The sequence below is a fragment of the Streptomyces sp. NPDC091682 genome (assembly GCF_044756625.1).
In the GTDB taxonomy this organism is placed as follows: Bacteria; Actinomycetota; Actinomycetes; order Streptomycetales; family Streptomycetaceae; genus Streptomyces.
In genome coordinates, this window is the sequence record NZ_JBIVTH010000015.1 from 1 (window position 1) to 185,899 (window position 185,899).

General features: G+C 71.2%; 158 protein-coding genes and 3 tRNA genes. 65 read left to right on the top strand and 96 right to left on the bottom strand.

What is annotated here, in order from left to right:
- Window positions 1–302: 302 nt before the first annotated feature.
- Window positions 303–1,577 carry a sensor histidine kinase gene (locus tag ACIQK6_RS29885; protein ID WP_402695792.1) on the bottom strand — a complete coding sequence of 425 codons (1,275 nt, stop codon included), beginning with the start codon at window positions 1,575–1,577 and terminating at the stop codon, window positions 303–305.
- Window positions 1,578–1,708: 131 nt separating this feature from the next.
- Here ACIQK6_RS29885 and ACIQK6_RS29890 point away from each other — a divergent pair, with 131 nt between their 5' ends.
- From ACIQK6_RS29890 to pth, 6 genes are all read left to right on the top strand, one after another.
- Complete coding sequence (locus ACIQK6_RS29890; RefSeq protein ID WP_402695794.1) at window positions 1,709–2,599, top strand: hypothetical protein; 891 nt, start codon at window positions 1,709–1,711, stop codon at window positions 2,597–2,599.
- A gap of 29 nt (window positions 2,600–2,628) precedes the next feature.
- A tRNA-Gln gene (locus ACIQK6_RS29895) sits at window positions 2,629–2,703 on the top strand.
- A gap of 106 nt (window positions 2,704–2,809) precedes the next feature.
- Window positions 2,810–4,255, top strand: a complete 1,446-nt coding sequence (gene glmU, locus ACIQK6_RS29900) for a bifunctional UDP-N-acetylglucosamine diphosphorylase/glucosamine-1-phosphate N-acetyltransferase GlmU (protein WP_329101271.1) — start codon at window positions 2,810–2,812, stop codon at window positions 4,253–4,255.
- A gap of 133 nt (window positions 4,256–4,388) precedes the next feature.
- A complete protein-coding gene (locus ACIQK6_RS29905) occupies window positions 4,389–5,366 on the top strand; it encodes a ribose-phosphate diphosphokinase (protein WP_329101269.1) in 978 nt (325 codons plus the stop codon).
- A gap of 193 nt (window positions 5,367–5,559) precedes the next feature.
- Window positions 5,560–6,135, top strand: coding sequence for a 50S ribosomal protein L25/general stress protein Ctc (locus ACIQK6_RS29910; RefSeq protein WP_329101267.1), 576 nt, complete (start codon window positions 5,560–5,562; stop codon window positions 6,133–6,135).
- Between the two features lie 98 nt (window positions 6,136–6,233).
- Window positions 6,234–6,824, top strand: coding sequence for an aminoacyl-tRNA hydrolase (gene pth, locus ACIQK6_RS29915; RefSeq protein ID WP_327735792.1), 591 nt, complete (start codon window positions 6,234–6,236; stop codon window positions 6,822–6,824).
- Between the two features lie 6 nt (window positions 6,825–6,830).
- On the opposite strand, the gene ACIQK6_RS29920 is transcribed toward pth, so the two are convergent.
- Both ACIQK6_RS29920 and ppc read right to left on the bottom strand, forming a co-directional pair.
- A complete protein-coding gene (locus ACIQK6_RS29920) occupies window positions 6,831–7,430 on the bottom strand; it encodes a Uma2 family endonuclease (RefSeq protein WP_402695798.1) in 600 nt (199 codons plus the stop codon).
- Between the two features lie 93 nt (window positions 7,431–7,523).
- Window positions 7,524–10,286, bottom strand: a complete 2,763-nt coding sequence (gene ppc, locus ACIQK6_RS29925; protein WP_402695799.1) for a phosphoenolpyruvate carboxylase — start codon at window positions 10,284–10,286, stop codon at window positions 7,524–7,526.
- A gap of 354 nt (window positions 10,287–10,640) precedes the next feature.
- On the opposite strand from ppc, the gene ACIQK6_RS29930 reads away from it, so the two are divergent.
- Together ACIQK6_RS29930 and ACIQK6_RS29935 are read left to right on the top strand one after the other, a co-directional pair.
- Complete coding sequence (locus ACIQK6_RS29930; protein WP_329101260.1) at window positions 10,641–11,621, top strand: fatty acid desaturase; 981 nt, start codon at window positions 10,641–10,643, stop codon at window positions 11,619–11,621.
- Entirely contained in the window at window positions 11,618–12,292 is a 675-nt protein-coding gene (locus tag ACIQK6_RS29935) for a TetR family transcriptional regulator (protein ID WP_030008903.1), read from the top strand. The genes ACIQK6_RS29930 and ACIQK6_RS29935 overlap by 4 nt, the downstream gene beginning before the upstream one ends.
- Window positions 12,293–12,372: 80 nt before the next feature.
- Here ACIQK6_RS29935 and ACIQK6_RS29940 read toward each other — a convergent pair whose 3' ends face one another.
- Complete coding sequence (locus tag ACIQK6_RS29940; RefSeq protein WP_329101257.1) at window positions 12,373–12,765, bottom strand: VOC family protein; 393 nt, start codon at window positions 12,763–12,765, stop codon at window positions 12,373–12,375.
- A gap of 2 nt (window positions 12,766–12,767) precedes the next feature.
- Window positions 12,768–13,625 carry a trans-aconitate 2-methyltransferase gene (locus tag ACIQK6_RS29945; protein ID WP_329101255.1) on the bottom strand — a complete coding sequence of 286 codons (858 nt, stop codon included), beginning with the start codon at window positions 13,623–13,625 and terminating at the stop codon, window positions 12,768–12,770.
- A 161-nt stretch (window positions 13,626–13,786) separates the two neighbouring features.
- Here ACIQK6_RS29945 and ACIQK6_RS29950 point away from each other — a divergent pair, with 161 nt between their 5' ends.
- The gene (locus ACIQK6_RS29950) at window positions 13,787–14,284 is read left to right on the top strand and encodes a MarR family winged helix-turn-helix transcriptional regulator (protein ID WP_073919162.1); all 498 of its coding nucleotides are present in this window, start codon (window positions 13,787–13,789) and stop codon (window positions 14,282–14,284) included.
- Here the strand turns inward: ACIQK6_RS29950 and ACIQK6_RS29955 are convergent.
- From ACIQK6_RS29955 to rsmI, 14 genes are all read right to left on the bottom strand, one after another.
- On the bottom strand, window positions 14,243–15,013 hold the full coding sequence (locus tag ACIQK6_RS29955; RefSeq protein WP_329101251.1) for a response regulator transcription factor: 771 nt from the start codon (window positions 15,011–15,013) through the stop codon (window positions 14,243–14,245). The two genes, ACIQK6_RS29950 and ACIQK6_RS29955, sit on opposite strands and share 42 nt — an antisense overlap.
- 507 nt (window positions 15,014–15,520) lie before the next feature.
- Entirely contained in the window at window positions 15,521–16,480 is a 960-nt protein-coding gene (galE, locus tag ACIQK6_RS29960) for a UDP-glucose 4-epimerase GalE (protein WP_329101249.1), read from the bottom strand.
- A gap of 117 nt (window positions 16,481–16,597) precedes the next feature.
- Window positions 16,598–17,290: a LuxR C-terminal-related transcriptional regulator gene (locus ACIQK6_RS29965; protein WP_329101247.1), complete on the bottom strand. Its 693-nt coding sequence runs from the start codon at window positions 17,288–17,290 to the stop codon at window positions 16,598–16,600.
- 142 nt (window positions 17,291–17,432) lie between these two features.
- On the bottom strand, window positions 17,433–19,193 hold the full coding sequence (locus tag ACIQK6_RS29970; RefSeq protein WP_402695804.1) for a PQQ-binding-like beta-propeller repeat protein: 1,761 nt from the start codon (window positions 19,191–19,193) through the stop codon (window positions 17,433–17,435).
- 44 nt (window positions 19,194–19,237) lie between these two features.
- Window positions 19,238–20,866 (bottom strand): PQQ-binding-like beta-propeller repeat protein, encoded by a 1,629-nt coding sequence (locus ACIQK6_RS29975; RefSeq protein WP_402695806.1) that lies wholly within the window; start codon window positions 20,864–20,866, stop codon window positions 19,238–19,240.
- Window positions 20,867–21,115: 249 nt separating this feature from the next.
- Window positions 21,116–22,762: a PQQ-binding-like beta-propeller repeat protein gene (locus ACIQK6_RS29980; RefSeq protein WP_402695808.1), complete on the bottom strand. Its 1,647-nt coding sequence runs from the start codon at window positions 22,760–22,762 to the stop codon at window positions 21,116–21,118.
- A gap of 70 nt (window positions 22,763–22,832) precedes the next feature.
- Window positions 22,833–24,632, bottom strand: coding sequence for an ABC-F family ATP-binding cassette domain-containing protein (locus ACIQK6_RS29985; protein WP_402695810.1), 1,800 nt, complete (start codon window positions 24,630–24,632; stop codon window positions 22,833–22,835).
- A gap of 28 nt (window positions 24,633–24,660) precedes the next feature.
- Window positions 24,661–25,989, bottom strand: a complete 1,329-nt coding sequence (locus ACIQK6_RS29990) for an acyltransferase (protein ID WP_402695812.1) — start codon at window positions 25,987–25,989, stop codon at window positions 24,661–24,663.
- A 214-nt stretch (window positions 25,990–26,203) separates the two neighbouring features.
- Window positions 26,204–27,121: a 4-(cytidine 5'-diphospho)-2-C-methyl-D-erythritol kinase gene (locus ACIQK6_RS29995; RefSeq protein ID WP_402695814.1), complete on the bottom strand. Its 918-nt coding sequence runs from the start codon at window positions 27,119–27,121 to the stop codon at window positions 26,204–26,206.
- Window positions 27,118–28,038: a 16S rRNA (adenine(1518)-N(6)/adenine(1519)-N(6))-dimethyltransferase RsmA gene (gene rsmA, locus ACIQK6_RS30000; protein ID WP_402695815.1), complete on the bottom strand. Its 921-nt coding sequence runs from the start codon at window positions 28,036–28,038 to the stop codon at window positions 27,118–27,120. The genes ACIQK6_RS29995 and rsmA overlap by 4 nt, the downstream gene beginning before the upstream one ends.
- Window positions 28,035–29,300 (bottom strand): ubiquitin-like domain-containing protein, encoded by a 1,266-nt coding sequence (locus tag ACIQK6_RS30005; protein WP_329107870.1) that lies wholly within the window; start codon window positions 29,298–29,300, stop codon window positions 28,035–28,037. The genes rsmA and ACIQK6_RS30005 overlap by 4 nt, the downstream gene beginning before the upstream one ends.
- Before the next feature lie 354 nt (window positions 29,301–29,654).
- Complete coding sequence (locus tag ACIQK6_RS30010) at window positions 29,655–30,545, bottom strand: TatD family hydrolase (protein ID WP_329101229.1); 891 nt, start codon at window positions 30,543–30,545, stop codon at window positions 29,655–29,657.
- A 10-nt stretch (window positions 30,546–30,555) separates the two neighbouring features.
- Window positions 30,556–31,074: a hypothetical protein gene (locus ACIQK6_RS30015; protein WP_402695817.1), complete on the bottom strand. Its 519-nt coding sequence runs from the start codon at window positions 31,072–31,074 to the stop codon at window positions 30,556–30,558.
- A gap of 139 nt (window positions 31,075–31,213) precedes the next feature.
- Window positions 31,214–32,077 carry a 16S rRNA (cytidine(1402)-2'-O)-methyltransferase gene (rsmI, locus tag ACIQK6_RS30020; RefSeq protein ID WP_329107866.1) on the bottom strand — a complete coding sequence of 288 codons (864 nt, stop codon included), beginning with the start codon at window positions 32,075–32,077 and terminating at the stop codon, window positions 31,214–31,216.
- A gap of 154 nt (window positions 32,078–32,231) precedes the next feature.
- On the opposite strand from rsmI, the gene ACIQK6_RS30025 reads away from it, so the two are divergent.
- Window positions 32,232–33,998, top strand: coding sequence for a phospholipid carrier-dependent glycosyltransferase (locus ACIQK6_RS30025; protein WP_329101227.1), 1,767 nt, complete (start codon window positions 32,232–32,234; stop codon window positions 33,996–33,998).
- Between the two features lie 164 nt (window positions 33,999–34,162).
- Window positions 34,163–34,747, top strand: coding sequence for a hypothetical protein (locus tag ACIQK6_RS30030; protein ID WP_329101226.1), 585 nt, complete (start codon window positions 34,163–34,165; stop codon window positions 34,745–34,747).
- 27 nt (window positions 34,748–34,774) lie between these two features.
- On the opposite strand, the gene ACIQK6_RS30035 is transcribed toward ACIQK6_RS30030, so the two are convergent.
- The 3 genes from ACIQK6_RS30035 to ACIQK6_RS30045 all read right to left on the bottom strand — a co-directional run bounded on the left by ACIQK6_RS30035 (window position 34,775) and on the right by ACIQK6_RS30045 (window position 35,764).
- A complete protein-coding gene (locus tag ACIQK6_RS30035) occupies window positions 34,775–35,038 on the bottom strand; it encodes a hypothetical protein (RefSeq protein ID WP_329101224.1) in 264 nt (87 codons plus the stop codon).
- 177 nt (window positions 35,039–35,215) lie between these two features.
- A complete protein-coding gene (locus ACIQK6_RS30040) occupies window positions 35,216–35,596 on the bottom strand; it encodes a GNAT family protein (RefSeq protein ID WP_329107864.1) in 381 nt (126 codons plus the stop codon).
- A complete protein-coding gene (locus ACIQK6_RS30045; protein ID WP_402695820.1) occupies window positions 35,597–35,764 on the bottom strand; it encodes a hypothetical protein in 168 nt (55 codons plus the stop codon).
- 160 nt (window positions 35,765–35,924) lie between these two features.
- On the opposite strand from ACIQK6_RS30045, the gene ACIQK6_RS30050 reads away from it, so the two are divergent.
- Complete coding sequence (locus tag ACIQK6_RS30050; protein ID WP_329101220.1) at window positions 35,925–37,562, top strand: penicillin-binding transpeptidase domain-containing protein; 1,638 nt, start codon at window positions 35,925–35,927, stop codon at window positions 37,560–37,562.
- 74 nt (window positions 37,563–37,636) lie between these two features.
- A complete protein-coding gene (locus ACIQK6_RS30055; protein ID WP_329101218.1) occupies window positions 37,637–38,122 on the top strand; it encodes a YbaK/EbsC family protein in 486 nt (161 codons plus the stop codon).
- Here the strand turns inward: ACIQK6_RS30055 and ACIQK6_RS30060 are convergent.
- From ACIQK6_RS30060 to ACIQK6_RS30075, 4 genes are all read right to left on the bottom strand, one after another.
- Entirely contained in the window at window positions 38,111–39,277 is a 1,167-nt protein-coding gene (locus ACIQK6_RS30060) for a serine hydrolase domain-containing protein (RefSeq protein ID WP_329101216.1), read from the bottom strand. The two genes, ACIQK6_RS30055 and ACIQK6_RS30060, sit on opposite strands and share 12 nt — an antisense overlap.
- 132 nt (window positions 39,278–39,409) lie before the next feature.
- Window positions 39,410–40,183: an energy-coupling factor ABC transporter ATP-binding protein gene (locus ACIQK6_RS30065; RefSeq protein WP_402695822.1), complete on the bottom strand. Its 774-nt coding sequence runs from the start codon at window positions 40,181–40,183 to the stop codon at window positions 39,410–39,412.
- A complete protein-coding gene (gene cbiQ, locus ACIQK6_RS30070; RefSeq protein ID WP_329101212.1) occupies window positions 40,171–40,932 on the bottom strand; it encodes a cobalt ECF transporter T component CbiQ in 762 nt (253 codons plus the stop codon). The genes ACIQK6_RS30065 and cbiQ overlap by 13 nt, the downstream gene beginning before the upstream one ends.
- Window position 40,933: 1 nt before the next feature.
- Window positions 40,934–41,998, bottom strand: a complete 1,065-nt coding sequence (locus tag ACIQK6_RS30075) for an energy-coupling factor ABC transporter permease (RefSeq protein ID WP_329101210.1) — start codon at window positions 41,996–41,998, stop codon at window positions 40,934–40,936.
- Window positions 41,999–42,174: 176 nt separating this feature from the next.
- On the opposite strand from ACIQK6_RS30075, the gene ACIQK6_RS30080 reads away from it, so the two are divergent.
- Window positions 42,175–42,597 carry an SsgA family sporulation/cell division regulator gene (locus ACIQK6_RS30080; RefSeq protein WP_329101208.1) on the top strand — a complete coding sequence of 141 codons (423 nt, stop codon included), beginning with the start codon at window positions 42,175–42,177 and terminating at the stop codon, window positions 42,595–42,597.
- 95 nt (window positions 42,598–42,692) lie between these two features.
- Here the strand turns inward: ACIQK6_RS30080 and ACIQK6_RS30085 are convergent, their stop codons facing one another.
- Window positions 42,693–44,900, bottom strand: a complete 2,208-nt coding sequence (locus ACIQK6_RS30085) for an MMPL family transporter (protein ID WP_329101206.1) — start codon at window positions 44,898–44,900, stop codon at window positions 42,693–42,695.
- Window positions 44,901–45,030: 130 nt separating this feature from the next.
- Window positions 45,031–45,621, bottom strand: coding sequence for a TetR/AcrR family transcriptional regulator (locus ACIQK6_RS30090; RefSeq protein ID WP_030009853.1), 591 nt, complete (start codon window positions 45,619–45,621; stop codon window positions 45,031–45,033).
- 152 nt (window positions 45,622–45,773) lie between these two features.
- Between ACIQK6_RS30090 and ACIQK6_RS30095 the strand changes: the two genes are divergently transcribed.
- Window positions 45,774–49,043 (top strand): S41 family peptidase, encoded by a 3,270-nt coding sequence (locus tag ACIQK6_RS30095; protein ID WP_329101201.1) that lies wholly within the window; start codon window positions 45,774–45,776, stop codon window positions 49,041–49,043.
- Window positions 49,044–49,152: 109 nt separating this feature from the next.
- Here the strand turns inward: ACIQK6_RS30095 and ACIQK6_RS30100 are convergent, their stop codons facing one another.
- From ACIQK6_RS30100 to ACIQK6_RS30115, 4 genes are all read right to left on the bottom strand, one after another.
- Window positions 49,153–49,332 (bottom strand): hypothetical protein, encoded by a 180-nt coding sequence (locus tag ACIQK6_RS30100; RefSeq protein WP_329101199.1) that lies wholly within the window; start codon window positions 49,330–49,332, stop codon window positions 49,153–49,155.
- Between the two features lie 76 nt (window positions 49,333–49,408).
- Window positions 49,409–50,293, bottom strand: coding sequence for an SDR family oxidoreductase (locus tag ACIQK6_RS30105; protein ID WP_402695826.1), 885 nt, complete (start codon window positions 50,291–50,293; stop codon window positions 49,409–49,411).
- Complete coding sequence (locus tag ACIQK6_RS30110) at window positions 50,290–51,222, bottom strand: alpha/beta hydrolase (RefSeq protein ID WP_329101195.1); 933 nt, start codon at window positions 51,220–51,222, stop codon at window positions 50,290–50,292. The genes ACIQK6_RS30105 and ACIQK6_RS30110 overlap by 4 nt, the downstream gene beginning before the upstream one ends.
- On the bottom strand, window positions 51,219–52,880 hold the full coding sequence (locus tag ACIQK6_RS30115) for a flavin-containing monooxygenase (RefSeq protein ID WP_402695828.1): 1,662 nt from the start codon (window positions 52,878–52,880) through the stop codon (window positions 51,219–51,221). The genes ACIQK6_RS30110 and ACIQK6_RS30115 overlap by 4 nt, the downstream gene beginning before the upstream one ends.
- Before the next feature lie 172 nt (window positions 52,881–53,052).
- On the opposite strand from ACIQK6_RS30115, the gene ACIQK6_RS30120 reads away from it, so the two are divergent.
- Window positions 53,053–53,781, top strand: coding sequence for a MerR family transcriptional regulator (locus ACIQK6_RS30120; protein ID WP_402695830.1), 729 nt, complete (start codon window positions 53,053–53,055; stop codon window positions 53,779–53,781).
- On the opposite strand, the gene ACIQK6_RS30125 is transcribed toward ACIQK6_RS30120, so the two are convergent.
- Window positions 53,763–54,566 (bottom strand): exodeoxyribonuclease III, encoded by an 804-nt coding sequence (locus ACIQK6_RS30125; protein ID WP_329101188.1) that lies wholly within the window; start codon window positions 54,564–54,566, stop codon window positions 53,763–53,765. The two genes, ACIQK6_RS30120 and ACIQK6_RS30125, sit on opposite strands and share 19 nt — an antisense overlap.
- Window positions 54,567–54,604: 38 nt before the next feature.
- On the opposite strand from ACIQK6_RS30125, the gene ACIQK6_RS30130 reads away from it, so the two are divergent.
- On the top strand, window positions 54,605–55,102 hold the full coding sequence (locus tag ACIQK6_RS30130; RefSeq protein WP_329101185.1) for a GNAT family N-acetyltransferase: 498 nt from the start codon (window positions 54,605–54,607) through the stop codon (window positions 55,100–55,102).
- 110 nt (window positions 55,103–55,212) lie between these two features.
- Here the strand turns inward: ACIQK6_RS30130 and ACIQK6_RS30135 are convergent, their stop codons facing one another.
- Entirely contained in the window at window positions 55,213–55,806 is a 594-nt protein-coding gene (locus tag ACIQK6_RS30135; protein ID WP_402695832.1) for a CoA transferase, read from the bottom strand.
- Between the two features lie 155 nt (window positions 55,807–55,961).
- Here ACIQK6_RS30135 and ACIQK6_RS30140 point away from each other — a divergent pair, with 155 nt between their 5' ends.
- Window positions 55,962–56,492 carry a hypothetical protein gene (locus ACIQK6_RS30140; protein ID WP_329101183.1) on the top strand — a complete coding sequence of 177 codons (531 nt, stop codon included), beginning with the start codon at window positions 55,962–55,964 and terminating at the stop codon, window positions 56,490–56,492.
- Between the two features lie 33 nt (window positions 56,493–56,525).
- Here the strand turns inward: ACIQK6_RS30140 and ACIQK6_RS30145 are convergent, their stop codons facing one another.
- The 8 genes from ACIQK6_RS30145 to galU form a co-directional block, all read right to left on the bottom strand.
- On the bottom strand, window positions 56,526–57,647 hold the full coding sequence (locus ACIQK6_RS30145) for a hypothetical protein (RefSeq protein ID WP_329101181.1): 1,122 nt from the start codon (window positions 57,645–57,647) through the stop codon (window positions 56,526–56,528).
- A gap of 134 nt (window positions 57,648–57,781) precedes the next feature.
- Window positions 57,782–57,855 (bottom strand) — tRNA-Ala (locus ACIQK6_RS30150).
- A gap of 78 nt (window positions 57,856–57,933) precedes the next feature.
- On the bottom strand, window positions 57,934–58,962 hold the full coding sequence (gene glpR / locus ACIQK6_RS30155) for a gephyrin-like molybdotransferase receptor GlpR (RefSeq protein ID WP_329101179.1): 1,029 nt from the start codon (window positions 58,960–58,962) through the stop codon (window positions 57,934–57,936).
- A gap of 182 nt (window positions 58,963–59,144) precedes the next feature.
- Entirely contained in the window at window positions 59,145–59,753 is a 609-nt protein-coding gene (locus ACIQK6_RS30160) for a GNAT family protein (RefSeq protein WP_329101177.1), read from the bottom strand.
- Between the two features lie 17 nt (window positions 59,754–59,770).
- On the bottom strand, window positions 59,771–60,346 hold the full coding sequence (locus ACIQK6_RS30165) for a molybdenum cofactor biosynthesis protein B (protein WP_402695835.1): 576 nt from the start codon (window positions 60,344–60,346) through the stop codon (window positions 59,771–59,773).
- Window positions 60,343–60,822 (bottom strand): cyclic pyranopterin monophosphate synthase MoaC, encoded by a 480-nt coding sequence (moaC, locus tag ACIQK6_RS30170; protein ID WP_030012065.1) that lies wholly within the window; start codon window positions 60,820–60,822, stop codon window positions 60,343–60,345. The genes ACIQK6_RS30165 and moaC overlap by 4 nt, the downstream gene beginning before the upstream one ends.
- A gap of 73 nt (window positions 60,823–60,895) precedes the next feature.
- A complete protein-coding gene (gene glp, locus ACIQK6_RS30175) occupies window positions 60,896–62,269 on the bottom strand; it encodes a gephyrin-like molybdotransferase Glp (protein ID WP_402695837.1) in 1,374 nt (457 codons plus the stop codon).
- Window positions 62,270–62,273: 4 nt separating this feature from the next.
- Window positions 62,274–63,176: a UTP--glucose-1-phosphate uridylyltransferase GalU gene (gene galU / locus ACIQK6_RS30180; RefSeq protein ID WP_301370378.1), complete on the bottom strand. Its 903-nt coding sequence runs from the start codon at window positions 63,174–63,176 to the stop codon at window positions 62,274–62,276.
- 95 nt (window positions 63,177–63,271) lie between these two features.
- Here galU and ACIQK6_RS30185 point away from each other — a divergent pair, with 95 nt between their 5' ends.
- A complete protein-coding gene (locus ACIQK6_RS30185; RefSeq protein ID WP_329101170.1) occupies window positions 63,272–63,886 on the top strand; it encodes a 5-formyltetrahydrofolate cyclo-ligase in 615 nt (204 codons plus the stop codon).
- A gap of 23 nt (window positions 63,887–63,909) precedes the next feature.
- Here ACIQK6_RS30185 and ACIQK6_RS30190 read toward each other — a convergent pair whose 3' ends face one another.
- Window positions 63,910–66,771 carry a penicillin acylase family protein gene (locus ACIQK6_RS30190; protein WP_402695840.1) on the bottom strand — a complete coding sequence of 954 codons (2,862 nt, stop codon included), beginning with the start codon at window positions 66,769–66,771 and terminating at the stop codon, window positions 63,910–63,912.
- Window positions 66,772–66,986: 215 nt separating this feature from the next.
- Here ACIQK6_RS30190 and ACIQK6_RS30195 point away from each other — a divergent pair, with 215 nt between their 5' ends.
- The 9 genes from ACIQK6_RS30195 (at window position 66,987) to mscL (ending at window position 74,190) form a co-directional block, all read left to right on the top strand.
- The gene (locus tag ACIQK6_RS30195) at window positions 66,987–68,510 is read left to right on the top strand and encodes a potassium/proton antiporter (RefSeq protein ID WP_329107860.1); all 1,524 of its coding nucleotides are present in this window, start codon (window positions 66,987–66,989) and stop codon (window positions 68,508–68,510) included.
- A gap of 399 nt (window positions 68,511–68,909) precedes the next feature.
- Window positions 68,910–70,292 (top strand): MFS transporter, encoded by a 1,383-nt coding sequence (locus ACIQK6_RS30200; RefSeq protein WP_402695842.1) that lies wholly within the window; start codon window positions 68,910–68,912, stop codon window positions 70,290–70,292.
- 67 nt (window positions 70,293–70,359) lie between these two features.
- Entirely contained in the window at window positions 70,360–70,680 is a 321-nt protein-coding gene (locus ACIQK6_RS30205) for an FmdB family zinc ribbon protein (protein ID WP_329101164.1), read from the top strand.
- Between the two features lie 81 nt (window positions 70,681–70,761).
- Window positions 70,762–71,595 carry an S-methyl-5'-thioadenosine phosphorylase gene (locus tag ACIQK6_RS30210; RefSeq protein ID WP_030009687.1) on the top strand — a complete coding sequence of 278 codons (834 nt, stop codon included), beginning with the start codon at window positions 70,762–70,764 and terminating at the stop codon, window positions 71,593–71,595.
- Window positions 71,596–71,627: 32 nt separating this feature from the next.
- Window positions 71,628–71,879, top strand: coding sequence for a hypothetical protein (locus tag ACIQK6_RS30215; protein ID WP_329101162.1), 252 nt, complete (start codon window positions 71,628–71,630; stop codon window positions 71,877–71,879).
- 95 nt (window positions 71,880–71,974) lie between these two features.
- Window positions 71,975–72,532: a carboxymuconolactone decarboxylase family protein gene (locus ACIQK6_RS30220; RefSeq protein ID WP_329101160.1), complete on the top strand. Its 558-nt coding sequence runs from the start codon at window positions 71,975–71,977 to the stop codon at window positions 72,530–72,532.
- Between the two features lie 40 nt (window positions 72,533–72,572).
- On the top strand, window positions 72,573–72,782 hold the full coding sequence (locus ACIQK6_RS30225) for an orotidine 5'-phosphate decarboxylase / HUMPS family protein (RefSeq protein ID WP_402695844.1): 210 nt from the start codon (window positions 72,573–72,575) through the stop codon (window positions 72,780–72,782).
- 382 nt (window positions 72,783–73,164) lie between these two features.
- Window positions 73,165–73,575, top strand: a complete 411-nt coding sequence (locus ACIQK6_RS30230; protein ID WP_402695846.1) for a hypothetical protein — start codon at window positions 73,165–73,167, stop codon at window positions 73,573–73,575.
- A gap of 123 nt (window positions 73,576–73,698) precedes the next feature.
- The gene (gene mscL / locus ACIQK6_RS30235; RefSeq protein ID WP_329101154.1) at window positions 73,699–74,190 is read left to right on the top strand and encodes a large conductance mechanosensitive channel protein MscL; all 492 of its coding nucleotides are present in this window, start codon (window positions 73,699–73,701) and stop codon (window positions 74,188–74,190) included.
- Between the two features lie 22 nt (window positions 74,191–74,212).
- Here the strand turns inward: mscL and ACIQK6_RS30240 are convergent, their stop codons facing one another.
- Complete coding sequence (locus ACIQK6_RS30240; RefSeq protein ID WP_329101153.1) at window positions 74,213–74,425, bottom strand: hypothetical protein; 213 nt, start codon at window positions 74,423–74,425, stop codon at window positions 74,213–74,215.
- 314 nt (window positions 74,426–74,739) lie between these two features.
- Here ACIQK6_RS30240 and ACIQK6_RS30245 point away from each other — a divergent pair, with 314 nt between their 5' ends.
- Both ACIQK6_RS30245 and ACIQK6_RS30250 read left to right on the top strand, forming a co-directional pair.
- Window positions 74,740–75,891: a low temperature requirement protein A gene (locus ACIQK6_RS30245; RefSeq protein ID WP_402695848.1), complete on the top strand. Its 1,152-nt coding sequence runs from the start codon at window positions 74,740–74,742 to the stop codon at window positions 75,889–75,891.
- A gap of 135 nt (window positions 75,892–76,026) precedes the next feature.
- Window positions 76,027–77,280 carry a cytochrome P450 gene (locus ACIQK6_RS30250; RefSeq protein WP_329101132.1) on the top strand — a complete coding sequence of 418 codons (1,254 nt, stop codon included), beginning with the start codon at window positions 76,027–76,029 and terminating at the stop codon, window positions 77,278–77,280.
- 87 nt (window positions 77,281–77,367) lie between these two features.
- Here the strand turns inward: ACIQK6_RS30250 and ACIQK6_RS30255 are convergent, their stop codons facing one another.
- Window positions 77,368–77,862, bottom strand: a complete 495-nt coding sequence (locus ACIQK6_RS30255; RefSeq protein ID WP_030009737.1) for a DUF5949 family protein — start codon at window positions 77,860–77,862, stop codon at window positions 77,368–77,370.
- 56 nt (window positions 77,863–77,918) lie between these two features.
- A complete protein-coding gene (locus ACIQK6_RS30260; protein WP_329101130.1) occupies window positions 77,919–78,506 on the bottom strand; it encodes a hypothetical protein in 588 nt (195 codons plus the stop codon).
- 156 nt (window positions 78,507–78,662) lie between these two features.
- Here ACIQK6_RS30260 and ACIQK6_RS30265 point away from each other — a divergent pair, with 156 nt between their 5' ends.
- Window positions 78,663–79,100 carry a DUF6299 family protein gene (locus tag ACIQK6_RS30265; protein ID WP_402695850.1) on the top strand — a complete coding sequence of 146 codons (438 nt, stop codon included), beginning with the start codon at window positions 78,663–78,665 and terminating at the stop codon, window positions 79,098–79,100.
- A gap of 39 nt (window positions 79,101–79,139) precedes the next feature.
- On the opposite strand, the gene ACIQK6_RS30270 is transcribed toward ACIQK6_RS30265, so the two are convergent.
- The 5 genes from ACIQK6_RS30270 to ACIQK6_RS30290 all read right to left on the bottom strand — a co-directional run bounded on the left by ACIQK6_RS30270 (window position 79,140) and on the right by ACIQK6_RS30290 (window position 84,617).
- Window positions 79,140–79,313 carry a hypothetical protein gene (locus tag ACIQK6_RS30270; RefSeq protein WP_329101126.1) on the bottom strand — a complete coding sequence of 58 codons (174 nt, stop codon included), beginning with the start codon at window positions 79,311–79,313 and terminating at the stop codon, window positions 79,140–79,142.
- A gap of 71 nt (window positions 79,314–79,384) precedes the next feature.
- Window positions 79,385–81,472 (bottom strand): SpoIIE family protein phosphatase, encoded by a 2,088-nt coding sequence (locus ACIQK6_RS30275; protein WP_402695852.1) that lies wholly within the window; start codon window positions 81,470–81,472, stop codon window positions 79,385–79,387.
- A 12-nt stretch (window positions 81,473–81,484) separates the two neighbouring features.
- Entirely contained in the window at window positions 81,485–81,859 is a 375-nt protein-coding gene (locus ACIQK6_RS30280) for a hypothetical protein (RefSeq protein ID WP_329101124.1), read from the bottom strand.
- A gap of 24 nt (window positions 81,860–81,883) precedes the next feature.
- On the bottom strand, window positions 81,884–83,185 hold the full coding sequence (locus tag ACIQK6_RS30285; RefSeq protein ID WP_329107856.1) for an NAD(P)-binding domain-containing protein: 1,302 nt from the start codon (window positions 83,183–83,185) through the stop codon (window positions 81,884–81,886).
- A gap of 67 nt (window positions 83,186–83,252) precedes the next feature.
- Window positions 83,253–84,617, bottom strand: a complete 1,365-nt coding sequence (locus tag ACIQK6_RS30290) for an ATP-grasp domain-containing protein (protein ID WP_402695854.1) — start codon at window positions 84,615–84,617, stop codon at window positions 83,253–83,255.
- Between the two features lie 294 nt (window positions 84,618–84,911).
- Between ACIQK6_RS30290 and ACIQK6_RS30295 the strand changes: the two genes are divergently transcribed.
- Window positions 84,912–86,513, top strand: coding sequence for a glycosyl hydrolase (locus ACIQK6_RS30295; protein ID WP_402695856.1), 1,602 nt, complete (start codon window positions 84,912–84,914; stop codon window positions 86,511–86,513).
- A gap of 5 nt (window positions 86,514–86,518) precedes the next feature.
- On the opposite strand, the gene ACIQK6_RS30300 is transcribed toward ACIQK6_RS30295, so the two are convergent.
- The 9 genes from ACIQK6_RS30300 to ACIQK6_RS30340 all read right to left on the bottom strand — a co-directional run bounded on the left by ACIQK6_RS30300 (window position 86,519) and on the right by ACIQK6_RS30340 (window position 98,422).
- Window positions 86,519–87,661 (bottom strand): GNAT family N-acetyltransferase, encoded by a 1,143-nt coding sequence (locus tag ACIQK6_RS30300; protein WP_329101119.1) that lies wholly within the window; start codon window positions 87,659–87,661, stop codon window positions 86,519–86,521.
- The gene (locus ACIQK6_RS30305; RefSeq protein ID WP_402695858.1) at window positions 87,658–88,464 is read right to left on the bottom strand and encodes a lipopolysaccharide biosynthesis protein; all 807 of its coding nucleotides are present in this window, start codon (window positions 88,462–88,464) and stop codon (window positions 87,658–87,660) included. Before ACIQK6_RS30305 ends, ACIQK6_RS30300 begins: the two co-directional genes overlap by 4 nt.
- A gap of 69 nt (window positions 88,465–88,533) precedes the next feature.
- Window positions 88,534–89,805 (bottom strand): glycosyltransferase, encoded by a 1,272-nt coding sequence (locus ACIQK6_RS30310; protein WP_402695860.1) that lies wholly within the window; start codon window positions 89,803–89,805, stop codon window positions 88,534–88,536.
- Window positions 89,802–90,578, bottom strand: coding sequence for a polysaccharide deacetylase family protein (locus ACIQK6_RS30315; RefSeq protein WP_329101113.1), 777 nt, complete (start codon window positions 90,576–90,578; stop codon window positions 89,802–89,804). Before ACIQK6_RS30315 ends, ACIQK6_RS30310 begins: the two co-directional genes overlap by 4 nt.
- The gene (gene murJ / locus ACIQK6_RS30320) at window positions 90,568–92,907 is read right to left on the bottom strand and encodes a murein biosynthesis integral membrane protein MurJ (protein ID WP_402695862.1); all 2,340 of its coding nucleotides are present in this window, start codon (window positions 92,905–92,907) and stop codon (window positions 90,568–90,570) included. Before murJ ends, ACIQK6_RS30315 begins: the two co-directional genes overlap by 11 nt.
- Window positions 92,908–93,191: 284 nt before the next feature.
- A complete protein-coding gene (locus ACIQK6_RS30325) occupies window positions 93,192–94,598 on the bottom strand; it encodes an O-antigen ligase family protein (RefSeq protein WP_329101109.1) in 1,407 nt (468 codons plus the stop codon).
- Complete coding sequence (locus tag ACIQK6_RS30330) at window positions 94,598–96,118, bottom strand: exopolysaccharide biosynthesis polyprenyl glycosylphosphotransferase (protein WP_402695864.1); 1,521 nt, start codon at window positions 96,116–96,118, stop codon at window positions 94,598–94,600. The genes ACIQK6_RS30325 and ACIQK6_RS30330 overlap by 1 nt, the downstream gene beginning before the upstream one ends.
- Entirely contained in the window at window positions 96,115–97,311 is a 1,197-nt protein-coding gene (locus ACIQK6_RS30335; RefSeq protein WP_329101107.1) for a glycosyltransferase, read from the bottom strand. Before ACIQK6_RS30335 ends, ACIQK6_RS30330 begins: the two co-directional genes overlap by 4 nt.
- A 19-nt stretch (window positions 97,312–97,330) precedes the next feature.
- Window positions 97,331–98,422 (bottom strand): DUF3344 domain-containing protein, encoded by a 1,092-nt coding sequence (locus ACIQK6_RS30340; RefSeq protein WP_402695866.1) that lies wholly within the window; start codon window positions 98,420–98,422, stop codon window positions 97,331–97,333.
- A 174-nt stretch (window positions 98,423–98,596) separates the two neighbouring features.
- Here ACIQK6_RS30340 and ACIQK6_RS30345 point away from each other — a divergent pair, with 174 nt between their 5' ends.
- The 5 genes from ACIQK6_RS30345 to ACIQK6_RS30365 all read left to right on the top strand — a co-directional run bounded on the left by ACIQK6_RS30345 (window position 98,597) and on the right by ACIQK6_RS30365 (window position 101,553).
- Window positions 98,597–98,812, top strand: coding sequence for a chaplin family protein (locus tag ACIQK6_RS30345; protein ID WP_402695868.1), 216 nt, complete (start codon window positions 98,597–98,599; stop codon window positions 98,810–98,812).
- Between the two features lie 45 nt (window positions 98,813–98,857).
- Complete coding sequence (locus tag ACIQK6_RS30350) at window positions 98,858–99,268, top strand: rodlin (protein WP_030386268.1); 411 nt, start codon at window positions 98,858–98,860, stop codon at window positions 99,266–99,268.
- A gap of 252 nt (window positions 99,269–99,520) precedes the next feature.
- A complete protein-coding gene (locus ACIQK6_RS30355) occupies window positions 99,521–99,754 on the top strand; it encodes a chaplin (RefSeq protein WP_329101100.1) in 234 nt (77 codons plus the stop codon).
- Between the two features lie 121 nt (window positions 99,755–99,875).
- Window positions 99,876–101,006 (top strand): chaplin, encoded by a 1,131-nt coding sequence (locus tag ACIQK6_RS30360; protein WP_329101098.1) that lies wholly within the window; start codon window positions 99,876–99,878, stop codon window positions 101,004–101,006.
- Window positions 101,007–101,208: 202 nt separating this feature from the next.
- A complete protein-coding gene (locus tag ACIQK6_RS30365; RefSeq protein ID WP_329101096.1) occupies window positions 101,209–101,553 on the top strand; it encodes a hypothetical protein in 345 nt (114 codons plus the stop codon).
- An 84-nt stretch (window positions 101,554–101,637) separates the two neighbouring features.
- Here the strand turns inward: ACIQK6_RS30365 and ACIQK6_RS30370 are convergent, their stop codons facing one another.
- Entirely contained in the window at window positions 101,638–101,877 is a 240-nt protein-coding gene (locus ACIQK6_RS30370) for a chaplin (RefSeq protein ID WP_266595530.1), read from the bottom strand.
- Window positions 101,878–102,030: 153 nt separating this feature from the next.
- Window positions 102,031–102,516 (bottom strand): hypothetical protein, encoded by a 486-nt coding sequence (locus ACIQK6_RS30375; RefSeq protein ID WP_329101093.1) that lies wholly within the window; start codon window positions 102,514–102,516, stop codon window positions 102,031–102,033.
- A 288-nt stretch (window positions 102,517–102,804) separates the two neighbouring features.
- Here ACIQK6_RS30375 and ACIQK6_RS30380 point away from each other — a divergent pair, with 288 nt between their 5' ends.
- A complete protein-coding gene (locus ACIQK6_RS30380) occupies window positions 102,805–103,215 on the top strand; it encodes a rodlin (protein ID WP_202201177.1) in 411 nt (136 codons plus the stop codon).
- Between the two features lie 115 nt (window positions 103,216–103,330).
- On the opposite strand, the gene ACIQK6_RS30385 is transcribed toward ACIQK6_RS30380, so the two are convergent.
- Entirely contained in the window at window positions 103,331–103,972 is a 642-nt protein-coding gene (locus ACIQK6_RS30385) for a vitamin K epoxide reductase family protein (protein ID WP_329101091.1), read from the bottom strand.
- Between the two features lie 192 nt (window positions 103,973–104,164).
- Between ACIQK6_RS30385 and ACIQK6_RS30390 the strand changes: the two genes are divergently transcribed.
- Window positions 104,165–104,935 carry a DUF6227 family protein gene (locus tag ACIQK6_RS30390; protein WP_329101089.1) on the top strand — a complete coding sequence of 257 codons (771 nt, stop codon included), beginning with the start codon at window positions 104,165–104,167 and terminating at the stop codon, window positions 104,933–104,935.
- 87 nt (window positions 104,936–105,022) lie between these two features.
- Here the strand turns inward: ACIQK6_RS30390 and ACIQK6_RS30395 are convergent, their stop codons facing one another.
- Together ACIQK6_RS30395 and ACIQK6_RS30400 are read right to left on the bottom strand one after the other, a co-directional pair.
- Window positions 105,023–105,223, bottom strand: a complete 201-nt coding sequence (locus ACIQK6_RS30395; protein WP_329101087.1) for a hypothetical protein — start codon at window positions 105,221–105,223, stop codon at window positions 105,023–105,025.
- Window positions 105,224–105,236: 13 nt separating this feature from the next.
- Window positions 105,237–106,472 carry a glycosyltransferase family 2 protein gene (locus ACIQK6_RS30400; RefSeq protein ID WP_402695872.1) on the bottom strand — a complete coding sequence of 412 codons (1,236 nt, stop codon included), beginning with the start codon at window positions 106,470–106,472 and terminating at the stop codon, window positions 105,237–105,239.
- Between the two features lie 372 nt (window positions 106,473–106,844).
- Here ACIQK6_RS30400 and ACIQK6_RS30405 point away from each other — a divergent pair, with 372 nt between their 5' ends.
- Window positions 106,845–108,320, top strand: a complete 1,476-nt coding sequence (locus tag ACIQK6_RS30405; protein WP_402695943.1) for a cellulose binding domain-containing protein — start codon at window positions 106,845–106,847, stop codon at window positions 108,318–108,320.
- A 106-nt stretch (window positions 108,321–108,426) separates the two neighbouring features.
- On the opposite strand, the gene ACIQK6_RS30410 is transcribed toward ACIQK6_RS30405, so the two are convergent.
- The gene (locus ACIQK6_RS30410) at window positions 108,427–109,989 is read right to left on the bottom strand and encodes an MFS transporter (protein ID WP_329101081.1); all 1,563 of its coding nucleotides are present in this window, start codon (window positions 109,987–109,989) and stop codon (window positions 108,427–108,429) included.
- 62 nt (window positions 109,990–110,051) lie between these two features.
- Between ACIQK6_RS30410 and ACIQK6_RS30415 the strand changes: the two genes are divergently transcribed.
- Complete coding sequence (locus ACIQK6_RS30415; RefSeq protein WP_329101079.1) at window positions 110,052–111,008, top strand: YafY family protein; 957 nt, start codon at window positions 110,052–110,054, stop codon at window positions 111,006–111,008.
- 112 nt (window positions 111,009–111,120) lie between these two features.
- On the opposite strand, the gene ACIQK6_RS30420 is transcribed toward ACIQK6_RS30415, so the two are convergent.
- Window positions 111,121–112,098: a sigma-70 family RNA polymerase sigma factor gene (locus tag ACIQK6_RS30420; protein WP_329101077.1), complete on the bottom strand. Its 978-nt coding sequence runs from the start codon at window positions 112,096–112,098 to the stop codon at window positions 111,121–111,123.
- 204 nt (window positions 112,099–112,302) lie between these two features.
- On the opposite strand from ACIQK6_RS30420, the gene ACIQK6_RS30425 reads away from it, so the two are divergent.
- Window positions 112,303–112,833 carry an N-acetyltransferase family protein gene (locus ACIQK6_RS30425; RefSeq protein ID WP_329101075.1) on the top strand — a complete coding sequence of 177 codons (531 nt, stop codon included), beginning with the start codon at window positions 112,303–112,305 and terminating at the stop codon, window positions 112,831–112,833.
- Between the two features lie 102 nt (window positions 112,834–112,935).
- Here the strand turns inward: ACIQK6_RS30425 and ACIQK6_RS30430 are convergent, their stop codons facing one another.
- The 3 genes from ACIQK6_RS30430 to ACIQK6_RS30440 form a co-directional block, all read right to left on the bottom strand.
- Window positions 112,936–113,697, bottom strand: coding sequence for a dioxygenase (locus tag ACIQK6_RS30430; protein WP_402695944.1), 762 nt, complete (start codon window positions 113,695–113,697; stop codon window positions 112,936–112,938).
- Window positions 113,698–113,815: 118 nt separating this feature from the next.
- Window positions 113,816–115,348: an MFS transporter gene (locus ACIQK6_RS30435; RefSeq protein ID WP_402695875.1), complete on the bottom strand. Its 1,533-nt coding sequence runs from the start codon at window positions 115,346–115,348 to the stop codon at window positions 113,816–113,818.
- A gap of 62 nt (window positions 115,349–115,410) precedes the next feature.
- A complete protein-coding gene (locus ACIQK6_RS30440; RefSeq protein WP_402695877.1) occupies window positions 115,411–116,109 on the bottom strand; it encodes a TetR/AcrR family transcriptional regulator in 699 nt (232 codons plus the stop codon).
- A gap of 269 nt (window positions 116,110–116,378) precedes the next feature.
- Here ACIQK6_RS30440 and ACIQK6_RS30445 point away from each other — a divergent pair, with 269 nt between their 5' ends.
- Window positions 116,379–117,656 (top strand): M6 family metalloprotease domain-containing protein, encoded by a 1,278-nt coding sequence (locus ACIQK6_RS30445; protein ID WP_329101069.1) that lies wholly within the window; start codon window positions 116,379–116,381, stop codon window positions 117,654–117,656.
- Between the two features lie 99 nt (window positions 117,657–117,755).
- Here ACIQK6_RS30445 and ACIQK6_RS30450 read toward each other — a convergent pair whose 3' ends face one another.
- A complete protein-coding gene (locus ACIQK6_RS30450) occupies window positions 117,756–118,505 on the bottom strand; it encodes an alpha/beta fold hydrolase (protein ID WP_329101067.1) in 750 nt (249 codons plus the stop codon).
- Window positions 118,506–118,528: 23 nt separating this feature from the next.
- The gene (locus ACIQK6_RS30455) at window positions 118,529–119,467 is read right to left on the bottom strand and encodes a beta-ketoacyl-ACP synthase III (protein ID WP_402695879.1); all 939 of its coding nucleotides are present in this window, start codon (window positions 119,465–119,467) and stop codon (window positions 118,529–118,531) included.
- A gap of 315 nt (window positions 119,468–119,782) precedes the next feature.
- Between ACIQK6_RS30455 and cseB the strand changes: the two genes are divergently transcribed.
- From cseB to ACIQK6_RS30475, 4 genes are all read left to right on the top strand, one after another.
- The gene (cseB, locus tag ACIQK6_RS30460; protein WP_329101063.1) at window positions 119,783–120,508 is read left to right on the top strand and encodes a two-component system response regulator CseB; all 726 of its coding nucleotides are present in this window, start codon (window positions 119,783–119,785) and stop codon (window positions 120,506–120,508) included.
- Complete coding sequence (locus tag ACIQK6_RS30465) at window positions 120,505–121,827, top strand: sensor histidine kinase (RefSeq protein WP_402695881.1); 1,323 nt, start codon at window positions 120,505–120,507, stop codon at window positions 121,825–121,827. Before cseB ends, ACIQK6_RS30465 begins: the two co-directional genes overlap by 4 nt.
- 176 nt (window positions 121,828–122,003) lie before the next feature.
- Complete coding sequence (locus ACIQK6_RS30470) at window positions 122,004–122,777, top strand: ABC transporter ATP-binding protein (RefSeq protein ID WP_402695882.1); 774 nt, start codon at window positions 122,004–122,006, stop codon at window positions 122,775–122,777.
- A gap of 68 nt (window positions 122,778–122,845) precedes the next feature.
- Window positions 122,846–125,467: an ABC transporter permease gene (locus ACIQK6_RS30475; protein WP_402695883.1), complete on the top strand. Its 2,622-nt coding sequence runs from the start codon at window positions 122,846–122,848 to the stop codon at window positions 125,465–125,467.
- A 3-nt stretch (window positions 125,468–125,470) separates the two neighbouring features.
- On the opposite strand, the gene ACIQK6_RS30480 is transcribed toward ACIQK6_RS30475, so the two are convergent.
- From ACIQK6_RS30480 to ACIQK6_RS30525, 10 genes are all read right to left on the bottom strand, one after another.
- Window positions 125,471–126,349: a hypothetical protein gene (locus ACIQK6_RS30480; protein ID WP_329101056.1), complete on the bottom strand. Its 879-nt coding sequence runs from the start codon at window positions 126,347–126,349 to the stop codon at window positions 125,471–125,473.
- 18 nt (window positions 126,350–126,367) lie between these two features.
- Window positions 126,368–129,886, bottom strand: coding sequence for a HelD family protein (locus tag ACIQK6_RS30485; protein ID WP_402695885.1), 3,519 nt, complete (start codon window positions 129,884–129,886; stop codon window positions 126,368–126,370).
- Between the two features lie 121 nt (window positions 129,887–130,007).
- Complete coding sequence (locus tag ACIQK6_RS30490; protein ID WP_329101052.1) at window positions 130,008–130,736, bottom strand: 4'-phosphopantetheinyl transferase superfamily protein; 729 nt, start codon at window positions 130,734–130,736, stop codon at window positions 130,008–130,010.
- A gap of 70 nt (window positions 130,737–130,806) precedes the next feature.
- On the bottom strand, window positions 130,807–131,703 hold the full coding sequence (locus tag ACIQK6_RS30495; RefSeq protein ID WP_402695887.1) for a hypothetical protein: 897 nt from the start codon (window positions 131,701–131,703) through the stop codon (window positions 130,807–130,809).
- A gap of 22 nt (window positions 131,704–131,725) precedes the next feature.
- On the bottom strand, window positions 131,726–131,962 hold the full coding sequence (locus tag ACIQK6_RS30500) for a hypothetical protein (RefSeq protein ID WP_329101048.1): 237 nt from the start codon (window positions 131,960–131,962) through the stop codon (window positions 131,726–131,728).
- 210 nt (window positions 131,963–132,172) lie between these two features.
- On the bottom strand, window positions 132,173–132,667 hold the full coding sequence (locus tag ACIQK6_RS30505) for a hypothetical protein (protein WP_402695889.1): 495 nt from the start codon (window positions 132,665–132,667) through the stop codon (window positions 132,173–132,175).
- A 300-nt stretch (window positions 132,668–132,967) separates the two neighbouring features.
- Window positions 132,968–133,354 carry a hypothetical protein gene (locus tag ACIQK6_RS30510; RefSeq protein WP_329101043.1) on the bottom strand — a complete coding sequence of 129 codons (387 nt, stop codon included), beginning with the start codon at window positions 133,352–133,354 and terminating at the stop codon, window positions 132,968–132,970.
- Window positions 133,355–133,785: 431 nt separating this feature from the next.
- Window positions 133,786–134,331: a DUF3291 domain-containing protein gene (locus ACIQK6_RS30515; RefSeq protein ID WP_329101041.1), complete on the bottom strand. Its 546-nt coding sequence runs from the start codon at window positions 134,329–134,331 to the stop codon at window positions 133,786–133,788.
- Window positions 134,332–135,960: 1,629 nt separating this feature from the next.
- On the bottom strand, window positions 135,961–137,448 hold the full coding sequence (locus ACIQK6_RS30520; RefSeq protein WP_402695891.1) for a vanadium-dependent haloperoxidase: 1,488 nt from the start codon (window positions 137,446–137,448) through the stop codon (window positions 135,961–135,963).
- Between the two features lie 410 nt (window positions 137,449–137,858).
- Complete coding sequence (locus tag ACIQK6_RS30525) at window positions 137,859–139,352, bottom strand: FAD-binding oxidoreductase (RefSeq protein WP_329101037.1); 1,494 nt, start codon at window positions 139,350–139,352, stop codon at window positions 137,859–137,861.
- Window positions 139,353–140,102: 750 nt separating this feature from the next.
- Between ACIQK6_RS30525 and ACIQK6_RS30530 the strand changes: the two genes are divergently transcribed.
- The 4 genes from ACIQK6_RS30530 to ACIQK6_RS30545 all read left to right on the top strand — a co-directional run bounded on the left by ACIQK6_RS30530 (window position 140,103) and on the right by ACIQK6_RS30545 (window position 143,774).
- The gene (locus ACIQK6_RS30530) at window positions 140,103–140,279 is read left to right on the top strand and encodes a hypothetical protein (RefSeq protein WP_329101035.1); all 177 of its coding nucleotides are present in this window, start codon (window positions 140,103–140,105) and stop codon (window positions 140,277–140,279) included.
- A 1,044-nt stretch (window positions 140,280–141,323) separates the two neighbouring features.
- Window positions 141,324–141,794, top strand: a complete 471-nt coding sequence (locus ACIQK6_RS30535; protein ID WP_400928555.1) for a hypothetical protein — start codon at window positions 141,324–141,326, stop codon at window positions 141,792–141,794.
- A 10-nt stretch (window positions 141,795–141,804) separates the two neighbouring features.
- Window positions 141,805–143,244, top strand: coding sequence for a hypothetical protein (locus tag ACIQK6_RS30540; protein ID WP_402695893.1), 1,440 nt, complete (start codon window positions 141,805–141,807; stop codon window positions 143,242–143,244).
- A complete protein-coding gene (locus ACIQK6_RS30545; protein ID WP_402695894.1) occupies window positions 143,241–143,774 on the top strand; it encodes a hypothetical protein in 534 nt (177 codons plus the stop codon). The genes ACIQK6_RS30540 and ACIQK6_RS30545 overlap by 4 nt, the downstream gene beginning before the upstream one ends.
- 594 nt (window positions 143,775–144,368) lie before the next feature.
- On the opposite strand, the gene haaN is transcribed toward ACIQK6_RS30545, so the two are convergent.
- From haaN to haaT, 4 genes are all read right to left on the bottom strand, one after another.
- Entirely contained in the window at window positions 144,369–144,842 is a 474-nt protein-coding gene (gene haaN / locus ACIQK6_RS30550; protein ID WP_326748278.1) for a cyclophane-containing RiPP N-acetyltransferase HaaN, read from the bottom strand.
- Window positions 144,843–144,920: 78 nt separating this feature from the next.
- Window positions 144,921–146,075 carry an FxsB family cyclophane-forming radical SAM/SPASM peptide maturase gene (locus ACIQK6_RS30555; protein WP_402695895.1) on the bottom strand — a complete coding sequence of 385 codons (1,155 nt, stop codon included), beginning with the start codon at window positions 146,073–146,075 and terminating at the stop codon, window positions 144,921–144,923.
- Between the two features lie 13 nt (window positions 146,076–146,088).
- Entirely contained in the window at window positions 146,089–146,280 is a 192-nt protein-coding gene (haaA, locus tag ACIQK6_RS30560) for a HaaA family cyclophane-containing RiPP peptide (protein ID WP_402695897.1), read from the bottom strand.
- A 106-nt stretch (window positions 146,281–146,386) separates the two neighbouring features.
- Window positions 146,387–149,164 (bottom strand): cyclophane-containing RiPP biosynthesis TPR protein HaaT, encoded by a 2,778-nt coding sequence (gene haaT / locus ACIQK6_RS30565; protein ID WP_402695898.1) that lies wholly within the window; start codon window positions 149,162–149,164, stop codon window positions 146,387–146,389.
- A gap of 388 nt (window positions 149,165–149,552) precedes the next feature.
- Between haaT and ACIQK6_RS30570 the strand changes: the two genes are divergently transcribed.
- Window positions 149,553–150,977 (top strand): hypothetical protein, encoded by a 1,425-nt coding sequence (locus ACIQK6_RS30570; protein ID WP_402695899.1) that lies wholly within the window; start codon window positions 149,553–149,555, stop codon window positions 150,975–150,977.
- A gap of 248 nt (window positions 150,978–151,225) precedes the next feature.
- On the opposite strand, the gene ACIQK6_RS30575 is transcribed toward ACIQK6_RS30570, so the two are convergent.
- The 3 genes from ACIQK6_RS30575 to ACIQK6_RS30585 all read right to left on the bottom strand — a co-directional run bounded on the left by ACIQK6_RS30575 (window position 151,226) and on the right by ACIQK6_RS30585 (window position 157,571).
- A complete protein-coding gene (locus ACIQK6_RS30575) occupies window positions 151,226–154,648 on the bottom strand; it encodes an ATP-binding domain-containing protein (protein WP_402695900.1) in 3,423 nt (1,140 codons plus the stop codon).
- A gap of 92 nt (window positions 154,649–154,740) precedes the next feature.
- Window positions 154,741–155,115: a hypothetical protein gene (locus ACIQK6_RS30580; RefSeq protein WP_402695901.1), complete on the bottom strand. Its 375-nt coding sequence runs from the start codon at window positions 155,113–155,115 to the stop codon at window positions 154,741–154,743.
- The gene (locus tag ACIQK6_RS30585; protein ID WP_402695902.1) at window positions 155,112–157,571 is read right to left on the bottom strand and encodes an AAA family ATPase; all 2,460 of its coding nucleotides are present in this window, start codon (window positions 157,569–157,571) and stop codon (window positions 155,112–155,114) included. Before ACIQK6_RS30585 ends, ACIQK6_RS30580 begins: the two co-directional genes overlap by 4 nt.
- A 298-nt stretch (window positions 157,572–157,869) precedes the next feature.
- Here ACIQK6_RS30585 and ACIQK6_RS30590 point away from each other — a divergent pair, with 298 nt between their 5' ends.
- From ACIQK6_RS30590 to ACIQK6_RS30615, 6 genes are all read left to right on the top strand, one after another.
- Entirely contained in the window at window positions 157,870–160,083 is a 2,214-nt protein-coding gene (locus ACIQK6_RS30590) for an N-6 DNA methylase (protein ID WP_402695903.1), read from the top strand.
- Window positions 160,084–160,174: 91 nt separating this feature from the next.
- A complete protein-coding gene (locus ACIQK6_RS30595; protein ID WP_402695905.1) occupies window positions 160,175–162,184 on the top strand; it encodes an N-6 DNA methylase in 2,010 nt (669 codons plus the stop codon).
- Window positions 162,181–163,485: a restriction endonuclease subunit S gene (locus tag ACIQK6_RS30600; protein WP_402695906.1), complete on the top strand. Its 1,305-nt coding sequence runs from the start codon at window positions 162,181–162,183 to the stop codon at window positions 163,483–163,485. Before ACIQK6_RS30595 ends, ACIQK6_RS30600 begins: the two co-directional genes overlap by 4 nt.
- 2 nt (window positions 163,486–163,487) lie before the next feature.
- Window positions 163,488–166,688 (top strand): type I restriction endonuclease subunit R, encoded by a 3,201-nt coding sequence (locus ACIQK6_RS30605; RefSeq protein ID WP_402695907.1) that lies wholly within the window; start codon window positions 163,488–163,490, stop codon window positions 166,686–166,688.
- A 126-nt stretch (window positions 166,689–166,814) separates the two neighbouring features.
- Window positions 166,815–168,071: a hypothetical protein gene (locus ACIQK6_RS30610; protein ID WP_402695908.1), complete on the top strand. Its 1,257-nt coding sequence runs from the start codon at window positions 166,815–166,817 to the stop codon at window positions 168,069–168,071.
- Between the two features lie 190 nt (window positions 168,072–168,261).
- Window positions 168,262–169,851 carry a protein kinase gene (locus tag ACIQK6_RS30615; protein WP_402695910.1) on the top strand — a complete coding sequence of 530 codons (1,590 nt, stop codon included), beginning with the start codon at window positions 168,262–168,264 and terminating at the stop codon, window positions 169,849–169,851.
- Window positions 169,852–170,243: 392 nt separating this feature from the next.
- Here the strand turns inward: ACIQK6_RS30615 and ACIQK6_RS30620 are convergent, their stop codons facing one another.
- From ACIQK6_RS30620 to ACIQK6_RS30630, 3 genes are all read right to left on the bottom strand, one after another.
- Window positions 170,244–171,209 carry an ImmA/IrrE family metallo-endopeptidase gene (locus ACIQK6_RS30620; RefSeq protein WP_402695911.1) on the bottom strand — a complete coding sequence of 322 codons (966 nt, stop codon included), beginning with the start codon at window positions 171,207–171,209 and terminating at the stop codon, window positions 170,244–170,246.
- A 144-nt stretch (window positions 171,210–171,353) separates the two neighbouring features.
- Window positions 171,354–171,776, bottom strand: a complete 423-nt coding sequence (locus ACIQK6_RS30625; RefSeq protein WP_402695913.1) for an NUDIX hydrolase — start codon at window positions 171,774–171,776, stop codon at window positions 171,354–171,356.
- A 76-nt stretch (window positions 171,777–171,852) separates the two neighbouring features.
- Window positions 171,853–172,176 carry a helix-turn-helix transcriptional regulator gene (locus tag ACIQK6_RS30630; RefSeq protein ID WP_063890625.1) on the bottom strand — a complete coding sequence of 108 codons (324 nt, stop codon included), beginning with the start codon at window positions 172,174–172,176 and terminating at the stop codon, window positions 171,853–171,855.
- Window positions 172,177–172,709: 533 nt separating this feature from the next.
- Between ACIQK6_RS30630 and ACIQK6_RS30635 the strand changes: the two genes are divergently transcribed.
- From ACIQK6_RS30635 to ACIQK6_RS30660, 6 genes are all read left to right on the top strand, one after another.
- Entirely contained in the window at window positions 172,710–173,171 is a 462-nt protein-coding gene (locus tag ACIQK6_RS30635; protein WP_402695915.1) for a hypothetical protein, read from the top strand.
- Window positions 173,172–173,433: 262 nt separating this feature from the next.
- Complete coding sequence (locus ACIQK6_RS30640; protein WP_402695917.1) at window positions 173,434–174,093, top strand: hypothetical protein; 660 nt, start codon at window positions 173,434–173,436, stop codon at window positions 174,091–174,093.
- A gap of 225 nt (window positions 174,094–174,318) precedes the next feature.
- Window positions 174,319–175,257: a hypothetical protein gene (locus tag ACIQK6_RS30645; RefSeq protein WP_052031094.1), complete on the top strand. Its 939-nt coding sequence runs from the start codon at window positions 174,319–174,321 to the stop codon at window positions 175,255–175,257.
- A complete protein-coding gene (locus tag ACIQK6_RS30650; protein ID WP_402695919.1) occupies window positions 175,250–176,725 on the top strand; it encodes a hypothetical protein in 1,476 nt (491 codons plus the stop codon). The genes ACIQK6_RS30645 and ACIQK6_RS30650 overlap by 8 nt, the downstream gene beginning before the upstream one ends.
- Before the next feature lie 399 nt (window positions 176,726–177,124).
- A tRNA-Arg gene (locus ACIQK6_RS30655) sits at window positions 177,125–177,197 on the top strand.
- A 231-nt stretch (window positions 177,198–177,428) separates the two neighbouring features.
- Window positions 177,429–178,271 carry a nitroreductase/quinone reductase family protein gene (locus tag ACIQK6_RS30660; RefSeq protein WP_402695921.1) on the top strand — a complete coding sequence of 281 codons (843 nt, stop codon included), beginning with the start codon at window positions 177,429–177,431 and terminating at the stop codon, window positions 178,269–178,271.
- Here ACIQK6_RS30660 and ACIQK6_RS30665 read toward each other — a convergent pair.
- The 4 genes from ACIQK6_RS30665 to ACIQK6_RS30680 all read right to left on the bottom strand — a co-directional run bounded on the left by ACIQK6_RS30665 (window position 178,174) and on the right by ACIQK6_RS30680 (window position 184,490).
- Window positions 178,174–179,520, bottom strand: coding sequence for an ATP-binding protein (locus tag ACIQK6_RS30665; protein WP_329101030.1), 1,347 nt, complete (start codon window positions 179,518–179,520; stop codon window positions 178,174–178,176). The genes ACIQK6_RS30660 and ACIQK6_RS30665 overlap by 98 nt on opposite strands.
- 248 nt (window positions 179,521–179,768) lie before the next feature.
- Complete coding sequence (locus tag ACIQK6_RS30670) at window positions 179,769–179,972, bottom strand: hypothetical protein (protein WP_402695922.1); 204 nt, start codon at window positions 179,970–179,972, stop codon at window positions 179,769–179,771.
- Window positions 179,973–180,084: 112 nt separating this feature from the next.
- The gene (locus ACIQK6_RS30675; RefSeq protein WP_402695924.1) at window positions 180,085–182,040 is read right to left on the bottom strand and encodes an MFS transporter; all 1,956 of its coding nucleotides are present in this window, start codon (window positions 182,038–182,040) and stop codon (window positions 180,085–180,087) included.
- Window positions 182,041–182,144: 104 nt separating this feature from the next.
- Entirely contained in the window at window positions 182,145–184,490 is a 2,346-nt protein-coding gene (locus tag ACIQK6_RS30680; RefSeq protein ID WP_402695925.1) for a hypothetical protein, read from the bottom strand.
- A 423-nt stretch (window positions 184,491–184,913) separates the two neighbouring features.
- Here ACIQK6_RS30680 and ACIQK6_RS30685 point away from each other — a divergent pair, with 423 nt between their 5' ends.
- Window positions 184,914–185,648 (top strand): GPP34 family phosphoprotein, encoded by a 735-nt coding sequence (locus ACIQK6_RS30685; protein WP_329101026.1) that lies wholly within the window; start codon window positions 184,914–184,916, stop codon window positions 185,646–185,648.
- Window positions 185,649–185,899: the final 251 nt, after the last annotated feature.

A 185,899-nucleotide genomic window follows, 5' to 3' on the forward strand; every position in this document is an offset into this window, starting at 1 on the left:
GGGGAGCGGGGACGGGGAGGGGTGTCCCCGCAGGACGAGCGCGCAACCACCGTACGCAGCCGAGACCTGCCCGCCTGGCGCGAGCCGAGGAGACACCCCTCCCCGGCCCCGCGCACCAGCCCACACCGGACCCGGATCCCGGCCCGCAGGCCGACCCGCACCAGCCCACACCGGACCCGGATCCCGGCCCGCAGGCCGACCCGCACCAGCCCACACCGGACCCGGATCCCGGCCCGCAGGCCGACCCCCACCGGCCCCGCGGGAGCGAACCGCACCGGCCCCCGCGGGAGCGACCCGCCCGGCTAGGCCGTCGGCAGCACCGCCGAGACCTTGAAGCCGCCCGCCTCGGTCGGCCCGGACACGAACACCCCGCCCAGCGCGAGAACGCGCTCCCGCATCCCGACGAGCCCGTTCCCCCCACTGGGCAGCCCCGGCTCCGGAGCCTGCCCGTCGCAGGGGCCGTTCTCCACCTGCATGGCCACCTCCCCGGCCCGGTGCGCGAGCCGCACCACGACCCGCGCGCCCGGGGCGTGCTTGTGGCAATTGGTGAGCGCCTCCTGCACCACCCGGAACGCCGTCTGCTCCACCTCCGCCGCGTACGCCGCCCACTCGCCGTGCACCAGCATCTCCACGGTCATCCCCGCCGTCCGCGACTGGCCGACCAGCACCTCCAGCTCGCCGAGCGAGGGCCCGTCCTCCGCACCTCCACCCCCCGCGAACGCCACCGCCGCGACGGCCACGGCGGGCACCGCGGGCACGGGAGCCGGGGCCGGCTTGGGCGGCGCCCGGAGCACGCCGAGCATCTCGCGCAGCTCCGTCAGCGCCTGCCGCCCCATGTCCCCCACCAGGGCCGCGTTCTTCGCCGCCCGCGCCGGATCCTTGACCGCCACCGCCTCCAGCGCGGCCGCGTGCACCACCATCAGCGACACCCGGTGCGCGACCACGTCGTGCATCTCCCGCGCGATCCGGGTGCGCTCCTCCGTACGGGCCCACTCGGCCCGCTCCTCCGCCCGGTCCGCCAGCAGCGACAGCTCCCGCTCCAGCGAGTCCGCCCGTTCCTGCAGGCTCTCCATCAGCCGCCGGCGGGCGCCGATGTAGAGCCCGAGCAGCACCGGGGGCACGGTCAGCGCCACCGCGACGAACCCGGACAGCGCGACCACGAGCGCCGGATCGGCCTCCACGTCCCCGCGCGTCTTCAGGTACATCACGACGAAGGTCGCGACCAGCGACATCGAGGCCAGCGCGGCGATGATCCGCCGGGGCACCTCGGACGAGGAGAGCGAGTACATGCCCGCCACCGACAGCAGGAACCCCATCTCGGCCGGCGCCACGGCGATCCCCACCAGCACCACGGCGATCGGCCAGCGCCGCCGCAGCACCAGCACGGCCCCCACCACGGCACCGAACAGCACCCCGGCGGCCACGGGGATCCCGGCCTCGTGCGCGAAGCGGATCCCCTCCCACGCGCACTCCGCCGCGGACACCGCGGCCAGCGCCACGTCCACCACGACGTCCCGCCGCCGCGCCCACCACCAAGGTGGCCCTGCACGGCCTTCCACTTCCCCCGCTTTCGTCATGCCGTCCAGCGTACGCAGCGCCCACAGCACACGGTCGAACAAAAATCCCGAGAACCGCAAGTAATCGCACGTACGACGGAAACGCCTACCAAATGAGATCTGAATATCGCATTCCGGACGACATTGGGACCATGAACGAGATCCGACGTCGCCCCGGCGACGGCACCGGTGGCCTTCGCACGGGGTCCACGACGTTCGAATCCCTGCGCGAGCAGGCGATGGCCCTGCGCCGGGAGGGCCTCAGCCGGCGCCAGATCCGCGACCGCCTACAGGTCCACAACAACGACATCCTCAACCGCCTCCTGGAGGGCGAGCCGCCGCCCGAATGGACGAAACGCCCGAACGCCAAGGACGACCTCCGCGCCAAGGCCCGCGAACTCCGCCTCCAGGGCCTCACCTACGACCAGATCCAGTTGGAGCTCGGCTGCTCGAAGAGCTCGATCTCCCTCTGGGTCCGCGACCTCCCAAAAGTCGATCAGCGATCCCCCGCAGAACAAGGGCGGGATGCCGCGCTCAAGCGATGGGCCCACGAAGGCCCCCGCCGCGAGGAAGCGCGGGACGCGGTCATCGAGGCGGCACGCGAGGACGTCGGCGCACTCAGCGACCGCGAACTGTTCATCGCGGGCGTCGCCCTCTACTGGGCAGAGGGCTCCAAGAGCAAGCCGTACCGACGCAGCGAGACGGTCACCTTCATCAACAGCGACCCGGGCGTCATCCACGTGTACATGGCGTGGCTGCGACTCATCGGCATTCCACGCGACCGACTGAAGTTCCGCGTGATGATCCACGAATCCGCAGATGTGGACGGCGCCGAGCAGTACTGGGCCGACGCCGTTGGGGCGGAGCGCGCCCAGTTGCAGAGAACCACGCTCAAGAAGCACAATCCGAAGACCGTGCGACAGAACACCGGGTCGGAGTACCGGGGATGCCTGATCGTCCGAGTGGCGGCCAGTTGCGAGTTGTACCGTCGCATAGAAGGGGCTTGGTGCGGCATAGTGGGGTCCGCGGGTTCGACCAAGTGACTAAATGTCCGGTTCACCCGGGTTTACTATCCCCTGTGGTGTAATCGGCAACACGGGTCACTTTGGATGATTTGTTCCAGGTTCGAGTCCTGGCAGGGGAGCCAATCGAGTTCGGGTCCTGACCTTCACGGTCGGGACCCGCGTTCGTTCGGGGCCACCGGCACCCCGGTATCCTTCACGGGTCCACCCCCGAAGCCGAAGGGCATCCCCGTGAGCGCCAACCGCCCGGCAGCCGTCGTCGTACTCGCAGCGGGTGAAGGCACCCGCATGAAGTCGACGACTCCCAAGGTTCTCCACGAGATCTGCGGGCGCTCGCTCGTCGGTCACGTCGTCGCCGCCTCCCGCGAGCTGGACCCCGAGCACCTCGTCGTGGTCGTCGGGCACGCCCGCGAGCAGGTCACCGCGCACCTGGCCGGCATCGACGCCGACGTCCGCACCGCCGTCCAGTACGAGCAGAACGGCACCGGGCACGCCGTCCGCATGGCCCTCGAAGAGCTCGGCGGCGGCATCACCGGCACCGTGATCGTCGTCTGCGGCGACACCCCGCTGCTGACCGGGGAGACCCTGGCCGCGCTCGCGCGGACCCACGAGAGCGACGGCAACGCCGTCACCGTGCTGACCGCCGAGGTCCCCGACTCCACCGGCTACGGACGCATCGTCCGCGACGCCGGCGGCGCCGTGACGGCCATCGTCGAGCACAAGGACGCCTCCGACGCCCAGCGCGCGATCCGCGAGATCAACTCGGGCGTCTTCGCCTTCGACGGCGCCCTGCTCGCCGACGCCCTCGGCAAGGTCCGTACCGACAACAGCCAGGGCGAGGAGTACCTCACCGACGTCCTCGGCATCCTGCGCGAGGCCGGGCACCGCGTCGGCGCCGCCGTCGGCAGCGACCACCGGCAGATCCTCGGGATCAACAACCGCGTGCAGCTCGCCGAGGCCCGCGCGCTGCTGAACGCGCGCCTGCTGGAGCGGGCCATGCTCGCGGGCGTCACGGTCGTCGACCCGGCCGGCACCTTCATCGACGTGACCGTCACCTTCGGGCAGGACGCGATCGTGCACCCCGGCACCCAGCTGCTGGGCGCCACGCACATCGCCGAGGGCGCCGAGGTCGGCCCCAACACCCGACTGAAGGACACGCACGTCGGCGCGGGCGCCCGGGTGGACAACACGGTCGCCGAGAGCGCGGTCGTGGGCCCGCAGGCGAGCGTGGGTCCCTTCGCGTACCTGCGCCCCGGCACGAACCTCGGCGCCAAGGCCAAGGCCGGTACGTACGTCGAGATGAAGAACGCGACGATCGGCGAGGGCACCAAGGTCCCCCATCTGTCCTACGTGGGCGACGCGACGATCGGCGAGTACACCAACATCGGCGCCGCGAGCGTCTTCGTGAACTACGACGGCGAACACAAGCACCACACGACCGTCGGCTCGCACTGCAAGACGGGCTCGGACAACATGTTTGTGGCTCCCGTCACCATCGGGGACGGCGCCTACACGGCCGCCGGGTCCGTGATCACCAAGGACGTGCCGCCCGGCGCCCTGGCCGTGGCCCGTGGCCAGCAGCGGAATATCGAGGGCTGGGTGGCCCGCAAGCGTCCGGGCAGTGCGGCTGCCACGGCGGCGCAGTCGGCGGCCCCGGAGGACGCCGAGCGCCCCTGAGGTGAACTGACCGGAAACAGGTACGCCCGGGACGGCGTACCGTGATAGGTGCACGCAATTCGGCTGGCTCACCGTGTGCGGGACGGACGCACATGGGGGCGAGCAGCTTCAACACGTCTGAGGAGACTGTGCTGTGACCGGGATCAAGACGACCGGCGAGAAGAAGCTGATGCTCTTCTCCGGCCGCGCCCACCCCGAGCTGGCCGAGGAGGTTGCGCACCAGCTGGGCGTCGCCCTCGTGCCGACCAAGGCTTTCGACTTCGCGAACGGCGAGATCTACGTCCGCTTCCAGGAGTCGGCGCGCGGCGCGGACTGCTTCCTGATCCAGAGCCACACGGCTCCGATCAACAAGTGGATCATGGAGCAGCTGATCATGATCGACGCGCTGAAGCGCGCGTCGGCGCGCTCCATCACCGTGATCGTCCCGTCCTACGGGTACGCGCGCCAGGACAAGAAGCACAAGGGTCGCGAGCCGATCTCGGCCCGTCTGGTCGCCGATCTGCTGAAGACCGCGGGTGCGGACCGCATCCTCACGGTCGACCTGCACACGGACCAGATCCAGGGCTTCTTCGACGGCCCGGTGGACCACCTTTCGGCCCTGAACGTCCTCGCGGACTACGTCGGCGCCAAGGTGGACCGTACGAAGCTCACGATCGTGTCCCCGGACGCCGGCCGTGTGCGCGTGGCCGACCGCTGGTGCGACCGGCTGGACGCGCCGCTGGCGATCGTGCACAAGCGCCGTGACAAGGACGTCGCCAACCAGGTGACCGTCCACGAGGTCGTCGGCGAGGTCAAGGGCCGCGTCTGCGTCCTGGTCGACGACATGATCGACACCGGTGGCACCATCTGCGCCGCGGCCGAGGCGCTGTTCGCGCACGGCGCCGAGGACGTCATCGTGACGGCCACGCACGGCATCCTGTCGGGCCCGGCGGCCGACCGCCTGAAGAACTCCAAGGTCAGCGAGTTCGTCTTCACGAACACCCTGCCGGACCCCTCCGACCTGGAGCTCGACAAGATCACGGTGCTGTCGATCGCCCCGATGATCGCGCGTGCCGTGCGCGAGGTCTTCGAGGACGGCTCGGTCACCAGCCTCTTCGAGGAGCAGCAGTAGGGCCTGAGGTGACCGCTGTGCGGTAGATCCTTTTGGTGCGGCCTTCCCCGCCGGGTACACTCCATGAGTTGCTCGGCGAGGGAGGCCGTACCTGTTTTCCGGTACGGATGCTCCGTTATCGACGCGCTCTTCGTAGCAGGCCGTTCCGGCCGGGTGACGTCCGTCCATTTCCGTCACCCCACGAGGAGTGAGCATGTCCGAGGTCAAGCTTTCCGCCCAGCTCCGTGACACCTTCGGCAAGGGCTCTGCCCGCCAGGCCCGTCGCGACGCCCTGGTTCCCGCCGTCATCTACGGTCACGGCAACGACCCGAAGCACGTCAACGTCGAGGGCCACGGCCTGCTGCTGGCGCTGCGCACCCCGAACGTCCTGATCTCCCTGGACATCGCGGGCGACGGCACCGAGCTGGTCATCCCGAAGGCCGTGCAGAAGCACCCGCTGAAGCGCTCCATCTCCCACGTCGACTTCCTGATCGTCAAGAAGGGCGAGAAGGTCACCGTCGACGTCGCGATCGTGACCGAGGGCGACCTGGCCGCCGGTGGCAACCTGCTGGAGACCCTGCAGAACACCATCTCCGTCGAGGCCGAGGCCACCCACATCCCGACCGAGGTCACCGTCTCGATCGAGGGCCTCGAGGCCGGCGCCACCATCCACGCCTCCGACCTGGTCCTGCCGGCCGGCACCACCCTGGCCGTCGACGGCGACATCGCCGTCCTGCAGGTCGTCGCCCCGCAGGCCGAGGAGCCGGCCGCCGAGGGCACCGAGGCCTGAGCCTCGCCCCACCCCCTCAGCAGTTGCTGATCGACCGCCGTCCGGCTCCACTGGAGCGGGACGGCGGTCGTCTTCGTAGAGGAACCGAGGAGCTTTTGATGTCGGACGACGCGGCGCCCTGGCTGATCGTGGGCCTGGGGAACCCGGGACCGGAGTACGCGGGCAACCGCCACAACATCGGTTTCATGGTGGCCGATCTGCTGGCGGAGCGGATCGGCGGGAAGTTCAAGGCGCACAAGGCCCGGGCCCAGGTGGTCGAGGGCCGCATGGGTCCGCCGGGACCGGCCAACCGCCGGGTGGTGCTGGCCAAACCGATGACGTACATGAACCTGTCCGGCGGCCCGGTGACGGCGCTGCGCGACTTCTACAAGGTGCCGCTGGAGCGGATCGTGGCGGTCCACGACGAGCTGGACATCGACTACCCGACGCTGCGGCTGAAGCTGGGCGGCGGGGACAACGGGCACAACGGCCTGAAGTCGATGACCAAGTCGATGGGCCCCGACTACCACCGGGTGCGGTGCGGGATCGGGCGGCCGCCGGGCCGGATGCAGGTCGCGGACTTCGTGCTGAAGGACTTCTCCTCCACGGAGCGCAAGGAGCTGGACTGGTTCGTGGACCGGGCGGCGGACTCGGTGGAGTGCCTGGTCCAGGAGGGCCTGGAGCGGGCCCAGTCGGCGTACAACTCCTGACCACCGCTACATCTCGTCGAGCCCGTCGAAGTCGATTTCGGCGGCGAAGGGCCGGTCGACGCTGAACGGCTTGGTGTGGATCCCCTGGCAGACGTAGGCACGTGTGTGGGGGTCCAGCTCGTAGAGGTACACGACCGGTTCGATGACTTCGTCGCCCTCGATCTTGACGATCCAGTAGTTCGGGATACCTGCAGCGGCGTACTTGTGCAGCTTCGCTTTGGTGTCCCGGGCCTCGGACTCGGGCGAGACCACCTCCACTGCGAGCAGGACATCGGCGGCATAGAAGTGGGTCTGCATGGGGCTCGTGCAGGCTTCTCGCCGCACGACTGAGATGTCTGGTTCGGGCCCGTTGCGCTTGTCGATCACCACAGTCATCTCGCGCGCGACCCTCGTGTGCCGGGGGGCGGTCAGTCGCAGCCTGGTGACGAGGAAGTCGATCAGATCTGAGTGGATGAAGCGTTGCGGACTCACGAAGACCAGGCTCCCGTCGATCAGCTCGGTGTGTCGCGGGAGGTCCGGCAGCGTCAGCAGGTCGTCCACCGTGTACCCGTCCAACGGCGGCCTCGACCAGTCGTGTACGGGCTCGGCAGTCATGGTTGCTCCCATGGACGGGATTGTGGTCCTGGACGTCCACGGTAGCGCCCGGTATCCGTGTCCGTCATCACAAAGGGTGACGGACACGGATACCGGCGCGCGACGTCAGCCGGTGTTGCGCAGGCCCGCGGCGACGCCGTTGACCGTGAGCAGCAGGGCGCGGGCGAGCAGCGGGTCGGGCTCCTCGCCGCGGGCGGCGGCCGCGCGCTGGCGGGCCAGCAGGGAGACCTGGAGGTAGGAGATGGGGTCCAGGTAGGCGTCGCGTACGGCGAAGGTCTGCTGGAGCACCGGGTTCGAGCCGAGGAGTTCTTCGGCGCCGGTGATGCGCAGGACCTCGCGGACGGTGAGTTCGTGCTCGGCCTCGATGCGGGCGAAGACGTGCTTGAGGTGGTCGGGCACGAGGGTGTCGACGTAGTGGCGGGCGATCCGCAGGTCGGTCTTGGCCAGTGTCATCTCGACGTTGGACAGGAAGTTGCGGAAGAAGTGCCAGCGTCCGCCCATCTCGGCGAGGACGTCGTCCTGGCCGGCCTCGCGCAGGGCCTTGAGGCCGGAGCCGACCCCGTACCAGCCGGGGACGATCTGGCGGGACTGGGTCCAGCCGAAGACCCACGGGATGGCGCGCAGGCCGTCGAGGCCGGCGCCGGAGTCGGGGCGGCGGGAGGGTCGGGAGCCCAGGTGGAGGTCGGCGAGCTGGTCGACGGGGGTCGCGGCGAAGAAGTACGCGGGCAGATCGGGGTCCTCGACGAGCTCGCGGTACGCGGCGTGTGCGGCGTCGGAGACGACGTCCATGGCCGCGTCCCAGCGGGTGAGGGCCTCGTCGGACTGGCGGGGCGCGGTGTGCAGGGCGGAGGCCTGCAGGGTGGCGGCGACGGTCAGTTCGAGGTTCTCCCGGGCCAGTGAGGGGACCAGGTACTTGTCGGAGATGACTTCGCCCTGCTCGGTGACCTTGATCTCGCCTTCGAGGGTGCCCCAGGGCTGGGCGAGGATCGCGTCGTGGGAGGGGCCGCCGCCGCGGCCGACGGTGCCGCCGCGGCCGTGGAAGAGGCGCAGGCGCACGCCGTAGCGGTGGGCGACGTCGCGCAGCCTGCGCTGGGCGCGGTGGATCTCCCACTGGGAGGTGGTGATGCCGCCGAACTTGGAGGAGTCGGAGTAGCCGAGCATGACCTCCTGGACGTCGCCGCGCAGGGAGACGAGGCGCCGGTAGGAGGGGTCGGCGAGCATCTCGTCGAGGATGACGTCGGCGGCGCGCAGCTCGTCGGTGGTCTCCAGGAGCGGGACGATGCCGATCTTGGCCCAGCCGGTGTGGAGGTCGATGAGGCCGGCCTCGCGGGCGAGGACGGCGGCGGCGAAGACGTCGTCGGCGCCCTGGCACATCGAGATGATGTAGGACTCGATGACTTCGGGGCCGAACTTCTCGAAGGCGTCCTTGATGGCGCCGAAGACGCCGAGGGTCTTGGCTCCGGCGGCGTCGAGCGGGGCCGGGGTGGGGGCGAGCGGGCGGCGGGAGCGCAGTTCCTTGGCGAGGAGCTTCTGCCGGTACTCGCGCGGCATGTCGGCGTAGCGCCAGGATTCCTCGCCGAGGCGGTCGAAGAGCTGGCCGAGGGCGTGGTGGTGGGCGTCGGCGTGCTCGCGGACGTCCATGGTGGCGAGCTGGAGACCGAAGGCGGCCAGGGTGCGGATGGTGCGGTCCATGCGGCCGTCGGCGAAGAGCGCGCCGCGGTGTTCGCGCAGGGAGGTCTGGATGAGGGTGAGGTCAGTGAGGAGCTCGGCGGTGCCGAGGTAGTCGCGGCCCTCCTCATGGGGGATGCCCTTGGCGAGGCGCTCGCGGGTGTTGAGGAGCTTCTGCCGGATGCAGGTGGCCTTGAGGCGGTACGGCTCTTCGGCGTTCAGCCGCTTGTAGCGGGGGCTGATCTCGGGGAGGCGTTCCAGGTCGGCCTGGAGGGAGGCGAGGAGTTCCTCGGTGGCTCCGGTGTAGCGGATGGAGTTGGAGAGGAGTCCGCGCAGGAAGTCGATGAGTTCCAGGGCGTCGGTGATGCCGTGCTCGTGCTGGAGGATCAGCACGTCGCGGGTGACGTCGGGGGTGACGTTGGGGTTGCCGTCGCGGTCGCCGCCGATCCAGGTGCCGAAGGTCAGCGGGCGGGTGCCGGCGGGGATCTCCACGCCGACGCGCTGGAGCTCGGCGGCGAGGTCTTCCAGGACGTCGCCGACGGCGCCGGCGTGGAGCTCGTCGAGGTAGTAGATGGCGTTGCGGGCCTCGTCGGCGGGCTCGGGGCGCACGACGCGCAGTTCGTCGGTCTGCCAGACGAGGTCGATGTTCTCGGCGAGGCGCAGGTCGTGGCGGCGGCGGTCGCCGGCGCCGGTGACGGGCTCCTCCAGCAGGGTGGCGATGCGGCGCAGCTTGTTGAGGACGCTGCGGCGGGCCGCCTCGGTGGGGTGTGCGGTGAAGACGGGGCGGACGTTGAGGTTCTTGACCGTCTCGCGCAGGTGTTCGGGGTCGGCGTCCTTCAGCATGTCGGCGGTGCGGGCGAGGAGCCCGCCCTCGGCGGCACGGTGGGCGCGCAGTTCCTTGCCGCGGTGCACCTGTTCGGTGACGTTGGCGAGGTGGAAGTAGGTGGAGAAGGCGCGCACGAGCTTGGCGGCGGTCTCCAGGTCGGTGTCGCCGAGCAGGGCGGCGGCGGCCTCGCCGTCGGTGCGGGTGAGGGCGCGGACGCGCTCGACGAGGTCGAGGAGGTCCTGGCCCTCCTGGCGTACGAGGGTTTCCCCGAGGAGGTCGCCGAGGCGGCGGATGTCCGCGCGCAGTTCCGCGTTGGCGGTGGCGGCCGGGGTGACGGGGGCCTGGCCCTGGGGGGCCTGGTCAGCACTGCTCACAGGTGCGGCTCCTTGCAGTGTTCGAGCGCTACTGGGCGGTGGGCTCCCGGCGGCGTGCGGTGATGCCGTCCCGGACTCGGTCCGGGGGGCGGGATCTCCGCTCCTGATGTGCAGCTCGGGCTGCCCGTGCGGACCGCGCTGTCCGACGGGACCCAGGATAGGTGGCCGAGGCGTGTGCCTGGGCAAACGTCTCATCAGGCGGCGCGTGAACACCTCGCGCGCGCTCCTCCTCCCGGCGCTGCCCCTCTTGCCTGCGTACCCGGTTTTGCCATACTTACGATGCCGTAGGTTACGGGTCCGTAGGGTTCGTAGCCGGGGAGCCCGCCGACTTCTCTCACCCCCCAGGGGACACCCATGACCACCAGTCCCGATCTGATCGAGGGCGGCTCCGCGCCCTCCGACACGTCCGAGCCGTCCGCGACGCTGGGCGGCGAGAACAAGCGGTCCATCGAGCAGATCGCCCTGCTGCTGTTCATCGCCGTGCCCTTCGTGGCCCTGCTGGCGGCGGTGCCGCTGGCCTGGGGCTGGGGGGTGAGCTGGCTGGACCTCGGTCTGATGGTCTTCATGTACTTCCTGGCCTGCCACGGGATCACCATCGGTTTCCACCGCTACTTCACGCACGGTTCCTTCAAGGCGAAGCGGCCGCTGCGGATCGCGCTCGCCGTGATGGGGTCGATGGCGGTGGAGGGGCCGCTGGTGCGTTGGGTGGCGGACCACCGCAAGCACCACAAGTTCTCGGACCACGAGGGTGACCCGCATTCGCCCTGGCGGTTCGGGGAGACGCTGCCGGCGCTGATGAAGGGGCTGTGGTGGGCGCACATCGGCTGGCTGTTCGACGAGGAGCAGACCGATCAGCAGAAGTACGCCCCGGACCTGATCAAGGACCCGGCGATCCGCCGGATCTCGCGGGACTTCATCTTCTGGACGATGTTCTCGCTGGCGATCCCGCCGCTGGTGGGCGGTCTGGTGACGATGTCCTGGTGGGGTGCGTTCACGGCGTTCTTCTGGGGCTCCCTGGTGCGGGTCGCGCTGCTGCACCACGTGACGTGGTCGATCAACTCGATCTGCCACGCGGTGGGCAAGCGGCCGTTCAAGTCCCGTGACCGCAGTGGCAACGTCTGGTGGCTGGCGGTGCTGTCCTGCGGGGAGTCCTGGCACAACCTGCACCACGCGGACCCGACGTCGGCGCGGCACGGCGTGCTGCGCGGTCAGGTCGACTCCAGCGCGCGGCTGATCCGCTGGTTCGAGCAGTTGGGCTGGGCGACGGACGTCCGCTGGCCGTCGGCGACCCGCATCGACGCCCGGCGCAGGGAAAACGAGTCGAACGCGGCATGATGGGGGGCGTGGCGATCGACGGCAGCAACTCCAGCAGTGACAAGCCCAGGCGCGGCCGCCGGGTCCGGATGACGGGCGCGGAGCGGCGTCAACAGCTGCTGGACATCGGCCGGACGCTGTTCGCGGAGAAGGGCTTCGAGGGCACCTCGGTGGAGGAGATCGCGGCGAAGGCCGGGGTGTCCAAGCCGGTGGTGTACGAGCACTTCGGCGGCAAGGAGGGCCTGTACGCGGTCGTCGTGGACCGGGAGATGCGCCAGCTGCTGGACGGGGTGACGGGCGCGCTGACGGCCGGGCACCCGCGGGAGCTGCTGGAGCAGGCGGCGTTCGCGCTGCTGGACTACATCGAGTCGTACACGGACGGTTTCCGGATCCTCGTGCGGGATTCCCCGGTCGCCCAGTCGACCGGCACCTTCGCCTCGCTGATCAGTGACATCGCCACGCAGGTCGAGGACATCCTGGGGCTGGAGTTCAAGGCGCGGGGCTTTGACCCCAAGCTGGCCCCGCTGTACGCGCAGGCGCTGGTCGGGATGGTGGCGTTGACCGGGCAGTGGTGGTTGGACGTGCGCAAGCCCAAGAAGGCGGAGGTGGCGGCGCACCTGGTGAACCTGGCCTGGCACGGGTTGGACGGGCTGGAGTCGAAGCCGCAGCTGGTGGGCCGGCGCAAGAACTGAGCCCGTCACGTACGACACGACGACTCGACGGCGCCCCGTCACCGGAGATCCGGTGGCGGGGCGCCGTCGTGCGGTGCGTCTTATGCGCAGGGCTCCGGCGCTGCCGGTTCCGGGTGGTGCCGTTCCAGGAATTCGAGCCGGTTGCCGACGGGGTCCTCGGAATAGAAGCGGCGGTGGCCCGGTAGGTCGTCGTCCCAGACCACCTCGGCCCCCCGCTCCTGCAGTCTGATCGCGTACGCCTCGATGTCGGTCACCCGTAGCCCCGGGTGGGCCTTGCGGGCGGGTCGGAAGTCTTCCTCCACGCCGAGGTGCAGCTGGACGGGCCCGGCGGCGAACCAGCACCCCCCACGGGCGGCGAGGACCGGCGGCTTGGGGATCTCGGTCATGCCGAGGACGTCCGTGTAGTACGCGCGGAGCCGGTCCTCCGAGTCCGGCGGCGCGGCGAGTTGCACGTGGTCGACTGCGGTCAACATGGTCATGCCTCCTTGCGGGCCACGGCGAAGATGCGGCGGAAGGGGAAGACGGTGCCGCGCGGGCCCGTCGGATAGGCCGCGCGCAGCCGGTCACGGTATTCGGTGAGGAAGGCGTCCACGGCGTCGCGGTCGTCGCCGAGGGCGGTGAGGACGGGCCGCAGGGCGGTGCCCTTGACCCAGTCGAGCACGGGGTCGGGGCCCTGGAGCAGTTGGTAGTAGGTGGTCTCCCAGATGTCGGCGGCGCAGCCGAGCTCGGTGAACCGAGCGAGGTATTCGGCGGGTTCGAGGAGATGGATGTAGCGGGCGCCGTGACCGGCGAGCCGGGCCCGCCAGCGCGGGGTGTCGCACTGCTGCGCGAGCAGGGCGTGGCTGGGGGCCGTGAAGTTGCCGGGGATCTGGAAGGCAAAGGTGCCGCCGGGGCGCAGGCCGTTGATCCAGGCGCCGAAGGAGCCGGGGTGGCCCGGGACCCACTGCAGGGCGGCGTTGGAGACGATCAGGTCGTAAGGCTCCTCGGGGAGCCAGCTGGCGAGGTCCCCGTGGCGGAAGTCGAGGTCGCCGCCGCCGGGGGTGGGCCCGGCGTGCTCCGCGGTGGCCAGGTGGAGCATCTCCGGGGAGAGGTCGAAGCCGGTGATGCGGGCCTCGGGCCAGCGCTCGGCGAGGAGGGTGGTGACGTTGCCGGGGCCGCAGCCGAGGTCGGCGATGCGGGCGGGGCGCTGGGGGAGCTCGGGTATGCGGGTGAGCAGGTCGAGGAAGGGCCGTGTGCGGTGGCCCGAGTGCCGGAGGTACTGCTGGGGGTCCCAGGTGGGGGCGGAGGGCGCGGTGGACGTGGGGGTCCCGGCGCGCGCGGTATCGGAATACATGTTCGAGCCTCCCTGCTGGCGGGGCGATCGGAAGCGGAATCCGTTCCGGCCCCCTCCATGCCCCATGCTCGCTCCATTTATATCTCGATGTCAAGATACTCGTGATCGAGATGCTCGACATGAAGAGACTTCACATCGACAGACCCCTTACACTGATCGGCATGGAGGACGAGGTCGACCGACTGGTGGCGGCATGGCGGCGGGAGCGCCCTGACCTCGACGTGGAACCGCTCGAGGTGCTGAGCCGCGTCAGCAGGCTCGCGCGCCATCTCGACCGGGCCCGCAGGCTGGCCTTCTCCGAGCACGGCCTGGAGCCCTGGGAGTTCGACGTCCTGACGTCGCTGCGCCGCGCCGGCGCGCCCTACCAGCTCTCCCCCGGCCAGCTGTTGACCCAGACCCTGGTCACTTCCGGCACCATGACCAACCGCATCGACCGGCTGGCCAAGAAGGGCCTCGTCGAACGCCTCCCGGACCCCAGCGACCGCCGGGGGGTCCTGGTGCGGCTCACCCCCGAGGGCCGGGACCGCGCCGACCAGGCCCTCGCCGGGCTGCTGGCCCAGGAACGGGCGATCCTGGCCCAGCTCTCGCAGGGTCAGCGCGGCGACCTCGCCGGGCTGCTACGCCAGTTGACCGCTCCGTTCGACAACATCCCCGGCTAGGTCGGCCGGCCGGACGCCGGCCCGTCGGGCCAGTGCCACGGCGGCCAGCGTGGAGTGCACCCCGAGCTTGCCCAGCACGTTCTGCATGTGGGTGCGGACCGTGTGCGGGGACAGGAACAACCGCGCCGCCACGTCCTTGCGGCCCAGCCCCGCCACCATGCAGCGCAGCACCTCGTGTTCCCGCGGGGTCAGCGATTCCACCAGCCGCTCGCTGTCCGTACGGTGCTTGCGCGCCGCGGTCAGTTCCCGGAGCACCCCGGTGAGCAGTGCGGGGGGCAGATGGGTCTCCTCGCGAAGGACCCCGCGGATCACGGCCAGCAGCCGGGAGAGCGAACAGTCCTTCGCCACCCAGCCGGAGGCTCCCGCCTGGAGCGCGAGGGCGGCCCGGCGGGGGTCGTCGCGCTCGGCGAGCACGACGGTGCGGACCCCGGGGTGGGACACCCGCACCCCTGCGACCAGCGCGATCCCGTCCGAGGCGGGCGGCATCGGTGGCCCGGAGCCGGACTCCCGCTGGGCGGGCACGGCCCCCGGGACCGCGCCGAGATCGGCGTCGACCAGCAGGACGTCGAAGCGGCGGCCCTCGGCCGCCGCCCGTTCGAGGCAGCGCAGCGCGGCGGGGCCGCTGCCGGCCGCGGACACGTCCACGTCCGGCTCGGCCGCGAGCGCGGCTGCGAGCGATTCGGCGAAGATGCGGTGATCGTCGACGACGAGAACCCGGATACGAACCACAAAACCCCCAAGGGTAGGGGAACGGACGACGGCGGGTACGGCGCCCGGACCGGGTGATCCGCAGCTGCCCCGGCCGCCGCCGTGACACATCTGCACTACCCCGGACCGGACGACGTACCCGACTTGTCTCGACCCCTGAATCAACACCGGCCCCCACCGGTGTCACGCATCAGCGTAGGGCCGGGGGCGTCCGACGGTTGGCCGAATAGCAGAAGTTTTCCCGGGGATTTTCCGGCGCGGGCGTTCCGAACCACCTCCATGGTGGCTGGAAATCAACCGTGCCGAAGGTCTTGATGACGGCCTCGGTACGGGCGTGTGCCGCGGGCAGTTGCACGGGGGGTATTTCACCCGGCGTGTGCACGCCGGGCGCCCGCGCACAGCGCTCGTCCGCAGCGCGCACCCGACACGCACACGCCCCCCGCACCGATCGGGGTGCGGGGGGCGCGCAGGACCAGGGGAGGTCCGGACGGATACCGGAGCTCCGGGAGGTCAGGGGGTTGAGGAGGTTCAGGAGGTGTGCGTACGCGCGAAGTTCCACGCGTCCGTGATGATCCCCGTGAGGTCCGAGCGGCTCGGGGTCCAGCCGAGGCGCTCGTGGGCCGTGCGCGCGGAGGCGACGAGCATCGCCGGGTCGCCGGCCCGGCGCGGGGCGACCACCTCGGGGATCTCCCGGCCGGTGACCTTGCGGACGGTCTCGACGACCTCGCGGACCGAGAACCCGTTGCCGTTGCCCAGGTTGCAGATCAGGTGCTCCCCGCCGGTGGCGGCCCGCAGGGCGGCCAGGTGGGCCTCCGCGAGGTCGGCGACGTGGATGTAGTCGCGCACGCAGGTGCCGTCCGGGGTCGGGTAGTCCTCGCCGAACACCGAGATCGACTCCCGCTCGCCCAGGGCGACCTGGAGGACCAGCGGGATCAGGTGCGTCTCGGGGGTGTGGCGCTCACCGAACTGCCCGTAGGCGCCGGCCACGTTGAAGTAGCGCAGCGACACCGCGGCCAGGCCGTGCGCCACGCACTCCCCCGCGATCATGTGGTCGACGGCCAGCTTCGAGGCACCGTACGGATTGGTCGGTGCGGTCACCGAGGCCTCCGTCAGCAGGCCCTCCGTCGGCTCCCCGTAGGTGGCGGCGGTGGAGGAGAACACCAGCTTGCGCACGCCCGCCCCGCGCATCGCGGCCAGCAGGGCCAGCGTCCCGCCGACGTTGTTCTCCCAGTACTTGCCCGGGTTCACCACGGACTCGCCGACCTGCGAGGAGGCCGCGAAGTGCAGCACCGCCTCGAAGGAGCCGTCCACGTACCGGGCCGCGTCCTGGATGCGGCCCTCGATGAAGGTGGCGCCCTCCGGGACCCCCGCGCGGAAGCCCGTGCTCAGGTCGTCGAGGACGGTGACCTCGTGGCCGGCCTCCAGAAGGTGGGCCGCGACCACGCTGCCGACGTATCCGGCGCCACCGGTTACCAGGTACTTGCTCACTCGCCTACTGCCTCTCGCGCGGGAGCACGCGCGGGTACGTGCGCGTGCTTGGACACTGGCTTACCCGATTCCGCGCCCACGGGGAAATCGGGGGCCGGCCCCGCCCCGGCCCGTGCGTCAGCCGCGCGCGGCGGCGGACGGCGGCGTGGGCAGCGCCCGGTCCAGCAGACCGGTGCGGGCGGCCAGCGCGGCCGCCTCCAGCCTGGATCCCACACCCAGCTTCATCAGCACCCGCTGCACGTGCGTACGGGCGGTGCTCGGGGCGATCTCCATGCCCGCGGCGATCAGCCGGGTGTCCTCGCCCTCGGCGACCCGGACGAGCACCTCCACCTCGCGCGGGGTGAGCAGCCGCAGCAGCCGGCTCCCCTCGTCGTCGGGCTGGGCGGCGGGGTTCAGGAGCTCGGCGAAGGCCCCCTGCAGCAGTTGCGGGGCGATCGCCACCTCCCCCGCCCTGGCCTTGGCCAGCGCCCGCTCCACGCCCTCGATGCGCTCGTCCTGCCGTACGTACCCCGAGGCGCCGGCGGCGAAGGCGGCCGCGATCCCGCGCGGGCTGGGCACCGGGCCGAGCACGACCACGGCGATCTGCGGGCGCTCCCGCTTGATGCGGACGACGGGCTCGAAGACCCCGGGCTCGGCGGGGGTGGCGGTGCCGAGCAGGCAGACCTCCGGAGCGCGGCTGATGACCAGCTCGGCGGCGCCCGCCGTCGGCGCCGCGGCTGCCAGTACCCGGTGCCCGCGCAGCTTCAGGGCAGAGGCGAGCGCCTCGGCCAGCAGCCGGTGCTCGTCGACCACGACGACCCGTACGCCCATTGAGGAAGCACCCCCCACCCTTCTGACCCGGCAAGCTACACGCTTGTTCGACGGTGCGAGGGGGATACCGCGCAGAAGCCCCCGATCGGTGCGGACCGTTCGGGGGCTTCCGGCGCTGTCGTGCGGGATCGGCGCGGCCCGGTCAGCTCGCGCTGTAGGAGGCGAAGAGGTAGTCCTGGTCGGCGCTCTCCCCCCACGGCTTGGAGGCGATCGTGCGCGAGATGAAGAACTTGCCGTTGCGGAAGCGGTACTCGGAGTGGTCGAACGAGAAGCTGGTCTCGATTCGGTGGTTCGCCTTGTCCTCCGGGTTCACCATGAGGACGGTCTCCTTCATCGTCCTGCCGTCGATGCTGACGATCTGACCGCCCTTGTCGTACGGGGGGAACTTGTAGGCGATGATGTTCGACCCGTCCATGCGCAGCGGGGACATCGTGAACCGCTCGCCCGCGTCGGCACGGTCGGTGGTCTGCTTGCCGGTCTCCAGGTCGAAGGAGAGCAGTTCGTTGGTACGGCCGCCGGAGACCTGGCCCTGGTGCTCGTACGACGGCAGGTAGAGCTTGCCGTTGCCGACCACCATGTTCGAGCACTCCTCGACCTCGGATCCGCACTTGGCGCCGAAGTCTCCGGAGGCGAGCGGGATGCGGGCCTTCAGCTCGCCCTTGGGGTCGAGGACGAAGAGGTCGCTGACGCCCGCGCCGTTCTTCGCGGTCTTGCCGACGTTGGCGGCCACGATCAGGGGCTTGGTGGCGACGATGTTCGCGTCCTCGATGCCCTGGGAGAGCTTGTACGAGGCCGTGGGCGCGCCGGTGGTCGGGTCGAGGAGCTGCCCGTACAGCGTGTAGTTGGGGCTCTGGCCGCACTTGCGGATGGCGGCGAGGGCCTCGCCGCCGCCGTAGCCGACGTCGCGGCAGCCTTCTGCGTCGACCTTGGGCAGCCACAGGGACTTGCCGTCGGTGAGGCTCCAGGCGGCGCCGCCCCCGGAGACGCCGGCCGCGGCGACCGTCTTGCCGCTGAGGGTGACGGCGGAGAACGCGACGGGCCTGTCGCCGCCGGTGGCGCTCTTGGCGTTGCCGGACCAGACGAGCTTGCCGCTCTCCAGGTCGATGACACCGACCTCGGAACACGGGACGGCCCTGTTCTCGGGCGTCGGCTGGGTGGGCTTGAAGATGACGGCGGTCTTGTTCTCGCTGACGTGCTTGGTCGCGCCGCAGACTTCGCCGGGGAAGGGCAGCTCCCACTTCTTGCCGCCGTCGACGAGGTTGTAGCCGACGACCTTCGCCAGATCGGTCTTGACGTAGGTGGAGTCGGTCAGCCAGGAGCCGGCGACGGAGGCGACGTCGGTCGGGACCGGGCTCGGCAGGTTGAGCAGCGGCTTCGACTTCGGGTTGCCGGGCACCTTCTCGGTGCCGGGCACGTAGTCCTGGGGCTTGTCGTTGCCCGGGGAGGCGCTCGGGTTGCCGTCGGCCTCGTTGCCGCCGCCGTCGCCGGAGGTGTACCAGAGGCCGCCGCCGACGATGAGGGCGATGGCCAGGACGGCCGCGCCGACGATCGTCAGCTGGGTGCGCTTGGCGTTGCCGGCGGCCGGGGCCGGGGGGTGCGGGGCGGGCACGGGGGCGCCGGGGGCCCCGTAGGGCGACGGGGTGCCGGGCTGCTGCGGGTAGCCGTAGCCGGGCCCGGTCTCCGGGTAGCCGTAGCCGGGTCCGGTCTGCGGGTACCCGTACGCGGCCGGCGGTTGCTGCTGCGGGGGCCCGGCCTGCGGCGCGGCCGGGCCGGACGGCGGCACGGGCGCGCCGAACCCGCCCGGCGGCGGGTCCTGCGGCGCGCCGAAGCCGCCCGGCGGCGGGTCCTGCGGCGCGCCGAAGCCGCCGGACGGCGGCTGGCTGGGGGGCGGCGGGATGCTCATCGGTTGCTGTTTGCCTTTCGGTGGGCGGCTGCTCGGACGCGTTCTCACTTACCGAAGGCCATCAGGAGCTTCTCCTCCGTGTCCTGGGCCAACAGTCGGTACGTGGAGATGAAGAAACGCCCGTCCACGTAGTCGACCTTCGGGGAAAAGAAAGTGCTCTCGACCGGGGCGGAGGGGCCCGACGGGTGGCGCAGGAGCGTGGTCGGGGTGCCACCGGCGGCCGGGATCGAGAGGACCTCACCGCCCTGGTCCATCTCGGCCTTCCGGTAGGCGATCAGCTGCCCGTTCGCAGCTTTGAGCGGGACGATGGTGCGTGCTTTGCCCGCCGGGACGCGCCACTTGGCCTTGCCGGTGGTCAGGTCGAAGGCGACGATCTCGTTGGCCTCGCCGAGGTCGACCGTGGTGGGCAGGTAAAGGGTGCCCGCGTCGGCGACGGCGGTGGCGCAGCCCTGCAGGGTGTCGTCGTGGGCCGAGCTGCAATGGATCGAGAACTTGCCCTCGGCGGAGAGCGTGGCGCGCTTCTGGCCGTCGGGGCCGAGGACGACGATGGGCCGCTCGTTCGTGGACTCGTCCTCGATGTGGAGGACGATCGGGTCGAGGGAGTAGACCCGGTTGACCCTCCAGCCCTTGGGCAGGCGGTGGGTCCAGTTCTTCTTGCCGGTGACCGGGTCGGCGTCCTGGATCTCGACGGTCGCGTCGGCGTCGAAGCAGGTGGCGATGCCGAGCAGCTTGCCGCTGCCGGCGGCGTAGCGGCCGGGTATGCAACCCTCGGCCGGGCTGGCGAAGAGCTGGTCGCCGGTGCTGACCCGGAAGGCGGTGGCGCGGGTGAGCCGGTTGACCGTGACGGTGTCCCCGGTCAGGGCCAGTTCGGCGTCGAGGAACACGTCGAAGGTGCTCTCCTTGGACACTTGCTTCGACCAGCCCGCCTTGCCCGCCTTGAGGTCGATCATTTGGATCTGGTTGCAGTCGGCGTCGTCCGAGTCGCCGTTGCGGTACATGAAGACGGCCTTGCCGTCGTCGGTGGTCTTGCCGTTCGTCGTACCGCAGATCTGGCCAGGGAAGTTGATCGTCCACTTCTCCTTGCCGTCGGCGACCGCGTAGCCGGTGATCGTCTTGCCGACGGGCTTGGCGATGGTGTCGCCGAAGATCCAGTGGCCCTTGCTGAACACCCCGGCGCCGGGGCCGTTGACCTTGATGGTCTTGAGCCAGAGGACCTTGTCCTCGCCCTGCTTGCGGCCGGCGTTGAAGTCCGCCTTCAGGTCTTCGTGGTCGCCCTTGCCGTCGCCCTTGCCGTCGCCCTTGTCCACCGAAGGAGAACCGGAGGGCTCGGCGTCGGCGGGCTGCTGTGCGACCGGCTCCGGGTCCCCGTCGTCGCCGGAGAAGGCCGCGTAGCCGACGCCCCCGAGGACCAGCGCGGCGGCCACCGCAGCGGCGACCAGCACGATCGGCTTGTTCTTCTTCGACGACGCCGGGCCCGAACCGGAACCGGGGCCGCCCGGGCCCGCCGGCCGCTGCTGCGCCACGGTCGGCGGCTGCGGCGGGTACCCGGGCTGCTGCGCGTACGGGTTCTCACCCTGCGGCGGGAACCCGTACCCCTGCTGCGGCGGACCGGGCAGGTGCCCGTAACCGGAAGGCGCCGGCGGCTGGTTCGGCGGCTGGGGCAGCTCGGTCATCAGCGCACGCTTTCGGCATCGGGAAGGTCGGGGAGAATGACCTTTCTATCACTGACAGCGCCCATACATCGGGCCGGTCCACCCCCTGTTCCCAAGGGAGGACCGGCCCGTGACGCCGCCGTTATCCGGCCAGTTGCCCCCGAAGTCCGTCGAAATCCAAGCCTCCTCGGCCGTCTCGCCCCGGCGCGTCGCCAAATCCTCGCGGTCCGGACGGAGTTCGCGGAGCCCTGCGCGGGCCCGGGCTCGTGCTCACTTGCCGAAGACCATCAGGAGCTTCTCGTCCTGGCCCTGGGCCCGCAGGTGGGTGGAGGAGATGAAGAACCGTCCGTCCACGTAGTCCAGCTCCGGGAGGGTGAAGGTCCTCTCGATCGGGGCCGCGGCGCCCGAGGGGTGGCGCAGGAGGGCGGTCGGGGTGCCGCCGGCGGCCGGGATGGACAGGACCTCGCCGCCCTGCTCCTCCTCGGCCTTCCGGTAGGCGATCAGCCGCCCGTTCACGGCCTTGAGCGGAGTGAGCGTGCGCTTGTCCCCGGCCGGGACCCGCCACTTGTCCTTGCCGGTGGCCAGGTCGAAGGCGACGATCTCGTTGGCCTTGCCGGTCCCCGCCGCGGTGGGCAGGTAGAGGGTGTTCGCGTCGACGACGGCCGAGGGGCAGGTCGCCAGCGACCGGAAGAGGCCGGTGTCGCCGCAGCCGACGGCGAAGCTGCCCTCGCCGGCGAGGGTGGCGGTCTGCTTCCCGTCGGGCCCCAGGACCACGATGGAGCGCTGCTTCGTCTGCTCGTTGCCGATGTCGATGACGGTCGGGTTCACCGAGTAGATGCTGGTGACCTTGAACTTCGCGGGGAGCCGGTAGGCCCAGCCCTTCGCGCCGGTGACGGGGTCGATGCCGTGGACCTCTGCGGTGGAGTCCTCGTCCGAGCAGGTGGCGAGGGCGATCATCTTTCCGTTGCCGGCCTCGTAGGAGTCCGGGTTGCAGCCGTCGCCCAGGGGGTTCGCGAAGAGCTTGTCACCGTTGCTGATCTTGAAGGCGCTGGCGGTGCCTCCGCGGCTGACGGTGACGGTGTCCCCGGTCATGGACAGGGTGGGGCTGGTGAAGATGTCGAAGACCCCCTCGCTGGGCACCTGCTTCGACCAGACCTCCTTGCCCGTCTTGAGGTCGACCACGCGCAGCTGGTTGCAGGAGGTGTTCTCCCCCTCGCCGTCGCGGTACATGACGAGGGTCCTGCCCTCGGCCGTGGTCTGCGGGGCGACGGAGCAGATCTGTGCGGGGAAGGGGAGTGTCCACTTCTCCTTGCCGTCGGTGACCGAGTAGCCGGTGAGGTTCCTCCAGAGGCTCTTGACCACGGTGTCGCCGATGACCCACTGGCCGGCGGCGTCGACGCCCATGCCGGGGCCGTCGATCTTGGTGGTCTTGAGCCAGAGGGCCTTGTCCTCGCCCTGCTTGCGGCCGGCGTTGAGGTCCGTCTGCGGACCGGCGCCGCCGTCCCCGTTGCCGTCGCCCTTGTCCACCGGAGGGGTGCTGGAGGGCTTGGCGTCGGCGGGCTGCTGTGCGACCGGCTCCGGATCCCCGTCGCCGCCGGAGAAGGCCACGTAACCGACGCCCCCGAGGGCCAGGACGGTCGCCGCGGCGGCGGCGACCAGCACGATCAGCTTGTTCTTCTTCGCCGATGCAGCACCCGGACCGGGGCCGCCCTGGCCGGCCGAACCGCCCGGACCGGCCGGCCACTGCTGCGGCACGGTCGGCGGCTGCGGCGGGTACCCGGGCTGCTGCGCGTACGGGTTCTCACCCTGCGGCGGGAACCCGTACCCCTGCTGCGGCGGACCGGGCAGGTGCCCGTAACCGGAAGGCGTCGACGGCTGGTTCGGCAGCTGGTTCGGCGGCTGGGGCAGCTCGGTCATCAGCGCACGCTTTCGGCATCAGGAGGGCGGGGAGGATGACCTTTCTATCACCGACCCGCCCCGGCTCCGCTCAGGCCTCCTCGGCCAGTTCCAACCAGCGCATCTCCAAATCGTCGCGGTCCGAGAGGAGTTCGCGCAGCTCCGCGTCGAGCTTGGCCACCTTGTCGTAGTCGGTGGAGTTCTCGGCGATCTGGGCGTGCAGGTTGCCCTCGCGGTCGGACAGCTTGTTCAGCTGCCGCTCGATCTTCTGGAGCTCCTTCTTCGCGGCGCGCGAATCGCCCGACGCGGTGGACTTCGCCGCGGCGGCCGGTGCGGGCGCCGGTGCGCCCGCCTCGATCATCCGCTGCCGGCGCTCCAGGTACTCGTCCAGACCGCGCGGCAGCATCCGCAGGCTCGCGTCGCCGAGCAGCGCCATCACCGTGTCGGTGGTCCGCTCGATGAAGAAGCGGTCGTGGGAGATCACGATCATCGAGCCGGGCCAGCCGTCGAGGAGGTCCTCCAGCTGGGTCAGGGTCTCGATGTCGAGGTCGTTGGTGGGCTCGTCGAGGAAGAGGACGTTGGGCTCGTCCATCAGCAGGCGCAGGATCTGCAGGCGGCGGCGCTCACCGCCGGAGAGGTCGCCGACCGGCGTCCACTGCTTCTCCTTGGTGAAGCCGAACTGTTCGCACAGCTGGCCCGCCGTCATCTCGCGGCCCTTGCCGAGGTCGACGCGGTCGCGCACGCGCTGGACGGCTTCCAGGACGCGCAGGGACGGGTCGAGTTCGCCGACCTCCTGGGAGAGGTAGGCCAGCTTGACGGTCTTGCCGACGATGATCTTTCCGGCGGCGGGCTGGACCTCGCCCTGGGTGCGGGCGGCCTCGGCGAGGGCGCGCAGCAGGGAGGTCTTGCCGGCACCGTTGACGCCGACGAGGCCGACGCGGTCGCCGGGGCCCAGGTGCCAGGTGAGGTGCTTGAGGAGTTCCTTCGGGCCGGCGTGGACGCTGACGCCTTCCAGGTCGAAGACCGTCTTGCCGAGCCGGGCGTTGGCGAAGCGCATCAGTTCAGACTTGTCGCGCGGCGGCGGCACGTCTGCGATGAGCTCGTTGGCGGCCTCGATGCGGTAGCGCGGCTTGGAGGTGCGGGCGGGAGCGCCGCGGCGCAGCCAGGCCAGCTCCTTGCGCATCAGGTTCTGGCGCTTGGCCTCTTCGGTGGCGGAGATGCGATCGCGCTCGGCCCGGGCGAAGACGTAGTCGCTGTAGCCGCCCTCGTACTCGAAGACCTCGCCGCGCTGGACGTCCCACATGCGCGTGCAGACCTGGTCGAGGAACCAGCGGTCGTGGGTGACGCAGACGAGCGCGGAGCGGCGCTCCTGGAGGTGCTTGGCCAGCCAGGAAATGCCTTCGACGTCGAGGTGGTTGGTGGGCTCGTCGAGGACCAGGAGGTCCTGGTCGGCGATGAGCAGCTGGGCGAGGGCGATCCGGCGGCGCTCGCCACCGGAGAGCGGGCCGATGACGGTGTCGAGGCCCTGGCCGAAGCCGGGCAGGTCGAGGCCGCCGAAGAGCCCGGTGAGGACGTCGCGGATCTTGGCGTTGCCGGCCCACTCGTGGTCGGCCATGTCGCCGATGATCTCGTGACGGATGGTCGCCGCGGGGTCGAGGGAGTCGTGCTGGGTGAGGATGCCCATCCGCAGGCCGCCGGACTGGGTGACCCGACCGGTGTCGGGCTCCTCCAGCTTGGCGAGCATGCGGATGAGGGTGGTCTTGCCGTCGCCGTTGCGGCCGACCACGCCGATCCGATCCCCCTCGGACACGCCGAGGGAGATGCCGTCCAGCAGGGTACGTGTGCCGTACACCTTGCTGACTGCCTCGACATTGACCAGATTGACGGCCATCAGACGCGCTCCAGGGAAAGGGTGTGGATCAGCCCCTCAGCCTAACCCTCCGGGCCGGGGCAGACCGTTCCACGAGGTACCAGCCGCCCAGCGCCATCGCGATCGCGGCGGGCGCGGTGACGGGCAGGGCGATCAGCGTGGCGCTGTGTCCGTCGAGCAGGCCGCCGAGGCCGGTCATGGACAGGCCCAGGATGCCGAGCAGGCACAGGGTGATCCCGAGGGCGGCGACGGGGCCGCCCGTGCGCCGGGCGGGCGCCGGGGCGCTGGGCCGGGGCGACTCGAAGCGGCGGAACAGCGCGACGAGTGCGCCCGTGACCACGGCCGCGGCCAGGATCCGTACCGGCGCCTGTGCCCACCAGGCGGCCGTCGCGGGGGTCGGCAGGTCGAGGCCGAGGGCGAGCTGGGCCGCGTACACGCCGAGCATGGCGGTCAGGTGCCACAGGAAGGCGGTCATGGCGAGGCCGTTGGCCGCGACCACCCCGCGCCAGACGCGCGGGCGGCGCAGCCACGCGGCGGCGGGCCCGGCCGCCAGCTGGACGGCGCCGACGAGCCACAGGCCGTGGCAGAGCAGGGCGAGGGTGGGCGGGGCCATGTTGGAGACCTTCTCGCCGGGCATCCCGACCATGGACAGCGGGTACGGGCCGTACGCCACCAGCAGGGCGGCCGAGGCCAGTCCCGCGACGGCGAGGACGGCGGGCCTGCGGATGCGGCCGTCGGCGCGCAGGAAGCCGAGCTGGTGGACGGCGAGCCAGACGAGGGCGAAGTTCAGGAACTCCACGTAGGGGACGCCGAGCGCGAAGCGCAGTACGTCGACCAGTGCGGCCGCCCCGGCCAGCGCGGCGAAGGCGGCCCAGCCGTGGCGCTCGTGCAGCTTCAGCAGCGGCGGGGTGAAGGCGACCATGGCGAGGTAGATCCCGATGAACCACAGCGGCTGGGTGACGATCCGCAGCGCGGCCCCGGTCAGCGTTCCGCCGCCGTGGCCGGCGAGCTGTACGGCGAGCGCGGCCGCGGCCCACACCATGACGAAGACGAGGGTGGGGCGCAGCAGCCGCTGGAGCCGGGTCCGCAGGAAGGCGGCGTAGACGGGCCCGTCGGTGCGGCGGGCCAGGGAACGGTAGGACAGGGCGTGCGAGAACCCGCCGACGAAGAAGAAGACGGGCATGATCTGCAGCCCCCAGGTGAGCACCTGGAGGGCGGGTACGAGGGCGAGCAGGTTCCCTATGCCGTCGACGCTGACGGCGGCCATCAGCCAGTGCCCGGCGATGACGGTGCCGAGCGAGGCGACGCGCAGCAGGTCGACGTACCGGTCGCGGTCGGCGGGGGTGGCCTCGGCCATGGCGCGTGTGCTGGCTGTCATGGGGCCACGGTGTCCCCCGCCGGGTGTCTCCCGACAGGGTGCGGATACTCAACTCCGGCCTAGGTACTGCTACCGGGGCTCCGCCCGCGTACCCCGCGCCTCAATCGCCGGCGGGGCTGGGATTTCAGCCTCGCCAGGGGGCACCTCCCAGCGGTAGCTGGGGGAGTTTGAGGCGCGGGGTCTGGGGCGGAGCCCCAGCAGCCGGCCCGCAGGGTCAGGACGGCAGGACCGTGGCACCCGGGGCGGGGCTGGACGCCACGCGAGTGGCCCGGCAGGTGCCGGAGGCTTCGAGCGCGGCAGCGACCTTGGCGGCGGCTTCCTCGTCCGCGACGAGGAACGCCGTCGTCGGACCCGAGCCGGAGACCAGCGCGGCGAGCGCGCCACCGTCCGTGCCCGCGGCCAGCGTCCGCGCGAGCTGGGGGCGCAGGGAGAGCGCGGCCGGCTGGAGGTCATTGGCGAGCGCCGCGCCCAGCGCGTCCGGATCGCCCGAAGCCAGGGCCGCCAGCAGCGCCGGGGAAGCTTCCGGTTCGGGAATCCGCGTGCCCGCGGCCTCGGCGAGGCGGTCGAACTCGCGGAAGACCGCCGGGGTGGACAGCCCGCCGTCGGCCACCGCGAAGACCCAGTGGAACGTCCCCGCCCCGACCGGCGTGAGCAGCTCACCGCGGCCGGTGCCGAGCGCGGCCCCGCCGACGAGGCTGAAGGGGACGTCGCTGCCGAGCTCCGCGCAGATGTCGAGGAGTTCGGCGCGCGGGGTGTTCAGGCCCCACAGGGCGTCGCAGGCCAGCAGGGCCGCCGCGCCGTCCGCGCTGCCGCCCGCCATGCCGCCCGCGACCGGGATGTTCTTCGCGATGTGCAGGTGGACGGCGGGTTCGATGCCGGCCCGGGTGGCGAGGACCTCGGCGGCGCGCGCCGCGAGGTTGGTGCGGTCCAGGGGCACCTGGTCGGCGTCGGGGCCGGTGCAGGTGATGGTCAGGGCGTCGGCCGGGGTGGCGGTGACCTCGTCGTACAGGGACACGGCGAGGAAGACGTTGGCCAGGTCGTGGAAGCCGTCGGGGCGGGCCGCGCCCACCGCCAGCTGGACGTTGACCTTCGCGGGGACCCGTACGGTCACGGGCGTCCGGTGCGCGCTCACAGGGCCGGCCTCTCCGCCGCGGGCTTGTGCTCGGCGATCGCCGCGAACTCCTCGACCGTCAGGGACTCCCCGCGGGCCTGCGGCGAGATGCCGGCGGCGACCAGCGCGGCCTCCGCGCCCGCCGCCGAGCCGGCCCAGCCGGCCAGCGCGGCGCGCAGCGTCTTGCGGCGCTGGGCGAAGGCGGCGTCGACGACCGCGAAGACCTCGGCCTTGGTGGCGGTGGTCTTGATCGGCTCGGTGCGGCGCACCAGCGAGACGAGACCGGAGTCGACGTTCGGGGCGGGCCAGAAGACCTTGCGGCCGATGGCGCCGGCCCGCTTGACGTGTGCGTACCAGTTGGCCTTGACGGAGGGCACCCCGTAGACCTTGTTGCCCGGTTCCGCGGCCAGCCGGTCGGCGACCTCGGACTGCACCATCACCAGCGTGCGCTCGATGGTCGGGAAGCGGTCGAGCATGGTGAGCAGGACGGGCACGGCCACGTTGTACGGCAGGTTCGCGACGAGCGCGGTCGGCGCCGGGCCGGGCAGTTCGGTCACCAGCATCGCGTCGGAGTGGACCAGTGCGAAGCGGTCCTTCTTCGCGGGCATCCGGGCCTCGATGGTGGCGGACAGCGCCGCGGCCAGGATGTCGTCGATCTCGACGGCGACGACCCGGTCCGCGGCCTCCAGCAGCGCGAGCGTCAGCGAGCCGAGCCCCGGGCCGACCTCGACGACCACGTCGTCGGGGCGGACCTCGGCGGTGCGCACGATCCGGCGGACCGTGTTGGCGTCGATGACGAAGTTCTGCCCCTTCTGCTTCGTCGGGCGTACGCCGAGGGCGGCGGCCAGCTCCCTGATGTCGGCCGGGCCGAGGAGGGCGTCGGGCGCGGCGGGGGAGGTGTTCTCGGTGTTCTCGGGCTGCTGCTCTGCGGTGCTCACCGGTAAAGCGTACGGCCGCAGTGCGGCCACGGACTCGCCCCCCGCTGCACGTAGAGCTTCTTCGCCCGGTACGTCTGTTCCGCGCCCGGGGCGTCCTGCGGGCGTCCGCTGCCGCCGAGGGCCTGCCAGGTGCGGACGTCGAACTGGTACAGCCCGCCGTAGGTCCCGGAGGCATCGGTGGCGGAGGGGCGGCCGCCGGACTCGCACTGGGCGAGGGCCGCCCAGTTGAGGCCGTCGGCGCCGGCGACGGAGCCCGGCAGCGCCTTGGTGCCGATCTTGACGAGCTGGGTGACGGGTTCGCGGACGACCTCGTCGGCGATGGGCCGCGGCGTCTGCCGGACCCCGTTGACGGTGCGCAGGCTGTACGTGACCCGGCGCGCCCCGGGGCGGCCGACGCGCTCGACGACCTCGGTGCCGGCGAACAGCTCGGGGTCCTTGACCTTCTCGGTCTCGTACGGGATCCGCTCCTCGCGGACCTCGCGGGTGCCGGTGACGCGCAGCACGGTGACGATCTGGCCGTCGCGCGGGAAGTCGGTGGGCGGTACGGAGGTGGTGTCCTGGTCCTGGAGGGTGATGCCCGCCTGGTCGAGGGCCTCCCGGACGGTGGCGGCGTTGGTGCGGATGGTGCGTTCGCGGCCGTCGGCCATGAAGGTGACGCTGCGTTCGGTGCGGACGCTGAGGGCCAGCCCGGCGCGCGGGACGGGGGCGGTGCGGGGGGCGGAGAGGTGGGCGCCCTCCGCACGGATGCCGAACTGGTGCAGGGCGCCCTCGACGGTGCGGGCGGTGGTCCACACCTGGCGCTGCTGTCCGTCGAGGGTCAGGTGCAGGGGGCGGCCGTAGCGGACGACGACCTCCTCGCCGTCGTCGAGGGGTTCGCCGGGGGCGGGGGCGACGAGGTCGTGGGGGCCGACGCCGAGGCCTTCGGCGGCGAGCAGTTCGCCGATGTCGTCGGCGAAGGTGTGGCGGGTGCGCAGGACGCCGTCCACGGTGAGCCGTACGGACTTGTCGGCGGCGACGAACGCCGTGGTGCCGCCCGCGAGGAAGGCGACGACGAGGGCCTGCGGCACGATCCGCCGCCAGTTCCCGCCGAGGGTCTCGACGGGTGTGCTGCGGCCCCGGGCCCGGCGGCGGCCCGGCGCCCCGGAGGCGGGGGCGGGGGCGGGGGCCGCGGTCACGGGGGCAGCGGCCCGGCGGCGGCCCGGGCCGGGCAGGGCGGGCGCCGCGGCCAGGGTGTCGGCCTCCGCCAGCTCGGCCGGTGACATGGCGGGCCGGCGACGGTGCCCGCCGCGCGGGGTCGGGACCGGGGTGACCGGGGCCTGGGTCGAGGTCCAGGCCTGGGTCGAGGTCCAGGCCGGGGGCTCCGGGTCCCACGCGGCGGGCCCGGGACCTCCCGCACCGGCCGGCCAGGCCGGGGGCTGGGTCAAGGGCTGGGCCTCGTACGCCTCGGGGACGGGACCGCCATGGCGGTGACTGCCCTGCGTATCGCTCACGACGCTCGCTCCACTGGTGATCCGGCACCCTCCGGTGCGGGGCACGGCACCCTAGCGGAGGAGTCGTCACGCTCCAAAGCGAAACGATTACTCAGTGTGTCGGAGCAGGTGGGTCGTCCGTGGCGGTCAGTAGTCGAAGGCGCGCGCCGTGTTGACCGCCAGCGCCGTGGCCATCGCGTCTTCGTCGATGCCGCGGACCGCGGCCATCGCCCGGACCGTCAGCGGAATGAGGTACGGCGCGTTGGGCCGTCCGCGGTACGGCGCAGGGGTGAGGTAGGGCGCGTCCGTCTCGACGAGCACCAGCTCCAGCGGGGCCACGGCCAGGGCCTCGCGCAGCGGCGCGGCGTTCTTGAAGGTGACGGTCCCGGCGAAGGACATGTAGTACCCCGCGGCAGCGCACTCGCGGGCCATATCGGCGTCCCCGGAGTAGCAGTGGAAGACGGTGCGCTCGGGGGCGCCCTCCTCGCGCAGGATGCGCAGCACGTCCGCGTGGGCGTCCCGGTCGTGGATGACGAGCGCCTTGCCCTGCCGCTTGGCGATCTCGATGTGTGCGCGGAAGGAGCGCTCCTGCGCGGCCATGCCCTCGGGTCCGGTGCGGAAGTGGTCGAGGCCGGTCTCGCCGACCGCCTTGACGTGGTCGAGGGCCGCCAGTGCCTCGATCTCGGCGAGCGCCCCGTCCAGGGCGGCTTCGCCGCCGCCGGCCCGGGCCCCCTGGCGCGACCAACCGTCGGGATCCCCCAGCACGATCCGCGGCGCTTCGTTCGGGTGGAGGGCGACGGCCGCGTGCACGTTCTCGTACGCGGCCGCGGTCTCGGCGGCCCACCGGGAGCCCTTCACGTCGCAGCCCACCTGCACGACCGTGGTCACGCCCACCGAAGCGGCCTTCGCGAGGCCCTCCTCGACGGTCCCCGACTGCATGTCGAGGTGGGTGTGCGAGTCCGCCACCGCCACCCGGAGGGGTTCGGGCAGCGGCGGCGGTGCGTCCTTGGGCTGCGTCTTCTCCACGCGTGTGCTCATACGGCCGATCTTATGACCGGCGGAAGAACCCCTTCAGTCGGGAGAGCAGGCCCCGGCGCTCCCCGGCCGGGCCGGCGACCACCGGCCCCGGGGAGGCGTGCGACCGGGCGGACCTGCGCGGCTTCGGCGTCCGGGGGACGTTCGCACCGGCCGGCACCGGTCCGGCGATCCCGGGGGCGATCTGGTGGTGGTAGATGTGGTCGATCATGCCGAGCACCGAGGAGACCTGCCCGGCCCGCATGATCCGTACGACGTGTCCGCCGCAGTTGAGGCAGGTCGGGTTGGACAGGGGGGAGGGCACCCGCTCGTCGTTGACCTTGTACATGATGAACGGCTCGCCCTTGCCGTCGACGTGGTGCTCGATCGCGTACGCCTGCTCCCAGCCGTACCCGCACCTCATGCACGCGAAGGAGTAGGCCTCGTGCACGGTGTGCACGTCGGAGCCGGTCACGGCGACGGGGACTGCGGCGGGGACGGGTACCGGGACGGGTACCGGGACGGGTACCGGGGTGTCTGCGATCTCACTCATGCCAGCTCCTCTTGTTCCACTGGTGCCATTGCCAGTGGACGCCTCTGGAGGCGGGAGCGCATCAGGCCCTGTCTACTGTTGGACCGTCTTTGGGCGACTCATGTCAAAAACGCCCGGTGCACGGTCTGAGCTTTGCTTTTCAGGCCAGCTCTTTACCGACCGGCGGTACCTTTTGTGCCGCGTTCTTTGCCGCGACCACCGCGTCGAACACCTCGCGCTTGGGTACGCCGGCCTCGGCCGCGACCGCCGCGATGGCCTCCTTGCGCCGCTCACCGGCCTCCTCGCGCACCCGCACCCGGCGCACCAGCTCCTCGTCGTCCAGGTCTGCGGGTGCGGCGGCCGGGGCGCCCTCGACCACGACAGTGATCTCCCCGCGCACCCCCTCGGCGGCCCAGGCCGCGAGCTCGCCGAGCCCGCCGCGCTTGACCTCCTCGTAGGTCTTCGTCAGCTCGCGGCAGACGGCGGCCCGCCGGTCGGCCCCGAAGACCTCGGCCATCGCGGCCAGGGTGTCGTCGAGCCGGTGCGGCGCCTCGAAGTAGACGAGCGTGCGCCGCTCGCCCTCGACCTCGCGCAGCCGGCCCAGGCGCTCCCCCGCCTTGCGCGGCAGGAACCCCTCGAAGCAGAACCGGTCCACCGGCAGCCCGGACATGGCGAGCGCGGTGAGCACCGCGGACGGCCCGGGGACGGCGGTGACCTTGATGTCCTTCTCGACGGCGGCTGCCACCAGCCGGTAGCCGGGGTCGGAGACCGACGGCATGCCCGCGTCCGTGACCAGCAGCACGCGCGCGCCACCGGCCAGGGCCTCGACCAGCTCCGGGGTGCGCGCCGACTCGTTGCCCTCGAAGTACGACAGGACGCGCCCGGTGGTGTGCACGCCGAGCCCCTGGGTCAGCCGGCGCAGCCGCCGGGTGTCCTCGGCGGCGATCACGTCGGCCCGCTCCAACTCGGCCGCCAGACGCGGCGGGGCGTCCGAGAGATCGCCGATGGGGGTGCCGGCGAGCACGAGCGTGCCCGTCGGGCCTTCGGCCGGGGCGGCGGTCGAGGTGGGCTGGGTACCGCGGGGCTGGTCAGTCGTCACCCGCACATCCTCTCAGTCCCGTGCCCCGACGCCCCCCGCCACTGGTGGCGCACACAGATCTCTTCCCTACGATGTGCCGGTGACCAGTACCGCGACGCCACCGCCCAGCCCCGCGGGGGCCCCGCCCACCTCACCGGTGGGACGCGAGGACGAGCCACCCACCTGGCTGCGCCGGTTGGGCGGCTTCGGCTACGTGCCGCCCGCCGCTTCCGCGCGCTCGGACGTCCGCACCCGTCTGGTGCCCCCGTACGCCAGGCCGTCCAAGCAGCTGTGGATGACCTTCGGGCTGCCGCCCCAGGTGTGGGGAACCTGGCAGCTGATCGTCTCGTGGGTGGGGCCGCTGCTGGTGGCGCTGGTCGCGGGGGTGCTGCGGTTCGTGCACCTGGGCAGCCCGAAGGCGGTGATATTCGACGAGACGTACTACGCCAAGGACGCCTGGGCCACGATCCGGCAGGGCTACGAGGCGAGCTGGCCCAAGGACATCGACGCGTCGATCCTCGCCAACCCGAACGGGGTCGCGCTGCCGACCGACCCGGGCTACGTCGTGCACCCGCCCGTCGGCAAATGGGTGATCGGGGCCGGCGAGTGGATGTTCGGCTTCACTCCCTTCGGCTGGCGGTTCATGACCGCCGTGCTCGGCACCCTGTCGGTGCTGATGCTGTGCCGGATCGGGCGCCGCCTCTTCCGCTCGACCTTCCTGGGCTGCCTGGCGGGCGCGCTGCTCGCGGTGGACGGCCTGCACCTGGTGATGAGCCGCACCGCGCTGCTGGACCTGGTGCTGATGTTCTTCGTGCTCGCCGCTTTCGGGGCCCTGCTCATCGACCGCGACCGGGCCAGAGCCCGGCTCGCCGACGCGCTGCCGGTGGACGAGGAGGGCCGGACCCGGCCGGACACGAAGATCGCCGAGACGCTGCGGCTGGGCTGGCGGCCGTACCGGATCCTGGCCGGCGTCTGCCTGGGTCTGGCCGCGGGGACGAAGTGGAACGGCTTCGTCATCCTCGCTTTCTTCGGCGTCCTCACCGTGCTGTGGGACGCCGCCGCGCGCCGCACCGCGGGCGCGGGCGCCCCGTACGCCTCGATGCTGCGCCGGGACGCGCTGCCCGCCTTCGTCTCCACCGTCCCGGTCGCGGTCGTCACGTACCTGGCCTCCTGGTCGGGTTGGATCCTCAGCCCGGACAACGGCAAGGGCGGCTATCTGCGCGACTGGGCGGCCAAGTACGACCAGGGCAGTGCGCTGGGGTTCCTGCCGGAGTGGCTGCGCAGCCTGTGGCACTACGAGACCGAGGTCTACAAGTTTCACGTCGGCCTGACTTCGGGGCACACCTACGAGTCCAACCCGTGGAGCTGGCTGGTCCTGGGCCGGCCCGTCTCCTACTTCTACGAGTCGCCCGAACCGGGCACCGACGGCTGCCCGGCGACCGCGGCGGGCAAGTGCGCCCGCGAGGTCCTGGCCCTGGGCACCCCGCTGCTGTGGTGGGCGGGCTGCTTCGCCCTGCTGTACGTGCTGTGGCGGTGGTTCTTCCGCCGTGACTGGCGGGCGGGCGCGATCGCGTGCGCGCTGGGCGCGGGGCTGCTGCCCTGGTTCAACTACCAGGAGCGGACGATCTTCTACTTCTACGCGGTGGTCTTCGTCCCGTACCTGTGTCTGGCGGTGGCGATGATGATCGGCGCCCTACTGGGCCCGGCCGGATCGAGCGAACGCCGGCGGGCACTGGGCGCGATCGGCGCGGGCGTACTGGTCCTGCTGATCGCGTGGAACTTCATCTACTTCTGGCCCATCTACACGGGCCAGACCCTGCCGATGGACTCCTGGCGCGGCCGCATGTGGCTGGACACCTGGGTCTAGCAGGCCCAAGCGACGGGCCCGGCACCTTCTGGTGCCGGGCCCGTCGTGGTCGTCGCCGGTGGTCGCCGGGTCGTCGTGGGCCGCCCCCGAACAGCCGGCACCCGTCCACTCCGGCGGCTCAATCACGCTGCGCTTTCACGTCGAAGGCGGTAGTGAGTAGAACCGTGAAAGACAGTTCCGAGGACGAGAGCAGTGCTCGCGGGGCAGGGTCCAGCCCGCGCTGGGTGGCCCTGGCCGGAATCGCCGGAACCCTCATCGGCGCACTGGGTGGAGTCGCCGGAAGCATCCTCGTCTACCAGCAGAACGAAGACACCCAGAAGCACGCCCGCGAGGAGAGGCGATCCGACATCCGCCGCAAGAGTTATGTCGATCTGGTAGCCGAGTTCCAAACCTGGGAGATCAAGGCGAACGGCGTTTCCAACATCATCGACGCGGCGATCGTGGAGAAGGACGACAAGATCAAGCTGGCGCACACCCAGGAGGCCCTCGACGAGTACAACAAAGGCTTCATCAGCGCTCACAGCAGGTCCCGGCAGACCGAAGTCGCGGTGATCCTCGTGGGCACCAAGGGCGCGGGGGACATCGCCCGGAAGCTGAGCACCGCCCGCGAGAAGGTTGCACTGCAGCTCTTCAACGCGTTCCAAGGGGACGAGCCGTACATCGGAGACAAGTACGTCGAGGCCATTCAGGAATGCGAGGATCTGATCGAAAAATTCCTTTCCAAGGTCAAACGGGAAGTAGTCGTCTGACCTGCCGCAGGATGCGCGGCGGCGGCGTTACCGGGACGCCTCGCAGGCGGCGGAGGCGTCGTCCTTGCTCGCGCCGACCGCGACGAGGCTGGCGTCGCAGCTGGTCTGGTTGCCGATCGACCCCTGGTAGCAGGCCTCCGCGGCGCCGTCCGTGGCCTTCGGGGCGTGCTGGGCGACGTACTGCTCGCAGGCCTTGACGTCCGCGTGGGCGGACGGGGCGGCGATGACGGTGCCGCCGAGGGCGAGGGCCAGGCCTGCCAGGATGCTGGGGATACGAGCCGACGGACGCATGCGGATGCACCTGCTCTCTCGGTGGGTCGCGCGGTCCGCCGGCGCGCCGGACCGCGGGCGGGGGCGGCGGCGCGGAGCGGGCGCTCCGGGGGGCGACCGGCTCGGCGCATCGATCACCCCCGCCCTTCCGACGCTAGAACACCGCACCGGTGCACGCACGTTCGGGTCGGGCCGGGGTCAGCCCTCCGTCGTGCGCTCCTCGTCCCACGCGGGGGCCGTGGTCGTCCCGGCGGCCCAGTCCCGGCGCAGGATCGCGTACCCGACCGCGTCGTGGACCGTGCCGTCGGCCGAGGGCCAGCCCTCCCGGTAGTGCGCCTCCTGGACGTACCCGCACCGCCGGAAGGTGCGGCGCATCGCCGCGTTGTCCCGGCGCGTGGTGCCCTCGATCCGCCGGATCCGCGGGAGCGCGGTGAACAGGTGTTGCGTCAGCCAGGTCAGCGCGTGGCCGCCGATCCCCCGCCCCCGGTACCGGGTGCGGATCCGCAGGTCGAAGACGGGCGTGCTGTCGCCCAGGTCCATCAGGCGGACCAGGCCGAGGGGCTCGCCGCCGCCGTCGATCTAGAACGACCCGGTCTCCGCGTTGTCGAAGCGGCCCTGCGCGGCCCATTGCCGGGCCTGCTCCGCGTCGACCACCGGCGAGCCGTGGAAGGGCCACGTGTCCCCGGTGAGGAAGGCGACCAGGGCATCGGCGTCTGCATCGGCGTAACGCCGGTAGGTGAGGTCCACGGCGGCACTCTAGGGACGGCGACCGCCTGCGACCAGCGGATTACGTTCCGATGTTCCGGTCCGGTAACAACGGCATACTGAGTCGCTGCACAGAGTAAAGTCCGCACCAAGGGTTCTTTGAACATGTTCAGGAACCGTCGTCATGGGGGAAGGACTTCAAGTGAACGGGGCAGCGAAGGGTGCCGTCATCGGCGGGGTGTTCCTCGCCATGCTCGGCGGCGCCGGGTACGGGGTGTACACGTTGGTCGGGGACACCGGCGCGGACACGAAGGAAGGCAAGGACGGCGAGACCTCCGTCCAGGCCGAGAAGGGCAGCGGGCCGGTCAGCGAGAAGGACGCGGAGAAGACCGCCAAGGCCTTCCTGGCCGCGTGGGCCTCCGGGGACGAGCGGGTGGCCGCCGACCTGACGAACAACGCCGCGGCCGCGCAAGCCGCGGTCGGGGATTTCAAGACCAAGGCGTACGTGTCCAAGACCGTGATCACCCCCGGCACGCCGAACGGCACCACCGTGCCGTACAAGGTCGAGGCGGAGATCACGTACGAGGGCACGACCAAGCCGCTGGCCTACGACTCCCAGCTGACCGTGGTGCGCGGGCTGACCAGCGGAAAGCCTCTGGTCGACTGGCAGCCTTCGGTGATCCACCCACAGCTCCAGAAGGACGAGAAGCTGCGTGCGGGCACCCCGGCGAACCCGCCGGTCAAGGCGGTCGACCGCAACGGCAAGGAGCTGACGGTCGAGCAGTACCCCTCGCTGCGGCCCGTCCTGGACGCGCTGCGCAAGACGTACGGGGAGAAGACGGGCGGCACCCCCGGCGCCGAGGTGTGGATCGAGCCGGCCGCCCAGGACGCGCCGAAGCGGAGCCTGCTGACCCTCGTGGAGGGCAAGCCGGGGCAGATCCAGACCGTGCTCGACGCCGACGTGCAGGCCGCGGCGGAGAAGGCCGTGCAGAAGTTCCCCGAGGCCTCCGTGGTCGCCCTCAAGCCGAGCACGGGCGAGGTCCTGGCCGTGGCCGACCACCGCAAGGACGCCTACGACGCCTCCCTGCTCGGCATGCGGGCGCCCGGCTCCACGATGAAGATCGTCACCGGTGCGATGCTGATCGACCGGGGCCTGGTCGCGGCCGACAAGGTCGCCGAGTGTCCGCCGACCGTGCAGTGGGGTGGGCGCACCTTCCACAACCTGGGCGACTTCAAGCTGGACAACGCCACCTTCGCGACCAGCTTCGCGCAGTCCTGCAACACCGCCTTCATCAAGCAGATCAAGCCGGTGAACGACGACTCCGCCCTGTCCGACGAGGCCCGCGAGGTCTTCGGGATCGGTGAGGAGTGGAAGGCCGGCGTCCCCGTCTTCGACGGCAAGGTGCCGCAGGCCACGGGCGCCGCCGCGGCGGCCGCGTACATCGGTCAGGGCCAGATCCAGATGAGCCCGCTGAACGTCGCCTCGATCACGGCGACCGCCCGCACCGGGGTGTTCCGCCAGCCGGTGCTCGTCAAGGCCTCGGTGGACGGGCGCAAGCTGGCCACGGCCTCGCGGACGATGAAGCCGGGGGTGTCGGCCCAGCTGGTCAAGATGATGCGGCTGACGGCGACCAGCGGCACGGGCGCGAAGGCGATGGCCTCGGTCGGCGGCGACAAGGGCGCGAAGACCGGATCCGCGGAGGTCGACGGGGCGAGCAGCCCGGACAGCTGGTTCGCCGGCTTCAGCGACGACGTGGCCGCGGCGGCCATGGTCCAGGGCGGTGGCCACGGCAACGAGGCGGCGGGCCCGATCGTCGCCGAGGTGCTGAAGGCGGGCTGACCGGCCGGCGGCGACGCGACCGGCCGGGGCCGCAACGGTCGCGTCGCCGCACCGGACGGCGCTAACGTCGCGCCATGACGACGTCCGCGCACCCCCTGTTCGCCGAGGCCCTCGCCGAGCTGGGCCTCGACCTCACCGTCCGGAGCTTTCCCGAAGGGACCCGTACGGCCGCCGACGCGGCGGCCGCGATCGGCTGCGAGCTGAGCCAGATCGTCAAGTCGCTGGTCTTCGCGGCGGACGGGGTCCCGGTGCTGGTCCTCATGGACGGGGCCTCCCGGGTGGACGTGGAGGCCGTGCGCCACGAGCTCGGCGCCGGGAAGGTGACGCGGGCCGATGCCGCACTGGTCCGGGAGACCACGGGCTACGCGATCGGCGGGGTCCCGCCCTTCGGGCACCGTACGCGCACCCGGGTGCTGGCCGACCGGTCGCTGTTGGCCCACGAGGAGATCTGGGCGGCGGCCGGTACCCCGACCACGGTGTTCCCGATGGCCCCGGACGAGCTCATCGCCCACGCGGGGGCCGCACTGGCGGACGTGCGCGAGCGGCCCTCAGAAAGCTGACAGGGCCGACTTCAGGGCCCGGACCAGGGCCTGCGCCCGGGAGTCCGCGGTGACCGACTTGGCCAGGGCGTTGGTGACGTAGCCGAAGCCGATGCCCGCCTCCGGGTCCGCGAAGGCCAGGGAGCCGCCGCGACCGGGGTGCCCGAATGAGGCCGGCGAGAGCAGCGGGGAGGCCGGGCCGTGCAGCATGTAGCCGGGGCCGAAGCGGGTGTTCACGACCAGCACCCGGTCCGGTCCGGCGGAGTGCTCCCGGGCGGCCAACGCGGTGGTGGCCGGAGTGAAGATCCGCGCACCGTCCTCGACCACGCCGATGGAGGCCCCGTAGAACCGGGCCAGGGCGCGGGCCGTCCCGATGCCGTTCGAGGCGGGGAGCTCTGCGGCCCGGTAGGCGGGGTCGTTCTCGTCGGGCAGCGGTGCGATGGCGGCGAAGGCCCGGCGGGTGAGGGAGTCCGGGTCGGCGTAGGCCTCGGAGACGTTGCGCCGCGGCCGGGTCCGCAGCGTGCCCGCGCCCTCCGGCGGCTCGACCGGCGCCACCCGGCCCACCCGGTGCGCCTCGGTCTCCGGCAGGCCGATCCAGAACTCCAGCCCCAGCGGTTCGGCGATCTCCTCCGCGAGGATGCCGCCCACCGTGCGGCCGGTCGCCCGCAGCACCAGCTCGGACAGCAGCCAGCTGTAGGTCTGCGCGTGGTAGCCGTGCTCGCTGCCCGGCTCCCAGAACGGCTGCTGGGCGGCGACCGCGTGCGCCCCGGACACCCCGTCGGCGGCCTCGGCGGCGCTCAGCCCCCGGTCCAGCGCCGGTATGCCGGCGCGGTGCGCGAGCACGTCGCGGACCAGGATCCGCTCCTTGCCGCCCGTCTTGAACTCGGGCCAGTACGAGCCCACCGGCGCGTCCAGGTCCAGTAGTCCGCGCTGGTGCAGCAGCAGCGGCACGGCGGCCGCCACGCCCTTGGTGGCGGAGCGGACGATCTGCGCGGTGCCCTCGGTCCAGGGCTCGGTGCCCTCCGCGTCGCGGGTGCCGCCCCACAGGTCGACGACCTTGCGGCCGTCGCGGTACACGGCCACGGCCGCGCCCCGGTCCCCGAGCAACTCGAAGTTGCGTACGAACGCGTCCCTGACGGGCTCGAAGCCCTCCGTCACCGTCCCGTGGACATCCACGTCTACTCCCCGCACCTGCCGCGGCGCCCCGACGGCGCCCGCGTCACAGTGCAACACCCGCCGGACGACCCTGCTTCCCCGGGTCCCCCCGGCCTCCCCCGGGGCCGTGTCCGGGCAGCGTCCGGTCGCCGATCAGTGCGGGGGGCGCGTCAGGAGGGGCGTGCGCGGGTCGAAGCCGAACGGGAGCTCCAGCCGGTGGGCCCGCATCAGCTCGTCGTCGCACAGGAGGTCCTGCGTACGGCCGTCCGCCGCGATGACGCCCTCGCTGAGGACCACCGAGCGCGGGCACAGTTCCAGCGCGTACGGCAGGTCGTGCGTCACCATCAGCACGGTCACGTCCAGCGAGCGCAGGATGTCCGCGAGCTCGCGGCGCGAGGCGGGGTCCAGATTGGACGAGGGCTCGTCCAGGACCAGGATCTCGGGCCGCATGGCCAGTACGGTCGCCACCGCGACGCGGCGGCGCTGGCCGAAGGACAGGTGGTGCGGCGGCCGGTCGGCGAAGTCCGCCATCCCGACCTGGTCCAGGGCCGCCCTGACCCGCTCCTCCAGCTCGGCGCCGCGCATTCCGGCCGCCGCCGGGCCGAAGGCCACGTCCTCGCGGACGGTCGGCATGAACAGCTGGTCGTCGGGGTCCTGGAAGACGATCCCTACCCGGCGGCGGATCTCGGCGAGGTTCCGCTTCTCCACGGGCAGTCCGGCGACGGCCACGGTGCCGACCCCGCCGGAGAGGATTCCGTTGAGGTGCAGGACCAGGGTGGTCTTGCCCGCGCCGTTGGGTCCGAGCAGGGCGACCCGCTCCCCCTGCCCGACGGTGAGGTCCACCCCGAAGAGGGCCTGGTGGCCGTCCGGGTAGGCGTAGGCGAGGCCGGCGACTGCGAGGGAGGGAGTACGGGTCACAGGGTCCATCCCATCAGACAGACGGCGAGGGCCGTCACCGGGAGCACGGCCGCGCGGGCCCACTGGGCGCGCGTGGCCACGACCTCGTCGATCACCGGCATGGAGCCGGCGTAGCCGCGGCTGACCATCGCGAGGTAGACGCGCTCGCCGCGTTCGTAGGAGCGGATGAAGAGCGCGCCGGCGGTCTTGGCCAGCACTCCCCAGTGTTTGATCCCGCTGGCCTCGAAGCCGCGGGAGCGGCGGGCGATGGACATCCGGCGCAGCTCGTCGCTGATCACGTCGCCGTAGCGGATCATGAAGGAGGCGATCTGGACGAGCAGGGGCGGCAGCTTCAGTCGTTGGAGGCCCAGCAGCAGGGCCCGCAGTTCGGTGGTCGAGGCGAGCAGGACGGACGCGGCCACGCCGAGGGTTCCCTTGGCGAGGACGTTCCAGGCGCCCCAGAGGCCCGAGACGCTGAGCGACATGCCGAGCACCTGCACCCGCTCGCCTTCGGCCACGAAGGGCATGAGCACGGCGAAGGCGACGAAGGGCACCTCGATCAGCAGCCGCCGGAGCAGGAAGCCGGCCGGGATCCGGGCGACGGCGGCCACTCCGGCGAGGAGGGCGGCGTACAGGCCGAAGGCCCACACCGCCTCGCGCGGGGTGGACACGACGACCACGACGAAGGCCAGGGTCGCGGCGAGCTTGCAGTGCGCGGGCAGGTCGTGGACCGGCGAGTGGCCGTGGCGGTAGAGCTTGTGGGCGTGGCCGGCCCCCATGTCAGCCCGCCGATGCGGAGGTGGCGGTGGAGGTGGCGGTGAGGTCTTCCGTCCGGCGGCGGCGCACGGCCCAGAAGACTCCGGTGCCGGCGACGACGGTCACGCCGACGCCGATGACCCCGGCGAGTCCGCCGGACAGGCGGGCGTCGTCGACGTCCTTGACGCTGTAGTCGGCGAGCGGGGAGTTCGCGGCGGCGTGCTCCTCCACCTTCTCGTCGATGCCCTTGTCCGCGGCGACCTTCTCCAGGCCGTCGGGGTTGGCGGAGGCGTAGAAGGAGACGAAACCGGCGAGCACGAGGGCGGTGACCAGGCCGGTCACCCACACCTTCTTCGTCGAGCCGGCGCCGGCGCCGGCGGGCACGGCGGCCGCGGCCGGTGCGTCGACGAGCTCGCCGCCGACGCGCAGCTTCAGGCGCGAGGTCAGCCCGCGGGCCCCGTGCACCAGGTCGGGACGTACGGCGATCACGGCGCCGACGGTCGCGGCGGTGATGGCGGCCTCGCCGATGCCGATGAGGACGTGCACGCCGACCATGGCGGTGAACACCTTGGCGATGGGCACGTCGGTGGTACCGCCGACGGCGTAGACGAGGGTGAAGACGGCGGCCGCGGCCGGCACCGAGAGTAGGGCTCCGGTGAAGGCGGCCGCGGTGACGGAGCGGCGGGTGGGCGGCAGGATCCCGAGCAGCCCGCGGAAGATCGCGTAGGCGACGACGACGGTGACGACGCCCATGACGGTGATGTTCACGCCGAGGGCGGTCAGGCCGCCGTCGGCGAAGAGGATGCCCTGCATGAGCAGGACGACGGACACGCACAGCACGCCGGTGTAGGGGCCGACGAGTATCGCGGCGAGCGCCCCGCCCAGGAGATGGCCGCTGGTGCCGGCCGCGACCGGGAAGTTCAGCATCTGGACGGCGAAGATGAAGGCGGCGACGAGGCCGGCGAGCGGCGCGGTGCGCTCGTCGAGCTCACGGCGGGCGCCCCGGAGGCTGACCGCCACGGCGGCGGCGGCCACCACTCCGGCGGCCACCGAGACGGGTGCGTTGATGAATCCGTCGGGCACATGCATGGAGGGGCTCCGCTTCCGCGTCTTATGCAGTCTTTAGCTGTTCAACCATAGTGCCCAGTTGCAAACCATTGGCAAGAGCGGTCGCATCACAAATGGATCCGTGCGGTTTCGTGGGAATGTGCGAGGCTGGACGGGACAAAGGGACGCAAATGTTCTGATTTCGAGGAGTCTTGTCGATGTCAGCCACCGCCGAGAATCCCCCAGCGACCGTCACCGCGACCACCACCGCCACGGTCACCACCGTCGAGGAACGGGTCCGTGCCCGCGTCATCACGGACGATCCCCTCTACCGGGCCATCCCGGTCGCCCTGCGCTTCGCCGCCGCCGAGCCGCTGGCCGTACGGATCGTCTTCCCGGCGGGCCTGTCCCCTGAGGGCACCGACAACGAGTGGGTCTTCCCCCGCGCCCTCCTGGAGGCGGGCCTCCAGGCACCGACCGGGACCGGAGACGTACGCGTCTGGCCCTGCGGCCGCGTCCAGGCAGTCGTCGAGTTCCACTCCCCCGACGGGGTCGCCGTCGTCCAGTTCGACATCGCCGCGCTGCGCCGGTTCCTGCGGCGCACCTACGCCCCCGCGGCCGCCGCCACCCGTCGGGCCTAACGGGGTCCGGCCGGAAAGGGCCCGGCCCCGTACCGCCCGGTCATCGGGCGGTACGGGGCCGGGCCGTCCTGTCGGCCGGTGCGGAGCCGGCAGGGTCAGGCCCCGACGAGTTCGCGGTCCTTGTCCGGACCCTTCGGGCCCTCGGGGGACTGCGCGGACTCCAGGTGCTTGCGCAGGCTCTCGCCCTCCACGTCCACGTTCGGCAGCAGCCGGTCCAGCCACTTCGGCAGCCACCAGGCCTTGTGCCCGAGCAGGGCGAGCACCGCCGGGACGATGGCCATGCGGACCACGAAGGCGTCGAAGAAGACGGCGACGGCCAGACCGAAGCCGATCATCTTGACCATCTGGTCGCTGGCTCCCAAGAAGCCGGCGAAGACGGCGATCATGATGACGGCGGCGGCCACGACGACCCGCGCGCTGTACTGGAAGCCGGTGACCACGGCCTGGCCCGGGCGCTCGCCGTGGACGTACGCCTCGCGCATCCGGGTGACGAGGAAGACCTCGTAGTCCATGGCCAGGCCGAAGACGACGCCCACCATGAAGATCGGCATCAGCGACATGATCGGGCCGGTCTGCTCCACCCCGAAGACCGAGCTGAGCCATCCCCACTGGAAGACCGCGACGACGGCGCCGAGGGCGGCGACGACCGAGAGCAGGAAGCCGAGGGCCGCCTTGAGCGGGACCAGGACCGAGCGGAAGACGAGCATCAGCAGCAGGAAGGCGAGGCCGACGACGAGTGCCAGGTAGGGCAGCAGCGCGTCGTTCATCTTCTGCGAGAAGTCGATGTTCACCGCGGCGGCGCCGGTGACGAGGACGTCGTCCCCGCTGCCGTCGCGGATCTCGTGGACGAGTTCCTCGGTGTGCGTGGAGGAGGGGCGGTCCTTCGGGATCACGGTGATCACCGCGGCGTCGCCGGCCTCGTTGAGGGTCGGCGGGGTGACCGCGACGACCCCGTCCAGGCCCTTGATCCGGTCGACGGTGGAGTCGGCGAGGGCCTTGTCGCCGTCGACGACCACAATCAGCGGGCCGTTGAAGCCCGGGCCGAAGCCGTCGGACAGCAGTTCGTACGCCTGGCGCTGGGTGGTGGAGACCGGCTGGGCGCCGTCGTCGGGCAGGCCCATCTCCAGCTTGCTCGCCGGGAAGGCGATGACGCCGAGGCCGATCACACCGGCCAGCAGCACCATGACGGGGCGGCGCATGACGAAGCGGGCCCAGCGGGTGCCGCCGTTGGCCTTCTGCTCGGCGCCCGCCGGCTTGCCCTTGCCGAACAGCCGGCTCTTCTCGCCCGCGGGCAGCACCTTCTTGCCCGCGAAGGCGAGGACGGCCGGGACCAGGGTCAGTGCGACGAGCACGGCGATGACCACGGTGCCCGCGGCCGCGAAGCCCATCTTGGTCAGCATGGGGAGGTTGACGACGGCCAGGCCCACCAGGGCGATGACCACGGTCAGACCGGCGAAGACGACGGCGGAACCAGCAGTTCCGACGGCGCGGCCGGCGGCCTCGTCCCGCTCACGGCCCTCGGCGAGCTCCACGCGGTAGCGGGAGACGATGAAGAGGGCGTAGTCGATGCCGACCGCGAGGCCGATCATCGTCGCGAGCGTGGCGGTGGTGTTGCCGAGGTCCAGCACGTTGGCCAACGCGGTGATGGAGGAGACGCCGATGCCCACGCCGATGATCGCGGTCAGCAGCGGCAGACCGGCGGCGACGAGGGAGCCGAAGGTGATGACGAGGACGATCGCGGCGACCGCGATGCCGATGATCTCGCCGGAGCCCGTCTCGGGGACCGGCGTCAGCGCGTCGCCACCGATCTGGACGTTCAGCCCGGCGGCCTTGGCGGCCTCGCCCGAACTCTTGAGCGCCTCGCGGGTGTCCTTCTGCAGCCCCATGCCGCTGACGGTGTACTTGGCGCTGATGTAGGCGGTGGAGCCGTCCTGGCTGACGGCCTGGACCTCGTACGGGTCGGCGACGGAGGCGATCTCGGCCGCGCCGGGTCCGGTCTTCAGACCCGAGACGATCTTCTGGACCTCGGCCTTGGGGCCGGGGTCGGTGACCTTGGCGCCTTCGGGGGCCTTGATGACGATGCGGGCGGTGGCGCCGTCGGCGGACATGCCCGGGAAGCGCTCGTCCAGCAGGTCGAAGGCCTTCTGGGCCTCCGAACCGGGTATCGAGAACGAGCCGGAGGTGGGCGCGGCCGCCGAGGCGGCGCCGAGGCCGGCGGCGAGCAGCAGTGCCACCCAGAGGAGGGCGACGAGACCGCGGCGCCGGAAGGCGCCTCTGCCGAGTCGGTAGAGGAAGGTAGCCACGTCGGTGGTTCTCCCGTTCAGGTCGTGGGATGGATCCGGATCGGATCAGGGCGTGAAGAGCCGGCCCGACGACGAGAGCGGCGTGTCAGGAGCAGCAGAGGGCGGTGCCGGGGACGGGGAGGAGTGAGGATCAGACGCCGAGGGCGGGGAAGACGACGGCGTCGATGAAGTCACCGAGGAAGGCCCGGTCCACCGAGCGGTCCTCGATCAGCGGGAGCGCGATGAACGCCCCGATGAGCATGTGCGGTACGAAGTCGAGCGCGGGACAGTCCGGGCGGATCTCGCCCCGGTCCACCGCGCGCCGCAGCATCGTCTGGAGACCGTTGATCTCCGGGTCGACGAGCAGGTCGCGCAGGGCCTTGTGCAGCTCCGGGCTCTCGTGGACGGCATGGGCCAGACCCCGCATCAGCGCGGTGTCCTTGGCCATCTGCGCGTCGTCGGAGTGCTCGACCATGCGCGCGAAGTCCCCGCGCAGGCTGCCCGTGTCGATCTCGCGGAGCGAGACCGGCTGCGTGCAGCGCAGGGCCTTGGCGACCAGCTCCGGCTTGCTCCCCCACTGGCGGTAGAGGGTGGCCTTGCTGGACTTCGTACGGGCGGCGACCGCGTCCATGGTCAGCGCCTCGTAGCCGACGTCACGCAGGAGGTCGAGGACCGCCTCGTGCAGTTCGGCCTGTCGCTCGGGGGTGATCCGGCTACGCCGAGCCGCCATCGCCTCGGTCATGTCCGTGCCTCCCATCGAAGCGAAACTGTTCCGTACGCTTAAGACGATACCCCCCTGTCAAGCGAAACGAAACCGTTCCGTTTCGCTTGGGTAAGTGGCATGGATCACCTGTACGAGTTGCCAGGGCCCCCCTCCGCGGAAAGCATTGGGGGGTGAGTCACGACGTCGCGTACCTCCGTTTCCCGCACCTGCACGACGACCTCCTCTGCTTCGCCACCGAGGACGACCTCTGGGTCGCCCCGCTGGTCCCGGACGGCCAGACACCCGGACGGGCCTGGCGCATCACCGTCGACCGGACCCGCGTCGGCCACCCCCGCTTCTCCCCCGACGGCAGGCACATCGCCTTCACCACCTGGCGCAGCCTCGACCCCGAGATCCACCTCGCCCCCGTAGACGGCGGCCCCGCCCGCCAGCTGAGCCATTGGGGCGCCACCGACACCCGCGTCTGCGGCTGGGACCCCGACGGCAACGTCCTCGCCGTCTCCTCGCACGAACAGCCGTTCTCCTACTTCTCCTGGGCCTACAAACTGCCCGTCGACGGCAGTCCCGGCGGGCGTCTGCCCTGGGGTCCCGTCTCCGACATCCAGGTCGCCGACGTCGACGGCGAGCACCGCAGCCTGCTGCTCACCGGCAAGCCGCCGCACGAACCCGCAGCCTGGAAGCGCTACCGCGGCGGCGCCATGGGCCGGCTCTGGCTGCACGGGCGCCAGCTCCTGGAGGGCCTCGAAGGACACCTGGACGCCGCGATGTTCGTGGCCGGCCGGATCGCCTTCCTCTCCGACCACGAGGGCATCGGCAACCTGTACTCCTGCCTGCCCGACGGCACCGATCTGCGCCGCCACACCGATCACGAGGAGTTCTACGCCCGGCACGCCTCCAGCGACGGCTCGCGGGTCGTCTACCAGTGCGCCGGTGACCTCTGGCTCGTCGACTCCCTGGACCGGGGCGCCGCCCCGCGCAAGCTCCAGGTCCGCCTCGGCGGCCCGCGCGCCGGCCGGCGCACCTACCAGGTGCCGGCCGCCAGCCACGTCGACTCCCTCTCCGTCGACGCCACCGGGCGGGCCAGCGCCGTCGTGGTGCGCGGCAGCCTGTACTGGCTGACCCACCGCGACGGCCCGGCCCGGACCATCGCCGACACCCCCGGCGTACGGGTGCGGCTGCCGGAGATGCTCGGCAGCGGCGGACAGGTCGCCTACGTCACCGACGCCGAGGGCGAGGACGCGATCGAGATCGCCTACCTGCCCCGGGCCTCCGGGGACAGGCAGCCGCGCCGGCTGGCCTCGGGCGAGCTGGGCCGCGTGACCGAACTGCTCGCGGACCCCGACGGCGAGCGCCTCGCCATCGCGTCGAACGACGGGCGGCTGCTGCTCGTCGACGCGTCGGAGGAATCGAACGGCGAGGTCACCGAGCTGATCCGGTCCATCAACGGCCCCGTCACCGACCTGGCCTTCTCCCCCGACGGGACCTGGCTGACCTGGTCGCACCCCGGCATCGGGCGCTCGCTGCGACAGATCAAGATGGCCCGCATCTCCGGGCCCGGCGCGCGCACCGTCGTCGACGTCACCAACGGCCGCTTCGCCGACGAGAACCCCGTCTTCACCCGGGACGGGCGCTACCTCGCCTTCCTGTCCTGGCGCGGCTTCGACCCGGTCTACGACGTGCACACCGGCGACCTGTCCTTCCCGCTGGGCTGCCGCCCGTACCTGGTGCCGCTGTCGTCGGCGACCCCCTCGCCCTTCGCGCTCTCGGCCGAGGGGCGGCCCGCGGCGGGCGGCCTGGACCCCGTCGAAGGCGAATCGGACAACTCCGGCGACGGCGGCGCCGTGACCGTGGAGGTGGAGGGGCTGGAGAGCCGCGTCACCCCCTTCCCGGTGAGCGCGTCCAAGTACTCGGCCCTGTACCCGGTGAACGGCGGCGGACTGGTCTGGCTGCGCTGGCCGATCTCGGGCGCACTCGGCGAGACCTTCGCCAACCCCAACGACATCAGCGGCAAGCCCACCCTGGAGCACTTCGACCTGACCAAGGCCCGCAAGAGCGAACTGGCCTCGGGACTGGACTGGTTCGCGGTCAGCGGCGACGGCACCCGGCTCGTGATCAACGACGACGGCGACCTGCGCGCCGTCCCGGCCACCGAGTCGGGCGACAGCGACTCGACGGTCTACCTGGACCTGCGCCGCATCCTGCACGAGGTGGACCCGGCGGCCGAGTGGCGCCAGGCCTTCGAGGAGGCCGGGCGGATCATCCGCGCCTACTTCTGGGAACCGAACATGTGCGGCATCGACTGGGACGGCGTACTGCGCCAGTACCGCCCCTTGGTCGAACGGGTCGCCTCCCCGGACGAGTTCGCCGACCTGCTGCGCGAGGTCCTCGGCGAACTGGGCACCTCGCACGCCTACGTCTCCCCCGCCCGCCGCAACGAGGGCCCCCCGCACTACCAGCGGGCCATCGGCCTGCTCGGCGCCAACCTGGTGGCCCGGGACGGGACATGGGTGGTCGGCAAGATCCTGCCCGGCGAGTCCTCCGACTCCAAGGCCCGATCCCCGCTCGCCGGCACCGGCATCCGGGAGGGCGCGGTGCTCACCCACGTCGACGGCCGGCCGGTGGACCCGGTCGCCGGCCCCTACCCGCTGCTCGCGGGCGCGGGCGGCACCACGGTCGAGCTGACCTTCCAACCCGCGGAGGGATCGGGCCGCTCCCGCCGGGTCGCCGTCGTCCCGCTGATCGACGAGCGGCCGCTGCGCTACCAGGACTGGGTGTCCAAGCGGAGGCAGGTGGTCCGGGAGCTCAGCGGCGGCCGGTGCGGCTACCTCCACATCCCCGACATGGGCGGCTCGGGCTGGGCGCAGTTCAACCGCGACCTGCGCATGGAGATGTCCCGGCCCGCGCTGATCGTGGACGTACGCGGCAACGCGGGCGGCCACATCAGCGAGCTGGTGGTGGAGAAGCTCACCCGCTCCATCCTCGGCTGGGACCTGACGCGCGACGCCCAGCCGGTCAGCTACGCCTCCAACGCGCCCCGCGGCCCGATCGTGGCGCTGGCCGACGAGGCGACCTCCTCGGACGGGGACATGATCACGGCGGCCTTCAAACTGCTGGGCCTGGGGCCGGTGGTGGGCCAACGCACCTGGGGCGGGGTGGTCGGCATGACCGGCCGGCACACCCTCGGCGACGGCACGGTGATCACCGTGCCGATGAACGCCGCCTGGTTCCCGGAGTACGGGTGGTCGGTCGAGAACCACGGCGTGGAGCCGGACTTCGAGATCCTGCGCACCCCGCTCGACTGGGCCGAGGGGCGGCACGCCCAGATGGACGATGCCGTGCACCTGGCGCTGGAGTTGCTCGAACAGGACCCGGCCGCGATGCCGCCCGGCTACACGGACGTACCGGACCGGCGCCGTCCGAAGCTGCCGCCGAGGGAGTGAGCGGGCGCCGAGCGAGCAGGCGCCATGCGGGAGGGGCGCGATCCCCGGAACAGCGGGGATCGCGCCCCTCGGCGCTGTGTGCGGGCCCGGTCGTGGTCGGGCCAGAAGCCTAGGTCCGGTCGTCGAGCTCGTCCCGGATGTCGTCGAAGGACCGCTGCGGCGAGTCCTTCGGCTGCGGGCTCCGCTGGGACTTCTGGTCCTGCGGTCCCTTGCCGGGCTGCTTCTGCCCCTTCTGGGCCTTCTCCTTGAGCTCCTGCGCCTTGTCCTGGAACTGGTCCTTGATACCCATGCTGTTCACTCCATGAGGGGTGTTGGTGGTAGGGCCTCGACCAGACTTGCATGAGCGGACAAAGGTCGCATTTCGATCAGTGACTCTGTGTGCGCTCCCTCTCGTCCGCCGCCCCGCCGGCCCCGACGAGCCCCTTGGACACCCCGCTCAGGCGCGGCCCGAAGCGCTTCATGTCACGTTGCCCGACCGTCGCGATCATCCCCGGCAGGTAGCCGCGCACCCCCTGCATGCCGCGCAGCCACCACTGGGCGTACACGTGCGGCGAGCGCCGCTCGATGCCCGCGACGATCCGGTCCACGGCCGGCCCGAGCGGGTACGTGCGGTTCGCCGGCCACGGCAGCCGCTGGCGCAACTCCCGCATGACCTCGTCCTGATCGGCGCCGCGCACCATGTCGGTGTCGGTCCAGGAGAGGTAACCGACGCCGACCTTGACCCCCTTGTAGCCGACTTCCGCGCGCAGGCAGTGCGCGAAGGCCTCGACCCCGGACTTGGAGGCGCAGTAGGCGGTCATCATCGGCGCCGGGGTGATCGCGGCGAGCGAGGCGATCTGGAGGAAGTAGCCGCGGCTCTCCGTCAGTACGGGCAGGAAGGCGCGGGCGGTGACGGCCCCGCCGATCAGGTTCACCTCGATCACCCGGCGCCAGGCGTCCGGATCCGAGTCGGCGAACGGCCCGCCGGCGGCCACGCCCGCGTTGGCGACGACGACGTCCACCTTGCCGAAGCGCTGCTTGACCTCCTCGGCCACCCGGGACATGGCCTCGTGGTCGGTGACGTCGGCGTACCAGTGGTCGCTGTCGGTGTGCAGTCGCTCGGACACCTCTTTGAGGGCCTCCGGCTCCAGGCCGACGAGGGCGACCTTCGCACCGCGGGCCGACAACTTGCGCGCCAGCAGCTCGCCCACCCCCCGGGCGGCGCCGGTGACGACGGCGACCTGGCCTTCCAGACTCCTGCGAGCGCTCACGGCGTCTTCTCCTTCGCGGTGGTGTCGAGATACAGATCGGCGAGCTCGCGCAGGGCGGCGGTGACGGCCTCGGGGGCCTCGACCGGGGTCATGTGCCCCATCCCGGTGAGCTCGGTCAGGCCCACGCAGTTCGGCAGCGCGGCGACGAGCCCGCGGGCGTGCACGATCGGGGTGAGCCGGTCGGCGGTGCCGCCGATGACGGCGGTGGGCACCGTGAGGCGGGCCACGTCGGCGTCGAGGTCCAGGCCGGCCAGCACCCGGGACCACGCGTGCCGCACCCCGGTGGGACAGGCGTGGACGATACGGGCGCACGCCTCGACCTTGTCCGGCGCGGATCCGGGGCCCATGGTGGCGTACTTGAGGACCTTCCGGGCGACCGGCGTGACCGGCCCGAGGGGAGCGCGGGAGCCGAGGACCGCACCGGTGACACGGGTGCGGACGCGCCCGGCGCGCACCGGCAGGACCAGCGCCTCGGCGACCAGCCGCGAGCTGCCGGTGCTGCACAGCAGCACGGCGGCGGCCCGCTCGGCGAACTCCGGCCGACCCGCGGCCGCCATGACCGTCATGCCGCCCATCGAATGCCCGGCGACGACCGCCCGCTCGCCGGGGGCGAGGGCGGCCTCCAGGACGGCCACCAGGTCGTCGGCGAGGGCGGTGGTGCTGTGGCCCGCCGCTCGGACGGCGGGGCTGCGCCCGTGCCCGCGCTGATCGTAGGCGATGACCCGGTGGGTGGCGGCCAGGGCCCTGGTCTGAGCGGCCCAGAAGGCGGTGGAACAGGTCCAACCGTGGGCCAGCACCACGGCCGGTGCGTCCTCGTCCCCGTGGACCTCGACGTGCAGGCGGGCCCCGTCCGCGGAGACGGCGACGAGCTCGCGCCGAGCGGCGGGCGGGGCGTAGACCCCGGAGACGACGTGCCTCGGCCGACTCACGCGACGCCCTCCGCCGCGTCAACTCCAGCCCCGCCGGCGTTTGAGGCGCGGGGGTCCGGGGGCAGCGCCCCCGGCAACGGCGCCGCACCGGACCCCGCGGAGCCCCCGCGGGAGCGACCCGGCTTCGGCCCAACGGCAGCCGAGACGGCCACTGGGACCCGCTCGCGCTCCGCAACCCGCAGGACCTCGTACTCCGCCAGATCGACGTTCCGCGTCTCCCTGCGGAACTCGCCGGTCGTACCGGGCCAGACCGTCGTGTTGCGGCCCTGCGCGTCCAGGTACCAGCTGGTGCAGCCGCCGGTGTTCCACACCGTCCGCTCCATCCGGGCCTGCACCTGCCGGTTCCAGCGGTTCACTGCGGAGGGTCGGGCGCCGAGTGCCACCTTCCCGCCCAACATGCCGAGCTGCCGCAGGTAGTCGGTCATGTAGTTGAGCTGCGACTCGATCATCAGGATCATCGAGCTGTTCCCGAGCCCGGTGTTCGGCCCGATGATCGTCATCCAGTTGGGGAAGCCCGCGGCGGTGGCCCCGCGCAGCGCCTGCATCCCGTCCTTCCAGGCGTCCGCGAGGGTCTGGCCCTCCGCGCCCACCACCCGGTCCGCGATCGGCATGTCCGTGACGTGGAAGCCGGTGCCGAAAATAATCGCGTCGACCTCGGTCTCGGTCCCGTCGACGGCGACCAGCACCGAGCCGCGGATCTCCTTGAGCCCGGAGGCCACCACGTCCACATCGGGCCGGGCCAGGGCCGGGTAGTACTCGCTGGAAAGCAGGATCCGCTTGCAGCCGATCCGGTAGGAGGGCGTCAGCTTCGCGCGCAGGGCCGGGTCCTTGATCGAGCGCGCCATGTTGGCCTTGGCCAGGGACTCGATGAGGCCGAGCTGGTTCGGGCGCTTGGTGAAGGCGCTGACCTGGAGTTCCCGGATCCCCCACAGCAGTCCGCGGCGCGCCGCCCGGGTGAAGGGCAGCTGGCGGTGGAGCCAGCGCTCCACGGCGGTGATGGACCGGTCGGTACGGGGCATGACCCACGGCGGGGTCCGCTGGAAGAGGGTGAGGCGCTCCACCTCGGGGGCGATGGCCGGCACGATCTGGATGGCGGAGGCGCCGGTACCGATCATGGCGACGCGCTTGCCGCGCAGGTCGTAGTCATGGTCCCAGCGGGCGGAGTGGAAGACCTTGCCGGGGAACTCGGCGAGCCCGGGAACCTCCGGCACCTTCGGGTCGGACAGCGGCCCGGTCGCGGAGACGACGACGTCGGCGGTCAGCTCCCCGGCCGAGGTCTCGATCTCCCAACGCAACTCCTCGGCGTCCCAGCGCATCATCCGCACCTCGGAGTCGAGCCGGATGTGCGGGCGCAGTCCGAAGGTGTCGGCGACGTGCTCCAGGTAGGCGCGGATGGCCGGCTGCCCGGAGAAGGTCCGCGGCCAGTCGGGGTTGGGGGCGAAGGAGAACGAATAGAGGTGGGAGGGCACGTCGCACGCACACCCGGGGTAACTGTTGTCGCGCCAGGTGCCGCCGACCGAGTCGGCCCGTTCCAGTACGACGAAGTCCGTGATCCCTTCGCGCCGCAGCCGTACGGCCGCGCCGAGCCCGCCGAATCCGGACCCGATCACCGCCACCCGTACGTGCTCGCGCCCGCCCGTGCCGCTCGTGCCACCCATGCCCGCCGCCTTCCGCTCATCCGCAGTCCCAGCCACGCAACGCCCGCAACGCACCACACCATCGAAACACTGCCAGCAATTACTGGCACAATCGGGAGGGTAGAGCAGCCCCGTACTCATGGGTAGGGGGCGGACCCGGAAAGTTACTGCCGGTACGCCATAAGGTGCGTCTGTGGCGAAGGAAGAGACGCGAGCGAAGACGGTGCGCGAGTACCGCACGGAGGAACTGGCCGAAGCGGCCGGCATCCCGGTCCGCACCCTGCGCTTCTACCGCGAGCGCAAACTGCTCCCACCGCCCCGCCGCGAGGGGCGGATCGCCTGGTACGACGACCACCACCTGGCCCGGCTGCGCACCATCGTCGCCCTCCTGGAACGCGGCCACACCCTCGGCGGCATCGCCGAGCTGACCGCCGCCTTCGAGAGCGGCCGCGACGTCGGCCAGCTCGGGGAGCTGCTCGGCATCGGCTGGTCCGAGGAGACTCCGGTCCGGCTCACCCCGGAGGCGCTGGCCGACTACTTCGAGGGCGAGGTCACCCCGGAGAACCTGGCGACCTCCCTGGACCTCGGCTACGTCGCCGTCGACGGCGACGCGATCGTGCACGTCAGCCGCCGCCTCCTGGACGTCTCCTCGGCCCTCGTCCGCGAGGGCGTCCCGCTGGCCGCCGTCCTGGAGACCGGCCGCCGCGTCCGCGAGCACGCGGACGCGATGGCCCTGCTCTTCACCGAGCTGATATCGGCCCACATGTCACCGGACGCGCTCACCCGGCTGCGCCCGCTGGCGAAGAGCGTGGTCGAGGCCGAGCTGACGATGGCGATGGACCGCCTGCTGGCCTCGGGCGGCGCCGTTGCCGACACCGCCGCCGATACCGACTCCGACTCAGGTCAGACGCCCAGCTCGTAGACCACGGTCACGGGCGCGTGGTCGGACCAGCGCTCGGGGTGCGTCTCGGCCCGCTCCACGAAGGCCTTCACGGCCTTCGCCGCCAGCCCCGGGGTGGCCACCTGGAGGTCGATCCGCCAGCCGGCGTCGTTGTCGAAGGCCCGCCCGCGGTAGGACCACCAGGAATACGGCCCCTCGGTGTCCGGGTGCAGTTCCCGCACCACGTCGACGTAGCCCGCGTCCGAGTACACCTTGCCGAGCCACTCCCGCTCCTCGGGGAGGAAGCCGGCGTTCTTGCGGTTCGTCTTCCAGTTCTTGAGGTCGGCCTCCTGGTGGCAGATGTTCCAGTCACCGCACACCACGACCTCGCGGCCGTCGGCGGCGGCCCGCACCTTCAGCGCCGCCAGGTACGTCAGGAACTCGTCCATGAACCGGTACTTCTCGTCCTGCTTCTCCGTCCCGGCTTCGCCCGAGGGCAGGTAGAGGCTGGCCACGGTCACCCCCGGGAGGTCGATCTCCAGGTACCGTCCGGCGGTGTCGAATTCCTCACTGCCGAACCCGACCTGCACGCGCTCGGGCGCCCGCCGCGTGTAGAGCGCGACCCCGGCCCGTCCCTTGGCGGCGGCCGGCGCGAACACGGTGTGCCAGCCCGCGGGGGTCCGGACGTCCGCCGGGATCTGCCCCTCCTCGGCCCGTACCTCCTGCAGGCAGACCACATCGGCGTCGGATCCCTCGAGCCACGCCCCGAAGCCCTTCTTGGCGGCGGCGCGGATCCCATTCACATTCACGGAGGTCACTGTGAGCATCCCAGCACCATAGCGGGAGGGTTCCGTACGATATTCGAATGTCTCACCGGATAGACCTCCGCACCGTGCCGTACGACCACCCGGACGCGGTCAAACTCAATGACCAGGTCCAGCTGGAGTACCAGGAGCGGTACGACGGTGAGGGCGACGCCACCTTCCTCGACCCGGCGATGTTCGTCCCGCCGCGCGGCCTGTACCTGCTGGCGTACGACGCCACGGGCACCGCGGTGGCGAGCGGCGGCTGGCGCTCCCAGGACGAGAACGACGAGGGCTACGCGGACGGCGACGCGGAGCTCAAGCGCATGTACGTCGTCCCGGAGGCCCGGGGGCTCGGCCTCGCGCGCCGCATCCTGGCGGTCCTGGAGGCGGACGCCCGCGCGGCGGGCCGCCACCGCATGGTCCTCGAAACGGGCGACCAGCAGCCGGAGGCGATAGCCCTGTACCTCTCCTCGGGCTACGCCCTGTCCGCGAAGTTCGGCCACTACCGCTTCTACGACTCCAGCCGCTGCATGACGAAGCCCCTGACCGACGCCTGAGCCACTCTCCCACCCCCTCCGGCCACTCCAGCCCCGCCGGCGCTTGAGGCGCGGGGGTCCGGGGGCGGCGCCCCCGGCAACGGCGCCGCACCCGCCCCGCCCCGCCGCCCCTACCGCGGGAGCCAGACGGCCCGGTCCGTCCCCCACCGGGACGGCCCCGCCCCCCACTCCCCGAAGGGACTGGCGGCGTGCCGCAGCACCCCGTACCCCGACCCGGTCTCCCGCAGCCACGGCTCCGCCGCATACCCCGAGGCCCCCGCACCCGCACCCCCACCCGCCCCCGCTCGGGAGAGCCCCCGCACCAGCCACGACCCCGTCCCGGCAAGGGAGAACCGCAGCCCCCGCCCACCCCCCTCCGCCAGGGCCCGCAGCACGCCGGCCGCCACCAGGTACCCCGTCCCGTGGTCCAGCGCCTGCGCCGGCAGCGCACCGGGGGCCCCGTCCGGCCCGGCACACACCGCGGCGATCCCGTACCCCGCCTGCACCAGCGAGTCGAACCCCCGCCGCCCCGCCCCCGGCCCGCACCGCGGCCAGCTCGGCCGCGGCGAGCCCGCACGCCCCGACGGTCGCGCGCGCGAGTTCGGCCACCGGGAGCGGCCCTTCCGCCAGGTCGCCGGCGCCGCGGTAGCGCACCCGCCCGACGAGCTCGGGCGCCCCGCCGAGCGCCTCCCAGGCCTGGGCCGTTCCGCCGTCGTGTTCCTCACCGATCGTCATGGACCCATGATTGCCGGCCCGGATCGTTTGTCCCGTTGCGCGCAGCGGGTTCCTCGACGATCATCCGCCGACAGATCGGAGCTCCTGCTCCCCGCCGATCACGACCAACTGACCTCTTGTCAGTGGGCGCCCCTACGGTGCTGTCGTGCCGAACTCCTATACGACCTTGTGGACCAACGACCTGTGCCGGGAACTCGAACGCACGGGTCGTGCCGGCCAGCGCCTCACGATGCTGTTCGGCGGCCCGCACCAGTCGCTGCCGAGCTTCGTACGGGCGGGCGTCCGGCCCGGCGACACCGTCTTCCCCGTCCGGGCCTTCCGAAAGCGGCTCCACGTGCTGGGAGCCATGGAGGTGTCGCGGATCATTCCCTACAAGGACGCCGGGTCCGAGCTCCACGACGACGACTACGCGAAGCTGTTGGACTGGCGGACGCTGAAGGCGGGCTGCGTCTCCGAGGTACTGCTCGGACCGCCCGGTTCCGCGCTCGGGTTCGACGCGGCCGTCCCGGCCGATCTGCTGGGACGGCTCACGTACGCCTCCCGCCGCGGCGAACGCACCCTCAAGCACGTCGTGGACGGCGAACTGGTCCGCTCCATCAGCGTCCAGGGCGTCTACCGGCTCGCCACCGACTCGGCCGCCGAGCTCCGCCGGCTCGTCCTGGAACACAGCCGGTGACCGGCGGGCGGCGCGCTGGTGCGCTGGATGCGCTCACTCGATCCCGGCGGCGGCCCTCAGGCGGTCCAGCACGTCCTGGGGGGTGACCAGGTACGACTTGCCGGTGACGGACCGCTCGTACGAGGAGCGGACCGGCTTCCACAGCGCGCAGGCCTCCCGTCCGGTGACGGCCAGCGCGTTCTGCATCCGCGGGTCGAACAGGTCGTAGTAGTGGAGGGTGAGACCGGGTTCCACGGTCTCCGGGATGCGGGCCGAGCCCTCCTTCTCGTGGTTCGCGAGGACGCTGATCACGTGCGCCATGTGGATCGCGGGCAGGCGGCCCTGCGGGGCTCCGGGGTGCTGGAAGGTGTGCTGCCAGAGGTAGGAGTCGGGCTCCGGGCCGGCCTCGACCGGGGTCGTGGCCAGCTGGCCGAGGTAGTCGTGGAGGGATCCGCCGATACTGAGCGCGCCGCCCATCACGTGCCGGATCCTTTCGAGCAGGCGGTCGTCGTCGTCCGGCGCCTCGTGTTCGCGCCGCGCCTGTTCGACGGCGTGCTCCTGGTACCAGTCCGGGATCCACTCCGGCAGGTCGCTCACCTCGGGCAGCTCCCGCGGCGTGACGCCGACCATGTCCGCAGGGACGTGCGCGTCGAGGCGGACCAGCACCCGGCCGGGGACCTTGGTGAACAGCGGGCCGTCCGGGTCCAGTCCGTACGAGGCGTTCATCCAGAGGCGCAGGTTGGGCCCTTCCTCACCCCCGGGACGCCAGACCGCTTCCGGGACCTCGGCGTCGTCCGGTGTGACGCGCAAGGGAGCGCCGATGCGTCGGGCGATGCCGTCCACGTACTCCTGCCAGACGGTCCGCGCCCGGGCGAGGATCTCCGGGTTCTCCGGGGCGCTCTCCGCCTCGATCGCGTACGGCGCATAGCGCGCCAGCGTCACCGGGTTGAGGAAGTTCCGCCCCTTTCCGTACAGCTCGAAGGCGTTGCCGGAACGGCTGTGCACGGTGAGGACGGAATCGATCTCGATCGTGGTGAAGAACTTGACCTCCTGCGTCCACGCGGCGATCTCGCTCTCCCGGACCGGCGGCCCGGACCACAGCACGGGGTTCGACAGCCCGATGAAAATGGCCGCGTCCCGGAGTTGGGCCGCTTCGTGCTTCCACGCAACTCGCACAGTTCTTCTCCCCGTTGAATGATCAATCTCCGATCATCCTAGGGTTGCTCCACAAACGCCGAGATCCCGCCCGATCTTGCGATCGGACGGGATCTCGTCACCGTTCCTGAGAGCTACTCAAGAACTGTCGTTTGTGGACCTGTGGGGATTTGAACCCCAGACCCCCTCGATGCGAACGAGGTGCGCTACCAGACTGCGCCACAGGCCCTTGCGACGTGTGAAACATTAGCATCCCCGCGCGGGTGCTCCAAAACCGATATCCCGGAGCCTCCGCGCAGGTCACCGATCACTCGTTCGCGGCGCGCGGGCGGTCTTCGCCCTCGTACTGGTCGAACAGCGGGGTGCGGCCCTTTCCCTGGCCGCGCGGGCGCGGGGCGGTCTGGGGCGTCGGGTCCGGCTTGGGGGCCGCGGGCTGGGCCCGCAGGCGGGGTTCCGTCGGCTCGGCCGTGCTGGAGCGGGTCGCGCTCCAGGCGTCCGGTGCCGCCGGGCCCGTGGCGCGGGGGGCCACCGGGGCGGTCACGTACGTCGGCAGCGGGACCGGGACCGGCTCCCAGCTGTCACCTCGGGCGGGGCCGCGTTCGCGCTCGCGCTGCTGGTCCACCCACTCGGCGTGGTCGGTCTGCTCGACCAGTGCGCGCCGTCCGGCCTCCTGCGGGGAAACCGGTGGCGCAGGGTCCGGTTCGGTGCCCGCCGCGGCCTCGGGCTCGCGGCGACTCGGGCGGTTCTCCCGCAGCTGCCGCGCGGCCGCCTCGGCGCGCCGCCGGTCCATGGTGAACTCGTAGCGCCGGCGCTCCTGGACCCGCAGGTGCACGATGTACGCGCTCAGCAGCAGGGCGGGAACGGCGGGGGCCCACAGGTAGTGCAGCCCGCCCACGGCGGCGACGACGGCACCGAGGGTGAAGATCAGGAAGAGGAGTGCGGTGGTGCGCCGGCGGCGCGCGAGGACCTGGAGGCGCTGTTCGCGCCGGGCCCGCTCCGCGCGCTGCTCCCGTTCGGCAATGGCCGGCCTCGACTCCGCCCTGGTCGGGGACACGCCGAAGGCCCGGGCGTCGGCGTCGACGGAATCGACTGTTTCCGTCGCGGCGTCCGGGTCCGCGTGGGGCTGGGGCTCCGCCTGCTCGTCACCGCGCTCACGCAGCCCCTTGGCGTAACGGCGCTCCATTCCCGCCCGGCCGGAAAGCAGCCGAATGGCAGTGGAGAAGCGTTCCGTCGGACGGGCTTCGTTCAGCTCGTCCTGCCTCCGGAGCCACATGGGCACCAAGTAGGCGGCCCAGGCCCCGACAATGACTGCGTAGATGAGGCCGCTGCTGCTCACACCTCACACCGTAGAGGGACGCGGCCGACGGGATCGGCCAATTGGGCCGGTGTGTCGCGCGATCTCGCTGATATCACGGACTTTTTTGTGATTCTTCGGATCAGGTTATGGGCGAATCGGTGACCCGAGGCCATTAACTCGAACAGACATTCGCTTATCGAAGCTCCGCTCCGGGTGGCCCGCTATTTCGGTGGGGACTGGGAGTGGCGCGCACGGTTCCAGCGGCGCAGCAGCCCCTCCGGAACCTCCTCCGCCGTCACCGCGTAGACGAGGTGGTCGCGCCAGGCCCCGTCGATGTGCAGATAGCGCGGCCGCAGCCCCTCCTCGCGCAGGCCCAGCTTCTCCACGACCCGCCGGCTCGGAACGTTCTCGGGGCGGATGCACACCTCGATCCGGTGCAGGCCGACCTTCCTGAAGCAGTGGTCCACCGCCAGTGCGACCGCCGTCGGCATCACGCCGCGGCCCGCCACCTCGCGGTCCACCCAATAACCGATGTGGCCCGCGCACATCGAGCCCCAGGTGATCCCGGCGACCGTCAGCTGGCCCACCAGCCGACCCTGGTACTCGATGACGAAGGGCAGCATCCGGCCCGCGTTCGCCTCCGCCCGCAGATGGCGGACCATCTGGCGGTACGTGGGCCGCTGGACCACCGGCCCCCACGGTGCGGGCGGCGGGATCGTGGCCTCCCACGGCCGGAGCCAGTCGCGGTTGCGCCGGTTGACCTCGCGCCAGGCCTTCTGGTCCCGCAGCTTTATCGGCCGGAGGGTGACGTCGCCGTCCGACAGGACCACCGGCCAGGTCGGGCCGTTCAGCTCGGGCTCCCGGAGGGTGGTGCCGGTCTGGGGTGGTCGCCGCCCCGCATCTGGTCCACCGCGTGCGGCAGGACGCGGGACAGGACGGCGAGGCCGTCGCGCACCCCGCCCGTCGAGCCGGGGAGGTTGACGATGAGGGTGCGCCCGGCCACGCCCGCCAGGCCCCGGGACAGGGCCGCGGTCGGCACCTTCGCCAGCCCTTCGGCGCGGATGGCCTGCGGGATGCCGGGGATCTCGTAGTCCAGCACCCGCGCGGTGGCATCCGGGGTGCGGTCGGTCGGCGAGATCCCGGTTCCGCCGGTGGTCAGGATGACGTCGTACCCGGCGGCCACGCCCTCGCGCAGCGCCTGCTCCACGGGATCGCCGTCCGGGACGACCCGCGGACCGTCCACCGCGAAGCCGAGCTCCTCCAGCGCCTCGGCCAGCAACGGCCCGCCCTTGTCCGCGTACACGCCCTGCGAGGCGCGGTTCGACGCCGTGACGACCAGGGCCCGGCCCAGTGGCTGCGCGGCGCCCGTCGCCCCGGCGGTGGCGCCGTGGCCGTGGACCTCGGCGCCGCGCGGGGCGTTCACGAGCGCGCCCAGTCGCCGGACTTGCCGCCGGTCTTCTCCTCCACCCGGACGTCCGTGATGACCGCGCCCTTGTCGACCGCCTTCACCATGTCGATCACGGTGAGGCCGGCGACCGCGACCGCGGTCAGCGCCTCCATCTCGACGCCGGTGCGGTCGGTCGTCTTCACGGTGGCGAGGATCTCGACCGCGTCGTCGGCGACCCGCAGGTCCACCTTCACGCCCGAGACGGCCAGCGGGTGGCACAGCGGGATCAGGTCGGGGGTCTTCTTCGCCCCCATGATCCCGGCGATGCGCGCGGTGGCGAGGGCATCGCCCTTGGGGACGCCCTCGCCGCGCAGCAGCTCGATCACCCGCGGGGCGACGAGTACGCGTCCGCTGGCCCGTGCCGTCCGGGTGGTGACGTCCTTCCCGGACACGTCGACCATCCGGGCCGCGCCGGCCTCGTCGATGTGGGTGAGCCTGCTTTCGGTACTCATTGCTGCGCCGCTCCGCTCTGGGCTCCCGGGGAGCCTGTGTGGTGCGACACACGCTACCCGCACCGGCCCGACTTCAGCCGAGCAGGATCACTTCCAGCTCGGTCCCCGGCTCCACCGAGGTGACCTCCTCCGGTACGACCATCAGGGAGTCGGCGTGCGCCAGCGCGGCGATCAGGTGGGAGCCCGATCCGCCGACCGGGCTGACCGTGCCGCTCTCGGCGTCGTACGTGCCGCGCAGGAACTGGCGGCGGCCGGCCGGGGAGCCGAGCGCCTTGTCGGCGCTCAGCACCGCGCGCACGCTGGGCCGCCGGACCTCGGACTCCGGCAGCCCCATGAGGGTGCGGATCACGGGGCACACGAACAGCTCGAAGGAGACGTAGGAGGACACCGGGTTGCCGGGGAGCGCCAGCAGCGGGGTGTGGTCCGGGCCGATCGTGCCGAAGCCCTGCGGCTTGCCGGGCTGCATGGCGAGCTTGCGGAAGTCCATCCGGCCGCCGTCAGCCCCGCGGGCGGCCCCGCCGTCCGCGCCCTCGGCGAAGTCCCCGACCGAGGACAGCGCCTCCTTGACGACGTCGTACGCCCCGACGCTGACCCCGCCCGTGGTGACCAGCAGGTCGGCCCGGATCAGCTGGTCCTCGATGGTGGCGCGCAGGGTGTCGGCGTCGTCCGCGACGGCGCCGACCCGGTAGGCGATGGCGCCGGCGTCCCGCGCGGCCGCGGCCAGCGCGAAGCTGTTGGAGTCGTAGATGGTGCCCGACGTGAGCGCCTCGCCGGGCTGGACCAACTCGCTGCCGGTGGACAGGACCACCACGCGGGGGCGCGGCCGCACCCGCACGGTGCCGCGCCCGATGGCGGCCAGCAGGGCGATCTGCGGCGGCCCGAGGACGGTGCCGGCCGCGAGGGCCAGGTCACCGGCCTGAACGTCGCTGCCTCGCGCGCGGACGTGCGCCCGCGCCTCGGCGGCACGGTGCACCCGCACCTCGCCGCCCGCGTGCTCCGGGGCGGCGCTGGCGGGGGTCATCCCGGCGGCCGCGCCGCCGCCCGTACCGCCGTCGGTCCACTCGACCGGTACGACGGCTTCCGCGCCGGGCGGCAGCGGGGCACCGGTCATGATCCGAGCAGCCTCGCCGGGGCCGACGGTGGGCAGCTCACCGCTGCCCGCCGCGACGTCCCCGACGACGGTGAGCACCGCGGGAAACTCCTCGCTCGCACCCTGGACGTCGGCCGTTCGGACGGCGTAGCCGTCCATGGAGCTGTTGTCGAAGGGCGGGAGGGCGACGGGCACGGTCACGTCCTCGACCAGGACACAGCCCTGGGCGTCCAGCAGTTGGAGCTCGATGGGCTCCAACGGCCGGACGGCCGAGAGGACGTCCGCGAGGTGCTCGTCCACGGACCACAAACGGTGGCCGCCCGCCAGGCGTGGATGCTGCGGTGCGGAACTGCTCAAGGTGCTACATCTCCTCCGTGACGTAACGGTGAAGCCAGGTGCGGAACTCGGGGCCCAGGTCCTCGCGCTCGCACGCGAGGCGGACGATGGCCCGCAGGTAGTCGCCGCGGTCCCCGGTGTCGTAGCGACGGCCCCGGAAGATCACGCCGTGCACCGGACCGCCGACGGTCTCGTCGGCGGCCAGCTTCTGCAGGGCGTCGGTGAGCTGGATCTCCCCACCCCGGCCCGGCTCGGTCTCCCGCAGTATGTCGAAGATCGCGGGGTTGAGGACGTAGCGGCCGATGACCGCGTAATTACTGGGGGCGTCCTGGGGGTCCGGCTTCTCGACGAGGCCGGTGATGCGGACCACGTCCTCCTCGTCCGTGGCCTCGACGGCGGCGCAGCCGTAGAGGTGGACGTTGGCCGGGTCGACCTCCATGAGCGCGATGACGGTGCCGCCGGTGCGGGCGTAGATGTCGGCCATCTGGCGCAGCAGCGGGTCGCGCGGGTCGATGAGGTCGTCGCCGAGCAGGACGGCGAAGGGCTCGCGGCCGACGTGCGGCTCGGCGCACAGGACCGCGTGGCCGAGGCCCCGCGGGTCGCCCTGGCGGACGTAGTGCATGGTGGCCAGGTCGCTGGACTCCTGGACCTTCTTCAGGCGGTCGTCGTCGCCCTTGGCGATGAGGGCCGACTCCAGCTCGTAGTTCCGGTCGAAGTGGTCTTCCAGGGCACGCTTGTTACGCCCAGTGATCATGAGCACGTCGTCGAGTCCGGCGCCGACGGCCTCCTCGACCACGTACTGGATGGCCGGCTTGTCCACAACCGGGAGCATTTCCTTCGGGGTCGCCTTGGTCGCCGGAAGGAAGCGGGTGCCGAGGCCAGCGGCCGGAATCACGGCCTTCTTGATCACGGGGTGCAACATAGTCATGCCCCGAACGATAGTGGCCTTCCGTCGAACATCGGACGGGATCGCAGCACGTAGATACAGGTATGCCCCAATTCGGAAGGATATTTGATTTCCTCGTGGCAGAGAACCCGCCCACCGCCTCCGCCAAGGCCGCACTGCGCCGAGAACTGCTCGCCGCGCGCCGCGCCTTGTCCCCCGAGAACCGCCGTGCGGCGGCCGCCGCACTCGCCGTCAGCTCCTTCGAACTGCCCGAACTGGCCGGTGCCCGCACGGTGGCGGCGTACGTCTCGATCGGCACCGAACCCGGCACCCGGGAGCTCCTCGACGCCCTGCGCGCGGCCGGCAAGCGGGTGCTGCTCCCCCTGCTGCTGCCCGACAACGACCTCGACTGGGCGGCGTACGAAGGCCCGGCCGCGCTCGCCGGGGCCGCCCACCCGGGCAAGATGCGACTGCTGGAGCCGACCGGCCCCGCGCTCGGACCGGACGCGGTCACCGGGGCCGACGCCGTGCTGCTGCCCGGGCTCGCGGTGGACGGCCGCGGCATGCGCCTCGGCCGCGGCGGGGGCTCCTACGACCGGGTGCTGGAACGGCTGGAGCGCGCCGGGGCGCATCCCGCGCTGGTCGTGCTCCTCTACGACGACGAGGTGGTCGCGCGGGTCCCGGAGGAACCGCACGACCACCCCGTGCAGGCGGTGGCGACCCCGTCAGGGGTGCACCGCTTCAGTCCATGACGACCTGATCCGCGCCCCGGCCCTTACGAGCCCTCGGGCTTGAGGGTCAGGGTGTCGACCGTGGCCTTCTCGACGGCGTCCTTGCCGAAGGGCCACTCCAGCAGCTCGCCCTTGGCCCACATCGTCGTCTGGTCCGTGTAGTGCGCGTTGTACGCGTGCCCCGAGGCACCCGTCAGGTTGATCCAGCGCGACTTGTCGAGGTCGTTGAGGTTCACGACCATCCGCATCGAGGGCACCCAGGTGACCCCGTACCCGCTGGAGGCGTTCCAGCCGGTCGCGTTGACCGTGGCCTCGCCGCCGCCCACGTCCCACGGGCCGCGGTTGAGGAGCCACTGCATGAAGCCGGGGCCCTCGGTGCCGATCGTCTGGTTCTTCAGCGTCAGCTGGTGCAGCCGGCCCCAGCTCCAGGTGGACTGGTCCTTGCCGAGCTTGGCGGTCAGCTCCCAGCGGGCGTCGCGCATGGCCCGGGCGAAGAGCTCGTCACGGTTGGTGGCCGCCGGCAGGGTGACGGTCTTCGGCGTGGTCCACCAGGGCGACTTCTCGTCCTTGACGAGGCGGCGGACCACCTCGAACCAGCGGTCGCCGCCGTCGGGCTGCGCCGAGTCGGGGCCGCGGGTGCCGCATTCGCGGACCGTCTTGGCGAGGTCGTCGGCCGGGCCGGTGCCGTTGCCGACGACGCTCATGCAGCTGCCCTCGATCCGCAGCTCCTTGGGCATCTTGTCGCCGAAGGACAGCTTGAGGATGTGGCGCCAGACCGCGTTGAAGTAGGCCGCGGCCGCCGAGTCGGGCTCCTGCGTGTAGTTCCAGCCGTCCAGCAGCTTCTGCGCGGCGCGCACGCCCGGGTCCGAGACCTCTATCTTCGCCAGCATCGGGGTCAGCAGCGCGGCAATCTCACTGCTGTTGTCCATCTGCATGGTGCGCATGTCGTCGGTCGAGATCCGGCCGCCGTCCTTGATCTTCGCCTCGATGAGGTCGTTGATCCGCTGGCTGCGGGCGCCGTAGCCCCAGTCGGTGGTCAGCAGGTACGGGTACTTGCCCGCGCCGGTCCCGCTCTCCACGACGGCCTGGTTGGCGGTGACGATGTAGCCGCGGGACGGGTTGTAGTCCCAGGGCATCTCGCTCTGCGGGACGTAGCCGGCGTTGCCGTCCCTGTTGCCCTTCCAGGCGTACTTGGAGTCCCAGCCCGGGGCGGGCATCCGGCCGTCGTGCTGGCCGCGCACCGGGATGCGGCCCGGGGCCTGGTAGCCGATGTTGCCGTTGGTGCCCTTGTTGTCGGCGTAGATCAGGTTCTGGGACGGGACCTCGAAGTCGGCGGCCGCCTTGCGGAAGTCGTCGAAGGTCTTGGCCTTGTCGAGCTTGAAGACCGCGTCCATCGACTTGCCCGGGTCCAGCGCCGTCCAGCGCAGGGCGACGGCGTACCCGTCGCCGCGGTCGGGGGCGGAGCTGGCGACGGGGGCGCGGGTGCCGACCGTACCGAGCTGCTCGCTGCGGTCGGAGACGAGCGGACCGTTGTTGGTGGTGCGGACGGTGATCTTCTTGCTGTCGCCGCCCGCGACCTTGATGACCTCTTCGCGGGTGACGAAGGGGACCACCTTGCCGTCGTAGACGTAGCCCTCCGGCTTGACCTGCTCCAGGTAGAGGTCGGTGACGTCGGCACCGAGGTTGGTCATGCCCCAGGCGATGTCGGTGTTGTGGCCGATGACCACGCCCGGCATGCCGGAGAAGGTGTAGCCGGCCACGTCGTACTGGCACTGGGCCGAGACCGTGCGGCAGTGCAGGCCCATCTGGTACCAGACCGAGGGCAGCTGCGGGGACAGGTGCGGGTCGTTCGCGAGCAGCGGCTTGCCGGTGGTCGTGTACTGGCCGGAGACGACCCAGGAGTTCGAGCCGATGCCGCTGCCGTTGGGGCCGAGGATCGCGGGGACCTTGTCCAGGGTGTCGGCGAGCGAGGCCAGCTGGGTGCGCAGGCCCACGGTCGCGCCCTGGGCGGCGGCGTTGTCGGCCAGGCCGTTGGCCGGGCCCGTGACGGTTTGGGTCCCGACGGTGTTGGCGCCGCCGGAGCCGTTGCCGGTGCGCGAACCGTTTCCGGAGCCGGTGCCCGAGCCGTTGCCCGAGCCGGTGCCCTGCGGGGCGTACTTCCCGCCGTCGACCTTCCCGCCCTCGACGATCGGCTTGTTCCGGTCGAACGGGTACGGCGGGTAGAGCTCGTCGATCTGCGCCTGCGAGAGCTTGGTCGCCATCAGCGCGCGGTCGATCTCGTCCTGCATGTTGCCGCGCAGGTCCCACGCCATCGCCTTGAGCCAGGCCACCGAGTCCACCGGCGTCCACTGCTCGGGCTTGTAGTCGTCGCTGAGCCCCAGCGCGGCGTGCTCGACGGAGAGGTCCTTGCTGGACTTCCCCTTCAGGTACGCGTTGACCCCGTCGGCGTAGGCCTGGAGATACTTCTTGGTCTCCGGCGAGAGCTTCTTGTCGAACTCCTCCTGCGCGACCTGGCGCCAGCCCAGCGTGCGCAGGAAGGCGTCGGTCTCGACCTGGCCGGAGCCGAACATCTCGGAGAGCCGGCCGGAGGTCATGTGACGTCGTACGTCCATCTCCCAGAACCGGTCCTGCGCGTGCACGAAGCCCTGCGCCCGGAAGAGGTCGTCGTCGTTGTCCGCGTAGAGCTGGGGAATGCCGTGGGCGTCGCGCTTGACCTCGACGGTCCCGGTCAGGCCCGGCACCTTGAGGGAGCCGGTCGTCTGGGGGAAGGAGGCGCGCACGCTGTCCACGCTCCAGTACGCCCCGTAGCCGAGGCCCGCGAAGAGCGCCAGGACCAGGACGAGCACGATCAGACGGGCGCGTCGTCCCTTCTTCTTGACGGGAGGAGCGGTTTCGTTGGCGGGCATCGCTGTCCTTAGAGGGGCAGGGTGGTCCTGGGAGTACTGGGAGCAACCATAGGCGTACGACCGCCTTCGTTGATCCGCCAGGGGTCGAGGTGCTGAGGACAGGGGGGAACAGGCGTTTCACAATGTGGTTATCGCGTAAAGGGCGCGTCAAATATTAGGTAAGGTAACGAACTACTTGCCGAACTTGTCGCCGGGAGGATCGATCCACCGGGCGCATTGAGGAGGGCCGCCCGCTGACTGTCCACACGCTCAATGAGCTCCTGCTGGTCTGCTCGCTCGTGCTGCTCGTCGCCGTGGCGGCGGTACGCATCTCCTCACGCAGCGGCCTCCCCAGCCTGCTCATCTACCTCGGCATAGGCATCGCCATAGGCCAGGACGGCATCGGTGACGTCGCATTCGACAATGCCGAGCTGACCCAGGTCATCGGTTATGCCGCACTCGTCGTGATCCTCGCCGAGGGTGGTCTGGGCACCAAGTGGAAAGAGATCAAGCCGGCCCTGCCGGCGGCGGTCATGCTGTCACTGGTGGGCGTAGCGGTCAGCGTGGGCGTGACGGCGGCGGGAGCGCACTACCTGGTCGGACTGGAATGGCGCCAGGCCCTGCTGATCGGCGCGGTCGTCTCCTCGACCGACGCGGCGGCCGTCTTCTCGGTGCTGCGCAAGGTGCCGCTGCCCGCCCGGATCACCGGCGTCCTGGAGGCCGAGTCCGGATTCAACGACGCACCCGTCGTCATCTTGGTGGTGGCCTTCTCGACCGTCGGCCCGGTGGACGAGTGGTACGTCCTGATCGGCAAGATCGCCCTGGAGCTGGCGATCGGCGCCGCGATCGGCCTGACCGTGGGCTTCCTGGGCGCGTACGGGCTGCGGCACGTGGCGCTGCCCGCCTCCGGCCTCTACCCGATCGCCGTGATGGCCATCGCCATCGTGGCGTACGCGGCCGGTGCCATCGCGCACGGCTCCGGCTTCCTCGCCGTCTACCTGGCGGCGATGGTGCTCGGGAACGCGAAGCTTCCGCACTGGCCGGCCACCCGGGGCTTCGCGGACGGGCTCGGCTGGATCGCCCAGATCGGCATGTTCGTGCTGCTGGGCCTGCTGGTCACCCCGCACGAGCTGGTCCGCGACTTCTGGCCCGCCGTGGTCATCGGGCTGGTGCTGACGATGGTGGCGCGCCCCCTGGAGGTCTTCGTCAGCCTGCTGCCCTTCCGGATCTCCTGGCAGGAGCAGGTGCTGATGTCGTGGGCAGGCCTGCGCGGGGCCGTACCCATCATCCTGGCGACCATCCCGATGGTGTCCGGGATCGAGGGCAGCGACCGCGTCTTCAACATCGTCTTCGTGCTGGTCGTCGTCTACACCCTGGTGCAGGGGCCGACCCTGCCCTGGCTCGCGCGGAAGCTGAACCTCGGGAACGGGGACGAGGGCGCCCTCGACCTCGGGATCGAGTCGGCGCCGCTGGAGAAGCTGCGCGGGCACCTGCTGTCCTTCTCCATCCCGCCGGCCTCGCGGATGCACGGCGTGGAGGTGAGCGAGCTGCGGCTGCCGCCGGGGGCGTCGGTCACGCTGGTGGTCCGGGACGCGAAGAGCTTCGTACCTGCGCCGTCGACCGTGCTGCGGCGCGGGGACGACCTGCTGGTGGTGGCCACGGATCCGGTGCGGGACGCGGCGGAGGCACGGCTGCGGGCGGTGGCCCGGGGCGGCAAGCTCGCGGGGTGGCTGGGCACGGGCGGACCCGGTTCGCGCTAGCGCGCCGCCGGAGTACTGGCAAAACGTGTTAGAGCGCCGTTCTAATTCAGCCGAGTTCGCTGAGATATGCCCGCCTTTGCCTGCTTTTCCGGGCTCTTTACCTGCGAAGCGGCCGTTAATCCCAGGCGAAGACACCCCCTGTCACCGAATTCACAGGGCGTGGTAGTGGCTTTCCCTGTACGATGAAGGCACACCAGATCGAACCAACTCTGCCTGACGCAGAGCTGGCGCGACCGCAAAGCGGCCGTGGCACCACCCCGACGTGGGCGCCCAGGTATCACTCGGTTCTGCGCAAGAGGACAGCTCTCGGGGCTCCCACATGTACGGGTGCGGCCGCTCACAAGGCGAAGCACCGTCCGCAGACGGGGACGCTCTACCAGGCAGCGGAAAGGCAAGGCCGTGACATCCGCGGTCACGTCCGACTCGTCCGCCCGCCCCGGTTACGGACAGCTCCTGCGCACTCCCGGCGCCCTCGGCTTCGTACTCCCCGGCTTCGCAGCACGGCTCCCCTTCGGGATGCTGACGATCAGCATCCTGCTGCTGGTCCAGCACACCACCGGTTCCTACGGCAGCGCCGGCATCGTCGCCGCCGTCACCGGTATCTCCATGGCGCTGTCCGCCCCGCTGATGGGCATCTTCACCGACCGCTTCGGCCAGACCGCCGTCCTGCTGCCCGTGGTCCTCGCGCACTCCGCCGCCGTCACCGGCCTGGCCGCGCTCGCGCTGCTGGACGCGCCGGTCTGGGCGCTGGCACTGGCCGCCGTACCCACCGGTGCCTCGGTGCCGCAGGTCGGACCGATGGTCCGGGCGCGCTGGGCCGCCACGCTGGAGGGCTCGCCGCTGCTGCCGACGGCCGCCGCCTTCGAGTCCGTCACTGACGAGTTCACCTTCGTCGTCGGCCCGGTCCTGGCGACCGCGCTGTGCACCGGCGTCCACCCGGCGGCCGGTCTGGTCACCGAGGCCGCCCTGACCCTGCTCGGCGGCCTGCTCTTCGCGGCCCAGCGGGCCAGCCAGCCCAAGACGCACGCCCCGTCGGCCACCGGCGAGAAGCGCGCCTTCGCGCTGTCCTTCCCCGGCCTGCGCGTCCTGATCTTCGCCTTCCTCGGGATCGGCGCCGTCTTCGGCGGCATGCAGGTCTCGCTCGCCGCCTTCTCCAACGAGATGGGCAACCCCGGCGCCAACGGCCTGCTCTACGGGGTCTTCGCCGCGGGCAATATGATCGCCGGCATCGCCATGGGCGCCGTCGCCTGGAAGATCGGCCCGCGTCGCCGACTGATCCTGGGCTACGTCGGCCTCACCGCCGCCGCCTCCGTCCTGTGGGCGGCGAACTCGATGATCGTGCTGGGCGCACTCGGCCTGGTCGTCGGCCTGTGCATCGCCCCGGCACTGATCACCGGCTACACGATGGTCGAGCAGCTGGTCCCCGCCAATGCGCGGACCGAGGCCTTCACCTGGCTGACCGGCTCGATCGCCTTCGGTCAGGCCGTCGCCGTCATCCTGGCCGGCCGCCTGACGGACGCGCACGGATCCTCGTTCGGCTTCCTGGTGCCCATGGGCGCCACGGCCCTCGCGCTGACCGCCCTGCTGGCGCTGCGCGCGCGGCTCGCTCCGAAGACCCCGGGCCGGATCGTGAACGCCTCCGCGCAGGAGGACGCGCCCGCGGCCCCCGTGAAGACGGAGCCGAAGGCCCCGGCTACCACCCGCGCCACCCCCTCGACGACCTCCCGTAACCGGGTGAACGAGCGTGGGATGGGTCACCGCGTGCCGGTGACGGTGGACTGATCCGCCGGAATACGTCACCATGGAGCGTCGTTAGCACTCATTGAGTCAGAGTGCCAGGAGGAAATTCGTGCCGACCTACCAGTACCAGTGCACCGAGTGCGGTGAGGGCCTTGAGGCCGTGCAGAAGTTCACCGATGACGCACTGACCGTGTGCCCGAGCTGCGACGGACGCCTGAAGAAGGTGTTCTCCGCGGTCGGCATCGTCTTCAAGGGCTCCGGTTTCTACCGGAACGACAGCCGTGGCGCGTCGTCGAGCAGCACCCCTGCCTCGAAGCCGTCGTCCAGCTCCTCGTCGTCCTCGACGTCGACCGCTGCCGCCGCTCCTGCCGCCTCGTCCTCCTCGACGTCGTCGAGCTCGACGAGCAGCAGCTCCACGTCGGCCGCCTGATCGCTTCCCCCGAAGGCCCCGCCGCCCCAGCCGGCAGCGGGGCCTTCGGCATGCCCACGGCAGGGCCTTAGGGTGGACCGCATGGTGAACGCAGAGATCGGTGTCATCGGCGGCTCGGGCTTCTACTCCTTCCTGGAGGACGTCTCCGAGATCCAGGTGGAGACCCCGTACGGACCCCCGAGCGACTCCCTTTACGTCGGTGAGCTGGCCGGGCGCCAGGTGGCCTTCCTGCCCCGGCACGGACGCAGCCACACCGTCCCGCCGCACAAGATCAACTACCGGGCGAACCTGTGGGCCCTGCGCTCGGTCGGCGTCCGCCAGGTGCTGGGCCCGTGCGCGGTCGGCGGTCTGCGGGCCGAGTACGGGCCCGGCACGCTGCTCGTTCCCGACCAGCTGGTCGACCGTACGAAGGCCCGCGCCCAGACCTTCTTCGACGGCGAGCCGCTGCCCGACGGTTCCGTGCCGAACGTCGTGCACACCACCTTCGCCGACCCGTACTGCCCGGTGGGCCGGTCCGTGGCGCTGGCGGCGGCCCGCGGGCGGGACTGGGAGCCGGTGGACGGCGGCACCATGGTCGTCATCGAGGGGCCGCGCTTCTCGACGCGCGCCGAGTCGCGGTGGCACGCGGCGGCGGGCTGGTCGGTGGTCGGCATGACCGGGCACCCGGAGGCGGTCCTCGCCCGTGAGCTGGGGCTCTGCTACACCTCGATGGCCCTGGTCACGGATCTGGACGCGGGCGCGGAGACCGGCGAGGGCGTCTCCCACACCGAGGTCCTGAAGGTGTTCGGCGAGAACGTCGGGCGGCTGCGCGAGGTCCTCTTCGACGCGGTGGCGGCCCTGCCGGCCACCGAGACCCGGGCCTGCCTGTGCACGCACGCGCACGACGGGTGGGACCTGGGCATCGAGCTGCCCTAGCCCCTGCTGGCGGCAACCCGGCCTCGTTGTCAGTGGCGTTCCCCACGGCCGAGGACTACGAGATACCCGTGGACCGGTTCCCCGTCGATGCGGCCCTCGCGGGCGCGCTCGACTGGGCGGCCGCCGGCGGACTGACGGCCGACCCGGAGGGTGTGCGGGCCGTCCTCACCGGCTCCGAGGCCTTCGCGGAGGACCTCGCGGAACGGCTCCTCGGCGCGCTCGGAATCGCGCCCGGAATTGCGCCCGGAATCGCGCCCGCGGCGCCCGGCGGAGGAGGCGCCTAGAAAAGGGCCCGGCGGCTGTCACATCCGGCGCGGCTGTCCGGTCCTCCCTGGTGACGGCGGAAACGAAGACCGCCCCGGCCAGGGAGATGACTGTCATGCCGCGTATCTCGCTCACCCCGCCCCGCACCCTGCTCATGCGGATCGGGGCCTGGTACTCGCGCCGCACCTACGGCAAGGTGCTCGACCCCGGGCAGGCCTACGGTCACCACGCGCGCGTGCTCCTCTCGTACGTCCGGCTGGAGCGGAGCGCGGCCAAGTGGAACGCGCTCGACGGCGGGCTGAAGCACCTCGCCGTGATGGCGGCGGCGGCCCGCATCAACTGCTCGTGGTGCATGGACTTCGGCTACTGGGAGGGCCACGAGCTGGGCGTGCCGACGGAGAAGATCGAGCGGGTGCCGCAGTGGCGGGAGGCCCGTGAGGTGTTCACCGAGCTGGAACTGCTGGTCATGGAGTACGCCGAGGCCATGACGGAGACCGAGCCGGCGGTCACGGACGAGCTCGCGCGGGAGCTGATCGCGCGGCTCGGCGAGGAGGCGTTCGTCGAACTCACCGCGATGGTCGCGCTGGAGAACTGGCGCTCGCGCGTCAACAGCGCCTTCGGCCTGACCAGTCAGGGCTTCGCGGAGTCCTGCCAGGTTCCCGCCGGACGGTGACCTCGATGACCCCGATGAACTCGATGACGCGGGAGGTCGGGTGTTGCGCGGACTCCTGGGGCCGGACCGGCTGATCGTCACGCCAGGGGTGGTCCTGGCGCCGGAGGGCACGGCGGGCGGGCACGCCCGGCCAGGGGCGCGGCGGGCCGCCTTCGCGGCCGGGGCCTCGCACGTCGTGGTGGGCCGGTCGGTCACCCGGGCCGCGGACCCGGTGGCCGCGCTGCGGCGGGTGCGGGCCACCGCCGGCTGACTCGTGCGGGTGACGGGGTTGTCCACAAGCTGGGGATCGTCCACAGGCTCCGACGGGATTCCCCGGGAGGCCGGATCGTGAGACGTGTCCGGGCGCCGGGTCCGGGCACAGCAACTCACTCGGTCTGGTGGTGTTCGTCATGTCCCGTACTCCCGCGGCCCCTTCGGTCTGCTCCGCCTCCTCCACTCCCGCACCTCCCTCCCCTTCCTCCCCTTCCTCGGCTCTCTCCCTCCCTCCTTCCCTCCCCTGCGCCTCCTCCGCTTCCCGCGCCGCTCCCGCTCCCGCCGCGTGCGCGACGTCCTCCGCGTGTCCCCCCGCGCGCCCGGTCCCTCCGTTCCCGCCGCTCCGCGTGGGGCGGGGCGGGCACCGGCTGCGCCGGGCCGTGCGACGACGGAGGCGGGCCGCCTCGGCCGCGCTGGCCGTCGTGGCGGCGGCCGTGGCGGTGGGCGGGACGGAGGCACAGGCCTCGCGGGGCGCCCCGCGGCCCGAGGTGCGGGCCGCGGGGCGTGCGGCGCCGCCCGCCGCGGTGCGGACGGTGTCGGCGCCCGTGCGCATCGCTGACGCGGCGACGGTGCGGCTGCTGCGGCCGGGGGACCGGGTGGACGTGGTCGCGGCGGAGCGCACCGGGCCGCCGCGGGTGGTGGCCGCGGGGGCGCTGGTCGCCGAAGTCCCCGGTCCCGAGAAGGGTGTTGGGGACGGTGGGGCGCTGGTGGTGCTGTCCGTTCCGCGGGACACGGCGCGGGATCTCGTGGGCGCGGGAGCCACGACGCGACTGGCGGTGACGTTGTGCTGATTCGCACACGCGGTCAGTCAATTCACCTCGAGGTGGGGGCCCATTGGACACGCCGCGCCCGGACTGCCGTAGCTTTCGGAACCGTTGGCTCCGTGTTCGGCAGATGCGAAGAGAGGCTCAGTCGTGAGCGAGAAGAAGAAGGAGAGCGTGCTGGCAGGCTTCAAGGCCTTCCTGATGCGCGGCAATGTGGTCGACCTGGCGGTGGCCGTGGTCATCGGCGCCGCGTTCACGAACATCGTGAACTCGGTGGTCAAGGGGATCATCAGCCCGGTGGTGGGTGCGGTCGGCACCAAGAGCCTGGAAGGCTACAAGTCCTGCCTCAAGGCTCCTTGCGCCATCGGCCCGGACGGCCAGCCGACGGGTGTGGAGATCCTCTGGGGCACGGTGCTGAACGCGACGCTGACCTTCGTCATCACCGCCGCGGTCGTGTACTTCCTGATGGTGCTGCCGATGTCGAAGTACCTCGCCAAGCAGGAGGCCCGGCGCAAGGCGAAGGAAGGCGCCCACGAGGTCGTCGAGATCACCGAGCTGGAGCTCCTGAAGGAGATCCGCGACGCTCTGGTCGCGCAGCGCGGTGGTGGCACGGCCCCCACCGGTCCGCGCAACGGTTTCTGACCCCTCCGGCCGCCTCGGCCGGTCAGACGTGGTGCGGGGGCTTCTCGTCGAGGAAGCGGGCCAGGTCGGCCGCGCTTCCGCCGGCGGGCGGCCGCTCGCCCCAGCCCCGGTCGGTGTCGTCCGAGGACTGCTGGTCCAGCGGGTCGTCGAAGACCAGCCTGGGCTTCGGCCGCGGCGCGTCGGCCGCGGGGGCGGTACGCGGGGCCTGCGGGTCGGGGGCGGGGGCGCTGCTCATGCCTCCAGGGTACGGCCGCCCGCTGCCCCGGCCCGTCCCCCGCCCCGGCCCCGGCCCGTCCCCCGGCCCGGTCCGGCCGGGTCCGGCCTGGTGCCCCGGCTGCGAGGCGGGCGCGGGACCACCGGCACACCGCCGGGCACGTGGCACGGAAGTCGATGAGGGTCCGGTGACGGCGCCCGCCGCCGTCCGCGACCGTTCCGGGGCCGCGGACCGCACCTGGCATCCGCCCGGGGCACACGGGCCGCGCGGGCCGCGCGTCCGCCCTCCCGGAAGTGCCCGACTCTGGTCTCCTGGCCGGTATGGCCTACTCCCCCATGACTGCTCGCAGCCCCGACGAGCTCCACCGTGCGGCCACCCCGCTGGAGCTGTTCTTCGACCTCTGCTTCGTCGTCGCCATCGCCCAGGCCGGCGCCCGGCTGGTGCACTCGCTCGCGGAGGGCCACCCCGGTGCCGGGGTGGTCGGCTACTTCTTCGTCTTCTTCGGCGTGTGGTGGGCCTGGATGAACTTCACCTGGTTCGCCTCGGCGTACGACGTGGACGACGCCCCCTACCGGATCGCGACGCTCGTGCAGATCGCCGGTGTGCTCGTGTACGCGGCCGGGGTGAGCCGGGCCTTCGACGACAACGACTGGGCGGTCGCGGTCACCGGCTACATCATCATGCGCGTCGCCCTGACGGCGCAGTGGCTGCGGGCCGCCTCCGGGGGGCAGGGCGAGGCCCGGGCCTCCGCGCTGAAGTACGCGGCCGGACTGGTGATCTGCCAGCTGGGCTGGATCGGGCTGCTGTTCGTCCCGGACGACCTGAAGCGCTGGCTGTTCGTCGTCCTGCTCGTCGCCGAGCTGGCGGTTCCGGTGATCGCCGAACGCGGGCACCAGACGCCCTGGCAAGCCCACCACATCGTGGAACGGTACGGCCTGTTCACCATCATCGTGCTCGGCGAGACGATCGCCGCGGCCACGGTGGCGGTCAAGTCCGCGATCGACGAGCACGAGGCGCTGGACCAGCTGCTGCCCATCGCGGCGGGCGGGTTGCTGATCGTCTTCGCCGCGTGGTGGATCTACTTCGCCGTACCGATGCACCAGCACCTGAACTCCAACCGCGAGGCCATCCCCTGGGGTTACGGGCACCTGCTGATCTTCCTTTCGGGTGCGGCGATCGGCGCCGGCATCGAGGTCGCGGTCGAGCACGCGGTGGGCAAGGCGCACATCTCCCAGGTCGCCGCGAACGCCTCCGTCACCGTCCCGACCGCGCTGTTCCTGCTGATGGTGTGGCTGCTGCACTCCCGCCACTTCAAGCGCGGCCCCGCCCAACAGCTGGTCCTGCCCGTGGCCGCGCTCGTGACGCTCGCCTGCACCTGGTCGGGGACGTACGCCGTCCTGTGGGCGGGCCTCGTCGGGGTGCTGACGGTGGCGGTCGGCCTCACCCTGTCCACACGGGCCGGTGCGGCCACCGGTGCCGCCGTCTGACTCCCCGGGCCGCCCGCACCCGCACGTTCCTGCCGCACTCCCGCACCCGCACGCGCTCCCCACCGAACCGTCACTCCCGCGCCCCCGCCGCCGTTCTCCAGCGCAGAACGACGCGCACCGACTGGAGGCCCTGCCATGACACTCCCGGCACAACGCCACGGCACCGACCCCGGCAGGGAGCTGGCCGAGCCAGGCTTCTGGCAGCAGCCCCCCGCCCACCGACTCGCAGCCTTCGCCCGGCTGCGTGCGGTCGGGGGCCCGGTGTTCGTCCCCGAAGGATCCGGGCGCGGCCACTGGGCCCTCGTCCGCCACGCCCAGGTGCAGGAGGCCAGCCGCCTCCCCAAGGTCTTCGCCAGTGCCCCGGGCGTGACCACCCCCGAACCGGCCCGCTGGGTGCGTGCCCTGTTCGGGGACTCGATGGTCAATCTGGACGGCCCCGACCACGCCCAGCTGCGCAAGATCGTGCAGCGGGCCTTCACGCCCCGCCTGCTGGCGGCCGCCGAGGCGGACGTCCACGCCGTGGCCGCCCGCATCGTGGACGACGTACTGGCCGATCAGCCCGACGAGTTCGTCTCGGCCGTGGCCTCGCGGCTGCCCCTGGAGGTCATCTGCAACATGATGGGCATCCCCGAGCGCTACCGAGCCGAGATCGCCGACCGCGTCAACCACGCCTCCGAGAACATCGGTGTGGAGCGGGGCCTGGGCTCACGGCTGCGGATGCCCGGGCGCGGACTGCGCGCGCTCGCCCGGATGCAGCGGATGGTGGCGGGCATCGGGCGGGAGCGGCGCAAGCACCCCACCGACGACCTGATCTCGGCGCTGGTGTGCGCGAACGTCGACGGCCAGGCCCTCGGGGCCCGCCAGCTCGGCGCCTTCTTCTCCCTGTTGATGGTCGCCGGGGTGGAGACCACCCGGAACGCGATCACCCACGGGCTGTCCCTGCTGACCGACCATCCGGACCAGCGGGACCTGTTGCTCTCGGACTTCGAGAAGTACGCGGACGGTGCGGTGGACGAGATGATCCGGCACTCGACGCCCATCATCCAGTTCCGCCGGACCGTGGCGGCCGAGCACACCATGGACGGGCACGTGTTCCGGCCGGGCGACAAGGTGGTCCTCTACTACGCCTCCGCCAACCGCGACGAGGCGGTCTTCCCCGACCCGGACGCCTTCGTCATCACCCGCTCACCCAATCCGCACCTGGGGTTCGGCGGCGGCGGCCCGCACTTCTGCCTGGGCGCGCACCTGGCCCGGGTGGAGATGAGGGCCCTCTTCCACGAGCTGCTGACCCGGCCGATCGGGTTGCGGGCGGTGGGTCTGCCGGACCTGGCGGGGTCGAACTTCGACAACCGGGTCCGCTCGCTGCGGTTCGCCTTCGAACGGCCCTGACCACGGCCCCGGGTGAAGCGGAACCGGCCACCGGGCAGGCTGGGGGCCCGGCGGCCGGAGCGGGTGGTGGCGGCACCCGGTCTGTGGCTACCGCTGCACGCGCCGCACGGCGAGGACGCAGTGGGCGCTGCTGGTGAGCACGGACTCGTCGCCCGCGAAGGCCTGCAGGGTCTCCGGCGCGACCGGCTGGCCCGGAACCGCCTCGGGCCAGGCGCGGGTGGCGAAGAGGAAGTACGCCTGCCCGCTCTCGTCCGCCGCGGCGACCCACTCGTCGGGGGCGGTGCAGCGTGCGTTCATCCCGGGCAGGGTGAGGGCGATCTGGTTGCCCTCCAGCAGGATCTGCACCGGGAAGGTGGCCGCCTTGAGGGTGCCGTCCATGACCACGTCGCCGATGGGCAGGCCGATCTCCTCCAGCAGCCCGCGGGCGGCCGCCTCGCCGGCCTCCCGGCCCTGCGGTCCATCGCCGAGGGTGTAGGCGAGGAGGTACGGGATGTCGTGCGCCTCTTCGGGGTCTCCGATCCAGGCGAGCACCGAAAGGGTGCCGAGCTGGGACCGGTCGATTTCGGCTTGAGTAGAAGTCATGCGCGCACCCTAGTGGTCTCTTCGGCGAGCCTTTCACGGCCCGTCACCCGGGCGGGCTAGACGGCCCAGAAACCCTCTCCGGAATTCGCCCGCGTGTTCGCATCCTGGTATTGGATCCGCACAATGCGCGTGCTTTCCGGAATTTCGAACACCACCCATCCCTCGGCCCGCTCACCGACCTCCAGGGAATCGAAGACGATCGGTTTGCCGGTCGTCAGCTCGCCGCTCTTCACCACCGGATGACGCCGCCCCGCGCCGTCGTGCGCCCACATGCGTCCGAGCGCCCCGTACGAGGCACCCCCCACGTTGACGAAGGACATCGAGGCGGCCACCCAGCGCTTCCCGGCGGGCGGGGCGAAGTTCTTGTCCACGCTGATCGCCGGGTCCACGAAGGCCCCGAGCGCGACCTGAAGGTGCCGGCCGAACTGGCTGCCGTGCAACCGTGCGGTGCCACCCACACGGGCGTCCTTCGCGCCGGGCCGTCCGGGCGCCTTCCCACCCGGTGCCCCGTCGTCCACCAGGACCGCCGGCCCGGCGGCGGGCGCGAGCGCACCCCGCTCCGCGGCGCTCTGGCAGGCGGTGACACCGAACAGCAGGACCGGGAGGAGGGCGAGGACGGGCAGGGGGCGGGCGGGCTGGCGCATGCAAGATCCCTTCGGGGGCGTGATTCCGGCCAGTTTCACGCGCCCGAGCAGGTAATTGCACACAACGACACGAGCGCGCGGATCACGTGCGCACGTCCACCTGCCAGCACAATGCGTTCCGGCGGAATACCGCCGTCCACACCCCTTGGAGGAAGAATGCGCATCTCCCCCCGCCGAATGTCCCTGGTGGCCTTCTCCGCGCTGGCCGCCACCACGCTGTTCTGTGCTCCGGCCGGCGCCACGGTTTTCAATCAAGGCATTTCCGTACATCACGACGCGTACGTCGCGGGCGACGGGACCCTCACCCTTTCCGGGTCGTACCACTGTGAGCAGGCTTCACCCACGGGGGCGATGCAGATCAAGGCGACCGTCGAGCACGAGGGCGGCCGGCTGAGCATCGGCGCGGAGCAGGCCGTCTGTGACGGCACGGAGCGCCGGTGGGTGGCCACGGCCCCGGGCCGCTGGGTGAACGTGCGCCCGGGCCGCGCCGTGGTCACCGCCGAGCTCCAGGAGGTCCAACTGTCGGGCCTGATGCCGAGGTCGGTCACCACGGTCGCCCAGGACAGGCAGGGCGTCAAGGTCCGCAAGCACTGAAGCCCGTGCGCGGCCGTGACGCCTTCCCGGTAGCCGCCGCTACCGGGACCGGCACTCGGGCGCGACGCCCGTCATCGACATGAAGGCCACCCCCCGGCACCCGGAGTCCGCGTGCGGCCGTCCCGTCGTCCGGTCCACGACCGTCGGCACTCCGGCGGCCAGCAGGAGCGCGGCGAGGATGCCGGTCACGGCGCCCCTGCTCAGCCTGCGCACAGCGCGTTCCGTTCCATGGTCGGCATCATCGCCCCGGCTCCCGCCGCCCACAACTCGACGTGTCCGGGCCGTCACCTCGTGTTCCGCGGGCTGCCCCCGGCGTCGAACTCGCACCACACCGCCTTGCCGTCGCCCCGGGACTCCACGCCCCAGTGCGTGGACAGCGCGTCCACCAGCAGCAGCCCGCGCCCCGTGGTGGCCGCCTCGCCCGGGGTGCGCCGGCGCGGCCACACGCTGGAGCGGTCCTTGACCCACAGCCGGATGCGCCGGACCGGCTCCGGCAGCACCTCCATCGTCAGCACCGCCCCGCCGTCGGTGTGCAGCAGCGCGTTGACCAGCAGCTCCCCGGCCGCCAGCTCCACGTCGTCGGCGAGCTCCGGCATGCCCCAGTCGCGCAGGGCCTGGCGCAGGGCGTAGCGGGCCTCCGAGAGGCCCTCCGGATCGGCCTGGTGGACGTACTGGTGGATGCGCGGCGCCCGGTGGGTTCCCGGGTCGGGGGCCCGGCGCAGCACCAGCAGGGCCACGTCGTCCCCGGAACCCCAGCGCTCCCAGAGCCGGTCGGAGAGGTGGTCGGCGAGTGCCGCGGCCCCCTGGGGGCCGCTGCGCACGGCCTGGGCAAGGGCGTCCATCCCGGCGGTGATGGTGGTGCCCGGCTCCTCCACCAGGCCGTCCGTGCACAGCACCAGGGTCTCCCCGGGTACCAGGTCGAGCCGGGTCTCGGGAAACTCCTCGTACTCGAAGAGCGAGGCCAGCCCGAGCGGCAGGCCGCCGCGCACCTTGGGCCAGCCCGTACGCCCGTCCGTGTGCCGGATCAGCGGTCCGAGGTGACCCGCACGAACCGCCCGTACGCCGCCCGTCTCCAGGTCCACCTGCGCGTACATGCAGGTGGCGAAGCGCTCGGTGTCCAGTTCGGCGAGGAAGCGCGAGGCCCGCGCCAGGACGGTGGACGGCGGATGGCCCTCCCCCGCGTACGCCCGCAGCGCGATCCGCAGCTGGCCCATGATCGCCGCCGCGTGCGTGTCGTGGCCCTGGACGTCGCCCACCACGACGCCCACGCGGTCGCGGGGCAGCGCGATCACGTCGTACCAGTCCCCGCCGACCTCCCGCCCGCTCCAGGCGGCGTGGTAGCGGACCGCGATCTCCCCGCCGCTGATCTCCGGGATCCGGCGCGGCAGCATGGCGGCCTGCAGGCCGGTCGCGAACTCCCGCTCCTGGTCGAAGAGGAGCGCCCGCTGGAGGGACTGGGCCACGATGCCCGCCAGGCCCAGGCAGAGGTTGCGCTCCTCCGGGCTGAACTCGGTGCGCCGCCGGTAGAAGAGGACCAGCCCGCCGATGGCCTTGGCCTGCGCGATCAGCGGCAGGTAGGCGGCGGCGTCGTACCGGATCCGGTTCAGGTAGTCCGCGAGGAGCGGGAACTCGCCGCCGAGGTCGGCGAGCGAGTTGACGAAACGTGCCTGCCGGGTGAGCACCACGTGCGACAGCGGCAGCGAACCGTCCAGTCGGGTGAACCGGCGCTCGCTGAGGATCTCCAGGGACTCCCCGCTCAGTGCGATGATCTTGATGGTGCCGCCCTCGACCAGCCCCAGGGCCAGCCCGTCCGCACCGAGTCGTTCCAGCGCGCCCGCCCCGGTCAGCGCGGCCGTGACGTCGTCGACCGTCACCGCCCGCGACAGGGCCTCCGTGGTCCGCTGCACGATCGTCGTCTGCTGGGCGCGCGCCGCCTCCAGCTTGCGCAGCAGCGTGGCGTGGGCCAGCTCGGCGGTCGCGTCCCGGACGATGCCCACGATCCGCTCGGGCTGCCCGGCGCCGTCCCGGAGCACCCGGCCCGAGGTGTGCGTCCACTGGTCGCGCCCGTCGCGCCGCTTCACCGTGAAGTACGCGCCGTACGTGTCCCCGCCGTCCGCCAGGACGCCCTCGACGATCCGGGTCAGCCGGAGCCCGTCCGCGGACGGGATGCGCCGACCGACCCCGGGAACGGTGCCGTCGAACTCCTCCGGCCCCAGGTCGAAGACCTTCATCGCGGCCTCGTCCAGCACCACCGTCCCGGCACCCAGGTCCCATTCGAGACTGCCCATGCCGTTGAGCGCGAACCGCTCCCCGGGCACGGTCACGGGGGACCGCCGGACCGGCTCGGGTCCGTCCCGTTCCGCCGCTGCCACGTTCCCCACCACCTAACGGCCGGGCCAGTACGGCTGGGAGATCAGCCGCTCCCACTCCTCGTCGGGATGGCCCGGCAGGGTGCGTCCGGCCTCCCTCCAGCGCTTGACCACGGAGAGGTAGATCGTGGGCTGGTCGGCGTGGGAGGCCGTCGCGTACGGGCCGGCGTAGGGCGCCGCGTACGGACCCTCGTACGCGGCGTGGTCGTACCCGGCTCGGTCGTACCCGCCCCGGTCGTACCCCGCGTGGTCGTACCCGACGTGGTCGTACCCGACGTGGTCGTACCCGACGTGGTCGTACCCGGTGGCCCTGGACCGACCGGCGGGCTGTTCCCCGCGGCTGGCGGGAATGCGCACCCAGCCGCGGCCCTGCGCTCGCTCCGAGCTCATCACGGACCCCTCTCTCCGCGGATCTCACCGCAGATGTGTCTTCGGATGCCCTGGGGGTACCCCCGGAAGCGGCCCGGGGGAAACGACCCGGCCCGACCGGGCGACACCAGAGGAACCCGACCGCGGACCCCGGGCGCCGAGGCGCTTGCGGACTCCTCTCACCAGTCTCCCCGCCGTGAAGCCCGCGCCGTGTACGAATCGCATGGAAGGGCCGAATGAGGGAGCCGTCAGCAGCCCCGCGAAGAACAGTCCGGGCCACGAGGACTCGAACCCGGAACTCAGCTCCGGCGCCCCGCTCTCCCCCACGGTCTCCAGCGCCGCCCGCAACCCCGCGTCGAGCAGCTCGAGGCGGTCCAGCTCCGGGACGAAGCCGGTGGCCGCGATGACGTGCGCGGTGTCCAGCACCACGGTTTCCCCCGCCCGGGTGGTCAGCCCGAGCCGGGTCCGCTCGCCCACCGCCACCGCCCGGTGCAGCTGGTGCCCGAGCAGGACGGGAACGCGCGGCTCGAAGCGGTCCCGCAGCCACCAGGCACCGGCCGGCCCCAGCGCCGTCGCCGCGATCCGCTCCCGGGTGGGCGCGGGCAGCCGGCGCACCGCCCAGGGCAGCTCCGACCACACCCAACTGCGCCAGCCGGTGCCCAGGCCGCTGTGGGGATCGCGCAGGGCCCGCAACGGGGGCCGATCCAGGGGCTGCGGGACGGTGTTCCAGTTCAGCCGGGAGCGCCGGGCGACCAAGCAGGGCAGGGCACCCTGCTCGGCCAGCAGCGCCGCCGTCTCCAGGGCCGCCTGCCCGGCCCCGAGCACGGCGACCTCACGGCCCGCGAACCGGCTCAGGTCCCGGTGGCCGCTGCTGTGCGAGTAGTGCGCGGGCGGGAGGTCCGCCAGCGCCTCGGGGTGGCGGACGAAGGGCATCACCCCGACCGCGAGGGCCACCGCACGGGCGAGCAGGGGCGGTCCCTCGGCGGTGCGCACGCGAAAGCCGTCGCCCTGCGGGGTCACCTCCAGCACGGTCACCTCCTCCACCTCGGGAGCGGCCTGCCGGGCGAACCACATCCCGTACGCGCTGAACGTGCCGATCGGCAGCGGAGTGCCGTGTTCCGCACTGGTGCCGAGGGTGGCGCAGTAGTCGGCCAGGGTGTGCCTCCCGTCCGGCGCGGACAGGTTGGACGACCAGGGCTCCGACTTCAGGTACATGCCGTCGGGCATGTGATCGCGCCACGAGGCCATGGGCCGCCCCAACAGCCGCACGTCGAGCCCCGCGGCCGCCGCGTGGGCGGCGATCGACAGCCCGTACGGGCCCGCACCGATCACCACGAGATCGTCGATCCGCGTCAACGCCGCTCCTCCAACTCGATGGTCACCGGCCCGGCCCGGTCCGCCGTGACGGTCCTGGTCATCGGGACACCAGCTCGTCCGGCTCGGCCGGGGCCTCCGGCGGAACGGGTTGGGAGGCCGGCACGGCGGATCCGGTGGAGCCGCCTGCACCGCCGGCGGCTCCGGCACTACCGGATCCGATGGGCTCCTCGTTCCGGCCGCGCTGCCGGGGCGCGCGGACGACCGCGAGCGCCGTCCGGCGACCCTGCTCCGGGACCCCGCGCAGCGCCCGTGCCCCCTTGCCCGCGCCCCGCCCCAGCAGGGCGCCGAGCATCGCCAGGAACGGCAGCGGATCGTCTGCTGCGAACCAGGCCGTCTCGACGCTCCGCCGCTCGGCGGACGGCTGTGGGGCCCGCTGCGGGGCCGACTTCTGGTCCGCGCCCGGGCCCGAGGACGCGGACGCCCCCACCGGCCCGGCCGGATCCGCGGCGGGCACCGCCGCCGGGCGGCGCGGCATCGAACCGCCCCGGGCCCTCGCCAGCAGCGCGTAGTTCTCCGCGACGAACACCCGGCCCGGCCCCCCGGAAGGCTGGGGGACCTGCTGACCCGTCAGGTCCAGGTACATCGCCTGTACGACGTCCAGTCCGGCCGAATCCACGAAGAGCCGGAACTGCGCGCCCGGCCGGGGGTTGAAGTCCACGAGGCGGAAGCAGCCCAGCTCGTCGCGGCGGAAGTCGAGGTCCAAGATCCCCTGGTAGCCCAGCCGTTCGGCGAGCCGCAGCCCCGCCTCCTCCACCGCCGGATCCGGCAGCCAGCGCCCCACGGCCGTCAGCCCCGTCCGCACCGGCCAGGACAACTCCTTGCGGCCCGAGCCCGCGAGCAGCGGCCGCCCGCCCCGTGCGAAGGCGCCGTGGAAGAACCAGTCCGTGTCCGGACCGGCCGGCAGGAACCGTTGGAGCAGCAGCCTGCTCCCGGCCTCGGCGGACCGCTCGTAGAGCCGGCGCGCCTCGGCGGTGGTGTGCAAGAGCGTGGTGCTGCGCAGCCCGTCGACCCCCGTGGGCAGCAGCCAGGGCCGGCTCCACTTGGCGATCGCCGGCAGGCCGAGCCGCCAGGCCGCCTCGGCCGCCTCGGCCCCGCTCGCCGGGATCACGGTCTCCGGGTGCGGGACGTCCCACCGTGCGCAGAGCCGCGACAGCTCGGCCTTGTCGGCCACCCGGGCGGGCAGGTTGTCGGGCTGATGGGGAATCCGGTAACGCTCGCGGAGCACCGGTGCGACCCGCGACACGGCGATCGCGCTCAGGTCGTCCATGGCGATGAGCACGGCCGGGCGACCGATCCGCTCCGACACCCCGGTCAGGCACTCCAGCAGCGCCTCGGGCGCCTCGGGGTCCAGCCCGCCCGCCGGCCCGGAATGCACGGCGTGCAGATAGCGCGAACGCCCCATGGGACCTCCCCCGGCCTCGACGACGGCATGGACCTCCACGCCCTTGCGGCCAAGGGATCTGACGGCGCCGAGGGTTCCGTGGTGGAACGGATTCCGATCGAGTCTGAGCACTACTGCGGGCACATGGCTGAGATACGCGGGCATGGAACGGCGTCTTTCACCTAGTCGGACCAAGCGGGGGTGGTGCGCACCTGCGAATGGCCTACGCGGCCAGTCACCGAACAGGCCATTCGTCAGATCTGATGCCTAACGTCTTCGGACAGCACACCGATTCGGGAAAGCTCGGGAGACGCCATGCCCAGACCACGCCGCCGACTGGCGAGCACCTGCATCGGTACGGTCACGGCCGGACTGCTGGCCACCGGCGCCGCGCTCGCAACACCGGAGAAGGACCGGCCCGAGGGCTCGGACATCGCCATGGGCGCCTATCTCGACTACGGGCCGCCCGGGGTGGCCCGGATCCCGTACCTGTCGAGCTGGTTGGGCGGCAAGAACATCCGGGTCGGGCACACCTACCTCCCCGGCGACAAGTGGGCCGGCATCGAGGGCAGGGTCTCGTTCCTGGAGCACTGGGCCGAGTGGCGCCGGGCCGAGGACGACCGGATGTTCGTCCTCAACGTGCCCATGCAGGAACGGAACGAGGACCGGGTGCCCGACCACCAGGTGGCCCAGCTGATCAGGGCGGGCGCGGAGGGCCAGTACGACCGGCACTTCCAGCGGCTCGCCGAGCGGCTGGTGGAGCTCGGCGTCCCGGACACGGTGATCGTGCTCGGCTGGGAGATGAACGGCGTCACGTACACCCACCGGTGCGCACCGGACCCGGAGAACTGGAAGGTGTACTGGAAGCGCATCGTCACCGCGATGCGTGCCGTACCCGGGCAGGAGTTCACGTTCGACTTCGCCCCGAACAGGGGGGTGGACGCGATCGGCTGGACCAAGTGCTACCCGGGCGACGACGTGGTGGACGTCGTCGGTATGGATTCGTACGACCAAGGTCCCGGCCAGACCTTCGACGACCAGATCACCCAGCCGTACGGACTCCAACACCAGGTCGAATTCGCGAAAGCACACGGCAAGTCGATCTCCTACCCGGAGTGGGGGCTGTTCCGGCGCGGGGACAATCCGGAGTACGTGCGTCGCATGTTGAAGTGGATCGCGGAGCACAAGCCGCTCTACCACACCATCACCGACTACTGTCCGCACGGCGTGTGGCAGTGCAAGCAGAACCCGGAGTCCTCCAAGGCCTTCCGCGACGCGCTGACGCCCGAGCGGCCCGGTCCGGTGGTCCCGACCCCGGTGGTGCCCACGCCCGTGGTGCCGACCCCGGTGGTGCCGACCCCCGTGGTGCCCACGCCGGTCGTGCCGACCCCGCAGGTGCCGACCCCCCAGGTGCCCACACCTCAGGTGCCCACACCTCAGGCCCCGACGCCGGAGATCCCCACCCCCACGCCGGTGGTACCGACGCCGGTGGTCCCCACACCCCAGGTCCCGAAGCCCGAGGTCCCCACACCCCAGGTCCCGACGCCCACGCCGGTCGCCCCGAGCCCGCTCGTCCCGGCGCCGGTCACTCCGAGCCCGGCGGTCCCGCTGCCGGTCACTCCCAGCCCGCTCGTCCCGACACCCGAGGTCCCCGAACCCGACCCCGAGCCCACCCCCCGGCCCTCGCCCGCGGTCCCGACGCCCCAGGTCCCGGCGCCCTCGCCGGTCACCCCGAGCCCCGTCGTCCCGAGCCCGCTCACGCCGAAGCCCCTGCCGCAGCCCACACCGCCGCCGGTCAACAGCAAGCACTGGTGCGTGCCGCTCAACTTCGGCGAGTGGCTCTCCAAGCTGGTCGGCAAGCAGTCGGTCTGCATCAAGCTGGACTTCGGCGGGGAATCCGGCCTCTGGCCCTTCTAGACGGGTCATCGCACCCGCAGTTCGCCCAGCCGCGACCGCCAGTCCCTGGCGGCCGGCAGTGCCTCCCGCAGTACGTCCACCGCCCGTTCGCGCCCCGTGATCTGCGACTCGTGTACGCGCAGCAGGGGCGCGAGCGCCGCCGTGGACAGCAGGAAGCGCCGGTTGACGACCGTTTCGGGCCGCCAGTGGTTCTTGTACGGCTCGTTGCCGCGCAGGAAGCTCACCACCGGCCGGCCCTCGGCGAGCGCCCGCCCGGCCTCGTAGCGCAGCAGCAGCGTCGCGACGTCCACCTTCCGCGTCCGCAGGTCGGGGTCGGCCCCGTACAGGTAGCCGCCGCTGAGCCCGGACGACAACAGCGTGACGTTGGCCGCCACCACCTTGCCGTCCAGCCGGAACTCCGTCAGCCGGCTCTCGCCGGCCCGCACCATCCGCCGGGTGGCCCGGGTCAGGTGTTCGGCGAAGCGGGGCCGCAGGTGCTCGGGCGTCACCCCGCGGCCGCGCCACTGCTTCTCGTGCAGCCGCAGCAGGGTCCGTACGGCGCGCGGCACTTCCTGCTCGGTGACCTCGTGCTCCTCGATCCCGGCCGCGTCGGTCTTGCGCAGCTTGGCCCGCACCCGTTGGGCGCCGGAGGCCGGCATCCGCTTGACCAGTTCGTCGAACGGCAGCGTCGGCAGCTCCATGCACGTGGAGTCGACGAGCACGCTGGAGACCCCGGGCCACTGCCGGTACAACTCCTCGGCGGCGGCCCCGGGACGTACCTCCCGCAGGTCCACGACCGCGCCGCGGGCGGCCCGGTGCAGCCCGCGGGCCAGCGCCGGGACGACCTGGTCGGCGTACTCCGCGGCCACGAGCACGTCGAAGTAGTCGGTGATGGGTCCGCCGATCGGAACCAGCAGGGGCATCGGCCGGTGCACGAGCATCAACGCGGCCGCGCCGACCAGCTCCTCGCCGCGCCGGACGAGGACGATCCGGAGCCGGCCGTCCTTGCCGTACGACAGCCACCAGGAGTGGAGCCAGGCGTGGCTCTGGAAGGGGGTGGCGGTGGGGCAGCCGCGGAAGAGCCTGTTCCAGGGCTCCTCCAGCGCGGCGAACTGCCGGGGGTCGCGGCACAGCGTCACCGACAGGGTCCCGGCGGAGCCCGAACTCATCGAACGGACTCCTTCTCCTTGGTCGAGGCCGGCTCACCCTGGGCGGGCAGCGACGCGTACTCCTCGACCGGGGACCCGCCGGCCGTCTCCACCGGGGACTCGACCGCGGACCCGGCCGCGCCGTCCTCGGAACGCCGTGCGCGGCCCGGCCGGGCGAGCAGCCACAGTCCGCCCAGCAGTCCGCCGGCGCACGTCCCGACGGCACCGCTGATGGCAGCGGACGGGGAGGAGGGCTCGGACGGGGCGACCGCCTGGTTGAAGAGGAGCAGCTGGACACCGGTGTTCTTGGCGGCCTGATTGCTGTTCAGGGACAGTGCGTCGGCGACCGCGTTCGCGATGTCGGCGGCCTCGGCGGGGCTCTTGGAGGTACCCGTGACGGCGATCATCGGGGACTCGGGGGAGGTCTCGGCCCTTACGTGGGTACGCAGCTTCGCCGCGGTGACGCCGGCCCGCGGCTGGGCGTAGGCGAGGGTGGAACTGCTGGTCGCAATGCGGGCGTAGGCCTGCGCGAAGCCGAGGGCGGTGGCCGGCTCGGTGGTGTCGTCGGGTACGGCGACGACATAGCTGGTGGCGGCGTACTCGGGGGCCTTGAACACCCCGTACGCCCCGCCCGCGGCCAGCCCCAGCAGGGCGCAGGCGGGCAGCGGCCACCACAGCGGCGGCGACGCCTTCCGGCGGCGCGGCCTGCGCTCGGATCGGTGGTCCGCCTTCCGCTCGGACCTGCTCTCGGACCTCTTCTCGGTCTTCTTCTCGGTCTTCTTCTCGGTCTTCTTCTCGGGGTTCTGCTCGGCCGTGTCGGCCATGGACGTGCTCGCTTCCTGAGTGGAGGGGGGTTCCTTCGGGGCCTTCGGGACCCCTTCGGGCAGGGGGGATCAGCCGGTGCCGGTCGACTCCGCAGGTCCGGGCCCGACCGGCTCGCGCCGGGCGCCGACGACGGCTGCGCCGCCGGTGGCGCCGGGCGCCGGGTCGGCGGCGGCACGGCCCCGGGCCGTCCCGGCGGCGCCCGGCGCGGCCGAGAGGGCGAGGTCGTACACGTCCAGCAGCTGCCGCGCGCTGCGGGCGATGTCGTAGCGGCGGACCACCGCCGGCGGGGGCAGCCGGCGGGCACCCGCCTCCATGTGGCCCCGCAGCGCCGCGACGAGCTCCTCCGTGCCGGTGCCGATGCGCCGGGCCCCGGGGGCCTGCGCGGCGGGCAGGTCGTCGATGGCCGGACAGGTCACGTGTAGGACGGGGAGTCCGGCGGCCAGGGCTTCCACGACGGCGAGTCCGAAGGCCTCTTCCCGCGACGGGGAGACGAAGACGTCCATCGCGGCCAGCAGGGCCGGAATGCCCGGGGTGCGGCCGTCCGCGCTGTCGCCCAGCGGGTCCCGCTCCCCCAGCAGGTGGATCCGGCTCTGCGCGCCGAGCTCGGCGGCGAGCCGACGCAGCCCCGCACGCTCCGGCCCGTCCCCGGCCAGCAGCAGGTGCGCCCCCGGCAGCGCGGCCACGGCCCGCACCAGGGCGTCGAACCGCTTGCCGGGGACCAGCCGGCCGACCCCGCCGACCACGAAGGCCCGCTCGGGCAGCCCGGTGCGGGCCCGGGTGGCCTGCCGGACGCCCTCGTCGAAGCGGAAGCGGACGGCCTCGATCCCGTTCGGTACGACGTGCACCCGCGCGGCCGGCACCCCCCACCCCTCCAGCCGGGCGGCCACGGTGTCAGAGACGGCCACGGTGGCCGCACCCAGGCGTTCACTGGCCAGGTACAGCGTGCGCACCCCGCCGGAGAGCGGCCTGCCCTCGATCTCGCCCTCGCCGAGGGAGTGTTCGGTGGCCACGGTCGCTCCGGTGCCCGCGAGCCGGGCCGCGAGGCGCCCGTAGACGCAGGCCCGGTACAGGTGCGTGTGCACGAGGTCGTACCGGCCGCGCCGGATGAACCGCACCAGCCGGGGCAGCGCCCCCAGGTCCCGGTTGCCCCGCATGCCCAGGTGGACGACCCGGACCCCGTCGGCGCGCAGCCCCTCGGCCACCGGCCCGGGGTTGGTCAGCGTCAGCACGTCGCACTGCATCGGCATGTGGCGCAGCAGCAGTCGCAGTTGCTGTTCGGCGCCGCCGACGCCGAGCCCGGTGATGATGTGCAGTGCCTTGACCGACTGCATCGCCTTCATCGCTGCACCCCGCGCCGCAGCTCGCGCACCTGGTGGCGGAACTGCTTGATCCGCAGCCGGGCACCGCCGTCGGCCTGGCTGACGTGCGTGCGCGGCAGTGCGTGCGGGCCGGCGAGCCGGCCGGGGTCGATGGCGCAGGCGTAGCCGTAACCGGCGGCCCGGGTGGCGTCGACGACCCGGGCGTCGAGGTGCCCGTACGGGTAGCAGAACCCCTCGGGCAGGGTGCCGGTCAGCTCGCGCAACAGGTCGCGGCTGCCCCGCAGTTCCTGCTGGAGCACGTCGTCCGCGGTCGCGGGGAGGTCCTGGTGGAGCAGCCCGTGCGAGCCGATTTCCTGTCCGGCGTCGGCAACTTCGCGGATGCCCTCGGCGGTGAGCAGGGACTTGCGCGGGCCCAGCGGGTCCCACACGTTGTCCACGCCGAGCCGCCCCGGCAGCACGAAGAGGGTGGCGGTGCAGTCGTAGCGGCTCAGCAGGGGGAGCGCGTGCGTCAGGAAGTCGGTGTACCCGTCGTCGAAGGTCAGCCCGACCAGCCCGGCTCCGCGGCCGGCCGCGCGGGCCCGCAGCAGTTCGCCGACGGACACCCCGCGCAGGCCGCGGGAGCGCAGCCACAGCAGTTGGGCCTCCAGGGCGAGCGGGGTGACGGTGATTCCGTACGGGTCCTCCGAGGGGTCGGTGAATTCGGCGACCGAGTGGTACATCAGGACCCACGGCGAAGCGGTCCGGCGGGTGGGGACCAGCACGGCGGCGGAGGCCGTGTCGGTGTCAGCGGACATTGCGGAACCTCTGGGTGAGCTGGGAGATCTGACCGGGCAGGGCGGTGACTTCGAGGGCGCGCATGGCCATGCCGGTGGCTCCGAACATGGCCGGGACCAGCAGGCAGCCGAGGGCGGCGCTGAGCATCGGGTCGGGGATCTTCGGGCCGGCGATCCAGCCGAGGGCGGCCGCGGCGACGGCGGCGACGCCGAGCTTGCCGATGCTGGCGGCGACCCGGCGGACCTGGATGGCGATGATCCGGGAGCCGAGGCCGGTGAGCAGCATGACGGCGGTGGTGGTGATGCCGGCGGCGTTGGCGGCGGCGATGCCGTAGGTGCCCCACCAGCCGACGGCGAAGGCTCCGGCCACGATGTTGACGAGCAGTCCGGCACCCATCGCGAACGCCGGGAACCAGGTGGGCCGGGCGGTCGAGAAGAAGGGCCGGGACAGTGCGCCGACGAGGCAGTGGCCGAGGAGTCCGAGTCCGTAGACCCGCATGACGGAGGCGGTGGCGAGGGTGTCCTCGTGGGTGAAGGCGCCGCGTTCGAAGAGGACCTGGATGATCTGGGGCGCGTAGCCGATGACGAGTGCGGTGCCCATCAGGACGGCCAGCGAGGCCAGCGCGAGGTCCTGCTCCACCCGCCGCCGGGCCTTCTCCCGCTCGCCCCCGGCCATGGCCTGGGCGACGACGGGGAAGGTGACGGTGCAGATCATCAGCGAGAGCACCATCGGCATCTGCGCGACCTTCTGCGCGTAGTTGAGGTGGGAGATCGCCCCGGGCGGGAGCGAGGCGGCCAGGAACCTCTCGACGAGCACCTGCGACTGCCGGAAGACCGCGAAGAAGATCACGGGGGCGATGACCCCGAAGGCGATGAGGGTGGGGCGGTCCCGGTCCCGGTCGCGCTGGTCGCGCGGAGCGGCCCGCTTCGCGCGGGGCGGGCCGAAGCCCACGTTCCGTACGAAGGCGGGCAGTTGCACGAGCACCATCAGGAACCCGCCGACCGCGACGCCCGCAGCGGCGGCCCGGACGCCCCACAGGGTGTGCAGGGCCACCATCGTGCCGATGATGCCGACGTTGTACGAGACGTAGATCGCGGCGGGCGGAAGGAAGGACCTGTGGGCCCGCAGCGCGGCACTGAAGTATCCGGCGATGCCGAAGGAGAGCACGGTGAGCGCGGTGAGCCGGGTGCACTCGACGGCCAGTGCGGGGTCGGGCAGTCCGGGGGCGAGTACGGCGACGACGGCGGGCGCGGCCACGATGAGCAGGGCGGCGACGGCGGCCAGCAGCACGACGAGCCGCGGCAGGGTCGCCCCCACCAGGAGCCGTACGGGGTCCTGCGCGCGGGCCTCCCTACGGGTGAGCCTGGCCCGGCCGGCGGCCCGGTGGGCCAGGGCGTGACTGAAGGCGGGCACCATCAGCAGCGCCATGGCGTCCTCGATCAGCAGCGTCGAGGCCATCTCGGGCACGGTCCAGGCGATCAGGAAGGCGTCGCTGTCGTGCCCGGCCCCGAAGAGGTGCGCGATGCTCTGGTCGCGCACCAGCCCGAACACCGCCCCGGCTGCGGTCAGTCCGGCGGTGACCGCGGCGGCCTTGGCCAGGAACCGCCCGAGCGGCTGCCCCCCGCCGGGGCCGCTCCCGCTCGGGATGACCGACTCTGACGCCCGGCCCCCGCCGGGGTCGCTCCCGCTGGGGGTGACCGACTCTGATCCTTGGCCCCGGCCAGAGGTGGTGGCCTCGGCAGCCCGGCTCGCGCCCGGGGTGCCAGAGCGCCCGCCCCCGCGACGGGCCCGGCGCGGCCGAACCCTCCCGGCGGGGACGCTGGCGCCGGGCTCGCCCGTGGCTTGGCTCCCGCCCGGGGCGGCGGACTCGGGCGCCAGGATCCCGCTGGGGGTGGCGGAGAGCCCACCCGCACGGCGGGCCCGGCGCAGCCGGCCCCTCCCGGCGGGGACGGCCGGGACGAAGGACTCGCCCACGGCTTGGCTCCCGCCGGGGGCGGCAGCGAGCCCGCCCGCGGGGCGGGACTGGCGCAGCCGACTCCCGGCAGGCGCCGTCTGGCTGCCGCCGGGGGTGGGGGAAAGCACGGCCGCGCGGCCGGCCTGGCCCGCCCTGGCCTCGGGGAGTTCGCCGAAGCCGCTCGCGGCCACCCGCACGCTGTGTCGGCCCGAGGCCCCGCCCGGGTATCCGGCGGAGCCGAACGCGGCGGCCCTGCGCGTACTCGGACTGCCGCCCGGGAGCCCTCCGGCAACGAACCCCGGGGCGGCCGACGCGGCGACGGATCCCGGGTCCCCGGCGGCAGCTGTGCCCCGGGACCCGGCCGGGTCCTCCGCTCCGGCGGGCCGTACGGCCACGGGCCTGCTCCTCGGGTACCCGGGGTCCGCCGGGCCCGACCCGCCGGCGACCTTGACGGGCCCCACGGTCACGGCCGCACTGCGTGAGTACCCAGCCGCGCCGGGAGGGCCGACCGGATCGGTCCCTCCGGCGGACCGCACGGGCAGGGGCGCGTTGCGGGCGCGGCCGGCGAAGCCGGGGTCCGCGGGGACGCGCGACGGGCCGGAGGCGGGAACGTTCGGGACACGGGCGTGGCCCGCCCCGGCCGGGGAGCCGGAGGCGGGCCGCCAAGGCGTGGTGTCCGTCACGGGCGAGCCGCAACCCCGGGGGCCCTACCCCGTGAAACCGCACCGCCGGACGCCTCGGGATCCGCCGCCCCCCGGGAGGGCAGCGCCCACCAGGCGGCCAGGCCGATGACGACTCCGGTCAGCACCGTGGACGGCCCACCGATGTCCGCGTAGAGGAAGTCGGTCAACTGCCACACGAACAGCCCGATCGCGATCAGCCCGCAGTCCCGCGCCTTCGCGCCCGCGCCGCCTCCGGCGCCGGAGGCGGAGGCGAGCCGGCGCAGCCCCGCGACCAGCAGGGCCGCCCAGCCGCCGACGAGTGCGATCAGCCCGATCAGGCCCTGCTCGCTCAGGATCAGCAGGTACATGTTGTGCGGGGAGAGCAGCGGCTGGCGCAGGTACGCCTGACCGGCGCCCGCGGTGTCGCTGCCGGAGGACAGGCCCAGCGAGGCGTGCCCGTCCCGGTGGGCCGGGAAGCCCTTGAGCCCCACCCCCACCGCCGGCCGGTCGCGCCACATCGATTCGGCGGCGGCCCACATCGTGTAGCGGTCGGTCACCGACTGGTCGGGGGCGCTGGACACCTGGGTGATGGAGGTCAACCGTTCGGCGACCATCTCCGAGCCGACCCCGAACCCGCCGACCAGGACCACCCCGGCGGCGGCGAGCGCGGCGACCACCTTCAGGGCCCGCCGGATCCCGGCCAGCGCCATCACCAGCACCGCCGCGCCGACGGTGGCGATCCACGCGCCCCGGCTGAAGGACAGCACCAGCGGGAGCACCAGCGCCAGCGCGCAGCCGCCCGCGATCCGCCGCAGGCGCCGCGGCAGCCCCGGGGCGAGCCCTGCGGCGGTCGCCACGATCAGCCCGTACGCCACGACGGTGGCCATGCCCATGACGTCACCGGGGCCGAAGGTGCCGACGGCCCGGACGTCCTCGCCCTGGTACGAGGCCCCGGTGTGGGTGGCGTACTGCACGACCCCCACCGCGCCCTGCACCAGCGCCAGGACCACGAAGCACCCGGCGGCCAGCCGGAACTCCGCGGCGCCCTGCACCAGGAGCACCACGGCCGCCGGGACCAGGACGAAGACCTGCAGGTAGCGCACGAAGCCCGGCAGGGCGGCGTACGGGTCGCCCGCGGTCATCGTCGCGACCGCCAGGCCCACGGCGGGCGCCCCGAGCACGAGCACGCCCAGCGGGGGCAGCGTCCGCACCCGGCCGCGCAGCGCCTGCACCGCACAGACGAGGACCAGCAGCAGTGAGGCGGCGTCGGCCGGGCCGACCTTCCCGGAGGCGGTGGCGTCCCCCGCCGGGAGCGGGGCGAGCAGGAACAGCACGGTCGCGGCGAGCGGCAGCAGCGGCCAGTGCCGGCGCACCGGACCCGGCACGTCCGGCCGGACCAGCCGGCCCGGTACGGCGAGGCTCATCAGCTGCCCCCCAGCCGGAAGCGGAAGAAGGAGGCCGCGGTGCGGGCGAGGATCCACAGGTCCTGCCACAGCGACCAGGTGTCGATGTAGTGGTTGTCGAAGCGGGCCCGGTCCTCGATGGAGGTGTCCCCGCGCAAGCCGTTGATCTGGGCGAGGCCGGTGATGCCGACGGGCATCCGGTGCCGGGCCTCGTAGCCCGGGTGGACGGTGGAGAACTTGGCCACGAAGAAGGGCCGTTCGGGTCGGGGACCGACCAGGGCCATGTCACCGCGTACGACGTTCCACAGCTGCGGCAGCTCGTCCAGCGAGGACTTGCGCAGGAAGGACCCGACAGGACTCATCCCGCGGTCGCCCGCCACCGTCCAGCGGGTGGCGGCCTCGTGCGCGTCGGCGCGCAGGGTGCGGAACTTCAGCAGGGTGAAGGGGCGCCCGTAGAGGCCGACCCGTTCCTGCCGGAAGATCACCCCCGGCCCGTCCCAGACCCGTACGGCCAGCGCGCACGCCCCCATCACGGGCGCGGCGGCGACCAGCGCGATCAGGGCGAGCACGGTGTCGATGCCCCGCTTGGCCCAGCGTTCCAGCGGCCGGGTCGGGCGCGGCAGCAGCGGCTGCACGGAGTACCCCCAGAGCTGGTCGGCGGGGTGCGGCAGCCGCATGCCGGTGACCTTGGCGGTGCCGGCCGGGTCGGCGAGCCACAGCCGGCAACCGTGGTCGTGGAAGAGCCGGACCAGGGAGGCGGTGCGCTCGTCGGCCTCCGGCGGTCTGGTGAACACCGCGTGCCCGACGGAGTTCTGGATGACCGCGCGCCGGATGTCCTCGTGGGTGGCGAGCAGCGGCAGGGCGCCGCCGGCGCCCTCGGCGGGCGCCGCCGTGTCTGCGAGCCCGACCGGGCGCAGCCCGAATTCGGGGCGGCCGTGCAGGGCGGCGGCCACCGCGCTCGCCCCGGCGCCGGGTCCGACGACGAGGGCGGAGGCGGGGCGGCGTACGGCCGCGCGGCGCTGGAGCTCGTTGACGAGGCCGCGGCCCGCGCACGCCAGTACGACCTGCAGGCAGACGGCGGTGAGCAGCGCGCTCCAGCCCATGGCCCGGGCCGGGTCGGCGGCGGCGGTGACGGCGGCGACCGAGCACCACAGGACGGCGGAGCGTCCGGCCAGCACGGGCAGTTCGAGGAGGGCGGAGGGGGCGAGCCGCGGCCGGTAGAGCCCGGCCTGCGCGTGCAGCGCGGCGAGCAGGACGGGGGCCACGGACAGGACGGGCGGCGCCACCGCGGGCAGGGTCGTCGCGGTGACCACGGCGGCCAGTGCGTCGGCGGTGAACAGCGGGAGCGCCCGGCCGCGCCGGTGGACGCGCCGGGGGCGCAGGGCGAAGCGGGCCTGGTCGGCCCTGGGCCCGCGCGGGGGGTGGATGGCGGTCGCCGAACGGCGGGCCGCCGCGGGGTGCACGGGCGCGAGTGCGCCTCCGCCGGCGGGCCCCGTGCCGTTCTGCCCGGTGTGCCGGGCGGGTGCGCTGTCCATCGTCATCGGCTGATGCGCTCCTGGTTCAAGGGCCGGGGCCTGCCCAGCAGTTCGTGGTACAGGCCGGTGACCGCGTCCGTGGTCCGCCGCACGTCGAAGTCGGTCCGGGCGTGCTGCCGGGCCTGCTCCCCGAGTTCGGCTAGCAGCCGCGGCTGGGCGAGCAGCCGGCCCAGGGCCTCGGCCAGGGCCGTCGGGTCCTCCGGCGGCACCAGACACAGGCGTCCCTGGCCCGGCGGCAGGCTCTCCCTGGCACCGCTGACGTCGGAGACCAGGACCGGGCGGCCACAGGCCATCGCTTCGAGCGGGGCGAGCGCCATGCCTTCCCACCGCGACGGCAGTACAACGAGATCGGCGGCCCGAAGCCACGGTCGGATGTCGGCGGCGGCGCCCGCGAAGTGCACGCTGGTACCGGACGGCGCGGCGATGCGGCGCAGCCGTTCCGTGTCGGGGCCGTCCCCGACGAGGGCGAGGCGGGCTCCGGGGACGGTGGCGAGCAGTTGCGGCCAGGCCCGCAGCAGGATGTCCTGCCCCTTCTGGGGGCAGATGCGGCCCACGCACACGGCGAGCGGCCCGTCGGCCGGGAAGTCGGCGGGCAGCGGTAGTTCGGCGCGGGCCAGGGCCCTGTCGCGGTCGGGGTCCGGTCCGCCGGGACGGAAGTGGTCCAGGTCCACGCCGTTGCGGATCACCGACCAGCGGGCGGTGATCCCCTCGGTCTCGCCCGCGCGCCGTTCGGCGTCGCTGACGCAGAGCACCCGGTCGGCCCAGCGGGCCCCGTACCGCTCCCAGCGCAGCGCGAGCGCGCCGGTGGCCCCGCCGACCGCGTCGAAGGACCATGCGTGGGGCTGGAAGACGGTGGGCAGGCTCCCGCGTGCGGCGAGCCGGCCGGCCAGGCCGGCCTTGGCGCTGTGGGCGTGCAGGAGGTCGGGCCGTACCCGGTGGAGGACCTGCCGGGCGCCGATGATCTCGGCGGGCAGTCCGGGTCCGGGGGCCCGCCCGGCGCGCCAGGTGAGCACCTCGGCTCCGGCGGCCCGGGCGGCGTCGCCGAGCGTGCCGCTGGGCGGACACCCGACGACGGTGCGCAGCCCTTCGGCGGTCTGCGCGCGGACCAGGTCGGTGACGACCCTGGCCACACCGCCGTCGACGGGTTGTACGAGGTGGAGGACGGTCGTGGGCTGTGCCGCCCGAGGTTGACTGGGCACGTGGAGCGGTCTCCTACGTTCAGCGGCGCGCGTCTGTCTGAACGAAGAGCACACCGAGGAAATGACCCTGACTTTCGCCCGTGAACCTGAAGCTCAGATTGCGGGCACCACCGGACAGGGCGGGACTCAGGTCGAACACGTCCGCGTCATATCCGAGATTATTCATATGTTCGGGCTGTCGCACGAACGATTGAGCGCCGAATTCCGTGATCGTGGAATTCATAACATCATTAAAAGGATTTTTTCCATCGCTGAGGTTCACCCCGCGGCCGCCGTCAGCCGTCACGTTGAGTGAATCCCCGAGGGCGCCCCGGTCCCCGTCGTACCCGACCACCCCGACCCGGCCCGCCGAGCCGGTCGGCGCGTCCAGCCCCTCGATCTCGACGACCGCGCCACCGGCGCGCGCGGCGATCGACTCGAAGCCGTCCCACAGCGAGATCCGGCGCACGGGCTCCTGCGGGTGCTCGTAGGCGACGACCAGCGTCCAGCCGCCCCAGGCCCCCACCTTGGAATGGCCCATCGCGATGTTGAGCTGGGCCACCGTCCACAGGCCGGCACCGCCCTTGCGGACGAGCGGGGTCACATCGGCGGAGGCCTGGTAGGCATCGCTGCCCGCGTCCGTGCGGTGGCCCATCACCGTGTCGGCGAGCACCTCCTTGTACGCGCCGCCGGGCTCGGCGACCAGCACCCGACCGTTGTCCTGCGGCGGCTTCTGCTCGCCCACCCGCAGGTTCCCGCCCCAGTAGAGGCGCGCGTACGAGACCTTCGCGCCGTGCGGGACCTTGAGCTCGGCCCGGGTGGAGTTGTAGGTGTCCGGGTCCTTGTCGACCTCGCTGTAGAACATCTCGAAGTCGCTGTTGACCCCCGCCGCACCCTTCTTGACCTCAGCGCACGGCTCGACCTGCGGGGACCGCTCCGCGCGACAGCTGATGCCGGAGTTGGAGGCGCGCACCAGCCCGCCGTGCTGCACGGCCTGGTAACGCTGGGTGAAGGGAACCCGGGGCAGCTCCTTGGGAGCAGGAGCCGCCGCCCCCGCCATCTGGGCGTTCACGGAAAGGGTCAGGCAGGACAGCAGACCGAGCGCGCCGAGGATTCTGCGGGAGGAACCCATGACCCTGTCTCCATTTTCGATCAGGGGGACAAAACAGGAGTGAACTTTGGCAGAAATCGGGCTGGAAATCACGCCGGACTCGCTCGTACGGCCTTTTGGGCGATAGCACGCACCCTCGCAACGGGCGGGTCGTTATGGGGTGCACCATTGTTCGAACCGAAAGGAAATGCAGAGATGGAGACCGGCGGGTCCCCCGGCGCCTCGAGCGACGCCCCGCTCCGGGCGCCCGCCGACGTCCCGGTGAGCTCCTGCGGCCCCGCGGTGAGCGCGGTCACCCTGCCGAACCCCCGCTCGACACCGGCCGCGTCAGCGCCGAGCCGTCAACCGCGCTGCCCGAAACGCCTGCATCCGGGTGAAGCCACGCAACCCGAACCGGGGCCGCGGCGTTGATCCGGGTGCTCCACTACCGGGCAATCCTGCAAAAAAGGGACGACAATGATCAAGAAGATGATGGCCTCGGCCGCGGTTGCCGCCTCGGTCGTGGGCATCGGCGCCGCCATGGCGCCGCAGGCGATGGCGATCGGGAACGACAACGGCGTCAACACGGTCCAGGGCAACGGCGCCGCGCAGATCTACGGCAACCAGGCCACCTACGGCAACATGAGCCCGCAGATGGCTCTGATCCAGGGATCCTTCAACAAGCCCTGCATCGCCCTCCCCGCGAAGGCCAACGTGCAGTCCGTGCTGGCCCTGGTCAACGTCGGCGTCCAGGACATCCCCGTCCTGTCCAGCCCGCAGAACCAGCAGTGCACCGAGAACTCCACCCAGGCCAAGGGCGACGAGGCCCTCTCGCACATCCTGGACAACATCCCGATCCTCTCCGGCAACGTCTCGAACGGCAGCTGACCGAGGCCCATGCCAGCGAGGCCGTCGCACCCACCGGGTCGCGGCGGCCTCGCCGCATATGGGGCCGGGGACGCCCCGGGCCACGGAATTGTCGATACGAATCGACCGGCGCCGATAATTCGACCCGCACATGGGGTCGAGCATCGGAGTGAATTACCGACCGACCGCCGAAAATGTGCGGTTTCTTTTTCTCGAACCGCTCGTTGTTAATTCTGCAGTGGACACGCCCCTGCGGGAAGGAAAGAAATCAAAATGACGTACAAGAAGGCAGTGGTGCTGGCCGCCGGCGCTCTCATGCTCGCCGGTGCCGCCTCCCCCGCCATGGCCGACGCGGCCGCCGAGGGTGCGGCCGTGGGTTCCCCCGGCGTCCTGTCCGGCAACCTGCTCCAGGTCCCGGTGCACGTCCCGGTCAACGTCTGCGGCAACACCGTGAACGTCATCGCGCTGCTGAACCCGGCGTTCGGCAACACCTGCGTCAACGCCTGACGAAGCGCTCGTGCCCGCGAGGGCAAGCCTCCTCGGTGCGGCCCCGGAGTGCACGGCGGTGCACTCCGGGGCCGCCTCCGATTCCACACCGGCCGTGGCGCCGGTAGACAGGGAAGGACCCATGCGACAGGTACTGAGCCGACAGGTACTGGGCAAGGGGATGCTCACGGCGGCAGCCGCGTCGAGCCTGTTGTCGATCGCGACTGGCGCGGCCTACGCGCACCACGGAGCGAGCGCCGAGGCCTCGCATTCGCCGGGCGTGCTGGCCGGCAACAGCGTCTCGGTACCGATCACCTTCGCACCGAACGTGTGCGGCAACAGCGTGGACGGCGGTGCTGCGCTCAACCCTGCGATGGGAAACACGTGCGTCACCGACACCGGTGCGCACACCGGTGACGGCCACGACTACGGGCGCTACCTCAGCCCCGAGCACGCCCGGGCCTTCGAGCGCTACCTCGACGAGCGCGAGGGCCGGCACGCGGTGCCGGAGCAGCGCCACGGGTCGCCGCGCCACGCGGGCGGTCCCGAGCAGCCCCGACAGGAGCGAACCCGGCCCGAGCAGCCCCGGCCGGACGGGCCGCGGCACGCGAAGCCGCGCCAGGAGGAGCCGCGCCACGACGGCGGCCACGGCCCCGGTGAGCAGCGCGGCGAGAAGGAGTGCGACGACCACCCCGAGTCGTCGCCGCCCCCACCGGCGCACCACGCTCCGCCCGCGCCCGAGCGGCCGCACCCCAAGCCGGAACCGGTGGAGGAACACCCGGTCCCGCTGCCCACCCCGGAGCCGGTCCAGGAGGCGCCCGCGCCGCTGCCCGAGGCTCCGCCGGCACCCCCCGCGCCGCAGCCCCCGGCCGAGGAGGCCCCGCACACGCTTCCCGCCCCGGCGCCCGCCCCCGCACCGGTCGGGGAGGCTCCGCACACGCTGCCGGCCCCCGTGTCCGGGCCGCCGCACGGCAGGCTGCCCGTGGAGTACCCGGCTCCGGCGCCCGCGCCCGAGGTCGTACCGCCCGCGGACCAGCCGCCGGCCGCTCCCGGCGGTGACGTCCCCGTCGTCCTCCCTCCGGTGACGGCCCCGCCGGCCCCGACCCCCGCCCCGGGGCCTGCACCCGTCGAGCCGCCGGCCCCCGCTCCGGCGCACGTGACCGGGCCGGTGCTCGCCGATACGGGCGCGGGCCAGCCCGCGGCCGCTGCGGCTCTCGCCAGCGCCCTGATCCTGGGCGGCGCCATTCTGTACCGGCGGTCGCGCGTCTCCTGACCGGCCGTACCGGTAATACCGGGTAATCAGAATAAGTAGCGGCCGGAGAATCCCTCGTCGGATTCCCCGGTCGCTGTCATGCCCCGCCCCTATCCGCGCGGGCGTTCGCGTTTCCGCAGCGGCGGGTAATCGTTACCCAATGCGAAAGTGGCGCGACGGTCGCCGCTGAAGCGTCTGTCCACGAAAGAAGAGGATTTCGATAATGAAGTTCACGAAGGTCGCCGCTGTCGTCGCCGGCTCCGTCGCCGCGCTCGGTGCCTCCACCACCGCCTTCGCCGCCGAGACCACGGCCGCGATGCCCCCCATGAGCCTGACCGGCGGGGTGACCGAGACGCTGAACTCCATCGGGCCCGTCTCCGAGTCGCTGCCGCAGACCGTGGGCAACGGGCTGGCCGAGCAAGGGGACACCCTCAACAAGGTCGTGGGTACCGCACAGAAGGTGAACAAGGTCCGCAACGACGTGCCCGGCACCGTGCTCGGCCTCGCGAACAACGCCACCCAGGCGTCCCCCATGCTCGGCGGCGTGAAGCTCAACGGCGGCCAGTGAACCGACCCGGCTGAACACCCGCCGACACGACTGTGGGCGCCACCGGCGAGGCCGGGGCGCCCACAGTCGGTCGTTCGGCCGACGTCAGTTGTTGACGCAGACGTTGCCGAACGCCGGGTTCAGCAGGCCGACGATGTTCACGCTGTTGCCGCAGACGTTGACCGGAACGTGCACCGGCACCTGGGCCAGGTTGCCGGAGAGAACGCCGGGGGAACCCACGGCCGCACCCTCGGCCGACGAGTCGGCGGCGGCGGAGCCGGCGGCACCGGCCGCAGCGAGACCAGCGGTGGCCAGGACCAGGGCGGCCTTCTTGGCAGAGTTCATGGGAAGTGCACCTTCTGTTCGATGTTCTGCCCCGAACCGGGGCTCACACCGAGCGAAACGGTCCAGCTTCCCAGACGACACGGCCACGCGCACGATGAGACCTATTCGGCTCAACCGTCGTAACCATCCGACGGGGTCGGTCCGCAACCGCTCCTACGGGACGGCAGGAAGGGCCGGGACCTCGGGGACCGTCGGGGTCACGGGAAGCTCGGGGAGCGGCGGGGCCTCGGGGACCGCGGGCAGCTCCGGCACCAGCCCGTCGACCGGCGGCACTTCCACCGGCGGCAGCTTGGGGATGAGGCCGGACACGTCGGGAAGCTCGGGAAGCTTGATCTCCGGCAGCTTCGGCAACTCGATCGGCGGCAGCGTCACCCCGTCGGGCAGCAGACCCCCGACCGTCGCGAGAAGGCCTTCGAGGGTCTTGGTGAGGCCCGCCAGGAGGTCGTCGATGGGACCGGCGGCCGCCGCGCGCCGCTCGATCTTCTTGACCTGCTGCTGGACGGAGGCCACGCGTTCGGTGAGGGCCGCGGAGCCGTCGCCCTCCGCGGCACCCGCAGGGGCGGCCGCGCCGGACAGTATGACGACGGCGAGGGCCGACGGAACGAGGAGGCGGGCGCGGGACGGCTTCGTGCGGTGCATGGATGTTCCTTACGCGGTGGGGACACGAGCGATGGGGACACGAGAAGTGGACCCGAACGGTCCGCTTCCTCACCCACCGTGCGAACGCGCCGCACGGAGCGCAACCGGAGCCCCGGACGTTGCTGGCTGCGTACGGACTTCGCGCAGGCGTCCGGAGCCCACTCACCCGGGCCGGGGAAATCCTCGACACGCACGGGCCGTTTGAGTGAAGCAGCGGAACCAACCCCCTGGTCGGGCAGTTGACCAGGGCGCTCCATCAGCGGGCACTCGTGCGACAGAAGGAACAAGATGTTCAAGAAGTTCATGACCGCCGCCGCGGTCTCCGCCGTTGCGATCGGCGCGGGCGCTGCCGCCGCGGCCCCGGCCATGGCCATCGGCAACGACAACGGGGTCAACACCGTCAACGGCAACGGTGCCCAGCAGATCTACGGCAACCAGAAGACCCACGGCGACATGAGCCCGCAGCTCAGCCTGGTCCAGGGCACCCTCAACAAGCCCTGCATCGGCCTGCCGGCGAAGGTCAACGCCCAGTCGCTGATCGCCGCGCTCAACATCGGTGTCCAGGACATCAACGTCCTGTCCAACCCGCAGAACCAGCAGTGCACCGAGAACTCCACCCAGGCCAAGGGCGACGAGCCGCTCTCGCACATCCTCGACAACATCCCGGTCCTCTCGGGCAACCTCTCGAGCGGCAGCTGATCTCCGGATCCTCCGCCCTTCGGGTGATCGCGGGCCGCTGAGCCTGTGGAGTGAACGAAGAGGGCCCCGGCGGCGTCCAGCCGCCGGGGCCCTCTTCGCGTTCCGCCCCAGGCGGTCAGCCGGTCCAGAAGTCCCACCAGCGGGTGAGGACCAACATGCCGATCACTCCGATGTGCAGGGCCGGCGGGGCCCAGCCGAATTCGGTGAAGAAGACCCGCAGCGGGCCGGGGGCGAGCAGGGTGCGCGTACGGACGTTGTGCGCGGTGACCGCCCAGAACATCAGCAGGGTCGCGACCCAGGCCAGACAGCACCACAGGCAGAGCGCGTTGATCTCGTAGAGCGACTGGACCATCAGCCAGCTGCAGAAGCCGACGCCGAACAACGTGCCGGCGTTCAGTCCGAGCCAGAACCAGCCGTGGTAGCGGGCGCCGGCCAACAAACCCGCGCCGACGCAGACGACGACGGCGTACGCGACGAGCCCCAACATCGGATTGGGAAAGCCGAAGGCCGCCGCCTGCTCGCTCGCCATCACGCTGCCGCAGGAGACGACCGGGTTGAGACTGCACGCGGGCTTGAAGTCTGGGTCCTCCAGCAGGAGGAACTTGTCGAGGGTGATCACCCACGAGGCCAGCAGCCCGGCCGCCCCGGTGACGGCCAGCAGCCAGGCCAACCCCCTCGGCGCGGCGTTCCGTTCGCCCTCGTGTCCACTGCGGGGCCGCACCTGCTGACGCGGAAGGCCCACTGTATTCGTTGCCATGTGGCCCATAGTCCCGCGCTTCACCTCAGACCGGGCCCAACCATGCCCATCCATACGCAAGTTGACCTGAAGGTGTGGCGGGAACCTCCGATGCTTCCCGGACGTTTTACCGAACCCCGGACGTGATGTCAGAACCAGGGGTTACGTTGAGCTTCCGCAAAGTGACAAGCTGCGACGGCCTGGAGACCCACCTTGAGCGATCCGTACGAGACAACCGAGGCGCACCTCGAACGACTCCTCGGCCGCGCCCTCAACTCCTTCGACCTGCCGGACCGGCTGGTCGAGCGCCTCGGCACGGCGCTCGCCCACAGCTCTTCGCTCTACACCACCCACCACAGCCCGGAGGCGGGCATCTGGCGGGAGACCCACCGGCACACTTATCTGCTGACCGACGGCGGTTCGGTCTCGCTGTGGGAGCTGACCTACCGTCTGGAGGGCGACCGGACCGTCCGGCACGAGGTCTTCGCGAGCAAGGCTGAGATCTGCCTGGCCGTGACCCGGCTGTTCGGTGAGGCGCCGGCCGGGGCATCCCCGGATCCGGTGCTGGTGCCGGGCGAGGACGAGCCGGAGGGCGGCATGGCCCTGCTGAGCGCGCTGTACGCGACCCCGGCCCCGGTGCGGCGACACCGGGAGTACGCGGTGGAGGAATCCGCCGACCACGCCCGACGGGTGCTGCGCCGTGCGGAGAACGCCGACCGGCCGGGCGAGCAGGTGGCGACGCTGCTGCGGGCGGCGTACGCGCACCAGATCACGCAGGTGTTCGGCACGCGGCAGTGCCTCGCGGACGGGCGGGGGGCGGGCTTCAGCCTGTACGAACACGCCTTCGTCCTGCTGGACGGGACAGAGGTCAGCCTGTGGGAGGTCGAGCACACGGCAACGCCCGACGGGCAGCACATGTGCGAGGTGTACGAGAGCGAGGCGGCCGCGCGCGGAGCGATGGAACTGCGTGCCCGGGTGCGGTGAGGCGGGCCGGACGGAGCGAGGGTCCGGATGCGCAGAACGGCCCGCCAGGGAATTCGACGGACCGTTCCGAAAACCGGAGGGAATGATTCAACTCCGCGCGGACGACCCATTGGCAACGCGGCGGTCCCTGCGACTGCGCCGAACGGATGCCATGTAGCCGATCAGCGTCAGGGTGACGATCCCGATGCTGGCGCCGAGAATAAGTTGATCCATGTCCTCCACTTTGGTCAGCGCGAAGGCGATGGCCCCAAGCACCGCGCAGACCCCCAAGCCCTTGAGGGAATTCATTGCTCTCCTTGAATCATTTCCACGCGGACACGCGGGTCACGTACGACTTGATGATGGAGGACACGAGCCAATAGGTCCGTACCAATGTGAACACCAGCTCGGGGATCAGCAGCGCCTCGACGAGCATTGCCTTCCAGCCCATGTTCCGTACGCGGAGTGCGGGATAGACGATCCAGAAAGCGAAGAGCAGCAGGAGGATCGGCTGCGTCGAGAAGCCGTGCTTCGCCGCCGCCACCAGCTGCGTCGTCCCCCAACCGAGAATGTAAGCAGCGCCGAGCAGCCCCAGGATCAGGGTGCTGATGGAATGCCAGGTGAACTTCGTCCAACCACGGGCGCGCAACGCGTCGACCGTGCCTCGGCTCCACCTTTCGCGTTGCTGGATCAGCTCGCGCAGCGTGGGCATCAGGTCGGTGTACGCGATGCAGAGCTGGTTGGCCGTGACCTTCCAGCCCGATTCCTTGAGGGCCAGGGTGGTCTCGTAGTCCTCGACCAGATTGGAGTGGTCCTCCCAGAAGACCTCGCCCCGCCAGTCGAGGAGCCCCTGTAGGGCCTCCGCCCGGTAGAAGGAGCCGGCGCCCGACATGGTGTGGACGTCCCTGCGGAACCGGGTGTTGGCGGCGCGGCCGTACTCGATGATCTGCATGCCGAGGAGGTACCGCTGCCACGGGTTGCGCCACAGGTCGGTGCGGCCGAGGCAGGCGGCGCTGACGCCGCCGAGCTCCGGGTCGGACGCGATGACGTTGCGGGCCCGTTCGATGAACTTCGGGTGCAGCTCGGTGTCGGCATCCATGACCAGGACGTGTTTCACCTGGTTGGTGAGCCGGCCGCCGACGGCCTCCCTGAGCCAGCGGAGACCGTGGTTGAGGGCGCCCGCCTTCTTGTGGGGGTTGTTGTCCAGGTTCAGCACCACCGTCGGCGGCGTGTCCTCGTCGTCCGCGAACTGCTGGGCGAAGTCCAGGGTCCGGTCGGTCGAGTTGTTGACCACCACGATGATCAGGTCGGGGGTTCGGCTCTGGCCGGCCAGGGACCGCAGGGACGTGAACACCCCGACCTCCTCGTTCCGGGCCGGAACGAGGACGACGGTCTCGTAGAGAGCGGCGCTGTCGACCCCCTCGGGGGAGACGCGGCCCCGCCGGTGCCGACTGCGCGACGCACGCGCCGCATCACCGCGCCCACGACGTATCGCGGCGCCGCGCCCCCCACGGCGCGACGCATCGGCACGCTCACCGCGCGCAACAGTGCCCGACAAGATTTATCTCCCCCACCCAAGTCAACATCACTCGGCCTCCACACTGTGGAGACCGAGTGAAAGCACACGCAGAAAGTACTGCACATCTATGCGACCGCTCAGCGTCAGTCGGCCCGGTCGCAACGTGCGGCGGGCGTCGGCGGCGCACCACGGGGTCTTTACTCTCTGGCAAAACCCGACAACGTGGGCACCAAGAGTGCGGAATCCCCGCCGCGCAGTGATGAAGAACACTTCCAGATCGGCCCCATTGCCGATCCCCCCGAACAATTGACGGTTGAATCACGGCCCCGACGCCGAAGGAAATCGGGCCCCATTCCTGCCCTATCCGCGGCTTCCAAGCCATGACACACCGTGGTTACGATGGCGCTCAATATGCCACCCCGTCAAGGAGCTTCCGTGAGCCGTTCCAGCCGAAATCCTCGCCGTCGAGGCTGGAACGCACTGAAAGTGCTCCTCTTGGTGGGCGCACTGGCCGTCGGCGGTGGCGCCTTCGTGCTCTATCCCAAATGGCGTTCCGGTACTGACTCTCACGGGTCCGCCGACCTCACGGTCCGGTACCGGACCGACGCCCCGGCCACGGGCGCTGCGGCCAAGCCATGGTTGGAAGTCATCAACAATTCGAAGAGAACCGTGGCCTTGAGCGACGTGGCCCTTAGGTACTACTTCTCTGCGGATGATGCTTCCGCTTACGGTTCCAATTGCGTCCAGACGGCTCTCGGCTGCTCGAACGTCACCGCCAAGATAGGCATGCTGACCGGTTCCGGTCCGACGTCCAGCCACTACCTCCAGATCGGCTTCACGGCGGCGGCCGGCAGCCTGGAGCCGGGCAAGACCAGTCAGGGGATCGGGCTCCAGCTCTTCCGCCTCGACCACAAGGAGCTGAACCAGGCGAACGACCTCTCGTTCGACGCCGAGTCCACCCACTACGCCCCGTCCCAGCGGGTGGCGGCGTACCTCGGCGGCAAGCACGTCTGGGGTGACGAGCCGAAGGGCAGCGACGCGGCGGCGGGGCAGGGCCCGCTCTCCGTGAGGGCACCGGCCGCGGCCGCGCCGCCGGCGGGGGTCATGTTCGACGACTTCTCCTACACCGGCCCCGACGACCCCGCGCTCGCCTCCAACGGCTGGCAGGTCCGCACCGGCCAGGGCGGTCCGGGGATCAAGGACACCTGGTCCACCGCGGGCATCAGCTTCCCGGCCGAGGGGACCGCCAAGGCGGGCCAGTCACTGCAGCTGCAGGTCACCAGCGACGGGACCGCGAAGGGCACCCAGCAGTCCGAACTGCAGACCAGCAAGCCGTACTTCTTCACGGGCACCCTCGCCGCCCGGGTGTACTTCAGCGACAAGCCCACGAGCGGACGCAACGGCGATCACATCAACGAGTCCTTCTTCGCGATCTCGCCCGACCACAAGTCGGATCAGTACAGCGAGCTCGACTACGAGTACATGCCGAACGGCGGATGGGGTGCGCCGGGTCCCAGGCTCGACACCACGAGCTGGCGCAACAGCACGAAGAACGACCGGGTCACCAAGGCCCAGAAGGACAAGCTCGAAGGCTGGCACGTCCTGCTGATCACGGCCGTGAACGGATCGGTCACCTACTCCGTGGACGGCCGGGAGCTGTTCACCAGCGACAGCAAGTACTTCCCTCGCGAGCGCATGAACATCCACTTCAGCGCCTGGCTGGTCGACCTCCCCTTCCTGGGGGCGCGCACCTGGGACATGCGGGTCGACTGGCTCTACTACCAGGCCGACAAGGCCGTGCCGACCGCGGAGGTCGAGAAGGCCGTGAAGGGCTTCTCGGCCAACGGCACCGCCTACGTCAACACCGTGGCCCTGCCCAAGTCCTGACCCCGTCACCCGCTGCGGGACCGCGGGCGGGGCGGAGGGAAAAGGAGAACGGACATGCCCGCCCGGGAGGGCGGACATGTCCGTTCGGCGGTACGTGCGGCCCGGCTCAGCCGGCCGGGACCTTCTCCGGAGTGCGACCGGCGTGCTCGGCGGCGCCCTCGCGCTCCTCCATCGGGAGCGCCCTGCGCGGCAGGACGAACATCACCGCGAAGATCACGAAGAGTACGGCCACGACCCACCAGAGCGCGCCGCGGAAGGCCTCCACGTACGGCGGACCGAAGACCATGTCGTCGTCGATCAGCCCGAAGAAGACGACGGAGGTCAGGGCGAGACCCAGCGCGTTGCCCATCTGGCCGGTGGTGTTGATCAGACCCGAGGCGGATCCGGCGTGCTCGCGCGGCACTTCGGAGAGCACCGTGTCGTTCAGCGGGGCCACGATCAGGCCCATGCCGACGCCCATGACGATCAGCGGGGCGGCCATCTGCCAGGGGGCGATCTCCATGCCGTAGTGCTGCGACTCCCAGATGTAGAGGAGCAGACCGGCGGCCATGACCAGCGCGCCGGCCTGGAGCACCTTGCGGCCGAAGCGGGGGACGAGCTTCTCGACCGAGAGGCCGGCGGCGACCGAGACCGCGATGGAGAACGGGATGCCGGTGAGACCCGCGCGCAGCACGCTCCAGCCGAGGCCCATCTGCATGTACATCGTCCAGACCAGGAAGAAGATGCCGGTGGCGATGCCGAAGGTCAGCTGGACGGCGATGCCGCCGGCGAAGCTCTTGACCTTGAAGAGGGAGAGCTCGACGAGCGGGGAGCCATCCTTCTTGATCTTGTACTTCTCGTACGTGATGAAGGCGGCGAAGACGAAGGGCGCCGCGCCCATGCAGACGAAGCCCCACAGCGGCCAGTCGTTCTCGTGGCCGTGGGTCAGCGGGAAGATCAGCAGGACCATGGCGAGGGTGGCGAGGACGACGCCGACCAGGTCCAGGCGCAGCGCCTTGGGTGCCTTGGACTCGGCGATGAACTTGCGTCCCAGGATCACGCCCATGATGCCGACGGGCAGGTTGATCAGGAAGATCGGGCGCCATCCGAGACCGAAGAGGTCCCATTCGATGAGCAGTGCGCCGAGCAGCGGACCCGAGACGGCCGCCAGGCCCACGATCGCGCCGAACATGCCGAAGACCTTGCCGCGCTCCTGCGGCGGGAAGGTGACGTGGATGATCGCCAGGACCTGCGGCACCATCAGGGCGGCCATACCGCCCTGCAGCAGTCGGGCCATGACGAGCACGTCCGGGTTGGCGGCGATGCCGCAGAGCAGCGAGGCCGCCGTGAACCCGGCGATGCCGATGAGGAAGACGCGCTTGCGGCCGTAGATGTCACCGAGGCGGCCACCGGTGATCAGGCCCGCCGCGAAGGCGAGGGCGTAGCCCGCGGTGATCCACTGGATCGCGCTGGTGGAGGCGCCGAAGTCCTCGCGCATGGTGCGGATGGCTATGTTGACGATCGTGACGTCGACCAGGTCCATGAAGGCCGCGGTCATCACGATGGCGAGCGCCAGCCAGCGGCGGCGGTCGGCGGGCGAGCTGGGTGCGTCGTGGGCTACGTCGTTCCGCTCTTCTGGTACGGGCCCGTTCTCTCTATCGGGCGCTGTCTTGGACGTCTCGGTGCTCATGAGGAGAAACTTAGACGGCGTCTAGGTCAGCTTGTGTCCTATTTCGCTGGCAGCCTGGATTCATGACCGACACACCCGCACGGCTGCTCTCCTTGCTGTCCCTCCTCCAGACCCCGCGGGAATGGCCCGGGAGCGAGCTGGCCCAGCGGCTGCGGGTGAGCGCGCGGACCATCCGGCGGGACATCGAAAGGCTGCGGGACCTCGGCTACCCGGTGGAGGCCACCCTGGGCGCCGAGGGCGGATACCGGCTGGTGGCGGGGGCTGCGATGCCCCCGCTGCTGCTTGACGACGAGGAGGCCGTGGCGATCGCGGTGGGGCTGCGGGCCGGGGCCGGGCATGCGATCGAGGGGGTCGAGGAGGCCTCCGTACGGGCCCTCGCGAAGCTGGAGCAGGTCCTGCCCTCACGGCTGCGGCACCGGGTGAGCGCGCTCCAGTCGGCCACGATCGCACTGTCCCGGGGCGACGGGGCCAGCGTGGACCCGCGGACGCTGACCACGATGGCGTCGGCGGTGGCGGGCCCCGAGCGGCTGCGGTTCGCCTACCGGGCGGGGAACGGGGCCGAGACGCGGCGGCTGGTGGAGCCGTACCGGCTGGTCAGCACCGGGAGCCGGTGGTACCTGGTCGCCTACGACCTGGAGCGGGAGGACTGGCGGACCTTCCGGGTGGACCGGGTCGACGAGGCCTTCGCGACGGGGGCCCGGTTCGCGCGGCGGGACCTGCCGATGGAGGCCGAGGAGTTCGTCCGGCGGGGCCTGCGAGGCGGTGAGAAGCAGCCGTACCGGGTGGAGGTCGACTTCGCGGCCGGCCCGGCCGAACTGCCGGCCTGGCTCCGGGCAGCGGCCCTGCCGGGTGGGGGGACGCAGACCTCGGTGAGCTTCGAGAGCGCGGACGCACTGGAGTGGACGGTGGCGCGGCTCGCCCTGACGGGGCTGCCGTTCACCGTGCGGGGGCCTGCGGCGCTTCGGGATGCGGCCGGTGCGCTGGCCGCGCGGCTCACGTCGGCGGCGGGCGCGCCGTAACCGGGGGGTGCGAAACGCCGGCGGGGCCGGGTCGTGCGGGGCCGGAGAGAGCCCCGGCGCCTGGGGGGGATAGGCACCGGGGCTCGTCTGGGGGGCTTGGCGGCGGGCCGCTCTAGGCCACGGCGTCGAAGCCGGTGTCGCGCGCCATCCGCTTCAGCTCCAGCAGCGCGTGCTTCTCGATCTGGCGGATCCGCTCACGGGTCAGGCCGTGCTGCTTGCCGACCTCCGTCAGCGTCCGCTCGCGGCCGTCGTCGATGCCGTACCGCATCTTGATGATCGACGCCGTGCGCTGGTCGAGCTTGCCCAGCAGGTCCTCCAGCTCCTCGCTGCGCAGCAGGGAGAGCACGGACTGCTCGGGCGAGATCGCCGAGGTGTCCTCCAGGAGGTCACCGAACTGGGTGTCGCCGTCGTCGTCGACCGCCATGTTGAGGCTGACCGGGTCGCGCGCCCAGTCCAGTACGTCACCCACGCGCTTCTCCGTGGAGTCCAGCTCGGCGGCGATCTCGGCGTGCTCCGGGTCGCGGCCGTTCTCGCGGTTGAATTCCCGCTGGATGCGGCGGATCCGGCCGAGCTCCTCGACGAGGTGGACGGGGAGGCGGATGGTGCGGGACTGGTCCGCGATGGACCGGGTGATCGCCTGCCGGATCCACCACGTGGCGTACGTGGAGAACTTGAAGCCCTTGGCGTAGTCGAACTTCTCGACGGCACGGACCAGGCCCGCGTTGCCCTCCTGGATCAGGTCGAGGAGGGGCAGGCCGCTGCGCGGATAGCGGCGGGCCACGGCCACGACGAGGCGCAGGTTCGAGCGGATGAAGACTTCCTTGGCCCGCTCGCCCTCGGCGGCGAGCGCCTCCAGCTCCTCGCGCGCCGGGGCGTCCCCGTCACGTTCTATCGTGCTGTCGAGGATCTGCTGGGCGTAGACGCCCGCCTCGATGATCTGGGAGAGCTCCACTTCCTTGGCGGCGTCGAGCAGCGGGGTGCGCGCGATCTCGTCCAGATACATGCCGACCAGGTCACGGTCTGCGATCTCCCCGCCCACAGCGCGGGCGCTGCTCGTGGACTGACGACGGGCGACGGCGCGGGTTGCCATGCGTGCTCCCTTGCGAAGTGTTCGGTCGCGGTGCGGCTGGAGGACGCCGCCGGGACGGCTGCCAACCGGTCCGGTGCGTCACGGACACTCTTCCGAGTGCCCGCTTCCGAAGGAAACAACGACTGGAATCGGGACAGAATTCCCACGCTGCTCCCTATTTTTCGAGATCTTGCAGTATCCTGCCCCGCTACGGGAGGGGGACGGGTGTCGCAAGATCTCGAAGAGGTGCAGGTCAGGCCCGGAACGGAGGCCGATCTGGCGCCCCTCACGGACCTCTACAACCACTACGTCCGTGAGACCGCCGTCACGTTCGACACGGCCGTTTTCACTCCGGAACAGCGCCGCCCTTGGCTGCACTCCTACTCTGAAGACGGCCCCCACCGGCTTCTGGTTGCCTGGACAGGTGATCGAATGGCCGGATACGCCACGAGCAGCGCGTTCCGCCCCAAACCGGCCTACGCCACCTCGGTGGAGGCGAGCGTCTACCTCGCCCCGCACGCGGTCGGCCGGGGCGTCGGCACCCTCCTCTACGAGGCGCTCTTCGCCGCCCTGGCCAAGGAACCCGTGCACCGCGTGTTCGCCGGGATCTCCCTGCCGAACGAGGCCTCGGTGCGCCTGCACGAGCGCTTCGGCTTCCGCCGGATCGGCGAGTTCACGGAGGCGGGCTGGAAGTTCGACCGGTACTGGGACGTCCGCTGGTACGAGAAGCGGCTGGGCCAGCACCCGTCCGAGTGAGCGGCCGGCACGTCCCTACGGCACGCGCGCACGCGCCCCCAGCGTCGGGGAGTCGCTGGGGTTCACCATCGGGGTGGACATCACCGGGCTCGGGCGGCAGAACTAGCCGAACTGGAGGGAGCGCTTCGAGAGGCCCATCCAGAAGCCGTCCACCGGGGTGCGGGCGGAGGCGAGGTCGGATTCGGCCGCGCCGAGGGTGACGAACAGCGGGGCGAAGTGTTCCGTACGGGGGTGGGCCAGGCGGCCCGCCGGGGACTTGTGCTCGAAGTCCAGCAGGGCGTCCACGTCGGACGCGGCCAGGGCTTCGCGGCCCCAGGCGTCGAACTCCGCCGACCAGGCCGGGACGCCCGGGCCCGTATGGCGCAGCGCCGCCAGGTTGTGCGTGAAGAAGCCGCTGCCCACGATGAGTACGCCCTCGTCGCGCAGCGGGGCCAGCTTGCGGCCGATGTCCATCAGCCGTGCCGGGTCCAGCGTGGGCAGGGAGATCTGCAGGACCGGTACGTCGGCCTCCGGGTACATCTCCACCAGGGGGACGTACGCCCCGTGGTCCAGTCCGCGGTCGGGGATGTCCTGGACCGGAGTGCCGGGGGCCCTCAGCAGTTTGCGGACCGAGGCGGCCAGCTCCGGGGCGCCGGGCGCGTCGTAGCGGACCCGGTAGTAGTGCTCGGGGAAGCCCCAGAAGTCGTACACGAGCGGGACGCGCTCGGTGGCGCCGAGGGCGAGCGGGGCCTCCTCCCAGTGCGCGGAGACCATCAGGATCGCCCGGGGGCGCGGCAGCCCGGCGGACCAGGCGGCGAGCTCGGCCGGCCAGAGCGGGTCGTCGGCCAGCGGGGGTGCGCCGTGGCTCAGGTACAGGGCCGGTATGCGGGTCACGGGGGCGCTCCTCAGTGGTTGAAACGCGTACGGAAACAGACTAACCCCATCTCGTTCAAATTTGAACGAGATGGGGTCGTCAGTCATTCCGGGAAGCCCTCGGCCCCGATCAGTGGGCGATCACCGGCACCTTGAGCTCGGCGTCCTCGCCAGAGCCGGAGGCCACCGGGCCGCCGACGCCCGGACGGCCGGTGTTGATCAGCGTCAGCGCGATGACCGAGCTGGCGACCAGGATGCCGACCGCCCACCAGATGGCCGAGGAGTAGCCCTCGACCATGGCCTGCGCCTGGATCAGCTGCCCGGCCGGGCCGCCCGCGGCGGCCTCGGCCGCGTGGTCGGTCAGGTAGGCGGTGGTCGCCGAGGCGGCGATGGTGTTCAGCAGGGCGGTGCCGATGGCGCCGCCGACCTGCTGCGAGGTGTTGACCATGGCGGAGGCGACACCGGCGTCGGCCGGGTTCACCCCGTGCGTGGCGAGGGACATCGCCGGCATGAATGCCGTGCCCATGCCGAGGCCGAGCAGCAACTGCGCCGGCAGGATGAGCGCCGGGTACGAGGACCCGACCTCCAGCTGGGTCAGCAGCAGCATGCCGAGGCCGGCGACCAGGAAGCCGGGGCCCATCAGCAGGCGCGGCGGGACGCGGGTCATCAGGCGGGCGCCGATCTGGGTGGAGCCCGTGATCATGCCCGCGATCATCGGCAGGAAGGCGAAGCCGGTCTTGACGGGCGAGAAGCCCTTCACGACCTGCAGGTAGTAGGTGAGGAAGAGGAACAGGCCGAACATCGAGATGACGGCGAGGCCGAGCGAGAGGTAGACACCGCCGCGGTTGCGCTCCAGGAGGACGCGCAGCGGCAGCAGCGGGGACTTCACCTTGGCCTCGACGAGGACGAAGGCGAACAGCAGCAGCGCCGAGGCGACGAACATGACGACCGTCAGGGCGTCCGACCAGCCGGCGGACTCGGCGCGGGTGAAGCCGTACACGAGGGCGACGAGACCGGTGGTGGACAGGACCACGCCCGGGATGTCGAGCGGTGCGCGGTTGCGGGAGTCGGCGGGCTCACGGATGACCATCCAGGCACCCGCGGCCGCGACGATCGCGAAGGGGATGTTGACGAAGAAGGTCCAGCGCCAGTTGAGGTACTCGGTCAGGAAGCCGCCGAGGATCAGGCCGACGGCACCGCCGCCGCCCGCAATGGCTCCGTAGATGCCGAAGGCCTTGGCGCGCTCCTTGGCGTCGGTGAACATGACGGCGAGCAGCGACAGGGCCGCCGGTGCGAGCAGCGCGCCGAAGGCGCCCTGGAGGGCGCGGGCGCCGAGCATCATGGCCTCGCCGTTGGCGGCGCCGCCCAGCGCGGAGGCCAGGGCGAAGCCGATGAGGCCGACGACGAAGGCGTTCTTGCGGCCCCACTTGTCGGCGATGCGGCCGCCGAAGAGGAGCAGTCCGCCAAAGGCCAGGGCGTACGCGGTGATGACCCACTGGCGGTTGCCGTCCGAGATGCCGAGGTCGGTCTGGGCGGAGGGGAGGGCGATGTTCACGATGGTCGCGTCGAGGACGACCATCAGCTGGGCCAGGGCTATGAAGACGAGTGCCTTCCAGCGGCTGGGATCGGCAGCCGGCGCGAGGCTCGCGGCTGTTTTTGACATGGAGGTACCCACTTCACTGTGCGGAATGACTGAAAAATGCTAGTTCTTTAACTTTGTGCGTGTCACATGGTTTTCTGCCGCAGGTCGTCCAAAGTCGTTGCCGAACCCGGGAGTTCGGAGCGGGCCGGAGCCCGCAGCCCGTCGAGGAAGAGCTGGAGGTGACGGTGGGCGAAGCGGTCTGTGTCGAGGCACGCGACACCCGGGAGGGGGCGGCTGAGCTGGGACAGGGCGACCATCAGGTCACCGACGCCGATGTCCGTGCGGACCAGCCCCGCGTCCTGGCCCGCGGCCAGCAACGTGACCACGGCATCGGCCAGCGCGGTCTGCGCCGCCAGGAGCTCGGGGTGTTCGCCGTCGAAGCCGTCGCCGAGCATCGGGCACAGGGCGCCGATCCGCTCGTCCGCGGCCGCATGCGTGAACCGACACAGGGCGGCGAAGGCGTCGGGCTCCTCGGCGAGGGAGGCCTCGGCCGAGGCCGTCACCCGGCCCATCGTGAAGAGGACGACGTGATGGACGAGGGCGGGGCGGTCGGGGAAGTGCCGGTAGAGCGTGGCATTGCCGACGCCGGCCCGGCGGGCGACCTCGTCGAAGGGGGCCGTGGAGCCGGATTCGACGAAGAGCTCGCGGGCCGCCGTCAGGATCCGCTCGCGGTTGCGGACGGCGTCGGCGCGCGGACGCGCGACGCCGGCCGCGGACACCTGCGGCTGCGGCTGCACCGGGATCGGCCGGGCCGCCGCGACGGTACGGGTGGAGCTCTTCATTCCGGGGCCTCCTCGGCGCGGGCTCGTGGACTCGCGGTGCGGACTGCGCGACTCCCCCGCCCAAACGGGGAGCCGCTCCCCGCTTAGCGGGACTCCCGTACAAACGGGGATCGGGTCCCCGGTTATTTCACTCCCCCGTGTGACCTGAGTCACGGGCGTGTCCACGTTCGGCCTCTCCCGACGCGCGGGCGCGCCGCGCCCGGCGGAGGGTGATCGAACAGGGCGCAGACCGGGCAGGGCCGGCTGCCGCGGACCCGAAGGCGATCTCCATGCCGCAGACCCGCCACCGGATACGCAGACCACGCCGCACCAGCGCGTACATCGGCCTGACCGCGCTGGCCTTCGGCGTCACGGCGACGGCCAGCACGGGCATATCCAGCCGCGGCAACTCGGCGGCCGGAGCGGTGGCCACGACCGTCGAATCGGCTCTCGCGCCCTGCCGGATCGCGGGCACCATGGGTGTGCAGATGTCCGAGGGCATGCCGACTCCGCCCGGGTACTCGCGCTCGACCGGCGAGATCCGGGCCCTGAACCTGATGATCGACTTCCCTGATGCCAAGGGCGAGGGCACGGCGGCGGACCGGATGGCGGAGTTCTTCCCCCAAACGGCCGAATGGTTCCGCACCAGCTCCTACGGCCGGCTGGTCTACCGGGCCGAGGCGCCGATAAAGGGCTGGCTACGGATGCCGATGCCCTTCGCGGCGTACGGGATCGAACGCGGGTCCGCGTACGAGCCGGGCTACCGGCAGCTCGTCGAGCACATAGCGAAGGCCGCCGATCCCGAGGTGGACTTCGCCCGGTACGACCTGATCAACGTCCTGGTCACGCCGAACGCCGGGCCGTCCGCCCTGGACACCGTCCTGTCGGTGACCTTCTCGGGCAACGGCGAGGCTCCGGTCGCCGACGGGGTGCCGCTGGCCAACACGTCCTTCGTCTACAGCCGGCAGGACGACGGCTCCGGCACCTACCAGGAGACCGGCTACCGGGTGCTCCCCCACGAGAACGGGCACGTCTTCGGGCTGCCCGACCTCTACACCTCGGACGGCGGGAACACGGTCGGGCACTGGGACATCATGAGCGAGGACTGGGGTGCCAACAACGACCTGATGGGCTGGCACAAGTGGAAGCTGGGCTGGCTGGACAGCAAGCAGATCAGCTGCGCGGCCAAGTCGGGCACCAGCGACCACACCCTGTCCCCGCTGGGCATACGGGGCGGCACCAAGCTGGCCTTCGTCCCGCTGTCGGAGACCGCCGGGTACGCGGTGGAGGTGCGGACCCTGGCCGGGAACGACGAGGCCGTCTGCAAACCGGGCGTCCTCATCTACAAGGTGGACTCCGACGTGGACACCGGGCACGGCCCGATCACTGTGTCGGACAGTGCCAGCACGAGCGGCGGCTGCACCCGGCGGCCCAACGTGCACGCGGAGCTCTCGGACGCGCCGTTCCGGCCCGGCGAGACCTTCACCGACGAGAAGGCGGGCATCAGCGTGTCCGTGGTGGGTGAACTCCGCAACGGCAGCTACCAGGTCCGCATCATCCGGCCGTGACCTGCCACGGGCCGGGGACGGACCGACCCCGGGCCGGAACGACGCGCCACGTGACTCCGGCCCTTCGGCCCCGGCCCTCCGACCCTTCGGCGCGCCGCGTCAGCCTTCCGCGAGTGCCCGGCGCAGCACGTCCACCACCGTGGGGCGGTGCTCGTCGGTCAGCAGGAAGAAGTGGTCGCCGTCGAACCGGAGCACCTGGCACGCTCCGGTTGTGTGGGCGGCCCAGCCGTCCAGCGGCTCGTGCGGGACCAGCGGGTCCGCCGTGCCGCCCAACACGTGCAGGGGCACGGCGAGCCGTACGTCCTCGAACCCCGCCGCAGCCTCCCGGCCGAGTGCGATGTCCGCCCGCAGCACGCGCGTCACGTGCGCCAGCATGTCCGGATCGTGCAGCACCCACTCCGGGGTGCCGCCGCCGTCCCGCAGGAGCCGGACGGCGTCCTCATCGGTGGCGGTGGCGTGGGCCCGGCGCGGGGTCCGGCCGGGGGCCTGCCCGCTGACCACGGCGGCCCGGCAGTGCGGGCCGAGCAGGCGCGCGGCACGGGCGGCCAGGAGCGCGCCGAGGCTGTGCCCGAAGACCACCGTGGGCAGCGGGTCACGGCCGAGCACCTCGTCGGAGACGGAGTCCAGGACCTGGTCGAGCCGGCAGCCGGGCGGCTCGCCGAACCGGCGCTCCCGCCCGGGCAGCGAGAGCCCGAGCACTTCCACGTGGTCCGGCAGCGACTTGACCAGGGGGAACAGGGTGTTGGGGCCGGCCCCGGAATGCGGGAACACCAGCAGCCGCGCCCGGGGCGCGGTCACCTCCTCCCGCAACCGCAGCAGCGGCCACCACGGCACGTGCGAGGACGTCATCGTCGTCGATCCCTCGGCGCCCGTCACGGGCAGTTGATGATCTGGCCGGCGTAGGACAGGCCCCCGCCGAACGCGAAGAGCAGCACGGGCGATCCCTTCTCGATCTCACCCCGCTCGATGAGCTTGGACAGCGCCAGCGGGATGCTCGCGGCCGAGGTGTTGCCCGACTCGACGACGTCCTTGGCGATGACGGCGTTGACCGCACCGATCTTGCGCGCCAGGGGCTCGATGATCCGCAGGTTGGCCTGGTGCAGGACGACACCGCCGAGTTCCTCGGGCTTCACGCCCGCCCGCTCGCAGACCTGGAGGGCGACCTCCGGGAGCGTCGTGGTGGCCCATCGGTAGACCGACTGCCCCTCCTGGGCGAAGGTGTGGGACGGCGCCTCGATGCGCACGGCCCGGCCCATCTCGGGTACGGACCCCCACACGACCGGGCTGATCTCCGGCTCTTCGGAGGCCACGACGACGGCCGCACCCGCACCGTCGGCGACGAGCACGCAGGTGGTGCGGTCGGTCCAGTCGACGAAGTCGGTGAGCTTCTCCACGCCTATGACCAGGGCCTTCGTGGCGGAACCCGTCCGTATGCTCTGGTCGGCCAGCGCCAGGGCGTGCGGGAATCCGGAGCAGGCCGTGTTCACGTCGATGGCGGCGGGAGCCTGCGCCCCGACCGCGGCGGCCACCCGGGCGGCCGTGTTGGGCGAGCGGTCGAGCGCCGTGCAGGTGGCCACGATGACGAAGTCGATGTCGCCGCCGGTGAGTCCGGCGTTGGCCAAAGCGTGCTCGGCGGCCTTCGTGGCCATGTCCGAAACCGACTCGTCCTCGGCCGCCACGCGACGCGTTTTGATCCCGACCCGGCTCTGGATCCACGCGTCGTTGGTGTCGACCATTTGCTCGAGATCGGCATTGGTCAAGACCCTTGACGGCTGATAGTGCCCGAAGGACAGGACACGCGACCCGACCATCAGTGTTCTCCTCGCTCCGTGGACCCCGCTGCGGATCCTGATTGACCGATGGTCAGACTATGCAGCGGCCCGGCCGGGGCACCCTCTCGTACAGGCCGTTTTCCGCCAGCACCCCACTTGGTTCAAGCCGATTCCGGCCTTTTGTATCCGCCGTGTATCGGTGAGCGCTCGACCATCGATCGGACCGCGCACCCGGCCGCGACGGCGGTCGCCGCGTCCGGCGCCTCCCGTATCGTTCCTTCCGGGTCGTCGGCGGCGTGTGGGTGCACGCCGGAGCGGCGCTTCGCCCGGCCCGTACGAACAGGAGTCCCGCCCGTGCCCTCACCCGCCCCGGCGCCGGAATCTCTGCCTCCGGTCCGCGTGCTGCTGGTCGAGGACGACGAGCTGATGCGCCGGTCCTTCACCGTCGCCCTCGAACGCTACGGCTACCGGGTGACGGCCGCCGCCGACGGACTGACCGGGCTGGAGTCCTTCCGCGACGGCGACGGCTTCGACCTGCTGATCCTGGACGTGATGCTGCCCGGCCTGGACGGGATCGGGCTGTGCCGCCGGGTCCGCGAGACCAGCCTGGTACCGGTGCTGATGATGTCCGCCCGGGGCGACGGCCTCGATGTCGTCGCCGGTCTGGAAGCCGGGGCCGACGACTACGTGGTCAAGCCCGTGGACACCTACGTCCTCGTGGCACGCATCCGCTCGCTGCTCCGGAGGGCGGCCTACGCGCCCGCCCCCGACGGCGGGCCGGCCGCCGGCCAGGAGGACGTCCTGACCTTCGGGGACCTGACCGTCGACACCGGCGGGCTGGAGGTGTTCCGCTCCGGACGCCCCGTGGCGCTCACCCCCACCGAACTGAAGCTGCTTCTGGAGTTCGCCGCCCACCCGGGCATCGTGCTGGAACGGCACACCCTGCTGCGCAACGTCTGGGAGTACGGCTGGGACGGCGACAGCCGTGTCGTGGACCTGGCCGTGCAGCGGCTGCGCAAGAAACTGGGCCGGGAGCGGATCGAGACAGTCCGCGGCTTCGGCTACAAGCTCAGGCGTTGAGGCCGGTGCACCACCTGCGCCGGCCGTGGTGGCCGGCCCGCGTGCCCCTGCGCTGGAAGATCGCCGCACTGGCGGCGGCCACGGCGGGCCTGGTCGCCCTGGCGGTGGGCGCCCTCGTCCACGTGTGGACCGCCATCGACGTCCGCGACCGGGCCGAGATGGAAGCCACCAACACCGTGTACTCCTCCATGGACGTCTACCGGCGCACCGGAACGCTGGCGGGTGGCGCGGAGCTCGATCCCGCCGAACTGCCCACCGCCCTGCGCCACCCGACCGACGACGAACGGCGGGTGGCCCACGACGGGCGCGTGGAGGGGAACCTCGGACCGAGCGTCTGGGGCGCCCAGCGGGTCGGCGGCCCGGGCAGCCCGGTGCTCGCCGTACGGATCAACATGAGCCCGCAACTCCACGACCTGCGGCGCCTCGACGCGAGCATGGCGGTGGCCTCCCTCCTCTCGCTCGCCGCGGCACTGCCCCTGGCGGTCTACGGGGCCGGGCTGGTCGCCCGCCGACTGCGCCGGGTCGCCGAGACCGCGGCCCGGATCTCCGCCGGGGACCTCGACGCCCGCACCGGCCCCGCCCTGGGTCGGGCCCGGGGCCGCGACGAGGTGACCGACATCGCCGCCACCGTCGACCTCATGGCCGACAGCCTCGGCCGACGGCTGCGCACCGAGCGGCAGTTCACGGCGGACGTGGCCCACGAGCTGCGCACCCCGGTCGGCGGCCTGCTGGCCGCCACCGACCTGCTGCCGGCCGGCGAGACGGAGGACCTGCTCCGGGCCCGCGTACGGGACCTGCGCGGCCTGGTCGAGGACCTGCTGGAGATCTCCCGGCTCGACGCGGGGGCGGAGGCGCCGGTCCGCGCCCGGGTGCCGCTCGCCGCGGTGGTCGCCGAGGCGGTGGCCCGTACCGGTCTCGACACGGACGTCAGCGTCACCGAGGCGCCGCAGGCACCGCAGGCACCGCAGGCACCGCAGGCACCGGTCGTGGATTCCGTGGGCGTGGTGGAGACCGACCCGCGGCGCCTGGAGCGGATCGTCGGCAACCTCGTCATCAACGCGCACCGGCACGGACGGACCCCGGTGCGGGTCACCGTCGAGGGCCGGACCGTCGTCGTCCGCGACCACGGCCCCGGCTTCCCAGCCGACCTGCTGCTCGACGGCCCGCGCCGGTTCCGTACGGGCGCCACGGAGCGGGGCGCGGGGCACGGCCTCGGCCTGACCATCGCCCTGGGCCAGGCCCGGGTGCTCGGCGCCGAACTGCGTCTGGACAACGCCCCGGACGGCGGCGCGGTAGCCACCCTGCGGCTCCCGCGCTGACCGACCGGCGGCCCGGACCGCCCGGACCGCCCGGACCGCCCGGACCGCCCGGACCGCCCTGCACGATTGCTGCACAACGGCGCGGAAGCCGATACACGGCGGCCCCGGCCCTGATACGTCCCCCCGACACCCTTCGGCGTGCACCCCTTTCCCACCGCACCCCAAGTGGAGTCCCCGTGACCGCCGACCCCTTCTCCTCCCGCCCGACGCCCGGCATCGCGGCCTCCACCACCGACCTGTCGAAGGTCTACGGCAACGGTGACACCCGCGTGGTGGCCCTGGACCGGGTCAGCGTCTCCTTCCGGGAGGCCGAGTTCACCGCGATCATGGGCCCCTCCGGCTGCGGCAAATCCACCCTCATGCACTGTGCCGCGGGACTCGACTCCGTCAGCTCGGGCTCGGTCCGCATCGGCACCACCGAGTTGGGCACCCTGGGCGACCGGCACCTCACCGAGCTGCGACGGGACCGGATCGGCTTCATCTTCCAGGCGTTCAACCTGCTGCCCACCCTGACCGCTCGGGAGAACATCACCCTGCCGCTGTCCATCGCCGGACGCCGCCCCGACCGGCAGTGGCTGGACCGCGTGGTGTCCATGGTCGGCCTCGCCCAGCGACTGGACCACCGGCCCGGGCAGCTCTCCGGTGGGCAGCAGCAGCGCGTCGCGGTGGCCCGGGCCCTGGCCACCCGGCCCGCGATCGTCTTCGGCGACGAGCCCACCGGAAACCTCGACTCCCGCGCCGGGTCCGAGGTCCTCGGCTTCCTGCGCGACTCCGTGCGCGAACTGGGCCAGACCGTGGTCATGGTGACCCACGACCCGGTCGCCGCCTCCTACGCGGACCGCGTCGTCTTCCTCGCCGACGGCCGGCTGGTCGACGAGATGGTGCGCCCCACCCCGGACCGGGTGCTGGACCGGATGAAGCAGTTCGACACCCGCGCACGCACGAACTGACTCGCCCCCACCCCCGTTCGCTCCCCAACCCACCCCCACCCCTGCACCCGCCCGGAAGCCAATCACCCATGCTGAAAACAGCCCTGCGCAACGTTCTGGCGCACAAGGCCCGACTGTTGATGACGGTGCTCGCCGTCACCCTCGGCGTCGCCTTCGTCTCCGGCTCCCTCGTCTTCGCGGACTCCTCCACCGCGGCCCACCGGGCCGCGGTGTCGAAGGACTACGCCGACATCGCGGTCACGGTGACCCCGAAGGACCCCCCGCCCGGCACACCCGGCACACCCGGATCCGCCGGCTCGGCCGGGTCCGCCGGGTCCGCCGGGTCCGCCGGGGACGAGCACGCCACCGTGCTCGATGACGTGCTCGCCCGCGATCTGGCCGCCCTGCCCGGCGTCGCCGCCGTACGGCCGTCCGCGGACGGCCTGGCCGTCCTGAACGCCTCGGACGGCGATCCCCTGCGCACCGGCAGGGTCTGGGCGCACCGGGCGGCCGCCTACGTCCCCGGCGCCGACGGCAAGGACGGCCGGCACGCGCTGACCGAGGGCCGCGCCCCGCGCGACGGCGGAGAGATCGCCGTGGACAGCGGAACCGCCGCCGCCGGCCGGTTCCGCATCGGCGACGGGATCACCCTGGCCACGGACGGCCCGGCCATGACGAAGCGGCTCGTCGGCATCGTCACCACCCGTGACACCCGGGTGACGGCCGGCGGCACCCTCGTGCTGTTCGACAAGGCCACCGCACAACAGCTGTTCGCCTCCCCCGGCCGCTACACCTCGATCGACCTGTCCGCCGTACCGGGCACCGACCCCGCCGAACTCGCCCGCCTGGTCGCCGCCCGGCTCCCCGCCGGCCGGGCCGAAGCCACCACCGGCACCGCGCAGGCCGCCCAGCAGGCCGTCCTCGTCGACACGCTCACCCGCGGCAACGAGAAGCTGTCGCTGGTCTTCGCCGGAGTCGCCCTGTTCATCGGGTCGTTCCTGATCGTCAACACCTTCACCATGCTCGTCGCCCGGCGCACCCGTGAGATCGCCCTGCTGCGCGCGATCGGCGCCACGCGCCGCCAGGTCGTGCGCTCCCTCCTGTGGGAGGCAGTACTCCTCGGCCTCGCCGCCTCGGCCCTCGGCTTCTTGCTGGGTCTCGCCATCGCCTCCGTACTGCCGGAGGTCCTGAGCACCACCGGGGAGCCACTGCCCCGCGGCCCCCTGGTGATCGGCCCGCTGCCCGTGGCGGCCGCGCTCGCCGTCGGGGTGGGCGTCACCGTGCTCGCCGCATGGCTGCCGTCCCGCAAGGCGGCCCGGATCGCACCGGTCGAGGCCCTGCGCGCGGCCGAACAGCCGCCCACCGCCACCGCGTCCCGGGTCCGCGGCGCGGCCGGCACCCTCCTGCTCGCCCTCGGCGCCGGCCTGCTGTTGTCGCTCACCGGGGCGAAGGACGCCTCCGAGGAGAACCTGCGGAGCGCGATGTCCGGCTGCGCCCTCCTCGTCATCGCCGTGATCGTGCTGGCGCCGCTGCTCGCCGTACCCGTGATCCGGCTGAGCGGTCGGCTGACCGGGCGCCTCGGGATCGCCGGCCACCTCGCCCACCGCAACGCGCTGCGCGACCCGCGGCGCACCGCCGCCACCGCCTCCGCCCTGATGGTCAGTACGGCCCTGGTCGCCGGGCTCGCCGTCATCGGCCACTCCACCGGGCGGGCCCTCGACCGTCAGGCCGCGGCAGGCCTCAGCGCCGACTACGTGATCAGCACCCACACCTCGTCGGCCGGCATCGACCCGGCCGCCGTCCAGCGGGTGACCGCCACCCCCGGCGTACGGACGGCGACCGCCGTCACCGACTCCACCCTCTTCCTCGGCGGTGGCGTCCGCGAGATCTCCGGGGTCGACCCGGCCGCCGCACCGTCCGTCATGGAGCTGGACTTCGTCAGCGGCTCCCTGAAGGACCTCGGGCCGGGCCGCATCGCCCTCTCCAGCACCCTCGCCCGTGCGAACGGGGTGCGCGCCGGCGACCGGATCGACGCCCGGATCGGCGGCCCCGGCCAGCACCTCACCCCGTACACGGTCGTCGGCGTCTACGAGGACAACCCCACCGCCCGGGACGCATTGGGCTCCCGCATCGAGGTCAAGGAGAAGAGCCTCGACCCCAGCTCCGTCCAGCGCGTCCTCGTCCGCACGGACGGCGTCGCTGACGACGCCGCCGTGAAGGACCGCCTGCGCACCGCCACGGGCAACAACCCGCTGCTGCGCGTCCAGGACCGGCAGGAACTGGTCCAGGAGGCCGCCGGTTCCCTCAGCACCCTGCTGACCCTGACGTACGGCCTGCTCGCCATCGGCGGCGTGATCGCCACCCTCGGCATCATGAACACCCTGGCCATGTCGGTGTCGGACCGCACCCGCGAGATCGGCGTCCTGCGCGCCATCGGCATGGACCGCGCCGGCATCCGCCGGACGATCCGCGTCGAATCGCTGGCCGTGGCCGCCTTCGGGACCCTGCTGGGCCTGGCGACCGGCCTGTTCGGAGCCTGGACGGTCGGCGCCCTGGCCAACGGCGCACTCAAGGACTACTCCCTGGCCCTCCCCTGGGGCACGCTGCTCCTCGTCTGCCTGACCTCCCTCGCCACGGGCGCGGTGGCGGCCGCCCTCCCGGCCCGCCGCGCGTCGGCCCTGAGCCCCCTGGAGGCCGTCGCCGAACCGTAGGGGTCAGGCCCGTTCCCAGGGCACGGGGGTCGGGCGGCGGTACCACCACCGGCCGAACGGGTCCCGGCCCGGGGGCCGGCCCGTCAGCTCCTCGATGAGGCTCCCCGACGGGTCCTCCTCCGTAGCCCGGACGAACCGCAGGTCCAGCCCCTCCACCGCGTCGTCGAGCAGCCGGCGCACCTCGGGCGGCAGTCGGGCCCCGATGCGGGCGAGGTCGTCGCGGGCTTCGAGGCGTTCGCGGTAGAGGTCGGCCGGATACCACCCCGTGGGCGCCCAGCCGGATTCCAGCTGCACGACGACCCGTTCCCACACGGTCAGGGCGCCCGCCAGGGACGGGTGGGGCCCGTCGTCGGGCCACAGCCGGGCCGCCGACGCCATGAGGGCCTCGGCCACCGGGGCCGGCGGCCGCTGCTCCCGGACGATCTCGGCGAACCGCTCCACGACCGCCCGGGGCAGCTGCGGGACGGGCGCCTCCGCGCTGTCGACCGTGTACAGCGGGGGCTCGTCGTCGGACAGTTCGAGCCTGACCCGGGTGACGAGGCCCTCCGGCGTCGCCGCCCAGTAGGCGCTCGGGCACGCCTCCTCGGCGGGGAACAGGACGGTCGTCCCGGCGGCCCCCGCGAACCTCGCGGCGAGCTCCGGCTCCGGCGGCTGATCGGCGACCTGGTCCTGGGCGTAGAGGTCCAGCGACCGGGCCAGGTCGCCGGAGACCGCTTCGTACGTGCACAGGACGGGGGCGGCCCAGTTCCGCAGTTCGGCGTCGGCGGCGGCCTCGGCGACGTCGACGTCGCCGACCGCCACGCCGAAGCACCGGGCCAGTGCGGCGGCCGTCGTCTCGGTGGCGAGGGCGTCGACGGTGATCAGGTTGTAGCTCGTGGGCACGGCCCGGTCGGCTCCTCGTCAGCTCTGCGGGCGCTGCCCGAGCGCGATGTCCGTGTCCGTGCCGCCCCATCCCTCGGGGCTCCGCCAGATGACGTGGACGCCGAAGACGTCGCGGACGGTGTCCGCCGACCAGTCCTCGGCCGGGGGTTCGGAGAGGACCAGGTAGAGGCCGTCGGCACGCGGGGTCAGGGTGTGGTTGATCTCCAGCAGGCGGGTGGCGCCCGAGCGGAGGTCCGCGTACGCCGAGCGGCCGGCGCCCAACGCCTCGTAGAGGAAGAGTCCTCGGCCGGTGACGCAGCTGACGTCGACGAGGGGCGAGTCGGTCGGCTGGAGGTCGGCCCAGAGGAGGTCCGACTTCAGGGCGTGGCGGACCGCCTCGTGCTTCTTGCACGTCCGGTCGGCTCCGGCCGATGCTTCCAGCGCGCGCAGGAAGCCGTCCTTCGTGGTCGAGGCCGGCGCGGTCGTGTCTTCCGCGAGGGTCATCTGCTCTACGTCCTTCTGCTCGAGCTGCGGTGGGGCGGGGGCGGCGGCTTCGGTGGTCGTGGTGTCGTCGAGGTCCGGGGCCGGTACCGGAGCCGGTTCCGTGTCGGCGGCGAGGCGGTCCTGGAGCGCCCGGCGCGCCCGGGCCAGGGTGTCCGTCCAGCCCGAGGCCGTCAGGTGTTCCCGGAGCCGGCCGGGGTCCAAAGTGCGCTCCTTGAGCGCACGGTTGGTGCTCGCGGTGAGGTCGCGCAGAACGCTCAGCCGGTCCCGGTCCGGGGAGCCGAACAGGTGGAGCACGTCGACCCAGTCGGCCTGGTCCCTGCGCAGGACCCGGTTGGCCATCCCCTGCAGCTCGGAGAGCCTGCCGCGGGCGTCGGGAACCTCCCCGTCGTTCTCGGTCAGCTCGCGGAGCACGTCCAGCGCCGCGATGTAACGGCCCGCCATCCTCGGCGAGACGGGCGACCGGCCCCGCTGGTCGGAGGTGAGGACCGTCTGGTTGGTCTCGTTGGCGAACACCCAGCAGTCCAGCTTCTCGCCCCGCTTCGGGGGGACCGATCCGTGGCGGACGGTGAGGACCAGGGGCCGGTCGAAGCCGGGGGTGAGGGCCTTGACCTTGTAGCGGCCGCCCGGGGCCCGGTCCACGACCTCGACCCGCACGTCGGCCCCGATCCGGGGAAGTCGGGTCACGGCTACCTCCTCCGCGTCCACATACGCCTCCGCCTGCGCCTGCGCCTGCGCCCCCGCCTCTGCCTCCGCCTCTGCCTCTGCCTCTGCCTCTGCCTCTGCCTCTGCCTGCACCGTGACCGTGGCCTCGGGGGCCGGCGCCGCGGAACCGCCCCCGGGGCGCGTCAGTACGTCCGGCAGCGGGCTGGTGTGCAGGACGGTCAGGCTCTGGGTGCTGCGGGTCAGGGCCACGTACAGCTGTCGCAGGCCCGCGGGACCGCGGTCGGCGATGGTGGCGGGCTCGACGACCAGGACGTGGTCGTACTCCATGCCCTTGGCCTGGGTGGCGGCCAGGACGGACACCGCGGCACGGTGTTGGGCGCCGATGTCCCCGCCGCCGTCGACCCTGCGACTGATCGCGTCGAGCCAGTCCGAGTCGTCGGGGACGATGACGGCCACCGAGCGGAGGGTGTTCCCGTCGCTGGTGCCGACGAGGCGCGCCACGTGGGCGACGGTGTCGTCGAGGAGCTTCCACGGCTCGGTCTCCACCGTCCGTACGGCGTCCTCGCCCGCCTCGCGCACGGCCTGCGGGTAGGGCAGGGTCGGTGCGATCTCCTGGGCCAGGGGGGCGACGAACTCCATGATCTCGGCGGGCACGCGATAGCTGGTGTGGAGCTCGGCCACCCGCCAGTCACCGTGGTCGGAGAGGACCGCGCCGAGGCGGTCCCAGCTCGCCGGGACGTGGGGGCCCGTCGCCTGCGCGAGGTCACCCAGGACGGTCATGGAACCGCCCACGGCGCAGCGCCGCCGCAGGGCACGGGCCTGCATGGGCGTGAGGTCCTGTGCCTCGTCGGCGACGATGTGCCCGTAGCGGCCCGGGGTCTCCCCGGTGATGAGGACCCGGAGCTCTTCGAGGCAGACGTGGTCGTCGAGCGTCCAGGGATCGGCGTCGGCACTGGCGGCACGGGGCCGCAGCAGGGCCGCCTGCTCGCCCTCGTCGAGGATCCCGTCGGCGCAGGCGTGCAGGAGGTCGGGCGAGTCGTAGAGGGTGCGCAGGGCCTCCCTCGCGCCCGGGGACGGCCAGACCCGTTCGATGAGGCGCTCGACCCGGCGGTTGCGCTCCAGGTCGCGGCGGATCGTACCGCCCTGCCCGCGCCGCGGTGCGATGTCGGAGAGTTCCTGGAGGAGGCGGTCGACGAGCAGGCCGCGGAAGCGGTCGCGGCGCTCCCGGTGGGGGCTGTCGCCCTCGTGTGCCTGGTCGAGGAGGGCGAGGACCTCGGACCGCGGTACGCGCAGGGTCGTACTGCCGGCGGGGACGACGATCGCGGGCTCGTCGCCTTCGAAGGAGGGCGCGACGACGAGGTCGTCGAGTGCTTCGGGGTGGTAGTCGCTCTCCACGCGGCGGCGCAGGACGGCCGCCATGCGCTCGTCGGACTTCACGAGCCGCGCCCGCGCGGAGTCCGCGCCGAGCGTCTCGCCGTCCCAGAGGCGGTTGAGTTGGACGGCGTTGACGTCGCGGGTGCCGAGGGTGGGCAGGACCTGGCCGACGTAGTCGAGGAACCGCTGGTGGGGGCCGATCACCAGGATGTCCTGGGCCTTGAAGTGGTCGTTGTTGACGAGCCAGGTCACGCGGTGCAGACCGACCGCGGACTTGCCGGTGCCCGGGCCGCCCTGCACGACGAGTATGTCGGAGGGAGAACCGGTGACCAGCTCCATCTGGTCGCGCCGGATCGTCTCGACGATGTCGCGCATGCGGCCGCTGCGCGACCGCTGGAGCTCGCGCAGCAGGAAGTCGTCCGGCTGGAGGGTCTTTCGGCGCTGCCGACGGACGATGTCGCCGGGGGTCGGGGACGGCCGCACCTGCGGATCGGTCGCGGGATCGACGGCGGGTACGGGGTCGGTCGCGGGTACGGGGTCGGTCGCGGGAGCCGGTACCGGTGCCTGAGCGGCGGCCGGCGCGCCGATGTCGTCGAAATAGCCCTCCACGATCCGCTGGACGCAGCGCAGTTGGCGCCGCAGCGTCACCTCACCGGGACTTTCGGGCCTGGCGTCCAACCACTTCCTCGCCAGGGGGCTGGTCCACTGCAGGACCACCGGCTGCTTCGAGGCGTCCCACACGACCCGCCGTCCGACGTACCAGGGGCGGGGTTCCGTACCGGGCTCCTCCGGCACGTCGCCCCGGGCGAACACCAGGGCCTCGTCGCCGAGTCCTCCGTACGAGGCGGCGCGCGCCTCCGCCTCGATCCGGTTGGCGATCGCGTCCTTGCCGCTCGCCGAGGCCGTGGCAGCCGACGTTCCGCTCATCTCGGCGAGTCGCGCGGTGTAGCAGTCGTACGCGCGGTCGACGGCGCGCTGCTCGACGGCGAGGTTCTCGCCCCGAGTGGTGGTGCTCATGTGCGTCCTCCCTGCGGCGTCGAAGGGACGCCGCTACGGGCCTGCGCCCGTACCCCGCTGAAACAACTACCAGAGACGGAGTGGTGACGAACACTCAGTACATGAGTTCTAGATCCGAGCCTCAGCGCCAATGCACCGAGGGAGCGCGCAGCGCGAGCGCGGCGGCGTAGCCCGCGGGGGCCGGCAGGTCGGTGAGGGACCAGTGCGGGCGGACGGAACCGGCGTCCGGGCCCGTCCCCAGGTAGTTCAGGTGGCCCTCGTGCCCCAGTCCTGCTCCGGTGCCCTTGAGGTGGGCCTCCTTGCGCGCCCACAGGCGGGCGAACGCCGCAGGGCGACCGGCCTCGGGGAGCGCGGCGAGTTCGGCGCTCTCGTCGGGGTGGAAGAACTCCTCGCCCTGCGCGACCACCCGCGCCGCCGGCAGGGCCTCGACGTCCACCCCGACCGGTGTGGCCGCGCAGGCCACGTAGACCGCATCGCGGCTGTGCGACAGGGAGAAATGGGCGCGGCCGCCCACGAGGACCGGCCGCCCGTCCGGGCCGCCGCACTCGGGGCAGGCGTCGCGGGTCATCACCAGATCGCGCGGCGCGGTGTCGAGGAGGGCGCCGAGCAGCAGTCTCAGCGTCACGTGCGCGACCAGGTAGGAGCCTCGGTCCTGGGGGCGCGCGAACCGGTCGGCGCGCTCGCGCTCGGCCGCGTCGAGCACATCGGGGGCGAGGCGCTCCGCGAACGGGGCCTGCGTCGCGGCGTCCACGAACCGCACCAGCGCCTCGCCGCGAGCGGGCAGCCGCTGCGCCCCGACCGGCCGGTCGAGCCGCAGCACGATGGAGCCGAGGCCAGCAGGTGTGATCATCCGGAAATCCTATCCAATGGCTTCTTTGGTTCCCTGTGGTTCGGGGCGCGGACGCCGAGGTGCCTCGGACTCAGTCCTGTGACGACCCGCTGTCAGTGGGCCGGACCGGGCGGCGCCGGCGCCGGCGCCGGGCCAGCACGTAGGCCCCCGCTGCGGCCAGTACGGGAGCCGCGCCGCCGACCAGCCAGGGAGTCCGCCCCTCGGCCAGGTGCAACCGGCCGTCCCGACAGGAGGCGCGGGTCGCGTCATCGATCGGGGCCACCCGGTAGCGGGCCCAGACCTTGTCCTTGCCCACCCAGCGGACCTCGTACAGACCCGGCTCGGCATCGCAGCGGATCGTCGCGGTCCCCGTCACGGTCGCCTTGGCCCCGCGCATGACGGGCCGGTCGGTGAAGCCCCGCGAGGTCAGGCGCTCGCCGTTGCCCATCAGCGTTTCCGTCGGCGTCACCTTTTCACCGGGCTGGAACGTCCTCACGTCCCAGGGCGAATGCGGCCAGTCGGAATCAGCGGGATACTGCTCCTCGACCTGCTCCGGGGGAAGGGCAGCGACCTTCCCGGGGCAGGCCGCACGTTCGGCCTCGTCGATGTCCACTACCTTGACGGTCACCCAGAAAGCGGGATCTACGGGCTCGCCTTCGGGCCTGGGCATCGCCCTCTCGACCGGGTAGACGCCCGGCGGGGTGTCACACGCCACGGTGGCCTCGGCGGTGATGACCGGATGGTGCATCTTCAGCGTCGCTTGCCGGATGAAGATCTTGGAGGTCACCGAGTCCCCGATCCACCCCAGCAGGTGCGGGGGTGACCTGAACGTGAGGCGTTCACCGGGACGCGCGGTCAGTTCATCCCCGTCGGACAGCGGGGCGGGCGGATCCGCGGCCTGCGTCGCGAAGGCACTCGCCGCGGGCGTCATCATCAGCATCAGCGCCAACACGGTGGCCCCGCCGACCCTCATTCCCGCAGCACGCATGCGTCCCCCTCTTTCGTATCGTTCAGATCCAGTCGGCCCGGCCGCCGCCAAGGCGAATCACTGCCAGCGCAAGAACGAACCAGGCCGTAGAGGAAGCAGCAACGATCAAGGCGACGACCGTCACCCCCAGGCCCGCATGAGCGGCGGGAAGGTCTGTACGCAGCGCCTCGCGCAGGGAACGGCTCGCTTCTTTGATGTCCCGGCGGTACGAAGAAGGAGCCGAACCTCCGCCGTCCTCCGGCTCGGCATTGCGCTCCACGGGTAGCCCCCCTGCATCCCGTCGCAGCACGAGCAGCCTATACCGCACCATGATCACGCCCAGCGTCGACTTTCCGCCAAATCCCCCCGGCGGGTAGGGCGCCGACCACCGCCGATTTAGGGGACGGGCAGCCCGGACCGAATAGGGGCATGCGCCGGGCAGCCGATCACGCGCACCTAAGGCGAGCGGGACAATCACTCGCCGGCACGGTCAGCCACCCATCGTTACGGCAAGAAAGATGCATACGAGCATGGCCACGCTGCAGATGTCAGCCACCCATGCTCGCGTGTAGCGCCGGACAACAGGAGACTTTCCCCTCAGATCTCGCCGCTCCGAGCGTCTGGCGTTGATCTGAGCCACAGCCCGGTCCGTGGAGCCGACGAAGTGGTCGATGAGAGAGCCTGCAAATCCGAAGGCTCCGATTTCGACGGCCTGCGTCGTGGTGACGGTCAAGGTTCCACCGTCGTCGGATTCGACCTTGACCACATATCGGTAGGGAACGTCATGGGTGAACACCGGATTCACCACGGACACCCCCTTCTCGTCGAGCACGATGCACGATCCGGCGATCCTCCGGATGAACGCTATCCCGCCCAGCATTGCGGCCATGACACTGAGCGCGTCCTCGTCGGGCCCGCTCTCCGCCATGCTCACCCAAGCCACCAGGGCAAACGCCCCGAGCAACGTGGTGAAGAACAGCGACATGACGACAAAGGACTTCCGCCGCAGGACGGTCCGACGCTCAGGCACGACTACGCCCCTCCTGGGCTCATCCTTCCCGCCAGGTTTCCCCTGGCGGGGCATTGCCGTCCTACCGTCACAGCCGTTCCACCCAGAGGCCGCATCAGAATGCGGCGAGAACCGGGTTGCGGAGCATGGCACCAAGCCCCGCCATCTCCACGAAAGCAATTGCACCAAACACCCTCATGCCAACCCTGCCCATATTCCAGGTTGAAGTCTCCTTCTGCGCAAGCACTTCGATGCTTCCGCATCCCGCAGCCTCCGCTATGACATTTCCTTACGCCTGGCGGTGCCGCCCGTCTTCATGAGAATTCCGGCCACGGAGAAAGCTGTCCCCCACCCGATCATTGCAAGGGTGAGATCCTCCGCGAATTCAGAGTCAGCGACACCGAGCCCCACCCATGCCCACGCCAACAACAGGGCTATCAGTCCGGTGGCGAGCGGCGCGATGAACGCACGGCCGTCGTTCGCCGACGTGCGCGGTCGGCGTGTCCTGTTGATGGCCAGCGCAAAAAACGGAGCACCCACGACGGCAACGGCAGCGCTCAGCCAAGGCTGCCCAACCCACATGGCGGCGGCCGTAGTGAAGCACGCCCACACAAGCAGCCCGATGGTGATGAAGTGCTGCCGAACTAACCGATCAACCGACATGCGATTTACCGCCTTTCGACCGAATTCTCCACCGTTTCAGAAACGGCTGCCGTTGCGAATGGCAGGGGAAGCCATCGTCGAGACCCTCCGGTAAGGAGCCGTGGCCGACGCGCCCCCCATAAGCATTCCTGCCTTGCCAACGGCAAGATCCGTTGGTGCATTTGTACATGGCGCTCCGGCACTCCGGGAGGGCTTTACCAGTCGGATCCCCGCTCCGTGACGTCAACGACCATCAGCGGGGCGCATTCGCGGGCTCCGAGGTGGATGAGGCCGGTGCTCTTGTCCTGCGGGCCTCCGACGAAGCCGCGTTCGGCGGGCCGCGCGGCCGGCCCGGCGCCGCGGTCCTCGCCGGACGGCTTGGCCGCGAGGCGCTGGACCTGGAGGGTCGTGGCGTGTCGGTCGGCGCGGCCGGTACCACGTCGCCCTGCCCGCTACTCGCTGCTCGCGATGTCTTTGATCCTGGTCGGAGTTCCCTCCGGGGCGAACGAGTGGTGGAAGGTGAAGGCGTGCGGCGCGGGGCGGTGGTCGTGGAGGTGTTCCAGCTTGGAAACCCCGTCCTGCCAGGTGGGTATCACGCCGTCGGGGACCCACCAGCACACGTAGTTCGGGTGTCCCGCCCTCTCGAACCAGTCGTAACGCCTGTTCAGCGCCTCGCGGTGCAGACCGGTGTAGATGGCGTCGAAGGCGGAGCGCAGGTCGGTCCAGAGCGAGAGGGTCGCGGCCAGGGCGGTGGTTTCCACCGTACGGCCCTTGCCGTACCAGGTCGGTACGGCGAACTCTCCCCATGCACCCCAGTCCGCCTCGAAGAGCAGGCCCCGGTCACCTTCTGCCGCTTCCGCACGGGCGAGGTACCCGGGGTGCTGACTGATCTTCCGGTAGACGGCCTCACCCATGTCGTAGAACTCGTGCGTGAGCGGTGTGGGATCGACGAGGGGTGACTTCAGGACGCCGAATGTGTACAGAGCAAGATGGGGCATGGTCTCTCCTGGTTGGGGGTGTCCAGTGCGGACCCGGTGGGCGGCTCACGCATGGGGCGAGCGTTCGTGGGCGTGACCGATTCATCCCGTCGCGGGTGGCTCTCGGCCTGGAGGAAGCCCTGCGCGACCGTGTGCGATCACCGAAGACCAGGTGAAGGTAGCTGCCTCTGCGACCCCTGTCGAAGTTGCGTTTTTCCTGTCCAAGTGGCCTTGTGCGCAGAGTCCTTGCGGGAGCCGGGGCAGTGGCGGCGTTCTCCATCGGAGTCACTCACCGATCAAGGCTGTCGGTATGCCTGACGGGCAGGAGAGAAGGCCAAGCTGCCGGGCGGCAGCGCCTACGAGCCGATCCGGCCCCTCCCTCCAGCCGGAGGGTGGTCAGATGAGGCCGGTACCTGATCCGCATCTCCACGGTCAAAAACAGGCTCGGTACGCGGTACTTGGGATTGGCGGGCTCTTGCGCTTGTTGCGAGGCCCGGTGATCCGCGCACGGCGCGCGGGCCGCGCCCCGGCGCTCACCGTGGCGGCGGTGCTGCTCGGCGCGCTCGCCGCCGGGTGCTCCGGGGCGTCCGGCGGTAGCGGCAGGGACGGCGGACGCTCGGCGGCCGGCGAGGCGACACCGGCCACGCCGCTCGCGCGCCCGGGGCTGCCGGAACCGGATTCGCTTCCCAAGGTCCGGGAGGGGCAGGTGTGCGCTCCCCTGCGGGGGCGACCTGAACTGGCTCGAGGTCGCGGTGGCGCAGATCGACGAGCGGAGCAGCCGCGTCTACCTGAGAGGGGTCGACCGACGCCCGTACGAAGCCACGGTGCGGTCTGACGGCCGGCCGTCCGAGGAGACAGCGGCGTTGCAGGCGCGCGCCAACCCGATCGAGCGGCAACGATCAAGGTGGAACTCCCAGGTCACGACCGTGCCCTCGCCCCAGAGCCGCGCCTGCGGCAATCCGTGCGACCACTCCCAGCACGATCCGCTAGGCTGTCAGCGGTCAGTCGGCTACCAGGCGTGTGCCAGGGAAAGTGTCCGCGAGGGGCAGCTCCACCCGGGCGGGCGCACGTCATCTGACCTGCACGCTTGTCGAAGCGGCTCGGGTGATCCCTCTGGGGTTTCCGGCAACGTTTCCGACAAGCCCCCGCCTTCGTGGGGCTTGACGGAAACCCTAAAAGCCCAGGTCAGAGGCTTACCGCGGAAGCTGCCGAAAACGCTCCGCTCCCCTTCTCGGAACGCTCGGCCCATCGCTGCAGCTCAGAGGCCTATCGACGACATCGTCGACACCCAGCTCACCGGATGGCCGAGACGGCCCTGTCAGCCCGTCTCGGTCATCCGCCATTCAGGGCACCAGGGGCAGGGCGCGCCGAGGCTCCGCGGCGGCCCGCCGGCCGCCGCCGTCGACCTGGTCGGGGCCATCGGCCGCAGCATGCTGGCCCAGCTCCTGCCGGAAGGCGGGTCCGCACCAAAGACCGCATCGTCAAACGAGCGATCTCCAAGTACAACGCACCTGGACCCGCCATCGACCGGACCACCTACAAGGCCACCATCAACATGTTCACAACCGACCCTTGACTCACCCAGCCCCGCCTCGACTGAACGGCGTTGGTACTAGCAGCCTCTCCGTCGGCGCGGGCCAGGGCGTCGGTTCACTGCTGATGCGGACGGCCCGATCGCGTCGGCTGGAGCGCGTTGGCGAACACGTAGTCGCCAACGTTGGTGCCGATCTCCCTCCCGTCCTCGGCGTCCCAGCGGAAGTGCACGCCCAGCCACATTCGACTGAACTCGCCCTCCTCGGCAACCTGGCTGAAGCTGTTCATCCGGCGGAACCGCTCGAGGGTGTGCGGGTCCTCGGACTGCGCGGTGAACGAGGCTTCGTCACGGCCGAAGAAGTTCTGCATCGCGACTGCCCACGCACCGGTGAAGTTGGCGTGCCCGGAGGTCCAGGCGATGAAGCACGGGGTCCACGGCGTTCCCGCCCGGTCCGCGCTGAGGGGCTGCCAGTTCGCGTTCTCTCCGCCCAGCGCCTGGATCGCGGACACCGGACGCCATTCGTTGATTGGGCCGTCGAACTTGCTGTCCCAGGCCGCGATCCCGGCGTCCGCCAGGGTCAGCGCCGACAGTGCGAACAAGCGGGTCGTCTCGTACGTGTCGAGCTCGAACTTCTTGGCGACCGTCCCGGTCAGCTGGAGCAGCTGCCCCGGGGGGTGGTAGGTGCCGTTCAGGTCGTGGTCCCAGAACCAGCCGATGACGGTCTGTTCGCGGGTGCGCTCGGTGGAGTCGACGGCACCCACGCGTCGCACCTCGTCGACCTGGCGCGCGTACTCCGGGCTGTTCACCAGCTCGTCGTAGGAAGTGAAGCCGCGCAGGCTGGGAGGCCGGAACTGCGAACCGGAGCGGAGCACGAACGGCTTCACCTTGCCCCAGTTCGGGGTCACCGCGTCGCCAGGTTCCTGGCAGGCCCCTTCGTCAGCCGTCGCCTCTTCGCCCGTCGGCCGCCAGGCTCCGGGTGTGGTGGTGTCGCCGTCGTAGAGCTCCGGGTTGTGCGAACCGTCGTCCGCCCGGGCCTTGTTGATCTGCCTCACCACGCGGTCGACCACGAGGCGGTCGAGGGGGTCGGGGGCGCGGGGGGAGCGGCCGGTCCGGGCCTCGTACCGGGCGTCGATGAAGGCCCGGTCGCCCGGGTACAGCTCGGAGAGCATCCGGTACGCCGTGCGGTCGATCAGCCGCTCCTCTTCGTCCGCGCGCGGCTCCGACGAGTCGGTGGCGTACTTGAGCGGCCGGTTGAGGTACGGCTCGTACTTCATCGTTCCGTACGTGTTCTGGTAGGCGCTCTCGGCGTTGTAGATGGCCGCGAAGACCATGGCTCCGGATCGGGAGAGTTTGCCGGGCGAGGCGTCCCAACCCCGCGCATTGCGGAACGTCTGAAGCAGGACCTTGTTCCAGTACTGCGTCGGATCGCCCTTGCTCTCCGGCCCGGCGGCGGCCTGCGGCGCAGCGGCCGCCACCGGACTCAGCCCGGCAAGCAGGGCACCGGCCACGACGACGGCCCGGAGCCGTCCCAGGCGCCTGCCGGCGCGGGACTTCGAGCGCGGGAGCGCGGACTTCGCGGCCGACTGACGGCCATGTTCGGGCATGGAGGGCACGGCGTTCCTTTCGACGTCGCTGATCAACGGTGAAAGAGTAATGTCGGAAATACAGAGATTTAGGTGAACCGCGCCGATATGGCGATGCTCTTGCATTCATTGGCATGTACACGGAAATGCTCATCCGATCGCGGTTGCGACTGGTGGGCAGTGCACCAACTGGCAACGAACTGGCGCAACTTCCCAAGCGCATGCCGCTGCCGCCGTTGGAAGACTGTGCCGCTCGCTCAGGCCCTCGGCCCCTCCCCGCTGCGGACCAGCCGCACGCCTTGGCCAACAAATCAGGCAACGGGGCCCGCCCGTCCAAGCCGTGCGGGACCCGTTCACCACCCGGCGGAGGCCGTCGACGCGGCTGCGCCCCCTCACCGGTCGGGGGAGGGGGCGCAGGCCCTGCTCGTTCATCAGGACGCGGGCGGAATGCTCTGCTCGTACTTGAAGACGTTGTGCGGGTCGTACTCCGCCTTGATCGTGCGCAGTCGGTCGAAGTTGGATCCCCAGTAGGCGGTCTCCCAGTCCTGCATGCCCACGTTCGGCACGTTGACGTAGGCGCCGTCCACGTAGGGACGCAGGGCCAGGCTGAATTCGGCGATCCAGGCCTGGGCCTGCGGGGTGAGCGGGTCGCAGACACCCGGCTCTTCGGAGCGGGTGCCCCAGCCGGCACCGGGCTCGGAGTAGAAGAGCGCGTCGCGGTGCGGGAACGCAGTGCCGCCACGGGGGCTCTTCCTGACCGCCCCGCCGAACGCCTGCGTGAAGAAGTTGCTGTCGTCCGTGGGTGCGTCCTGCATGAACGAGACGATCACATCGATCGCCTTGCTCGGGAAGGGCTTTCTGGTGAACTGGGAGTAGAACTTCCAGTTCGCGGGTTCGTCCGCGGTCGGGATCTGGAAGCCGGCGTACACGTCGCCCCAGTTCCCCACCTGCACCGCCACTTGCGGGCTGTCGATCGACAGGAGCGGCTCCAGCAGCTTCTTCGCCTCCGCGGGTGTTCCTTCCGCGAGGACCCCAAACAGGAGAATCTGGTTCCGATGGATTTCGAGTTGGGTGCCGAGGCGGTCGTCGATGTACGGCGCAGTGCGCTGATAGGTGTCGAAGATCCTGCGCAGGTCGCCGATTCCGTTCCAAGTGGCCTGTACGTACGTGACGCTCTTCAGCGGGGCCACTTTGTAGGTGAGTGAGGTGACGATCCCGAAGTTGCCGTTGCCGGCTCCGCGCAGCGCCCAGAGCAGGTCCTGGTTGTGGTGCAGGTCGACCTTGACCACCTTGGCGCACTCGTCGCCGTCCGCAACCACGATCTCAGCACCGATCAGGCTGTCGCAGGCCATGCCGAGCCAGCGGGTGAGGAAGCCGAAACCGCCGCCGAGTGTCGCCCCGGACAGGCCCACGGTGCCTTCGGTCCCCGTCGTCACCGCGAAATTCTGCTCCGCGAGCGTGGTCACCGCTTCCAGCTGGCTGAGTCCGGCGCCGACCGTCGCGATACGGGCGGAGCTGTCGATGTGGACCGACTTCAGCTCGCTGATGTCGATCACGAGACCGTTGTCGACGTTCGACCAGCCCTCAAGGCTGTGGCGGCCGCTCCGGACCCGTACCGCGACGTCGTTCTGCCGGGACCACGTCAGGGCGTTGACCACGTCCTGGGCGTTCTGGGCGAAGACGATGACCAGCGGGTAGTGGGAGAAGAGCTGGTCCCATCCGAGGCGGGCTTCCGTGTACCCGGCGTTGTCGGGGCGGACGATGCGGCCGGTCAGCTTCGCCGGCGGGCACTTCGTGTGCTTGGGGGGCTCGCTCACGGCGCTCGCACCGTGGGCCTCCGCCGTCGTGACGCCTTGCGCGACGACCGCGCCGGCACCGGCGACCGCGGTCGCCTTGAGTAGTTTGCGACGGGAAAAGTCATTCATAATCCGTCTTTTTCCTCTCGGCCGCCGGTAGGCGCGAATAATTCCCTTACGGGCGATTTCGGTGATGTGGACAGTAGCAAGGACGTCTGCTGTGGGCTGCGTCGACACACTCGCGATATCGGCTGTAGGGGCTGACGCCGTAGCTCCGCAGCGCGAACCCGATGTGCTTGGCTGGTGATACGGCAGCAATACCGGGCCGTGGATGGGCTGCAGTTCCTCCGGAACCCCCGGGGGTGGGCCCACGCGTAGGTGATTTGAGTATCAGCTACTCATTCTTAATATTCCGTGAAGGGCATAGCGTTTCGGCCGAATGCAGGATGAACTGCCCTCGACCGCGCGGCGGCCGTCGTCGGTTACAACTGGCAGGGCGATCCCCGTTACACGGACGGAGGCCCCGCCGATGCCTGAGGACATTTTCGGCGCACGCTGCCCGAGCGATCGCGCCCGAAGCGCAAGCATCAGCTCGCGGACCGTGACCAGCGCACCCCCGTCGCGGGGTCCCCGGTGACATCGCCAAGTCCGGAGCCGCCCCGAACGCCGACAGCTGATCGCCGGTGATGCCACCGCCCCCAAGGCCTCCTCCAAAGCTCGCAGGGAGATGCCCGCTGATCCGGTCACCGGAGAGATCCGCAACCACCGTGTAGACCCCGCAGCCCGCACGTACAACGAGAACGGCGAGAAGGCGAAGAAGAAGGTCGCGGTACGAAGTGGTTCTTCGCCTCAGGCCGTGACGACGGATTCTGGACTCGCGTGATCCTCTCCTTCTCGCACGTCGCCAGTGGTGAGTACGAGGACGAAGCGGCGTTCGCGGTACAGGAGTTCACCGCCCTCAAGAGCGCCCTTCCGCACTTTATGGGCATCGTCTACGTCGGGGCCTTCCGGGCGTCCACCGGGATGCCCTCGCGCGCCTCGGCCTCCTCGCCGTAAACAAGCAGCACGGGGCGCTCACCCCGGCCTTCTACGAGGAGATCAAGACCTGCCGGAGCGGCCACGAGCTGTGGTGCAACGACGGCCGCATCGCCGAAAGCATCCGCCTCGACGACGCTCCGAGTCGGTCCACAGCCAGTTCGACCTCAGCCTCTGGAACCGCCGCATGATCGCCTACGGCGTCGAACGCCAGAAGCTGTTCGTCCTCGGCTTCGCCCTCTCCCAGAACGTCACCAGCCACCGGCTCCACCTCAGCAAGGCCGCATAGACCGAGATCCACAGACCCCCGCAGACACCGCGACGGCCGTGCCCACAGAGGGCACGGCCGTCCTTCGCGGCCCGGACTCACGGACGACCAGAGCCACTCCGGACGCGAAACGGACATCCAGAAGCACCTCGACACCAACGCCCCCACCTCCCCGACAGGGGCGCCCTGCACCCGACGGCACCGAAACGCGCAGGTCACAGGCCCCGAGATGGACGTGGCCGAGGCGCACAGCAATCGAGGCGACCTCGGCCAGCCTGATCCGCTAGGCTGTCAGCGGTCAGTCGGCTACCAGGCGTGTGCCCGGGAAAGTGTCCGCGAGGATGCTGCCCGATCCGCGTACGCACGCAAGCTGACCAGGACGTTTGTCCGTCCGAGTCGGGCGGCCCCAGCGGGGTTTCCGACAAGGTTCGCGACAAGCCCCCGCCTTCGTGGGGCTTGACGGAAACCCGAGAAGCCCAGGTCAGAGGCCTACTGCGGAAGCTGTCGAAAACGCTCCGCTCCCCTTCTCGGAACGCTCTGCCCATCACTGCAGCTCAGAGCCCTATCGCCAACACGGTCGACACACAGCTCACCGGATGGCCGAGACGGCCCTGTCAGCCCGTCTCGGTCATCCGCCATTCAGGGCACCAGGAACAGGGCGCGTCGAGGTTCCGATGCGGGCCGCCGGCCGCCGTCGCCGTCGCCGTCGACCATCCACCGAAGAGCATCGTGTTCATGTGTGAAAGCTGGCTCGCATTGCTCCTACCTCGCCTGTCCAAACATGATCAAATAGCGCCATGGTGTGGGACGAATGGGAAAAGGCCAAGGTAGATGTCGCCGGCGAGCGCCAGGTGTCGATGCGCCTCAACCAGGTGACCAGCGGACCTGGTGGCGGTCAGGCCGACCTGGTCGTACACCAGGATGACCTGGGCGAAGTGGGCCATGAGGCCTTCCTGCTGCATGGGCAGCTGCAGAAGCAGGCCGACATCGCCGGCGCCGGTGCCGACAACTCAGGAAACGGCTCCACGATGCAGGCCGCAGCGTCCTTGAAGACGGCCGGCTTCTCACTCGGCGGCGAGCTGGAGACCACGGTGTCCGTGTGGACCTCTCAGGTCAAGACAGTCCTGCAGGCGTGCGCCCACATCTCGAACCACCTGGACTACTCCAAGAAGGCGCACGCCGCGGACGACGAGGCCATCGCAGCCTCGCTCCGCAACCGCGACGGCTCGGCCGTGTCCGTCTCCCGCATCGACGAGTACCTCAAGTAGGGAGCACGGCATGGACTACTCGGACCTCATGGAACTGGACCTCACGAAGCTGGGATCCGCCGTTCAGGACTGGAAGCGGACGGCCGACGCTCTGCAGAGCCTGGGGGGACAGGCGCGCGACGGGGCAAAGGCCAAAGCCGAGAAGGCCCGCTGGGAAGGTGTGAACGCCGGTGTGACCCGCGCCTTCGTCGGCAAGACGGTCAAGGAGATAGAGGACCTCCACGCGGAGGCCAAGAGCATCTTCAGCGTCCTCCAGGACGCCCACTCCGAACTGGTGGCCATCCAGCAGCAGGCGAAGAACGTGACCGCCGACGCCAAGGAGGCAGGCTTCAACGTCCGTGTGGGGCACGGCGGAGCGGTGACGATCGAGGATGCCCTGGTCTGCGAGGTGGACGGTCCCGGCCAGCGCAAGCAGGACCTCATGCGCTGGTACGCCGACACCCTGAGCGGAGTGGTGAGCCATGCGGCCGAGGTCGATGCCGCTGCCGTACGCGCTTTGCGCGGCAGCCACGGCGCGGATCCGCACAACGCCGGCCATGCAACGTACACCTCCCTCGACCAGGAGATGCTCCCCCGAGCACTGAAACTGGCCGGGCTCGGCGAAGAGGCCAACACCAAGCAGCGGAAGGAGCTGCAACGGCTCTGGCAGTCACTCGGGCCCGAGACCCGGGCCCAGTTGTGGACCCGGCACCGAGACGACCTCCTTGCCGCCGGCCTGCTCCGGCCTCAGGTCAAGCAGGTCTCCGCGGACGACGGCGCCGGACCGTACGACGTCGAATCCCCGGGGCTGTCGGACTACTGGAAAGAGATCCAGGCCAACGGCATCTCGAACTCGGGCGACGCCATGGGCAAGACCGACGCCGCCCGGCACATGGACCACTATCTCAACGGCAGCGGCAGGACGCTCGATCTGGACGTCGACCGCATGCTCGCCGACGACCCGGCGATCCGGGACGCGGTGGCGCAGATCCGGGCCGCGGATCAGGACGAGTGGCGGCAACAGGCGCTGGAAGCCTTCGAGAAATCGGGCGGCAAGCCCGTCGCCATCCCCGTGGAATCCAGCAGTACGGGATACGAGCACGAAAAGGGGCCGGACGGCACGAACAACTGGTACCTGGCCGTAGGCAGCGGCATGACCAATACGACCGGGGTGGTCACCGCCGTCCCCGGACCCGACGGGAAACCTCAGGTCAGCATCGACTATCAGGTCAATGTGTGGGACCGCTACAACTGGGACGAAACGAAGGCCACGCCGATCGGGCCGACCACCGTCACCGACGCCGACATGGCCCGCATGCACACAACGGGACTGGCCAGGGAGTTCGACATGCGAGGAAGCAGCTCGGTACAACGGCACGACCTTTCGCCAGGAGGTTCCTGGCCCGCACCCGAGGACACCGGGCGGACCGGCACCCGCACGGACATCGGCCGTAATTCGGCCGCCCGGTGATCCGCGCACGACGCCCGGGCCGCTCGCCGGCGCTCGCAGTGGCAACGGTGCTGCTCGGCGCGCTGGCCGCCGGATGCTCCGGGGCTTCCGGCGGTAGCGGTAGGGAAGGCGGCCGTTCCGCAGACCAGGGGACGTCCGACTGGGTCGAGGGAGCCACCGCCGAGTCCATCGCCCGGACCCTGCACGTGGAGGTCCCCTCGACAGCGACCCAAACCGCGGCAGCGCACCGGAAGGGGTTCCAGGACGACGGATTGATCCTGTCTTTCGTCCTGCCTGCGGAAGCTGTGGAGCCCTTCCTCACCCAGCTGAAGCCGGAGCAGCCCCTCAGACTGCGCGAGCAGCCCTTCGCCGCGGAGGCAACACCGGCCACCCCGTTCGCGCGCCTGGGACTCCCGGAACCGGACGCGCTCCCCAAGGTCAGGGAAGGGCAGGTGTGCGCTCCCTGCAAGGGCGACCTCAACTGGCTCAAGGTCGCGGTGGCGCAGATCGACGAACGGAGCAGCCGCGTCTACCTGAGAGGGGTCGACTGACGCCCGCAAGAGCCGCGGTGCGGTCTGACGCCCAGCCGTCCGCGGAGACAGCGGTGTTGCAAGCACACGTCAACCCGGTCGCGCCCCGGCAGGGGGAGCCCGGTCCAGTCGGCCTTCGTCGCCAGGAGGCCGGCCCCCAGCCCATCAGAACCCCCCAGGCCTCGCGCCTGCGGCAATCCATGCGACCACTCCCAGCACAATCCAAGACAGCTCACATCACGCAAGCGATGTCTGGCACTCCTCGCACCGCCTGATCACCTGCCGTGTGATGTTTCCCTCGGTCGCGGTCGCCGGATAGCTACTGCTCAACCGGTGCCACAGCCCGGCCGGAGGTGTGGGGATCCATCCCCAGCGTGGGGCGGTCACCAGTTCCTCGGTCAGATGGGTGCAGGCCCCGGGAATGTGCGCGTACTGCGTCGGTGAGATCAGAATCGTGTCCGCAGGGAAACGTCGCCACTCCTGCCGGGGCGAGGTGATTGGGCGGGCTTTTGGCATGGATCCGTCGGGCGGGCACGCACAGCCCAGCCCAGCCCAGCTCAGCCCGATGATGAAGTCGCAGCGCTCGCAACGCCATTACTTCACGGCCCCCCACCCTCACGTCGTACCGGTGTCCACACGGTAGACGATCTTCCCGTCGAACTCCGCGAACCCCAACGACTTGTAGAAGGCACGCGCGCCGGGGTTGTTGCGGTCCGTCATCCACTCGACCCGGCTGCATCCGGGACGTGCTGAGGCCAGGGCGCGGAGCTCGTCCATGAGGCGGGCGCCGACGCCCTGGCGGCGAAGGGTGCCGCGGACATAGAGCTCTTTCAGAAACAGAGAGTGGGATGAGCCAGCCGCCGGCCAGAGGAACGAGTAGGCGGCCAGCCCGACGAGATCGCCAGCCTCGTCCTCGACCAAGAGAGCGGACGCCAATGGCGGGGAGCCGAAGAGCGCCTCCTCCACCTGGGAGCGGCGCTCCTCGAGCGGCTGGATCTCGGTCGATCCGTAGAACCGTTCGATCTCCTCGATCAGATCGGCCACTGCCACAGTGTCGCGCCTTTCGGCGGGGCGGATCGTCACGGTCATCCACATCTCCTGTCGCTCTTTCATCGCTTCACTCGTTCGTTTCAATACGTGATCCTGGCGTGGCGGCACGGCTCGTGGCTACGGGGGCGTCAGTGCCTGAGGAGCCCAGCCGTGCTGGCGCAGGGAGCCCTGAACATGCCGGATGAGGTACTCCAGATCCGCGCAGTAGACCGAGGGGTTTCGGTAGCCGCGGTCGGTGCTGAAGCGGTGCGGCAGATAGCCCCCACCGCACACCTCCACCAGAGGACAGCTCTGGCACTGATCGGCGAGCGCGGCCTTCCCGTTCTGCCGGTGCAGGAGCTTCGGATGGTGAAGGACCTCATTGAAGGACTGGCTGAAGACGTCGCGTCCCAGCCAGGAGGCGCCTTCCTCGACGGACCGCAGGGTGTCCACGCCCTCGATCGTGCCGTCCGACTCGATCACGATGCTCGTCGGCGGGGCCAGGCCGAGGGACTCCACCGAGCTGTGCACTCCGGAGCTCAGCGCCACGATGTCCTCCAGCATCCGCACACTGTGCCGCTGCTCCGGCCGGGCGAGCCAGGCGTCGTAGACGCGGCTCATCCACATCCCGTACTCGGGCACACTCGGGTCGTCGCGATGCGGCGGCTCGTCGTGCGTCCCGTGCGGCAGGCCGAAGTCGATCACAGGCGGCTCGAACGACGCCAGGTAGTCGTGGACCTCGACCGGGTCGTTGGCCAGGTCGACGACGGCGAGCAGCCCTGCGAACAGGTGCGGCCGGGACCGCAGGAGTTCGATGCCTCGTACGGCCGAGGCGGCACTCGATCGCGAGGTGTGCGTCAGCCGGTGCCGGTCATTCGCGGTCGGCGGTCCGTCGAGGCTGACGCCCACGACGACCGCGTACCGCTCGAAGAGGTCCAGCCACGGCTCTGTGAGGAGCGTCCCGTTGGTCTGAAGCTCGAAACGGACCGCCACACCGGCCGGAACACCCTCCCGTACGGCGCCGAGCAGGTCTGCCATGTGCCGGGGGCCGGTGAGCAACGGCTCACCGCCGTGCAGCACGACGTGCACGCTCCGCAGGCCGTGCACCGCTGCGTGCTCACCGATTCGCAGCCCAGCCGCCCGGGCCACGTCCGCACTCATCCGAGCAGGTAGGTGCCGCCACGCCTGGTCAGCGGAGTTGAAGACGTAGCAGTAGTCGCAGTCGATGTTGCAGCGATTGGCAACCTTGAGGATGAACGACCGAAAGGGGGCAACGTCCGCGCGCGGTGTCATCGAGCGGAACGGCTCAGAGAGGCCAGGTCCAGATCAGCGAAGCGTGGTGACCACCCTCGCCGGCGTGGTTTGACGCCGTCTGCTCGGCCGCCAGCCGCTGCCGTACGCGGACGGCGACACGATCCAGGACGGCCGAACCGTTGATGGACTCCGCGACACCGGGCGCCGGAGCATGCGGCACGGGAACGGGCGTACGTGACGGCATTCGACGCTCCTCGGGGCAGTGCAACGGCGATTGAGGCGGCAGACCAGCCCGCAAGGTAGCAGTGCCGCTACCCTCGGCGACATATCGAATCCGGCCACGTGCCCCGCTACTCGGCCTGCGACGCAATGATCCGCTCGACGACATCTGCCGCCCCGCCGATGCCCAACCGTCGGTACACATCGCGCGCTTCACGCAGCGCCCCTTCGCCCCGCGCCCGTTCGCCGGCCGTCCAGTCGCAACGGCCGATCCCCTCCAAAGCCCGTGCCTCTTCAAGCGGGCAGCGGATGTCGCGGGCCAGCCCCAGCGCCTGCTCGAAGAGTCCGCGGGCGGCAGCCCAGTCACCGGAGGAGTGCAGCAGCGTCCCCCAGTGGTTCAGGACCTCCGCCTCACCGCACCGGTCGCCGAGCTCTCGGAGGATGTCCAGACTCCGCCGGAACAACTCGACGGCACCGTCCCGCTCACCGGCGACCCCGCGCGCCGCACCCAGCTCGCCCAGCGAAGCGGCCTCGCCGCCACGGCTGCCGAGATCGCGGTACGAGTCCAGGGCGTCATCCAATGACCGGATCGCCTCGACGATGTTCCCATCCAGGCGGTCCAGTACCCCGAGGTAGCGAACGCTGTTCGTGCGGCCGAACCGTTCGCCGAGCTCGGTGAAGTACTCCAGCGCCTGGGTGTGAGCCTCCCGCGCTCCGGTGGGATCGCCGGTCAGGCGCCGTACGACTCCGAGCTCGTTGAGGGCGTATGCCTGGTGGACCCGGTCGTCGAGTTCCTGGTAGATGTCGAATGCCTCACGGTGGCGCTGCCCAGCCATCTGATACTCGCCCAGGAGACAGTGCACGATGCCAAGGTCCCGCAGTGAGTTGGCCTCCCCGTATTGGTCGCCCAGCTCCCGGTAGATCGCCAGCGCTTCGGTCTGTGCCGCCACCGCTGTGTCGAAGCGGCTGGTCTGGCGGCGCACCATGCCGAGGTCCGCGAGCGCGTTCGCCTGGCCGAGACGGTCGCCGACTTCCCGATAGAGCGCGAGGGCCTCGGTCTGCGCCTGGGCAGAGGCGTCGTTGTCCGCGGTCATGTACCAGACGATGCCCACCTGGTTCAGAGCGTCAGCCTTGCCTCGCGTCTCGCCGACCGCCTCGTACTCCGTCACCGCTTCGTTCAGCGCCTCGATGGCCTCGGGGTAGGCCGCCATGAAGCGCCGGACGACTCCGAGCTCGGCCAGCGCGTTGGCCAGCGCCCGCCGGTCGCCGGTGTGCCGGGCGGCCTCGGCGGCGGTCCGGTGGAGGCCAACGGCTTGGTCCCAGGGCCCGGCCTGCCGCAGGAAGGGCGCCATCGCCGCAGCCATGTGGATCACCAACTCGTGCAGCGCGAGGTCGTTTGCCCTTCGGATGCAGGCCAGGACGTTGGCCCGCTCGTCCTCCAGCCAGCCGAGAGCCGCCGTACGTGAATCGATGGGAGGGGTCTCGACCTGGGCGGCGCCATCCGGAGAATTCGGTGTAGAGGCGCCGTTGCGGGCAATGTGTCTGTTCGCGACAGCGAGGACGGCCAGGTAGTAGGAGCACACGCGCTGAACGGCATGAACAGGGGTCATGCTGCCTCCCTCGTCGGCGAGACCGCGGGCATAGTCGCGTAGGAGGTCGTGAAGCCGGAACCGGCTTCCCGGGTGTTCCTCGATCAGATGGGCGTCGTAGAGCGTGTCGAGTCCCTCGCGTGCCGCCGCCACCGAGACCGAGCCGAGCGCGGCCCCGGAGAAGGCATCGAGCTCGGTTCCAGGGTAGAGGCCGAGACACCGGAAGAAGTGCTGCCGCTCAGGTGTGAGGTCCTGGTAGGACAGGCTGAACGTCGCCGCGACCGCGCGCTCCCCAGCTCGGAGCTCTCCCAGCCGGTCCCCGGCGGTGACCAGACGCGCACGGAGATCCTCGGCGCTCCACGACGGGCGATGGCGCAGCCGCGCGGCGAGCAATGACACCCCCAGTGGCAGGTACCCGCACAGCTCCACCAACTGCTCGAGGACGGACCGATCGAGCGACTCCGCCGATCGCCCGCTGAGGCGTACGAACAGGTCGACCGCATGCTCCGCCGGCAACGCCTCCACTGGCAGGACCACCTCCTCGTACGCAGCCAACCGCTTCCGGCTCGTCACCAGCACGAGACAGTCGCTCCCGCCGGGGAGCAGGGGCTCCAGCTGGCGATAGCTGGACGCGTTGTCGAGGATGAGCAGTGCCTTCTTGTTCGCGAGCTGGCTCCGCCACATGGCCGCCCTCGCCTCGGTGACCGCACCCAGGTCGTCGCCGACAGGAATCCGCTGCGCTGGAACTCCGGTCGCTGCCAGCAACGATGCGAGCGCTTCCGTGGCCTGTACGGGGGGCCTTCCTGTTGTGTGCCCGTTGAGATTCACGAAGAGCTGGCCGTCCGGGAACTGCTCCGACAGCACATGTCCTGCGTGTACGGCGAACGTTGTCTTTCCGACTCCTGGCATTCCGTCGATCACATGCACAGGCAGCGCCTCGCCGCTCTCCTGCGAGTTCCGTACGGACCGCACCAGCGCCTCGAGCTCGGCGGTCCGGTCGGTGAACGCGGTGGTGTCGCGTGGCAGGGACCGCAGCACGAGGGCAGCACCCGGAGGCACCGCCCCTTCCTCTGGCTGGGGCGTCGGCGCAGCGCGGCGTTCCGGCGCCCCCGACTCCGACAGCGCGGCAAGCAGCACCGCCAGCCCGACCATGGCCCCGCCTAGCAAAGCAAACGAGAACCAGCCATGCCGCTGCAACCACCCCAGCCACCCGGGCCACTGCGACTCGGACACGGCGTTGGTGACGAGCCCCACGAGCATGGTCGTAACGGCTCCGCCGGCGGCCACGACGGCGACGGAAATCCCCCGCCGGAGCCTCATACGTGGGTCGTCTTGACGGAGCAGGGATTGGTCCGTTCGGGCTGGCCGCCTGTGGCGCGGCACAGCTTTCCAGCTGTAGCTCCGGTCACGAACGCAACCCCCGAATCCGACGCCCTATCGCGCATAAGCGGACCAGCTCTCACGGACCCTGGTCAAGGTCAGCTCCCCGCCACACACCGGCTCGTATCAGCCAACCTGTGCATGGCTTCTACGCCGGGCGCACCGACGCCCCTTTCACGGAGCTGGCCAGATGACCAGGTGAACGTGCTGCTGATCGCCAGCGGAGAGTGATCCTCGGCAATGGGTGTGTAGTCAGCCCTGGTAGCGTCGCCAAACGCTTGATCACGGGAGCCCCTGAGGGGCCACGGGGGCGAAGAGGGAGAGCGACATGCGTGTGGCCAGGTCGGTAGGCGGGGTCGTGTTGGCGGCAGTCCTGGTGGCGGGCTGTAGCGGCGGCAGCGGTGACAGCCGAGCCCAAGACAAGAACGGGATCCCTCAGCCGGGCCATAAGGCGAAGCCGCTTGCGGAGCTGAAGGTGCCGTCGGCCTACGACCCGGCCAAGGGCTGGGATGCAACCTTGAACTGGGTTCCAGGCGTGGTGCGGACGATTCCCGTGACTGCCGCACCGCGCTCGGGTGTGATTGCCATGATGCACGCCGCCTCCAACGGGTACACCGTCGAGGCGCGCGCCGCCGACACCGGTGAGGTCCGCTGGATCTCCGGGCCCTGGAACCCTCCCACGCCGATCAAGGGTGCGGAGGGCAACGCGGAATCCGGTCAGGCGGGGGAGATCCCGGACGTGATGGCGGTCGAGCAGGACGGGCACGAGTACGTGCTCGCCTACGCGCACGGAATGCGGGGCAAGGACTCTCTCCACGAGGGGGCTGAGGTGGTGCGGCTCGCCGTGTATGCCGCCGATGCCTCGGGCACCTCGGTCAAGCCGCTACGGGAGATCGACGTCCCCGTTTCGGCTGACCCCGGTGAAGTACGTGTGGGATTGACGGGTGGGCGGATCCTCGTCGCCTGGGGTGACGATGACGCCTTTCCCGGTTCGGCTGCAGCGGTGGACGTGGCGACCGGAAAGGTCGACGCGTACGAGAAGCCGAACGGCATGCTTTCTCAGTGCGCGACGACGGTGGCCTGCGCCAGCAGCCGCGTGATGGCGGCCACAGCAGACGGCCCGCTGGTAGGCATGGGTACCGGAGGCTTCGGCATTCCGGACCGCTGGTTCAGTGACGCCGTACGCCCGAGTGGCATCGAAGCGAAGACGGGCATTGTCGGCTCGTGGAATGGAGATGTGTACGGCGTCGCCGGTGGCCACATCCTCGCGGGCTGGTCGACAGGCGGCACGTTCGGCGCTCCGAACGCCCCGCTGTGGTCGGTGCACGATGTGCGAACGGGCCAGCTCCAGGCCAGCATGACCTGTGCGCACGAAGTCCCGGGATCCAATAAGGCTCGCGACTACCCCGTGATTACTTCACCAGACGGCCGCTACCTGGCCGCCGGGCCTGTTGTCTTCGACCTGAAGCGCGGCAAGGGTATCTGTCTGGAGGGCGACGGCGACCGCAAGACGATCGCGCTCGCCTCGATCCGCGACGACGGCACGGCCTACGGGGCGGTCCAGGACAAGTCGGCGGCCGATGGCGCGGAAACGGTCGTCGCGGAGCTGAACCTGACGACCAGCACGGGTGAGCCGAAAGTTCTCGGTGTAGGTGTGGACGTTCCGTATCTCACCAGCGTGAACGGGTCAGGCCTGTTCCTTGATCGTGATGACGACAAGAATGTGCGGGTTTCGCTGCGGCGTGAACGCTGATCTCACCCCTCGGCTGAGGCAAATGGCTGGCAGGGGCAGGCGCGGCGCTTCGGTCGGCGAACGCTGCGGTGTCACCCGGCGGCAGGGCCCGGACGACCAAGGCGGCCCTGAAGGTCAGCCCCACCCTCCTGGCTGGGGGCGTCGGCTCAGCGGGGTGCTGGCGCCCGAGGTTCCATCTCCCAACCCCGCGGTGTCACCTGCTTCTGCTTCGCCTGCTCCAGCAGACGCAGGCGAGAACTGAACGACGGCTACTGGTGATTGCTCACCCCGGAGGAGCCGAAGGCGGTGTGCGCGTTCTCGCCGCCCCAGCCGGCCGGGCTGCGCCAGATGACATTGACACGGAAGACATCGCGAATCGTGTCCACGGACCAGTCTTCGGCCGGCGGTTCGGAGAGGACAAGGTAGAGACCGTCGGCCGGCGCGGGCAGCGTGTGGTTGATCTCGAGCAGGCGGGTCGCGCCCGATCGCAGGTCCGCATAGGTGGAGCAGCCTGCGCCCAGGGCCTCGTAGAGGAAGAGACCGTGCTGGGTGACGCAGCTGACGTCGACGACCGAGGAGTCGGCCGGCTGGAGGTCCGCCCAGAGAAGTGATGCTTTCAGCGCATGACGGACCGCCTCGTGCTTTCTGCACGTACGGTCGGCCCCGGCAGCCGCTTCCAACGCGCGGAGGAAACCGTCCTTCGTGGTCGCAGTCGGTGTTGCGGCGGCGGTGTCCGCGGTGGTCATCTGCACCTCTTCCTTCTGATCTGGTTGCGTCGGGGCGGCGGGGATCGCGCCGTCAGAGTTCGGCTTCGTCACCACGCTGAAGCGCTCCTGGAGCTCTTGTCGTGCTTCAGCGAGGAGCCCTGCCCAGCCGGAGGCATCCAGCCCCTCCGCCAGCCGACCTGCGTCGAAGGTGCCCTCCTTGAGCGCACGGTTGGTCGTCGCGGCAAGGTCTCGAAGAGCTCCGAGGCGCTCTCTGTCCGGATCACCGAACAGATGAAGCACATCGACCCAGTCGGCTTGGTCCCTGCGAAGGATGCGGTTGGCCATGCCCTGGAGTTCGGAGAGGCGGCTGCGGGCGTCGGGTACGTCGCCGTCGCTGCCGGTCAGCTCTCCCAGCACGTCCAGCGCCGCGAGATAGCGCCCCGCCATCCGTTCCGAGACGGGCGACCGGCCGCGCTGATCGGCGGTGAGCACCGTCTGACTCGTGTCGTTCGCGAACACCCAGCAGTCCAGCTTGTCACCCCGGCGCGGGGGAACCGAGCCCTGGCGGACGGTGAGCACGAGCGGCCGGCCGATCACCGGAGACAGCGGCCTGACCTTGTACCGGCCGCCGGAGACGTGGCCCACGACCTCGACCCGGACATCACTGCCGATCCGGGGAAGGCCTTCCGCCGCGCCCGCCGACCGGACGTCCGGCGCCGCGGACTCGGAGTCGTCCGCGGAGGAGGTGAGCGCCTCCGGCAACGCAGCGGTGTGCAGGACGGTCAGGCTCTGGGTGCTGCGGGTGAGGGCCACGTACAGCTGGCGCAGCCCGGCCGGACCACGGTCGGCGATCGTCGCGGGCTCGACGACCAGGACGTGGTCGTACTCCATTCCCTTGGCCTGCGCGGCGGCCAGTACGGACACGGCATCGCGATCGCGCTCGGCGATGTCGCCACCCTCGTGGATCCGGTGGCTGATGGCGTCGAGCCAGTCGGAGTCGTCGGGGACGATGACGGCAACGGAGCGGGGGCTATTGCCGTCGCTGGTGCGCACCAGTCGTGCCACGTGGGCGACGGTGTCGTCGAGCAGCTTCCACGGTTCGGTCGCCACGGTCCGCACGGCGTCCACGCCCGCCTCACGGACAGCCTGTGGATAAGGCAGGGACGGCGCGACCACGCGGGCGAGAGGGGCGACGAACTCCATGATCTCGGCGGGGACGCGGTAGCTGGTGGTGAGCTGAGCCACACTCCAGTCGCCGTGGTCGGAGAGGAGTGCGCCGAGCAGGTCCCAGCTCGTCGGGACGTGGGCGCCCGTCGCCTGCGCGAGGTCGCCCAGAACGGTCATGGAGCCGCCCACGGCACACCGCCGCCGCAGGGAGCGGGCCTGCATGGGTGTGAGGTCCTGGGCCTCGTCGACGACGATGTGGCCGTATCGCGGTGGGGTGTCGCCGCTGATCAGCACGCGAAGCTCTTCGAGGCAGACGTGGTCGTCGAGGGTCCACGGGTCGGCGTCGGCGCTGGCGGCGCGGGCCCGCAACAGGGCTGCCTGCTCGTCCTCGTCGAGGATGCCGTCGGCGCAGCCCCGCAGGAGGTCGGCCGAATCGTAGAGGCTACGCAGAGCCTCCCGGGGTCCGGGGGACGGCCAGACGCGTTCGAGGAGGCGCTCGACCCGGCGGTTGCGTTCCAGGTCGCGGCGGATCGTGCCGGCCTGTCCGCGGCGCGGTGCGACATCGGCGAGCTCTTTGAGAAGCCGGTCGACGAACAGGCCGCGGAACCGGTCCCGCCGCTCCCGGAAGGGCCCGTCGCCGGCGTGAGCCTGGTTGAGGAGGGCGAGGACCTCGGACTTCGGCACGCGGAGGGTCGTACTGCCCGCGGTGACGACGATCCCAGGCTCGTCGCCCTCGTAGGAGGGGGGCACGGTGAGGGCGTCGAGGGCCTCGGGACGGTAGTCGCTCTCGACCCGGCGCCGCAGTACGGCCGCCATGCCTTCCCCCGACTTCGCCAGACGCGCCTTCGGGGAGTCCACACCGAGGGTCTCGCCCTCCCACAGGCGGTCCAGCTGGACGGCGTTGACGTCCCGGGTGCCGAGGGTGGGGAGGACCTGGCCGACGTAGTCGAGGAACCGTTGGTGGGGGCCGATGACGAGGATGTCCTGGGCCTTGAAGTGCTCGTTGTTGACGAGCCAGGTCACCCGGTGGAGACCGACCGCCGACTTGCCGGTACCGGGGCCGCCCTGCACGACGAGGATGTCCGAGGGCGAGCCGGTGACCAGCGCCATCTGGTCACGGCGGATGGTCTCGACGATGTCCCTCATCCGACCGCCGCGCGACCGCTGGAGCTCGCGCAGCAGGAAGTCTTCCGGCTGGGGTGCCTTACGCCGCTGCCGTCGTACGACATCGCCGGGCGTGGGGGCCGTCGTACGTTCCGGGGCGGGGGTCGCGTCCGCCTCCTCCGCCGTGCTGTCGTCGGCGGCCTGACGGGGCACCGGCACGCTGGCATGCTCGGGTACGCCGACCGGCTCGGGTACGGGTACGGGAGCGGGTGCCGGCGGGGAGATCTCGTCGAAGTAGCCCTCGACGATCCGCTGTACGCAGCGGAGCTGCCGGCGCAGGACCACCTCGCCCGGCTGCTCGGGCGGGGTCTCGATCCAGGCCTTCGCCAGGGGGCTGGTCCACGGCAGCACCACCAGCTCGTGCGAGGCGTCGTGCACGGGGCGGCGCCCGATGTACCACGGCCGGGGCTCTCCGCCCGGGTCCTCCGGGGCGTCGACGCGGGCGAAGACCAGGGCCTCGTCGCCCAGCCCTCCGTAGGCCTCGGCTCGCGTCTCCGCCTCGGCCCGGTTGGCGATGCCGTCCTTGCCGCTCGCCGAGGCGGTGGCCGCCGATGTGCCGCTCAGTTCGGCCAGCCTCGTGGTGTAGCAGTCGTACGCGTGGTCCACCGCCCGCTGCTCGCCGGCGAGGGTCTCGTCCCGAGTGGTGGTGCTCATGTGCGTCCTCCCTGCGGTGCCGGGGGACACCGCCACGGGCATGTGCCCGTACCCCGTGAAACAACTATCAGAAAACGGACGGTGACAAACGGTCAGTTGCCGAGTTCCCGGACGAGACCGCCGGCCTCGGCCCGCCAGACCCGCACCTGGTCGTACGTGGGTCCGAGCTCGTACAGGTGGTAGTGGCATCCCAGACTCAGCTGGGACCAGAGGGCCTTCGCCCGCCGGGCCGTCTCGGCCGGCGCGACGAAGTGCAGCAGGAGCAGCTTGGCGCGCCCGGTGGTGCGGGACAGACCGGGCGTCGCGGCGTCCAGCACCTGGTCGACGGAGAGCTCCAGTGCGGTCCGCAGCGCGAGGCAGGCGCCGCGGTGTCGGCCCAGGGTGGTGGCGTTGGCGAGTTCGCCGTCGAGGAGGCGGTCGGCCGTCAGCAGCAAACCTTCGACGGACGTGGGGACGGGGGTAATCATGCAGTCGCCTCCGGCTTGCGGATCTTCTGCGCCAGGTCCTCCACGTCCGAGACGAAGCGCTTCGGGTCGGGGATCGAGGCGCCGCTGGGGTGGGCTCCCTTCTGGCACTGCTGGATCAGCGACCATGCCGAGCTTCCGTAGCGGCGGAGCACCTCCCCCGTGACGTCGTCACCGCGCTTCACGTCGCCGAAGAGGGCGAAGGCCGCGACCTCCCGGAACCTCTCCGCGCTGTCGATCGCGGTCTGGAGGTCGTGCTCCGAGCCGCCGGTGCGGTGGTGGCGGATCCACGCGGCTTCGAGGAACGCGTTCTCCAGGGCGATCCGGCACAGGCCGGGCAGCACGTGGCGGTACGTCTCGGGGGGAAGCCCCGGAGTGGCGGCGATGGCCCGGGCGTCGCCGATGGCCTGCTTGACCGGGTCGTCGACGCAGTCGACCTTCACCCGGGACCCCTCGCCCCGCGTCACCTGGAAGACCGTGACCGGCAGCTCCTGGTCGGTGAACGCCTTCTGCAGACGGGGATCGTGGGTGAAGACGACGACCTGCCGGTGCTTGCCCAACTCGTGCAGCACCTGGGCGAGTCCGTGCACCTTGGTCGGGTCCATGGACTGCACGGGGTCATCGATGACGAGGAAGCCGAACGGGCTGTCCGCGGTCGTGGCCCTCGGCAGGAAGAGGGAGAGCGCGAGGGAGTGCAGCTCGCCCTGGCTCATGACGTCGAGCGCCGGAGCGTCCTGGCCGTCGACGGAGGCCGCCATGACGAGCTTGCGGACGTTCGCCTTCTCACTACCCATCAGGCTGACGGCCGCGAGGTCGACGTTGCTTTCCTGCCGCAGGCACTGCCAGATGTCCTGCGTGGCGTCGGTGAAGCGTTCCATGCGCTGCTGCCGCAGCTCGGTGGAGAGGTCCTTGAGCCACTTCAGCGCCTTCCGGAGGTCGCTCAGCAGAGGCTTGTCCCGCTCGGTCTCGCGCGCCTTGTCCGCCCAGGCGGCGAGCCGGGTGACGAGCGCGCACCACCGTTCGTCGCGCTCCTCCAGCTCGCGGGCCGCGTGCCTCCTGACGGTGTCGCAGGCATCGACGAGGACCGTGGCGGCTTCTTCGGCGCTCCTGGCGAGCTCGGCGGGGTCGGTGATCTGTCGGCAGTCGGTCCACACCTTCCACGGGTCGGCCAGTGCAACGGGGATCCGCTGGGGGTTCTCGACGAGGTTGTGGAGGTTCCGCTTGCCGGTCCGGACGGCGGCGTGCGCGTCCTCGGCGGTCTTCGCCTCGTGGCGCAGCTCCGTCATCTGTCGGGCGGCGCGGTCGTACCACTCCCGTCCGAGGACCCGTTCCGTTCCGCACGTCGGGCAGACGTCGTCGTCGGGGTGCCGGTCGGCGTGGGCAAGGGCCTTCTCCAGCAGGTCGGCGCGCAGTCGGGCGTTCTCGGCGTCGGTGCCGTGCAGGTCCTCCACGTCGGCGAGGGCGTTCCGCAGCCGCCGGACGGCCTCCTCGACTTCCGCCAGGTCGGGCCCCTGCACCCCGGCCTCGCTCCGGAGCTCTGCGAGCCGGCTGTCGTCGGCCGGGGGGAGACCGGCGACGAGCGCGTCAATCATGTCGAGGTCCAGGGCACCCGGGGTGTCCACCGCGAACAGGGCCTGTACGGCACGGTCGTCGTCCTCCAGCGCGTAGAGGGCGTCCTTCAGACCGGGCAGGGTCTCCCTCGTCTCCTTCGCGACGGCGGCGAGGGCCTTCTCCCGCGCGCTCAGCCGGTTGGTCGCGGTGGAGAGCAGCTCCATGCCGAGGATGGTGGCGATCGCGTCGTACCGCTCGGACGGCTTGCCGGTGAGCATGAGGTCGAGATCGGTGTACGAGAGGAACGGCCGGTGGTCGGCGAGGGCCGTGTCCCAGCCGGCCTCGGCCACGGGGACGGTCCCGTGACCCGGGCGCTTGAAGGTCGCTTCGGAGCTGCCGAACTCCTCGCTCGTCCAGGTGCGGGTGAGGGTGCTGTTGCCGGTGTCGCCCTCGATCGCGAGCTTGAGCTCGATCTTGGGGCTGTCGGCGTTGTGGAGGTTGTACCAGTGGCCGCCGCGCGTGGCGTCCTGGCCCGGCCGGTGGGCCCGGGTGCCGGTGAAGCCGACCTCGATGGCGTCGGCGAGGCTGGACTTGCCGGAGCCGTTGCGCCCCACGACGAGGTTGACGCCCGGGCGGGGGCTGAGGCTCAGCCGGGCACGGGGGCCGACGCCGCGGAAGCCGTTGACGGCGAGGGAACCGAGGTAGATCCGGCCGGCCGGGGAGGTTCCACGGGTCTCGTTCTCGCTCAGCGCCTCCTTCAGCAGCGCCTTCACGGACTCGGGGAGTGCCGCCTCGCCCAGACGGGTCCGCACCAGATCAGCCAGGGGCGGGGGCTGGTCGGCGGGCTTCGGCCGAGCGGGGTCGGAGGGTTCGTCCGCGTTGCGCTGGAACTGTTCCGTCACGGTCATGTGCGTCTCCCGGGGGCCGGATGCTCGTTCGGAGGGTGGGGCGGACACCGGCACGCGATGGGTGCGGATGGCGCCCCGGCGTTCGCGTCGGGGGTCCACAGTGCAGTTGCGCAGTTAGCTCACGCTTCCACTCGGAACCATGACTAGATAAGCATGACACTGAAAGCACTGTCAAACAGCTTGACGAATTTGACGACTGTTGTAATCTGTTAACCGTCCCTGTCCGACTGGCCCGAGAGGTGCGGAGCCCCACGCCATGCCCCAGCAGCCACCAGCCCGACCGGCGCCCTCAGCACATGTGACAGCCGCCGAGATCTCCCGCATCGCAGGGGTCACGCGCGCCACCGTCAGCAACTGGCGCCGCCGCCACGACGACTTCCCGGCTCCCAGCGCAGGCACGGAATCCAGCCCGCTCTACGACCTGCCGGCCGTCCAGGCATGGCTGCGGGGCCGCGGGCACACCTCCACCGCCTCACCGACCGAGGAACTGCGTACGGCGCTCCGGCTGCTGGGTCCCGGATCGGGGGTGGCCGCGCGACTGTTCCCGCTGGCGGCGGGCGCGTCCCGCCGCACCCCGGAGGAGCTGGCCGAACTCGCCGCCCTGCCCGACGACCGGTTGATCGCCCTAGCGGAGAAGACCGCGGGCGAGCTTCCGGCCGCCGTGCCCGAGGCCGAGCCGGTCCGCTACGGTCCGGACGACGCGGACGCGGTCCGCGCGCTGCTGGGTTGCGTCCGTGAGGCGGGGCCACAGGCCGCCGTCGACGTCCTCGCCGAACGCGAACTGGACGAGGGCGCCGCCAGCGGCGTCTACCAGACCCCGGAGGGCCTGGCTGTGCTCATGGCACGGCTCCTGCCCGCCGACACGTCCCGCGTCCTCGATCCCGCTTGCGGCAGCGGCACGCTCCTGGTTGCCGCCGCCCGGCAGGGCGCGCGGGAGCTGTTCGGGCAGGACTCGCTCCCCGTCCAGGGCCGGCGCACCGCGGTCCGGCTGCTGCTCACCGCACCCGAGGCCGAGACGGCGATCCGCGTCGGCGACAGCCTGCGCGACGACGCCTTCCCCGACGTCACCGTGGACGCCGTCCTGTGCAACCCGCCGTTCGGCGACCGGGACTGGGGTCACGACGAGCTGGCCTACGACCCGAGGTGGGCGTACGGGCTTCCGCCGCGCTTCGAGTCCGAACTGGCCTGGGTGCAGCACGCCCTCGCGCACCTGAAGCCCGGGGGCCACGCGGTCATGCTGCTGCCGCCCGCGCTCGCCTTCCGCTCCTCCGGCCGCCGCGTCCGCGCGGAACTCATCCGCGCCGGGGCCCTGCGCGCCGTCGTCTCCCTTCCGGCGCGTGCCGCGTATCCGCTCCACATCGGCCTGCAGATCTGGGTGTTCCAACGCCCCGAACCGGGCGGCACGGACCGCACGACGGTGCTCTTCGTCGACGGCGAGGGCGAGCAGCGGGACGGCGCCCCGGGCACGGCGCCCGCCACCGACACGGCCACGGCCGACGTCGGCACCCGTGGCGGCTCACGCACCCGCCGTTCCGGCTCGCCCTCTTCCACCGTTTCCTCCTCCGCCACCTCCTTCGACTGGCCGGGGCTGACGGAGCGGGTCCTCAGCCAGTGGGCCGCGTTCACCACCGCACCCGACACCTACGCCGACGAGCCCGGCGTCGCCCGCGCGGTGCCGCTCGTCGACCTCCTGGACGACGTCGTCGACGTCACGCCGGCCCGCCATGTCCGGGCGACCGCGGCCGACATCGACCCCTCCGCCCTGGCCCGCCGCGTTGACGACCTGCGCAAGCAGCTGGCCGAGCAGGTCACCGCGCTGGCGGCCTCCTCCGCCTCCGGCGGGTGGCAGCCGTCCGGGGCCTCGGGCCGCGAGTGGCGTACGGCGACCGTCTCCGACCTGGCACGCGGCGGAGCCCTGACCGTGCTGCGGGCGGCGACGCCCGGCACACGAGGTTCCAAGGGCTCCGGCGCCCCCGCCGTGGAGCGGCCGGTCCTCGCCGCCCGCGACATCGCGGCCGGAAACCCGCCGTCCGGCACGGCTGTCGACATCCACGCGGACGCCGCGCAACCCGTAGCCGCCGGGGACGTCCTCGTACGCGCCGTCGCGGGCGGCGGCGACGCGACCACGATGACCCGGGTGGCGGACGACCGGGACGCCGGAGCCCTGCTGGGTCAGCACATCCACCTCCTGCGCCCCGACCCCGCCCGCCTCGACCCGTGGTTCCTGGCCGGATTCCTCGGCGCCGAGGACAACATCGCCTCCGCGTCGACCGGCAGCACCCTCGTGCACGTCACACCGGGCCGCCTGCGCGTACCGCTGCTGCCCCTGGAGGAACAGCGGCGCTACGGCGAGGCCTTCAGCCGCGTACACGAGCTGCGCGCGGCCGCCCGCCGAACCGCCGCCCTCGCCGCCGAAACCGCGGCCACCCTGACCACCGGCCTGACCGCCGGCGTACTCCTGCCACCGGCCGGCCCGGCCAGCCCAGGCACCCCGGGCAGCCGTTCTGTCTGAAACGCCCCACGAGTCCCACCGCACACGACCACACTGAATCCCTTGCCGTCCCACTCCCGGACGGTGCTCTTCGGAAGGAAGCCGGGACCTCTTGAACAGCAGTAAGCACACGGAGCTGGCGAACCACGCCTGGTCCGTCGCCGATCTCCTGCGCGGCGACTACAAGCAGTCCGACTACGGCAAGGTCATCCTGCCGTTCACCGTACTGCGCCGCCTGGAGTGCGTCCTGGAGCCGACGCGCGAGAAGGTCGTCGAGACCGTAGACAGGTTCGCGGGCCAGGACATCGACACCGGCCACTTCCTGCGCAGGGCCGCGGGTCACTCCTTCTACAACCGGAGTGACCTCACGCTCAAGAAGATCGCGGCCGACCCGCAGAACGCGGCGAAGAACCTGCAGATCTACGTCGGCGCCTTCTCCGACAACGCCCGCGAGGTCCTCGACAAGTACGAGTTCAACCAGCAGGTCAGGAAGCTCGACGGCGCGAACCTGCTGTACCAGGTCATCGGCAAATTCACCGACCTCGACCTGCACCCCGACGTCGTGCCCAACCACAACATGGGCTACATCTTCGAGGAGCTGATCCGCCGCTTCGCCGAGCAGTCGAACGAGACCGCGGGTGAGCACTTCACCCCGCGCGAGGTCATCAAGCTGATGGTCAACCTGCTGGTGGCGCCCGACGCGGACACCCTCAGCCTGCCCGGTGTCGTCCGCACCGTCATGGACCCGGCCTGCGGCACGGGCGGCATGCTCAGTGCCGCCGACGACCGTATCCTCGCCCTCAACCCGGACGCGACGGTCGAGGTGTACGGGCAGGAGCTCAACCCCGAGTCCTGGGCGATCTGCCGCTCCGACCTCATGATCAAGGGCCAGGACCCGGACAACATCGCCTTCGGCAATTCCTTCTCCGACGACGGCCACGCCCGCCGCAAGTTCGACTACATCCTCGCCAACCCGCCGTTCGGCGTGGAGTGGAAGAAGGTCAAGGAGGAGGTCGAGTACGAGCACAAGTCGCTCGGCGACGCGGGCCGCTTCGGCGCGGGCCTGCCGCGCATCAACGACGGCTCGCTGCTCTTCCTCCAGCACATGATCTCGAAGATGAAGCCGGTGGACGTGAACGGCGGGGGTGGTTCCCGCCTCGCCATCGTCTTCAACGGCTCCCCGCTGTTCACGGGCGCGGCCGAGTCCGGCGAGTCCAACATCCGCCGCTGGATCCTGGAGAACGACTGGTTGGAGGCCATCGTCGCCCTCCCCGACCAGCTCTTCTACAACACCGGCATCTCCACGTACTTCTGGATCCTTACCAACCGCAAGAACGCCGACCACAAGGGCAAGGTAGTCCTGCTCGACGCGCGCGACCAGTGGGTGAAAATGCGCAAGTCGCTCGGCGACAAGCGCAAGGAGCTCGGCGACGGGACGAACGGTCGCCCCGACCACATCGGCGACATCACCCGGTTGTACGCGGAGGCTCTGCAGGTCGCCAAGGACCCCGAGCACCCGCTGCACGGCAAGGTCAAGATCTTCTCGAACGAGGACTTCGGCTACCAGCGCATCACCGTAGAGCGGCCGCTGAAGCTCCGCTTCGAGGTCACGGAGGAGACGTTGGCGGCGCTGGCGGAGACCAAGCCGGTCGCGAAACTGGAGCGGAGCGAGGAGTTCGTCGCGGCGGTGCGTACGTTGCTCGGCTCGTCCTGGACGACGAAGTCCGAGGCGTTCATCGCGCTCAAGGACTCGGTGGTCGCGGCCGGCCTGACCTGGCCGTCGGGAGCGCCGTTCGCGAAGGCGGTACGGGAGGCGGTCGGCGTCCGCGACCCCGAGGGCGAGGTCCAGAAGTTCAAGGGCGCGGCGGAGCCGGATGCCGATCTGCGCGACTACGAGAACGTCCCGCTCGGCGAGGGCGTCGAGGACTACCTCAAGCGCGAGGTGCTCCCGCACGTCCCGGACGCGTGGATCGACCACACGAAGACGAAGATCGGCTACGAGATCCCGTTGACGCGGCACTTCTACGTGTACAAGCCGCCGAGGCCGTTGGCGCAGATCGACGCGGAGTTGAAGTCGCTGGAGGCAGGCATTCAGGCGCTTCTCAGCGAGGTGACCGAATGAGCCTGGAAGGCGCAATTGCAGCGAACGGGAACACCCGCGGATGGAGCATCATTGCGCTCCGTTCACTGATTTCGCAGTCGAAGGCCGATAACCGTCCCAACCTCCCTCTACTCGGGGTCAATCTGCACTCCGGTGTTACCCAGCGCAGCACAAATGACGGACGCCCCGCCGCAAGTGAAGATCTCACAGCGTACAAGGTCGTAGCGCCTGGGAACATCATCATGAATCGGTTGGGTAAGCCGCATGGCTCCGTAGGCATGTCCCCCTGGGACGGGATCACCAGCCCCGCCTATTGGGTCATGGAGATTAATCCGCAACTCGGAGAACCTCGATTCTTTCATCATCTGTTGCGGTCACGCCACTTGGTTGCCGAGTACGAACGCCTTGGCAAGAATCAACCACCTAACCAGTTCGACATCTCTTGGGACGCTTTCCGTGCAATCGAGATTCCGTTGCCGCCGCTGGAGGAGCAGCGCCGCATCGCCCACTTCCTCGACGCCGAGACCGCCCGCATCGACCGCCTCCGTGAACTACGCAAGCAGCAGTCGGAGTTGCTCGACGAGGCATCCTTCAGGCAGATCTACGATGCAGTTCGCGGAGCTCATGTTGAGGGAAATCGGAAGGACAGCGGCCTTAAGTGGCTGGGCGCCATTCCTGCTGATTGGCGAGTTGGCGGCGTCTCTCACTATTTCGAAGTCGAGCTCGGCAAGATGCTCAACCAGGAACGTACTCAAGGGGAACACATGCGCCCCTACCTCCGCGTTGCGAACGTCCAGTGGGACCGGATCGATGTCAGCGACCTCGCCATGATGGACTTTCCGCCGGAGGAGCAGGCGCGGTACCGTCTAAAGCCGGGTGACCTGCTAGTCAACGAGGGTGGAAGCTGGCCAGGAAGAGCGGCGATCTGGGACGGGGTAGTCCCCGAGATCTACTACCAGAAGGCACTGCACCGCATTCGTGCTCGTGGTGCAGAACTGCCGCGGTGGCTCTATTACTGTCTCGTTGTGGCTGAGCGGCTCAGAGTATTTCAGATTCAGGGAAATACCAGCACGATAACGCACCTCACGCGTGAGCAGTTGCGGCCTCAGAGGTTTCCGTTTCCAGAACCAGATGTACAGGGTGACCTGGTGGCGCAGCTTGACCGTGCGGCGAGCCGAGATTTGGAGATCCGTCAGCTGCTGGACGGGCAGCTTGCACTCCTGACCGAACGCCGCCAAGCCCTCATCACCGCCGCCGTAACCGGCCAGTTCGACGTATCCACCGCCAGCGGGCGCAACGTAACGGACGGAGTCACCGCCTAGCCATGAGCCCCATCCACACGGAGTCCGTCTTCGGTGATGCCATCGTCGCCGCCATGGTCGAGCGCGGCTGGCGCGAAGCCCGGCCGCAGGACTACCAGGCCGATCTCGGCCTGGACACCAACGAACTCTTCACCTTCATCGGGGCGACCCAGCCCGACGAGTGGAGCGAGCTGCTCACCGTCTACGGTGGCGACCCGAACGAGGCGCAGCGCGGGTTCGCCGGTCGCCTCGACCAGGCCATCGCCACCAACGGCCTCCTCGACGTCCTCCGCAACGGCGTCAAGGACCGCGGCGTTCTCCTCCGCGTCGCGTACTTCAAGCCGAACCTCGTCGCCCATGACTCCGTGCTCGACGGCTACCGGGCCAACCGCCTCACCGTCGTCCGCGAGCTGGAGTACGCGACGAAGCAGGCCGACTGGGGCAACCGGCTGGACCTCGCCCTGTTCCTCAACGGAATCCCGGTTGCAACGGCCGAGCTGAAGAACCCGCTGACCAAGCAAGGGGTGGAGCAGGCCAAGGAGCAGTACCGCACCGACCGGGACCCCACCGAGCTGATCTTCACGCGTCGCGTCGTCGCGAACTTCGCCGTCGACCCGGACCTGGTCTTCGTCGCCACCCAGCTCAAGGGCAAGAACACCCGCTTCCTGCCGTTCAACACCGGATCCAACGGCCCCGGCCAGCCCGGCGGCGCCGGCAACCCGGCCCCGACCGCCTACGGCACGTACGCGACCTCCTACCTCTGGGAGCAGGTCTGGCGGCCGGACAACTGGCTGGACCTGCTCCAGCGGTTCGTGCACCTGCACAAGAGCAAGACGCCCGGCGGCGGCACGACGAAGACGATGGTCTTCCCCCGGTTCCAGCAGTGGGACGCGGTCAAGAAGCTCACCGCGCACGCCGCCACCCACGGCGCCGGCCACGACTACCTGGTCATGGCTTCCGCCGGCTCGGGGAAGTCGAACACCATCGGCTGGCTCGCGCACCGCCTCAGCGACCTGCACACCCCGACCGACCCGCGCGAACTCGACCCCGAGGCCCTCGCCAAGGGCCTCAAGCCGGGCGTGCCGGTCTTCGACAAGGTCATCGTCATCACCGACCGCCGCAACCTGGACGCGCAGCTGCGTGAAACGGTGGGCAACTTCGAGCAGACCGCAGGCCTCGTCGTGAAGATCGACGAGAAGTACGGGGCGAAGGGCGAGCAGCTCGCCAAGGCGCTCTCCCGCGACACAGGGAAGATCGTCACCGTCACGCTGCACTCCTTCCCGGCGCTGCTCGACTACCTCCAGCGCAACCCCACGGAGATCCAGGGCAGCAGCTTCGCGATCATCGTGGACGAGGCCCACTCCTCACAGTCCGGCGACGCCGCCACCGCCGTACGGTCCGCCCTGCGCGACCTCGGCCTGGACTCCGACTCGGACGACGCGGGCGCGACCACGGTCAAGGCCCCGGCCGCCGCGTCCCTCGACCAGCAGCTCAAGAAGCGGGCCGAGCAGCGTGCCCGCGCCGCGAACCTCTCCTACTTCGCGTTCACCGCCACGCCGAAGGCCAAGACCCTCGAACTCTTCGGCACGCTCCAGGACATCGACGGCAAGGCCGCCTACCGGCCCTTCCACACGTACTCCATGCGGCAGGCGATCGAGGAGGGCTTCATCCTCGACCCGCTGCGCAACTACGTCACGTACAACACGTACTGGAAGCTGGTGAACCAGAACCCCGACGAGCGGGAGGTCGACCCGTCGAAGGCGAACGGCCTGCTCGCCCGGTACGCGCTCACCCATGACTCGACGGTCGCCCAGCACGCCCAGGTGATCGTGGAGCACTTCGTGGCGCACAGCCGGGGCCGTCTCGGCGGGCGGGCCAAGTCCATGGTGGTGACCGCCTCCCGGCAGTCCGCCGTGGAGATGGCGCGCGCGATCAAGAGCTATCTCAAGGACCGGGACTACGACACCAGGTATCCCGACCTCGGCGTCCTCGTCGCGTTCTCCGGCTCGCTCACCCTCGACGGCGAGGAGACCACCGAACCGAAGGAGAACGGCGGGCTGTCGGAGAGCGCACTGCCGAAGGCGTTCGCGTACACACGTGTCGACGACAAGGCGGCCCGGGCCGGCGGTGCGGGCCAGCGCGAGTACCGGATCCTGGTCGTGGCGGAGAAGTACCAGACCGGCTTCGATCAGCCGCTGCTGACGACGATGTACGTCAACAAGTCACTGACCGGTATCTCCGCCGTCCAGACCCTGTCTCGGCTGAACCGGACCGCCGAGCGCAAGAGCCAGGCGGACCTGGCCGTCCTGGACTTCGTCAACGACGCCAACGACATACAGGACTCCTTCCGCCCGTACTTCGAGGAGGCGAACACCCTCCCCTCCGACCCCAACCTGCTCTACACCGCGCAGAGCCGGGTCATGCAGGCGGCGATCCTGTCCGGGCAGGAGATGGACGAGTTCGCCGCCGCGTACTTCGCCGCCAAGGAGAAGGCTGCGGGCTCGCAGTCCAAGTGGGAGAAGCTGCACGCCGAGCTGTACCGGCGGCTCTCCCCCGCCGTCGCCCGCTTCACGCCCCTGCTCGAAAGCGAGGACACGGACGACCAGGAGGCCGCGGAGGACTTCCGCGCCGCCCTCAACGACTACGTCAGGAAGTACGGCTTCCTCGCGCAGATCGTCCCCTACCAGGACGCCGAGTTGGAGCGGCTGCACCTCTACGGCCGCTACCTCCTCAACCGGCTGCCACGCCGGGCGGACGGCGGCGTGGACATAGGCGAGATCGACCTCAGCCACATGCGGGTGGAGAGGACCGGTGAGTACGACGTCTCCCTCACTTCCGAGGGGCCGACGACGATGCAGGGCTTCGGCGACGGCTCGGGCGGTGCCAAGGAAGCGGAGAAGTCGCTGCTCTCGCAGTTGATCGACGACTTCAACAAACGCTTCGGCACCGAGTTCACCGAGCAGGACGTCATCCGCCCGTTCGAGGAGGCCAAGGCCGACCCGAAGGTGCGGGCGGCGGCCGTCGTCAACGACGAGGAGAACTTCGGCCTCGTCTTCGACAACGTCTTCGCGGACAAGATGGCCGACCACATCGACACCATCGCGGGCATGGGCCGCCAGTACTTCGGCCCCGACAAGGGCTTCAAGTCCAGTCTGGACCGCAGTGCCCGCAAGGCCGCCTGGCGGATGATCCGCCGCGAAGAGGGCCTGGACGACGACTTCTGATGTGTCCGCCCCGGCCGGAAGCGCCGGCCGGGGCGTCCTTTGGAGGAAGACCTCGGCTCCTGCACGGCGATCGCCGTGCTCACCGCACTACCCCTCAACTGCGAAAAGCCACTTCAGGAGCGGGCAATGGACAACGCGATTCAGCTGATCAGCGACGGTGATGGACTGGCGGTCATCGGGAATCCGACCGATGTCGAACGCTTCCTCGCCTCGGAGGGACTGCCGTCGAAGGACCTCGGAGCAGGACGGCTCAAGTCCGTCTTCGACGCCGGGGCTGCCGTCGCGCAGGCAGGTTCCGAGATAGCCGCCAACTCCGGTCGCTGGGTGAAGCTGACCACGGACTCCGCGCAGCGTCTCAAGAAGTTCGGGCTGATGGAAACCAAGACGCCAGGCGTCAGCCATGCAATGTTGGGCAAACCCGGCTCGATCAAGTCATGGCTCCAGATCGAGAAGGGGGCCGGCTCGTTTCTGACCAACCCGGCGCGTCTGGCTGGTGCGGCGGGGATCATGGCGCAGCTCGCGATGCAGCAGACCATGGACGAGATCACCGACTACCTCGCCGCGATCGACGAGAAAGTCGATGACGTGCTCCGCGCCCAGAAGGACGCTGCGTTGGCCCGCATGATCGGCGTGGACCTCGTGATCGAGGAGACCATGACCATCCGAGAGCAGGTGGGCCGGGTCTCCGACGTAACGTGGTCAAAGGTGCAGGCCGCGCCGGCGACGATCGCAGACACCCAGGCGTACGCTTTGGGTCAACTCGATGCACTCGCGGAGAAGGTGGAGCGCAAGAGCCAGTCCAAAATTGCCGATCTCGCCACGGCGGCCGCCGAAGCAGAGTCCAAGGCTCAGGAGTGGCTCGCCGTTCTGGCTCGTTGTTTCCAGCTTCAGGACGCGATCGCCGTGCTCGAACTCGACCGAGTGCTGGACACGGCTCCGGAGGAGCTGGACCGGCATCGCCTCGGGCTTCGGGTTGCCCGACAGAACCGGCTGGATCTCATCTCGCGGAGCACCGAGCGTCTGGTGGCCCGGATGAATGCGGCTGCCGCCACCGCCAACGCGAAGGTGCTGCTGCACCCGACCAAGTCCCCGGCCATAGTCCAGTCGAGCAACCATGTCGCGACCGGCGTCCATGACTTTCACGGGCGGCTCGGAATTGAGTCCGGCCGCCGGTCATCGGATGCGAGACGATGGGTGCACGCGGCCGCGGAGGCGAGGGACAAGGCGCTCGAGACAGGGGCAAAGGGCGTCGGTGCCGCCAGAAGCCTCGGCAACGAAACCCTCGACCGGGCCGGCTCGATGAAGGGGAAGGTCTCCAGCGGGATCGCCGAGCTGGCGCGCCGTCGGCGCGGGAACGAGGAGGATCTCGACCAGGAAAGCTGAGCTGATCCGTCGGTCGGCCCCCGATTCTCCGGAGTGGTGGCTTTCTTCGTCTCAGCCAACCCTGCAGGACGCGTCCCAGCGGTCTCGGCCCCGTGGCCCCTTGCGCACCGTGATCGCTGGACGGCAGATCGACGCAGCGGCCACACTTGACCCCTGACCGTGACCGTTCATCACGCACACCGGGGGCAAGGTGCCGCAGGAGGCGATCTCCGACCGTTACGAACTCCTGGAGGAGCTCAGCCACGGCGGCATGGGCGACGTGTGGCGCGGCTACGACGCCGTGCTCGACCGGCCCGTCGCCGTGAAACTCATCCGGCAGGCATCGGTCACCTCCCCGCAACTGGCCGAGGAGTTCGCCAAGCGCTTTCGCCGCGAGGCCCGCATCACCGCGCGCATCCAGCACCCCGGCGTGCCGCAGGTGTACGACGCGGTGCTCGACGCGTCGTACGAGCGGCTGTTCCTGGTGATGGAGCTCGTCGACGGCGTACCGCTGTCCGCCTACCTCGATCCCGGCCGACCGCTGCCGGTCAGCTGGGCAGCCGCCGTCGCCGCGCAGGTCGCGACCGTGCTGTCGTACGCGCACGACGTCCCGGTGATCCACCGCGACCTCAAGCCGGGCAACATCCTCGTCGCACGCGACGGCACCGTAAAGGTCCTCGACTTCGGCATCGCCGCGATCCTGCGCACCGACGTCACCAAACTGACCGCCACCGGTAGCCCCATCGGCACCCACCAGTACATGTCGCCCGAGCAGGTGCGTGGCGGACGCATCACCCCGCAGACCGACCTGTACGCGCTGGGCTGTGTGCTGCACGAACTCCTCAGCGGACGACTCGCGTTCGAGGCGGAGAGCGAGTACCTGCTGATGTACCAGCACGTCAACGCCTCCCCCACTCCGCTGCGACAGCTGCGACCCGACGTCCCCGAGGCGCTGGAGGAGCTGGTCCTGCACCTGCTGCGCAAGGCTCCCGAGGCACGGCCCGCCGACACGCAGGAGGTGTACGCGCGGCTGCTGCCGTTCCTCCCGCCTCCGGGCCAGGAGCCCGGCACGGGCGATGCTGGACCGGCCGGCGCGCCCGACCCGACGGGCGTGTTCCGTCGCCCTTTCGCGCCCCGCGCCCGCGCCCAGTCGCCCGCACCTGATGATGTGCCGCCCACGGCCGTCCTCCCGGGGGCCCGGCCGGTGCCCGTTCCCGCCCAACTGCGTGAGGACATCAAGGCGGCGTACGCCCATTCCGAAGCCCTGCTGGAAGAAGAGCGGTTCACTCAGGCCGCCGAGGTACTCGGCGAGATCATCGAACCCGCGGCGCTCGCCCTCGGCTCCGAGAGCAAGGCCGTTCTGGCGCTGCGCCGCCAGCGAGCGGCCATCCGCCTCCTCGGCGGCGACTACCGGGCCGCCCTGCCCGAGTTCGAGGCCCTCGCCGACGCCTACGCCCGCATCGCCGGACCCACCGGCGAGCAGTCCCGCGCCTGCCGCGCCCAGGCGGCCCGGTGCCGCGCCGAACTGGGCCAGGTCACCGACGCGCTCGCCGCGCTCCAGGGCGTGCTGAACGTGGTGCGGGCCGTCGACAGCGATGTGAGCGAGGAAGCGGTGGAGCTGCGGCACAACATCGGGATGCTGCTGCTCGCCCAGGGCCGAGCCGCCGAAGCCCGGCAGGTCCTCGAACCGCTCCATCAGGACATGTGCATGGTGTTCGGCCCCGACGACGAGATGACCGTCGAGATTGCCGCAGCGCTGGCCCTCATCCGCCTGGACCTCGACGGCGACGCTGCCAGGTAACCCGCTCGTACACCTTGCAGGCTCGGCTGGAGTGGCGACATCATCGGACGAGCCATCGCCTGGGTGATCAAACAGGGCGCCAGCCTCGCTGCACCGGTTGTGAGGCAGGAACACGCACACCCTGCATCGAGGCCCTTCTGCCCCCTGTGCCGGTCGCCGGGTCCAGCTCCTCGACGACCGCCTTCGAGCCGCGGGCCGCCGGCTTCCCCATTCCTCGGGCGTTCGTGCGGCGTCCGGTCGTCGCCCCGAGGCCCGGCGACCTCGCTCATCCCGCGCCGTCCGGTGCGCTCGAACCTTCGGCGGTCATCCCTTCCACCTCATCGTTGCGGTCCTCAGGAGCCCCTGCAGGAACGGAGCGCCAAAGGGCGAAAGCGAGGATGAGCATCGGCCGTTCAGGGCACCAGGGACAAGGCGCGCCGAGGCTCCGATGCGGCTCGCTGGCCTCCGCCGCCGACCATCGTCATCGTCAGGCCGAAGAGCATCTTGTTCATCTCGTCAGACGTGAGGCCCAGCTCGGCTGCCACCGCCGCCGGCTTCATTCCCGTGGACCGCAGGCCCTGGAAAACCTTGGTGAGCACCTGAGAGGTCTCCCGCTTCTTCATGCCTTCGGGCTCCGCCTTGCGGTAGCCCCGCTGGCTCAGCTCGATGCAGGCGGAACGGTACTGCCAGTCGGTGAGTAGTCCGAGGTCGTGCATGCGGTAGGTCAGGGCCATCGCGGACACGTTCCAGATGGCCTTGCCCTTGAGGATCTGATCGACGTGTGCCCCGGTCGGCATGTGGCCCAGCACGCTCGAAGCGGGCATGAGGAAGGCGCTGGCGAAGTCGTTCGCCTGCCTCTCGGCCTCGGGGCCGGCGCACTCGCGGTCGGTGCCGTGCATGACGAGGTGTCCGAGTTCGTGGGCGGCGTCGAAGCGGCTGCGCTCGGCGGACTTCATCGTGTTCAGCAAGACGAACGGGGTTCTCCCGCGCCAGACGGCGAAGGCGTCGACCTCCGCGTAGTCGGGCGCGAGCGAGAAGACTCGGACGCCGTGCGCCTCCAGTAGGTGCACCATGTTCGGTGCCTGGGCGTTCCCCAGCCCCCACGTCGTGCGGACCATCTCGGCCGCGGTCTCAGGGTCGGGCTTGCCGAGAGAGGGGAGGTCGGCGACCGGCAGACGGAAGCGTTCCTCGATCCAGTCGTAGAGGAGCGCGGCCAGCGTGCCGGCGGCGCGCGCGGCGTCGAGAGTGCGGGCCGGGGTCTTGATTCGAGCACGCCACCAGATGCCCTCGGCGGGCAGCTCGTCGATCTCCGGACCTGTGAAGACTGCCTCGGGATCCGGATGGTGCGGGTGGGGCGGCCAGTATCGCGGCCACCCCACATGATGGGCCTCAGCGAAACTGGGCCGGAGTCGCCTTCGCCACGCAGTTCGGCGGGTACTCCCCGCTCTTCGCAGCCCTCGCCGCCACTTCGTTGCTCGCGACGGTGCTCGCCGTGGCATCAGCGGCGAGGAAGCCCCACCCGGTCAGTTCCGCCGATCCGAGGTGAGCGTGATCCAGCCGTCCGGGATCCAGCCTTCGAGGTAGCCCTCCAGGAACGGCTCGAACTCCGGGATTCCGAGGTGCGCCACTTCCCCGAGCGCCTGGCGCCACGGAAGCCACAACTGTGATGGCCAGGGGCCGCCTTCGACGTGCATCGTGAACAGACGTGCCTTCCGATGTGCGCCGTCACCGGGCGACACGCCATCCAGCCGGGCCACCGTGCCGCCGAACCGGAAAGCCAAGCCGGCAGCGAGTCGGCATGCAGCCGCTCTGTACGACTCACCCGGGGCACACGCGCCCATGGGGAGGCTCATGAGCCCCGGCGAGTACTGGACAAGGCCCATCCGGTGAAGGTCGTCGAAGCACACGAGATACACCACACGCCGCCGCGCCTCTGGTGCATACATACCCACAAGAAAAAGAATGGCCCGTCGGGAGCGCGACGCACTCCGGGCGGACCGAACGGGTGGGTAGTCGGCGATCTCAGGACTCGGGCGGCGCGGGCGGCAGCGCCGCCGGCCCGGGCCAGATCTGGAAACCGAAGGACGCTTCCAAGCGGGCGAGCGTGCCCGAGTCCGGCATGACCCTGCCGTTGAGTACCCTGCTGATCGTCGAATGGGTCAGACCGGTCGCTGCCGCGAGGCTGCGCAGCGTATGTCCGGTGGAGGACATGGCCCGCGCGAGGTTCCGGGAGAGGGACTGGCCGTAGTAGGCACTGACCGGAGCATCAGGAGCGAGAGCCGCATTGGGCCAAGCGCCGTCCACGACGTAGTCGCGCGGCTGCTTGTCGTTGCTGCTCCGGGGCATGCCGAGATCATCCCACGTACCCATGGGGCCGACCCTTCCCTTGTCTCGGATCCGGCAACGGAGTCCTCTTGCGTGTTGCAAGTACGGAACAGCGTAAGGGTCCACGAGCCGTCCGTGCGGCACATTCCAGGGTTTCGGCAGCGCTCCGTGGTGGCGGGCGACGACACCACCCGGTCCCTCACGCGCCACTCGGCTACTACGCGCGCCCGATGCGCCACTCCGGCAAGCGTTCTCAGATGCACCGAGACCGGAGACATCATGCAAGCCATAAGAGACATGGCCTCCAACACGACTCACTTACAGCGGAGTTGCACCCAACCCCAGAGAATCTGCACGCTCGCATCTATGCATTTGCCTGCGGAGCGAGCGAAGGCTCGCTAGCTTGTGGGTGGATCATCCGAGGGGAGCGGAGCATGACCACAACAGGAGCGGGGTCCGCGCACCCTCTCGTTGAACACCTTCGCGAAATCCAGGCCGGGGAACACGCCAAATGGGTCATCGCGACTGGCGTGTTGGCCGAGGTGCGACAAGAGATGGCCGACCTCCAACGTCGCTTCGAAGAAGCGGAGCGATCCCTCCTGGCGGCCGACGTACGACTGTCGGCCGTGAGCGACACGGTTCGCCAGGCCGAGGAGTTCTTGGGGGCGAAGCAGCCCTCACATCCACCGACGGATCCAGGTGAACGCCCGAATCCCGCGGACCCGCAGAGCTCCGGCTCCGACGCCCGCGACTCCGGTGTGCCACATCAGGCGGCGGGTCGGCCGGCCTCCGGCGTCGACACGGAGCAGAAGTCCCTCACAGAGCTGGTCCTCGAAGCGCTCGCGGACGGCCTGGATACACCGACCTCCAAGATCGTCGCCCATGCCCAGCTGTCGCGTCCGGACGCGACACCTCGGCAGATCACCAACTGCGCCAGCCACATGCGGGCCAAGGGGAAGGTCCTCATTGTCGGCCGCGGACTCTACCGACTGGTCAGCAAGGAGCCGCGCACGTAGAGATCGCCATCTTCCAAACAGAAAAAGGCGCCGCCTGGGTGGTCAAGACCCTGGCGACGCCGTGACACGTCAGCTGAGGGCCCACGCGCCGCCTCCAGGCTAGGCCATGGAGTAGCGACCCACCCGGCCCTCGGGAATTTTGTGCATTCAGCACTTGATCATAAATGAGGGCCCACACCATGCCATCTGACGCATTCATGCACCACTGGCCCCTACATGCCAGCAGCAGTCAGACGCCCCAGTACCCCCACGGGGGTGTTCGATGAGTGCCGCAGACAAGGTCCGCAACATCATGCCCACCGGCGGAATGGCCACCCTGCGACAGCTGAAGGTGGTCGACGCCGTCGCCGAACTGGGCGGCGACGACCGCCTAGCCATCCCGGTCTCAGAGATCGCCACCAAGGTGGGGCTCAGCGCCTCCAACATCTCCTCCTCGCAGGGCTTTCTTCGTCAAGCCGGCCTGCTGGAGACGCACCACGGAGCCCTTTCGGTCACCGATGCCGGCTTTCAGTTGACGCGGCTCCGGGTGGAGGACTCCGCCCGCGCTCGCCTCTTCCTGCATGACCACTGGCAGTCCGCCTGGTTCACCAAGGCCGCCAAGCGCCTCCTGCGACAAGGGCCGCGGCAGAGGACCACGCTCGCCGAAGAGCTCGGCCAAGGGCTGCCCGCAGCGGCGCCCGAACGCGGGCTCTATCTGGTGGACTGGCTCGACTACGCCCTGATCGTCCACGTCGCCAAGGACGGACTGGTCCGCCTCCCGGGCTCCATCCCCACACCCCCGCCCCCCGCCGCTCCGGCATCAGGCCTGTTCCTCAGCTCCGTCGAAGAGACCATGGCGCTACCCGACGACACCTTCGTAGCGGCCATGCGGGCTTACGGGACCCTAGTGAGCTCGCTCCGGGGGCCGGCGGCCCGCGCCTAGCCAGGCCGGCTCGCCCCGCCGCACCGAGTGACGCCCCGGGCCGTCCTGCCCGGGGTCTCTTCGGCGCGTCCTCATCCATTCGCCCACGCCGGGTTGCAGCGGAGATCACACATGCCCATCGTAATGGTGCAAGTACGGAACACAATGAATCATTCGAATCTTCCCGGTCAGAGGGTCGAGGGAGGGGTCGAACTGCTCTCCCCGACCCTCCGGAGGACCGTCATCATGGGAAGCGACCTGTCTCTCATCCATGCCATCGACCTCGTCATCGACGCATGGCGGGAGATGACCGCCCTCGACGAGATGTCCGAGCAGACCTTCGACAAGTTCGGTCTCCTCATCAAGAGGTTCGGACGGAACGCCACTGCGCGAGGCGTACTGCTCATCTCGGACGTCACCGATGGCATCGCCGAGGACTTCGTGAACGCCAAGGGCCGGAGCCGCCACGGCCACGTCTCGGACTCGGCGGTGGCTACCCGCCGAGTCCGCCGAAGCGTCTTGCGGACCGCCTTCCGCACCCTGCACGAGCTCGGCCTGAGCGACCAGGATCCGACACGCAACATCGTCCTGCCCGCCCGCACCTACGAAGGTTCCCGCCCTCTCACCGAAGACGAGGCCGTACTGCTGCGCCACCACGCCGCATACGCGGCCCGGCCGACCCGGCACGCAGCCGCGGCCGCCCTCGCCCTGGCCGGCGGGCACAGCGGCGAGATCGGGCACAGCGTCGTGGCCGACCTCGACCTGCCGCACAGCCGCGTCTGGATGCACGGAGCGCGCAAATACGACCCCCGCTGGTGCCGGCTGGACGCCTGGAGCCGCCACGTACTGGCCGATCGAGCCCGCCACGTCCTCGCTCAGCACCCGGACAAGACCACCGCGCGCCTCGCGGTGTCCTGTACCCCGGCACCCGATCCGGCCCTGCAATCGCGCACGTGTGTCGCGCTCCGCGATCTGCTGCGCAGGATCGGCCTTGACGGGGAACCCGACGTCACCCCGGCTTCCGTCACCACCCGTGCCGCCGTCGAGACCTTCGAAGTGACCGGCCGCATCGAGGAATCCGCCCGAAGGCTCGGGCTCCGATCCCTGGACAGGGCCGCCTCCATCGTCGGCTACGACTGGCAGACCGACCCCGCCTACACCGACGGGGGCCCGGCCCGTGCCTGACGACGTCTTCGGAACCCCCAAGCCCCACCCCGAACGCCCGAACCGCAAACGCCAGCTCACCGACCAGGACCAGCGCAGCATCGCGGAGCGCGTCCGCGACTGCCTCGACTACCCGCTCCTCTACGAGATGGCGGAACTCCTACCCCCGCCGAACGTCGTCGGCTGCCCCCGCGAGTACCCGGGCATCGTCTACCTGATCATGGCCGCCCTCACCCCGGTGACGAAGTCCAAGCGTTCCACCACAGGACTCCTCGCCTCTCCCCAGGACTGGCGCAGCGTACGGGCGAGCATCCGCCGCCACCTGGGCCGCAGGGCAGCGGCAGCCCTGCCCCTCACCGCACCTTCCCGCGGGCAGTACCAGGACGCCCTGAACAACCTCCTCGTACCGGCCGCTGACGCACTCGAGGAAGCGTTCCGCAGGTATGCCGCCCAGCAAGCCCTGAGCCAAGGGCTGTTCCCCTCGGACACGCCCAAGGTATGGAGCCGCCCCGAACGCCGACAGCTCCTCGTCGGCGACGCCACCGTCCCCAAGGCACCCTCCAAAGCGCGCGCCGTGGAGATCACGGACGAGGACACCGGCCTGATCCGAAACCACCGCGTCGACCCGGCCGCCCGCATCTACTACGAGAACGGAGAGAAGGAGAAGCGGCGGGTACGCGGCACCAAGTGGTTCTTCGCCTCCGGCCGCGACACCGGCTACTGGACCCGCGTCATCCTCAGCTTCGCCCACGTCGCCGGCGGCGAGTACGAAGACGAAGCAGCCATCGCCGTACGCCAGTTCCGCATGCTGAAGGACGCACTGCCCCACTGCATGGGCGTCGTCTACGACGGAGCCTTCCGCGGTGTCCACCGCGACGCCCTCGCCCGGGCCGGCCTATTGGCCATCAACAAGCAGCACGGATCCGTCGCCCCCGTCTTCTACGAACGCATCAGCCCCTGCCGAAGCGGCCACGAGCTCTGGTGCGACCAAGGCCGCATCGCCGAGAGCATCCGCATCGACGACGGCACCCGCATCCTCGAACCCCTCCCCATCACCAAGCTCGAGCACCGTGCCGGAGCCGCCAAGAGCCGCTGGTACCACGTCCTCAAGATCCCCTGCCGCCACGGCGACCACGACTACCGCGTCCCCGTCGGCATCACCACCACCCCTGCCGACCGGACCCTGCGCTGCGTCGACACCGGCAAGCGCATCAAGAGCGACAGCGAACGCGGCTTCCACCGAGCCGAATACCTTCAGCAGATCCCCGAGGCCAGCCTCACCCACCAGCTCCTCTACCCCTACCGCGCCGACTCCGAGTCCGTACACAGCCAATTCGACCAGAGCCTCTGGAATCGCCGCATGATTGCCTACGGCGTGGATCGCCAGAAGATCTTCGTCCTCGGCTTCGCCCTCTCCCAGAACGCCACCAGCCACCAGATCCACCTCCAGGCCCGCAGCAACGCCCAACAGGTCCTCCGCATCGCCTGACACCCCTCGACCCCACGACGGCCGCGCCCACCCCAGGGCGCGGCCGTCGCTCCGTTAAAAAGGCCCCATCCGTGGCAAGCGGAACAGAACGGACGCTCCAGCAGCCTGCCCACACCCGTGCAGCACCCCCGGCCTCCCCACCCACCACCCCAGAGGCTCAGAAACCCCAGGTCACGACGATGCCTTCACCTCAGGCCCACTCCCACGGCAATCCATGCGACCACTCCCAGCACGATCCGCTAGGCTGTCAGCGGTCAGTCGGCTACCAGGCGCGTGCCGGGGACAGTGTCCGCGAGGGCATCTCGACCCGGATGTGTGCACGTCATCTGACCAGCATGTTTGTCGAAACAGTCCGCGCGATCCCTCTGGGGTTTCCGGCAAGGTTTCCGACAAGCCCCCGCCTTCGTAGCTCAGGGGATAGAGCACGGCTCTCCTAAAGCCGGTGTCGCAGGTTCGAATCCTGCCGAGGGCACGGACGAGGCCCCGCGGTCGATATCGATCGCGGGGCCTCTTCGCGTTGTGGTTACATGGCGCACGTGTCGCGTGACGCCGCCTACTGAGATGTGGGCCGGGCGGTGGTTGGGCAGGCACCTGTTCTTGAAGGACCGGGCCCATGGGCATGTACGCCACCGGCTACGGGTGATCTCCCTCGGTTGTTTCGCTGCCGTCGCACGCACGCACACCGTGAGGAAGTCAACACTCCGTGTCATCGTTCAATCACGCCGTCATCGAAGAGTTCAGGGCGAACGCCGGCCAGGTCGGCGGGCCCTTCGAAGGTTCCGAGCTGATCCTGCTCACCACCACCGGCGCCAGGTCCGGCAAGCCGCACACCGTTCCGCTCGGGTTCACCCGCGAGGACGGCGGCGGGGAGCTGTTCGTCGTCGCGTCCGCCGCCGGGGCCGACCGGCATCCCGCCTGGTACCACAATCTGCTCGCGCGGCCCCTCGTGGAGGTCGAGACCGGGACGCAGACGTACGAGGCCGTCGCCGTTCCCGCCCAAGGAGCTCGGCGGGACGAGCTGTTCGCGCGGATCGTCCGCGCGGAGCCCGGGTACGGGGAGTACCAGGCGCGCACCCGGCGGGTGATCCCCGTCGTCGTGCTCCAGCGCACCCACGAGGTCCCGGCCCGGGAGGGCGGTATCGCCGGGAAGCTGCTCGAGGTGCACGGCTGGCTGCGGGCGCAGCTGGCCCTCGTACGGGACCTCGCGCGCGAGGAGCCGCAGGGCGCCGGGGCGGCCTCGCTCGGGCTGCAACTGCGCCAGCGCTGCCTCGCGTTCTGCCATTCGCTGGAGTTCCACCACCGGAGCGAGGACGCCGGGCTCTTCCCGTACCTGGAGCAACAGCATCCGCACATGCGGGAGTTCTTCCTCCGGGTGGGCTCCGAACACCGCGCCATCGCAGGGCTCCAGGAGGAGTTGGTACGCGCCCTGGACGCGCCCAGCGTCGGATTCAGCGAGCGGGTGGAACGGATGAGCCGGGAGTTGGAAGCCCATCTCGACGGCGAGGAAGCGCAGTTGCTCCCGGTCCTGCGGGCCCTGGAAGCGTGACGCGGGCCTCGGCTCCGCCCGCCTCCCGGTTGCGGAAGGTGAGGGTGGCGCCGAGGACCCGGGCCTGACCGTCCGCAATGGTCAGGCCCAGCCCGTGGCCCTTGTTCGTGCCCTCCGTACGGAACCGCTGCGGGCCGGTGGTCAGCACGTACTCCGGATAGCCGGGGCCTGAGTCCGTGACGGTCAGGGTCCGGCCGTCGACCGTGAGCGTGACCGGGGCCGCGCCGTGGCGGTGCGCGTTGGCCACGAGGTTGCCCAGGATCCGCTCCAGGCGCCGCCGGTCCGTGTCCACCCGCAGCGAGCCGCGCGAGCCGCGCACCTCCAGAGCCGTCTCGGTGCCCGAGGCGCGGATGGCGCGCGCCGCCAGATCGGCCAGGTCGTGCGAATCCAGCTCCAGGCGTTCGCTGCGCGTCTCCAGCCGGGAGATCTCCAGGAGATCCTCGGTCAGCGAGCGCATCGCCCGCACCCGGTCCCGTACGAGCTCGGCCGGACGGCCCGGCGGCAGGAGCTCGGCGGCTGCGTTCAGGCCGGTCAGCGGGGTGCGGAGCTCATGGGCGACGTCCGCCGTGAACCGCTGTTCCGCTTCGAGCTTGCCCTGGAGCGAGGAGGCCATGGTGTCCAGGGCCCGGGAGACCGCCGCCACCTCGTCCTTGCTGCGCGTGCTGTCGTCGACGCGCGCGTCGAGGTCACCGGCGCTGATTCGGCGGGCCACCTGCGCGGTCAGGTGCAGCCGTCGGGTGATCCGGGTGACGACGAACGCGCCGATGAGGAGGGTGCCCCCGATGGCGAGCCCGGAGGAGCCGAGGATGGCCCGGTCCAGTTCGACGATGGTCCGCTCGCTCGCGCGGAAGTCCACGGAGACGGCTATCGCGCTGCCGTGGGCGGCGGGCCCGGCCGCCCACATCACGGGCCGGCCCCGGTGCCTGCCGACGGCCGTGCCGCGCTTGCCGCCGGCCGCCAGGGCGCGCAGCTCCGGGGGTAGGCCGGCCGGGTCGATGCCCTCGCCGCGCGGCATGCGCCCGCCGGTCTCGTAGGCCTCGATGGTCCGTTCCAGCCGGGTCAGCGCCTTCTCGCGGGCCGTGCCCACGGTCTGGCGGGTCATGGCGCCGTGCACGAGGCAGCCCAGCAGCGCCGCGAGTCCGCAGCACATGAGGGTGATGAAGACCGTGGCCTTCCAGGTCAGGGTCGAGGTCCAGGCGGGCAGTCGCGGGCGCGGCCGCAACCGCTCGTCGCGCTGCGTGTCGTTCATGGTCACGTCACGGTAATGCGCGAGCCCCGGAGGGTGAGCGGCGGTATCCGGCCGGATCGCACCGGCTCCGGCCGGATCACGACGGATCGCAGCCGATCGAGGCGGATCGAGGCGGGGCGCGACGGGTCGAGGCGGGTCGCCGCGGGTCGCCGCGGGTCGCCGGGCGGACCACTACCCCGGACCACCGCGCCGGACCGGGGGCGCACGAAGCCCTTCCGACCCGGGCCGGAAGGGCCGTGCCATCACGGTCAGCTCAGACCACTGCTGCGTTCGCCGATACGGTCGCCCTGCGGAGTGCCGGCCCGCTTGAGCGCGGCCTTCGTGTGCAGTCCGCCCTTGACCTTGCTCCGTACCGGACCGCTGAAGCCGTGTCCCGGAGCGCGCGGCGGTTGCGCCTGCTCCTGCGCCTTCGCGATGGCCGCCCGGACATCCCGCTTCTGCTCTTTCTTCATCCCGTCGTCAACTCCTTCGGGAAGCACCCAATCGGACTACTGGGATCGTATGCACATATACGGACCAACGCACCCGGACCGATGTGCAAAGAATTCCGATCAAGAGCCTGGATCAGGGACGCGGCGGAGCCGGACGCGTCGGCTGGCCCAGCGTCTGGTGCACCAGGTCCTCCGGGCAGGGCGTCCCCCGCGGCAGCTGGTACTTCGCCGCCACCCGGTACTCCCCCGGCGCCGGTGCCAGCAGCTCCGTCCACACGTCCCCGGTGTCGTCCGGAGCGGCCTTGAAGAGGCATCCGGCCGTGTTCGCGTACTGCTTGCGCAGCGCGCCGCCCTCCCCGCTCCCGCCCCGCGCCTTCGAGGCGGAGGTCTCCTGCGGCGGCGGTACGGGCTTGCCCGTCGCGTCCACCAGCCCCAGCCACGGCGAGTGCGGGATCCGCACCAGCACCCGGCCGGGCTGCTTCACGTCGACGACCAACTGGTCGGCGCTCGCCCGCACCACGGTCGCCGGCCCGGCGACCAGGTCGGTGGGCTCCTGGACCTTGAAGAGCAGCCAGTTCGCGTCGCCCCACACCTGCTGGAGGTAGGGGAGCCCCCCGCGCACCAGCTTCGCCTCGTCCACCCCGCCCGAGTCGGGTTTGTCGGCGGGCAGCACCACGTAGTGCACGGCCCAGCGCTCGAGCCAGGCCCGGTAGCTGTCCGCGGTGAGGGTGTCGTCGTAGAAGAGCGGGTTGCGCTCCAGGTCCGCCTGCCGGTTCCAGCCACGCGCGAGGTTCACGTACAAGGGGAAGGCGGAGGACTCGCGGTGGCTGCTGGCCGGCACCACCTCGACCCGGCCGCGGTCGGCGTGCGCCTTCTGCAGCTGGTCGACGAGGGGGGCCAGCTCCCGGCTCCAGGCGGCCAGCGGGGTGGTGCGGACGATGTCGGTGACGCTGTTGGTGGTGATCCAGGCGTTCAGCCCGACGAAGGCCAGCAGCACCGCGTACCAGCGCCGCGAGCGCGGGAACTCGTAGGGGAGGGCCGCGAGCAGCGCGGCCCCGCCGAACAGCATCACCAGGCGGGTGACGTTCGAGCCGACCTGGGAGTCGATCGCCCAGGTGAGGAAGACGCCGAGGGCGTAGACGGCCGAGGCGATCCGGACGGTCTTCCACCGCCTCGGTACGAGGAAGAGGATCAGCAGCCCGAACACGAACGGTAGCCCGGCCGAGCCGATCTTCATCGGCTGCGTCCCGGAGAACGGGAACAGCCACGCCGACAGCCCCACCACGGCCACCGGGGCCAGTCCCAGCGCGTACGCGCCCGGGCGCCGCCCGCTCAGGAACAGCGCGGCCGCGATCACCCCGAGGAAGAGACCGGCGACGGGGCTGGCGGCGGTCGCGAGCCCGGCCAGCGGGGCCGTCACCGCGGCCTTGGCCCAGCGCCGCTCCGCCCACTTTCGGGGCCAGCAGAAGACGGCGGCGACGGCGCCGAGCGCGAACATCACGCCGAGGCCGAAGGTGACGCGGCCCGAGAGGGCGTTGCAGAGCAGGCCGTAGACCCCGGCCAGGGCGGGCCACAGGGGCTCGCGCACGGCCCCGCGGCAGCGGGTCAGGATCAGCGCGAGCAACCCGGCCGAGACGGTACCGGCGATCATCATCGTGGTCCGGACACCGAGCATGTGCATGAGGTACGGCGAGACCACGCTGTACGAAACGGGGTGCATGCCGCCGTACCAGGCGAGGTTGTACGCCGAGTCGGGATGGCGACCCACGAACTCGGCCCAGGCGTCCTGCGCGGCCAGGTCGCCGCCGCTGTTGGCGAAGCTGAAGAACCAAACGACGTGCAGCAGCCCGGCGAGGACGGTGGCGACGACCACCGGGTGGCGCCGGGCGCCGTCGAGAGCGGCGGCGAGCGGGCCGCGGGGCGGCCGGGTGCCTCCGGGCGCGGAAGGTGGCGCGCAGGCGACGGTCGTGGCGGACCCGGCAGTCGTGGCGGACGTGGCAGTCGTGGCGGACGCGGACACCCCGGAAGCAGCGCCGTCGGCCGACGGGATGGCCTCCTGGTGCCAACCCTGCTGCTCAGTGGTGGTCACTGCCGCACTCCCCAACCCATGAGTACACGAACTTCCCGGGGGCCTAGACGCGGCCCGGCGCCCCGGGGTTGCCCGGGGCGCCGGATCTACGCTCTCACCGGATGTCAGCCGACGCGCGTCAGCTTGCTGCCGATGCTCGGCGCCGCGAGGTCGCTCTTCAGCGCCACCGGCACCTTCACCTGGCTCGCGCCCTCGCCGACGGTCAGCACGCCGACCTCGGTACCGGCCGCCGCGGTCTGCGGCAGCTTGCCCCCGCCGTTCGCGAGCTTGAGGTCCACGGTCAGCGAGGCCCAGCCGACCGCCTGCACGTCGGCGGTGGCCACGACCGGCGTCCGGCCGCCGAGCCCGTCGTCGACGTACCCGACGACCTGGCCCTTCTTCACGACGGTCGCGCCGTCGAGTGCCTTCTGGGTGGCGACCATCAGCTCCTTGCTCGCGGCGAGCACGGTGTCGATGATCGACGGCTTGTGCTGGCCGAGGACGGCTCCGACGATCAGCTGGTTGGTGTTGCCGACCTTCTTCTGGGCGGCGAAGAGGAGGTTTCCGCCGGCCTTGGTCGTCGTACCGGTCTTGATGCCGAGCGCGCCGGCCGGTCCGGTGAGGCCGTTCCAGTTCCGCCAGCTCTTGTTGTACGGGTCGACCCAGTTGGGCTTCTTGGTGATGTCGAGCAGCGTCTCGATCTCGACGAGCTTCAGGCCCAGCTTCACCTGGTCCTCGGCGGTGCTGACCGTGGTCGCGTCCAGACCCGAGGGGTCCGTGTACGTCGTGTTGGTCATGCCGAGTTCCTTCGCGGTGTCGTTCATCTTCTTGACGAACGCCTCCTGCGACCCGGAGTCCCAGCGCGCGAGCAGCCGGGCGATGTTGTTGGCCGACGGGATCATCAGGGCGGCGATCGCGTCGTACTCCGAGATCTTGTCGCCCTCCTTGACCGTGTCGAGGGTGGACTCGTTGTCGGTCGAGTTGTTCTTCTTGCCCTCGGTCTCGGCCGTCTTGTCGATCTCGATCATCTCGCCCTGCTCACCCTTCTTGATGGGGTGGTCGCGCAGGATGATGTACGCCGTCATCGACTTGGTGACGCTCGCGATCGGTACGGGCTTCTGTTCGCCGGACTGGCCGAGCGTGCCGAGACCGGCGGCCGCCATGTACGCCTGCCCCTCGGTGGGCCACGGCAGCTGGGGCTTGCCGCCCTCGAAGGTGTACGAGGACTTGCCGGTCATGACGAGCTTCGGCTCGGGCAGCGGGCGGACCAGCTGCACGACGGCCAGGATGACCACCAGGAGCGCCACGAGCGGCGCGTAGATCTTGACCCGCCGGATGGCGGTGCGCATCGGGCTCGGCGGCGGGGGCGGGTTGTTCGTGAGGTCCGCGAGCATGTCGAGCGGCGGCTTGGGCGGCAGCGGCTGCTGCGTGGTCCGCTCGGAGTGGTCGAGCCGCGCGACGGCGGGCGGCACCGGAACCTTCGGCCGCGGTTCGGCCGCGGGCGCGATGCCCTCCGGACGCAGCGGCACGAAGGTGCTGCCCTTGGGCGGCTCGACCGCGGCCTCGGCCCCGGCGGGCTTGGCCCCGGCGGGCTTGGCCCCGGCAGCGTTGGCGGCCGGGGGATTGGCCACGGCGGCGGGCTTGGCGGCCGGAGGCTTGGCCGCGGCGGGCTCGGCCTCCGCGGGCTTGGCGGCGGGCTCGGCCGCGGTCGGCTTGGCCAGGGCCGGCCTCGCGGCAGCGGGCTTGGCGGGGTCCGACTTCGGGGCAGCCGCCGCCTCGGCCGCGTCCACCTTCGGAACGCGGAAGACGGCGGTGCGCTCGCTGTCCGCCGGCTCCTCGCCCTTCGGCCGCTCAGCCGCGGGCTTCGGCCCAGCAGCCGGGGCCGGAGCAGAAGCGGAGGCGGGCTTCACGGCGCGGAACACCGCGGTGCGCTCGCTGTCCGCCGGCTCCTCGCCCTTCGGCCGCTCAGCCGCGGGCTTCGACGGCTCGGCGGCAGGAGTCGAAACGGAATCGGTCTTGAAGGCGCGGAACACGGCAGTGCGCTCACTGTCCGCGGGCCCGTCGGCCTTCCCCTGCTCAGCCGCGGGCTTCGGCTTGACGGGCTGGAAGGCGCGGAAGACGGCAGTGCGCTCGTTGTCCGCGGGCTCCTCGCCCTTGGGCTTCTCGGCCGGCGCGGGGGCGACGGAAGGACCGGAATCGGAATCTGAGTCCGACGTCTCGGTACGGGCTTCAGGCGTGCCGGAATCGACGGCGTCGGGCTCGTCCGAGTCCGCCTCTCCGTCCGCCGAAGCGGAAGCCTCGGCAGCATCGCCATCGTCATCGCCATCGTCGGCGGAGGCGACCCACGCCGCCACCGCGTCCCGCAGCGGGTCACGCCCGCCACCGGACTCAGCACCGACACCGGCACCGGCCCGCGGCGCATCGGGCCCGTCGGCTCGTGCCTCGGAATCCGCACCGGCGTCGGCATCCACATCGGCACCGGCACCGGCCTGCGGTGCATCGGGCCCGTCGGCGTCCGATCCGGATTCGGCATCATCGACATCGACATCGACATCGACATCGACACCGGTCTCGCCGGAACGAGTGGACCCGCCGTTCTCGGGATCGCGCGGCCGGAGCACGGACAACCTCGGATCACGCTCCGCGGACGACTCCGCCGCCCCCGGCGCTCCTTCATCTACCGACTTGTCGGGGGACTCGCCCGCCACCGTTCCTCCTCCATCGCCGCCACGTCCGGCTGTCCGAATGTCTAACAGTGTCCCGTCTCGGGAGCATCGCCCCCGTGCTAGACGAGAACGACATAGCTGCGGGTTCCCCCACAAAGCGACCACGCGCTCTCGACAGATGAATGTGAGAGGCGTCACCCTGTCACTCATCCACGCGGGGAGGCATGGATGGGCAGGAGCCGCAGAACAATTCCGGAGGAGCTTCTGCTGCTCGCCTTGGACCCGGCCACGGGTACCACGGCGCAGCCGCAGTCGCTCGACCTCGGCCTGGCCGGGGCACAGCTAGTGGAGCTGGCTCTGGCAGGACGGATAGCCCCTGATGGGGATCGTATCGCCGTGGTGATGCCACGGCCGACAGGAGATCCGACTCTGGACTCCGCACTGGAACTGCTGCGCAGGCGCGGCAGTCCGGTACGGGCCGTCCACTGGATCGGTGGACCCCGACTGGGGCTCCGCCAGATTTACCTCGCCCATCTGGAGCGCTGCGGCATGGTCCATGCCGTGGCGGGACAGATGTGCGGAGTGCTTCCGACGACTCGCTACCAGGCGACGGACACGGAGATCAGCCGGGAGATCCGAGCCCGGCTCGACAGTGCGATCCGCACCGGCGTACCGCCGGACCCGCGGACCGCGGCGCTCGCCGCACTGGCCCACGCGGTCGGACTCGGCAAGCACCTGTACCCCGGCAACGAGGGTCGGTCGTCCAGGTCCCGACTGCGGGACCTGATCCGGCACGACCCGATGGGCGGACTCGTGGCGCACGCCGTGATGGACGTCCAGAACGGTGTGGCCGCACAGCCACGCCGTGACCGCGCACCCGCACCGCCGGCCCGGGTCACGGCGAGCAGCGTTCCGCTGCAGCCGCGCCGGACGGGCGCGATGGCCCGCGCGGCCGCGCACTGATCCACCCCGACCCACCCCCGATCCACCCGATCACCCGTTCCACCGCTTCACCGCTTCACCGCACCACCATCGCAACGCCACCGCCCAGACCGACGTCCGCGAGGACCCGGTCGGTTCGGGAGCCGCCAGCGCGGGGGGGGGGGGGGGGGGGGGGGGGGGGCCCCCCCCCCCCCCCCCCGGGGGGTGTGGGGGGGGGGGCCCCCCCCCCCCCCCCCCCCGGGGGGGGGGGGGGTGAAAACCAAAAAAACCGC

Bases quoted from the DNA above. Each gene is read 5' to 3' on its own strand.
- ACIQK6_RS30535 (WP_400928555.1), top strand. From the start codon at position 141,324: ATGGTGTGGGACGAATGGGAAAAGGCCAAGGTAGATGTCGCCGGCGAG.
- haaN (WP_326748278.1), bottom strand. From the start codon at position 144,842: ATGACCGTGACGATCCGCCCCGCCGAAAGGCGCGACACTGTGGCAGTG.
- ACIQK6_RS30435 (WP_402695875.1), bottom strand. From the start codon at position 115,348: ATGTCAAAAACAGCCGCGAGCCTCGCGCCGGCTGCCGATCCCAGCCGC.
- ACIQK6_RS30080 (WP_329101208.1), top strand. From the start codon at position 42,175: ATGTCAGCCACCGCCGAGAATCCCCCAGCGACCGTCACCGCGACCACC.
- ACIQK6_RS30365 (WP_329101096.1), top strand. From the start codon at position 101,209: ATGAAGTTCACGAAGGTCGCCGCTGTCGTCGCCGGCTCCGTCGCCGCG.
- ACIQK6_RS29940 (WP_329101257.1), bottom strand. From the start codon at position 12,765: ATGTTGACCGCAGTCGACCACGTGCAACTCGCCGCGCCGCCGGACTCG.
- ACIQK6_RS30100 (WP_329101199.1), bottom strand. From the start codon at position 49,332: ATGGGTATCAAGGACCAGTTCCAGGACAAGGCGCAGGAGCTCAAGGAG.
- ACIQK6_RS30190 (WP_402695840.1), bottom strand. From the start codon at position 66,771: ATGCCCGCCAACGAAACCGCTCCTCCCGTCAAGAAGAAGGGACGACGC.
- ACIQK6_RS30450 (WP_329101067.1), bottom strand. From the start codon at position 118,505: ATGACGTCCTCGCACGTGCCGTGGTGGCCGCTGCTGCGGTTGCGGGAG.
- ACIQK6_RS30395 (WP_329101087.1), bottom strand. From the start codon at position 105,223: ATGAATTCCCTCAAGGGCTTGGGGGTCTGCGCGGTGCTTGGGGCCATC.
- ACIQK6_RS29970 (WP_402695804.1), bottom strand. From the start codon at position 19,193: ATGAGCATCCCGCCGCCCCCCAGCCAGCCGCCGTCCGGCGGCTTCGGC.
- ACIQK6_RS30340 (WP_402695866.1), bottom strand. From the start codon at position 98,422: ATGGGTTCCTCCCGCAGAATCCTCGGCGCGCTCGGTCTGCTGTCCTGC.
- cbiQ (WP_329101212.1), bottom strand. From the start codon at position 40,932: ATGGGGGCCGGCCACGCCCACAAGCTCTACCGCCACGGCCACTCGCCG.
- ACIQK6_RS30315 (WP_329101113.1), bottom strand. From the start codon at position 90,578: ATGTCCGCTGACACCGACACGGCCTCCGCCGCCGTGCTGGTCCCCACC.
- ACIQK6_RS30115 (WP_402695828.1), bottom strand. From the start codon at position 52,880: ATGGGTGGCACGAGCGGCACGGGCGGGCGCGAGCACGTACGGGTGGCG.
- ACIQK6_RS30575 (WP_402695900.1), bottom strand. From the start codon at position 154,648: ATGAGCACCACCACTCGGGACGAGACCCTCGCCGGCGAGCAGCGGGCG.
- ACIQK6_RS30685 (WP_329101026.1), top strand. From the start codon at position 184,914: ATGGGCAGGAGCCGCAGAACAATTCCGGAGGAGCTTCTGCTGCTCGCC.
- ACIQK6_RS30055 (WP_329101218.1), top strand. From the start codon at position 37,637: ATGACGACGTCCGCGCACCCCCTGTTCGCCGAGGCCCTCGCCGAGCTG.
- ACIQK6_RS30260 (WP_329101130.1), bottom strand. From the start codon at position 78,506: ATGCGCCAGCCCGCCCGCCCCCTGCCCGTCCTCGCCCTCCTCCCGGTC.
- ACIQK6_RS30210 (WP_030009687.1), top strand. From the start codon at position 70,762: ATGGTGAACGCAGAGATCGGTGTCATCGGCGGCTCGGGCTTCTACTCC.
- ACIQK6_RS30265 (WP_402695850.1), top strand. From the start codon at position 78,663: ATGCGCATCTCCCCCCGCCGAATGTCCCTGGTGGCCTTCTCCGCGCTG.
- ACIQK6_RS30250 (WP_329101132.1), top strand. From the start codon at position 76,027: ATGACACTCCCGGCACAACGCCACGGCACCGACCCCGGCAGGGAGCTG.
- ACIQK6_RS30670 (WP_402695922.1), bottom strand. From the start codon at position 179,972: ATGAAGAAAGAGCAGAAGCGGGATGTCCGGGCGGCCATCGCGAAGGCG.
- ACIQK6_RS30665 (WP_329101030.1), bottom strand. From the start codon at position 179,520: ATGAACGACACGCAGCGCGACGAGCGGTTGCGGCCGCGCCCGCGACTG.
- ACIQK6_RS30350 (WP_030386268.1), top strand. From the start codon at position 98,858: ATGATCAAGAAGATGATGGCCTCGGCCGCGGTTGCCGCCTCGGTCGTG.
- ACIQK6_RS29920 (WP_402695798.1), bottom strand. From the start codon at position 7,430: ATGGGAGCAACCATGACTGCCGAGCCCGTACACGACTGGTCGAGGCCG.
- ACIQK6_RS30255 (WP_030009737.1), bottom strand. From the start codon at position 77,862: ATGACTTCTACTCAAGCCGAAATCGACCGGTCCCAGCTCGGCACCCTT.
- ACIQK6_RS30330 (WP_402695864.1), bottom strand. From the start codon at position 96,118: ATGACGATGGACAGCGCACCCGCCCGGCACACCGGGCAGAACGGCACG.
- ACIQK6_RS30015 (WP_402695817.1), bottom strand. From the start codon at position 31,074: ATGAGTGAGATCGCAGACACCCCGGTACCCGTCCCGGTACCCGTCCCG.
- ACIQK6_RS30510 (WP_329101043.1), bottom strand. From the start codon at position 133,354: ATGTCGGTTGATCGGTTAGTTCGGCAGCACTTCATCACCATCGGGCTG.
- ACIQK6_RS30010 (WP_329101229.1), bottom strand. From the start codon at position 30,545: ATGAGCACACGCGTGGAGAAGACGCAGCCCAAGGACGCACCGCCGCCG.
- ACIQK6_RS30420 (WP_329101077.1), bottom strand. From the start codon at position 112,098: ATGGCAACCCGCGCCGTCGCCCGTCGTCAGTCCACGAGCAGCGCCCGC.
- ACIQK6_RS30345 (WP_402695868.1), top strand. From the start codon at position 98,597: ATGGAGACCGGCGGGTCCCCCGGCGCCTCGAGCGACGCCCCGCTCCGG.
- ACIQK6_RS29890 (WP_402695794.1), top strand. From the start codon at position 1,709: ATGAACGAGATCCGACGTCGCCCCGGCGACGGCACCGGTGGCCTTCGC.
- ACIQK6_RS29935 (WP_030008903.1), top strand. From the start codon at position 11,618: ATGATGGGGGGCGTGGCGATCGACGGCAGCAACTCCAGCAGTGACAAG.
- ACIQK6_RS30635 (WP_402695915.1), top strand. From the start codon at position 172,710: ATGGCCGACCTCCAACGTCGCTTCGAAGAAGCGGAGCGATCCCTCCTG.
- ACIQK6_RS30555 (WP_402695895.1), bottom strand. From the start codon at position 146,075: ATGACACCGCGCGCGGACGTTGCCCCCTTTCGGTCGTTCATCCTCAAG.
- ACIQK6_RS30245 (WP_402695848.1), top strand. From the start codon at position 74,740: ATGACTGCTCGCAGCCCCGACGAGCTCCACCGTGCGGCCACCCCGCTG.
- ACIQK6_RS29950 (WP_073919162.1), top strand. From the start codon at position 13,787: ATGGAGGACGAGGTCGACCGACTGGTGGCGGCATGGCGGCGGGAGCGC.
- ACIQK6_RS29930 (WP_329101260.1), top strand. From the start codon at position 10,641: ATGACCACCAGTCCCGATCTGATCGAGGGCGGCTCCGCGCCCTCCGAC.
- ACIQK6_RS30220 (WP_329101160.1), top strand. From the start codon at position 71,975: ATGCCGCGTATCTCGCTCACCCCGCCCCGCACCCTGCTCATGCGGATC.
- ACIQK6_RS30540 (WP_402695893.1), top strand. From the start codon at position 141,805: ATGGACTACTCGGACCTCATGGAACTGGACCTCACGAAGCTGGGATCC.
- ACIQK6_RS30440 (WP_402695877.1), bottom strand. From the start codon at position 116,109: ATGAAGAGCTCCACCCGTACCGTCGCGGCGGCCCGGCCGATCCCGGTG.
- ACIQK6_RS30075 (WP_329101210.1), bottom strand. From the start codon at position 41,998: ATGCATGTGCCCGACGGATTCATCAACGCACCCGTCTCGGTGGCCGCC.
- ACIQK6_RS30610 (WP_402695908.1), top strand. From the start codon at position 166,815: ATGGACAACGCGATTCAGCTGATCAGCGACGGTGATGGACTGGCGGTC.
- ACIQK6_RS30630 (WP_063890625.1), bottom strand. From the start codon at position 172,176: ATGCCCCGGAGCAGCAACGACAAGCAGCCGCGCGACTACGTCGTGGAC.
- ACIQK6_RS30385 (WP_329101091.1), bottom strand. From the start codon at position 103,972: ATGGCAACGAATACAGTGGGCCTTCCGCGTCAGCAGGTGCGGCCCCGC.
- ACIQK6_RS30445 (WP_329101069.1), top strand. From the start codon at position 116,379: ATGCCGCAGACCCGCCACCGGATACGCAGACCACGCCGCACCAGCGCG.
- ACIQK6_RS30625 (WP_402695913.1), bottom strand. From the start codon at position 171,776: ATGTATGCACCAGAGGCGCGGCGGCGTGTGGTGTATCTCGTGTGCTTC.
- ACIQK6_RS30280 (WP_329101124.1), bottom strand. From the start codon at position 81,859: ATGAGCTCGGAGCGAGCGCAGGGCCGCGGCTGGGTGCGCATTCCCGCC.
- ACIQK6_RS30290 (WP_402695854.1), bottom strand. From the start codon at position 84,617: ATGGGGCGTTCGCGCTATCTGCACGCCGTGCATTCCGGGCCGGCGGGC.
- ACIQK6_RS30505 (WP_402695889.1), bottom strand. From the start codon at position 132,667: ATGTCGCTGTTCTTCACCACGTTGCTCGGGGCGTTTGCCCTGGTGGCT.
- ACIQK6_RS30645 (WP_052031094.1), top strand. From the start codon at position 174,319: ATGGGAAGCGACCTGTCTCTCATCCATGCCATCGACCTCGTCATCGAC.
- ACIQK6_RS29980 (WP_402695808.1), bottom strand. From the start codon at position 22,762: ATGACCGAGCTGCCCCAGCCGCCGAACCAGCTGCCGAACCAGCCGTCG.
- ACIQK6_RS29885 (WP_402695792.1), bottom strand. From the start codon at position 1,577: ATGACGAAAGCGGGGGAAGTGGAAGGCCGTGCAGGGCCACCTTGGTGG.
- ACIQK6_RS30405 (WP_402695943.1), top strand. From the start codon at position 106,845: ATGCCACCCCGTCAAGGAGCTTCCGTGAGCCGTTCCAGCCGAAATCCT.
- ACIQK6_RS30580 (WP_402695901.1), bottom strand. From the start codon at position 155,115: ATGATTACCCCCGTCCCCACGTCCGTCGAAGGTTTGCTGCTGACGGCC.
- ACIQK6_RS29990 (WP_402695812.1), bottom strand. From the start codon at position 25,989: ATGACAGCCAGCACACGCGCCATGGCCGAGGCCACCCCCGCCGACCGC.
- ACIQK6_RS30035 (WP_329101224.1), bottom strand. From the start codon at position 35,038: ATGCGTCCGTCGGCTCGTATCCCCAGCATCCTGGCAGGCCTGGCCCTC.
- ACIQK6_RS30300 (WP_329101119.1), bottom strand. From the start codon at position 87,661: ATGAGTTCGGGCTCCGCCGGGACCCTGTCGGTGACGCTGTGCCGCGAC.
- ACIQK6_RS29945 (WP_329101255.1), bottom strand. From the start codon at position 13,625: ATGTATTCCGATACCGCGCGCGCCGGGACCCCCACGTCCACCGCGCCC.
- ACIQK6_RS30520 (WP_402695891.1), bottom strand. From the start codon at position 137,448: ATGCCCGAACATGGCCGTCAGTCGGCCGCGAAGTCCGCGCTCCCGCGC.
- ACIQK6_RS30490 (WP_329101052.1), bottom strand. From the start codon at position 130,736: ATGATCACACCTGCTGGCCTCGGCTCCATCGTGCTGCGGCTCGACCGG.
- ACIQK6_RS30325 (WP_329101109.1), bottom strand. From the start codon at position 94,598: ATGAGCCTCGCCGTACCGGGCCGGCTGGTCCGGCCGGACGTGCCGGGT.
- ACIQK6_RS30475 (WP_402695883.1), top strand. From the start codon at position 122,846: ATGCTGAAAACAGCCCTGCGCAACGTTCTGGCGCACAAGGCCCGACTG.
- ACIQK6_RS30495 (WP_402695887.1), bottom strand. From the start codon at position 131,703: ATGCGTGCTGCGGGAATGAGGGTCGGCGGGGCCACCGTGTTGGCGCTG.
- ACIQK6_RS30360 (WP_329101098.1), top strand. From the start codon at position 99,876: ATGCGACAGGTACTGAGCCGACAGGTACTGGGCAAGGGGATGCTCACG.
- ACIQK6_RS30455 (WP_402695879.1), bottom strand. From the start codon at position 119,467: ATGGTCGGGTCGCGTGTCCTGTCCTTCGGGCACTATCAGCCGTCAAGG.
- ACIQK6_RS30605 (WP_402695907.1), top strand. From the start codon at position 163,488: ATGAGCCCCATCCACACGGAGTCCGTCTTCGGTGATGCCATCGTCGCC.
- ACIQK6_RS30355 (WP_329101100.1), top strand. From the start codon at position 99,521: ATGACGTACAAGAAGGCAGTGGTGCTGGCCGCCGGCGCTCTCATGCTC.
- ACIQK6_RS30305 (WP_402695858.1), bottom strand. From the start codon at position 88,464: ATGGCCGACACGGCCGAGCAGAACCCCGAGAAGAAGACCGAGAAGAAG.
- ACIQK6_RS30600 (WP_402695906.1), top strand. From the start codon at position 162,181: ATGAGCCTGGAAGGCGCAATTGCAGCGAACGGGAACACCCGCGGATGG.
- ACIQK6_RS30585 (WP_402695902.1), bottom strand. From the start codon at position 157,571: ATGACCGTGACGGAACAGTTCCAGCGCAACGCGGACGAACCCTCCGAC.
- ACIQK6_RS30090 (WP_030009853.1), bottom strand. From the start codon at position 45,621: ATGACCGAGGCGATGGCGGCTCGGCGTAGCCGGATCACCCCCGAGCGA.
- ACIQK6_RS30130 (WP_329101185.1), top strand. From the start codon at position 54,605: ATGTCTCACCGGATAGACCTCCGCACCGTGCCGTACGACCACCCGGAC.
- ACIQK6_RS30525 (WP_329101037.1), bottom strand. From the start codon at position 139,352: ATGAATGACTTTTCCCGTCGCAAACTACTCAAGGCGACCGCGGTCGCC.
- ACIQK6_RS30310 (WP_402695860.1), bottom strand. From the start codon at position 89,805: ATGAAGGCGATGCAGTCGGTCAAGGCACTGCACATCATCACCGGGCTC.
- ACIQK6_RS30515 (WP_329101041.1), bottom strand. From the start codon at position 134,331: ATGCCCCATCTTGCTCTGTACACATTCGGCGTCCTGAAGTCACCCCTC.
- ACIQK6_RS30640 (WP_402695917.1), top strand. From the start codon at position 173,434: ATGAGTGCCGCAGACAAGGTCCGCAACATCATGCCCACCGGCGGAATG.
- moaC (WP_030012065.1), bottom strand. From the start codon at position 60,822: ATGAGTACCGAAAGCAGGCTCACCCACATCGACGAGGCCGGCGCGGCC.
- ACIQK6_RS30375 (WP_329101093.1), bottom strand. From the start codon at position 102,516: ATGCACCGCACGAAGCCGTCCCGCGCCCGCCTCCTCGTTCCGTCGGCC.
- ACIQK6_RS30410 (WP_329101081.1), bottom strand. From the start codon at position 109,989: ATGAGCACCGAGACGTCCAAGACAGCGCCCGATAGAGAGAACGGGCCC.
- ACIQK6_RS30415 (WP_329101079.1), top strand. From the start codon at position 110,052: ATGACCGACACACCCGCACGGCTGCTCTCCTTGCTGTCCCTCCTCCAG.
- ACIQK6_RS30380 (WP_202201177.1), top strand. From the start codon at position 102,805: ATGTTCAAGAAGTTCATGACCGCCGCCGCGGTCTCCGCCGTTGCGATC.
- ACIQK6_RS29985 (WP_402695810.1), bottom strand. From the start codon at position 24,632: ATGGCCGTCAATCTGGTCAATGTCGAGGCAGTCAGCAAGGTGTACGGC.
- ACIQK6_RS29965 (WP_329101247.1), bottom strand. From the start codon at position 17,290: ATGGGCGTACGGGTCGTCGTGGTCGACGAGCACCGGCTGCTGGCCGAG.
- haaA (WP_402695897.1), bottom strand. From the start codon at position 146,280: ATGCCGTCACGTACGCCCGTTCCCGTGCCGCATGCTCCGGCGCCCGGT.
- ACIQK6_RS30240 (WP_329101153.1), bottom strand. From the start codon at position 74,425: ATGAGCAGCGCCCCCGCCCCCGACCCGCAGGCCCCGCGTACCGCCCCC.
- ACIQK6_RS29975 (WP_402695806.1), bottom strand. From the start codon at position 20,866: ATGACCGAGCTGCCCCAGCCGCCGAACCAGCCGCCGGCGCCTTCCGGT.
- galU (WP_301370378.1), bottom strand. From the start codon at position 63,176: ATGACTATGTTGCACCCCGTGATCAAGAAGGCCGTGATTCCGGCCGCT.
- ACIQK6_RS30065 (WP_402695822.1), bottom strand. From the start codon at position 40,183: ATGGACCCTGTGACCCGTACTCCCTCCCTCGCAGTCGCCGGCCTCGCC.
- ACIQK6_RS30295 (WP_402695856.1), top strand. From the start codon at position 84,912: ATGCCCAGACCACGCCGCCGACTGGCGAGCACCTGCATCGGTACGGTC.
- ACIQK6_RS30485 (WP_402695885.1), bottom strand. From the start codon at position 129,886: ATGAGCACCACCACTCGGGGCGAGAACCTCGCCGTCGAGCAGCGCGCC.
- ACIQK6_RS30005 (WP_329107870.1), bottom strand. From the start codon at position 29,300: ATGTCACCGGCCGAGCTGGCGGAGGCCGACACCCTGGCCGCGGCGCCC.
- ACIQK6_RS30125 (WP_329101188.1), bottom strand. From the start codon at position 54,566: ATGCTCACAGTGACCTCCGTGAATGTGAATGGGATCCGCGCCGCCGCC.
- ACIQK6_RS30570 (WP_402695899.1), top strand. From the start codon at position 149,553: ATGCGTGTGGCCAGGTCGGTAGGCGGGGTCGTGTTGGCGGCAGTCCTG.
- pth (WP_327735792.1), top strand. From the start codon at position 6,234: ATGTCGGACGACGCGGCGCCCTGGCTGATCGTGGGCCTGGGGAACCCG.
- ACIQK6_RS30370 (WP_266595530.1), bottom strand. From the start codon at position 101,877: ATGAACTCTGCCAAGAAGGCCGCCCTGGTCCTGGCCACCGCTGGTCTC.
- ACIQK6_RS29910 (WP_329101267.1), top strand. From the start codon at position 5,560: ATGTCCGAGGTCAAGCTTTCCGCCCAGCTCCGTGACACCTTCGGCAAG.
- haaT (WP_402695898.1), bottom strand. From the start codon at position 149,164: ATGAGGCTCCGGCGGGGGATTTCCGTCGCCGTCGTGGCCGCCGGCGGA.